Annotated in this window: 210 protein-coding genes and 2 pseudogenes (1 of these 212 cut by a window edge); 76 read left to right on the top strand and 136 right to left on the bottom strand. The window is 40.0% G+C overall.

Annotated elements, in window-relative coordinates:
* Together AN390_RS09235 and fdxA are read right to left on the bottom strand one after the other, a co-directional pair.
* On the bottom strand, positions 1–749 hold the start of the coding sequence (locus AN390_RS09235; protein WP_055254393.1) for a carbohydrate binding family 9 domain-containing protein. It extends 1,498 nt beyond the left edge of the window; only the first 749 of its 2,247 coding nucleotides appear in the window; it begins with the start codon at positions 747–749; its stop codon lies off the left edge, out of view.
* Between the two features lie 140 nt (positions 750–889).
* Positions 890–1,213, bottom strand: coding sequence for a ferredoxin FdxA (fdxA, locus tag AN390_RS09230; RefSeq protein WP_055254052.1), 324 nt, complete (start codon positions 1,211–1,213; stop codon positions 890–892).
* Between the two features lie 192 nt (positions 1,214–1,405).
* Between fdxA and AN390_RS09225 the strand changes: the two genes are divergently transcribed.
* Positions 1,406–3,013, top strand: coding sequence for an NAD(P)/FAD-dependent oxidoreductase (locus AN390_RS09225; protein ID WP_055254050.1), 1,608 nt, complete (start codon positions 1,406–1,408; stop codon positions 3,011–3,013).
* A 130-nt stretch (positions 3,014–3,143) separates the two neighbouring features.
* Here AN390_RS09225 and AN390_RS09220 read toward each other — a convergent pair whose 3' ends face one another.
* From AN390_RS09220 to dapA, 21 genes are all read right to left on the bottom strand, one after another.
* Entirely contained in the window at positions 3,144–4,445 is a 1,302-nt protein-coding gene (locus AN390_RS09220; protein WP_055254048.1) for a DEAD/DEAH box helicase, read from the bottom strand.
* A gap of 90 nt (positions 4,446–4,535) precedes the next feature.
* A complete protein-coding gene (locus tag AN390_RS09215) occupies positions 4,536–5,765 on the bottom strand; it encodes a beta-ketoacyl-ACP synthase (protein ID WP_004586462.1) in 1,230 nt (409 codons plus the stop codon).
* Positions 5,765–6,490, bottom strand: coding sequence for a 3-oxoacyl-ACP reductase FabG (gene fabG, locus AN390_RS09210; protein ID WP_055254046.1), 726 nt, complete (start codon positions 6,488–6,490; stop codon positions 5,765–5,767). The genes AN390_RS09215 and fabG overlap by 1 nt, the downstream gene beginning before the upstream one ends.
* Positions 6,487–6,942 (bottom strand): hotdog family protein, encoded by a 456-nt coding sequence (locus tag AN390_RS09205; RefSeq protein WP_054981891.1) that lies wholly within the window; start codon positions 6,940–6,942, stop codon positions 6,487–6,489. Before AN390_RS09205 ends, fabG begins: the two co-directional genes overlap by 4 nt.
* Positions 6,935–8,104, bottom strand: coding sequence for a beta-ketoacyl-ACP synthase (locus AN390_RS09200; protein ID WP_055254043.1), 1,170 nt, complete (start codon positions 8,102–8,104; stop codon positions 6,935–6,937). The genes AN390_RS09205 and AN390_RS09200 overlap by 8 nt, the downstream gene beginning before the upstream one ends.
* Positions 8,104–8,691 (bottom strand): DUF3261 domain-containing protein, encoded by a 588-nt coding sequence (locus AN390_RS09195; RefSeq protein WP_055254041.1) that lies wholly within the window; start codon positions 8,689–8,691, stop codon positions 8,104–8,106. Before AN390_RS09195 ends, AN390_RS09200 begins: the two co-directional genes overlap by 1 nt.
* Positions 8,679–9,917 carry an NAD(P)/FAD-dependent oxidoreductase gene (locus AN390_RS09190; RefSeq protein ID WP_055254039.1) on the bottom strand — a complete coding sequence of 413 codons (1,239 nt, stop codon included), beginning with the start codon at positions 9,915–9,917 and terminating at the stop codon, positions 8,679–8,681. Before AN390_RS09190 ends, AN390_RS09195 begins: the two co-directional genes overlap by 13 nt.
* Positions 9,918–9,921: 4 nt before the next feature.
* Positions 9,922–12,168, bottom strand: a complete 2,247-nt coding sequence (locus tag AN390_RS09185) for a hypothetical protein (RefSeq protein WP_055254037.1) — start codon at positions 12,166–12,168, stop codon at positions 9,922–9,924.
* A gap of 29 nt (positions 12,169–12,197) precedes the next feature.
* Positions 12,198–12,719, bottom strand: a complete 522-nt coding sequence (locus AN390_RS09180) for an outer membrane lipoprotein carrier protein LolA (protein WP_029771999.1) — start codon at positions 12,717–12,719, stop codon at positions 12,198–12,200.
* A gap of 14 nt (positions 12,720–12,733) precedes the next feature.
* Positions 12,734–13,162, bottom strand: coding sequence for a thioesterase family protein (locus AN390_RS09175; RefSeq protein ID WP_055254035.1), 429 nt, complete (start codon positions 13,160–13,162; stop codon positions 12,734–12,736).
* Positions 13,155–14,717 (bottom strand): aromatic amino acid ammonia-lyase, encoded by a 1,563-nt coding sequence (gene hutH, locus AN390_RS09170; protein ID WP_055254034.1) that lies wholly within the window; start codon positions 14,715–14,717, stop codon positions 13,155–13,157. The genes AN390_RS09175 and hutH overlap by 8 nt, the downstream gene beginning before the upstream one ends.
* On the bottom strand, positions 14,701–15,660 hold the full coding sequence (locus tag AN390_RS09165; protein WP_055254032.1) for an acyltransferase: 960 nt from the start codon (positions 15,658–15,660) through the stop codon (positions 14,701–14,703). The genes hutH and AN390_RS09165 overlap by 17 nt, the downstream gene beginning before the upstream one ends.
* Positions 15,650–16,399, bottom strand: a complete 750-nt coding sequence (locus AN390_RS09160) for a glycosyltransferase family 2 protein (RefSeq protein ID WP_004586473.1) — start codon at positions 16,397–16,399, stop codon at positions 15,650–15,652. Before AN390_RS09160 ends, AN390_RS09165 begins: the two co-directional genes overlap by 11 nt.
* A complete protein-coding gene (locus AN390_RS09155) occupies positions 16,392–16,757 on the bottom strand; it encodes a hypothetical protein (protein ID WP_055254029.1) in 366 nt (121 codons plus the stop codon). The genes AN390_RS09160 and AN390_RS09155 overlap by 8 nt, the downstream gene beginning before the upstream one ends.
* Positions 16,741–18,111: an AMP-binding protein gene (locus AN390_RS09150; RefSeq protein WP_095206749.1), complete on the bottom strand. Its 1,371-nt coding sequence runs from the start codon at positions 18,109–18,111 to the stop codon at positions 16,741–16,743. The genes AN390_RS09155 and AN390_RS09150 overlap by 17 nt, the downstream gene beginning before the upstream one ends.
* Positions 18,098–18,502 carry a hypothetical protein gene (locus AN390_RS09145; RefSeq protein ID WP_236695087.1) on the bottom strand — a complete coding sequence of 135 codons (405 nt, stop codon included), beginning with the start codon at positions 18,500–18,502 and terminating at the stop codon, positions 18,098–18,100. The genes AN390_RS09150 and AN390_RS09145 overlap by 14 nt, the downstream gene beginning before the upstream one ends.
* A 164-nt stretch (positions 18,503–18,666) precedes the next feature.
* Positions 18,667–18,912, bottom strand: coding sequence for an acyl carrier protein (locus tag AN390_RS09140; protein ID WP_004586477.1), 246 nt, complete (start codon positions 18,910–18,912; stop codon positions 18,667–18,669).
* 22 nt (positions 18,913–18,934) lie between these two features.
* A complete protein-coding gene (locus AN390_RS09135; RefSeq protein WP_004586478.1) occupies positions 18,935–19,192 on the bottom strand; it encodes a phosphopantetheine-binding protein in 258 nt (85 codons plus the stop codon).
* Positions 19,189–19,974, bottom strand: a complete 786-nt coding sequence (locus tag AN390_RS09130) for a 1-acyl-sn-glycerol-3-phosphate acyltransferase (protein WP_055254023.1) — start codon at positions 19,972–19,974, stop codon at positions 19,189–19,191. The genes AN390_RS09135 and AN390_RS09130 overlap by 4 nt, the downstream gene beginning before the upstream one ends.
* Entirely contained in the window at positions 19,967–20,662 is a 696-nt protein-coding gene (locus AN390_RS09125) for a beta-ketoacyl synthase chain length factor (protein ID WP_095206748.1), read from the bottom strand. The genes AN390_RS09130 and AN390_RS09125 overlap by 8 nt, the downstream gene beginning before the upstream one ends.
* A 119-nt stretch (positions 20,663–20,781) precedes the next feature.
* A complete protein-coding gene (gene dapA / locus AN390_RS09120; RefSeq protein ID WP_004586481.1) occupies positions 20,782–21,699 on the bottom strand; it encodes a 4-hydroxy-tetrahydrodipicolinate synthase in 918 nt (305 codons plus the stop codon).
* A gap of 172 nt (positions 21,700–21,871) precedes the next feature.
* On the opposite strand from dapA, the gene AN390_RS09115 reads away from it, so the two are divergent.
* Positions 21,872–22,525: a DUF6058 family natural product biosynthesis protein gene (locus tag AN390_RS09115; RefSeq protein WP_024031799.1), complete on the top strand. Its 654-nt coding sequence runs from the start codon at positions 21,872–21,874 to the stop codon at positions 22,523–22,525.
* A 113-nt stretch (positions 22,526–22,638) separates the two neighbouring features.
* Here AN390_RS09115 and AN390_RS09110 read toward each other — a convergent pair whose 3' ends face one another.
* The 3 genes from AN390_RS09110 to AN390_RS09100 form a co-directional block, all read right to left on the bottom strand.
* The gene (locus AN390_RS09110) at positions 22,639–22,926 is read right to left on the bottom strand and encodes a putative quinol monooxygenase (RefSeq protein ID WP_004586483.1); all 288 of its coding nucleotides are present in this window, start codon (positions 22,924–22,926) and stop codon (positions 22,639–22,641) included.
* Between the two features lie 65 nt (positions 22,927–22,991).
* Positions 22,992–23,807: a 2,5-didehydrogluconate reductase DkgB gene (gene dkgB, locus AN390_RS09105; RefSeq protein ID WP_004586484.1), complete on the bottom strand. Its 816-nt coding sequence runs from the start codon at positions 23,805–23,807 to the stop codon at positions 22,992–22,994.
* Between the two features lie 154 nt (positions 23,808–23,961).
* Positions 23,962–25,134 carry an MFS transporter gene (locus AN390_RS09100; RefSeq protein ID WP_004586485.1) on the bottom strand — a complete coding sequence of 391 codons (1,173 nt, stop codon included), beginning with the start codon at positions 25,132–25,134 and terminating at the stop codon, positions 23,962–23,964.
* A gap of 114 nt (positions 25,135–25,248) precedes the next feature.
* Between AN390_RS09100 and AN390_RS09095 the strand changes: the two genes are divergently transcribed.
* Positions 25,249–26,136 (top strand): LysR family transcriptional regulator, encoded by an 888-nt coding sequence (locus tag AN390_RS09095; RefSeq protein WP_055254021.1) that lies wholly within the window; start codon positions 25,249–25,251, stop codon positions 26,134–26,136.
* Positions 26,137–26,385: 249 nt separating this feature from the next.
* Positions 26,386–27,429 carry a metal-dependent hydrolase gene (locus tag AN390_RS09090; RefSeq protein WP_055254019.1) on the top strand — a complete coding sequence of 348 codons (1,044 nt, stop codon included), beginning with the start codon at positions 26,386–26,388 and terminating at the stop codon, positions 27,427–27,429.
* Positions 27,430–27,617: 188 nt separating this feature from the next.
* Here AN390_RS09090 and AN390_RS09085 read toward each other — a convergent pair whose 3' ends face one another.
* The gene (locus AN390_RS09085) at positions 27,618–27,884 is read right to left on the bottom strand and encodes a hypothetical protein (protein WP_024031803.1); all 267 of its coding nucleotides are present in this window, start codon (positions 27,882–27,884) and stop codon (positions 27,618–27,620) included.
* Between the two features lie 224 nt (positions 27,885–28,108).
* Here AN390_RS09085 and AN390_RS09080 point away from each other — a divergent pair, with 224 nt between their 5' ends.
* Together AN390_RS09080 and ykgO are read left to right on the top strand one after the other, a co-directional pair.
* Positions 28,109–28,372 carry a type B 50S ribosomal protein L31 gene (locus AN390_RS09080; RefSeq protein WP_055254017.1) on the top strand — a complete coding sequence of 88 codons (264 nt, stop codon included), beginning with the start codon at positions 28,109–28,111 and terminating at the stop codon, positions 28,370–28,372.
* Complete coding sequence (gene ykgO / locus AN390_RS09075) at positions 28,372–28,506, top strand: type B 50S ribosomal protein L36 (RefSeq protein WP_004586489.1); 135 nt, start codon at positions 28,372–28,374, stop codon at positions 28,504–28,506. Before AN390_RS09080 ends, ykgO begins: the two co-directional genes overlap by 1 nt.
* A 51-nt stretch (positions 28,507–28,557) precedes the next feature.
* On the opposite strand, the gene AN390_RS09070 is transcribed toward ykgO, so the two are convergent.
* Both AN390_RS09070 and AN390_RS09065 read right to left on the bottom strand, forming a co-directional pair.
* Entirely contained in the window at positions 28,558–28,944 is a 387-nt protein-coding gene (locus AN390_RS09070; protein ID WP_004586490.1) for an OsmC family protein, read from the bottom strand.
* A 200-nt stretch (positions 28,945–29,144) separates the two neighbouring features.
* Positions 29,145–29,534, bottom strand: a complete 390-nt coding sequence (locus AN390_RS09065; protein ID WP_024031804.1) for a cytochrome b562 — start codon at positions 29,532–29,534, stop codon at positions 29,145–29,147.
* A 614-nt stretch (positions 29,535–30,148) separates the two neighbouring features.
* Here AN390_RS09065 and AN390_RS09060 point away from each other — a divergent pair.
* On the top strand, positions 30,149–32,995 hold the full coding sequence (locus AN390_RS09060) for a TonB-dependent receptor domain-containing protein (RefSeq protein ID WP_055254015.1): 2,847 nt from the start codon (positions 30,149–30,151) through the stop codon (positions 32,993–32,995).
* Positions 32,996–33,100: 105 nt separating this feature from the next.
* Here AN390_RS09060 and AN390_RS09055 read toward each other — a convergent pair whose 3' ends face one another.
* From AN390_RS09055 to AN390_RS09015, 9 genes and pseudogenes are all read right to left on the bottom strand, one after another.
* A complete protein-coding gene (locus tag AN390_RS09055; RefSeq protein WP_004586493.1) occupies positions 33,101–34,879 on the bottom strand; it encodes a sugar phosphorylase in 1,779 nt (592 codons plus the stop codon).
* A gap of 24 nt (positions 34,880–34,903) precedes the next feature.
* Positions 34,904–36,127, bottom strand: a complete 1,224-nt coding sequence (locus tag AN390_RS09050) for a hypothetical protein (protein WP_029771978.1) — start codon at positions 36,125–36,127, stop codon at positions 34,904–34,906.
* Positions 36,120–37,865, bottom strand: coding sequence for an HAD-IIB family hydrolase (locus tag AN390_RS09045; RefSeq protein WP_055254012.1), 1,746 nt, complete (start codon positions 37,863–37,865; stop codon positions 36,120–36,122). The genes AN390_RS09050 and AN390_RS09045 overlap by 8 nt, the downstream gene beginning before the upstream one ends.
* 136 nt (positions 37,866–38,001) lie before the next feature.
* The gene (locus tag AN390_RS09040) at positions 38,002–39,240 is read right to left on the bottom strand and encodes a uracil-xanthine permease family protein (RefSeq protein WP_055254010.1); all 1,239 of its coding nucleotides are present in this window, start codon (positions 39,238–39,240) and stop codon (positions 38,002–38,004) included.
* A gap of 9 nt (positions 39,241–39,249) precedes the next feature.
* Entirely contained in the window at positions 39,250–39,882 is a 633-nt protein-coding gene (gene upp / locus AN390_RS09035) for a uracil phosphoribosyltransferase (RefSeq protein ID WP_004586497.1), read from the bottom strand.
* A gap of 144 nt (positions 39,883–40,026) precedes the next feature.
* A complete protein-coding gene (locus tag AN390_RS09030) occupies positions 40,027–40,986 on the bottom strand; it encodes a phosphotransferase (RefSeq protein ID WP_055254008.1) in 960 nt (319 codons plus the stop codon).
* A gap of 463 nt (positions 40,987–41,449) precedes the next feature.
* A pseudogene (locus tag AN390_RS09025) lies at positions 41,450–42,422 on the bottom strand (transposase).
* 309 nt (positions 42,423–42,731) lie between these two features.
* Complete coding sequence (locus AN390_RS09020; protein ID WP_157686038.1) at positions 42,732–43,262, bottom strand: hypothetical protein; 531 nt, start codon at positions 43,260–43,262, stop codon at positions 42,732–42,734.
* A gap of 131 nt (positions 43,263–43,393) precedes the next feature.
* Entirely contained in the window at positions 43,394–43,696 is a 303-nt protein-coding gene (locus tag AN390_RS09015; RefSeq protein WP_157686037.1) for a hypothetical protein, read from the bottom strand.
* A gap of 248 nt (positions 43,697–43,944) precedes the next feature.
* Between AN390_RS09015 and AN390_RS09010 the strand changes: the two genes are divergently transcribed.
* Positions 43,945–44,202, top strand: coding sequence for a phage integrase N-terminal SAM-like domain-containing protein (locus AN390_RS09010; protein ID WP_055254003.1), 258 nt, complete (start codon positions 43,945–43,947; stop codon positions 44,200–44,202).
* A gap of 174 nt (positions 44,203–44,376) precedes the next feature.
* Here AN390_RS09010 and AN390_RS09005 read toward each other — a convergent pair whose 3' ends face one another.
* The 5 genes from AN390_RS09005 to AN390_RS08985 form a co-directional block, all read right to left on the bottom strand.
* Positions 44,377–46,632, bottom strand: a complete 2,256-nt coding sequence (locus AN390_RS09005; RefSeq protein ID WP_004588700.1) for an acyl-CoA dehydrogenase — start codon at positions 46,630–46,632, stop codon at positions 44,377–44,379.
* Positions 46,633–46,897: 265 nt separating this feature from the next.
* Positions 46,898–47,926, bottom strand: coding sequence for a zinc-binding dehydrogenase (locus AN390_RS09000; RefSeq protein WP_055254001.1), 1,029 nt, complete (start codon positions 47,924–47,926; stop codon positions 46,898–46,900).
* 14 nt (positions 47,927–47,940) lie between these two features.
* Positions 47,941–49,350, bottom strand: coding sequence for a TolC family protein (locus tag AN390_RS08995; protein ID WP_055253999.1), 1,410 nt, complete (start codon positions 49,348–49,350; stop codon positions 47,941–47,943).
* Positions 49,343–52,495, bottom strand: a complete 3,153-nt coding sequence (locus tag AN390_RS08990; protein ID WP_055253997.1) for an efflux RND transporter permease subunit — start codon at positions 52,493–52,495, stop codon at positions 49,343–49,345. The genes AN390_RS08995 and AN390_RS08990 overlap by 8 nt, the downstream gene beginning before the upstream one ends.
* A gap of 9 nt (positions 52,496–52,504) precedes the next feature.
* A complete protein-coding gene (locus AN390_RS08985) occupies positions 52,505–53,671 on the bottom strand; it encodes an efflux RND transporter periplasmic adaptor subunit (RefSeq protein WP_024032205.1) in 1,167 nt (388 codons plus the stop codon).
* 120 nt (positions 53,672–53,791) lie between these two features.
* On the opposite strand from AN390_RS08985, the gene AN390_RS08980 reads away from it, so the two are divergent.
* Positions 53,792–54,730, top strand: coding sequence for a LysR family transcriptional regulator (locus tag AN390_RS08980; RefSeq protein ID WP_004588705.1), 939 nt, complete (start codon positions 53,792–53,794; stop codon positions 54,728–54,730).
* 8 nt (positions 54,731–54,738) lie between these two features.
* On the opposite strand, the gene AN390_RS08975 is transcribed toward AN390_RS08980, so the two are convergent.
* The 7 genes from AN390_RS08975 to AN390_RS08945 form a co-directional block, all read right to left on the bottom strand.
* Complete coding sequence (locus AN390_RS08975; RefSeq protein ID WP_055253995.1) at positions 54,739–55,776, bottom strand: GGDEF domain-containing protein; 1,038 nt, start codon at positions 55,774–55,776, stop codon at positions 54,739–54,741.
* 143 nt (positions 55,777–55,919) lie between these two features.
* A complete protein-coding gene (gene moaA / locus AN390_RS08970) occupies positions 55,920–56,891 on the bottom strand; it encodes a GTP 3',8-cyclase MoaA (RefSeq protein WP_055253993.1) in 972 nt (323 codons plus the stop codon).
* 84 nt (positions 56,892–56,975) lie between these two features.
* On the bottom strand, positions 56,976–59,267 hold the full coding sequence (locus AN390_RS08965) for a xanthine dehydrogenase family protein molybdopterin-binding subunit (RefSeq protein WP_055253991.1): 2,292 nt from the start codon (positions 59,265–59,267) through the stop codon (positions 56,976–56,978).
* A 12-nt stretch (positions 59,268–59,279) separates the two neighbouring features.
* Positions 59,280–59,768: a (2Fe-2S)-binding protein gene (locus tag AN390_RS08960; protein WP_029771953.1), complete on the bottom strand. Its 489-nt coding sequence runs from the start codon at positions 59,766–59,768 to the stop codon at positions 59,280–59,282.
* A gap of 194 nt (positions 59,769–59,962) precedes the next feature.
* A complete protein-coding gene (locus AN390_RS08955) occupies positions 59,963–60,571 on the bottom strand; it encodes a nucleotidyltransferase family protein (protein WP_055253989.1) in 609 nt (202 codons plus the stop codon).
* A 1-nt stretch (position 60,572) separates the two neighbouring features.
* Positions 60,573–61,592 (bottom strand): XdhC family protein, encoded by a 1,020-nt coding sequence (locus tag AN390_RS08950; RefSeq protein WP_055253987.1) that lies wholly within the window; start codon positions 61,590–61,592, stop codon positions 60,573–60,575.
* A gap of 417 nt (positions 61,593–62,009) precedes the next feature.
* Positions 62,010–62,870, bottom strand: coding sequence for a DUF6279 family lipoprotein (locus tag AN390_RS08945; protein WP_055253985.1), 861 nt, complete (start codon positions 62,868–62,870; stop codon positions 62,010–62,012).
* 596 nt (positions 62,871–63,466) lie between these two features.
* Between AN390_RS08945 and AN390_RS08940 the strand changes: the two genes are divergently transcribed.
* Positions 63,467–64,192, top strand: coding sequence for a tetratricopeptide repeat protein (locus tag AN390_RS08940; protein WP_024032214.1), 726 nt, complete (start codon positions 63,467–63,469; stop codon positions 64,190–64,192).
* 71 nt (positions 64,193–64,263) lie between these two features.
* Here the strand turns inward: AN390_RS08940 and AN390_RS08935 are convergent, their stop codons facing one another.
* The 9 genes from AN390_RS08935 to dnaK all read right to left on the bottom strand — a co-directional run bounded on the left by AN390_RS08935 (position 64,264) and on the right by dnaK (position 73,565).
* Positions 64,264–65,682, bottom strand: a complete 1,419-nt coding sequence (locus tag AN390_RS08935) for a coniferyl aldehyde dehydrogenase (protein ID WP_055253983.1) — start codon at positions 65,680–65,682, stop codon at positions 64,264–64,266.
* Between the two features lie 154 nt (positions 65,683–65,836).
* Entirely contained in the window at positions 65,837–67,561 is a 1,725-nt protein-coding gene (locus tag AN390_RS08930; protein ID WP_055253982.1) for an ATP-binding protein, read from the bottom strand.
* Positions 67,562–67,732: 171 nt separating this feature from the next.
* Positions 67,733–67,999 carry a CBU_0592 family membrane protein gene (locus AN390_RS08925; RefSeq protein ID WP_004588716.1) on the bottom strand — a complete coding sequence of 89 codons (267 nt, stop codon included), beginning with the start codon at positions 67,997–67,999 and terminating at the stop codon, positions 67,733–67,735.
* 186 nt (positions 68,000–68,185) lie between these two features.
* A complete protein-coding gene (locus AN390_RS08920; protein ID WP_004588717.1) occupies positions 68,186–68,437 on the bottom strand; it encodes a hypothetical protein in 252 nt (83 codons plus the stop codon).
* Between the two features lie 156 nt (positions 68,438–68,593).
* Positions 68,594–68,962 (bottom strand): response regulator, encoded by a 369-nt coding sequence (locus AN390_RS08915; protein WP_024031358.1) that lies wholly within the window; start codon positions 68,960–68,962, stop codon positions 68,594–68,596.
* 52 nt (positions 68,963–69,014) lie between these two features.
* The gene (locus AN390_RS08910; protein WP_004588719.1) at positions 69,015–69,419 is read right to left on the bottom strand and encodes a DUF1761 domain-containing protein; all 405 of its coding nucleotides are present in this window, start codon (positions 69,417–69,419) and stop codon (positions 69,015–69,017) included.
* 120 nt (positions 69,420–69,539) lie between these two features.
* Positions 69,540–70,001: a Cys-tRNA(Pro) deacylase gene (gene ybaK / locus AN390_RS08905; RefSeq protein ID WP_055253979.1), complete on the bottom strand. Its 462-nt coding sequence runs from the start codon at positions 69,999–70,001 to the stop codon at positions 69,540–69,542.
* Between the two features lie 300 nt (positions 70,002–70,301).
* Entirely contained in the window at positions 70,302–71,444 is a 1,143-nt protein-coding gene (gene dnaJ, locus AN390_RS08900) for a molecular chaperone DnaJ (protein ID WP_024031901.1), read from the bottom strand.
* A gap of 201 nt (positions 71,445–71,645) precedes the next feature.
* Positions 71,646–73,565, bottom strand: coding sequence for a molecular chaperone DnaK (dnaK, locus tag AN390_RS08895; RefSeq protein ID WP_024031902.1), 1,920 nt, complete (start codon positions 73,563–73,565; stop codon positions 71,646–71,648).
* Positions 73,566–73,806: 241 nt separating this feature from the next.
* Between dnaK and AN390_RS08890 the strand changes: the two genes are divergently transcribed.
* Positions 73,807–74,628, top strand: coding sequence for a thioesterase family protein (locus AN390_RS08890; RefSeq protein ID WP_055253977.1), 822 nt, complete (start codon positions 73,807–73,809; stop codon positions 74,626–74,628).
* A gap of 24 nt (positions 74,629–74,652) precedes the next feature.
* Here AN390_RS08890 and AN390_RS08885 read toward each other — a convergent pair whose 3' ends face one another.
* Positions 74,653–75,327 carry an ABC transporter substrate-binding protein gene (locus AN390_RS08885; protein ID WP_164488078.1) on the bottom strand — a complete coding sequence of 225 codons (675 nt, stop codon included), beginning with the start codon at positions 75,325–75,327 and terminating at the stop codon, positions 74,653–74,655.
* A 218-nt stretch (positions 75,328–75,545) separates the two neighbouring features.
* Here AN390_RS08885 and AN390_RS08880 point away from each other — a divergent pair, with 218 nt between their 5' ends.
* From AN390_RS08880 to AN390_RS08870, 3 genes are read left to right on the top strand one after another with little or no spacing between them, the layout of a single operon-like run.
* A complete protein-coding gene (locus AN390_RS08880; protein WP_236695089.1) occupies positions 75,546–76,712 on the top strand; it encodes a paraquat-inducible protein A in 1,167 nt (388 codons plus the stop codon).
* Positions 76,709–78,364, top strand: coding sequence for an intermembrane transport protein PqiB (gene pqiB, locus AN390_RS08875; RefSeq protein WP_029771939.1), 1,656 nt, complete (start codon positions 76,709–76,711; stop codon positions 78,362–78,364). Before AN390_RS08880 ends, pqiB begins: the two co-directional genes overlap by 4 nt.
* Positions 78,364–78,972, top strand: a complete 609-nt coding sequence (locus AN390_RS08870; protein WP_024031907.1) for a membrane integrity-associated transporter subunit PqiC — start codon at positions 78,364–78,366, stop codon at positions 78,970–78,972. The genes pqiB and AN390_RS08870 overlap by 1 nt, the downstream gene beginning before the upstream one ends.
* Here the strand turns inward: AN390_RS08870 and AN390_RS08865 are convergent.
* Positions 78,969–79,469: a GNAT family N-acetyltransferase gene (locus tag AN390_RS08865; RefSeq protein WP_055253972.1), complete on the bottom strand. Its 501-nt coding sequence runs from the start codon at positions 79,467–79,469 to the stop codon at positions 78,969–78,971. The genes AN390_RS08870 and AN390_RS08865 overlap by 4 nt on opposite strands.
* A 286-nt stretch (positions 79,470–79,755) precedes the next feature.
* Between AN390_RS08865 and AN390_RS08860 the strand changes: the two genes are divergently transcribed.
* Positions 79,756–81,138, top strand: coding sequence for a Na+/H+ antiporter NhaC family protein (locus AN390_RS08860; RefSeq protein ID WP_055253970.1), 1,383 nt, complete (start codon positions 79,756–79,758; stop codon positions 81,136–81,138).
* 113 nt (positions 81,139–81,251) lie between these two features.
* On the opposite strand, the gene AN390_RS08855 is transcribed toward AN390_RS08860, so the two are convergent.
* A complete protein-coding gene (locus AN390_RS08855) occupies positions 81,252–84,143 on the bottom strand; it encodes an insulinase family protein (protein WP_055253968.1) in 2,892 nt (963 codons plus the stop codon).
* Positions 84,144–84,311: 168 nt separating this feature from the next.
* Here AN390_RS08855 and AN390_RS08850 point away from each other — a divergent pair, with 168 nt between their 5' ends.
* Positions 84,312–84,731, top strand: coding sequence for an MAPEG family protein (locus AN390_RS08850; protein WP_054981846.1), 420 nt, complete (start codon positions 84,312–84,314; stop codon positions 84,729–84,731).
* Positions 84,732–84,779: 48 nt separating this feature from the next.
* Here the strand turns inward: AN390_RS08850 and AN390_RS08845 are convergent, their stop codons facing one another.
* Positions 84,780–85,538, bottom strand: coding sequence for a peptidylprolyl isomerase (locus tag AN390_RS08845; protein ID WP_055253966.1), 759 nt, complete (start codon positions 85,536–85,538; stop codon positions 84,780–84,782).
* Between the two features lie 296 nt (positions 85,539–85,834).
* Between AN390_RS08845 and ushA the strand changes: the two genes are divergently transcribed.
* Positions 85,835–87,457, top strand: coding sequence for a bifunctional UDP-sugar hydrolase/5'-nucleotidase UshA (gene ushA / locus AN390_RS08840; protein WP_055253964.1), 1,623 nt, complete (start codon positions 85,835–85,837; stop codon positions 87,455–87,457).
* 39 nt (positions 87,458–87,496) lie between these two features.
* Here the strand turns inward: ushA and AN390_RS08835 are convergent, their stop codons facing one another.
* Positions 87,497–88,441 carry a hypothetical protein gene (locus tag AN390_RS08835; protein WP_055253962.1) on the bottom strand — a complete coding sequence of 315 codons (945 nt, stop codon included), beginning with the start codon at positions 88,439–88,441 and terminating at the stop codon, positions 87,497–87,499.
* Positions 88,434–89,315 (bottom strand): hypothetical protein, encoded by an 882-nt coding sequence (locus AN390_RS08830; protein WP_004588735.1) that lies wholly within the window; start codon positions 89,313–89,315, stop codon positions 88,434–88,436. Before AN390_RS08830 ends, AN390_RS08835 begins: the two co-directional genes overlap by 8 nt.
* 233 nt (positions 89,316–89,548) lie before the next feature.
* Between AN390_RS08830 and AN390_RS08825 the strand changes: the two genes are divergently transcribed.
* The gene (locus tag AN390_RS08825) at positions 89,549–90,394 is read left to right on the top strand and encodes a S1/P1 nuclease (protein ID WP_055253961.1); all 846 of its coding nucleotides are present in this window, start codon (positions 89,549–89,551) and stop codon (positions 90,392–90,394) included.
* Positions 90,395–90,724: 330 nt separating this feature from the next.
* Complete coding sequence (locus AN390_RS08820; RefSeq protein ID WP_055253958.1) at positions 90,725–93,868, top strand: TonB-dependent receptor; 3,144 nt, start codon at positions 90,725–90,727, stop codon at positions 93,866–93,868.
* Positions 93,869–93,990: 122 nt separating this feature from the next.
* Here the strand turns inward: AN390_RS08820 and AN390_RS08815 are convergent, their stop codons facing one another.
* Entirely contained in the window at positions 93,991–94,416 is a 426-nt protein-coding gene (locus AN390_RS08815) for a MarR family winged helix-turn-helix transcriptional regulator (RefSeq protein WP_055253955.1), read from the bottom strand.
* A 415-nt stretch (positions 94,417–94,831) separates the two neighbouring features.
* Between AN390_RS08815 and hmgA the strand changes: the two genes are divergently transcribed.
* Together hmgA and maiA are read left to right on the top strand one after the other, a co-directional pair.
* The gene (gene hmgA, locus AN390_RS08810; protein WP_055253953.1) at positions 94,832–96,130 is read left to right on the top strand and encodes a homogentisate 1,2-dioxygenase; all 1,299 of its coding nucleotides are present in this window, start codon (positions 94,832–94,834) and stop codon (positions 96,128–96,130) included.
* 5 nt (positions 96,131–96,135) lie between these two features.
* Positions 96,136–96,765, top strand: a complete 630-nt coding sequence (gene maiA / locus AN390_RS08805; RefSeq protein ID WP_024031919.1) for a maleylacetoacetate isomerase — start codon at positions 96,136–96,138, stop codon at positions 96,763–96,765.
* On the opposite strand, the gene AN390_RS08800 is transcribed toward maiA, so the two are convergent.
* The gene (locus AN390_RS08800) at positions 96,762–96,995 is read right to left on the bottom strand and encodes a TIGR02647 family protein (protein ID WP_024031920.1); all 234 of its coding nucleotides are present in this window, start codon (positions 96,993–96,995) and stop codon (positions 96,762–96,764) included. The two genes, maiA and AN390_RS08800, sit on opposite strands and share 4 nt — an antisense overlap.
* A gap of 117 nt (positions 96,996–97,112) precedes the next feature.
* Here AN390_RS08800 and AN390_RS08795 point away from each other — a divergent pair, with 117 nt between their 5' ends.
* A complete protein-coding gene (locus tag AN390_RS08795) occupies positions 97,113–97,415 on the top strand; it encodes a DUF1496 domain-containing protein (protein WP_055253951.1) in 303 nt (100 codons plus the stop codon).
* 54 nt (positions 97,416–97,469) lie between these two features.
* Positions 97,470–97,778, top strand: a complete 309-nt coding sequence (locus AN390_RS08790) for a VF530 family DNA-binding protein (RefSeq protein ID WP_004588743.1) — start codon at positions 97,470–97,472, stop codon at positions 97,776–97,778.
* Positions 97,779–97,816: 38 nt separating this feature from the next.
* Here AN390_RS08790 and AN390_RS08785 read toward each other — a convergent pair whose 3' ends face one another.
* Positions 97,817–99,436 carry a diacylglycerol kinase family protein gene (locus AN390_RS08785; RefSeq protein WP_004588744.1) on the bottom strand — a complete coding sequence of 540 codons (1,620 nt, stop codon included), beginning with the start codon at positions 99,434–99,436 and terminating at the stop codon, positions 97,817–97,819.
* 456 nt (positions 99,437–99,892) lie between these two features.
* On the opposite strand from AN390_RS08785, the gene AN390_RS08780 reads away from it, so the two are divergent.
* The 6 genes from AN390_RS08780 (at position 99,893) to AN390_RS08755 (ending at position 105,773) form a co-directional block, all read left to right on the top strand.
* The gene (locus tag AN390_RS08780; protein WP_024031922.1) at positions 99,893–100,417 is read left to right on the top strand and encodes a sigma-70 family RNA polymerase sigma factor; all 525 of its coding nucleotides are present in this window, start codon (positions 99,893–99,895) and stop codon (positions 100,415–100,417) included.
* Positions 100,414–101,097, top strand: a complete 684-nt coding sequence (locus AN390_RS08775; protein ID WP_004588746.1) for an anti-sigma factor domain-containing protein — start codon at positions 100,414–100,416, stop codon at positions 101,095–101,097. The genes AN390_RS08780 and AN390_RS08775 overlap by 4 nt, the downstream gene beginning before the upstream one ends.
* A gap of 375 nt (positions 101,098–101,472) precedes the next feature.
* Entirely contained in the window at positions 101,473–103,065 is a 1,593-nt protein-coding gene (locus tag AN390_RS08770; protein ID WP_029771656.1) for a DUF4331 domain-containing protein, read from the top strand.
* Positions 103,066–103,075: 10 nt separating this feature from the next.
* Positions 103,076–103,588: an Ig-like domain-containing protein gene (locus tag AN390_RS08765; protein WP_055253949.1), complete on the top strand. Its 513-nt coding sequence runs from the start codon at positions 103,076–103,078 to the stop codon at positions 103,586–103,588.
* 56 nt (positions 103,589–103,644) lie between these two features.
* Complete coding sequence (locus AN390_RS08760; RefSeq protein WP_055253946.1) at positions 103,645–104,673, top strand: hypothetical protein; 1,029 nt, start codon at positions 103,645–103,647, stop codon at positions 104,671–104,673.
* Entirely contained in the window at positions 104,670–105,773 is a 1,104-nt protein-coding gene (locus tag AN390_RS08755) for a HupE/UreJ family protein (RefSeq protein ID WP_055253944.1), read from the top strand. The genes AN390_RS08760 and AN390_RS08755 overlap by 4 nt, the downstream gene beginning before the upstream one ends.
* A gap of 42 nt (positions 105,774–105,815) precedes the next feature.
* Here the strand turns inward: AN390_RS08755 and AN390_RS08750 are convergent, their stop codons facing one another.
* From AN390_RS08750 to AN390_RS08720, 7 genes are all read right to left on the bottom strand, one after another.
* On the bottom strand, positions 105,816–106,442 hold the full coding sequence (locus AN390_RS08750) for a TetR/AcrR family transcriptional regulator (RefSeq protein ID WP_024031928.1): 627 nt from the start codon (positions 106,440–106,442) through the stop codon (positions 105,816–105,818).
* 78 nt (positions 106,443–106,520) lie between these two features.
* A complete protein-coding gene (locus tag AN390_RS08745) occupies positions 106,521–107,936 on the bottom strand; it encodes an efflux transporter outer membrane subunit (protein WP_055253942.1) in 1,416 nt (471 codons plus the stop codon).
* Complete coding sequence (locus AN390_RS08740; RefSeq protein ID WP_054981829.1) at positions 107,933–111,067, bottom strand: efflux RND transporter permease subunit; 3,135 nt, start codon at positions 111,065–111,067, stop codon at positions 107,933–107,935. The genes AN390_RS08745 and AN390_RS08740 overlap by 4 nt, the downstream gene beginning before the upstream one ends.
* A gap of 12 nt (positions 111,068–111,079) precedes the next feature.
* Positions 111,080–112,249 (bottom strand): efflux RND transporter periplasmic adaptor subunit, encoded by a 1,170-nt coding sequence (locus tag AN390_RS08735; RefSeq protein ID WP_055253940.1) that lies wholly within the window; start codon positions 112,247–112,249, stop codon positions 111,080–111,082.
* Positions 112,250–112,507: 258 nt separating this feature from the next.
* Positions 112,508–113,788, bottom strand: a complete 1,281-nt coding sequence (locus tag AN390_RS08730; protein WP_055253938.1) for a hemolysin family protein — start codon at positions 113,786–113,788, stop codon at positions 112,508–112,510.
* A gap of 114 nt (positions 113,789–113,902) precedes the next feature.
* Entirely contained in the window at positions 113,903–114,613 is a 711-nt protein-coding gene (locus tag AN390_RS08725) for an ABC transporter substrate-binding protein (protein ID WP_055253936.1), read from the bottom strand.
* A 119-nt stretch (positions 114,614–114,732) separates the two neighbouring features.
* The gene (locus AN390_RS08720) at positions 114,733–115,842 is read right to left on the bottom strand and encodes an arginase family protein (RefSeq protein WP_055253934.1); all 1,110 of its coding nucleotides are present in this window, start codon (positions 115,840–115,842) and stop codon (positions 114,733–114,735) included.
* A 435-nt stretch (positions 115,843–116,277) separates the two neighbouring features.
* Here AN390_RS08720 and udp point away from each other — a divergent pair, with 435 nt between their 5' ends.
* Positions 116,278–117,033, top strand: a complete 756-nt coding sequence (gene udp, locus AN390_RS08715; RefSeq protein ID WP_004588758.1) for a uridine phosphorylase — start codon at positions 116,278–116,280, stop codon at positions 117,031–117,033.
* An 81-nt stretch (positions 117,034–117,114) separates the two neighbouring features.
* Here the strand turns inward: udp and cdd are convergent, their stop codons facing one another.
* A complete protein-coding gene (gene cdd, locus AN390_RS08710; RefSeq protein WP_055253932.1) occupies positions 117,115–118,041 on the bottom strand; it encodes a cytidine deaminase in 927 nt (308 codons plus the stop codon).
* Between the two features lie 107 nt (positions 118,042–118,148).
* Positions 118,149–120,794: a phosphoenolpyruvate carboxylase gene (gene ppc, locus AN390_RS08705; RefSeq protein ID WP_004588760.1), complete on the bottom strand. Its 2,646-nt coding sequence runs from the start codon at positions 120,792–120,794 to the stop codon at positions 118,149–118,151.
* A gap of 120 nt (positions 120,795–120,914) precedes the next feature.
* Here ppc and AN390_RS08700 point away from each other — a divergent pair, with 120 nt between their 5' ends.
* From AN390_RS08700 to AN390_RS08665, 7 genes are all read left to right on the top strand, one after another.
* On the top strand, positions 120,915–121,313 hold the full coding sequence (locus tag AN390_RS08700; RefSeq protein ID WP_024031936.1) for a thiol-disulfide oxidoreductase DCC family protein: 399 nt from the start codon (positions 120,915–120,917) through the stop codon (positions 121,311–121,313).
* Positions 121,310–122,032: an SDR family NAD(P)-dependent oxidoreductase gene (locus AN390_RS08695; RefSeq protein WP_055253930.1), complete on the top strand. Its 723-nt coding sequence runs from the start codon at positions 121,310–121,312 to the stop codon at positions 122,030–122,032. The genes AN390_RS08700 and AN390_RS08695 overlap by 4 nt, the downstream gene beginning before the upstream one ends.
* Before the next feature lie 9 nt (positions 122,033–122,041).
* Positions 122,042–122,653, top strand: a complete 612-nt coding sequence (locus tag AN390_RS08690; protein ID WP_004588763.1) for a flavin reductase family protein — start codon at positions 122,042–122,044, stop codon at positions 122,651–122,653.
* 158 nt (positions 122,654–122,811) lie between these two features.
* Entirely contained in the window at positions 122,812–124,032 is a 1,221-nt protein-coding gene (locus AN390_RS08685; protein WP_055253928.1) for a Xaa-Pro peptidase family protein, read from the top strand.
* Between the two features lie 110 nt (positions 124,033–124,142).
* Positions 124,143–124,802 carry a DsbA family oxidoreductase gene (locus AN390_RS08680; protein ID WP_055253926.1) on the top strand — a complete coding sequence of 220 codons (660 nt, stop codon included), beginning with the start codon at positions 124,143–124,145 and terminating at the stop codon, positions 124,800–124,802.
* Positions 124,803–125,136: 334 nt separating this feature from the next.
* Positions 125,137–125,868, top strand: a complete 732-nt coding sequence (locus AN390_RS08670) for a MauE/DoxX family redox-associated membrane protein (protein WP_055253921.1) — start codon at positions 125,137–125,139, stop codon at positions 125,866–125,868.
* Positions 125,869–125,974: 106 nt separating this feature from the next.
* Positions 125,975–126,319: a TonB family protein gene (locus AN390_RS08665; protein WP_029771693.1), complete on the top strand. Its 345-nt coding sequence runs from the start codon at positions 125,975–125,977 to the stop codon at positions 126,317–126,319.
* Between the two features lie 67 nt (positions 126,320–126,386).
* Here AN390_RS08665 and AN390_RS08660 read toward each other — a convergent pair whose 3' ends face one another.
* From AN390_RS08660 to AN390_RS08630, 7 genes are all read right to left on the bottom strand, one after another.
* Positions 126,387–126,665 (bottom strand): peptidylprolyl isomerase, encoded by a 279-nt coding sequence (locus AN390_RS08660; protein ID WP_004588770.1) that lies wholly within the window; start codon positions 126,663–126,665, stop codon positions 126,387–126,389.
* A gap of 108 nt (positions 126,666–126,773) precedes the next feature.
* Complete coding sequence (locus AN390_RS08655) at positions 126,774–127,196, bottom strand: hypothetical protein (protein WP_055253920.1); 423 nt, start codon at positions 127,194–127,196, stop codon at positions 126,774–126,776.
* 189 nt (positions 127,197–127,385) lie between these two features.
* The gene (locus AN390_RS08650; RefSeq protein WP_055253918.1) at positions 127,386–127,835 is read right to left on the bottom strand and encodes a DUF3592 domain-containing protein; all 450 of its coding nucleotides are present in this window, start codon (positions 127,833–127,835) and stop codon (positions 127,386–127,388) included.
* 90 nt (positions 127,836–127,925) lie between these two features.
* A complete protein-coding gene (locus AN390_RS08645; RefSeq protein WP_055253916.1) occupies positions 127,926–128,333 on the bottom strand; it encodes a thiol-disulfide oxidoreductase DCC family protein in 408 nt (135 codons plus the stop codon).
* 18 nt (positions 128,334–128,351) lie between these two features.
* Entirely contained in the window at positions 128,352–128,879 is a 528-nt protein-coding gene (locus AN390_RS08640) for a response regulator transcription factor (protein ID WP_055253914.1), read from the bottom strand.
* On the bottom strand, positions 128,876–130,117 hold the full coding sequence (locus AN390_RS08635) for an ATP-binding protein (protein WP_173644033.1): 1,242 nt from the start codon (positions 130,115–130,117) through the stop codon (positions 128,876–128,878). Before AN390_RS08635 ends, AN390_RS08640 begins: the two co-directional genes overlap by 4 nt.
* Before the next feature lie 44 nt (positions 130,118–130,161).
* Complete coding sequence (locus AN390_RS08630; protein WP_004588774.1) at positions 130,162–130,566, bottom strand: DUF4440 domain-containing protein; 405 nt, start codon at positions 130,564–130,566, stop codon at positions 130,162–130,164.
* A 368-nt stretch (positions 130,567–130,934) separates the two neighbouring features.
* On the opposite strand from AN390_RS08630, the gene AN390_RS08625 reads away from it, so the two are divergent.
* Both AN390_RS08625 and AN390_RS08620 read left to right on the top strand, forming a co-directional pair.
* On the top strand, positions 130,935–132,014 hold the full coding sequence (locus AN390_RS08625) for a ketoacyl-ACP synthase III (protein ID WP_055253910.1): 1,080 nt from the start codon (positions 130,935–130,937) through the stop codon (positions 132,012–132,014).
* A gap of 82 nt (positions 132,015–132,096) precedes the next feature.
* Complete coding sequence (locus AN390_RS08620) at positions 132,097–132,483, top strand: VOC family protein (RefSeq protein WP_004588776.1); 387 nt, start codon at positions 132,097–132,099, stop codon at positions 132,481–132,483.
* Positions 132,484–132,500: 17 nt separating this feature from the next.
* Here AN390_RS08620 and AN390_RS08615 read toward each other — a convergent pair whose 3' ends face one another.
* Together AN390_RS08615 and AN390_RS08610 are read right to left on the bottom strand one after the other, a co-directional pair.
* Positions 132,501–133,862 carry a M17 family metallopeptidase gene (locus AN390_RS08615; RefSeq protein ID WP_055253908.1) on the bottom strand — a complete coding sequence of 454 codons (1,362 nt, stop codon included), beginning with the start codon at positions 133,860–133,862 and terminating at the stop codon, positions 132,501–132,503.
* An 82-nt stretch (positions 133,863–133,944) separates the two neighbouring features.
* The gene (locus tag AN390_RS08610; protein ID WP_024031949.1) at positions 133,945–134,367 is read right to left on the bottom strand and encodes a hypothetical protein; all 423 of its coding nucleotides are present in this window, start codon (positions 134,365–134,367) and stop codon (positions 133,945–133,947) included.
* Between the two features lie 104 nt (positions 134,368–134,471).
* On the opposite strand from AN390_RS08610, the gene AN390_RS19630 reads away from it, so the two are divergent.
* The 3 genes from AN390_RS19630 to AN390_RS08600 all read left to right on the top strand — a co-directional run bounded on the left by AN390_RS19630 (position 134,472) and on the right by AN390_RS08600 (position 139,058).
* Positions 134,472–134,639 carry an oxidoreductase-like domain-containing protein gene (locus AN390_RS19630; RefSeq protein ID WP_095206744.1) on the top strand — a complete coding sequence of 56 codons (168 nt, stop codon included), beginning with the start codon at positions 134,472–134,474 and terminating at the stop codon, positions 134,637–134,639.
* Between the two features lie 325 nt (positions 134,640–134,964).
* Positions 134,965–137,544 (top strand): TonB-dependent siderophore receptor, encoded by a 2,580-nt coding sequence (locus tag AN390_RS08605; protein ID WP_004588780.1) that lies wholly within the window; start codon positions 134,965–134,967, stop codon positions 137,542–137,544.
* A gap of 86 nt (positions 137,545–137,630) precedes the next feature.
* Positions 137,631–139,058: a sulfotransferase gene (locus AN390_RS08600; protein ID WP_055253906.1), complete on the top strand. Its 1,428-nt coding sequence runs from the start codon at positions 137,631–137,633 to the stop codon at positions 139,056–139,058.
* 10 nt (positions 139,059–139,068) lie between these two features.
* Here the strand turns inward: AN390_RS08600 and AN390_RS08595 are convergent, their stop codons facing one another.
* Entirely contained in the window at positions 139,069–139,971 is a 903-nt protein-coding gene (locus AN390_RS08595; RefSeq protein WP_054981806.1) for an alpha/beta fold hydrolase, read from the bottom strand.
* Positions 139,972–140,099: 128 nt separating this feature from the next.
* Here AN390_RS08595 and rlmF point away from each other — a divergent pair, with 128 nt between their 5' ends.
* Both rlmF and ltaE read left to right on the top strand, forming a co-directional pair.
* Positions 140,100–141,032, top strand: coding sequence for a 23S rRNA (adenine(1618)-N(6))-methyltransferase RlmF (gene rlmF / locus AN390_RS08590; RefSeq protein ID WP_055253904.1), 933 nt, complete (start codon positions 140,100–140,102; stop codon positions 141,030–141,032).
* A gap of 49 nt (positions 141,033–141,081) precedes the next feature.
* Positions 141,082–142,086: a low-specificity L-threonine aldolase gene (gene ltaE, locus AN390_RS08585; RefSeq protein ID WP_055254387.1), complete on the top strand. Its 1,005-nt coding sequence runs from the start codon at positions 141,082–141,084 to the stop codon at positions 142,084–142,086.
* Here the strand turns inward: ltaE and AN390_RS08580 are convergent.
* The 6 genes from AN390_RS08580 to AN390_RS08555 all read right to left on the bottom strand — a co-directional run bounded on the left by AN390_RS08580 (position 142,069) and on the right by AN390_RS08555 (position 150,821).
* Positions 142,069–142,653 (bottom strand): thymidine kinase, encoded by a 585-nt coding sequence (locus AN390_RS08580; RefSeq protein ID WP_004588785.1) that lies wholly within the window; start codon positions 142,651–142,653, stop codon positions 142,069–142,071. The two genes, ltaE and AN390_RS08580, sit on opposite strands and share 18 nt — an antisense overlap.
* 101 nt (positions 142,654–142,754) lie before the next feature.
* Entirely contained in the window at positions 142,755–143,549 is a 795-nt protein-coding gene (locus tag AN390_RS08575) for a hypothetical protein (protein ID WP_055253902.1), read from the bottom strand.
* A 67-nt stretch (positions 143,550–143,616) separates the two neighbouring features.
* A complete protein-coding gene (locus AN390_RS08570; RefSeq protein WP_055253900.1) occupies positions 143,617–144,087 on the bottom strand; it encodes a methylated-DNA--[protein]-cysteine S-methyltransferase in 471 nt (156 codons plus the stop codon).
* The gene (locus AN390_RS08565) at positions 144,084–145,439 is read right to left on the bottom strand and encodes a DNA-3-methyladenine glycosylase 2 family protein (RefSeq protein ID WP_055253899.1); all 1,356 of its coding nucleotides are present in this window, start codon (positions 145,437–145,439) and stop codon (positions 144,084–144,086) included. The genes AN390_RS08570 and AN390_RS08565 overlap by 4 nt, the downstream gene beginning before the upstream one ends.
* 128 nt (positions 145,440–145,567) lie before the next feature.
* Positions 145,568–146,053 carry a GNAT family N-acetyltransferase gene (locus AN390_RS08560; protein ID WP_055253897.1) on the bottom strand — a complete coding sequence of 162 codons (486 nt, stop codon included), beginning with the start codon at positions 146,051–146,053 and terminating at the stop codon, positions 145,568–145,570.
* Positions 146,054–146,063: 10 nt separating this feature from the next.
* Positions 146,064–150,821, bottom strand: coding sequence for a PAS domain-containing protein (locus AN390_RS08555; protein ID WP_055253896.1), 4,758 nt, complete (start codon positions 150,819–150,821; stop codon positions 146,064–146,066).
* 422 nt (positions 150,822–151,243) lie between these two features.
* On the opposite strand from AN390_RS08555, the gene AN390_RS08550 reads away from it, so the two are divergent.
* The 3 genes from AN390_RS08550 (at position 151,244) to bfr (AN390_RS08540) (ending at position 153,431) form a co-directional block, all read left to right on the top strand.
* Positions 151,244–152,314, top strand: a complete 1,071-nt coding sequence (locus tag AN390_RS08550) for a PepSY domain-containing protein (protein ID WP_055253894.1) — start codon at positions 151,244–151,246, stop codon at positions 152,312–152,314.
* A gap of 166 nt (positions 152,315–152,480) precedes the next feature.
* Complete coding sequence (bfr, locus tag AN390_RS08545) at positions 152,481–152,954, top strand: bacterioferritin (RefSeq protein ID WP_024031963.1); 474 nt, start codon at positions 152,481–152,483, stop codon at positions 152,952–152,954.
* A 12-nt stretch (positions 152,955–152,966) separates the two neighbouring features.
* Positions 152,967–153,431 (top strand): bacterioferritin, encoded by a 465-nt coding sequence (gene bfr / locus AN390_RS08540; RefSeq protein ID WP_004588793.1) that lies wholly within the window; start codon positions 152,967–152,969, stop codon positions 153,429–153,431.
* Positions 153,432–153,502: 71 nt separating this feature from the next.
* Here bfr (AN390_RS08540) and AN390_RS08535 read toward each other — a convergent pair whose 3' ends face one another.
* From AN390_RS08535 to AN390_RS08515, 5 genes are all read right to left on the bottom strand, one after another.
* Positions 153,503–153,697, bottom strand: a complete 195-nt coding sequence (locus tag AN390_RS08535) for a (2Fe-2S)-binding protein (protein ID WP_004588794.1) — start codon at positions 153,695–153,697, stop codon at positions 153,503–153,505.
* 683 nt (positions 153,698–154,380) lie between these two features.
* The gene (locus AN390_RS08530) at positions 154,381–157,581 is read right to left on the bottom strand and encodes an efflux RND transporter permease subunit (RefSeq protein WP_055253892.1); all 3,201 of its coding nucleotides are present in this window, start codon (positions 157,579–157,581) and stop codon (positions 154,381–154,383) included.
* 11 nt (positions 157,582–157,592) lie between these two features.
* On the bottom strand, positions 157,593–158,849 hold the full coding sequence (locus tag AN390_RS08525; protein ID WP_055018869.1) for an efflux RND transporter periplasmic adaptor subunit: 1,257 nt from the start codon (positions 158,847–158,849) through the stop codon (positions 157,593–157,595).
* Between the two features lie 64 nt (positions 158,850–158,913).
* Complete coding sequence (locus AN390_RS08520) at positions 158,914–160,131, bottom strand: TolC family protein (protein ID WP_055253889.1); 1,218 nt, start codon at positions 160,129–160,131, stop codon at positions 158,914–158,916.
* Positions 160,132–160,212: 81 nt separating this feature from the next.
* A complete protein-coding gene (locus tag AN390_RS08515) occupies positions 160,213–160,572 on the bottom strand; it encodes a hypothetical protein (protein WP_227006932.1) in 360 nt (119 codons plus the stop codon).
* 156 nt (positions 160,573–160,728) lie between these two features.
* Between AN390_RS08515 and AN390_RS08510 the strand changes: the two genes are divergently transcribed.
* From AN390_RS08510 to AN390_RS08490, 5 genes are all read left to right on the top strand, one after another.
* Positions 160,729–161,628, top strand: coding sequence for a cation transporter (locus AN390_RS08510; RefSeq protein WP_002962256.1), 900 nt, complete (start codon positions 160,729–160,731; stop codon positions 161,626–161,628).
* An 85-nt stretch (positions 161,629–161,713) separates the two neighbouring features.
* Positions 161,714–162,010 (top strand): hypothetical protein, encoded by a 297-nt coding sequence (locus AN390_RS08505; protein ID WP_236695086.1) that lies wholly within the window; start codon positions 161,714–161,716, stop codon positions 162,008–162,010.
* A gap of 73 nt (positions 162,011–162,083) precedes the next feature.
* Positions 162,084–163,376, top strand: a complete 1,293-nt coding sequence (locus AN390_RS08500) for a TolC family protein (protein WP_055253887.1) — start codon at positions 162,084–162,086, stop codon at positions 163,374–163,376.
* A gap of 70 nt (positions 163,377–163,446) precedes the next feature.
* A complete protein-coding gene (locus AN390_RS08495; RefSeq protein WP_002962254.1) occupies positions 163,447–164,343 on the top strand; it encodes an efflux RND transporter periplasmic adaptor subunit in 897 nt (298 codons plus the stop codon).
* A 10-nt stretch (positions 164,344–164,353) separates the two neighbouring features.
* Entirely contained in the window at positions 164,354–167,482 is a 3,129-nt protein-coding gene (locus AN390_RS08490) for an efflux RND transporter permease subunit (protein WP_055253885.1), read from the top strand.
* 84 nt (positions 167,483–167,566) lie between these two features.
* Here the strand turns inward: AN390_RS08490 and AN390_RS08485 are convergent, their stop codons facing one another.
* Positions 167,567–168,454, bottom strand: coding sequence for a cation diffusion facilitator family transporter (locus tag AN390_RS08485; RefSeq protein ID WP_002962252.1), 888 nt, complete (start codon positions 168,452–168,454; stop codon positions 167,567–167,569).
* Positions 168,441–169,171: pseudogene (locus tag AN390_RS08480) on the bottom strand (transglutaminase-like domain-containing protein). Before AN390_RS08480 ends, AN390_RS08485 begins: the two are co-directional and overlap by 14 nt.
* Before the next feature lie 78 nt (positions 169,172–169,249).
* Here AN390_RS08480 and cadR point away from each other — a divergent pair.
* The 3 genes from cadR (at position 169,250) to AN390_RS08465 (ending at position 170,575) form a co-directional block, all read left to right on the top strand.
* Positions 169,250–169,639, top strand: coding sequence for a Cd(II)/Pb(II)-responsive transcriptional regulator (cadR, locus tag AN390_RS08475; protein ID WP_002962247.1), 390 nt, complete (start codon positions 169,250–169,252; stop codon positions 169,637–169,639).
* Positions 169,640–169,690: 51 nt separating this feature from the next.
* Positions 169,691–170,059 carry a MerR family transcriptional regulator gene (locus AN390_RS08470; RefSeq protein WP_028834999.1) on the top strand — a complete coding sequence of 123 codons (369 nt, stop codon included), beginning with the start codon at positions 169,691–169,693 and terminating at the stop codon, positions 170,057–170,059.
* Positions 170,060–170,161: 102 nt separating this feature from the next.
* The gene (locus AN390_RS08465; RefSeq protein ID WP_236695085.1) at positions 170,162–170,575 is read left to right on the top strand and encodes a MerC family mercury resistance protein; all 414 of its coding nucleotides are present in this window, start codon (positions 170,162–170,164) and stop codon (positions 170,573–170,575) included.
* A gap of 144 nt (positions 170,576–170,719) precedes the next feature.
* Here the strand turns inward: AN390_RS08465 and AN390_RS08460 are convergent, their stop codons facing one another.
* The 8 genes from AN390_RS08460 to AN390_RS08425 form a co-directional block, all read right to left on the bottom strand.
* The gene (locus AN390_RS08460) at positions 170,720–171,451 is read right to left on the bottom strand and encodes a MauE/DoxX family redox-associated membrane protein (protein ID WP_024032682.1); all 732 of its coding nucleotides are present in this window, start codon (positions 171,449–171,451) and stop codon (positions 170,720–170,722) included.
* Between the two features lie 33 nt (positions 171,452–171,484).
* Entirely contained in the window at positions 171,485–171,994 is a 510-nt protein-coding gene (locus AN390_RS08455; RefSeq protein ID WP_024032683.1) for a DUF305 domain-containing protein, read from the bottom strand.
* Positions 171,995–172,134: 140 nt separating this feature from the next.
* Positions 172,135–172,653, bottom strand: a complete 519-nt coding sequence (locus AN390_RS08450; protein WP_024032684.1) for a DUF411 domain-containing protein — start codon at positions 172,651–172,653, stop codon at positions 172,135–172,137.
* 10 nt (positions 172,654–172,663) lie between these two features.
* Positions 172,664–173,152, bottom strand: a complete 489-nt coding sequence (locus AN390_RS08445) for a nuclear transport factor 2 family protein (protein WP_008109928.1) — start codon at positions 173,150–173,152, stop codon at positions 172,664–172,666.
* A 22-nt stretch (positions 173,153–173,174) separates the two neighbouring features.
* A complete protein-coding gene (locus AN390_RS08440; RefSeq protein ID WP_024032685.1) occupies positions 173,175–174,083 on the bottom strand; it encodes a copper resistance D family protein in 909 nt (302 codons plus the stop codon).
* Positions 174,084–174,094: 11 nt separating this feature from the next.
* On the bottom strand, positions 174,095–174,502 hold the full coding sequence (locus AN390_RS08435; protein WP_004588802.1) for a copper resistance CopC family protein: 408 nt from the start codon (positions 174,500–174,502) through the stop codon (positions 174,095–174,097).
* Between the two features lie 22 nt (positions 174,503–174,524).
* A complete protein-coding gene (locus AN390_RS08430) occupies positions 174,525–175,388 on the bottom strand; it encodes a copper resistance protein B (protein ID WP_036972184.1) in 864 nt (287 codons plus the stop codon).
* The gene (locus tag AN390_RS08425; protein ID WP_024032687.1) at positions 175,385–177,208 is read right to left on the bottom strand and encodes a copper resistance system multicopper oxidase; all 1,824 of its coding nucleotides are present in this window, start codon (positions 177,206–177,208) and stop codon (positions 175,385–175,387) included. Before AN390_RS08425 ends, AN390_RS08430 begins: the two co-directional genes overlap by 4 nt.
* Before the next feature lie 166 nt (positions 177,209–177,374).
* On the opposite strand from AN390_RS08425, the gene AN390_RS08420 reads away from it, so the two are divergent.
* The gene (locus AN390_RS08420) at positions 177,375–178,061 is read left to right on the top strand and encodes a heavy metal response regulator transcription factor (protein ID WP_004588805.1); all 687 of its coding nucleotides are present in this window, start codon (positions 177,375–177,377) and stop codon (positions 178,059–178,061) included.
* Positions 178,051–179,448: a heavy metal sensor histidine kinase gene (locus tag AN390_RS08415; protein ID WP_024601570.1), complete on the top strand. Its 1,398-nt coding sequence runs from the start codon at positions 178,051–178,053 to the stop codon at positions 179,446–179,448. The genes AN390_RS08420 and AN390_RS08415 overlap by 11 nt, the downstream gene beginning before the upstream one ends.
* 421 nt (positions 179,449–179,869) lie before the next feature.
* Here AN390_RS08415 and AN390_RS19875 read toward each other — a convergent pair whose 3' ends face one another.
* From AN390_RS19875 to AN390_RS08390, 6 genes are all read right to left on the bottom strand, one after another.
* Positions 179,870–180,085 carry a GDCCVxC domain-containing (seleno)protein gene (locus AN390_RS19875; protein WP_076916053.1) on the bottom strand — a complete coding sequence of 72 codons (216 nt, stop codon included), beginning with the start codon at positions 180,083–180,085 and terminating at the stop codon, positions 179,870–179,872.
* Entirely contained in the window at positions 180,073–180,462 is a 390-nt protein-coding gene (gene merC, locus AN390_RS08410) for an organomercurial transporter MerC (protein WP_024601094.1), read from the bottom strand. Before merC ends, AN390_RS19875 begins: the two co-directional genes overlap by 13 nt.
* 65 nt (positions 180,463–180,527) lie before the next feature.
* Positions 180,528–180,905: a MerR family transcriptional regulator gene (locus AN390_RS08405; protein WP_010557530.1), complete on the bottom strand. Its 378-nt coding sequence runs from the start codon at positions 180,903–180,905 to the stop codon at positions 180,528–180,530.
* Positions 180,906–181,163: 258 nt separating this feature from the next.
* Positions 181,164–181,490, bottom strand: a complete 327-nt coding sequence (locus tag AN390_RS08400) for a hypothetical protein (protein ID WP_055011433.1) — start codon at positions 181,488–181,490, stop codon at positions 181,164–181,166.
* 39 nt (positions 181,491–181,529) lie between these two features.
* Positions 181,530–181,754 carry a hypothetical protein gene (locus AN390_RS08395; protein WP_055011434.1) on the bottom strand — a complete coding sequence of 75 codons (225 nt, stop codon included), beginning with the start codon at positions 181,752–181,754 and terminating at the stop codon, positions 181,530–181,532.
* A gap of 329 nt (positions 181,755–182,083) precedes the next feature.
* Positions 182,084–182,407: a hypothetical protein gene (locus AN390_RS08390; protein ID WP_054981787.1), complete on the bottom strand. Its 324-nt coding sequence runs from the start codon at positions 182,405–182,407 to the stop codon at positions 182,084–182,086.
* A gap of 685 nt (positions 182,408–183,092) precedes the next feature.
* Between AN390_RS08390 and AN390_RS08385 the strand changes: the two genes are divergently transcribed.
* From AN390_RS08385 to AN390_RS08370, 4 genes are read left to right on the top strand one after another with little or no spacing between them, the layout of a single operon-like run.
* Entirely contained in the window at positions 183,093–183,704 is a 612-nt protein-coding gene (locus AN390_RS08385) for a TnsA endonuclease N-terminal domain-containing protein (protein WP_055253882.1), read from the top strand.
* Positions 183,701–185,728 carry a DDE-type integrase/transposase/recombinase gene (locus tag AN390_RS08380; protein ID WP_055253880.1) on the top strand — a complete coding sequence of 676 codons (2,028 nt, stop codon included), beginning with the start codon at positions 183,701–183,703 and terminating at the stop codon, positions 185,726–185,728. Before AN390_RS08385 ends, AN390_RS08380 begins: the two co-directional genes overlap by 4 nt.
* Positions 185,722–186,672 (top strand): TniB family NTP-binding protein, encoded by a 951-nt coding sequence (locus AN390_RS08375; protein WP_055253878.1) that lies wholly within the window; start codon positions 185,722–185,724, stop codon positions 186,670–186,672. The genes AN390_RS08380 and AN390_RS08375 overlap by 7 nt, the downstream gene beginning before the upstream one ends.
* Positions 186,672–188,003, top strand: coding sequence for a hypothetical protein (locus AN390_RS08370; protein WP_126009132.1), 1,332 nt, complete (start codon positions 186,672–186,674; stop codon positions 188,001–188,003). Before AN390_RS08375 ends, AN390_RS08370 begins: the two co-directional genes overlap by 1 nt.
* A 1,082-nt stretch (positions 188,004–189,085) precedes the next feature.
* On the opposite strand, the gene AN390_RS08365 is transcribed toward AN390_RS08370, so the two are convergent.
* From AN390_RS08365 to AN390_RS08325, 9 genes are all read right to left on the bottom strand, one after another.
* A complete protein-coding gene (locus tag AN390_RS08365) occupies positions 189,086–189,649 on the bottom strand; it encodes a hypothetical protein (RefSeq protein WP_055253875.1) in 564 nt (187 codons plus the stop codon).
* 136 nt (positions 189,650–189,785) lie between these two features.
* Positions 189,786–190,169, bottom strand: coding sequence for a hypothetical protein (locus tag AN390_RS08360; RefSeq protein ID WP_054981868.1), 384 nt, complete (start codon positions 190,167–190,169; stop codon positions 189,786–189,788).
* A 123-nt stretch (positions 190,170–190,292) separates the two neighbouring features.
* Positions 190,293–190,688: a hypothetical protein gene (locus AN390_RS08355; RefSeq protein WP_055253873.1), complete on the bottom strand. Its 396-nt coding sequence runs from the start codon at positions 190,686–190,688 to the stop codon at positions 190,293–190,295.
* Between the two features lie 113 nt (positions 190,689–190,801).
* Entirely contained in the window at positions 190,802–191,395 is a 594-nt protein-coding gene (locus AN390_RS08350; RefSeq protein ID WP_055253871.1) for a hypothetical protein, read from the bottom strand.
* A 228-nt stretch (positions 191,396–191,623) separates the two neighbouring features.
* Positions 191,624–192,427 carry a type 1 glutamine amidotransferase domain-containing protein gene (locus AN390_RS08345; RefSeq protein ID WP_055253869.1) on the bottom strand — a complete coding sequence of 268 codons (804 nt, stop codon included), beginning with the start codon at positions 192,425–192,427 and terminating at the stop codon, positions 191,624–191,626.
* Positions 192,428–192,545: 118 nt separating this feature from the next.
* On the bottom strand, positions 192,546–193,136 hold the full coding sequence (locus AN390_RS08340) for a hypothetical protein (protein WP_055253867.1): 591 nt from the start codon (positions 193,134–193,136) through the stop codon (positions 192,546–192,548).
* 77 nt (positions 193,137–193,213) lie between these two features.
* A complete protein-coding gene (locus AN390_RS08335) occupies positions 193,214–193,732 on the bottom strand; it encodes a DUF6436 domain-containing protein (protein WP_055253865.1) in 519 nt (172 codons plus the stop codon).
* Positions 193,716–195,182 (bottom strand): methyl-accepting chemotaxis protein, encoded by a 1,467-nt coding sequence (locus tag AN390_RS08330; RefSeq protein WP_055253863.1) that lies wholly within the window; start codon positions 195,180–195,182, stop codon positions 193,716–193,718. The genes AN390_RS08335 and AN390_RS08330 overlap by 17 nt, the downstream gene beginning before the upstream one ends.
* 106 nt (positions 195,183–195,288) lie before the next feature.
* On the bottom strand, positions 195,289–195,843 hold the full coding sequence (locus tag AN390_RS08325; protein ID WP_055253861.1) for a hydrolase: 555 nt from the start codon (positions 195,841–195,843) through the stop codon (positions 195,289–195,291).
* Between the two features lie 133 nt (positions 195,844–195,976).
* On the opposite strand from AN390_RS08325, the gene AN390_RS08320 reads away from it, so the two are divergent.
* Positions 195,977–200,512, top strand: coding sequence for an EAL domain-containing protein (locus tag AN390_RS08320; RefSeq protein ID WP_164488077.1), 4,536 nt, complete (start codon positions 195,977–195,979; stop codon positions 200,510–200,512).
* On the opposite strand, the gene AN390_RS08315 is transcribed toward AN390_RS08320, so the two are convergent.
* Complete coding sequence (locus tag AN390_RS08315) at positions 200,509–201,405, bottom strand: cation diffusion facilitator family transporter (protein ID WP_029774437.1); 897 nt, start codon at positions 201,403–201,405, stop codon at positions 200,509–200,511. The two genes, AN390_RS08320 and AN390_RS08315, sit on opposite strands and share 4 nt — an antisense overlap.
* A gap of 198 nt (positions 201,406–201,603) precedes the next feature.
* Here AN390_RS08315 and AN390_RS08310 point away from each other — a divergent pair, with 198 nt between their 5' ends.
* Positions 201,604–203,046, top strand: coding sequence for a diguanylate cyclase domain-containing protein (locus tag AN390_RS08310; RefSeq protein WP_095206742.1), 1,443 nt, complete (start codon positions 201,604–201,606; stop codon positions 203,044–203,046).
* 9 nt (positions 203,047–203,055) lie between these two features.
* Here AN390_RS08310 and AN390_RS08305 read toward each other — a convergent pair whose 3' ends face one another.
* Positions 203,056–203,928: an SMP-30/gluconolactonase/LRE family protein gene (locus tag AN390_RS08305; protein WP_055254384.1), complete on the bottom strand. Its 873-nt coding sequence runs from the start codon at positions 203,926–203,928 to the stop codon at positions 203,056–203,058.
* Between the two features lie 354 nt (positions 203,929–204,282).
* On the opposite strand from AN390_RS08305, the gene AN390_RS08300 reads away from it, so the two are divergent.
* A complete protein-coding gene (locus tag AN390_RS08300; protein WP_055253856.1) occupies positions 204,283–205,119 on the top strand; it encodes a patatin family protein in 837 nt (278 codons plus the stop codon).
* Here AN390_RS08300 and AN390_RS08295 read toward each other — a convergent pair.
* From AN390_RS08295 to AN390_RS08285, 3 genes are read right to left on the bottom strand one after another with little or no spacing between them, the layout of a single operon-like run.
* A complete protein-coding gene (locus AN390_RS08295) occupies positions 205,116–205,352 on the bottom strand; it encodes a hypothetical protein (protein WP_024032717.1) in 237 nt (78 codons plus the stop codon). The genes AN390_RS08300 and AN390_RS08295 overlap by 4 nt on opposite strands.
* Entirely contained in the window at positions 205,349–206,944 is a 1,596-nt protein-coding gene (locus AN390_RS08290) for a PepSY domain-containing protein (RefSeq protein ID WP_055253854.1), read from the bottom strand. The genes AN390_RS08295 and AN390_RS08290 overlap by 4 nt, the downstream gene beginning before the upstream one ends.
* On the bottom strand, positions 206,941–207,228 hold the full coding sequence (locus AN390_RS08285; protein WP_031289698.1) for a hypothetical protein: 288 nt from the start codon (positions 207,226–207,228) through the stop codon (positions 206,941–206,943). Before AN390_RS08285 ends, AN390_RS08290 begins: the two co-directional genes overlap by 4 nt.
* A 448-nt stretch (positions 207,229–207,676) precedes the next feature.
* On the opposite strand from AN390_RS08285, the gene AN390_RS08280 reads away from it, so the two are divergent.
* The 3 genes from AN390_RS08280 (at position 207,677) to AN390_RS08270 (ending at position 210,375) form a co-directional block, all read left to right on the top strand.
* Positions 207,677–207,898 (top strand): hypothetical protein, encoded by a 222-nt coding sequence (locus tag AN390_RS08280; RefSeq protein ID WP_024032720.1) that lies wholly within the window; start codon positions 207,677–207,679, stop codon positions 207,896–207,898.
* A gap of 180 nt (positions 207,899–208,078) precedes the next feature.
* Positions 208,079–210,106 (top strand): ATP-binding protein, encoded by a 2,028-nt coding sequence (locus AN390_RS08275; RefSeq protein ID WP_055253852.1) that lies wholly within the window; start codon positions 208,079–208,081, stop codon positions 210,104–210,106.
* Between the two features lie 17 nt (positions 210,107–210,123).
* Positions 210,124–210,375: a hypothetical protein gene (locus tag AN390_RS08270; RefSeq protein WP_055253850.1), complete on the top strand. Its 252-nt coding sequence runs from the start codon at positions 210,124–210,126 to the stop codon at positions 210,373–210,375.
* 110 nt (positions 210,376–210,485) lie between these two features.
* Here AN390_RS08270 and ahpF read toward each other — a convergent pair whose 3' ends face one another.
* Both ahpF and ahpC read right to left on the bottom strand, forming a co-directional pair.
* On the bottom strand, positions 210,486–212,069 hold the full coding sequence (ahpF, locus tag AN390_RS08265; RefSeq protein WP_055253848.1) for an alkyl hydroperoxide reductase subunit F: 1,584 nt from the start codon (positions 212,067–212,069) through the stop codon (positions 210,486–210,488).
* Between the two features lie 156 nt (positions 212,070–212,225).
* Positions 212,226–212,795, bottom strand: a complete 570-nt coding sequence (ahpC, locus tag AN390_RS08260; RefSeq protein WP_004587118.1) for an alkyl hydroperoxide reductase subunit C — start codon at positions 212,793–212,795, stop codon at positions 212,226–212,228.
* Between the two features lie 254 nt (positions 212,796–213,049).
* Between ahpC and AN390_RS08255 the strand changes: the two genes are divergently transcribed.
* The 3 genes from AN390_RS08255 to AN390_RS08245 all read left to right on the top strand — a co-directional run bounded on the left by AN390_RS08255 (position 213,050) and on the right by AN390_RS08245 (position 214,763).
* Positions 213,050–213,469 carry a DUF3429 domain-containing protein gene (locus AN390_RS08255; RefSeq protein ID WP_054981772.1) on the top strand — a complete coding sequence of 140 codons (420 nt, stop codon included), beginning with the start codon at positions 213,050–213,052 and terminating at the stop codon, positions 213,467–213,469.
* 67 nt (positions 213,470–213,536) lie between these two features.
* Positions 213,537–213,935: a hypothetical protein gene (locus AN390_RS08250; RefSeq protein WP_055253846.1), complete on the top strand. Its 399-nt coding sequence runs from the start codon at positions 213,537–213,539 to the stop codon at positions 213,933–213,935.
* A 3-nt stretch (positions 213,936–213,938) separates the two neighbouring features.
* Complete coding sequence (locus AN390_RS08245; protein WP_055253843.1) at positions 213,939–214,763, top strand: class I SAM-dependent methyltransferase; 825 nt, start codon at positions 213,939–213,941, stop codon at positions 214,761–214,763.
* Here the strand turns inward: AN390_RS08245 and AN390_RS08240 are convergent.
* A complete protein-coding gene (locus AN390_RS08240) occupies positions 214,758–216,368 on the bottom strand; it encodes a GMC family oxidoreductase (protein ID WP_055253841.1) in 1,611 nt (536 codons plus the stop codon). The two genes, AN390_RS08245 and AN390_RS08240, sit on opposite strands and share 6 nt — an antisense overlap.
* 176 nt (positions 216,369–216,544) lie before the next feature.
* Between AN390_RS08240 and AN390_RS08235 the strand changes: the two genes are divergently transcribed.
* The 4 genes from AN390_RS08235 (at position 216,545) to AN390_RS08220 (ending at position 221,256) form a co-directional block, all read left to right on the top strand.
* Entirely contained in the window at positions 216,545–217,561 is a 1,017-nt protein-coding gene (locus AN390_RS08235; protein ID WP_055254382.1) for an AraC family transcriptional regulator, read from the top strand.
* 354 nt (positions 217,562–217,915) lie between these two features.
* Complete coding sequence (locus AN390_RS08230) at positions 217,916–218,917, top strand: Gfo/Idh/MocA family protein (protein WP_055253839.1); 1,002 nt, start codon at positions 217,916–217,918, stop codon at positions 218,915–218,917.
* A 512-nt stretch (positions 218,918–219,429) separates the two neighbouring features.
* The gene (locus AN390_RS08225) at positions 219,430–220,179 is read left to right on the top strand and encodes a FadR/GntR family transcriptional regulator (protein ID WP_004587131.1); all 750 of its coding nucleotides are present in this window, start codon (positions 219,430–219,432) and stop codon (positions 220,177–220,179) included.
* A gap of 219 nt (positions 220,180–220,398) precedes the next feature.
* A complete protein-coding gene (locus AN390_RS08220; RefSeq protein ID WP_055253837.1) occupies positions 220,399–221,256 on the top strand; it encodes a DMT family transporter in 858 nt (285 codons plus the stop codon).
* 75 nt (positions 221,257–221,331) lie between these two features.
* On the opposite strand, the gene AN390_RS08215 is transcribed toward AN390_RS08220, so the two are convergent.
* Together AN390_RS08215 and AN390_RS08210 are read right to left on the bottom strand one after the other, a co-directional pair.
* Positions 221,332–222,510: an MFS transporter gene (locus AN390_RS08215; RefSeq protein WP_055254380.1), complete on the bottom strand. Its 1,179-nt coding sequence runs from the start codon at positions 222,508–222,510 to the stop codon at positions 221,332–221,334.
* A 79-nt stretch (positions 222,511–222,589) separates the two neighbouring features.
* The gene (locus tag AN390_RS08210) at positions 222,590–223,684 is read right to left on the bottom strand and encodes an NADH:flavin oxidoreductase/NADH oxidase (RefSeq protein WP_055253835.1); all 1,095 of its coding nucleotides are present in this window, start codon (positions 223,682–223,684) and stop codon (positions 222,590–222,592) included.
* Between the two features lie 415 nt (positions 223,685–224,099).
* Here AN390_RS08210 and AN390_RS08205 point away from each other — a divergent pair, with 415 nt between their 5' ends.
* Both AN390_RS08205 and AN390_RS08200 read left to right on the top strand, forming a co-directional pair.
* On the top strand, positions 224,100–226,517 hold the full coding sequence (locus AN390_RS08205; protein ID WP_055253833.1) for a TonB-dependent receptor: 2,418 nt from the start codon (positions 224,100–224,102) through the stop codon (positions 226,515–226,517).
* Between the two features lie 92 nt (positions 226,518–226,609).
* Positions 226,610–228,193, top strand: a complete 1,584-nt coding sequence (locus tag AN390_RS08200; protein ID WP_055253831.1) for a sulfotransferase — start codon at positions 226,610–226,612, stop codon at positions 228,191–228,193.
* Positions 228,194–228,360: 167 nt separating this feature from the next.
* On the opposite strand, the gene AN390_RS08195 is transcribed toward AN390_RS08200, so the two are convergent.
* The 3 genes from AN390_RS08195 to AN390_RS08185 form a co-directional block, all read right to left on the bottom strand.
* Entirely contained in the window at positions 228,361–228,798 is a 438-nt protein-coding gene (locus tag AN390_RS08195; RefSeq protein WP_055253829.1) for a hypothetical protein, read from the bottom strand.
* Between the two features lie 87 nt (positions 228,799–228,885).
* Positions 228,886–229,305: a hypothetical protein gene (locus AN390_RS08190; protein ID WP_055253827.1), complete on the bottom strand. Its 420-nt coding sequence runs from the start codon at positions 229,303–229,305 to the stop codon at positions 228,886–228,888.
* 119 nt (positions 229,306–229,424) lie between these two features.
* Positions 229,425–230,147, bottom strand: coding sequence for an endonuclease NucS domain-containing protein (locus tag AN390_RS08185; protein ID WP_055253825.1), 723 nt, complete (start codon positions 230,145–230,147; stop codon positions 229,425–229,427).
* Positions 230,148–230,686 lie beyond the last annotated feature (539 nt).

Raw genomic sequence — 230,686 nt, 5'->3', positions numbered from 1 at the left:
GTGGGCGTTAGTTGCAGATTTTTGCTGGCTTTTATATTTTTAAAGCCATTTAATTTATCAAACTGACATAAACTGCATTTTATATCTCGGTCAAATCCCATATTTGAAAGCTGATACAGTACATCACGTTGGTAATTTCGCATAAGGGCAAAGCCCCATGTTAAATCTGTTTTATTTTCAGGAAATCTTAGCGCTTTAAAAGGTATACGCATTTCAACCACAAACCCTTGGTCGGTAATTTGCCCTGCGCTATCCCATATTGCATCCCAAGACGGGTCTGATTGCCAGCCATCGGTGTCACTCATCCGCGTATCACCTTGCGCACCCAATGGGTTTACATAAAATTCGTAAGCTGAACGTTCGTCGTTAAAAGTGTCAATAATTAAAATAACCGTATCATCTTGCCAAAGCGTATCTCTGTCACGTAGAGAAGCTGTTATTTCGCTCGGCTGTGGATCTTCGGCTACAAAAGCAACATATAAGTTGCTGCCATCTTCATACATGTAAGCATCAGTTTTAACCGGTGGGGCGCCCTTTTCGTTAGGCTCATCTTGAAATGCTATAGGAACTAAAGTGGCATTTTGCCAGTGGGGCTCATCAAGTACGCCATCTACAGTAATATCTGCATTTAAATGTACAAGAGAATGCTGCTGTTTTTCACTGGCATAAAGGTAGTTAGAAAATAAAAGTGCTAATAAGAAGGGGAATAAAGCACTGCATTGTTTTTTTATAATTATTAAGTACTGCATAAACATCCATTTAGACGTGTTTACCCTTAAAAGGTAAACTTATTTATGCAGTGTAATTTAAGTCAGTACATTTGTTAATAGTTTGATACTAAAAACAATAGCTTTTTTAACTAATTAATATTAAAGGCTTAATTTAAAAGCTAGGTTTCAATTAATTTAAGCTTATTAGCCACGCCATTCCAACTATCGGCATCAGCAGGCGCTGGTTTTACCTCAACAATGCGTGGCCACACCAATGCAAGCTCAGCATTAAGCTCTGTAAACTCTTTTTGCTCTTCTGGCAGCTCGTCTTCTTGGTAAATTGCTTCAGCTGGGCACTCAGGTACGCATAATCCACAATCTATGCAATCAATAGGGCTTATTGCTAAAAAGTTAGGGCCTTCGTAAAAGGCATCTGCAGGGCACACTGCCACACAATCTGTGTATTTACACTTAATACAGTTTTCGGTGACCACAAACGCCATAATAGTTTAAACCTAGTAATTAATTATCTAAAGCGAGGATCATACCCAACCCCATTAAAAACACAATAAATATGTGCCATCTGCGGTCAATTTAACGTAATATATGCGCCCTTAATGTATAGCCATTACGTGCCCTACACTTCTTATTGTGAGCGGATAATATTACCGCTAAGACACCTAAAAGAGATAACAATGATACGTTTAACCGAAATAAAGCTGCCGCTTGATCATAACGAAGACGCTATAGGCCAAGCCATAGTTGATAAACTAAAAATACAGCCAGCGCAGCTACACAGCTACAATGTGTTTAAACGTGGGTACGATGCACGTAAAAAAACGGCTATTTTACTTATTTATACCCTCGATATTGAAGTAGATAACGAAGAAGCGCTGTTAAACGCATTTGCAAAAGATCAGCACGTAAAACCTGCCCCTGATACCTCATACAAATTTGTTGCCCAAGCCCCCGCTAACCTTACTGAGCGCCCTGTAGTAATTGGCTTTGGCCCGTGTGGATTATTTGCGGGCTTAGTGCTGGCTCAAATGGGTTTTAACCCTATTATTTTAGAGCGCGGTAAAGAAGTACGCGAACGCACCAAAGACACCTTTGGCTTTTGGCGTAAACGTACCCTTAATACAGAGTCTAATGTGCAGTTTGGCGAGGGTGGCGCAGGTACATTTTCAGACGGTAAACTATACAGCCAAGTGAAAGATCCAAAACATTACGGGCGTAAAGTTATCACCGAATTTGTAGAAGCCGGCGCACCAGATGAAATTTTATACGTAAGTAAGCCGCACATTGGTACGTTTAAACTTGTTACTATGATTGAAAAAATGCGCGCACGTATTATTGAACTTGGCGGCGAAATCCGCTTTAGCACCCGCGTAGACGACATTCATATAGATGATGGACAAGTAACTGGCTTAACGCTTTCAAACGGTGAAAAGCTCAATACCCGCCATGTAGTACTTGCTGTGGGACATAGCGCCCGTGATACCTTTAAAATGATTCACGATAAAGGCATTTATGTAGAAGCTAAACCGTTTTCTGTGGGCTTTAGAATCGAGCACAAGCAATCGATGATTGATGAGTGTCGTTTTGGGCCTAACGCGGGTAACCCCATTTTAGGCTCTGCTGATTATAAACTCGTTCACCATTGTGATAATGGCCGCACAGTTTACAGCTTTTGTATGTGCCCAGGAGGGACTGTTGTAGCCGCCACCTCTGAAGAAGGCCGCGTAGTAACAAACGGTATGAGCCAATACTCTCGTAGTGAGCGCAATGCAAATAGTGCCATTGTAGTAGGTATTACACCTGAAAAAGACTTCCCTGGTCACCCGCTTGCCGGCATTGATTTGCAACGTAAACTAGAAGAGCAAGCCTATGCATTAGGCGGTAGCAACTACGATGCACCAGCACAGTTAATTGGCGACTTTTTAAAAGGAAAAGCATCGGGCGATTTAGGTGATGTACAACCGTCGTTTACACCAGGAATAAAACTCACCGATTTAGCAAATGTACTCCCGCAGTTTGCTATCGATGCAATACGCGAAGCCATTCCAGCCTTTAATAAGCAAATTCGTGGTTTTTCTACAAACGACGGATTATTAACAGGGGTAGAAACCCGTACATCATCACCTATTAGTATCAAGCGCGATAAAAGCTTCCAAAGCATAAATACTAAAGGTTTATACCCAGCGGGTGAAGGCGCCGGTTACGCAGGTGGTATTTTATCTGCAGGTATTGATGGTATTAAAGCGGCTGAAGCAGTTGCACTCTCAATGTTAGAAAACGCTTAAACCGGTTTTTTAAGTTATTTACCGAAAAGCCTCGCTTTGTGAGGCTTTTTTGTTTACACCTTGAGCTAAATTGAGGCACAAAAAAACCTGAGTAAACCTCAGGTTTTTTATAAATGCTAAATTTTTATGCTTACTTTTTAAGGGTAAGCTTGGCGCCTTTTAAGCTTTTACGCACATTTGAAATACGTGAGCGATTTACCGCACGTGCTTCGCCTGTTGCTTGGCCTGTTGGCTTATTCGTACGGCTACGACGTAAATGCGCTGGTTTTTTACCTATTTTATCAATAAGTACTTCACGGCTACTTACTTCATAACCCTCTAAGTAAACACGTTTGATTTTTTGGCCAATTAACGACTCTATTTCAAATAAGGTGTTTTCTTCTTCGCGGCTTACAAACGAAATAGCTTGGCCTTGGTTACCAGCACGACCTGTACGGCCAATGCGGTGTACGTAATCTTCTGCAAGCCATGGTAAATCAATATTAATTACTCGTGGTAGGCCTTCAATATCAATACCACGCGCTGCAACTTCAGTAGCCACTAAAACACGTACTTTGCCTTCTTTAAATTCACGAAGTGCACGTCGGCGGTTACCTTGCGATTTATCACCATGACATACAGTGGCAGGAATACCATCAAGGTTAAGCTCTTTAACCAGCTCATCCGCCGTTTCTTTCATGTTTACAAACACAAGTACTTGTTGCCAGTTCTTTTTACCTATCAGCTCAGAAAGCAGCTCTTGTTTACGGCGCTCTTCAACTGGGTACACAACATGCTGTACCGTACTTGCAGTACTATTAGTTTGATCTACGCGAACAATTTCAGGCTGTTTTAATACTTTTGCTGCAAACTGCTTAATAGCCGCTGGAAAAGTGGCTGAGAAAAGTAAAATTTGGCGCTGCTCGTCACAACTTTTAATAACACTTTGCATATCTTCAATAAAGCCCATATCAAGCATACGGTCAGCTTCATCAAGTACTAAGTGTTTAACACTTGCTAGGCTTAAATTACCTAAACGAATATGATCAAGTAAACGCCCTGGAGTTGCAACTACAACATCTACGCCGTCTTTAAGTGCATTTGCTTGGCCTGCGGTATTAACACCGCCAAATAGACTCACTACTTTTAAAGCGGTATGTTTTGCATAGGCTTTAAAGTTATTTGCTACTTGCTCTGCAAGCTCACGAGTTGGCGCAAGCACTAACGCGTGCGGAGCATTGCTTGTGCTTAGCTCAGATTCAGTTAATTTTTGGATGATAGGTAAAGCAAACGCAGCCGTTTTACCTGTGCCTGTTTGGGCACTTGCTAAAACGTCTTTACCTTTACGAACAGCCGGAATAGCTGAACGCTGAATGGGCGTAAGGGTGTGGTAATTAAGTTCGTCTAACGCCTGAATAAGTTCAGGGGAAAAACTAAAAGATTTAAAATTCATGCTGTATAACCTGCGGCCACATTTATCAAGGGTCGCAAATTATACAGCAAAAACGAGTCAACAGTTAGTGATTAGTGTTTATAAACTTGATTAATCTTGCTTATACCGTTTAAAAATAAGAGATGTATTAATCCCACCAAATGCAAAGTTATTACTCATGACATAATCGGTGTTAATTTCTCGCCCTTGTGTCTTAATATAATCAAGCTCAGCGCAATCATTATCTATATCGGTTAAATTTATTGTAGGTGCAAACCAATTATCGCTCATCATATTAATAGTAGCCCATGCTTCTATTGCACCACACGCCCCTAAAGTATGCCCTAAATAGCTTTTTAAAGAACTAATAGGTTTAACTCCCAGCGCATTAAAAGTAGCATGAGACTCAGCAATATCACCTCTATCGGTTGAGGTACCATGCGCATTGACATAACCTACTTTATCAGGTGATAAATTGGCATCTTGCAATGCCATTTCAATAGCTATTTGCATGGTATCTGAAGATGGTTGAGTAACATGTTGTCCATCAGAGTTACAGCCAAAACCGACAACCTCAGCCAATATATTTGCCCCTCTAGCTTTAGCATGCTCATACTCTTCAAGTATTAAAGTACCGGCACCTTCTCCTATAACCAAGCCATCACGGTTTTTATCAAATGGGCGAGGCGTATTTTTAGGGGTGTCATTTTTAATACTTGTAGCATACAGCGTATCAAATACAGCTGCTTCGGTAATACAAAGTTCTTCTGCCCCCCCTGCTACCATTATTTTTTGACGACCAAATTTAATTGCCTCATAGGCGTAGCCAATACCCTGCGAGCCAGACGTACATGCCGAACTTGTAGTGATCACTCGTCCTTTTAAGCCAAAAAATACGCCTACATTTACTGGTGCTGTATGTGCCATCATTTGAATATAGCTTGTAGCTGTGACTCCAGACATTGAGCCACTTTCCAACATATTTGCAAATGCGAGAAGCGGCGGTGTTGAGCCGGTGGATGAGCCATATGCTACACCGGTAGAGCCATCTGTAAGACTTTTATGTTCAAGTAAATCAGCTTGCTCAAGCGCACGCTCAGTTGCACGTGTGGACATAAGTGCCACTCGCCCCATTGAGCGTATTTGCTTACGTTTATAATGGTTAGGTTTTTCAAAATGGGTGACAGGGGCAGCTAAGCGTGTATTAAGCCCATCAGCTTTATCCCATTCACGCATTGTTACAACTGCATTTTCACCTTTAATCAAGGCGCTTTTAAATTCATCCCAATCATCGCCCAATGCGGTTATAACCGACATCCCTGTAACAACAACACGTTTCATTAAACCATCCCGCCGTTAACCGAAATAACTTGGCGAGTGATGTAAGCAGCATCATCAGACATTAAAAATGCAACTGTACCAGCCACTTCGTTCACTGTTCCCATACGTTTAAGTGGAATCATTTTCATCATTTCAGCAACCGGAAGCTCATCCGTCATTGCTGTTTCAATTAAACCAGGCGCTACACAATTTACAGTAATTTTTCGCTTAGCTAGTTCCAGCGATAGGGATTTGGTAGCGCCAATAATACCTGCTTTCGCTGCGCTGTAATTTACTTGCCCTCTGTTGCCCGCAATACCCGACACTGAAGCCATAGTAATAATGCGCCCACCTTTACGAGTTTGTACCATGGGCATAACTGTTGGGTGCACAACATTATAAAAGCCATCTAACCCAGTTCTAATTACGCTATCCCAATCATCGCCCTGCATTGCCGGAAAAGCCATATCGTTGGTAATGCCCGCATTACACACCACACCATAGTAAGCACCATTGTTTGTAATATCTTGCTCAATTTGTTGCTTTGCCGCTGCTCTATCGCATACGTCAAATTGTAGTAGTGTAGTGCTTTGTCCAAGTGCGTGTATTTCTGCACATGTTTGCTGAGCTTGCTCTAAACCAGTTCTGCAATGAACAGTAATGTCATAGCCTTGAGCTGCAAGTTTAAGTGCAATAGCCTTACCTATACCCCGGCTAGAGCCGGTCACTAAAATTCTTTTATTCATTGGTTTTCTCTTATAAATTCCAGCGGTTCTTCTGGCTGAAATACATTTATTTTTGCATCACACAGTATTTTTTTATTTTCACTTATTTGGCATTCAAACACACTTAAACCAGATTCTTCTTGGTAAAGCTTGTGAACATAAATAGTTAAGGTGCTGTTTTTATAAAACATGGCCTGATGTGTTTTATATTTTCGCGTGCCGATCAAAAAGCCAATTTTAACCGCTTCATTAATATCGTTAGCTAATGCTCCAGCATAGGCAGCTATAGACTGGGCCATATATTCAACACCTATATAACTTGGCACTCCCTCAATTTGCTCATTATAAAAAGGGCTTTGGGGTGTAATAGTCACAGAGCAGGCTGCACTTTCATCGCTGTATTCAACTAACTGATCTATTAAAATCATAGGAGCATCGTGGGGTACAACCTGCTCTATAGAATAATTATTCATTATGAGTACCTAAAATCAAACTGGCATTATTACCACCAAACGCAAATGAATTAGATAGACAGTAATTTAATTTAACCGTGCTAGCTTGCTCAATAACGTTGATATCTGCGAGCTTATTTCTGTGTGTGCATTTATTAAAAGGCAAAGTAATATTTCCTCTCCCTCTGAGCAACAGCCAACAAATACCTGCTTCAATTGCACCAGCTGCACCTAAAGTGTGCCCAGTTAAGTACTTACTGGAGCTCAGCGGTGTATTGTTGCCAAACACACTATTAATTGCAAGGGCTTCCATTTCGTCATTTTTAATTGTTGCTGTGCCGTGTGCATTTATATAGTCAATATCACTAGGTAATAAGTCAGCAACGGCCAGAGCTGCTTTCATTGCCGATTTTGCACCATTACCGCTAGGGTCTGGCGCCGAAATGTGATGAGCATCAGAGCTTTCCCCACCACCTAAAAACATGACGCCATTTTCTAACGGTGCTTCTTTACTCATGACAAATAACGCAGCACCCTCACCAATATTAATACCATCTCTGTCATCGCAAAAAGGCTTACACATTCCTGTGCTCATTGATGCCAAGGCATTAAATCCATTAATGGTAAGTTTGCAAAGGCTGTCTACGCCACCACAAATTACAACGTCTGCTAAATCAGCAGTTATTAAAGCTTTTGCGCTAATGAGAGCTTTAGCACTTGAGGTACATGCCGTTGAAATACTATAACAAGGACCTAACGCCCCTACTTTTTCGGCTATGTAATGCGAAGGAGTAGCAAGTTCTTGATCAGCATATAAAAAGTCACTTGGCCAAGCACCTGAACTGTCGTGTTCAGCTCGAGCTTGTTCGCCATCATGCACCCCAGATGTACTTGTACCTACCACAACAGCAATTCGTGATTTATCAATATGTGAAAAACGCTTAAGTGTTGGGGATATTTGCTCAAGGGCTATATCAATTAGCGTATCAATACGGTGCTTTTGATTTAGAGGAACGCAGTCCACGTGCCCAACATAAAATGGCAAACCCTCTGTGCTTAAATCTTTTGTCTTTAAAAGCTGTGGTGCTTCATTATTTTGTAAGTTATTTAGGCTAATAATTGTATCTTCAACGCCTTTGCCCATTGCACTTACAATGCCTAAATCATTTAACCAAAAAGTCACTAGTTTACCTTCTCAAATGTAATTTGATAATGTCGCTCACTATTATTTAGTACTGTTTTATTATCGCTATAATTTATTGTAATAATCGAGCGGTTATTTTTTACTACACGCCTTTGTGTGGCTATCTGCTTTATAATCGCCCCAGATATTTTCTCATTAAGAAATAATACAGGCCAATGCACTAAGGCAATATCTGCCAATATATAAGCTGGGTCTAAATCAACACCGACTATCATTTTAGTAACATTAGGTGGTTGGTTATTTAGTTTCTCAAGCTTTAAAATAGGTAAGCCTTGTGTAGTCATTAACAATAAGTTGATAGTACCCTGCTTGTTTATTTCTAATTGTGCTAATAATGTATGCTCTTTCTCATTGTTTTGAATATATAAAACATGCTGCCAATTTTGCTCAAACATTTGTACAGGCACATGCGAAATATCAAGTGTAGTGGCTGCAGAAATATCAACACGCTCACTGCTTTTATATGTGCTACTACATGCTGTTATGCAAACACACACTAAAGCTATAAAAGTACATTTTAAAAAGTGTCTGGTATGAGCCTCAATAACTGGGATTAATTTTGACATAGCTGCGCTAATACATTTAAACGACGCTCACTTTGAGCAACAAATGGATTATTTTTATCCCATGCGTAACCCGCTAAAATAGCACTGATCATTTCACGAACCTGCGAGTTTTGTTCTGAATAAAAAATAACGTCTTGAAATCGGGTATCGTACCAACCTTTAACAAAGGTTTTAAAACAATCAACTCCTGCCTGCAATGGCTCGGCGTAAGATTCCTCAAAATCAATCACTTCTCCATTTAAATAATCATCAATAAGGGGGGCAATCAAGTGTGCAGACTTTAAAGCAATAGTCACCCCAGATGAAAACACCGGATCTAAAAATTCACCCGCATTGCCTAGTAAAGCAAAATGCTTTCCATGTAGCGTACATACATTAGCAGAGTAACCACTAATGCTACGCGCTTGTGTTATAGGTACGCGATTAGCTAAAAGTTTTTTTAAGTAAGGGTCTTGCTCTATAAACTGTTTTAAGGTGTCAGCTTCACTACTCTCATTAAAGCGTGTTTGCTTTGCAACAACCCCAATGCTGGACGTGCCATCACTAAAGGGGATGAGCCAATACCAAACATCATTAAATTTAGGGTGAACGGTTATTAAAATTTTATTTCTATCAAACAGCTCGTCAGTAATGCCATCATTAAAGTGACTGAAATAAGCACTACGCACAGGAAAAGTAGAAGGTTTTTCTAAATTTAAAAGTTTTGGTAAAACTCGGCCGAAACCACTCGCATCAAGTACAAACTTAGCCCTTACATCATACGTTTGATTTTTATTATTTTGCACTTGCAGCGTCGCACTAGCAGCTTCATCAGTAAAACCAATAACACTATGCTGATAGCGAATTTCAACGCCTTGATGCTGCACTCTATCAGCAATCAGCTTATCAAAATCAGCCCGTTTAACTTGAAAAGTAGTACCCGGGCCTGGGCTAAATTTTTCAGTAAAATTTATAGCTGTATTTTGGCCATTACGATGAAACGCAGCACCATCTTTAAATTGAAAGCCAAGCTCATCCGCATATTCATGTATTGTGTTAACTAGCCCAGCATCCGCTAAATATTCCATACATTGAGGTAATAAGCTTTCGCCAATTGAAAAACGAGGAAACACTTGTTGCTCTAGCACCAGCACTTTCCAGCCTTTTTGTACTAATAAGCTACTTACAAGTGCACCTGAAGGCCCAGCTCCTATAACCACGACATCATACTGCTCGAGTTTGTTCAAATTATTATTCCTTTTGAGACTTTAATACACTTAATGGAGATAAAATATATACGGCTAAAATCCCTACCATAACAGTAAGGCCAAAACTAAAAATGGCGGGGGTATTTGAAAAGGCGAGCATACCAAATACACACATCGAAGAGGCGGCCGACAAGCTAATGGCCAATACATTTACCGCCGTTAAGTTGTTAATTTGGTAAAACACTAAATAATCTATGGCTAGGCCAATAATGAGTAAGCCACCTAGCAGATTAAAAATTGAGATACTTCCTTGCGCTGCATTACATACCCAAAGCATAGTCAACAGGCTGGCACTTAATGTTATCACCTGCACAGTGCCAATCCGAAGGCCAAATTTATAGCTAAATAAAACAAAGCAAATAACAATGGCCACGCCCAATGTAAGCAATAAATACTGGCTGTAGTTTTCGAGTAGGCTACTGATTTGCTCAGGCTTGTTATATATAAACGCATCTTCAAAAGCATTAACGTTAGAAATTAGCGCTTGCGTGGATATTCCCGATACAGAAAACCAAGTAACAGCCTTATTAGGCTCAACAAACATTTGTGCATTTAAAAGTGCTGAAAAATGACTATTTGCTAAAGCGTCGTAACTCAAAAGTTCTGTGTTAGCTGACTCAACTTTTAACCCTGTATATTTTTCAGTGATAATTAACACATCGTTTTTAACAGCCCCGTTAAAGAGCGCTAAATTATTTTTTTGCGTGCGCTTACTAGGTAACCAACGCTTAATAGCATTGTGTTTAAGATGTGGGTTAATACGCTTTAAATCATCTATTAGTTGCTCTTGCTTTTGCAGTAGTTGTTCAGCATTTGATGCAAATAAAAATACAATGTGGGCATCTAACTGTCCCATTAAAGTTAAATGCTTTTGCTCATTAAGTATTAGTTGCTGTGGGCTTGCATTTAGTAAACGTACATCGTTGTTAAATGAAATGGGTTTAAGATAAAACAAAAACATTAACACCAGCCCCAATACGAGTAAAACCGATTGCTTACAACGGTTAAAGCGCACCATTAAACCTAATAACTGCTGACTTTTAATCAAACTTCGCTCAGAGAGCACAAGCTTAGATTGCCAGATAGGTAATATAATTAATGTGAATAACCAGGCGCTCGCAAGCCCAGCAATTACAAACACTGCTACTTGCGATAAAAGTGAAATTGGCGCACCTAATAAACAGCTATAGCCGAGGCCTGTTGTAATAAAAGATAAAAGCAAAGCTGTTTTTGTGCCTTTACTTAACCCACTACTTTGGTAAAAACTGTTGCCATACGCTAAATCAGTCATCGCATGAAATGCATAATCAATAGCTATACCAATTAGGGTTACAGCAAAAACTAGTGTTAACAAATGAATCGAATTAAACACAAATACCATAGCCGTAGCACCACCAGCCAGTGCACTAAGTACGGTTAAGCTTGCAAGCAAAATGCTACTGACTTGCCTAAATACCCAAAACACCATTAAAAGTAATGCGATTACACTAAGGCCACCAAATAAGCTCATTTCATACTTAGCTTGCTGAGCGTTTTCAGCTGTATGAAAAAGAGCACCTGAATAGCGAATAGTGGTCTGTGGGTAAGTATCATTTAAACTTTCAAGCTTATTTTTAATGCTGCTCGCAAGCTTAATAGACTCATCAATTGGGAGGCTATTGTTAGGAATGGTAGCCAATATAACAGCATAATCAGTATGCTTTAAACGGCGTGTTAACCGCTCATTTCTTAAAGAGAATAACTGACTTTGTTTTAAATTATCACCTATAAATGCAGCAAGACTTAAACTAATATCGGCTTTTAGTGTGGCACTTACAAAAGGGTTTCCTAATTGATTTAATTGAGTAAGGTAAAATGACTCAAACTGTGCTTTATCAACCATACTATTTTTATAATTGTCGCTAAGCAGCGCATGTTGATACGCAGAGAACACTGAAGATAACTGCTCAATGCTTGGCAGTTCAAAGCTATTTTTTATATCACGTTTTAACAGCCATGATTTAAGCTCGTCATGTGCTAAGTTTTTACCATCACCAGTAAATGAAAACATAATACGGTTTGCATTTTTTTTAAAAAAGACCTCTTCGCCGTACGCCAATTGAGAATGTGATTTTGGTAATAAACTAAACATATCAGCATTTAATACAGGCATAGTGATATACAAAGCAGCACAAAGTAAAACAGCTAAAAAACCAAACCATGTAATAAGTACACTAATACGTTTAATCACGTCACTTTTCCGAAGGTTACTTACACTTATTAATTATTAGGTGTATTTGCATAAGAAAACTCTATTACTGTGTTGCTACCCGAGTGCTCATTTAAGGTTATACTTTGTACACGCTGGTTATTTTCACAAAGAATAAAATGGCTAAACAGCTGTTTTAATAGCGTATCTTTTGGCTTTAATAATAAACAGCCTGTTTGATTTGTTACATCAAAACGCGCATATAAGGCTTTCATATCTAATGCGAGTAAGTCAGTTAATAAGCCTACAAACTGCTCGCTGCCAGGCTGAGGAGTAAGCTCACCCTCTTTATTTTTCACAAATACTTGGCCATTCTCGATTAGTAATGTACTTTGCACTGGTGTTTTTACATACCAAAGCAGCTTTTCCCCTTCAAGTGTAAACTCCCCTTTAGAGATGAATGGTTTAGAGAAGCCGGCAAAATGCTTTAATTGCTTAAATTCACCCGAAACTGTCGTAGCAGCTAATAAACTGGCACTAAAAAAAACAAAATAAAGACAACTTACAAACACACAATTTTTTAAATAATTCATAGTATCATCCAATATTAGCTAAGTACTTTTGCAAGCTTATCAACTATCACCGCTGGTGAGGCAAACTGCATTTCTTTAGTCGATATCTCAACAGCAACTTGAGTAGTAGTCGCTTTAGTAATACGCTTATTCGTTATGGCATCTGTAATTATATAATCAATTTTTAATCGGTTTTCGAACTCTTTTAAATGCGCGGTCACTTTAATTTTTTGGGTAAATATGGCGGATGCCACGTACTTAATTTGCATATCCACTATTGGCCACGCATAACCCGACTCCATCATTTGAGGATAGTCGTAATCAAATAATCGCAGTAACTCACAGCGAGCCACCTCTAAGTAGCGAGGGTAATTACCATGCCATACAACATTCATCGGATCGCAGTCATGAAATGGAATTTCAATTTCCACTTCATGAGTTAGCAAAGCGCCTTTACTATTCATATAAAGCCCAACGTTTTTCTTGAATATAACTAATGGTTTGTCTAAGTACCGCTTCCATTGGCCTATCTTCAGTTAGGTTTTCGAAATAATGAGTTATGTCAGTATACATCGCTTGCATATCTGCAGTTAAACTTGAAAATTCAAGTTCGCCTTGTTTAATACGCAGCCTCACTCCTTGAATACTTGCTAGTAACGTACTTGCAACAACCTGCTCTGTAAGCTGTAAAATACGCAAACAATCACGTGAGGCAATAGTCCCCATACTTACTTTATCTTGATTATGGCACTCAGTAGAGCGAGAAAATACACTTGCAGGCATCGTTAACTTAAGCGCTTCAGCAGTATAGGCACTGGCGCCTATTTGCACGGCTTTAAAGCCATGATTTATGTAACGACGTTCAGCCTCACTGTCTGATAAATTTGATGGTAATCCATTATTAAATTTAGTATCGACCAATGAAGCGATTTGCCTGTCAGCTAAATCTGCCAGATTTGCAATCGCCGTTTTCATACTATCCATTGCCATTGCAATGTGGCCGCCATAAAAATGGCCACCATGAAGTACATGCTCACCCTCGCCATCAATAATAGGGTTATCGTTTGCAGAATTAAGCTCGTTTTCTATCATCTGCCTGAAAAATGGCAAACTATCTTGCAATACACCAATAACATGCGGCGCACAGCGAATAGAGTACCTATCTTGCAGTCTATCAGCGTTACGAGGATGGTCATGATGGTTTAAATCATCTCGTATCCATTTAGCAACTTGTTGCTGCCCAGGATGAGGCTTAACAGAGAATAAAATTTCATCAAAATGATGACTATTCCCTTTAAGAGCAAGGCTAGACAATGCAGTAATCCTACTTGCAAGTTTTGCTAAATAATTAGCTCTATCAAACGCTAAACAAGCCAGTGCGGTCATCACAGCTGTACCATTCATAACTGCAAGCCCCTCTTTTGGGCGAAGCGTTAAAGGCTTTAAACCAGCCGCTTGCATTACCTGTGCGCTGTTAAGTATTTTATCTTTGTAAAAAACATCACGTTCACCAACCATAGCACCTGCTACATACGACAGTGGGGTTAAATCACCGCTAGCGCCTACCGAGCCTTCTTGAGGAATAACAGGTACTATATCAAGGTTTAAATAGTCTTTGAGAAGATTAAGCATTTCCCAGCTTACGCCAGAATAGCCTTGTGAAAGTGATGCTAAGCGCGTAGCTAAAATTGCACGCCCTTGCACTTTATTAAACACATCGCCTAGTCCACAACCATGAAAGCGCGTTAAATGTAATGGCAGCTCATCAACTAAGTTAAGTGGCACAGGAACCGTGACTGAGTCACCATAGCCTGTAGTTACCCCATAAATCACACCATCTTCTTTGAGTAGAGAGTCTAAAAAGCTAAGCGCGCAATCAATCTTTGCGCTAAATTGCTCGCAGCCACTTAATTGCACCTGAGTATTTTGATGTGCAATATTAACAATATCTTCAATAGAAAGTTGTTGGTTTCCAAAAAGCTGTACTTCCTGAGCTGACACTCTACTTCTCCTTTGCATTGCTGCGTTCTACTTGCTGATCGTTTTGCCAAAAATCATAAAAATTAAACCACTGATAAGGATACCGCGCGGCATAAAAGCCTAAACGCGCAGAAAAATCTGTAATTACAGTGGTTAATAGACCTTGCCGTTGTGAGCGGGGTATTTTTAATGTTTGGCTATAATGTTCAAAAATCACATGATACTTTTTTGTTTTTTTATCTTTTAAGCAAAATAAAAAGTAAACGGGGCAATCTAATAATGCAGCTAATATAAAAGGCCCTTGAGAAAAAGATGCTGGCTTACCTAAAAACTCAACACGTGTTGATCGCTCACCCGTTGTAGTGCTTGTTCTATCACCAACAATAACGACTATTTCACCCTGTTCTACTTTATCTTTTAATAAAATAGCTAGATCAGGCCCCATATCGCTCACTTGAATTAAGTTAACCGACACCGCGGGATTAATTTTTTTAAGCATTTTATTAAATTCAACAGCGTGATGAGTAAATACAAGCACATTAATTTTTTTACTGCTGCGATGCTGGCTCAGTGCTCTACATACCTCAAGGTTACCCAAGTGAGAGCCAATAAAAATGGCCCCTTGCTGTTGCTCATTTAAATCAATAAACAGCTGTTCATTAGTATATTGGATATCCTTTTTTGAAATCCGACCGAGCCAACCATCAATTTTATCAAGGGCGCTATCGGCAAAACTACAAAAATGCATAAGCTGTTGTTTAAAAGTTACTTTACGCCCAACATTATTGTAATTATTAACTTGGACTAAAAACTGCTTAGAAGCCGCGCGTGCAACTTTACCGGTAATAAACAAATAGCAAACAACCGGGAACAAAATAACCCACAGCCCTTTACGACCAAGTACTTTATGGGCAAATAGTAATATTTGTATACCTAAAAAGTTACCTCGCTCTTGCATTTTAGACCAATGTTTAACGGCCATAACGTCTCTTATATTTATGCCATAGTAAAACAGGTGAACGAAGCAGCATGCCAAAAAACAAACGCGTATGTAACCACGAAATACGCACATTATCTTGGAGTGGCTGGAAGTGTGACAAGCCATTTTCTGGGTAAATAACCTGGCTTGGTAAAAAAACAAATGGAACGTTGCGCCAATATAACCTAACCAGTATTTCTGGATCAAAGTCCATACGCTTACCGAGATTAACCTCACTTATAAGCTTATTAGTCACATTTAAAGGGTAGACTCTAAAACCACACATTGAGTCCACAATTTTAAAGCTGAGCGTTTCTATCCATACCCACACATGGGTTAAATAACGTGCTAAGTAACGGTGCTTAGGAACCGATTCATCATACACTGGGCAACAACTAATTAATGCCTGTGGGTGTGTGTTTGAAAGCTCAATCAACTTTTTGATATCTGATAAATTATGTTGCCCATCTGCATCTACTTGTATTGCATGGCTATAACCTTGCTCATACGCGCAGCGCAATCCTGTTTGTACCGCACCGCCTTTGCCTTCATTTTGCTCATGCGATATAAGAGTGAGGTGGGCATATTTTTTCTCAAGAGTAGCAAAAAGAGATTTAGCCTGCACACTACTGGCATCATCAACCATTATTATTGGCAGCGTATACTCAGTTAACGTTGCAAGTACTTCATCAATAACACTTACATGATTAAAATTAGGTATAACAATACAAAAATTATTCATCTGTATCACTTTTAAACACTATACGCCCTGAGGCGTGTTGGCCTTTATCTGATTGATACGAAAAGCCATACTTACCGCCAGGCTTTTCTTCTACAGTTAATTTAATTGTTAGACCAGGGGTAATAACAACCTGAAACTTAAGCACTTCAATATCTTTTACTTCACGTGTAACATTAAAGTATTTTCGCACGGCATTTACGGCCCAATCGAGCTGCACTACACCTGCTAAAATAGGGCCTTGACTAAAGTGACCTTTAAAATAATCTAAACTTGGCGGTATAAAAAGCGTTTGGCAATGACTCTGTGTTGACGATACACAGTTAACAAGTTCAGGCTTTGTGCTAATCAGCTTTGACAAAAAGAGACTCCAATACCTTTAAATTTATTTTAGCTTGCGTGTTGTAGGGTAATTGATTTAGAAAACGCCATTTTTTAGGCGTACAGATCCCTTCAAAACGATTCAATGTATGTGCTTTTAAAAGCGTATTAGTCGCTAACTTTCCATTTGTATTTAAATATGCTTGTCCTTTCTGTGTAAGCACTATAACAGCGCCTAATACTAAACGTTTCCCATTTAGTGTTATTACTTTAGCTTCCTGTACCCACTCACTTTTGCATAAATGTAGCTCTAGTTCGTCAAGGCTTAAGCGTTTTTCTTCAAGCTTTATAATACGGTCAAAACGTCCTAGTAATTCAAATTGGCCATTTTGAAATAATGTACCTCGGTCATCTAATAAATAGTTTGTTTGCTCAACTAAAGGCGAATTCAACACTAATCGTTGTTCAGAGGTACTGTGTAATGTGATCCCTAAAAATGGCTGCCAATGACTAACGTTCTCTAAAGACACAACCTGACGATATGCAATTCCGCCAGTTTCGGTGCTGCCAAATACTTGAGTAATGGGTTTATTTAGCTGTTTATTTAAAGTGACAGCGTCTTCATTTTGAAGCGGCCCACCGGATGAGAAAACCCACTGTAAATGTGACTTTTCTTCTATTAAAACGTTATCTTGATGCAGCCGCTTTAGCTGTGCCGGACTGGATATAAACACGGCCTGTGTAATTGTTTTAAGTTTAGTAGCAATATGCTCGGGGTAGTTAAGCAAGTCTGTATCAATTATATGGTTATTGCTAAGCGGCCATAACACTCTAAATAACAAACCGTAAATATGCTGATGCGAAACACTGGCAATAATTACAGGATTACGTTTTAAAGCAAACGTACTGTTGAGCGTTTTTATCTCTTTATTAAGCACTCGCCACGATTTAAAAATAGGCTTAGCTTGACCTGAAGAGCCAGAAGTATAAAAAACAAGGTTACCTTCACTCGGCCAAGCAATTTTATTGAACGGTGTGTAGTTAGGTGTCGTTGTTAAATTACCAATATTTTCAAATGGCGTAGTCGCATGCTCGACCAAATCACTATCGCCCAAATAGTAAGGGGTTTGCTCTAAAAGCGCATTGAGTGTTTCGCTTTGACCATTAGGCGGTAAAATTATAGTCCAGCCTTTATGCGCCAATGCAAAAAGGTTTACAGCAAAATCATAGCTACTACTGTTGAAAAGCACTGCCGATGCTTTAGTAGGCGATTGCGGAATTTTAGCCAAAACTTGATTAATATCATTAACAAATTGACGCTCAGATAACGCTGAGCCATTATGATTAAATCGAATATTTATGCTTGCGTTATCTAAAGTATTAAACACCTGCATTCCTTTTTACTTTTTTCCTTACTAACCACTCTACTGCAAATAAAACACCCATAATAATGTATGCAATAAAACCGTTATAAAATGCCCACACATCAAGACTTGTAAACACACTAGTGTATAACGCTATACTGGCGTTAAAAACAAAAAAAACGCACCATATTTTAGTTACATTTTTAGTGTACGAAATGGCTCTTTTATCAAGCTTTGGCTCAGTGATACGCGCAAACGTTTCTATGATACTTGGACCTTTATAAAGCGAGTAAGCAAAAACAAAAAACATAACAGTATTTACAATAACCGGATAAAGCCGAATACCAAAATCACTGCCCATCGTTTTAGATAAGCCAATAGCTAAAATTCCAAGTAATGAGGCTGGCTTTATCCATGGCATTTTAGCTAATAAAGGCTTGCTTAACCAAAGCCTTATTATTAACAGTGTTAATAAAATCACAGTGATTAAATAACTGTTGAAACGTGTCAGCCCTATATAAACAATGAAAGGGTAACAGGTTAAAAAAATCATTATTAACGCTGTTAAAAATGCCTTAAACATGCTTATTTAACGAGCTTTTCTATTTCAGATACAACATCTTGCACAGTGCGAACTTGTTTAAATGCGTCAGGCTCAATTTTCTTACCTGTAATTTCACGTAACTTAACAACTAAATCTACAGCGTCAATACTGTCTAAGTCTAAATCTTCGTACAGGTTAGCTTCTAAAGAGATATCTTCAGCATCTATTTCAAATTCATTTTCTAAAATGCCGTGTAATACATCATAAATTTCAGCAGCGGTTTTCATTATTATTCCTAGTGTGTGTTAATTAAGTACGTGATTGTTCTATAAATTGCGCTAAAGAGTTAACGCTCGCAAAATGCGCTTTAGTTTGTTCTGAATTTGCATCAATTTTTACGTCAAATTCTTTTTTGATAGCAAGCCCGAGCTCTAGCGCATCAATGCTATCTAGCCCTAAACCATCTACAAATAAAGGCTCGTCGTCTTTTATATCGGCAGTGGTCATATCTTCAAGATCTAGGCTCGAAATAATCAATTGTTTAATTTGTTGTTTTAATTCACTCATATATAGCTAAGCTCTTTTGTAAAGTATTGTTGTAAGCCTTTCGTAAGCTGGCGGGACTGTATTGCTGGTACGTCGCTTGTATAAATAATATCGCTTTTGAAAGAATGTGGTGCTAGTTGCATAGAAAAATGCGCTTGGTATGGGGCTACTTTGTACCAAGGCGTCCCTTTAGTTAACGTATTAGGTTTCATTTTAATCAATACGGTCGTTATAGGGGCATGACATCTAAGGGCTATATTTGCAGCCCCTCTTTTAAATTTAAGCGAATTATGAGGTACTGAACGTGTTCCCTCAGGAAAAACAATTAAGTTATTCCCTCTTTTTAGTGTTTGCTCGCATTCTTTTAATAATTCTTGCGGGTCTTCATTGCTTATATAACCTGTACTTTTTATCACACCACGCATAAACGGGTTTGTAAAAAGGTGTGCTTTTACAACGCAATCAACATTTTTAATAACCGATATAAGTACCACAACATCAATAAGTGATGGGTGATTAGCCAAAACAAGCTCGCCTTTCAAATTAGCTAAATGGGCTTTATCTTTAATATGAAAACGGATAGCGCCAGTATAATGCATTAAAGCGACAAAAAATTTAAAGCTATAATGCACTACCGTACGCGCATCTTCTTTTTGCTTTACAGGACAGCGTTGAAATAAACGTTGAACGGGGAATAGTAGTAAGGCTAAAAATAGCCCACCCAAACCAAATACACTAAAACAAAGGCCAGTGGCTATAATGCGCCAAACAAGGCCTATTACTCTTATTATTGTATTAAGCATAGTGTGTTAACAACCAACCATTAGCACTGGCGCTTTGTTTGTTAAACATTGCTTTAGCAAGCTCTAAACTTAAAGGAGTAGTTGTTTGTTCGCTATTGTTAGTGGCTTGTTTAGTTAAACTAAAATGAGCTTCTTTTTCTGTAGCAAAACGTATAACTAACGCAATAGAATGTGTTATTTGTGCCTCATCAACAAATGTTGTGTACGGCTCTGGGAGTGACTCATCTGTATGCACAAGTAATATATGTGGTTGTTTATACTCAACCAACTTTATATATGCTTCAATTAAAGCGCAAGCAAAGCTATCCTTACCCGCTGCGATAGCGTTCATAGGTTGGGTGTTACCGCTAATAATGCTATACATACCAATCGCAGCGTTGTGCACACTTAAACCAAAGCCTGTCGGAGATAGAGGTTGTTTCTCACCAAGCTCTCCTAATAAATTAGCTGTTTTATGGAAATCGCCATGGCGTGATGAAAAAATAACAGGCATGTTTTCATACCCTTTATCATTTGTAACCTGGTGCGCAGTATGTAAAACCATTTTTACAAATGGTGTCATTCTTCTGCGCTGCATTGCAGGTACCCAACTTAATGTAATTGGTGATGAGTCGTACCAATTCTCAGAGGGGCTTTGTCGCTGTTCAGGCTTAATCCATGTAGCGAGTTGTTCAACAACAAATTTCACAAATAAACGTTATTTAGTAAGTAAGGGGGCGAGAATTTTACCGATATTAGCAATAAAAGTAAAATATTCATTAAATAAATGCCAGCACTTACTAACTGTTCAGCGCTGGCTCATATAACCTAAGAAAGCAAAGCAATATCACTTTGTTTTATACACTTAGCTTTATTGCCCACAATATCATCAACGTTAAGCTCGTTTATTAAGGCCTCGCCTTGTGCTTGTTGCTCATCGCTCAGTGGCACATACGGTAATCTAAATACGGGATTTACCGCGCCTGTCATCATCATTGCGGTGTTTATTGCAATCGGGTTTGGCTCGCAGAATAGCCAGTTCATTAAAGGTTGTAATGAGGTATTTAACGCATCATTTTTAGTATCCATTAACTGGCGGAACAACCCTGGTATAAGATTAGATGTGACCGATATAACACCGTGTGCATTGTGTGTGTGGCGTGCATCGTGTGCTTCGTCATCGTTACCTGACCAACACGCAATGCCTTGCTGTTCGTAATGAGCAATACGCTCGTTACCACCACATTCTTTTACACCAATTAAATTAGGGTGTTTTGCTAATGGCTCAATAATATCAGGGGTTAAATCTTGCCCTGTGCGCCCTGCTACGTTGTAAATAAACGCAGGGCCAATATCCAGTACACGTTTAAAGTGCTCGTTAACACCAGCAATAGAAGTGCGGCCATAATATGGGTTAATTTGCAGCGCGGCATGCATACCACTTGCAAAGCCATACTTAGTGGCTTTAATAGCTTCGCGGGTATTATTGCTACCCGTATTCCCTACAATCACGAGCTTATCGCCATATTTATTTGCACTGTGCGCGATAAGCATTAAATGCTCTTCCCAGTTCATTAGCTGGCCTTCGCCGGTTGTACCACCAACCACAATGCCATCTACACCCGCTGCAATTTGTATTTCAACGAGTTCATCGTACTTTGCTAAATCTATTTCACCATTGGCTAAATATGGGGTTTTAATGGCGGTAATTAAGCTTGCTTGTTTAATTTGTTCTAGGGTGCGCATAAAAATTCATTATTTATAAAACTTGCGCTATTTGTAACATACTTGCACGCATTTTTGCAGGCCTAAGCGAATAATAAACGTAAAATGGCTTGTGTTATTTAGTTTGATAATACAAAATATAAATGCTGTACATTTAAACAGTATTTATATTTTTAACTTTAAGCGAGCCATTATGCGTTTATCTGACTACTTAGCCACTCATTTTTATAACACCGATGAGCTTTGCCATGCTTTAAATATTGATGCCGAGCAACTAGATACATGGCAGCAGCAAAGTATTTTCCCTAAACCAAGTTATTGTATAAAAAGCCAATTAAGTTGCAGCTCGTACTCTGGTTTGTATGAATGTGAAGAGTACGATGACTATTACCCGCGCGGCTGTGTAAATTGGGGGCAAGGGCTAATAAAACAAAAAATTGAATCCTCAAGCAATGCCTTTAATTACTTTGCGCAGCAGTACACGGCAAGCCTGAGTAAACTTGCCCAGCAAGGTTTTATTTTTAATGAAGAATTATTTGGCTGCGAAATAGACGAGCATTTACAGCAAGTGTGGCAACAGTTTTTATGCAGCAAATACGGCGTACTGACACAAAACGGTTTAATTGACGAAATAGTATGTGTGGATATAGGCCGCTTGCTGGTAGACGATATTACTGAATTGCGCACTAAAGGAAGTTTAAATCAACAAGAGCGTACGCAGCTTCACCCCGCGATGAAATTACTCAATAAAGCATTAGGCCACGGTGCCGATCACGAAAAACAACACACATTACGTGCCCGTTACATAGATGCACTTATTTTAAAGTACGATTTATCGATTAAATAAAATGGCTGAGGTTTTAATACGAGGTGGGTATTTAAAAGACTAAGTAACGCAAATGGCGATGTATGCTTACGCCGCCACTGTATTTTACTCATTAACTAATAAGAGTGCTTTTACTAGCCGATGGTGTTGTACACATCAATATTACTGCTTGTTACAAGCCCGGTAACTTGGGTACCAAATGCTTTGTAGTGAGGCTCTTGTTTATGAGCTTCAAAGTGTTCTTGCGACGCCCACTGCTCACTTACAAGGTACTCGGTATTGTCTGAGTCTCGTTTAACCGACAACTCGTAACGCAAACAACCCACTTCTTGACGTGAATACTTTTGCAGATTTTCGAGCGCAGTTAAAACAACCTCTGCGTCGATATTTTTGCTCGCTATAGTGGCAATTACCGTTAACATACGGAGTCCTTTTAAAAAAATAAAGGTGCAGCTTTGCTACACCTAATGTTGTTTTGCGTATTTTATTACTGATCCCACTGCGGCGCAAAATCAGGCGTTGCTTGGCGGTCGCCACAATCAAGTCCGTCAATACGAGCAATGTCTTCAGCGTCTAATTTAACATGGTCATTAAAGTTATCTTCTAAGTTTTTACGCTTAGTTGACGATGGAATGGTGGTCATGCCGTTGGCATTAATCCATGCAATAACTACTTGCGCTGGCGATGCCTCATGCTTATTAGCAATATCAATAATAGTTTGATCTTTAAGTACTTTACCAACTACAAATGGCATATACGCTGTAACGTGAATGTCGTGCTGGGCACAAAAAGCGCGTAACTTAGTATTGGTTAAATACGGATGCACCTCAACTTGGTTAGTAAATATTTCTCGCGAATCAAGTGTTTGCATTGCTTCGTTTAAGTTGGCAATAGTAAAATTAGATACGCCAATATGTTTTGTTAAACCAAGCTGCTTAGCTTTTAAAAGCTCCGTTAGGTACTCACTCATTGGCTCATCATTTGAAGGCGCAGGCCAATGAATAAGCAGTAGATCGACAGAGTCTACTTGTAATTTCTCAAGTGACTTTTCAACGCTGGCAATAAAGTCAGTTTTGTTAAGTTTGTTGTTCCACACTTTGGTTGTTAAAAATATTTCGCTGCGCGGAATATTACTATCTTTTATGGCTTGGCCTACTTGCTCTTCGTTACCATAAATTTGCGCAGTATCAATATGACGAAACCCCACTTCTAACGCCATTTTTACTGAATTGTAGGCGGTATCGCCTTCTAAACGGAATGTTCCCATGCCTAAATCAGGCATTTCTATTACACGTTGTGTCATGGCTCTATCCTTATAAAATAATCGGTTAAAAATACAAACTGTTTAAAGTTTTACGAAATACACCTTTTACTTCTTTTGTGTTGTCACCTAAAAATTATGACCTCAATACAGGTAATGAGGTCATAAATTTAAGTTTCAACCTTAACAGAATACTTTATGCTTGTTTCACTTCTCGCTTATCAAGCATGCCACTGTAACGAGTTACTACTAATGCTAGAGCACAAATTGCTGCGCCAATCCAAGCGGTATCTTGAAGTGACATGCCCTCTACTACACTGCCACCAATAATTGAGCCCAGTGCGATACCAATATTAAACGCTGCTATGTTTAAGCCCGATGCGACGTCTACCGCATTAGGAGTATGCTTTTGCGCCTGTTTTACGACATAAAGCTGTAAGCCTGGTACATTACCAAACGCAAATGCACCCCATACTAAAATAGTCAGTACGGCCGCTACTTTTGACTCCATCGTAAAAGTAAAAGCCAATAAAATAATTGTCAGCGCGCTAAATATAATACTCAGTGCGCTAATTGGGCCGCGTTTATCAGCCAGTTTTCCACCCCAAATATTACCAATGGCTACCGATACACCGTAAACCAGCATAATTAAACCAATCGCTGAAGGAGCAAAACCTGTTTCTTGCTCTAAAATAGGTGCTAAGTAAGTAAACGCAGTGAACGTGCCGCCGTAACCTAAAATTGTCATTAAATATACGAGTAATAAGCGCGGCTTAACAATAACCTGAAGCTGCTCTTTAAACGTTGCCGGAATAGACTGTTTTAAGTTTTTTGGTACTAAAATAGCGCTGCCAATTAAAGCGATTAAACCCAGTACCGACACCACTAAAAACGTTGCTCGCCAGCCAAAGTGTTGGCCAATCCAAGTGCCTAGTGGCACACCCGTCACTAGCGCTACAGTAAGTCCGGTAAACATAATAGCAATAGCACTGGCTTCTTTATCTTTACTTACTAAGCTTGTGGCAATCATTGAGCCAATTGAGAAAAACACCCCGTGAGCCAAGCCTGTTAAAATACGCGCTAGTATTAATGTTTCGTAACTAGGCGCTTGCCATGCAAGTAAGTTACCTAAAACAAATAAGCCCATTAAGCTTATTAGTACAATTTTACGGTTCCAACGCCCAGTTAGTGCGGTCAGTACTGGTGCACCAATGGCAACCCCTACTGCATATAAACTAACTAGCAAACCGGCTGAAGGTAGGCTTACGCCTAAATCGTTTGCAATAGTAGGCACTAACCCCACTATTACGAACTCGGTTGTTCCTATTGCAAATGCGCTTAAGGTGAGCGCCCACAAAGCCAATGGCATAATTAAATCCTCATTATTAGTTAAGACTTACAGTTTGACTAAAAATGTGTTTGCAAAAAATAGCATTAGTGACAAAATACTTTTGTAATTAATGCAAAAGTAAGGTGCTCACGTATGGCTCAGCATGCAAAAACCGAAGACTTAGAAATGTTTTTAACGGTAGTAGATAGCGGAAGTTTTTCAGCAGCAGCTAATTTGCTTGATCAGCAAGTAGCAAAAGTGTCGCGGGCCGTGTCTCGCCTTGAAAACACGTTACAATGTACATTACTAAATAGGACCACTCGCCGATTAGAACTAACCGAAGAGGGCCATACCTTTATTAAATATGCTCGCGATGGCTTAAACACCTTACAAACCGGCGAAGAAGCCATAAAGCTTTTAAAACAAGCCCCTAGTGGAAAATTACGTATTGATGCAGCCAGCCCCTTTGTACTGCACCAATTGGTACCTTTAATTGCTGAATTTAATGCGCAATATCCTCACATTACGCTTGATATAACCTCCCACGACAGCATTATTGACTTGCTCGAACATAAAACCGACTTAGCAATTCGTATAGGTGAGTTAAAAGACTCTAACCTACATGCAAAAAAGCTCGGCGTAAGTAAATTGCATTTAGTTGCAAGCCCTAGTTACCTTAAACATACACCGACTATTTCGCACACCAGCGACTTAACCCAGCATAAACTCATTGGTTTTACCGACTCACCTAAACTTAATAACTGGCCGCTAAAATCGCCCACAGCTTTAAATTTTGGCCTAACCGCAAGTAGCGGCGAAACTGTACGCCAGCTATGCTTGGCAAACCAAGGGGTGGCGCTGCTTTCGCACTTTATGATTGGTGATGATTTAAAATCAGGCAAGCTAATAGAAATACTGCCAGGGAGTATTAGCACGCCAAACAACCGCGAAATTGTGCAAGCGGTGTATTACAAAAACAGTGCTGTATCGTCGCGTATAATGGCTTTTTTAGATTTTATAAAACCACTGCTGAAATTGTAAGTGACGTTTTTATACCAAACGCTTAATTATGCAATCTGTACTGAGGCTGGAAAAACGTGTTGATAGCTTGGCAAAAAATTGGCTATTTCGTTGTTCTCGGCAATTGCTCCTGCATCCTTATAATCGTAAATGAAAATTTTTTAACGCAGGTAGCGACAGGTTTAGCCCCGCAATATGATTAAGTATTATTGTGGATTGGTTTTAAGCCCAAGGGCAGCATAACTAACACCCTAAATAAAAAGGAATAAAATGGACTCGTTAACGCAGGTAGTTTTAGGTAGCGCAGTAGGTTACGCCGTATTAGGTAATAAAATTGGCCGAAAAGCCGCTTTATGGGGTGCTACTTTAGGTACTTTACCCGACTTAGATGTTTTTATTCCTTATGGCGGGCCAGTGGAGGCATTTACTTATCATCGCGGTTTTAGCCATTCGTTTATTGTGCACTTATTAATTAGCCCCCTTATTGTTTGGCTTATTTTAAAAATACACTCCGGCATGCAAATACATAAAGCACGCTGGTTTTGGCTGGTATTTTTATGTTTATCGACCCATGCATTACTTGATAGCTTTACAGTATATGGTACGCAATTAATCTGGCCGCTTAGCGAGCACCCTTTTGCTATTTCAAATATATTTATAATCGATCCCCTGTACACCCTGCCGTTATTCTTGGCCTTTCTGTGCACTTTAATACCTAAAATACACACACCGCGCATTTATAAAATTAACGCCGCTATGCTTGTGCTCAGTAGCCTTTATTTATGTAGCTCTCTTATTTTAAAAGTAATAATTAACAATAAAATAGACGCCGCGTTTGCACATAAACACATACACATTAATAACTATGTAAGCACCCCCGCCCCACTTACAACCTTGCTATGGCGAGTTGTTGCAATGTCTGATGGGCAATATTACATAAGTTATGCCTCGGTATTTGACTCCCCTGAAGAGGTTACAATAAACCGCTATAACACAAGCCCCGCTTTGCTAAACGATATTAAAAATGAATGGGGCATAAAACGTTTGCAGTGGTTTACTAAAGGTTTTTATAGCGTGAAAGAGCAGCAAAATAAAATTGTTTTATCTGACTTACGTATGGGCATGGAGTGTTATTACGTATTTAATTTTGCAGTTGGTAAAAAAACCAACAAAGGAGTGCAGGTAAGCAACTTTGAAAAACTAAATCAGCGCTCAAATTTAAGTAGCCTAAGTAAAGTGTGGGATAGAATTTGGAACCCTGATGTCAGTTTAGCCCCGCCCTATGCAGACAAAAACTGTATGAAAACGCCTTAACACTCTGATTATAATTGCATTCATTAATCTGAGCTGTGGTTATAATATTTAAGTTTGCTTTCGCTAGCTAAAAATTTTATGTGAAACAAAACAAATTAGCAGCGTGAGATGATTTTATTATCCAAAGCTCAGGTTGGTGGTTAATTAATAAGGCGCAGCTAAGTGAATGTTTAACCAGCGCCTAAGTATTAATTTTGGTGCTCGTATTGGCCGCGGTATACCTCAAACACTTTTAAAACAGTGTGCTGTTCTTTATTTAGATTATCAAACCAATCGTCAAATAGTTCGTCGTTATCTTGCTCACTTAACGCCATATATTGTGCTAATAGCTCAATAATATCGTTGTGTGTACAGTCTATTGGATTAATTTGCTCAGATAAGACTGTGTGATCGCGCTCTCTAAGGGTTTCCATCACCCCTTGGTCTATTTGTTCTTGTTGTGCTGCGTCGCTCATAGCTTACCTCTAAACCGTAAAAATTTTCTTGTTAACACTTTTTATATAGTTATAACAGCCTAAAAACTAATAGCCAGTATTTTTGGTTTAAGTGGTTATTTTTTGAATTGTTTGCGCAATTAGCCAGCAAAAATACCAGTAAATGAGAGTAAAAATCATTTGCACAAATGCCGTAAACGCGATAACCTATAGTTATACTATCACATAACAACTTAAGGCGTATTATGAAACCTAATATCCATCCAGATTACAACATGGTTGCTTTTCACGATACAGCTGCCGATAGCTACTTCATTATTGGCTCTACCATTAAAACAGACCGCACTATTGAGCTTGAAGGGAAAACGTATCCGTATGTGCCTATTGATGTGTCTAGCGACTCGCACCCATTTTATACTGGTAAGCAAAAAACAGTGGCTAGTGACGGCCGTGTCGCGCAGTTTAACCGTCGCTTTAAAAACTTATCTACTGCCAAAAAAGGTGAGTAATGAAAGTATTAAGCTCGCTTAAAAGCGCTAAGCAACGACCAGGATGTCAAATAGTGAAGCGAAAAGGACGTGTTTTTGTAATATGTAAAGACAATCCACGATTTAAAGCAGTACAAGGAATGAAGAAAAAGTAACACTAATTCCGTGAAGTATACGGGTAAACGAACCATGTTTACCCGTATTTTTTATTTAACAACTACAGAAAACTCAGGTTGGGCCTGAATCACTTTTTTAACAGTACACGTATTAACCGCAGCAATAAGTGCTTTTTTATATTTTTGAGGAAAGCCATCTGGTAAATTAATTTCGATAGAAAATAATTTTTTACCTTCTTCATCTACGTTTTCATTATTTTGCGTAAGCGTCATCCCTTGTGTAGAGATATCGCGTTGCTCACAAAATTTACGTGCATAAAACCCAGCACATAGCACCATGCTTACTAAGAAGTAGTCAAACGGTTCTGGGTGTTCGGCACCGCCACCAGCATTAATACTTTGATCGCTTATTACTTCAAGGTCGCCAAATTTTGCACTTTGTTTTTGACCCTCTAACAATGACACTGAAATTTCCATTACTACTCCTTAATTAATCTGCACCCTATATAAGAGCTTTACTAAAATATTGAAAAATGAGCATTCAAACTTTTTAATTTGCAGCTATACATTTTATTAAAACATCACAAATCTGCGCATCAATAATGCGCTACTGCGAAAAAGTTAGCGTAGGTAGCGCTGAAATAACTGCTCGACATTAATTTACAAAAAAGCTGAGGTTAATTACCAAACAATAAGTCAAAAAACCCCGGAGGCTCGTGCAACTCATGATACTTCTTGCGTAAATCATCTATATTTTTAAGGGCTGGCTTTGCTGCATCAAGCCCGCGCTCATTCGCTAATTTTTTTGCCAACTTTGCTTGCGCAATAACTTTATCTAGCCCTTGTAGCGACATTTGTGCTTCTTTATGAAAGGTCGCTTTTTTACTGGTTTCAACCAAAGTAATAAACTTATCTATGGCGGTATTAAAGCCACCTATACCTACTGCTTGCACCGCATTTTTATAAGCAAGGCCAGTATTTTTCATATTAACTTCGAGATCAACTTCTTGCTCTGAAATGGCCGCAGTACTAAATACAAAAGTAAAAATTAAAACTAAAAACTTCATGGTAAAACCTATTTATAAAAACAGTGTAAGTGTATCAAGTTTACGTAATAAAGTAACTCAAGGCGCATAGGAAGCTAGATAACTGTAAAGGGGCTTTACAAAAATTGTGATACGGCAAGTTTTATAGTGAAAAATTTTCAAATTTAATTTTTATTCTTACTATTTCTCAAAAGTTAACTCATTTAACAAGTTAAATTAAACACATAAACCTTACAAATCCGCCTATAATTAGAGCACCTCATTTAAAGGTTAAAATACACTCAATGGTTATATTTAAGCCATTATCAAATCAAGATGCTCAAAATAAACTCTTTGATATTACCAATACAATTCCAATGTAAATTAATTGACAGCAATTAACAAACAAACCGTAAACACCCATAAAGCTTAAACTCCTAACATTACCTCGCTTTATTGTTAATTTAACAACAGCTCACCTGTAACTTATTTCATGTTAGTGATTTAGGCTTATTTTAGTTGCTTTTAATAAAATAATACGCATGCAATAATCGCCGGCCCTATAACAAAAGTTATAGGGCTTAGGCTAAATGCACTGTGTATTTAGCTAAAAAGTTAATGTATTTAATTATTATAAAATCTCCTTTGGGAAACACATGAAACGTCATAATTTACTTTCTACTAGCATTAAATGTGCATTGATTACTGCTGCTGCAACAGCGAGTAATTCTGTGCTTGCACAAGATGAGCAAGCGACAAAAATTGAACGCGTTGAAGTAACGGGTTCGCGTATTTTACGTGAAGGCGCTATTGCGCCGGCACCAGTAACAGTTATAAGCGGCGAGCAGCTAATTAATACTGGCGCTGTAAACATTGGTGAAGCGCTAAACAACTTACCAGCACTTGGCAATACATATTCAATGGCTAACTCAGGCCGCTTTATTGGTACAGCTGGTTTAAACATTCTTGATTTACGTAACATGGGTACCGACCGTACCTTAGTACTTGTAAACGGTAAACGCCACGTATCTAGCTCAGCGGGCTCTCAAGCTGTTGATACAAATACTATTCCGAGCGTCTGGGTTGAGCGAGTAGAAATTATTACTGGTGGTGCATCAGCTGTATACGGTGCTGATGCGGTTACAGGTGTTGTCAACTTTATATTAAAAGACAACATTGAAGGTATGGATTTTAGCGTTACCCGTGGTTTTGCAGATTTAAACAGCTACAACAACGAAAAAGCAACGTTCTCGTACGGCTCTAATTTTGATAACGACCGTGGTAATGCCGCTTTTGCTATTGAGTACTCAGGCCAAGATTCATTAAATGCACTTGACCACCCTTGGACTAGCACATCTTTTAGCAGCTTACCTAACCAAGCCCAAACGGATGAGAACAAAAATAGTGCTGACTTTCCTGATGATATTTTAACACCTAATGCGGGTTATTTCGCCATCAATGATGCAGGTGTTTATGCACTTGAAGATCCAAGTAAATTTATTAATAGCTTTAACCCGGATAGCAGCGCACGTGACTTATACATAGGCAATAACGCAGATCCATATTCATGTGCAGAATGTGACTTTTTTAACCTAGGCCAATTTGAAGAAATACAACCTGAGTTTGAGCGTTACAACGTAAACTTTAAAGTTAACTACGATGTTACCGACGATTTAAACGTCTACTTTGATGCAAAATACGTAAATAGCCAAGGCGAAAGCATAGGTCAACCTGCGTTTTTCTTTTTTGACAGCGACAACAGCATTAAAATTGATAACCCTTACCTAGACCCAGATATCAAAGCGCGTATGCAAGAGGAAGGCGTTGATTCAATCATGATAAACCGCATGATGAGTGACCTTGGCCGCCGCGTTGAAAATAATACCCGTGAAACAACGCGTTTTGTTACAGGCTTAAAAGGGACTGTGTTTGAAGATTGGGAATTAGATACATCAGTTGTGTATGGTCAAACTGACTTAGAGCGCGAAAATGGCGCTAATATGATTTTAGCCAACTACTTTAATGCCCTTGATGCCGATGAAGATGCAGATGGCAACATCGTATGTCGCAGCGCTGCAGCACAAGCTGATGGCTGTGTACCGGTTAACATTATGGGTTTTGGCGCACCATCTCAACAAGCGATTGATTACATAAATACGGTCTCTGTAGGTACATCAACTATTAAGCAAACCGTGGTTTCTGGTTCACTTGCCAATGGCGCTATTTTTGAATTACCAGCAGGTTACGTAGGTGTTGCATTTGGTGCTGAATACCGTAAAGAAGAAAGCGAAACAAAAGAGCCAGATAACGCAGAAGGTACATTTTTTAACGCTTTAGGCGAAGATAAAGGCTCGTTTAATGTGCGTGAAGTATTTTTTGAAGCAACTATGCCTATTTTAACTGACTTACCGCTTATTCAAGATTTAGTATTTGATACCGCAGTACGTCATGCTGATTACAGCACAATTGGCGAAGCAACTAGCTGGAAACTAGGCCTTGATTGGACTGTTAACGATGAACTACGTGTGCGTGTAACGCAATCTGCAGCACTTCGTGCGCCTAACATAAGTGAAGTATTTGGTGCAGCAAGCCAAACTTTCTACAATGTAGAAGACCCGTGCCGCGCTGAAAACATAGCTAATTTATCAAATTCAGCAACACGCACCGCAAACTGTGCTGCATTAGGTGTTGCAAGTGACTTTAACTCAGGTTACGACTCAGCCTCTTTAGATGGCTTAACAAGCGGTAACCGTGATGTTAAAGGTGAAGAGTCTACAAGTACAACGGTAGGTATTGTTTATCAACCAGAGTTTTTAGAAAACGCTGTGCTTACTATAGATTACTGGGAAATTGATCTAGAAAATGCAATTGACACAATCGACGCGCAAGAAATTCTTGACCGCTGTGTTGATAGCACAACAGGTATAGACAATCAGTACTGTAATTTAATTACACGTAATGCCAGTGGTGAAATTTCGCTGATTCAAAACTCAGTGCTTAACGTAGCTGGTCAAAAGGCGTCTGGTGTTGATTTTGAACTAGGCTATGACTTTGATGCGCTAGAAGGTAGCTTTAAAACACGTTTAATTGGTACTTACCTTATTGAACGCAAAGATTACCCGTTCCAGGATGATCCTAGTTCATATATTGAGTACGCTGGGACAACCGGCGAAGCGAAATGGCAAACTAACCTATCGGTTAGCTATGCAATGGATAACTTTTATTCAACGGTTGAAACACGCTTTATCAGCGAAGTTGATTTATACACAAATGTAGAGCTTGCGAGTAACTCGAACCCAAGTAACCAAATGTCTTACGGTAAATACTTTATTACCGATATGACAGTGGGTTACAACTTCGATAGCGGCTTAGGCGTTAAAGTAGGTGTTGATAACCTATTTAATCGTAAACTTCCGTATGGTACACGCGGGACAGGCGAAAACAGCGCAAGTTACGATAACATTGGCCGCTTTGGCTACATTAACTTAAGCTACAGCTTATAATTAGTAACAACGTTTATTAATTAAGTTAAAGGCTCGCACTGCGAGCCTTTTTATACCAATGCGCTTAATTAAGTGATCTATTTTGCAAATTGGTATTACTGCACTTTATTTAATATTACTTAACCATACACTTTGATAAGGCTCTAGCTCTATAGTGAGTTGATCCTCGGTAATTGTTTCATTAGCCACTAAATCAAACCACTGCTGGGTGTTAATTAAGTTTAAATCTGCAAGGGTAAGTACTTGTGGTTTATCACTTATGTTATAAACGCAAAATATACTTTGGCGCCTGTCTATACTTTGCCGCCAAAAACCAAATAATCCCCCCGCTAAGTGCAGCGTAAATTGCGTGGCATTAGGATGAAATGCACTTTGTTTTTTTCGAATACCTAATAAATGCTTAATACCATTAAACACTTTGTGATGATGGCTATATTTATCACCTAAAGCCGATAATAGTTTTGACTCTTGCCAACGATGACGGTTAATTGCACGGTTATGCTGTGAGTTTTCAAAGCGTTCGTAATCGTTCGTTGTGCCAAGCAAGCTATGAATATAAAGCCCAGGGATCCCTTCAAGCGCAAACATAATGGCGTGTGCACACATAAACCGCTCAAGGCCAAACTTATCTTGCCCATTGTGCGTGCCTTGTAATGCATCAAAAAGTGCAATATTTAGCTCATACGGTGTGTGCGTACCATCGTTACTGGTGCGCATTGATACACGCCCACCAAATTGCATAGACGTACTCACTAATGACGCCACTTCGCTTGGCTGTAACAAACCTTCTATTGGCCTAAGTCCAATGCCATCGTGCGAGGCAATAAAGTTAAAGTATGTGGTGCCGTTTTGCGCAGGCGGCATACTCATCATCCAATGCTTTATGGCTGTGCTATCTCCACTGAGTAATGTATGCAGTAATAAAGGCGGTAAGGCAAAGTTATAAATACTGTGGGCTTCGTTGGCGTTACCAAAGTAAGAGAGGTTTTCTTGGTTTGGTATGTTTGTTTCGGTAATTATGACAACGCTTGGCTCAGTATGCTCTATAAGGGTGCGAATAAGCCTAACAGCTTCATGCGTTTGCGGTAAATTAATGCAATTTGTATTAAGCTGTTTCCATAAAAATGCAACCGCATCTAGCCTAAACAAGCGTACGCCGTTATCTAAATAATGGCGAATAATACTTATAAACTCTTTTAAAACTTCCGGGTTACCAAAATCAAAATCAACTTGATCGTGGCTAAACGTACACCATACATGTTTTTCGCCGCTTGGCGTGGTTACCGTATTTAATAACGGTGAGGTACGTGGGCGTACTACATTAGATAAATCATCGGTTAAACTTGCCGTTTTAAAGTAATCTTTGCCGGGGTCTAAATCGTTTAAAAAGTTTTCAAACCATACACTTCGGCTAGAGCAATGATTAATCACTAAATCTGCCATTAGCTTTACATCTTTGGCGATATTTTTTATATCTTGCCAATCCCCTAGCGATTCATTTACTTGCACGTAGTTCATTACCGCAAAGCCTTCATCAGAGCTATACGGGTAAAATGGCAATATATGCAAAGCATTAAGCTGCATATCGCACTGCTCTTTTATAAACCGGTGCAAGGTTTTAAGCGGTGCTTCTACCGGCTTTGCAACAGCTTGGTCTCCCTCATCGTGCTTAATAATAGAGTCGCCATAGGCTATTAGTATAATATCTTGCTCGTCCCAACGGTTAGTATGGGGTGTAGGGTCGCGCAGCGGGCTGTCGCCTAAAATTATAGTTATAAGCTGCTCAGCCAGCTCTGTAATACTTAAGGGCAGTTCAACATCTTTATAAATAATATGTAGATGTTGCTCTACCCGCTGTAAAAATAATTCACTTACTGTATTCACACGCGCCCCTTATTATTGTTTTATTTATTCACTAAATTCTTTATTATCAAGATCAACCGCTTCTCTTAAGCGCTCAAAAACATCTGGCATGGCTGATACAACACGGTTCCAACTTGGCACAAATGGCGCTTCCATTGGGTTATCTAAAAAGTGCTGACCTGCTTCCATAACATTTTTGGCGAACATTTCTACGGCTTTTTCTTCTTGGTGCACATCTAAGGTTAAACCATTCATCAGTGCATCGTTATGATACGTTTCTATAAAGTCTAAACCAATACGGTAGTAAGTTGCTTTTAAAGAACGGATGGTTTCGCTGGTAAAAGTAACCCCTTGTGTGGCTAATTTTCTAAATAGTGCCTTAGTTATGTCTATCGACATTTTAGATAAACCGGCGTTTTGGTCATCAAGAGAAAGCTCCTGATGCTTATGATCGTAATTATCAGCAATATCCACTTGGCATAAGCGATTATGCGAATAATTACGGTACATTTCACTGAGTACGCCAATTTCAAGACCCCAATCACTCGGGATACGAATATCGTTTAGCACATCACGTCTAAACGAAAACTCCCCTGCTAACGGGTATCTAAAGGTATCCATATATTCTAGGTAGTCGGTATTGCCTAAAATAGTTTTGAACGAGCGTAATAACGGCGTTACTAATAAGCGCGATACTCGGCCATTAATTTTGCCGTTTGCAGTACGTGGGTAAAAGCCTTTACAGAATTCATAATTAAAACGAGGGTGCGCTACAGGGTAAATTAAGCGCGCTAACAAACCTCTGTCGTAAGTTAAAATATCGCAGTCGTGCAGTGCTATCGACTCTACCTCTGAGGTGGCTAATTTATAACCCATGCAATACCACACGTTTCTGCCTTTACCAAGTTCACGCGGTGCAACGCCTAGCTCTTGTAATTCTTTATCAAGCGCTTGCAAACGGGGACCATCGTTCCAAAGCACTTTGTGGTTTTGGTTAAGCTCTTTAAAAAAGCCTAAAGCATGGCGGTATTGTGACTCGTCTGCCCTGTCTAAACCTATGGTAATTTGCGATAAATAAGGAACCTCTCTGAGTTCTTTTACAATGTTTTGCAGCGCTGGGCCTTCAAGCTCACTAAACAACGAAGGGAGTATTAACCCCATTGGCCGTTGCTTACTAAAACTAATTAGCTCTTCTTCAAGCGCTTCTACTGGTCTATCGGCGATATTGTGTAAGGTTGTGATGATGCCATTTTGATAAAAATCAGCCATGTGATTTTCGCTCCTCAATAGTATTTAAAATGCTGCTAATACAAGGCAATGTGGTTATTTCTTCAATCCAACCCAGTGGAGCGGGCGATTGCGAATAACGCGCCTTGTTATGTGTTAACTTAACCGGCTTTTTACTGCTTGGGTTATGTATGATAATGGCGATATCAGCTTGCTCTAGCATCTGCTTATCGTTGTCACTATCACCTAGTGCAATTACCGTGAGAGGCTTTCTAAAATGTTGTGAAATTTGTTTAACTAACCACTGCTGTGCAGCGCTTTTATCGGTGTTTTTAGCAATATGTATAAACCGCCCGCCTATTTTTATGTCGTAGCCGAGTGCTTTAACATCGTTTACAAACGCATTAAGTAATTCATCGCTTCCGTGCCAATAAAGTGGGTCTGAAAAATCGCGTGTTTGAGCGCGCCTTGCATGCGCTTCATCAAGCCCGGTGAGGGATGATATTTGCTCGCTCGACAAATCACTAAATAACTTATAATGCGATTTATATTCGCTGCTTAAGGAGTCTAAATCACTAAGTAAATTAGATAAGGGTGATGCAAATGCATAACACCAATACGCCCCTACTTGCGTGCAGCCAATGGGTTTAAGCTCAAAATAATCTACGGGTAAATAAGCCGCCGCGCCATTTTCAACAATAAAAGGCTGTTGAATATTAAGCTCGTTTTTAAGTTCAACCACTTCGCAAAATGTTTTACTCGTATTAAACACCACAGGAATGTGGGCTGCTTGTAAGTCTTGCAGCAAGCTACTGATATTTTTAGTGTTGTAATCGGCGTGATCGAGTAACGTGCCATCTAAGTCGGTAAATATAATAGGTTGCAGCGTATCGTCGCTGGTTAAGTGCATAGCACTAATATCGCGATTACTATCAAGCTCTATAAGGGCATTAGCTTTAGCGCTTAGGGTGTTTAAGTTTTCGCGAGTAATACGCTCAAAATGAGAAATAAAGTGCACCAGTTGCTCATCACTCATGGTGCCATCGCCCTCGCCTTTAGCGGCAATAAGCTTTTGCTCTTGCTCTTGTCGCCACTTAAATACATCTTCAAAGCTCGGCGCTTTGAGCATCACCGTGTAATCTATTTTACTAAACACACTTTTGTATTCATTTGCTAGGCAACTGTTTACACAACGACGCCACACGCCTTCTTTATCGTGCTGTGTTTCTAACTCGTTTATAGGCTCACTTAAAGAAAATAACGGTTGTGGCTCACTACCTACGCACCAGCCTTCTAAAATAATAATATCAATGGGTTTATTGTTACATTGCCATGTTTGCTCGGGGCTGCAATCGTCGTGATGCTTGTCAAATTTAGGCAAAGGCACGCCAACCTCCTTTGCAAGTAACCGGCTTATGGTGGTATTCATTAACCCTACATCGTGGGTGCCAGGCACACCACGGGTGGCAAATAATGGGTGTACGTCTTTGGCAAGTCCTTGGCGGTGCGCTTTAGATAAGTAAAAATCGTCAATAGAAAGCGCGACACTGGTAAACGGCGTGTTGTTACTAAACCAAGTAACTAAAAAATCTGCGAGGGTGGTTTTTCCTGAACCTTGGCAACCATTTATGGCGACAAAAATAGGGGTGTTATTTTTTTTTGATTCTAGAATATCGTGTGCAAGCGGGATAAAAAATTGCTCACTAAGGTACTGATACTTTAAAGGCAATTGGTGCTTTGCTAAAAATGGGGTTATATCCACAATACTGGCCTCTGACATTGTAACTCCTTATATTATGAAGTAACAAATGCAGGTACTAGACCACTATTATTTTTATTTAATTATTAGTAACTTACAAAAATAGCGCAATTAGTATGCGCTATTTTGGTGCGTAAATTTTACATACAGTGCAAAATTAATCAGTTTCTGGTTCGGCTTTTGGCAATACTAAGTTAAGCACAATACCTAAAATGGCGCACAAACTAACGCCTTCTAAGCTAAATTGGCTACCCCCAATGTGCATACCGCCAATACCGCATACTAATATAAGTGCCACAATACTTAAATTACGGGGTGCAGTTAAGTCATCACCAGATTTAACCAACGTATTTAAGCCCACTACCGCAATTGAGCCAAATAACAAAATCATTATGCCGCCCATCACAGGTACAGGAATTGTTTGTAAACCAGCGCCCATTTTTGCCACAAAGGCCAGTACCACAGCAATTATGGCAGTCCACATCATTACTTTAGGGTTAAAGTTTTTGGTCAGCATCACTGCGCCAGTTACTTCAGAGTAAGTAGTGTTTGGCGGACCACCAAATAAAGAGGCAGCGGCAGTGGCTAAGCCATCACCAAATAAGGTGCGATGTAAGCCTGGTTTTTTTAAAAAGTCTTTATTGGTTACTTGGCTAATAGCCATCATATCGCCAATATGCTCAATAGCAGGTGCAATGGCAACAGGCACCATAAAGAGAACTGCTTGCCACTTAAATTCGGGCCATGTGAAGTTTGGTACAGCCAACCAGCTGGCTTCGTTTACGCTACCAAATTCAACCACACCCATTACCAGTGATAAAACATAACCCGATATAACACCGGCTAATATAGGGATCAGCTTATATACACCTTTGCCCCACACAGCAAAAATAAGTGTTACAACAAGAGAAAACAGCGAAATAATAATAGCTTTATCGTAAGCAATAAGTTCAATACTGCCGTCGCCACTTTTACCCATTGCCATATTTACCGCAACCGGTGCAAGGGCTAAACCAATCACCATAATAACGGGGCCGACGACCACAGGCGGCAAAATTTTATGAAGAGTTGCCACCCCTTTAAATTTAACCAATAGCGCTAACAGCATATAAGCACAGCCCGCTGCCATTAAACCACCCATGGTGGCTGGTACGCCCCACATTTGTACTGAGGCAATAATAGGCGCAATAAACGCAAATGATGACGCTAAAAATATAGGCACCTTGCCTTTCGTCACTACCTGAAATAATAAAGTACCTATACCCGCTGTAAACAAAGCGACACTTGGGTCAAGCCCCGTTAATAAAGGCACTAACACTAACGCACCAAATGCTACAAACAACATTTGGGCGCCGGTTAAAATGGTTTTTATAGAAAATGTAGAATTATTTTGCACTATTAAACCTTAGTAAACCGTACCGAAAATTTTGTCACCTGCATCGCCAAGCCCTGGGATAATGTAACCCTTTTCATTTAAATGGCTATCAACTGAGGCAGTAAAAATCTCAATATCAGGGTGAGCGGCTAATGTTTTTTCAACACCCTCAGGTGCAGCAACCAGTACAATTACTTTAATGTCTTTACAGCCGGCTTTTTTAAGCATATCGATAGTAGCAATCATAGAGCCGCCAGTTGCAAGCATTGGGTCTATAACTAAGCTTAAACGCTCATCAATATTGCCTACTAACTTTTCAAAGTAAGGTACTGGCTCAAGCGTTTCTTCGTTACGCTCAAGGCCCACTACACTTACCTTAGCCGCTGGGAGTAATGACATTACGCCATCCATCATGCCAAGGCCTGCTCGTAAAATAGGCACAACAGTAATTTTTTTGCCTTTAATGTGCTCTACTTTTAATTTGTTGCCGTCCCAGCCAGTAATTTCGTTATCTTCTAACTGTAGGTTTTTAGTTGCTTCGTAGGTTAATAAGGTACCTACCTCAGAGCATAATTCACGAAAGCTTTTAGTACTTATACCGTGAGCGCGCATTAAGCCTAATTTGTGTTGAACTAGAGGGTGTGAAATTACGTGAATTGACATGATAAAAACCTACTGATACAAGAATTGGCGGTATTTTATATTAAAAAAGGTCATTTGACCTGCAATTTTAAATAAGTTTTCATAGATCGTGCCAAAATGCATTGATTTGCTTGATATTTATGCAAGCGACACACTACTTTATGTTTATAAGTTGTTATCTGATAACGTTAAATTTACTTGCGCCATCATGTAGCTATTTATTTTAAAATGAGTTGGGCTCCAACCCGCTAAAAAACGATAAAAATCGGCCCAAGCTAATGGCCATAATGCATGCCACTTTGCAATTACGTCATCGGCATTTATTTGCGGTTGAAACACTAAAAGCGCATTTTTTAATTGGCTAAAATAGTAATGTAAATACTCATCGGCGCAGGTATGTAATTGCTCGTCGCTTAAGCAGCTGGTCATAAAATACATTACATCGCAAATCCCTACCCCAGCCCCTACATACTGAAAGTCATAAGCGAGTATTACACTTTGCTCATTTGCAGCAAAATTTGCAAGCTTAGCATCGCCATGTATCAAGGTTTTGTAGGGTGATGCTTGCAGTGTTTTATCAATTTTATGAGCCGCATTTTTAATATCGGACTTTTTGTCAGCGTTTTGTTTTAACTTATTAAACTCATCTGGCCGTGTGCTCAAATGCCAATAGTTCCCTTGTTGCCATAAGCCCTTTGCTGGCTTATTTAAATTAAAGGCATGAAAAGATGCTAACCACTTTAGTATTGCCTTTATATGCTGGGAGCTTGCTTGAGCAAAACCATATTGAGTAAAGTTTTTAAATACTAACGCATAATCATCACCATCATTAATTGCATTAATACAGGTAATACTTTTAGCGCTTGTCGGTAAGTACGCGCTGTATAACCTATAAAAATTATATTCAACTTTATAAGACTGCTGCTTTCTTTTTAATGCAAATTCGCTTTGCTTGATTTTTGGATGGTTTATGTAGCTTGGTATTTTAATCGCTTTAATAACACATGGCTCGGTATCAAGCATGCACTCGACAATACTGCCACACCCGCTCCAAAGCGAGGTTAGCGTATCGCCCATTTCAATGTGTTTAAAATGAGGCTGTAAAAGAGGAAGATAAAATGCCATAGCTATATTAAGTCATTAATTTTTTATAGTTTAACATTAGAAGGTATTTTTAATAAAACGATAGCACCCATAAGCCCCTTTCTTTTTAGTGTGACACCCACCTTAATTTCTAAATTACAAAAAGTTATTTATGTTTTTTAACTGTCCAAAAATAATTTGAGTTTTAAAATAGAGATATTACTAAATAAAGCTCAAATGGCAGCCACAAAAAACCTACATTATGTAGTTGGAGTGCTCAAAAAGTGATTTGGCTCTAAGCGAATAACTTTGCGCAGCCTTTCTTGAAGTGACACCCACCTTAATTTCTACAAAGTGAATTACAAAAAGTTAAAGTTATTTATGTTTTTTAACTGTCCAAAAATAATTTGAGTTTTAAAATAGAGGTATTACTAAATAAAGCTCAAATGGCAGCCACAAAAAAACCTACATTATGTAGTTGGAGTGCTCAAAAAGTGATTAGGCTTTAAGCGAATAGCTTTGCGCAGTTACTGATATTCGCTCGCCGCTTTCGGTTTAAGTTTCCGCAATACCCTTCTTGTGAGGCTGGCCTGCCCACTGCACCATGAAATACGCGTGTAAATTGTGTGGTGAGTTTTAACCAGTTTTCTGATGATATATTAAGCCTTTCTAGCAAAGGAAGGGTCATATTATCTATATGCCCGTGCTTATCCTCTCGCATTACTCGCCCTGTTAGCTCAATGAGTTCAAGGTACGATTTAAGCTCAAACGGCAGCCCTTTAGGCATAATTTGACGTGGCATACCTGCAAAGCGAAGTAGTTGTTTTGGCTGCTTGCCTTCTTTTGCGCATATTAAGCGTACTTGAGCGCTGGTATGGTCTGACTCTTCTGGCGTGTTAGCCATCTTGGCTCTAATGGGGTTTAAATCGACATAGGCCATACACGCTGCAATTGCGGCTTCATCAAGGAGTGCTTGCGATTTGAATCTACCCTCCCAAAACCTCCCTGTGCAGTTATCTTCTTTATTTGCTCTACGCGCTATATTTTCATTTAATAGGCGCATAAACCAGCTGATACTTGCTAAACGTTCTCGGTATTGTTTTACCGTTTGATTGAAAAAGATGAGTTCAACTTTACTTAGCTTCTCGCCTTGTATGTATTTTTGCGTTAACAATGTGCCTTTACAGAGTTTATGCCAACGAATAACAATCGCTTCATCATTCAGCCTATTTGCTTTTTTATCATCTACATACAGTACTAAATGGGTATGATTGCTCATTACGACATAAGCGCACACATCAATACAAAATACCTTAGCTAATTCACCCAGCTTATCTTCAACCCATCCTCGTCGATGCTCGTAAGATTGACCAGTGAAACGGTCTTCGCCACATAAAAATGCACGACGAACACACCGTGAAATACAGTGATAGTATTGTATCAACCAAACTTACTTGTCGCTTTCTTGCAATTGCCATAAGACACTCTGCCTGTTTTTTGCACTAAATAAAAGCTAGCCTCTAATTGCGTTAAGTACAAAATTTAAGATGGGTGTCTTGTTTATTTGCCATATAGGTATATGCATCAGTTTGTTCCACAGCAACTAACTTATCCAAGTCAGGAAACTTTTTCCGAAGATTTAATTGCGATTGTTTATCCAGAGCTAGAAATTTGCGCATATCTTCCTTGGTAACTTAACGCCCGCATAAGTGGCGCATAAAAGCTTGGCTATACTAAGCGAAGAATGAGCGCAGCCAAGCTTTTTGCGTCCGCCCTTAATGCGTTTGTTATATGTTTGAGCGCTTAATTTCATTTAATGTGTTTACAACACTAGAAACTTTTTGAAACGCATTGTTTGCGTATGCAATGACAAAAAAGTTACCTCTTTTATTGTTTAAGCCTAAAAGTTTATTTGTTAGATCTGTTTTTCGAAAGTGTAAATCAATATCAGCTTGTGAAATATTTAACTCTATTGTAATTCCTTTTACCTGACCATGAAGGGTTTCACTTTTTATAATACCCACATTTTCCCATGCAACATTAAGAGACGACTGATTATTAACTTCATCGAATGAAGTTGGGAAACTTATCCCTCGATTGTCTGCTGAAAAGTAAACCCAACCACGCCAGTTACTTGGCTTTAAAGCCGGGAACATGAAGATCAAACCTAACATAACAAAAATGTATTTAAAAACTACAGGAGAATTACCTGCCCAATTACCATAAGTGTAAAAAGCAAACAGCATCAAACAAGATACAACCAGATAACAAAAGCAAATTAACTTAGCTCCCCATGGAGGTGTTTCATATTTAAACATTTGATTTTCTTTGAATATGCACCAATATCAAGAAACATATAACGCCTCAATAAGAGGCCAAGTTAAGCTTGGCTAAAATCCGTGAGGAACGAACGCGAGCCAAGCTTGACGCGTCCGACTTTATTGACTTGTTAGGTATACAAGTTACCAAATAATGAATTAATCGATAATACAATTAAAACCAAATATATGGCTTGCTGAAATATATAAACTAACTTTATATCTTTTAACCTGTCATTTACAAAATAGGCTTCCTTGAATATAAAGCCATACCCCAAAAATCCAGCCCACATAAATAACAATAAAACCAAGAAAACCGTTTTAATGTAAGGCTGAACAATTAGATCCGCTAACGCCAAACCTAATATCACGCCAAAAGGTATGAGAATTCCCCATTCAAAGAGAGATTTAAATTTTTCTTTTGAGATATTCAAGAGCATTAAAACTTAATGTATACCTAACAATTTTGTCTACAACATTTGTCGTTTTATAAACCGACAAATGTCCATATATTACAATGCATTTATCTTAACCATCAAATAAACTCCTGTAAACAATTAGTTAACTGAAAATTATTTATAATCAGTGCGAAAATACACCGAAATGGTGGAGATCAGTAATATTGGACAAAATAATATGCACTGTCTATATATACAGTTAAATTTTGCTAGAGATTCATATCATGAAATCACCTTTTTTAGCTATGATAGCCGAACAAATGTATCTAAAGCATTATGCTAAAAGTACCATCAAAGCGTATTTATACTGGATAGCTTCGTTTATTCGTTTTAACTCTATGAGGCACCCAACAACGATGGGAGATAATGAGGTCGAACTTTTTTTAAATCATTTAGTCAACCAACAAAATGTTGCTCCTAATACTCAAACACAAGCCTTAAATGCGTTGAGCTTTTTATTTAAAGTATGGAAAATAAACTAAACAGCTACTCTAATTGAACAAGCAAAACGACCATCAAATGAGCCACCATTACCCCTGCCTCTATATTACACACATAAAAAAGCCCCGCTTGGTTTTAAACAAACGAGGCTCCACACTAATTTTTTAATCAAGAATAAAAGCGCCGATACAGCGGGCGCTTTGCATCATTGAATTTTATTGATTAACTACACTTTTAAGTGGGTTAACTGGTTGTGCGTTGTCATCTAATAAGTTCATGTCAAAGTCGAACTCATCAACGCGAATCGCTTTTTCACGCTTTTTGTTGTAATCAATTAGTTGCGCATGTTCATCCGCAGTAATTACATTTGCCGCTAATGCGTTATCTAGCGTAATGGCAAAACGTGTACCTGGTTTAATCGTTTTAGCGCGCAGCGCTTTTTTAACTTTAGCCAGTTCAACAAGTGACGCCATTTTAGCTTTATAAGCTTGCTCGTTAATGTGATGACCGTCACCTTCTACAGGCTTAACTAAATGCGTAATTTGCGCTTTAAATGCGGTATCAAGCTGTGCTTGTTTTGCTAATTCACGAATTAAGTCGTCGCTAATTTTTGGCATTTTAGTTGAGTAGTTCATTGTTACAAAACGAATAAACTTACGAGTACCACTTGCAGGGAAGTTATCTAAAAACTTATGCAGTGCTTCTTCAGCGCTTTGCAGTGCAAAACGTGTCGCGTAGTGGAAGTACGGCGCTGCTTGCTCGCGCTCGCTGCTTGCTACTTTTTGCTCGTAATACTTAATTGATGCCATTGCCGCGTATAAAAAGCTCATTACATCGCCTAAACGTGCTGATAGCATTTCAGCCTGCTTTAACTTACCGCCAAGTACAAGTAACGAGAAGTCGGCATACACTGCTAATTTTGCAGATAGTTTATGCACGGCTTTTTCGTATTCACGTACTTCTGGTAATGCAGAGTTTGCACTTGCAGTAAATGGTAAAACACCTAAACGGAACGCTCGTAAGCTATTTGCTGTGCTGTAACCAATTGTTTTACGCAAAATGCCGTTAAACTCTTTATCTGCACCTTTATCTTCACTATGGATTGATTCAACCATAGATTGTAAATAAGGGTGACAACGCATAACACCTTGACCAAAAATCATCAGGTTACGTGTAAGAATGTTCGCGCCTTCTACTGTAATTGCAATAGGCTGTGCTACGTAACCGCTTGCAAGGGTATTTTGTGGACCATTTTGAATCGCTTTACCCGCTTGAATATCCATTGCAGAATCTAATACGTCGCGGCCAAGCTCGGTCATGTGGTATTTAGCTATTGCTGTAACAACCGATGGTTTTAAGCCCATGCCTAGGCCTTCAGTTGTCAGCACGCGCATTGCTTCTTGAAGGTATGTTTTACCTGCAATGTCTGCTAGTTTTTCTTGAATACCTTCAAATTGACCAATTGCTAAACCAAACTGCTCACGCACTGCTGCGTATTCAGATGCTGATTTAAATGCTACTTGCGAAGTACTTACACCTAGTGCAGGTAATGAAATACCACGCCCTGCACCTAAACAGCTAACCAACATTTGCCAACCACGACCGATGTTTTTCTGGCCGCCAATAATAAAGTCCATTGGTACAAATACTTTGTTACCACGTGTAGTACCGTTATAAAAACGAATACCCATTGGGTCATGGCGGTTGCCAAGCTCTACACCTGGGTGATCTTTAGGAATAAGCGCACAGGTAATACCTAAGTTTTCTTTGCCGCCTAGTAAACCTTCTGGATCAACTACTTTAAAGGCTAAACCAAGTACCGTAGCGATTGGTGCTAGTGTGATGTAACGCTTATCCCATGTGATCTCGAGGCCAAGTACTTCTTCGCCGTTGTACATGCCTTTGGTGACAGTACCAATATCTGGAATGCCACCTGCATCAGAGCCTGCCTCTGGGCTTGTTAATGCAAAACATGGAATGTCTCTGCCGTTTGCTAAACGCGGTAAGTAATGCGCTTGCTGCTCTTGTGTACCAAAGTGCAGTAATAACTCACCTGGGCCTAAAGAGTTAGGAACCATAACAGTTACCGCTACTGCAGAGCTTTTTGTCGCAATGGTTGCCACAATAGTTGAGTTTGCATAAGGGCTAAACTCTAAACCGCCAAACGATTTAGGAATGATAAGCGAGAAGAAACGCTCTTTTTTCAAAAATTCTAATATGTCATCTGGTAAGTGAATACCGTTTTGAATAACTGAATCGTCAATCATGCCTAGTAGCTCTTGTACTGGGCCATCTAAGAATGCTTGCTCGTCTGCACTTAGCGTGGCAGCCGGCACATCGCGTAGTGCGCTAAAATCTGGCTTACCTTGATAGATAGACCCTTCTAGCCACACATCACCCGCGTCTAGCGCTTCTTGTTCAGTGATTGAAATACTTGGTAATACTTTTTTTAATTTTGTACGTAAACTCATGATTGAACTCATCCGACCAGATAAATAATACCTACATTACGTCATAAAAATCAGTTTAGATCAATTACTCTATTCAATTAATTAACAGTTTTTTCAATTTATTTTCTTTACGGTGACGTAAACTGTTGAAAGTAAAAGGCTTACACTTGTGCGCTGAAATATCTCTATTTGGCAACAATTAATCCCTATACTCATAAAAAGCTATTTTTTAGGCATAAAAAAACGCAGCCACTTGGGCTGCGTTTTTAAAATAAGGTGGGCAACGTTAACTACTTATTTGCACAACGTGTTTGCCTGTAAAGCCACCCGCTATTTGGTTATTTAAGGCAGCACTGACTGAGTCAGCAGTAAAGTCAACCGCAGTGATTGCCGGTGTTTTAATATCGCCAGATAGCGCGCCTTCAAGCAATAAATTACCCATAAAACTTAAGCGTTGCTGTGCACATAAACTATTGGCAAGCCACGCACCACCAATAGACACCACACTAATATTAGGCGCTCGGTGGTACATTAAATCCTGATCAAAATGAGGCAGCGAGTTTAAACACGCGATACGCCCGCAAAAACGCATTAATTCAATATTTCTAAGCGTTGATTCACCGCCCATAGTATCAATTACCGCATCAAACCCTTGTGGGCCAAGCTCGCGGCGAATTTTGTCGCGTAACTTTTTGTCGTTATAATCAAATACCACATCGGCACCTAGCTGCTTTACCAGCTTGTGATTACGCTTTGAAGCGGTGGTAAATACATCGGCACCGCGTTGTTTAGCATATTGAATGGCAAACTGCCCTACCGCACCAGAGCCACCTTCGATTAGGATTTGGTCGCCCTCAGTAATGGCAATTTTATCTAAGCTAATAAGGGCGGCCATACCAGCGCACGGTAACGTAGCAGCCTTTGCAGGGCACAGCCCATCGGGCACAACCGATACAGCAAAGTTAGGCACCGTGGTGTATTCACTCAGTACCCCTTGCTCGCCAATATTGGCATGCCACATTACTCGTTCGCCAACCCCAGGAAACACACCTTTGTTAGCTTTAACTACCACACCAACGGCGTCTAGGCCTAAAATATGAGGGTATTGCCACTTACAAAAGCCCGTTTTAGCAAAATAGGCATCAGCAGGATTAAGGCCTACATACTCAAGCTTTACCAACAATTCGTTGTCGGCGCACTCGAGTATATCAACCTCAACATCTTGCAAGCGTATTTGCTCATCTGGTTGTGATAAAACAATAGCGCGCATTGTTTGTAAGGTGCTGCCTTGATGTGATAATTCAGTATTGCTCATTCAATTAACTCTACCTATTTTGTACTGCTCAGTGCATAGCTCCATTGGCCGTTAAATGCCTGATAAGCATTCACTTTAGCAAGCAATGTAGCAATAGTTGTGTCAACAGCGTTTTCTTGTGCCATTAAAACATCCTGGCGTGCATCTAACAACTCTAAGTACGGTATTTGGCCTTCTTCGTACATCGCCTGTGCTTGTAAAAATGCTTTATTTGCAAAGCCATAGCGCTGTTTAGCATAACGCTCTTGCTGTTGTTGATTGACCAACATTTGCAATGAAAGTTCACTTTGAGTCACCGCATTTAATACTATTTGCTGATAGTCGCTGTAGGCAGCTTCACTTAAAAACTGCTGTGCGTCGCGCTGGGCAAGGAGTGCGGGGTAACTTAATATTGACCATTGCAATTGGGGGGCTACTTGCCATTGCCGATCAGTATTTTTTAAGCCCGTGCTATCTATGCTTACTACGCCTGCAAAGGCTGATAAGCTAATATCAGGTAGTAAGGCTTTACTTGCCGCCACACTTAAGCTGTTAGCTTGGCTAAAATCATACAATGCACGGCTTATATCAGGGCGCAGGGCAATGGCGCTATTGGCATTTTTAAGCGCAACGCTAAAGCTTTGCTCAAGCAAGTTTTGCTCATTGTCTATCGCAATGTCTTGCGCAAGCTTACCTGTAAGCACAGCTAAAGTTGATAAGTCGCTGTATTTAGCATACTCAATAGCGGGCATTAGGGCTTCTTGCTGCCTAAGCTGTGCCATAGTACGGTTTAGGTCAAGCTCGTTGGCAACGCCTTCATCTACACGTGCTTGTAGTACCTCAATGCTTTGCTCTAATGCGTTAATTTGCATGGCTATAATGTGTTGTTTTTCAACATTACCTTGATAGCTTACAAACCCTTTAACAACAGACGATACCACTTCAATTTGCAGTGAACGTACTTGCTCTGCTTGGCTCATGGCCGATGCATTTGCAGCATCAACCAAAGCAGTAATACGGCCAAATAAATCTAACTGCCAATCAAGCGCTATGTTAGCACTCGATTGACGGTCAAACACACTCGGTGCATCGCTTCGTGCTGCGCCAATATTTACCCCGCCTTGGGGTAAATATTGCGCTTTTTGCTCACCAAGTCGGGCAAGGGTACTTTTGAGCGTTAATTGGCTGGTTTGCAAATTGTAGTTATTGGTAAGTGCGCTATTAACCAAAGCATTAAGCTGCTTTGACTCTAACTTGTGCCACCAATTTGTTTCATCTGCAATGGCAACATTGCTGGCAATATTTGCTTGAGCTACAAAATCGTTAATAGCGTTTTGCTCGCTTTGTGTATCTATTTTGCTAGCGCAACCAGATAAAAAAGCAGCCACTAACACAGCACTTAACGTTAAGCGCGTTTTGATAGGTTTAGCGATTAAATTAGTCATGCGATAACCCCTTTGCTTTTTGCTGCTTTTTCACAACTAACATATAAAACACAGGTGTAAATAATAAGCCAAACACCGTTACCCCTATCATGCCTGCAAACACCGCGTTACCCATTGCGTGGCGCATTTCGGCGCCTGCACCGGTTGCAAGTACCAAAGGTACAACCCCTGCAGTAAAGGCAATTGAGGTCATTAATATTGGGCGTAAACGCATACGACACGCCGCTAATATTGCCTCAAAGTGCGTTAACCCACCGCCGTGTTGGTCGCGGGCAAATTCTACCATTAATATGGCGTTTTTAGAGGCAAGTGCCACCAGTACAATTAATGCAATTTGAGTAAATATATTATTGTCTGAGCCTACAAACCACACACCTAATAGTGCTGAGAAAATAGTCATAGGTACAATTAATATTATGGCCAGTGGCAAACGTAAACTTTCGTACTGCGCAGCAAGCACCATAAATACAAGCAACACAACTAATGGGAATACATAAACCATGGTGTTACCTGCAAGTACTTGTTGGTACGTTACTTCTGTCCACTCGTACTCAATACCTGTTGGCAGGTTGTCGGCTAATATTGTTTCAATAGCAGTTTGTGCCTGATCAGAGCTATAACCGGGGGCTGGGCTACCGTTTAGTTCTGCACTTGGGTAACCGTTGTAATGCATTACACGGTCAGGCCCTATGGTTGGTGTAACTGTAAGTACCGAGCCAAGCGGCACCATATTTCCTGCACTGTTACGTACTTTTAGGTTAAGGATTTGCTCAGGGTCAAGGCGAAAATCAGCATCAGCTTGCGCATTAACCTGATAAGTACGACCAAACATATTAAAGTCATTCACATACACAGAGCCTAGGTATATTTGCAATGCGTCAAATACTTCATCAAGAGGAATACCTTGAATAAGCGCTTGCTCGCGGTCTATGTCAATATCCATTTGTGGTACTTGAATACGGAAACTTGAATATAAGCCCATTAACGCGGGGTCTTGCTGCGCCTTACCAATAATGGTTTGCAAACTATTAAATAGTGCATCAAAGCCTTTATTTGCTCTATCTTCAATTTGCAGCTTAAAGCCACCTGTTGTGCCTAAGCCTTGAATTGGTGGCGGCGGAAATACAGCCACAAACGCTTCATCAATAGCTGCAAAACGCTGATTTAACTGCGCGGCAATTGCCATCGCTGATTGACTAGGGTCGGTACGTTTATCAAAGCTCTCAAGTGGCGTAAATACAATGCCGCTATTTGGGCTGTTAGTAAAACCGTTTACCGATAAGCCTGGAAACGCCACGGTGTGTGCAACGCCTGGTACTTCTAATGCTATTTTTTGCATTTGCGAGAGCACATCTTCGGTACGGTCTAAACTGGCTGCATCTGGCAATTGCGCAATCGCAACTAAATATTGCTTATCTTGCTGTGGAATAAAGCCACCGGGTACGGTATCAAACAATTTAATTGTACCGCCCACCAGCGCAACATAGGCCACCATAACAATAACGCTCATACGTATAAGCTTTTGTACCAGCTTTTCGTAGCCTTTAGCACCACGGTCAAACACGCGGTTAAACGGTTTAAATAACCACGCACCAAACAGTTTATTAAGTAAACGCGTGAATGCATCTGGTTTTGCATCGTGCGACTTTAATAATAATGCCGATAGCGCAGGCGACAGGGTTAAGGAGTTAAACGCCGAAATAACAGTCGAAATAGTAATTGTTAGTGCAAATTGCTTATAAAACTGACCCGATAAACCGGTAATAAATGCAGTAGGAATAAATACCGCACACAGCACTAACGCTATCGCAATAATTGGCCCGGTTACTTCGCTCATAGCAACACGTGTTGCCTCTAAAGGCGAAAGCCCTTGTTCTATATTTCGCTCTACGTTTTCAACAACAACTATCGCATCATCAACTACAATACCAATTGCCAGCACCAAGCCAAACAGCGAAAGTGTATTAATAGACACGCCTAGCCATTGCATTACAGCAAACGTACCAATTAACGAAATTGGCACCGCAATCAATGGAATAATAGACGCGCGCCACGTTTGTAAAAATACAATTACAACAATAACAACTAATACTATTGCCTCTAGTAATGTAGCAATTACCGCATCAATTGAACCACGTACAAACACAGTGGGGTCGTAAACAATGTCGTACTCAACCCCTGCCGGAAAATCTTGTGATAAACGAGCCATGGTCTCGCGTACTTGATCAGAGAGCTCAATTGCATTTGAACCCGGGCGCTGAAACACTGGCATTGCAAGTGCTGGTTGGTTATCAAGCTCTGCACGAAGTGCATAGGTATCTTGGCCTAAATCAACACGGGCTACATCAGACAAACGCGTTAATTGCCCCTGTTCGCCCACTTTAATAATGACCTTTTCAAACTCTTCAACACTGTTTAAACGCCCTTTTACGTTTAACAAAATTTGAAATTGGCTGTCGTTAGAAATTGGCTGTGCACCTAAGCTACCCGCTGCAACTTGCTGATTTTGCGAGCGCAAAGCAGCCACAACATCGGTGGCTGTAAGCTCACGCGCTGCTAATGCATCTGGGTTCAACCACACACGCATAGAGTACTTACCACCACCAAATAAACGAATATCACCTACACCCGGTAAACGGGCAATTTCATCTTTAATATGAATGTCGGCATAGTTAGATAAATACGCTGTGTCGTGGCTGTTTTCAGGCGAGTATAAATGCACCACCATGGTTAAATCGGGTGATGATTTTTCTGCTACTACACCTAAGCGCTGCACCTCTTCGGGCAAACGTGGTAATGCACTGTTTACACGGTTTTGTACTTGTACTTGTGCACGGTCTAGGTCGGTGCCTAATGCAAACGTTACCGTAAGTGTCATACGGCCATCGCTGGTGCCTTGAGAAAACATATACAGCATGTTTTCGGTGCCGTTAATTTCTTGCTCAAGCGGCGTTGCCACAGTTTGCGCAATAACGGTTGGGTTAGCACCCGGGTAATTTGCTGTTACCACAACAGTAGGTGGCACAACTTCTGGGTATTCACTTACAGGAAGTTGAAACAGTGAAATACCACCAGCAATTAAAATAACCAACGACAGCATGGCTGCAAAAATTGGTCGCTGAATAAAAAAGTGTGAAAATTTCATCAATAAACCTTATTGCTTAGCCATTAGCTGCGCGTTGTCGTTTGACAGTGTAAAAGCCACGCCGCTTGTATCAATTGTCACTGTATTTGGCGAAATTGGCATACCTGGGCCTACACGCGCAGGGCCATTTACCGCAATAATATCGCCTTCGTTTAGGCCAGCAGTTACAGCACGTAACGCACCATAGCGCTCGCCTACTTCTATTAATTTGTATTCAAGCACGTTGTTTTCGCCAACGGTTAATACAAAGCGATTTTTTAAATCGGTACCAATAGCACGCTCAGGAATAATTACTTTTTCGCTCACTTCGTTTGCTGCCAATTTAACGCGAGCAAAGGAACCTGCACGTAGTTGATTGTTGTCTTGTTCAAATACCGCACGTACACGTAAAGTACCCGTTGCTGAATTAATTTGGTTATCAATAAAGTTAATATAGCCTTGATAAGCAAACTCTTTTTGCCCTACTTTTTGCATAACAACTGTTTGGCGGCTTTGCGCGGTTACATCGTTAAAGGCGCTATTCCAAGTACGCTCATCAACATCAAAGTAGGCATACATCGCTTTATTAGAAACTATTGATGTTAATACACTTTGGCCCGCTAATACGTTATTACCTTTGGTAATATTTGCGCGTGAGATAACACCATCAATTGGCGAAACCACTGATGTAAATTCTAAATCGAGCTTTGCAGAGGTAAGCTGTGCTTGCAGCGCTGCCAGTTGTGCTTCTCGCTGACGAAGCGTTGAGGTACGCGCCTGTGCTTGTTCTGTTGAAATAGCTTTACGCTCTAATAAGCGCACTGCTCGTTTGTCTTCACTTTTTGCTTGCTCAAGTGCTGCTTCTGCGCTGTGTATTTGCGCTTCTAGGCTTGCTACAACCGCTGCAAAAGGGCGCTCGTCAAGTTGAAACAACACATCGCCTTGCTTAACAACATCACCTTCTTTAAATTCAATGCTATCAATCACCCCAGATACACGCGGCATCAGCGCAACTTCTTGCGGCGATTCTAAACGCGTGGTGTAGGTGTGCCAGCTTTGTACTGGTTTAATTAAAACTTGTGCTACATCGATAGGTTGTAATTGTTGTTGCTGCGCATTAGGTGCGCTCTCATCGGCACAGCCCGCTAAGGATAGAGTTGCCGCAGCTAATGCAGCAGCAATTAAATGTTTATTCATGAAGACGCTCCTTTATTTATTTAGTTGGCATATTACGGACTATACTTGCGGACAAAAACCATAGATTTATAAATTCATTAATGCCAAAATGGCATCAATAGCATTTATTGGGTGATCATAATGGATACAACAAGCCGGCTTTTAATGCTGCTTGAAGTGGTAGAACAAGGCTCTTTTGCCAAAGCTGCAGAAATAAGAAACATAGACCGTTCTGTTATATCAAAACAAATCAGTCGATTAGAGGACGAGCTAGGCGTTAGGTTATTAAACCGCACCACCCGTTCGTTTTCGTTAACGGCGGCGGGCGCAGAAATGATTAAAAAAGCGTCAGAGCTAAGAGAGCTACTTGGTGAAACCGTACGTATGGCCGAAAACTACCACTTAGAGCCACGCGGTGTGTTAAAGGTTACCTCGTCAACATTAATTGGTCGGCGTTATTTACAACCTGTGCTTAACGACTTTCAAAAACGTTTTCCACAAGTAGAAGTAGAGCTGCGCCTCGACGATAGGCTAGTTGATATTGTATCTGAAGGTTTTGATTTAGCATTTAGAATTGGTGAGCCTAAAGACTCCTCATTAATTGCCCGTAAAATTGCCCGTAACAGGCTGCTTATTGTAGCCGCCCCTGAATTTATAAAAACCTATGGTATGCCACAAACCATAGAAGAGCTGGTGCAATTACCCGCTGCAAGTTATGCAAGTAACGCTATGCGCGTAGAAACCATAGATTACTACGATAGTAAAGGTGAGCCGTGCGAGCTAAAAATAAAAAGCGTGTACAGAGCAAACGACGCTGAAGTACTGCTAATGAAAGCTATTTCAGGGACTACCTACTTTGTTGCGCCAGCATTTATTATCGATAAAGAAATTACACAAGGTCAATTGGTGCCCATTTTAACGGATGTTAAGTTAAAAGAGTTTAGCCATATGTATGCGGTGTATCCACACAGAGACTTACCGGTAAGAACACGTTTATTTTTTGATGCCGTAAGAGAGTACCTAGGTAAAGACAAACCAATTTGGGAAAACAACATCCCAAATTTTGAGCAAATGTACTAGCCTCGTACTTAGGCTATTTGAGGCTTTTCAATTAAGTTGGCATTTGCTTGAAAGTACACTTTATTGCGGCCATATTCTTTTGCTTTATACAGTTGTTTATCTGCTTTAATTACAAACTTTTCAAGCGTGTCGCCTTGGCGATACTTAACAACTCCGATACTGGCAGTTACATTTATTTTTAGTCCATCAATCTCAAATGCCGAATTGTTGAGTTTTTCTCTTATGGTTTCGGCCATTGCCAATGCATCACTTTGTGACGCAAAAGAATGTAGTAAAGCAAACTCTTCCCCGCCCACTCTAAATACATACCCTTTTGCCAATACAACCCGCAATAAAGTGGCGACTTCAATCAGCACTTTATCCCCTACTGCGTGGCCATGGGTGTCGTTAACCTGTTTAAAAAAGTCTAGGTCGAGTAAAAACAAATAAAGTTGCGACTTATCTTTAAGCTCTACTGCAAAGTAATGGTTCATTGATAAACGGTTTGCAGCCCCAGTAAGTGGGTCTAACAAGGCCAGATTTTTCAGCCGTTTAGACGATAAAGCACGACTGCCTTCAAATACATGAGAAATGGCCCAAATGCTGATATAAACAAAGGCAAGATTCAAACTGAAGTTAAGCGTAGTTAGAGGAAGTTGCGATGCTTTGGTTACTAATATGGCTCCCTGGAGTACAAATAACAAAGCCGATAATACAATGCCATAACGCTTACCTAGCAACAGGTAATACAACACAGGTAACGCAAACGACCACACATACAAACCATTTATTGGCTTTGCTAAATAATTACCTAATACAATAACAAAGGTGACAAATATGCACATAACAACAGATTGCCATACTTCGAGTGCGTGTGTGTTTAATCGGTGGTAGGTGTAGGTACAAAATACAGTGAGCGCTATTTCTAAATAGCCTAATAACGCAAAGTTATTTAAAAAAATATTAAACGCAGCAAAAAACAATGAGACAAAACCAAAACACAAGCACATCCATTTCAGAACGTTTCTTCTTAATGATTTAGTACTACTAAGTGCTGCTATATCCATTCAAAAAACTTAAAATAATAAAAAATTCAGTGTAACGCTAAAATTAAATATAACAAGTAGCTAAACAGGTAAAAACAGTCATTTTATTAAACTGTGTAGCGAAAACAGTAAACTCAGTAGCGAATTACACTACATTTACGCCTTTACCCACCTAACATAGATAAGTTTGTAGTGACCCCGGTGTTACCTTGGTGCAATAAGTGCGTTGGTTTTTTTGTTTTTATATAACGCGCTAACTGATCAATTAATGCCTGATTAGTGTTATCACTCATGTATTCTCTAAGTGATATACCCTGCTCAGAAAACAAACATAAATGCAGTTTCCCAAGTGATGAAATTCTTAACCTGTTGCAGGTAGCACAAAAGTCATTACTGTAAGGCATTATTAACCCTATTTTGCCTAAATAATCAGGGTGGAAAAACTCTTGCGCAGGCCCCGCCGTTACATCGCGTATAATGGGTTGCCAACCAGCGCGAAGCAACTGCTCTTTTATGGATTGCCCCGATATATGGTTAGCGTCAAAAAATGCTTTATTGTCGTTTGTTTGCATTAACTCAATAAAACGCATCGTTACGGGTCTGTGCTTTAAATACGCTAAAAAAGGTTCAAGGGCACGACCATTGTACTGCTTCATGAGTACGCTGTTTATTTTTACTGAATCTAAGCCGCTTTCTAGGGCCGTGTCTATGCCTTGCATAACCGTGGCAAACTTATCATTGCCGGTAATGGTATTAAACATACGTGGGTCTAGGCTGTCGATGCTAACATTTATTGCATTGAGCCCTGCGTGTGCCCAATCTTTAACATGTTTATGCATTGAGTAACCATTTGTAGTGGCGGCTATTTTGGTAATACCTTGGGTGTCTTTTGCCGCACGAATTACATCTATAAAATCTTTTCTGAGGGTTGGCTCACCGCCAGTAATGCGTAACTTTGATATGCCATGATGAGCAAAGGCGTTTACTGTGTTGCTAATTTCGTTAAGTGAAAGGAAGTCTCGGTCGTGATCGCATTGATAACCATCCGGCAAGCAATACACACACTTAAAATTACATACATCAGTAATAGATAAACGCAGATAACTAAATTTTCGCCCTGCTGGGTCGACTAGCATAAAAAAGCCTTTAACATTTTAATAATTCATCGCTAAGTTCAAAGCGCGTAAAGCCTGTGCCTTACGCGCTTTGTTAGCACTTAACTAGGCCGAAAGACCTGCTTTAAGCTCATTGGGTTTCATGGGTAAATTACGTAACCGTACACCAACTGCATTAAATACCGCATTTCCAATAGCTGGCGCAACCCCAATTACTCCAGGCTCACCTAAGCCCATTGGAAACTCATCACTTTGTACAAACTCTATGTCCATATCGGGCACATCTTGCATTCTAAGTGGCAAGTAAGTGTTAAAGTTAGTGGCTGCTACTTGTCCGTTTTGGTAATTATTTGATTCATGTAACGCAAGGCTTGTGCCCCACAGTAACGAACCTTCAAGCTGGGCTAGTGCACCATCAGGGTGAACAATTAAACCTGCATCTACCACGGCGTAAAGCTTTTTAAGCGTAATTTTGCCATCGCTTTTATTTACTTGCACATGGGCTGCTGTGGCAATCCACGCTGGCATATTACGCTCTTGGCCTGAACTTACTGAAAAACCAATGCCTTCATTTTCACCCAGCTTAACATTTGCGACCTTCGCTGACACTTTTTTAAGTACCGCATTTAAGCGCAGCGCTCCGCCCACGCTTTCAGGGGCTTTACCTGCTTGTTTACCTTTGCCGTCGAGCATTGATAAACGAAACTCAACCGGATCAATCCCTTGTTTGTGCGCTATTTCGTCGATAAAAGACTCTAAGCTCCATGCTATCCAGCCAGGGCCTACCGAGCGAAGCCAACCAGGGGTAAATGTGCTTTGCGCTAATTCGTTATTAATTGCGCGGGCACGGTGGTTATCCATGCTGTACCAGTGATCGGCTCCAGAGGCTGAAAATGCATCAAACTTACCTTTGCCATCAACCCCTGGTGATAAGAAGCCAGGTGCCATTGCTTTTGTTGGCCAGCCTGCTGCAAAAGCATGTTCCATTGCACTAAGCTTGCCATTTTCATTAAACGAAGCTGTTAATTTAGCTGTAGAGGCAGAGCGTGATTGATCAAATAAGCTATCGTCTGCGCGCGTAAATACTAGTTTTACGGGTTTGCCAATTGCTTTCGCTGTTAATGCTGCAGGCACAGTCCAATCACCAAATAAACGACGCCCAAATCCACCGCCTAAATAATAAGGACGAATGATAACGTTATTTTGTTCAACCTCTAACGCCTTGGCCAATGCAGGTAGTGTTAAAGACTGCCACTGATTACCGGTATGGATAATCCACTTGTCTTGTTTAAACTCTGCCACCGCGTTAAGCGGCTCTAATTGATAATGGCTTGCTGTTGCTGTGGTGTACAGTGACTCAAGCGACTGCGTTGCCTCAGCCTGCATTTTAGCGGTATCACCTTCATTAACAAATAAGGTGCCAGCGTTGCTATCGTTACATAATTTTTCGCCCAGGGATTGAATATCGGCCTCTGTAACATTAGCTGTTTGCCCTTTTTTATAGGTTACTTTTAGCGCATCTACCGCTTTAATAGCGCTGGGGTAATTGTCAGCTAAAACCACTACCCAGCCTTGTACGGTATTACTCGGGTCGTTTAAAATCTCAAACCCTTTATAGCCTTTTATTGCTTTTGCGGCGCTATCGTCCACCTGTGTCACTTCACTACCATAGCGTGTTGGTGGGATCACAGGGCGCGCATACACCATGCCTTCAAGCTCTACATCTATACCGTATACGGCAGTACCATTTGTTTTTGCCGGAATATCAAGCGCTTTAAAGTCTTGTTTTAAACCCGTTAAGTGGCGTTTATTGGCAGGCTTTAACGGCAGTTTTGCAACTTCTTCACTGCTAAAGGTGCGGTTAAACTCACCATTTTTAACAATATCGGCATAACTGAGCGATTTATCGCCAGAAATTATGCGCCCTTTACTAGCGTGGCACTGCTCCGGTTTAACCCCAAGCATATTAGCCCCTGCATCTATAAGGGCTATACGCCCCGCAGCGCCAGCTTGTGAAAGCGGCTTAAAGCTTTGAAACACCGACCACGAGCCACCTGTAACCATGTAGCCCCACTTTTCGTGCGTATCTACATACGTGATTGATACTTTATCCCAGTCGCACTCAAGCTCATCTGCCACAATACGCGCTAAGGCGGTGCCTACGTGTTGACCCATTTCAGCTTTGGCAATACTAACGACTACTTCACCTTGCTGGTTCATAGTCCACCAAATTGTGGGTGAAAACGATTGTTGTGCAATCGACTCTTTGGCGCTAAGTTCACCTGAAAATAAAGCCGGAGCAAATGCCATAACCAGGCCAGCAGTTGCTGTACTAATCATAAAAGAGCGACGGTTTAAGTCTACGGTTTCGGTATTTTTTTGAAATAGTTTTTTCATTGTCGGCTCCAGTTACACGTCTAGCTCTTTGGGGTTAAACATTTGTACTGCACTTTGCGATTCATCAGCTGCACGTTGTATAGCCGATTTAATACGCTTGTACGCCATACAGCGGCAGTAGTTGCCATTCATATGATTTACTATTTCTTGATCTGTTGGATTTGGATTGTCTGCTAATAACGTAGCAGCTTGCATAATTTGCCCAGATTGACAGTAACCGCACTGAGGCACTTGCTCATCGACCCACGCTTTTTGCAGCGGATGCGCGTTGTTAAGTCCTTCAATGGTCGTAATGTTTTTTCCTGCCACTGCGCCCACGGGTAATACACACGAGCGCGTTGCTTGTCCGTCTAGGTGCACCGTACATGCACCGCACATAGCAATACCACAACCAAACTTAGTTCCTTTTAACCCTATTTCATCGCGAATAACCCACAGCAAAGGTGTATCTGCACTTGCTTGCGATTTAACCTCTTTGCCATTAACTGTAAACGTCACCATAGCTTGCCCCTTGATTAAGCCCAAATAAAATTAAAGTAACGCATGACCCATACACGTTACTTTTTATACCACCGTACGTTGAAACTATTACGCTTTACATTGCAGCGCACATTTAAAATGCGCGCTGACATAACTGTTAAAAATTTAATCTCGTTTTGAACGTTTAACCTAAAGTTTAGGCTATATTTTTTAGTTTATTCGCTTACAGTTAGGTTATTGTTATTATTAATAAACTGCTTTAATTGCTGTTGAGTGTCGATATCTGTGCTTGCCTGCTTAAGTAAAATGGTATTAACGTCAACCTGTGTATCGCGCAGTAAATGTTGAGCGCCTTTATCGCAATTTAGCGCTGCTAGAGTTTTAAAATCAGAGGCAGGAAATACAGCAGGTACGCCAATGCGTTCGCCATAATCAGCGCACCAGCGCGAGGGGTTGCTGTTAAAATGAGTAATTAAAGTATTTATGTGTGCCGCACTAAGCTCAACCTGATCCGCCAGCATAAATAAAATCCCCTCTAATGAGTGCGCCTTACTTATAGTGTGTGTTGCCAGCGCAATGGATTTTCCTAAGCCTATTTGCCAGTGTGGGTTATGCAGTATTTCAACATTTTTATAGCCACGTAACGCGTGTTCAATTTGCGCATGCCAAGCACCGCTAATAACGTATATGGGTAATGTGTCATCACCTTGTAAGGTATCTACGGCGCGGCAAATCATTGGTTTATTACCTACATCGGCTATAAGCTTACAGCCGTTAAAGCGCGACGATTGCCCAGCGGCCAAAATAACCTTTGCTACGCGCACCTTAGTTGCCCCAATTACTTAACGATGTAGCATCTTTATTAGCAAATACCGCATGAATTTCGCTAATGAGCGACAAAGCTATGCTCTCTGGCGAGTCGCCGCCCAAATTAAGCCCAACAGGACCAAATACAGGCGCTACTACCTTATTTACCGTTGTATTTGCATGTTCAAACACTTGCGCTCGGCGATGTGCTGGCCCCAGTAACCCCATGTACTTTAGTTGGCTTTGCTCAAGTGCGGCTAACGCCTGTGAGTCAAGCTCTACACTGTGGGCCATTAAAACAGCGGCATCCACTTTGTGCTGTTCGCAAAATTGTTTAAGCTGCGCAGCTGGGCAACACAAAATATTATCGGCCTGCTTAAAGTAGTCTCTTTTAGCATTTGCAGCTCGGCTATCCCATACACTTACCGTCCACCCGAGTTGTTTAGCAAACGCGTATACCGGTATCGCATCAGCGCCACCACCGACAATTAATAAATGTGCGCTGGGGTAAATAGCCACTTCTAAACATTGGACTTTATCTTGCTCTAAAAGCGCTGCTTTGCGGTTTAAAGATAAGTTGTGCTGCTGCGCCACGGTTTTAAAAACGCCTGACCCCTTTGCCACCAAAGGTTTAATTTGCTGTGTGTAGTGCCCCGATTGCTTATTTTTAAGCGCATTAAACATGCTATCTAGTTGTAAGTATTCGTTTTCACTATTAACGCTTTGCAAAATAATATGCACCACACCACCACAGCCAATTCCTAGCTGAAATGTTAAGTCGTCTTCATCGGTTGCATCGTAGGTAATAGTTTTAGAATGTAATGAGGTCATAACCTGTTTGGCGTGGCGCTGAATATCAGCCTCTAAACAACCACCCGAAAGCATGCCTAAGCGCTGGCCAAGGCTCGAAATAAGCATCATCGCGCCCAATTTTCGATAGCTAGACCCTTCAATTTGGTACAAGGTTGCGAGCACCCATTGTTGTTCATCACGAAGCGGATACCACGTATTGAGCATTCCTTTTAAATCAGTAACCATTAGTTGCTGCCATTACAAACCTTAATATGCGCGCGTTTTAATTATCACCATTGTGTCGCTTTGCTTCATTTGTTAGATATAACGAGGATAATCAAGCAACAAATAAGTGAGAAGCGTACGTGATATATTTTAAAATCGATCAGATAGGACGTTATTAAATATGAAATATTATCTTAGCATTTATCGAGGGCGAGGTGACCTATGTGGATTGAAATTTTTCACTCTAGGTGCAATTAAATCGCCTTCAAAGGCTTTGCCCTGACTAAAAACCAAACGCCCTGCTGTAAATTCATCCACCGCAGTACGCCACGCCCTAACTTCCTTAATAAGCGTATAAATTATAAAAAGTTACACATGCTTAATTAGCAAACAATACGTTAGCTTTTTGGCTAATGTGAGCCTTGGCTCAAATAAGCATTAATCTTCAATTAAATCGGTGAGCGTATTAATTAGCTCATCAAACTCATCATTTACACTCTCGCGTTGCTGCTCACTCAATGTGGTATTTAGCTCAATAAGTAGGTTTACATAGAGCGCTAAGTTTGCATCATTACTGGCTAATAGCTCTTCGCTCATATACGCTTCTCGCTGTGTAATTACATAGCTTAATTGTTTTACAAATTCAGCCTCACTGAGCGCTTTATTTAAAAGCACTTGCTGCGCTGCATTTAAACGCGTTTGCTTGTACTGATGCCAAAGCAATGAAGAGTCATAATGAGCATTGTTAGCTTGAGTAATAAGCTGCGTTTGCACAGGGGTTAACTTTCCTAGCCATTGTTTGTAGTAATCAAGCTGTCTTTCTAGGCGCTCGCTTTTGCGCTCCTGCGCTGTTAATTCATTAAACTCTTCGTATTCTTCGTTAATTTGCGTTTGGATATTAGCAATAAGCTCTTCGCGCTGCGCATAAGAGAGCGTAAGCCCTAACTGCGCGAGCGGTATATGCGCGTGTTCAAGAATGTTTTGAAAATGAGCTCTGGCCAATACCACTTGCGACTTTAGTTGCTGATAGTCTAACTGCTGATTAAATAACCCTTTTAGATTTAGTATATCTTGCTTGTAGGCGGGTAATTGCGTGGTGCGGTGCCACTGCTGGGTTGTGTTAATAATACTTTTGAGTTGCTGGTTTTGCTGCTTATTTAGGTCAATGTAGTCATCTACCCAAAACGATGAAAGCCACGTTAAGTTATTATAAGTAAACGAAGCCGAACAACTACACAAAAATAGCAGACTGAGCGCAATGGCTACGCGCGAAACTTTTATATTTTTTATTTTAAACATGAAATCCTCAACTAACGCTTTCTCTCAAACTCTCACATAATACGCAAAGATGTTAATTTATTTTAATTGATAATAATTATTATTTACTGTTGACACACCGCCAAATCTAAATAATAATTAACCGCATAAACAAAGTGTAACGACCTCAGTGCCCAAGGAAGAAATACAGCATGGATGCTGACATTTTGTTTTAAGCGCGTGACTGCTTAATGGCTATTATTTACTCGACCCAAGTAATAGCATAAAAGTTCATCTCTACTTGCTACATTGCTCATATTAGTGACGGTTAATATGACATTAAAAGCGCAGGCCTTGGCTTGCGCTTTTTTACTGCTTTAAATTTTCTGTAATATCTGTATCTTACGCTTATAAACAGCGCATTATTAGCAATATAATTGCTTATTTAAGCTATAATTACCACAACAGCTTGGCTAAGTGTTAAACGAGCATATAATCACCAAAGCGTTAGTATTTCACTTAACCCCAAGCACTTGCACCATTTTATACGTGGCTATTAAATAGTAAGTACAAAGTGTTGCAATAAAACAGGTTTTTATACATACACATTGCAACTATTACCTATTGGAGACATGGCTATGTCACAGTTTAATTTAAAAGCATTAATACTCACTGGCGTTTTGCTTTCAAGCCCATTTGCACATGCAACTCTTGAAGACGGTATAAGAGCTGCCAACGAAGGCGAGTTTGCGACGGCACTAAAAGAATTTGAATATTTAGCTGATAAAGGCTTTGCCCCTGGCATTTACGAACTAGGTAAACTTTACGAGGGCGGCTATGGTGTTACACGCGACTACTTTAAAGCGGCAGAGCTTTATAAAGAAGGCGTTAAAAAAAATCACGCTGACTCAATGTTTGCGCTAGCGGTTTTATACGATGAAGGCAAAGGCGTAAAGCTTGATAAGCAAATGGCGGTTACGTTATTTGAAAAAGCAGCGAAAAAAAACCTCCCCGCCGCACAATTTAATTTAGGTGTTATGTATGCAAATGGCGAGGGCGTAACGCGCGATTATAAACAAGCCAGAACGTGGTACGAAAAAGCCGCTGCTAATAACTACTCACTGGCGCAATTTAATCTGGCGCTCATGTATTTTGAAGGCCTAGGCATGCCAAAAGACTTAGAGAAGTCGTATGTGTGGAACACCATTGCAGAATACAACGGCAACATGCAAGCAAGCCATAGCCGTAAGCTAGATGAGCGTAAAATGCTACCTAAAGAAATAGAAGAAGCAAAAGAAAAAGCCGACAAAATCTACGAAAAAATACTCGCAGGCACGTACGCCGGTGAAGGTCGCTTATTTTAATTTGCGCCTAGCTAAATCAACGCGTTACCCAAGGGCAAATGCATCTCGCATTTGCCCTTTTTTATACCCATTTACTTAATATATAAAAATTTAAGCAACTTAATAATAAGGTTGCTCTGTTTGAGTAAAAGCGCGGTACGCGGGTTAAACGAGCTAGACACCAAGGTGTTTTTTGCATGACTAAAGGTTAAAAACCCTTCTTTACCATGATAATGCCCCATTCCTGAATGCCCAACGCCACCAAATGGCACATCGTCTGCTGTCACCTGCACTAAGGCATCGTTTACAGCAACTGTACCGCTTAATGTTTGCTCCATGATGTAATCTTGAGCGTGCTTATCTTGGCCTAAAATATATAGCGCTAAAGGGTGATTATGCGCTTTTATGTAGCTTATTGCCTCATCGAGCTTTTCGTAGGTTTTAATAGGCAAAATGGGGCCAAATAACTCATCTTGCATTAGCGTCATATCATCGCTAGGTGCGGTAACAATATGCAAACCCATTCTATGCTTTTGTTTGTCTTGTTGGTTTTGATCTAGCGGCTTAATAACTTGCGCACCTAACTGCTGTGCTTGTGTTAAATACCCTTCTAAGCGAGTGTAATGCGCATCGCTAATAATTGACGTTAAGTTTTTGCCTTCAACCCCGTCTTTAAAGTGCTTTTTATAAAGCTCGCACAATTGCTGCACCAGCTGATGCTCAAGGGCCTTAGGTACAAATACATAATCTGGGGCTACACAAATTTGTCCCGCATTAGCCATTTTACCAAACAATAATGTTTGCGCTGCTTTTTTAATATTAGCTTGCTCAGTAATGATCACCGGTGACTTACCACCAAGCTCTAAAGTAACAGGAGTTAAATTTTCGCTGGCTGCTTTCATAACCAGCTTGCCCACTGACGTTGAGCCAGTAAACAGCAGATGTGCAAATGGCAGTGCAGAAAACTCACTCGCTACATCGCTTGCCCCTAACACCACTTTACAATGCGCTTGTAGCTCGTCTGCAAATATTTTTTCGATGACTGCATTAGTATGCGGGGTAAATTCGCTGAGCTTAAGCATAACTCTATTACCTGCAGCAATGGCGGTAATAACAGGCACTAATGCCAATTGTATGGGGTAATTCCATGGTGCAATCACACCAACTACACCAAGTGGCTGGTAAGTCACACTCACTTTTGATGGCCACAAACTTAAGCTAGTTGAGCGCTTACTGGGTTTTGCCCATTTTGGCAATTTTTTAATAATGTGCGCTAAGCCCTGAACCGTTGGCAGAATATCGCCAAGTAACGTATCGAACGCGGTTCTGTAGCCAAAGTCTTTTGATGCTGCATCGATAAGCGCTTGTTCATTACTAACAATGCGTTTGTGCAACGTTTTTAATAATACAATACGCTTATCTATCGGGAGGTACGACTGGGCTAAAAAGCTATTTTGCAGCTCATTAAACGTATCGCTGAGTGACGGTGTGTGTGTGCTATCAGTATCCAAAGGTGCTACTCGTGTATCATTTTGCTACGACTATAACGCCGTTCTGATTTTCGAGCAATAACACTAACTATCTAAAAATTACCGTTTTTGTAGGAACAAATAGCCACAATTAATCACTACTCGCTCAATAATTTAGCCCTTAAATTACTTTTATTTAGCTCGTTAGCGGCTCACAAGGCAGCGTAATAATAAATTTAGCGCCGCCTTGCTCGCGGTTCTGTGCGCTTAGCGTGCCATTAAGCGCGCTAATAATTTGCTTAGAAATACACAACCCAAGCCCTAGCCCATCAACCGATTTAGTACTGTAAAAAGGCTCAAAAATAGTCTCTATATCGTGCACTTCTATGCCTGGACCGGTATCTTCAATACACAGTTGCACACTATTATTTAGATAATTGGCACTGATACTCAGCTCGCGAGTAATACACCCCTGCATTGCTTGGCTGGCATTCGATATTAAGTTAACTAACACTTCTTCAAGGGCCGCTTTATCTGCTAACACGTTTAATTGGCTGTCAATTTTAGGCGGTAAAACACTTATATTGTCCTGCTTTAGCTGGTTTTTATTAATCTCAAGTGCCTTGGCTATTGATTCACTTAATGGCACTTCGCTAATAATCGTTTTTGCAGAATCAGAAAAATAATTTAGCTGTGCAACTATCTTATGCACTCTTGCTACTAAGGCTTCAACAAACTGTAAATTTTCGTTTAGGGCTTCAAACTTTCCTCTAGCTAGCAAGCGCTTAGCACTGGCTAAGTAAGTATTAATGGTATTAAGCGGGTGATTAATTTCGTGGTTAAAGCCCATGCTAAGCTGGCCAATTGTTGCAAGTTTAGTTGATTGTACAAGGGCATCTTGCTGTGCTTTAAAAGCATTGGTACGTGCACTAATTTCCTGACTGACACTGTGATGGGAATAAACCAGCTTTTTAACGCCAACAAAGCGCCTTAAAACAACATACCCTAGGGCAATAATAAGCGCATAAATTACCACAAAGCCAAATAACGCCGGTAATTGGGCAATATTAGCATTAGATACATTTACTAATACGGTAACCGATGCGTTCAAAAAGCGTAATTTTTGCTCTACCGATAAATAGTTATGCTCATCAATTGTGCTAAACAGTAACCTTTGTGATGTGTAATTTGAATGGGCAATCAGCTTAGGTTGATAATCTAAATACGCACGACGTTGCGCGATGTCTCGACGATGAGTAATATCGAGTGTAGAAAACGTATTCAGGCGCCAATTTTCCATATCTGAAATAGCAATTACGCTATCTTCTAGCTGCACATAAAAGTGGCTACCTTTGGCGGTATTTAAAAGCTCACGGTCACTTTCAAATTTGTTCACATTAACTTTTAAAACAACGACCCCTACCGCTTGATTATTGTTATAAATGGCTTGTGAAAAATAGATGCCTCGCTCTTTTGTACGCATGCCTAGGGCAAAATACGCTACTTTTTCACCTGCAAATGCGCGCTTAAAATACGGTCTAAACGACAGATCGCTGCCTAAAAAGTTATGATCGGCCTGCCAGTTACTGCTTGCAATCACAGCGCCTTGTTCATCAAGAATATAAATATCTGAGGCACCACTGGCTTGTTGTATATCAGCTAAGTAGTTATTAATCTTTTTTTCGTTATTTTGCGCCGCACCTAAAAAATCAATAACCTCATTGTTATAGGTAAGAAGCTGAGGAATTTTTGAAAAACGCGCAAGCTCAGCATCAATATAATGCTTTAACTGAGTTGCTTGCTGGGCTGCTTTTTGCTCGGCCTGATTATAATAATGAGTTCGGCCATAGCAAAACACGACCGACAATAGCACTATCAGTACAACAAAAGATAAAAGAAGTTTTTTAGAAAAGGAGAACATGCCCTAGCTCACAACAAAATAGCTATAAAATTTAAGGGCGCTAGTTTAACGGGTTATGGGCGCTAACAACAGAAACTTTGTGTTAACAAATACAATAAATCTTAATTTATTTATAAACTGCTGCAAGTCTGTACTAACTCGCAACAGTAAACATCATTAGCGGTACTAAAATTACGAGTTAGTGGCTAATTGAGGCTTATTTTTAGCGTACTTGTATAAGCCGATCAGTGAAGCTGCAATCCAGAAAATCTCAATTACAAAGCTTGCAAGGTTAAAGTTGTAACACAAACTGATTAACAGCAAAATTGCCCCTGTTAAATTCATTATGTTGTACAATAACCCCGTTGGGGATGCTTTATTAAGTTGTAATAAAAAGAATGCACCAACAACTAAGAAAGTACCCGCCATACCTACAATATCAAATAACAGTGCTATCACACGTTTATCCTTTGCTTAAAAAACCCAACTAACTGGCCCTATCCTTGGGGAGGGTGTTTTTCAATCATTGAAACAGCAAAACCGGGCGAGTATATCAGGCTTGTTTATTGGTACAAGGTCAATTGTCCGCCTTACTAAGCAGCAAATCTAAGCTTTTGTAGTTATTACATTTTTAAACGTATTGGGTTATTTAAAGGTAACCTTACCGCCAATTATTTTATAAGCTGGTGTACCGCGTATGATTGCTGGGCGCGCAAATGGGCGCTCGCATTGGGGGCAAATACACGGTGTAGTTGTGTAATCTTGGGTTATTCGCTCTATAAAACACTTTACTAAAGCGCCTTTGCCACCTTTTCTATATTTAAACAGCGCCGCTTTGCAAGCAGAGCAAAAAATATCGACTGTTTTAGTCGGCCCTTTTTTATTTGGCTTAGCCATACACTCCTTAACATACCTACGTTGATACAAAGCAGGCATTTTAGCAGTTAATAAATAAAAACGTTACAGAAGCTAGGTAAACTGCCTAATAAGCGGTGGAGAAAACGCAAGGGATTAAATAATAGGTACGATATAAAACGCCATAAAAGCGTTTCGCTAATCTCTAAAAAACAAACGGTTTAATTGCGCTGATAACACATTCATATTAAATGGTTTAATAATAAACCCCGACACTTTTGCTTTAATAACTTGTTTTACTGTATCAGCGTTATCTTCGCACGTGACCATAATAACAGGTAAATCGACTAAGGCTTGGTCGTGGCGTATATTATCAAGCAAGTTTACACCGTCTACTTTAGGCATATGTAGGTCGGTTATTACTAAATCAAACTTTTGCTGACGCAGTATTTTTAACGCCTGTTGGCCGTCAGTCGCCTCTACAACATTTTTGTAATCAAGCTGCCTTAGCATGTTAATTAATACGTGGCGCATAAGTGGCATATCATCAACGACTAATATTTTCATATTTATCTTTATTGTATTTTAGCGCTTAAAGGTGGCGCCTTATTTAGCGTGCTTAGGGCCATACACCTATAATAAAACCCATTAATGTAAATTGTAATGTGTAATACCCAGCATTAATTATAAATAACTTGATTGGCCGCTGCTCATAAATGTAACTGAGCCCCAGCGAGCTACCTACCCAAAACAAACCGATGGCAAAACCTGTAAAGGCGCCCTCTCCCATTCCTGCCTCTTTACCTAAAAATAATGAAAGCACCACCGCCGACAAAAGTGCAAGTACCATACTGCCGCCAAAAATTAACGCCGGTTTTGCTGTTTGTAAATCAAGCTCCGTAAGGCCTGTACACTCTAACCAGGCATTTTTAAAAAAAGCGTTTGAGTACCAAATACCGCCAAGCATAAAAGAGGAAAGCGCCGCCACAAGCACGGCAAAAAAATTAACATCAGTAAAATTCATACATACTGCCATAATGCATAGTGTACAAGGGTATTTTGACTGTAGTTAAAAATACCCTAAGCAGCAAATTATCGCCTTTAAAATATATGGTATAGGGCGCGTTGGTTTTTGTGGAGGTTTTCAAAAATCGTCATAGGTGGCACATGTTTGTGCCTTTAAATCGGTTGGCGATAGCGCTACCTCAAGCCCTCGCTTACCTGCACTTACATACACTGTTTTAAAGGCCATAGCGCTTGAATGAATAAAAGTGGTTAGTCGCTTTTTTTGCCCAAGTGGGCTAACCCCTCCTAAAATGTACCCCGTGGCGGCTTGTACCTTTGGCGCGCTTGCCATTGCGACCTTTTTAGCGTGACTCAGTTTGGCCAATTGCTTTAAATTTACTTGCTGGGATACCGGTGTAACGGCAACAATTAACTGCCCTTCATTGGTTTCAAGCACGAGGGTTTTGAATACCTGCTCACTATTAAGGTTTAACTTTTCAACGGCTTCTTGGCCATAACGTGTTGTATTAGCATCGTGTTGATAACTGAGTACATCGTGAGGCACATTTTGTTTTTTCAGTAATTCTATTGCCGGGGTCATACAATTCAGCCACATTATTTTAAGCGCATTATTAATCTACAATAAGGGTTAATCATTTTGAAGAGTAACTTAATAGCAGATACGTAAAAAGCCTTTTATTGACGAGGGTATAGGTACAAGGGTAAAGCAGTGTGGAGTCAATTGCACAAGGCAACAAAATAGATCAGTGAATTAATCGATTGAGTATACGCACTTTATAATATTGCTAAGTCGTGCCCAGTAATATGGTTAAAAAACATGAATTTGAGCCAAAAAAAACGGTGCATCAAGCACCGTTTTTTTAGTTTTTACGATAACTAATTACTTAGTTAAATCGTCAAAAAACTTTTTAACGCCGTCAAAAAAGCCTTGCTCTTTAGGACGGTTTTTTGAGCTATCTTTGCCCATGCTCTCGTCTAACTCTTTAAGTAACTCGCGTTGACGCTCGTTTAAGTTAACTGGCGTTTCAATCACTACTTTACAAATTAAGTCACCTTGAGCACCACTACGAACCGATTTAACACCTTTACCACGCATACGGAACATTTTGCCCGTTTGTGTTTCAGACGGTATTTTAAGTTTTGCACGGCCATCAAGCGTAGGCACTTCAATTTCGCCACCTAAACCTGCGGTAGTAAAGCTAATTGGCACTTCGCAGTACAAGTTATTCGCATCGCGTACAAAAATTGGGTGTTCGCGTACCGATACTTGCACGTATAAGTCGCCAGCTGGCGCTCCGTGCATACCCGCTTCGCCTTCACCGGTTAAACGAATACGATCGCCTGTATCTACGCCTGCTGGAATTTTAACTGACAACGTTTTCGTTTTCTCAACACGCCCTTGTCCGTGACACTTATCACATGGGTCTGAAATAATCTGACCTTGTCCCTGACACGTAGGACACGTTTGTTGAACAGCAAAAAAGCCTTGGCGCATTTGTACTTGGCCAGCACCATGACACGTAGTACATGTTTTAGGCTTAGAGCCCGCTTTTGCACCACTGCCATCACATGGCTTACAGCTAACCCACGTAGGTACTTTTATTTCTACTTCTTTACCACGAACCGCTTCTTCTAAGCTTAGGTCCATGTTGTAACGTAAATCTGATCCACGTTGTTGACGCGATTGACGACGGCCACCACCGCCACCAAAAATGTCACCGAACACATCACCAAAAATATCACCAAAATCGCCTTGACCACCACCGCCAAAGCCACCGTGACCGCCGCCACCGCCTTGTTCAAAGGCAGCATGGCCGTATTGGTCATACATTTGACGTTTTTGATCGTCGGTTAAAATCTCGTAAGCTTCTTTTACTTCTTTAAATTTAGTTTCGAGATCTTTATCACCGGCGGTACGATCTGGGTGATATTTCATCGCTAAGCGTTTATACGCTTTTTTTATGTCTCTCTCGCTTGCATCTTTGCTTACGCCGAGAACTTCGTAATAATCGCGTTTTGACATATCTATCACACTACTCTTTTCTATTTGCAGCTAGGCTGCGGGATAAACCGATAAATCACATCGATTTATCATGAAAATTTTAAACCTTAAATACATACAAAAGGCGCGACAAGCTGTAGCCTGCGCGCCTCAAAAGTTCATCCTACCCTAAAAACTTGAGCAAATCATGTTGTTTAGGCTAGTTAGAAGCTTAGCTGACAATTACTTGTCGTCTTTTACTTCTTCAAACTCAGCATCAACTACATCGTCGTCTTGCTTAGCAGACTGTTGTGGTTGCTCGCCTGCATCTGCGCCACCTTGTTGCGCTTTAGCTTGAGCGATTTCCATTAGCTTTTGAGACTTTTCAGCAAGTGCTTGCGTTTTAGCTTCAATTTCTGCTTTGTCATCGCTCTTAATAGCTGCTTCAAGGTCAACAACAGCTGCTTCAATTGCATCTTTGTCTTCGCTTGGTAGTGCATCGCCAGCTTCTTCAATTTGCTTGCGAGTACCGTGTACCATTGCATCAGCTTGGTTACGAGTTGCTACTAGCTCTTCAAACTTTTTATCTTCTTCAGCGTTAGCTTCTGCATCACGAACCATTTTTTCTACTTCTTCATCGCTTAAGCCTGAAGACGCTTGAATCGTGATTTTTTGCTCTTTACCTGTATCTTTATCTTTCGCTGATACATGTAAGATACCATCCGCATCTACATCGAAAGTTACTTCGATTTGTGGAGTACCACGTTGTGCTGGACGAATACCTTCTAGGTTAAATTGACCTAGAGATTTGTTGTCGCTAGCACGCTTACGCTCACCTTGTAGTACGTGAATCGTAACGGCAGATTGGTTATCTTCTGCCGTTGAGAACGTTTGCGATTTCTTAGTAGGAATCGTTGTATTTTTCTCAATTAGCGCGGTCATTACTGAGCCCATTGTCTCAATACCTAGCGATAATGGAGACACGTCTAGTAATAGTACGTCTTTAACGTCACCTGCTAATACACCACCTTGAATTGCCGCGCCTACTGCTACAGCTTCATCAGGGTTAACATCTTTACGTGGCTCTTTACCAAAGAACTCAGCAACTGTTTTTTGTACTAGTGGCATACGTGTTTGACCACCTACTAAAATGATATCGTTAATATCATTTACAGATAAATCAGCATCCGCTAGAGCACGTTTAAGTGGCTCAATTGACTTAGTTACTAAGTCTTCAACTAATGACTCAAGTTTAGCACGCGTTAGTTTAACGTTCATGTGCTTAGGACCTGATGCATCGGCAGTCACGTACGGAAGGTTAACTTCTGTAGATTGTGCAGATGATAGTTCGATTTTCGCTTTTTCAGCCGCTTCTTTAACACGTTGCATAGCAAGCGGATCGTTTTGTAAATCGATACCTTGGTCTTTCTTGAACTCAGCTACTAAGTAGTTGATTACGCGGTTATCGAAATCTTCACCACCTAAGTGAGTATCACCGTTTGTAGCAAGTACTTCAAATGTGTGCTCGCCTTCAACTTCATCAATTTCAATGATTGATAAATCGAAAGTACCACCACCTAAGTCGTATACTGCAACAACATTTTCACCTTTGTTTTTGTCCATGCCGTAAGCAAGGGCAGCAGCTGTTGGCTCATTGATGATACGTTTAACTTCAAGACCCGCAATACGACCAGCATCTTTTGTTGCTTGACGTTGTGAATCGTTAAAGTATGCAGGTACTGTGATTACAGCTTCAGTTACTTCTTCACCTAAGAAGTCTTCTGCCGTTTTCTTCATTTTTTTAAGTACTTCTGCAGAAATTTGTGGTGCAGCGCGTTTTTCACCGCCCGCTTCAACCCATGCATCGCCGTTATCAGCTTTGATGATTTTGAACGGCATAATACCGATATCGCGTTGTACTTCTTCGTCTTCAAAACGACGACCAATTAAACGCTTAATTGCAAATAACGTGTTAGTTGGGTTAGTAACCGCTTGACGCTTAGCAGGTTGACCTACTAGAGTCTCACCGTCTTGCGTGTAAGCAATAATAGACGGGGTTGTGCGATCGCCTTCCGCATTTTCAATAACACGTGCTTTATCACCATCAAGTACTGCAACACAAGAGTTTGTAGTACCTAAATCGATTCCAATAATTTTACCCATGAATCTTCTCCAACTTCAAATTCGTTAATACGTTCGATGACTAGTAAATAGGGATGCCACAAAGTTAATTCAACTGTAAAAATGAAAAAAAATTCATTTTTTGTAATTTATTTAACAAAAAACCTTAATAAAAGTAGGGTTTGATGTTTTTTACGCCAAACACACCTATTTAACACAACTAGTCTGACCAGTTGTTATGTGCTATATATGTCTGATAATGATAATTTCAAGGATATTAACGATGCATTTTGGTGACTTATTAAAACAAGCCTCTGCTATTTCAAGCTCTTCTTCGGCTTCGCTTGCCAATAACAGCAATACAATGGAGTTTCCTGCTAATTGGTGCCAAGGTAGAACCGCTTTTGGTGGCCTTTCTGCTGCACTACTTTATCAAGCAATCAGAAAACACATTGACCCAAGTAGACGATTACTGTCTTTAAGCACTAATTTTGTTGGGCCGCTGCTTGCCAACACACCTTTTTCATTGTCAGTTGAAATTTTACGCCAAGGTAAAAGCAGTACTCAGGTATTAGCTAAAGTGATTCAGAGTGAACAAGTGTGCGTTATTGTCCAAGCGTGTTTTGCTATTGATAGGCAATCGGGTGTTAATGTACCGGTTAGTAAAGAAATGGGATTAAAGCCTGTGGATGCACGTCATACATTGCCGTTTATTGAAGGGCAAATGCCTCAGTTTTTCCAACATGTTGATTTATGTCCGCAGCAAGGCGCTATGCCTTTTAGCGCTGCACAGACCTCGCATTTAGGCGGCTGGATGCGCTTTAAACATACCCCAGAGGCAATTACCGAAGCACATATAATAGCCCTTACCGATGCGTGGCCTCCTACATTATTACAAATGTTTAAACAGCCAGCTCCTGCAAGTAGCATGTCGTGGTATTTAGAATTTGTGCAAGAGCCAACGCTTACACCCGGTGAATGGTTAGGCTTTGAAGCAATTACACATCATGCTAAAGGGGGTTATGGCTTAGAAGATGGCTGTATTTGGTCGCAATCGGGGGAGCTAATTGCTTTGACACGTCAAACCGTTGCTTTGTTTGATTAAGTACCGCTTAGCTTACTAATGAGCTTAGTGGTAACCACTCATTATTTGTTGATATTTTCCCTTTGCGTTTATAGTTAGCAAGCCTTTATCAAATGTTTTTTGCAGCACTGCGTTGTTAAAATAAGCAGGGCGTGGGGCTTTTGGAAAAATTGGGTGAATATTAACGGGTAATGAGTGCGTATAGTCATTGTTATAGTAATGAAATATGCGCTCATCGAGGATAATTACATCCACCCAGTCTTTCATTAGCCTATCGACTTGCGCACGCTGATTAACTACTTCTTCATAACTTGCAAACTGAGCAACCCCTTTTGCAAATGGGGGTGGTAAATAAGCTGTTGCATGTTGAAATCCTAATACACTTTTATTGTTTAGCTCTTTTATAGTCTCAATCGTAAAGTTGCGCTTTTTAAGTGATACCGCCACATTTTTGTAACTCAATACTGGCTGACTAGGGTAAATACCTGCGCCGCGCTTTCCTGCGTAATTAAGCAGTATATCCACATTACCGCTATGCAGTTGCTGCTCGGCGCGCTTGTTAGACATGTAAATAACCACAATATTATCTAAGCCTTGCTCAATAAGTGCCGCTTTAATTATATTAAGTTGTATACCCGTATCTGTTTTTTCTATTACATAGGGAGGAATAGTCGCACTGGCAGCAATCACAATTGGCTGTTTTTGCCAAGCGGCAGACACTGGAGGGCTTATAAAAAAACAGCTAATAAAGCAAAGTAATAACAGCCTCACATCTATCCTTAACGTATTGTTATTGCACTTAATGATGAATCGCGTTGTATTAATAACTTAAATATAGCAAAATTGCGTAAACATTCTTCTTTGATGGTTATAACTTGCAAACAATTTGCCCGTGCTGCGACCTAATAATTGATATACCCGCAATAGCCGATAAGCAAATGGCAGTGTGCCCGCATTGTCACCATAAGTTGTGCGAAGGCGATGTAAACAACGACAGTAAAGTGGTTGCGCTAAGTATTGGCTCATTACTAATGCTATTAAGCAGCATGTTTTACCCGTTTATTTCTTTTAGTAGCAGCGGCATAACGCAAACCATCACCCTGCCCGATGCTGCCCGAATTTTATTTAATTACGACAGTGAGTTACTTGGCTTATTTATTGATTTAAGCATTATTGCGCTGCCAATGAGCTTACTAATCATTCTTATTCCTATGCATCTTGGGCTTTTGCAATCCTTGCCTGAGGCCATCGCTAGGCGATTGCTCAAGTTTACCTTGGCCCTTGAGCCGTGGATCATGTCTGAAATATTTTTAATTGGCGTGTTAGTAAGCATGGTTAAAATTATGTCGCTTGCCGACATTAGTTTTGGCACCAGCTTTTGGGCATATATTGGCTTTGTTATTATGTATATTGCGGCGCTTGCCCATTTAAATAAGCCGCGCTTATGGGCACATATTAAACCAGCAACAACACTTGAAGACGCAGCACATGCCAAGCGCGCTATTGATCAAAACATAAAAGCTTGCCACGTATGCCATCAACTGTGTAAAAGTAGTATTTGCCCGCGTTGTCACACTAAAACCCATGTAAGAAACCCCAACAGTGTTCAAAAAGCAACGGCTTGGTTAGTGACCTCTGTGCTGTGTTACATACCTGCAAATCTATTACCAATAATGCATACCACCAGCCTGGGTGATGTGTCACCGTCAACCTTAATTGGCGGCGTACTGACACTTTGGAAAAGTGGCTCCTACCCCATTGCTGCCATTATATTTTTGGCCAGCGTGGTGGTGCCACTGGCCAAAGCCTTTGTGCTTAGTTTTTTATGCATTATGGTGGCAAAACCTGCTAACAAGCACACAAAAGGCTATACTAAAATTTATCAACTTACTGAATTTATTGGCAAATGGTCAATGATCGATGTATTTGTTGTTGCTATACTCGTTGCCTTAGTGCAACTAGGCAACTTAATGTCAATTACCCCAGGGCTAGGCATTGTATTTTTTACTGTTATGGTAATATGCCAAATGATGGCTGCACATGCGTTTGATCCGCGCTTGTTGTGGGATACACCAAAAAACAAACATTCAGAGAATAAAGCATGACCGAAACGGCTAATGTAACAACAAAACCAAAAATTTCTGCTATTTGGATTATTCCACTGATAGCCTTATTAGTTGGTATATGGATGTTGTATCAATACCAAGCAAATGTAGGCCCTACTATTTATATAAAAATGCCCCACGCAGAAGGCATTATTGCAGGTAAAACAGAAATAAAAGTGCGCAGTGTTAAAATTGGTCAAATTGATGCTATACGCCTTTCTGACTCGCAAGATAGCGTTATTGCCCGCGCACAAATAGACAAAAACTATAATGAGCTCCTCACCGACGATGCTAAAATTTGGGTTGTTAAACCCCGTATAGACGAAACGGGCATTAGTGGTATGAGTACGCTTTTGTCGGGTGTTTATTTAGAGTTTTCACCGGGGGAGAGTAAAAAACTAAAAGAGCGTTTTGTATTACAAGACGAGCCAGCCCTTATTGGTAAAGATGTAAAAGGTGGGCGTTTTCAGTTACTCAGCTACAACGCTGAAGTGCTAGAGGTAAGCACTGGGATATTTTTTAAAAACTATAAAATAGGCCAAATAGAAACCGCTACTTTTGACTGGAAAAACCAAGCAATGAAGTACGGTATTTTTATTAACGAACCGTATCAAAACCTCATAACATTAAACTCTATATTTTGGGTTAATGCCGGCATTGAAATAGATTTGTCGGCCGATGGTATTAATATAAGTACCGGCTCATTAAGTAAACTTCTCAAAGGCGGTATTTCGGTTGGCTTGCCAGAGCAACAAGCCCCAGGCGACTTAGCCCAAGACGGCCACAACTTTTCGCTAAGCCAAAGCTACAAAGAAGCACTAGAAGAGCGCTTTTACGACTTTGATTACTACATTATTGATTTTGAACAATCTATACGTGGCCTAAGACCCGGCGCGCCTGTGGAATATCGCGGCACCCGAATTGGTACCGTGGTAGAAGCCCCCGCTAACGTTATTGTTAATGGTAAACCTGCACATTTTAAAAACCATAATACGGCGGTGCCGGTACTGATTAAAATAGAGTATGGTCGTTTATATCACGATAGCGCAGCGGCCAAAGAGTTTTGGCAAAGTAGCCTAACCGGCTGGATAAAAAATGGTATGCGCGCTTCTTTAAAACCTGGCAACCTTTTAACTGGTGCAGTGTATGTAGATTTTGATATATACCCCGACGCCCCAAAAGCGCATTTAGCAAAACTTGCCCAGTATGATGTATTTCCGAGTATTTCTAGCGGCATTACGGTGCTTGCCGATCAGGTCTCGGATGTGCTTAACAAGGTAAACGATTTAAAAATTGAAGACAGCCTAGCGCAAATGCAGGCTACATTTAGCGACTACCAAGCGCTTGCTAATGAAATGCGTGCGTTATTAAGCCAAAAAGATACCCAAAACTTACCCGGCGACTTTAACCGTAACTTTGATAAAATGACCAAAAGTATGGAGCAGTTTGAAGTGACCATGCGTCAATTTGATAAAACCATGGCAAGTTATCAGGCCGGCTCTGAGTTTCATCATCAATTACAGCAAACCTTGCTTGAATTTAAACGCTTAAGTGAAGAAATTCAGCCGCTTACACGGGGTTTAAACGAACAACCTAATATGTTTATTTTTGACAAAGCACTCCCTGCTGATCCACAACCAAGGAAGCAATAATGAAACACTTATTTTTAGCCATAACCGTGTTAATTACCCTTGCAGGGTGCAGTGCGTCAATTCAAACCGCAACGCAGTATTATCAGTTTGAACAACCCATTGCTTCATCATCACGCCATGTAAAAGAAACTGATGCCCAATTAAGAGTGCAAACCGTGGCCCTTAGAGGCGCTTTAAATAATTTGGGCATAGCAATGAAAATTGATAGCAACCAAATTCATGCGGCAAATTACAACCTATGGGGTGAATCGCCCGATGTGATGCTCACCGCTACAGCGCAACAAACCCTTTTTAATGCAATGCCTAATTGGATGGTTATTAAGGGCTTACCGGTAATTACCGAGCTTGATCAGCAAACGTTTTACGAGCTTGAATATGAAGTGCACCACTTTAATGGTGATATGCAAGGCAACGCTGATATTTCTGGCCTGTGGCGCTTATATTACACCCACCCAGAAACCGGCCGCCGCCTAATTAGTGTGCATAATTTTTCGCATGTAGTTCCAATAGAAGATGACGGTTACGATGGCTTAGTGGCTACCCTTGAGCAAACTTGGCAAAACATAAACCTAAGCGTAGCAAAAGCCATAGAGCAAGCGCGCCTTTAATAACCATATATAGTTACGGCGGTTTTATCATTATTAATAACCGCCTTGCCTACCCTATTAAAACCTAACTTTAATAATACACCATGAGATGCGGTATTATTAGCTGCGCAGATAGCACTGACCTGTTTTATCCCAAGTGTGTGCCTTTTTTGTAATAGCGCTTTGGCCGCTTCAAAAATATAACCGTTTTTCTCATAACGGGTTAACAAGGCAAAACCTAAATCTGGCAGTTGCAGTACGTCGCGTTTATAAAAACCCACAACTCCTACTACTTCACCATTGTGTAAAGTAATAATATAAGGGCCAAACCCTTGGTGTTTATGGGCTGCCCTAAACGATTGCTCAATGTAGCGCTTGGCATCGCTGTGCGTATAAATGGCTTTATCGCCAATATATTTTATAAAATTTGGCTGATTCACCAAAGTAAGTAACATGGCTGCATCGTGCTCATTTGCATAGCGCAATAATAAACGTTGGGTTTTAAATACGGCCTCCACGTTATCTCCTATAAAAAGTTATTTTGTACGTAAATTTTTATTGACTGAAATACAAAACCGGATTATTTTTGCGCCGATGTTTTTACAGGCACAACAATAGCGGCATGCTTCTCTTGCACCGTCTGGCGCCAAAGCCAACGCGTTTCCCTTTCGCTATTAATTTAACATAACAGCAAAGCACCCTACGCGGCAAAAGCAGTGACTTGGCACGTAATAACTATTACCTGCTTTGTTTTTGTTAAGCAATTTATTATTTAAATATGCTTTTAATTTTGTGAATCTTTAAATGCTTGAACCTTCTGCATTAAGTTTACTGCCACCAGCGGTGGTTGTGGTATTGGCTGTTGTTTTACGTCGCCCTATTTTATCTTTACTTATTGGCGCTTTAGTTGGCTTAGTAATAGCCGACCCAGCTCAGGTGCTTGCTAACTTTGCCAGCACGTCACTTAAAGTAATGACCGACGAAACCATAGGTTGGTTAATACTCGTGTGCGGAGGCTTCGGCGCTTTAATCGCTTTATTAGTGCGCACTGGCGGTGCATCGGCGTTTGGCAAATTAGCGCTAAAATACACTAAAGGTAAACGCTCTTCTTTGTTTATGACCTTTTGTTTAGGTGTGGTTATTTTTATTGATGACTATTTAAATGCGCTTACCGTTGGTGAAACGATGAAACGCATTACCGATAAATTTAAAGTTAGCCGAGAAATGCTTGCCTACGTTGTAGATTCAACAGCGGCACCTATTTGCGTACTTGTCCCTTTATCGACTTGGGCGGTATTTTTTGGCGGCTTGTTAGTCGATAACGGCATTGCCGAGGAAGGCAAAGGCATTGCGGTTTATATTCAAGCCATTCCTTATATGTTTTACGCCTGGTTTGCAGTATTGGTGGTTTTGTTAGTGGTACTGGGTGTTATACCTGCTATTGGGCCTATGAAAAAAGCCGAAAGGTTAGCGCAAGTTGAGCAAGCCACTGTAGACCCTGCGCAATTTAGTGATATTCAAACAGCAGACGAATACGCTGTAAAAGCAGTAGAAGAAAGCTTTGAAGATGCCGACCCTAAAGGAAAATTACACAACTTTTTACTGCCTATAATTTTACTAGTAGCCTTTACAGTTTACTTTGAAATAGATGTATATAAAGGCTTATTGGCAACTATGGCGGTAACGCTTCCTTTTTATGCACTACAAAAATTAATGAGCTTTAGCGAAATGATAGAGCGCATGCTTGATGGCTTTAAAAGCATGATACCGGCTATTGGCACTGTAATAGCGGCATTTATATTTAAAGATGTGTGCGACTTAATTGGCTTAGCGCAGTTTGTGATCGGTAGTTTGAGCCCGTACATGACTGCCCAATACTTACCGGCGGTGGTATTTATTGCTATGGCAGTGTTAGCGTTTGCTACAGGCTCTAGTTGGGGTATTTTTGCTGTGTCGATCCCAATAGTTATGCCACTGGCAACTGCCGTTGATGCTAATATTCCGATGGTTATTGGCGCGTTGTTATCGGCCTCATCATTTGGTAGCCAAGCCTGTTTTTACTCAGACTCTACCGTACTTGCAGCACAAGGCTCTGGCTGTAATTTAATTAGCCATGCAGTAACACAACTGCCTTATACATTAATTGCCGCGGCACTTGCCGTTGTCGGCTTTATTGTTATGGCATAAATTAAGTTAATACAAATAAAACACCCCAATGTAGTACTACACTGGGGTGTTTTACCAATCCACAATAATACTTAATTAAGCGGATTGGTATTATTTAGCCGTATAAATATAGCTTATTTTTGTAGTTTAATACCATTGTAATAGGTTTCAAGCGATTGAATTTTGGTTTGATTTGGTAAATCAGCAAAGTCGCTTTCTACAAACTTAGTACCACGTAACTGCACATTTAAACGTGCGGCTTGTGGGTTTAACATAGTTTGTTTGTAGTACTGCTTAATATCTTCAAGCGTTACTTTTTCAACTTCATCAATTAGCTTTTGCTTAGAGTCAAAGTTAAAGTTTTCACGATACCAATCGGTAATAAGTGGCCCCATTTCATCGCTTAGGTTTTTAGGCTGCTCTTTTAGTGATACAAGCGTGGCATTTTTAAGTTGAGCAAAAGTATCTAAGCTCATATTATCAAGCTCTACCGCGTACTCTTTTTTGAATTGATCAAAACGTGCCTGTATTTCTTTTGGTCCTTTAACAGGTGTTTGAATAAACAAGCCAATTGCCGAGTAATCCTCTATTGGGCGAGCCAGCGCGCCTACGGCGTATGCAAGTTGCTCTTCGGTACGCATTTTATCAAATGCAATGGTTCTAAAGTGGCTTTGTAACACCGCAGCTTGCGCTTTTTGTTTATACCCTGGCACTGGGTGAACGGTCATATCAACTACTGCCACATCGGCCACATCAATATCTTTTTGCAATACTCGCGTTTCGCCTGGCTGTGGTAACCATGCTTTACTACGCGCAAACTCACTCGATGTATGATTGCTTGGTAAAGTGGCACTTAACTCAGTGGCTATCGATTCTATATCTTGTTGGTTGTAATTACCGTAGCTAAATACACGTAAATCGTTGGTGGCAAATGTGGCTGTTTTTAGCTTGTTTAAATCGGCAACGCTTAACGATTCTGCCGCTTTTATCAGTGCCTCTGTATCAAAGCTGCCTGTGCGGATAAGTTTTGAGTAGGCGCCAAATGCTTGTGCATACGGAAATTGCTTTTGCTGATTTAACAAGCCACGTTTGTAGCGATCAATGGCTTGGGTAAATGCTTGTGCCGTTACGTCGGCTTTTAACCCGCTTAGCGCTTGTTTTAAAAGTACATCTTGCTTATCGGTAAAGCCACTCATTGATAAAACTAAACCATTACTTGGCGCAAGGTTTACACTCATGCCGGCAATGGCGGCTTCGGTGCTTAGTTGGCTTTGTTGAATGTTATATAAGTCGGCCCATACTGAGTAAAGTACTTCAGCATTAATATCATTTAAGCCTGGTTGGGTATTAATATATACCTCAACCAACCCCTTTGGCTGGGCAGCAAATTTTTGGCTTGCTTGGCGCCATACTTTTACGCCGTTTTTATCGTAAGCCAGTTCAGGGTGTTTTTGCTCTTTAAACTCAGCTGTTTTAATCGCGAAGCTTTCAGGTAGTAAGTTATTTACACTTGGTAAAGCAAGCTTAAACTCGCTTGATGTTTTCCAACTGGCAATTTCGGCATCGCTAATATCTTCTATGCGGTATTTACCATCATAAAAATGCAGTTGCGAGTCGGTTTCTTCTTGTTGCGAAATATACCAAACGCGCAACGTATCGGCATTTAACTGCTTAAGTACCTCGTTTATCGCCTCTGCGTCAAATTTGGCATAATAGTAAGGCGCATCAATGGCATGATTTAATGGGTAATCTTGCATGCTGCCAGTAAGCGCACTGACATAGCTAAACTCATCGCCTTTTTCTAAAAACTTAAATTGATTGCTAAGTGATGTACGAATTTCATTAAAGTACTTAGCATCTACACCTTCTTTTTTAATCAGTTCAATGTATTGCATAATAGTTGCGACAATTGTTTCGCGGTTTTTCATGCCTTCATCGGTTAATTCTAGCGAAATAGTAAGCGCGCCGTAATTGCCGTACTGACTAGGAGAAGGAGACGCTGTTAATTGCGATACCCAGCCTTTGTCGCGTAGTAATTGTGCCGGGCTACCTGGCATTTCATTACTTAATAAATAACTGACATAACGGTTAGGTTTAACCGCAAAGTCGCGGCTGTTGTTATTAATAGTAAACTCAAGTTGCAGCTGTTTTACGTCTTCATTAGGTGAGTAATATACTTTTTTGCCACCGGCTTTATCAAAATCAAGCTCTGCGGTAACGGTTGGCTTTTCAATGTGTTTATTTTTGATATCGGCAAAATAAGTTTTTGCTTTTTGCTCCATTTGCTCAATTGGCAAGTTTGAAATAAGCGCTACTTTCATAATGTTAGATGAATAGTATTTATTGTAAAAGTCGACCGTTTCTTTGTGTAATTGGCTGCCTTCTTTGTCTCCTAGCGTTTCTAGGTTACCAATTAAAAAGCGATTTGCCGGGTGATCGCCCATCATTTTACGGGCAAGTTTAAACTGGCCAAAAAAGTCCATTTCGCGGCGCATTGACCACTCGGCATTTACAGCGTTTTTTTCTTTATCTGTATATTCAGGGTACAGCTTAGGGGCTTTAAAAAAATCAGCAAAACGGTCTAGCGCTTCATCAAAGGCATCGTTATTAATTTTAAACATGTAGTTTGTAATATCGAGCCAGGTATACGCATTATTTACCCCGCCATTTTTGGTCATAAAGTCAGAGTAGCCTTTTGTATCGGGGTAGCGCTCTGTGCCTAAAAAAAGCATATGCTCTAAGTAATGTGCCATACCCTGCTGCATCATAGGGTCGTGTAGTAAGCCTACGCCTACACTTAGCGATGCTGCTGATTTTTCAGCGCTTGGATCAGAGACTAAAATGACTTCTATTTCGTTTTCGAGGGTAAGGGTTTTATATTCGCGCGTATCATTTGGGCTTACAACTAATGTGTCTGAGAGTAAGGAGCTTTGCGAAGAACTAGCAACCGATGAGGTAGATGATGTATTAGTACAGCCACTTAAAACTGCTAAAGCGATGACGCTAAAACCAAGAATTTTTTTCATTTTGTTTTTCCATTAAAATTGCGCTTAGGATGCGGTCAAAACAACGTAATAGAGCTAAATTAACACTAACAATTAAGGGTTTACCACAAAATAATACTAATTTATGTAACACATTGTGAAAAACACCTGCATACTTAAAGTCAGTAAAATAATAACGAAGGAAATAGGATGGAAAAAATAATAATACTCGCCATGTTTGCACAAGTAACGTTATCGCTCGTTGTAATGCTAATTATGGGCAAGCGACGCTTTGCTGCTGCAAAAAACAAACAATTACAGTTGAGCGATTTTAAAACCATGCGCCTTGATAACGCAGGCGATACCGTACGCGTAGCAGATAGAAACTTTACCAATCAGTTTGAAATACCAGTGCTTTTTTATATCGGTTGTATTGTTGCATTGCAACTTAACAGCGCTAGCTACTTAATTACTGCGCTTGCGTGCTTATTTGTTATTTCGCGTATTGTGCATACGGTTATTCATATTGGCAGTAATAATGTAAGACTGCGATTTAATGTTTTTTTACTAGGCTGCGCCAGTGTGTTTGCTTTATGGCTCGCGATTGTTTGGCGAATTTTAGCATTTTAGTAAAAGCGGCTTAATTAGCCGCTTTTTTATTTACTGTTTAACACATAATTAGTATTTAGCGCGTTTTAAGCATTTACCCACACCAAGCAGTGCAATTAAGCAAAAACCAACACCCATACTCCCACCCGAACTGCTTGATGAGCCAGCCTCTGCTGATGAATCGTCTTGGCTTATTAATGTATTGGCTGCTGGGTTTAAGTTGGCAGATGAAAGCGGGTCGTCATCTAATACCACCACACTATTAATAGTTACAAAGTTAGCGCTGCTCAGAGCGACATCGCTACTTGAACATTGTTCACTGGTTATATCAACCAATGGGATATCGCCGCAGTGTACCAATCCAGCAATATTATCGAGCGTAGCTTGGCTTTGCGCTGTAATTTGCCCAAATACTGTAAAACCGCCATTTTGGGTATCAAGCGCTTCGCTATTATCAACCATATTAAAAAACCACTGGCTCGTTGCGCTGTTTTCATCGTTGGCTAATTTAGCCATCGCGATTGTGCCCTTCACATTAGATAAAACAGGCTCATTAACAACAGCAGGCTTGGTAGTTATTGGCACTAATTCGTCGGTAAATGTAAAGCCACCGCCTTGTATTACAAAGTCGCTGACTGAGCGGTGTATTACGGTTTGGTTATACGCGTCATCTTCAATATAACTTAAAAAGTTAGCAACCGTATTGGGGACTTGTTGATCAAACAAGTTAAGCTCTATCACCCCGTGCGAAGTTTGCATTTCAACAATAGTGGCTTGGCTAGTAAAGCACGAAAACGCAAGTAGTGAGCCAATCAGGCACTTTTTCATTATGAGTCCTTTTTGTTATTGTTATTTAAATTAAGTGTTAATACCAATCCACACTATACGCCAAGGAAAAGCATTTAGAAGGCACAACTACAATTAACACCCTTTTAGTTACACTTCATTACATATTCTTTTAAATAACACTCGCTGTATTCGCTTTGTGTAAAAGCATTTAATAATTTAATATTACTTTTAAAAATCGAATATAAAAAAGTATAAAATAAGTACGTTATTTATCGCTAAATTAGTTTAAACTAACCGCCTAATAAATTAAGCACACCATAATAAATGGGTATTTCATGCGTATAATTATTTTATTTTCAGTTATTTTATCTGTTATAGGTTGTACAAACTCACCTTTAAACACCTCCACTGCCCCACAGTATATTACTGTATTACATACTAACGATAATCACGGGCGCTTTTGGCATAACGAAAAAGGTGAATATGGTATGGCAGCGCGTAAAACGTTAATTGACGCTTTACGTAACAAAGCTCAACAGCAAGGCCATGCAGTATTACTGCTTTCTGGCGGTGATATTAACACCGGTATACCTGAGTCAGACTTACAACACGCAGAGCCTGATTTTAAGGGAATGTCGTTACTCGGTTACGACGCCATGGCAATTGGTAACCATGAATTTGATAACCCACTGAGCGTTTTAGCTAAGCAGCAGCAATGGGCTAGTTTTCCCTTACTGTCTGCAAATATTTTTGACAAAGCAACTGGGGAAAGCGCATTTCAAGGCTATAAAATTTTTGAAAAGGGGGGCTTAAAAATTGCGGTTATAGGGCTTACCACTACAGACACCGCTAAAATAGCTAACCCACAATATATTGGCCATTTAGAATTTAAAGACCCTGTTGATGTGACGGCAGCTCTCGCTAAAAAAATTAATGAGCAATACAACCCCGATATCACTATTGCACTTACTCACATGGGCCATTATGTAGATGCAAACTTTGGGATTAATGCCCCGGGCGATGTCACACTTGCCCGCTCTTTACCCGCTAATACCTTAGATATGATTATTGGTGGTCACTCGCAAGAGCCGGTTTGTATGGCAGCTAAAAATAAAAATGACGATAACTTTAAACCCGGTCTTGCGTGTAAGCCCGATCAGCAAAACGGCACATGGATTATGCAAGCACATGAGTGGGGCAAGTATGTGGGTAAGGCAGAGCTTAAGTTAGAAAACGAAAAGCTCACCCTACTCGATTATAAATTGCTGCCAGTTAATTTATATGTTGATGAAATTCAAGCCGATGGGTCTAGTAAACAAGTATTAGCCAACGAATACATTAAACCCGATCCGACCCTAGAAGCTTTTTTAGCAAGTTACCAAGCAAAAGGCGCAAAACAAATTGCAGGTAAAATTGGCAGTGTTGATGCGCGTTTAGAGGGCGATAGAAACAAGGTACGTTACCAACAAACTAATTTAGCGCGTGTGATTATACAGGCACAAATGAATGTGGTTGGCGCCGACTTTGGCCTTATTAGTGGTGGCGGAATAAGAAGCTCTATTGAAGCTGGCGATATTAGCTATAAAGATATTTTAAAAGTACACCCGTTTAAAAATCGCATTACTTACATGGACTGGCAAGGGCGTGATTTATGGAACTACTTAGAAACAGTGACCAGCTTCCCTGTTGATGCAGGTGCCTATTTGCAATATCACAAATTAGCGTTTACCCGTGAAAATGGCAAATTAGTCAGTGTACTCATTGATGGTAAGCCACTTGATGAAAATAAAACTTACCGTATGAGTTTAAATAGCTATAACGCATCAGGTGGTGACGGTTACCCTGCTATTAATAAACTCAAAGGGTTTGTTAGCACAGATGAAACCGATGCTCAGGCACTTAAAACCTTTGTCTCGCAAAATAGTCCACTTAAAGCTGCGCAGTTTGCACCTAAATAACAAACGTTATTAAAAGATAAGTTTAAGGAAAGTAGCTGACTACTTTCCTTTTATTTCTATGTTTCCCTTTGCAATATTTATTAAACCGTAACTGTGTAAACGTGAGCGAGAGCCCTCGCCATATGCTTTAGGCGGATAATAAATGTCTTTCATATCAGGGTGTTCGTTTAAGACTTCGTCTAGGGCTGCACGAATCTCACTGAGTGTTTTTTCTAAGCTGCTATTAAAATTTGGCCGCTTGCGTATAGTATGCCCAAGCTCAATCAACCTATAAAAGTACTTGTTAGCAAGCTCTATAAGCTCATCCGGCACGTATTTATTTTGATTTAGCACAACATCTTTATTATCACGACAAAACTCTATTAATGCTAAATAAAAGCATAGCGGTTTGTTAGCTAAACACACTGTAGCCTCAGGCATATAACTATTACTGAGTGTTTTAGTGTTTAAATCAATGATCAATGCCAGCTCTTTTGGTTTTCCTAAGTCAGTATCAGCGTTTAGTGTTGGGCCTTTAGCATTTTCAGGCATACCAATAATAGACTTCAGCCATTTGCTAAATAAAATACTCAAAACTAAAAATAACAAGCAAATCAAAAACCTGTTTTCTGACCAAAAATGTGCGTTTTTCTCAAACACTAAAGAGACATGGGTAGTGCTCGACTTGAGTGTTCTTATAAACTGGTTTGGCTTTAAAGTTAAAGGTTTAGCAGATTTTGGCACAATTTTAACTAAGCGAAGGTTATTGTCTAAATAGCCGTTGAGCTTTAATAAGTAGTCTTGCACTGCATGTTGGTTACCCGAGTGCTTTAAAAGCTCATTAGAGAGCGCAATTAACGGTAAATCGAGTGCAACTTGTTTTTCGGTTTCAATAACCTGGCGTTTAATAGCGTCACTCTGCTCATTAATTACAGACACATAAAACACTAAACAGTTAATAATAAAAACAGCGCAGCCAAAAAAAACATATTTATACTTATCCATTTTTAACGCTCTCATCTTTAGCTGTTACCTGCTCTGAACTGCAATCCCAGTACGATTGCGCCTCTTTGTAATAACTCAGTGTTTGCTCCTTTGACATATCAAGAATATGACGCTGTACAGCACATAAAAGGTCTGTATTGTTTTGCTGCATTTTTAGATACCAGCGCGAACCTGAAATTTTATTACTTAAAGGGGTTATATAATTTTTTGAAAAACGAGCAGCATCACTTTCTTTCCAAAAAGACGCAATAATATCGACCTGCCCATTAGCTAATAAGTCACGAAGCTCGCTGTGCGAACTGGCGTAAGTAATATCTAGATTGGCTAAGTTGATATTTAAATCTTTAAACATTTTCTTTGGAAGTATATGGCCAGAGCGGCTTGTAGGGTAATCTAATAAGCCTATACGCTTATCTAAAAAGTATTGTTTTGTTAAGCGTGGTTTTTCTTTTGAGGAGATAAAAAATGCGGTGTAATCAGAAAAGCCCACCACAGATTGATAGTTATAAGTTAGCTCTGCATTAAAGGCATCCATTATATTATTTTTTGCAAGTACGAGGTCTGCAATCCCTTTGCCGACAAAATCGAAGCTTTCCGTTGTACTGTCACCCCAGTAACCTTTAACTGAACCGTATTGTTTCGTTACCACGGTATCAAGGCATAGAGACTCTGTAAGCTTCTCTGCCACGCTTTGCGATGGCGTAAATACAATAAGCTGATTTTTGTTTTCACTGGCTGTTGTATAACATTGTGTTGACGTTTTTATTAGTTCTGGGAAATTTATTTCATCACTTTTAACGCTCACCTTTCCAACAGACCATGCAGCAACCATAACCAGAAACAAAAGTGTAACAAACGACAGTTTATGTAACATGACCTTTCCAAACCCCATCAATAAGATGTACCTAACAACCCTAAGGCTTTATTTGAACAATATTATTTACTTATTACAACAGGTAATTTTACCCATCAAAGGTAAGTTATTGATTTAATGCAATTATGAATAAGAAATAATGAATACTCTTGACTCCTTTCTATATTTAGCAAAAACAATCACAATGTTTACACCAGCTAATAGGTGAATAAAAATAAATGCAGGAAACATTGATGCGCATTAAAATTGCTACTCTCGTAGCAACAACGTTAATAATTGGTGCTGTTTTTACAACTTCTAAAGCGTATGCGTGGGGTCAAAATGGTCATCGAATTGTTGGGCATATTGCAGAGCAACATTTGAGTGACGAAACAGTGCATAACTTGTTGCCACTATTAGAAGGACAATCCCTAGCTCAAATTTCTACTTGGGCAGATGAAATGCGATCTAGTCCTGAACTATTTTGGCGTAAAAAATCTTCGCGCTGGCACTACATAAACCTTCCTAAAAATAAAACACTTTCTCTAAATCACGCACATACACACAGCAAAGACGATGTAACAAATATTCTAGAAGGTATTTACTTCTCTATTAATACACTTCAGTCATCTACCTCTTCCCTTAATGAAAAACAGTTTGCTTTAAAGTTTTTAGTTCACTTGGTTGGCGACAGCCATCAACCATTTCATGCTGGGCGAAGTGAAGATAGAGGCGGTAATTTAATTAAAGTTGATTTTTTTGACAACGAAACCAATTTGCATAGCCTTTGGGACACTGGATTAATAGAAAATGAAAACTTAGCTTACACTGAATACGCTAAGTTTATAGATACCGACGATGCAGCATTAATTAAAACATACTTAAAAAGCAGCCCTACTACTTGGCTGATGGAATCTCACAAACTGGCCGAAGATATTTATACCTCAACCAGTGATGAAGTGAGCTATAGTTATGTTTTCAAATACAATCCGCTTGTTAAGCAGCGTTTGCAAAAAGCAGGCGTTAGGCTTGCGGGTGTATTGAACTATTTATTTGATTCGTCAGATGACAATAAAAAATTAAAAATAACGATAAAATAACAATCAACCTATAAATAAAAAGCCTACACACGGGAATTAATTTATGTTTATACACGGTCTGGAGTATAGCTAAAATAATACAGCTAAAAATGTATTAATTACAAAATGTAAATAATTAATTGTAAAAGGAATTATAAAGCTTGCATTTCATAATACTGTCACATAACGGCGGTAACATAACAATAAGTAATTAATCCAAATTTAGTTAAGTATACAAGTATAAATTGTGCAAATTAATTTTGCATATTACAAGAGTATAAATTCAACAACACTGCTGACTTTATACTACTTAAAATAACAATTTAATTATAACTTTCACGGGAAATGAAAATGAAGACTAAACTTCAAAAAACAGCACTCTCACTTGCTATCGCTGCGTGTGTAAGTGTAAGTGGCGCTGCATTCGCCAACGAAACAACCTCTGCGATTAAGGGTCAAATTACCGGTCCAAACGGTAACCCAGCTCCAGGTACCAAAATAACAATTTTACACGTACCGTCTGGCTCAGTTAAAACAACAGAAGCAAACGATGCAGGTTACTTTACTGCTAAAGGCCTTCGTGTTGGTGGTCCTTACAAGGTAATCGTTGATTCTGATGTTTATGCTGATCAAGAATTTAATAATATTATCCTAAACATTGGTAACGATTACCCAGTAAATGCTGCACTTGAGCCACAATCAAGCATGGAGCAAATTGTAGTAACGGGTGCACCTATCAGCTCTATGTCTGGTGGTACTGGCCCAGCGTCTACATTTACTTTAACTGATCTTGAAAACACGCCTGCTATTAACCGTGATTTAAAAGATATCATTCGTATTGACCCGCGTATCACAATTGATGATAGTCGTGGTTCAATCAACTGTGGTGGTGGTAACCCTCGTTACAACAGCTTAACGCTAGATGGCGTTCGTATGAACGATAACTTTGGTTTAAGCTCTAACGGTTACCCAACTATTCGTGCACCTTTCTCTTTTGATTCAATTGAACAGGTTTCAGCTGAGCTAGCACCATTTGACGTACAGTACGGTGGCTTTACCTCATGTAACATTAATGCAGTAACAAAATCTGGTGGAAATGAAGTTCACGGTGGCATCTTCTATGATTACACAAGCGATTCATTAAAAGGCGATAAAATCGAAGGCGAAGACGTTGATAACGGTAACTACACCGAAAAACGTTACGGCTTTAACGTTGGCTTACCGTTAATCGAAGATAAACTGTTTTTATTCACTTCATACGAAAAGCTTGAAGGTGTGCAACAGTTTAACTACGACGGTTTAAGCAGCGGCAGTGTAACTGCAGATGATATTGCTCGTATTACAAACATTGCTCAAACTGTATATGGCTATGACGTAGGCGGTACTCCTTCAAGTATGCCGGTTGAAGATGAAAAAATCTTAGTTAAATTAGATTGGAACATCAACGAAGATCACCGTGCAAACTTAATCTACAACTACAACGACGGTAATACAGTTTCACAGTCAGACACTGGTTCTAGCCGTGTTTCACTATCAAACCACTTTTACGACCAAAGTGCAGAATTTACTTCAATTATCGCGTCTGTGTATTCAGATTGGTCAGATGATTTTTCAACTGAAGTTCGTATTGGCAAATCAGAATTAGACGCAACGGTACAATCGCTTGATGCTGCAAGCAGCTTTGGTGAAATGCAAATAAGCACAGGTAACGGTGGTACAGTTTACATTGGTCCAGATGATTCTCGTCAATCAAATGATTTAGATTACGATACCACTACATTTAAAGTAGCGGGTACTTACTACCTTGACCAACATACCATTACAGCTGGCTATGAGTTTGAAGAGTTAGACGTATTTAACTTATTCGTACAACATACTGAAGGCGAGTACCGTTTTTATAACGAAAGAGATTCAGACGTAACGGGTATTGATTTATTTGAGCAAGGTATCGCAAACGCTGTTTACTACAACAATGCTGCCGGTACTAATGATCCTAACGATGCGGCTGCAAGTTTCTCATACGCTCAGCATACGTTTTATGTTCAAGACGAATATGCATTTACAGACTTAGATGCAAACATCACATTTGGTTTACGCTACGATAAATACACAAGTGATGACGTACCAAACTTTAACCAAAACTATACTGACCGCTATGGATTTAGTAACCAAAGCACGTTTGATGGTATTGATTTACTTCAACCACGTGTTGGCTTCCAGTGGTATGCAACAGACGAATTAGAAGTTCGTGCTGGTGTTGGCTTATTCTCTGGTGGTAACCCAAATGTTTGGTTATCTAACTCTTACTCTAACGATGGTATTACAAACATCGGTACATTCCGCAGCTCGGTTGATTTATTCAACACGCCAAACGTAAATGGCGGCGCGCCTGGTTTTGAAGTACCGCAAGAGATGTTTGATGAAGTTGCTAACACTGTAATTGGCTCAGGTGATGCTACAGTAAATGCAGTTGACCCAGACTTTGAAATTCCTTCAGAGTGGAAATACTCAATCGGTGCAACATACACAACTGAAAACGAGTATGTTATTTCACTTGATTACTTATACTCTAAGAAGAAAGATGCTGCCTTAATGCGCGACATCGCACTTCAGGATTCGGGCGAAACTACATTTGATGGTCGTCCTATTTACGAGTCAATCGAAGGCCGTGATGGTGAATACCTTCTTACAAATGTAAGTGGTGATAGCGGTGATTCATCGGTTATTTCATTAGCTGTAAGCAAAATGTTTGACAATGGCGTAAGCGTTAACTTTGGTTACGCATACACAGATTCAGACGATGTTAACCCAATGACAAGCTCTGTTGCGGGCTCAAACTACGGTAATATTGCGCTAACGGATCCTGGTAACCCTGGTGTTGCATCATCAGATTACGAAATCCCACATCGTTTTACTATGACGCTTGGCTACACGCATGAGTTTGTTGATGGTTTTGCTACTCGCTTTAACCTATACGGTGAAGCATACAAAGGCTTACCATACAGCTACACATTTGATGGTAGCGACGAAAATGTATGGGGCGATGCTAACTGGAATGGTGACCGTCAGTTACTTTACGTACCACTTGAAAACGATCCTAACGTTGTTTACGACATGAGCGCTGATGAAATTAACGCGTTTAACGACTTTATCGCGTCTAACGGTTTAGAGCGTGGTGAAATCACTGGCCGTAATGCTGAAAACTCAGATTGGTTTGTTAAATTTAACTTTAAAGTTACTCAAGAATTACCAGGCTTTATGGATGGCCATAAAGGTGAAGCGTTCTTCGTAATTGATAACTTAACTAACCTATTAAACGATGATTGGGGCGTACTTAAAAAAGGTCCTTTCGTTGGCGCTAGCATGATTTCTACAACGATTGATGAGCAAGGCCGTTACGTTTACTCAGGCTTTAATGAAAACAACGCAAATACATCAGTACAATCTGATGCGTCATTATGGCAAATGCGTGTAGGTGTTCGTTACACTTTCTAATCGCATTAGTGTAAAAAACGACTAATTAAAGCCCATCTTTTGATGGGCTTTTTTTACCAACCAGCTTAATTAAATGATCTATTTATCCCCTCAAAATGATTAAGTATTATTGCGGATTGATTTTATAAGGCACCTTTAAGCTCTTTTAGTAAATTTAGCAATTGGACTTGTTGCTGCTTACTAAATTTTTCAGCTAATTGCCCTTCCCAATTTTGTGCATCACGTGCTATGAGCTTGTAAATTGCATTGCCCTGCTCATTTAACATAACCTGCGTTACTCGCTTATCTTGCTGATTTAGTTGTGCTTCTACATACCCTCTTTGCAGCAATGATTTTATAACTCGCGAAACCGTTGACTTATCCATATTGGCCTGTGTACATAAATCTTTTGCATTGCTTTTGCCATATTGTGCTAAGTTTGCCAACACCCGCCATTGAGGGATGGTTAAGTTGTATTTTTGCTGATAAACACGCGCAAAATCATCGCTTATAAGATTTGCCATTTGGTTTAACTGATAGGGCAAAAACTGCTCTAGATCTATTTCCATTATTACTTTCTCATCGCATTTACACACTGTGAAAACTGTGCATTTTTATTTACAGGCTAAAACATGCGCCCATTTGAAATTACTCTCACTTGAGAGTACTTTAAACTAATTAGGGCCTGTTGACCTTTCAGGATTGAAATTTGTTCAATCTAGGGGCCATTTAATCGCGGCGCGAGGTTTGTAACCTAGTGGGCTAAGTAAAAACCGAGCAACAAAGAGTAAATGGCCCCTAGGCAGAACCCTTCGGGCAGCGCCTGTTTGGCATTTATGCTACGTTATCGCCTATTTATGGGGAACAACCACACTGCATAAGCTCTGCCTTGCCTAATTCCCAAACAGACTGCTGCAAATTCAACTTCGAAAGATAAACAGGCCCTAGAAAGATAAAACAATGTCACTCTCACAGGATCTAAATATGGCCAGCGAAATAAACTACATGAGCGGTTTTGGCAATGAGTTTGAAACCGAAGCGCTACCCGGCGCACTGCCTGTTGGGCAATTTACCCCACAAAAGGTGAAGTACAATTTATACACCGAGCAATTTAGCAGCACGGCCTTTACCGCCCCGCGAGCCGCTAATCGTCGCACGTGGCTGTACCGCCTTCGCCCATCGGTGGTACAAGGTGAATACACCGCTATAGATAACGCACTAATAAGAACAGCGCCTATAACTGAAGCAATTACGCCCCCTACAATGATGCGCTGGAGCCCTATTGATATTCCCACACAGCCCACTGATTTTATTGATGGCTTAATTACCATGGCTGCAAATGGCAGTGCCAATGGGCAAACCGGTATGGGTATTCATGTTTATGTTGCTAACAGTTCTATGCAAGGGCGTTATTTTTGTAATGCCGATGGTGAGCTGTTGTTTGTGCCTCAGCATGGCGAACTGTTATTACACACCGAATGTGGAAAGCTCACAGTAAAGCCGGGGGAAATTGCCGTCATTCCTCGCGGGATTAAATTCTCGGTTGATTTAATTGATGAAACCGCACGTGGCTACATTTGTGAAAACTATGGTCATGCATTTGAACTTGCCGAGCGCGGCCCCGTCGGTGCAAATGGCTACGCTAACGACAGAGACTTTAAATACCCTGTTGCTGCATTTGAAGATAAAGAAGGTAGCTTTGAATTAGTCACTAAATTTAACGGTCATTTATTTAGTTGCCCTATCACACACTCGCCTTTAGATGTAGTTGCTTGGACCGGTAACAGCGCACCGTACAAATACGACTTAGCACGTTTTAATGTTATTAATACCGTGAGTTTTGACCACCCAGATCCTTCTATATTTACTGTTCTTACCTCCCCTTCAGCCACTGAAGGCATGGCAAATGTAGATTTTGTAATTTTTCCACCGCGTTGGATGGTGGCAGAGAATACATTTAGACCTCCTTACTATCATCGCAATATTATGAGTGAGTTTATGGGCTTAATAGAAGGGGTTTACGATGCAAAAGAGCACGGGTTTGTACCAGGAGGCGCTAGTTTGCACAATTGTATGTCGCCACATGGGCCTGAAGCCGAGGTATTCGAAAAAGCATCTAACGCTGAGCTTGCACCGCAAAAATATGAGAACACGTTGGCCTTTATGTTCGAGTCTCGTTACATAATATCGCCCACTAAATATGCCCTTGAAGGAAAAGAGCGCCAAACTAATTACACTCAGTGCTGGCGTAGTATCACAAAACATTTTACAGGCGAGGAATAATAACAATGAAACTATACAGCTACTTTCGCTCATCTGCCGCATACCGTGTACGCATAGCACTTAATTTAAAAGGCATTGAGCATGATATGCAATTCGTTAATTTACTTAAATCGGAACAGCTAGCGCAGCCTTACTTAGATAAAAATGTGCAAGGTTTACTTCCTGCTCTTGAAACGGACGAAGGCGTATTAGCTCAATCACTGGCTATTTTAGAGTGGTTAGATGAAAGCTATCCGCAAACGCCGTTAATTTATGGCACTGCATGGCAAAAAGCGCAAATTCGTAATATAAGCTATGCAGTGGCATGTGATATTCACCCAGTAAATAATTTACGAGTGCTGAAGTATTTAAGCAACGAATTGGGTGTAGACGAGCAAGCTAAAGCCGCCTGGTATAGGCATTGGGTAGAGCTTGGATTTGAAAAAATTGAAATGATGCTAAGTGAAAACAATGAGTTTTGCGTAGGCAATACACCCACTCTCGCTGATATATGCTTAGTGCCACAGGTATTTAATGCATTGCGTTTTAATGTAGATATGGCTGCGTATCCAAAAATTGCAGCCATTTATGCACGTTGTAATGCATTACCCGCTTTTAGTGACGCCGCGCCGCAAAATCAGCGCGATGCAGTTTAACTTTTTAATGCGCAGTGAATAACACTCACGTGCTCTATTAAATCAAGGCCCAGTTCGGTTAAATAGCCGCCATCTGGGCTGTCTATCACGCCTTTATCAAACAACCTTTGCGCCGCGCTTAATAAACTTGGTTCAGCATCCGAATGTAACTTAATCCCTTGCATTTTGCTCTCACGTGGAAATTTAGCTAATAACGTAAATTCATCTATCATTGTTTGATTAAATTGCATGTGTTCACCTTTTTATAATTGTGTGTTTAAGTCAGTGTTGTTTAACGCTATTACTTACCCTAGCATGTTTTTTAATCGTGTGTACTATTTTTAAACTATCAAAATTCGAGGTCGCTCATGCGTCATATTATGGTTTTATTTATTTTTTTAATTGCGTTCACTTTGGCCCCTAGCAGTTATGCAAAAACAGTCAAAACCCATTCTATTATTGACGCTAATGAGATTATTAATAATGGTGATATTTGTTGGTACGACAACAAACGTTATAGTGAAGGCGCGCTGGTGCAAGTACATACTTTTACCTTAGTGTGCGCAGCTAATAACCCACAGCATAATAACAGTGAGCTAATTTGGCTAAAATTAGATAAAAAAGGCAATATTGTTTATCCCACAAAGCCTAAAACCATTACGGTCAATTAGCGCTAAAAGAGGATTTACGCTACAATGCGCACAGTTTAAATAAGTAGTATGGCTATGGATAATCAACCAAAAAATCCTCTTCATGGGGTAACGTTAGAACAAATTTTAGTAGAGCTTGAGCAGCGCTTAGGGTTTAAAGCCATGGGCGAGCAAGTAAACATTAAATGTTTTACCGACTCACCGAGTATTAAATCAAGCTTAAAATTTTTACGTAAAACCCCTTGGGCACGCGATAAAGTTGAAGCTCTCTACTTACATACGTTAAGTAACAAGCCGCTGCGTAAACCCAAAAGCGCTCAGCGCCCTAAGCCAGCCAGCCAAAGCGACAGCAGTGGGTTTGTTTGGCCAAGCATTAAAAAGTAACACACAAAAATGCACGTTAAATACGTGCATTTTGTATTTTATAGCTCCTTACTAATTACTTTTAACGAGGCGGGGTCAACTGTAATAGTAAGCGTATCCGCTGTTTTAATTTCACCATCCAGTACATACTTAATTTCTTCGTCTGCGGTTATCGTTACTTTTTTAGCGTTGGTATGATGCGAGCTAATTGCTAAATGCGTTTGTGTAATACTACTAAACATAAGTTCAGCAATGCTTAGCACGCGGGTGGTGTTTTCATCACTAGGTAGCAGCCAATTAATGTCTAATAGGCCATCTTCGTGATCGGGCTGACCACCTCCTTGGGCTAATAACGTAGTAAATGGCGCAGCATTAGCCACAATAAAACTATTTGTATTTACTTCCTGCGTTTGATTATCATCAAGGGTGACATATAGGGTTTGCGCTTTTTGCTCACTAAATGCCTGAAAAAAACCACTTAAATAGGCAAGCTGACCCGATTCGTTTTTTGAGTCTCTATCTGCTTTTTCTACCATTGATTGCTCATAACCAATCCCAGCTAACAACAGCATAAGCTCGTCATTACAATAGGCCGTATCAATTGTTTGGGTTTGCCCATCAATAATAAGATCGCAGGCCTGCTCAACAGGAATGATTTTAGAACTAATCCCCATAAGCACATGCGCTAATGCATTGGCTGTGCCCATAGGGATAATACCCAGCTTGCACTGAGTGTTTACCAACACACTTGCTACTTCTGTCACGGTTCCATCGCCGCCACAGGCAATTATTATATCTGGCTTATCTTTAATGGCTTGTTTAGCAAGCTCAATACCGTCTATTTCTTTGGTGGTGGTTAATACTTCTAAATCATAATACGCCGACAACCTAGCCACTATTAAATGCTCTTTGTCTTGCCACATTTTGGTACCCGACACAGGGTTTGCAATAATAACGGCTTTGTTTTTAATAACTAGCTCGCCCTTTTTATGTCGCTTTGCTAAATGACGAAGCTGATGCTTATTAAGATTTGCGGTTTCGCGGGTTTCTTTTATTTGCGCGAGCACTTGGTGAACATCGGCGTTTTTATCTTGGCTCAGTAAATACGCTGCCATAACAAATACCGAACGCCCTCTGCCCAGTGCACAGTGAACTACCACGCGGCGGTCTTCTTTAATATGATGATGTATCCAGTTAATGGCTTGGTTTAATTGCGAATGGGTAGGCACACTATGATCAAGCACCGGAATATTTAAATAGCTAATATTTTCTTGTGTAGAGCTCCATTCTAAGCCATCAAACTCACACGTTACATCTAATATTGCCGTTATGCCGTTTTCTTTTAACGTATCTATATCAGAGGGGAACAATCGGCATGCTAAAAATAAATGGTCGTTAATTTTTTGAATGGGAGGGACTTTATCGTGCTTGCGAGAATACGCATTGTAAATTTGAACACCCAGTAAAAAAGGCACAAATGCCCAGCGAATATAAAATGGAATAACACCATTTTCACGCTTTCTAAAAATTTTCGCCAAATTAAAAATGTAAGCACCACTGACAAGAATTAACGACAATGCACTCCAGTAAAATACCACTGCAAAATATACCGAGTTAACCTCCCACCCTATAAATATAAAAATTAACGCTAAAATTAAATAACTCGTTGCAGCCCACATATTTTCTCCTTTATTTTTACTGTTTTGGCACATTTTTTACAGCTGTGTATAAGTGTAGTAGCAATTTACACGCCAACAAAAGTTGTTTTTTAGGAACAAAAACAACACTAAGTAACTGATATAAAATAAATAAAAGTAGCTAGCTTTAGCTGTATTCGCATATTAGGCGCTTTTTACACAGTAATCGGTCATTTTTTCTCACTACTCAAAGGTAACTGTTTATATTTAAAACTTGTTTCAATGTGTACAGCAGCTAATATAAATGTCAGCTTAAAAGTTTTTGCATCCAATCACTCTTTTCACACGTTTATTGAGAGTGTGTTTATCTTTATTGGTTAAATTTATAACAGCCTGTTTAATCTCTATTTCAAAGCGATTAAATTGCGCTTAAATAAAACAATTGTTAATTCACGAAGCTCAACACACCTCGGTAATAATAAAAACAACAGGAACCTTATGGAAAACGACAATTTACTTCCCCTTTTGTGTAAAACAGCACAGGGTAACAAAGCCGCGTTTGCTGATTTGTATCAGCAAACAAGCGCAAAGCTTTTTGCGATTAGTTTAAATATGCTTTCAAACCGCGCGCACGCAGAAGAAGTACTGCAAGAGGCATTTATAAAAATTTGGCATAACGCGTCAGAGTACAATTCATCTAAAGGCACAGTTATTAGCTGGATGATAAGCATTGTGAGATACCGCAGCTTAGATGCATTGCGTTATCACAAGGTAAGAAAAGAGCAGGCAATGGGTGATGATGAATACGACGAACAAGCAGTCGATGTTAGTTACGACGAACAAACCAAACTTGTTAATTGTATTGAGCAACTTGATCCCCAACAAAAACAAGCCATTCATTTAGCCTATTACAAAGGGCTAAGCCATGGTGAGTTAGTCAATCACATAGAAACGCCCTTAGGCACAGTTAAAAGCTGGATCAGGCGTGGTTTGCAGCAGTTGCAGAGGTGTTTAACATTATGAATTATAATAAACCAGAATTACTTGATGCTTTAGCAGGGCAGTATGTATTAGGTACTTTAAAAGGCCTGGCACGAAAACGTTTTCAACGCTTAATGCTCAGCTTACCGCAAGCCCGAGAAGCCACTATAATGTGGGAGCAAAATTTAAATGATTTAGCCAGTGCAATTACGCCTCAAACACCCAGCGCGCAAGTGTGGAAGAATATTTTAAATACATTAGAACACACCAACCAACCCGTTAAAACGGTGATCAAACCAGCTACATCGCTGTGGCGCAATTGGTCATTTATAGCCACAGCTGCCTGTATTATCTTAGCATTTTTGGTTATTCAGCCCACAACTCAGCCCCAATACAGCCAACAAATTGCTTTAGTACAAAACCAAGATAAGCAATCACTGTGGTTTATTAACGTAGATGAGCAAACATTATCGGTTAAAGCCAGTGATAAACTCGTTGCGCAAACCGATAAAGACTACGAGCTGTGGATGATTTTAAAAGGGCAAGACACGCCAATTTCGTTGGGTCTACTGCCTAAAAACGGTGAAAAACAGTTACTCAAAGGCACGCGCTTTAAGGCACAAGACATTGCCCTACTCGCTGTTAGCTTAGAGCCTTTAGGTGGCTCGCCAAACGGCCTACCAACACAAGTACTGTACACGACAGATTTAGTTATTTTATAACTAAATAAACGCGACTGGTTGGTCAAACTTTGTTTGGCCAACCTTTTTATTTACCTTGGGTAACCATTAATATTTGATTAAACTAAAGTAGGCTTAATCGCAGTGCGATGCTTATCATATTGTGTGCTCAATACCTGCTGCGTTATTTTAATTGCATACACCCCCTGTAATAAGTATAAAACCAAACCGCTTCAGCCCCTTAACACTCTCTTATCACTTCCTTATCTAAATGCAAAACAGCCTGCTGAAAATTTAATCTTGAACGTTAAACACCCCTTTATTAACAAAATAAAAAAATATTTAACTTTTTTGCATCCATTGTGCTTTTTGTTTCGTTATTAGTTATGACTCCAATCAAAACTAAAGGAAAAAGTCATGAAAGCTTTAACTCCATCTATACTCGCAGTAGTAGTATGCAGTACCTTAGTAAGCACCTCTAGCGAGGCATCAAGTCACCGTGAAGCGCCGAACATTAGCCGCTTTCCAACCTTAGACTCTACCGACTTTTATGTATTTAATAGTTATGAAGCAGGCAGAGACGACTACGTTACATTTATTGCCAACTATATTCCTCTACAAGATGCCTACGGCGGCCCTAACTACTTTGCTATGGACCCAGATGCAACCTACAGTATTCATATTGATAACGACGGTGATGCAGTTGAGGATATTACCTTTGCTTTTAATTTTACCAGTATGCTGCCAAACGATAATCAAGGCGTGCAATTAACCGTTGGCCCAGAAGATAATCAGCGTACTGTATCTGTACCTCTTAAAAACGTTGGTGGTGTAGCAGCAGGTGATGATAGCGCCGCTAATTTTAGCGAGTCATACACACTCAGCATGATAAGCGGTCCACAACGCACGGGTACCAGTACAGCATTAAGTAATACCACCACCAGTTCAACCACGTTTAATAAACCGCTTGATTATATTGGTGACAAAACATTTGGTTCAATGGCTGATTACCAAACCTATGCAGATCAGTTTGTTTATCAAGTTTCGGTACCAGGCTGTGACAGTATGGCCAAAGTATTTGTTGGTCAGCGCAAAGACCCATTTGTCGTTAACTTAGGTAAAACATTCGATTTAGTAAATTACGTTCCCGTTGAAGGTGATAGTGCGCCAGGTGCTGGGGATGGCGGTGGTTTCCCTGGAGGGATTACACAAAGCAGTGAGAATGACGACCTCGTAGATAAAAACGTTACCTCAATTGCAGTTGAAATGCCTAAAAGCTGTATTGTAGGTGAAGGCAACGGCGTAATTGGTTCATGGACAACAGCGAGCCTACCTCAAGCACGCATTTTAAACCCTAACGCTAAATTTGCAGATAACGCGGTAAATGGCGGTGCATTAACGCAGGTTTCACGCTTAGGTAATCCATTAGTTAATGAGCTTGTTATTGGTATTAAAGACAAAGATACCTTCTCAACGGCTCACCCTAAAGACGATGCACAGTTTTTAGATTACGTTTCGCACCCGTCTTTACCAGAGCTGTTAAATATTTTATTTAAAGATGCAGTAAATACCACACTTGGCGCTAATTTAGAAACTCTTGCTCCAACTAACTTTCCACGTACTGATTTAATCACCGCATTTTTAACTGGTTTTGCAGGGGTAAACCAACAAGCCACCGTAACGCCATCAGAAATGCTACGTTTAAATACTGCAATTGCAGCCACAGCACAAACTGATCAGTCTGCATTTGGTGTAGCCGGTGATGATTTAGCAGGTTTTCCAAACGGGCGCCGTCCAGGTGACGATGTCGTTGATATTGCACTTCGCGTGGTAATGGGGCGTTTATGTCATCCTATTCCTGTAAATGGTGAAGACACCGACTTAGGTCTATGTACACCAGAGGATGCTGATGTAGGTACAGTGCCATTCACTGATGGTGCTCCAGTTGATGCAAGCATGATGGATGCCACTTTCCCATACTTAGCCACCCCACTTGCAGGCTCTAAATAAGGAGTAACGTATGCGTAATTTAAACCTTACCCATAGCAGTATATTGTTATGCGCTTTGGCACTAGGCGCGTGTAGCAGTGATGATGATAACAAACAACCCACACCGGTTGTAAATTCTGCGCCCAGTGCTAGTGATGCAATGTTAATTACACAAACAGAAGTTGAAATTAACGACATGTTAGTGGCCACCGATGCTGATGGCGATACATTAACATACACATTAACTTCGCAGCCGACATTAGGTAACGCTGTAGTAAATAGCGATGGCAGCTTTACCTATACCCCAAACAAAGAAGCAACCGGTAGCGACAGCTTTATGTTTGGTGTATCAGACGGTGTTAACCAGCAAGTGACTGCAGCGGTAAATATAACCATTGAAGCACTGCAAGTGGACTTTGCACAATTTGCAAGCGATGCATTTAACCAAAGCCCCACTGCGCAACCGCTATCTACCAACGGACGTGTCTTTATCAATACAGACACAGACGTAAGCGGTATTTTATCAGGCGCTTCTGGTAACTAACTCAGTAAGTAAATTAAGCTGATGGCCATGGATGGCTTTTTTAAGAGGATAAAACAATGCGCAGTCATTATAAAAAAATGCTCTTTGTTTTTTGCGCTGCACTGTGTGTAAATAACGTGCTTGCAAAACCAATTACCCCAAAAGATAACGCAATTATTGCCTCAAGCAATGCAACATTAAGTGCTAATTTAACCCTTGAGCAACTCACTGCGCTGGTGCTTAATAGCCAATACATAGGCCAAACAGAGCGCTATCAAGGTGTATTAAAAAAACGCTTAAAAAACCTATATACCGCTTCTGCAACTGCACAAACCGGTTATTTATATGCACGGGTGCTTCAAAAGGAGCATGCGTTTTCGCGTGCCATAGTCGTTGCTAATAACGTATTAAAAACCCAGCCAGATCATGTAAACACCCATTTATTACTCGCTAATATGTTGATGACACAAGGCAAATTTGAACAAGCTAAGCGCCATTGCGTGGCATTAATTGGTAACACCAGCCTATTAACGGCCAGCACGTGTGTGCTAGATGTACAAAGCCAACAGGGCAAACTTAGTGAAAGTTATCACGCGTTAGTTAAGCTTACGCAAAACAAAAACAGCAGCTTAGCGACAAAACATGTGCTCAGCGAAATGGCGTTTAGACTTAATAGATTCACCCGTGCGCAGCAGCATATAAATAATATTGATTTAAACACAGCCCCGGTGAGCCTTATTGTGCTGTGGGCCGATATTCAACTGCAGCAAAACAACCCTGAAAAAGTGCTTAATACACTCGGTAAACTTGCCAATAGCCACTCATCGCTTGAAGACGCTATTTTGCTCAAGTTAGCCATAGCTGAAAAACGCAGTAATAAGCACACTAATACGGTGTGGCAACCGCTCATGCAACAGCGCGTAAAATTACGTGAACAACGCCAAGATACCTTCCATGCCAACGACTTAGCTAACTACTATATTCATGTACAAGCAAACCAAGCCAAGGCACAATACTGGGCAAATATAAATTGGCAGCAAGCAAAAATGAGTACAGATAAACACTTACTAAGCCAAGCAAATACGATGGTTAGGGATTCTTTATGAGTAAAATAAACGCGTTATTTGTTTTATTTATAGTTGCGCTATTTGCCAACTTTAGCGTGCAAGCACATCAGTTGAGCACAAGCTACATTTCGCTGGATAATACCGATAACGAAAAGCAATACACAGGCACCTGGCAAATAAATATTAGCGATTTAGAACAACAAGTTGCGCTTGATGTTAACCAAGACACACAAATAAGCTGGGGCGAATTAAAATCACAAAAGCCAGCTATTAATCGCTATGCCAAAAATACTCTATCGGTTTTACAAAATGAGCAAACTTGCCCATTAACAATTACCGATAACTACCAATTAGATGATCATTTTAATGAAGCATATTTAGTGTTGCCGCTAGTTTTTAGCTGTAACACTGATGCAGATGTAACGTTAACGTACCGCGCTTTTTTTAACCAAGACGCAAACCACAAAGTTATTGTAAATGTAAATCAGGTTTCGCGGGTTTTCACTATAGATGAGCAACAACACACTTTTACCACTGGGCAATCGAGTTATTTAACGACTTTTAACCAATATGTTTATCAAGGCGTGTTACATATTTGGATTGGCATTGACCATATTTTATTTTTAATCGCACTACTTTTAACCTGCGTTTTAACACGCACTGAAAGTCACTGGCAGGCAATAGCAAGTAAAAAGCACATTATTAAGCACACTGCGTGGATTGTGACTGCGTTTACCCTTGCGCATTCACTTACCCTTACTGCTACGGCTCTTAATCTTGTTTCGCCAAGTAGCCGCTGGGTAGAGCTAGGTATTGCAATCTCGGTATTATTTGCGGCTTTAAACAATGTATGGCCTGTTATATTACGCCTTGGCTGGCTTACTTTTGCGTTTGGTTTGTTACATGGAATGGGCTTTGCCAGTGTACTTGGTGAGCTTGGGCTCTCGAGCGATTATCAATTGCTCAGCATTTTAGCGTTTAACTTAGGTGTAGAGCTTGGGCAGCTGAGTATACTGTGTATTGCACTGCCGGTGTTACTAACAATGCGCAATAAACCTATTTACATAAAATGGGTGATGCCAATTGGCTCCCTTGCTATCGCTGCAATGGCACTATTGTGGTGCGTAGAGCGTATTTAGCATTAAAAAAGCGAGTCGTTTGACTCGCTTTTTAGTTTTCTATTACTTGGTTTTATCAAACGGCATTAGCAAGGTTTTCATCGCAGGCCTTAGCGCGATTAACACCGTTTCTTCGGTGAGTTCAGGGTAGAGCATCTTACGAAGCAGTAACCCCGCCATCATCGAAAAAATAACGTTAATGCGGCTTTCAAGCTCGTGTTCATCAGTGTCTTTAAGTGCACTACGTTCACTGGTGAGTAGTTGGCGCATGCGCCCCCGTGCTTGAATATCCATATCTCGTAAAAGCGAGGCCACTTTACTATTGCGACCCGCTTCCGCCATCATGTCTAAATCAACCACACAGGCACCGGTATCCATATGCCTTTGTACACCAATGTTTAAGCCATCTATAAGCGCTTGTAGAACATCACCTGGGTGATCTTCAAACTCCTGAAAGATAGAAAACATTTCTTCCATGTCTTTAGCAATAATACTTTCAATTATTGCCTCTTTGCTTTCAAAGTAGTTATATATATGCCCAGCGCTCATGCCAGCCGTACGGGATATTTCGGCCATGCCTGCGCCATGATATCCCTTGCGTTTAAAACACTCTGAGGCAGCACTCAGCACCTGCTCTCGCCTAGCTTGTGCTAATGCTGGGTCTATATGCCTTTTAGCTTTCGTGCTCATAACCCTACTCCGGTATTAAGCGCATACTTAATACAGCGTAAGCTCATTGCATAGCTTAACTTAACAACACCCTTCATTTTACAGCTCTTGCACAGGTGTTTTAGCTATATTCCAGCCGCCACCTAAAGCTTTATACAAGTTAATTTGGCTGGCAAGGTAAGCCTGCTGACCTGTTATTAACTGCTGTTGAGCCGAGTACCACGTACGCTGTGCATCAAGTACTTGTAGGTAGCTATCAGCCCCTTTTTCGTAACGCATTTTTGATAAATCGTACGTTAGCTGACGCGAACTAATTAACATATCGAGGGCATCAAGTTGCTCTTTGTAGCCTTCTCTATCTGCTAATGCATCGGCAGTTTCACGAAACGCATTTTGAATTTTTTGCTGGTACGTCGCCACCGCAATTTCTTGATCGGCCTTAGCCACATCAAGGTTTGCCTGGTTACGTCCCATAGTAAAAATTGGTAAGTTGATTGACGGTACAAAGCTCCACGTCCCTGAGCCTGAATCAAACAAGCCACTTAAATCGCTAGACGTACTGCCCGCAGTCGCGGTTAAGCTAATGCTTGGGTAAAACGCCGCACGCGCTATACCAATATTCGCGTTAGCGGCTAATAAAGCGTGCTCAGCGGCTTTGATATCAGGGCGCTGCGTTAATAAATCAGAGGGTAAACCAACAGGTACTTCTGGTAAGTCCAGTAAATTAGTTAACGATTTTGTCGGTAATAAATCACTCGATACAGGGCGCCCTACCAGTAAATCTAACGCGCTTTTATCACGTTTTAACAAGCGTTTATATGTTGCTATATCTACTTTTGCAGTGGCAACCGTACTTTTAAGCTGCTCAAGCGTAATTGCCGATGTAGCGCCTAAATCAAAGCTTTTTTGCGTAAGCGAGAGCGACTCCTGCTGCGAGCTTAATGTTTCTTTAGCAAGCTCTAATAGCTGTAAGTCAGTTGCGTAGTTTAACCAAGCATTGGCAAGCTCAGCAATGAGTGAAATTTGCGTGCTGTATTGCGTAAGCTCAGTGTTATAGAGGTTTTGCAGGGCTTGCTCAGACTGGTTACGTACCTTACCCCAAATATCTAATTCATAAGAGGTAATACCGACCGTTGCGCTGTACTGTGAGCTAATGCCTGCTTCACCCGTACTGGTTAAATCAGCCGGTAAACGTTGGCGCGTAGCCCCACCATTAAAATCTAATGAAGGGTATAAACCCGAATCTTCAATTTGGTATAAACCGCGTACACGCTGCACATTTAATACTGCTATTTGCATATCTTTATTATGCTCAAGGCTTAAGCTAATCAAGGTTTGCAATTTTTCATCATTAAAAAATTGCTGCCAGTGTAACTGTTGCGCTGCTGCTTGCCCAGTGTCAGATACATAAGTATCTGGCACTGGTAAACCAAGCTCTTTTTGCTCAGGGGCTAGTTGGCAGCCACTTAAAACAACTAATGTAATTGCGCTTAAAGTGAAGCGTTTAATGCTCATTGTGCGCTCTCCTTTTTATCGTCGGTGTTTTTCATTGGAAATACACGACGAACTAAAACAAAGAATAACGGCACAAATACCACCACTAAAATAGAAGAGGCAAGCGTACCACCTATAATCGAAATACCCAGTGCATTTTGCGCACCTGAACCGGCACTTGAGGCAATAGCAAGCGGTATAACACCACAAATAAAGGCCATTGAGGTCATTAATATTGGACGTAAGCGTAAGCGTACTGCTGCAATAGCCGCATCGACTAACCCTAGACCTTCTTGCATTTTATGAATCGCAAATTCTACGATTAATATTGCATTTTTAGAGGCTAATCCTATGGTGGTTAATAAACCTACCTGAAGGTAAATATCATTAGATAAACCTGCCATTACCGCGGCAACCGTCGCACCAAATATACCTAATGGCACAATAAGCATAACCGCAAACGGTACAGACCAGCTTTCATAAAGCGCTGCTAAACATAAAAATACAAACAATAGCGATAAACCGTAAAGTAACGGGGCTTGGCCACTGCTAGAGCGCTCTTGAAACGAAATACCCGTCCACTCAGAGGCAATTCCATTAGGAAGTTGTTTAACTAAGCGCTCCATTTCATCCATTGCTTGGCCAGTACTGTAACCTGGTGCAGCAGTACCTTGAATTTCCATTGCTGAAAAGCCGTTATAACGCTCAAGACGTGGTGAACCATAGGTCCAATACGAACTTGCAAAGGCTGAAAATGGCACCATATCGCCACTGTCATTACGTACATACCACTTGTTTAAATCCTCTGGCACCATACGTCCTTGCGCTTCACCTTGAAGGTAGACCTTTTTAACGCGGCCACGGTCAATAAAGTCATTAACGTAACTACTACCCCACGCAGTTGATAGCGTGCTGTTAATATCTGCCTGAGACACTCCGAGTGCTTGTGCTTTAGCAAGGTCAACATCAAGTTGCAGCTCGGGCATATCTTCTTGTCCGTTAGGGCGTACACCCGCCAAAATTGGGCTTTGACTCGCTAAACCAAGTAATTGATTACGCGCTGCTAATAAAGCATCGTGGCCAAGTCCAACCCTGTCTTGTAAGAAAATATTAAAACCATTTGCAGTACCTAGCTCAACAATGGCTGGCGGCGGGAAAGCAAACACAAACGCTTCTTTAATCGTTGAGAAATAGCCCATTGCTTTACCTGCCACACCTTGCACAGATAAATCATCACGTTCGCGCTCATCCCAATGCTTAAAGTTTACAAAGCCTATTGCTGAGTTTTGACCAGAACCTGCAAAGCTAAATCCGGTTACCGTAAAAATACCGTTAACAGCTTCAGATTGATCGTTTAAATAGTGGTTTTCTACTTTTTTAACCACTTCTAATGTTTCTTCGGTAGTTGAGCCTGCAGGCAGTGAAACCTGGTTAAACAAAATACCTTGGTCTTCATCAGGTAAAAACGCTGTAGGTAGGCTTGAAAAGATATACACCATGCCCGCAACAATAAGGCCATAACATAAAAGGTAGCGCTTAGATAAGCGGATCATACGGCTTACAAAACTTTGCGCGCCGGCATTTGTTTTATCAAACCCGCGGTTAAAACCACTGAAAAAACGGCCAAACATCGAGCTATTATCATGCACGTGGCTAGGCTTTAAAAGCGTGGCACACAATGCAGGTGTTAAAATAAGTGCTACTAATACCGAGAGCCCCATTGCTGATACCAGCGTAATAGAAAACTGACGATAAATAACACCGGTAGAGCCACTAAAGAACGCCATCGGAATAAATACAGCCGACAGCACCATGGCAATACCCACTAGCGCGCCTTTAATTTCATCCATCGATTTACGTGTTGCTTCAAGCGCAGAGAGTTTTTCTTCACTCATTACACGCTCAACGTTTTCTACTACAACAATCGCATCATCAACCAGTAGACCTATGGCAAGTACCATCGCAAACATGGTTAATGTATTTATTGAATAGCCAAACGCGTACAAAATACCAAAAGTACCTAACAACACCACAGGTACAGCTATAGTTGGAATAAGCGTAGCGCGGAAGTTTTGTAAAAACAGATACATAACAACAAATACCAGCACAACCGCTTCTATTAATGTATGCACTACTTTTTCAATCGATAACGAAACAAACGGAGTAGTATCATAAGGAACAACAACATCTAAGCCTTCAGGAAAAAACGCTTTTAACTCTTCAATAGCAGCTTTTACACCTTCTGCGGTATCGAGTGCATTTGCCCCACTGGCAAGCTTAATACCTAAGCCCGATGCTGGTTGTCCATCGTAACGCGCTACAACACGATAGCTTTCACCACCAAGCTCTACACGGGCTACATCTTCAAGGCGTACAAACGAGCCATCGGCGTTTGCCTTAACTATAATGTCTTCAAACTCTTTTGCTGTTTGTAAACGGCTTTGTGCAGTAACGGTAGCATTAAGTTGCTGACCTTCAACCGCAGGCATGCCGCCTAATTGCCCAGCAGACACTTGGGCGTTTTGAGCACTGATTGATGCACTAATATCAGCAGGGGTTAACTTGTAGTTTTGCAGCTTAGCTGGGTCTAACCAAATACGCATAGCATACTGAGAACCAAACAGCTGAACCTCACCTACCCCTTCAACACGCGAAACAATATCTTGAACATTAGATGACACATAATCACCAATATCGATATTCGTCATGCTGCCATCTTTTGATACAAAACCCAGTACCATTAAAAAGTTACGTGCAGACTTAGCCACCGATACACCTTGCCTTTGCACTTCTTCAGGTAGCAAAGGGGTGGCTGTGGCTAACTTGTTTTGCACTTGTACCTGTGCAATATCCGGGTCAGTTTCGGCGCTAAATGAAAGCGTAAGGGTTGCTGAACCACTCGACTCAGAAGTCGATGACATATATAGCAAACCATCAAGGCCTTTCATTTTTTGCTCAATAACTTGGGTAACCGTATCCTCTAGGGTACGTGCTGATGCGCCCGGGTATGTTGCAGTAATACTAATTGCCGGCGGGGCAATTGACGGGTACTGAGCTATTGGTAAACTTTGAATAGCTAAAACACCTGCAAGCATAACCACGATAGCAAGTACCCATGCAAAGATGGGTCTGTCGATAAAAAATCGTGACATTAAAACTCTCCGTTATTGCGCTTTGTCAGCTGTTGCTGATAGTGAAACTTCAGTCGGTGTTACCGGCGCTCCAGGGCGAATTTTTTGTAACCCTTCAATAATCACTTTATCGCCATCGCTTAGCCCGTCGGTTACTAACCAGTTTGAACCAATCGTTCTGTCTACTTTTAAAACGCGGCTTTCAACGGTGTTTTCTTTGCTAACAACCATGGCTGTTGGCTCGCCTTTTGTATTACGGCTAACCCCACGTTGCGGCACTAAAATAGCGTTTTGTTTTACGCCCTCAACCACTGAGGCACGTGCATACATACCCGGTAATAATAACTTATCAGGATTTGGGAATTTAGCGCGTAAAGTAACCGACCCTGTGCTTGGGTCTACAGTCACTTCAGAGAACTGTAACGTGCCTTTAAGTGGGTAAGTTGAGCCATCTTCCATTTGCAGTTCAACATCTGTTTGCGATTGTGAATCAACGCTCAATGAACCTGAAGAAATAGCTTTTTTAAGTTGAGTTAGCTCGTTGCTTGATTGGGTTAAATCAACATAAATAGGGTCAAGCTGGGTCACTGTTGCCAGTGCTGTTGTTTGATTAGCGCTAACAAGCGCACCAACAGTAACGCTCGATTTACTAATTTGGCCACTGATTGGAGAAGATACATGGCTGTAATCTAGGTTAATTTGCGCCGATTTAAGCTGTGCTTTTGCCGTTAATAGCTCTGCTTGCGCTTGCTTTTGCGCTGCATCTGCTTCGTCAAAGTCTTGCTGACTTACGGCTTTAATTTTTAAAAGCTCGCTATAACGCGACGCTTTTGATTTAGTGCTGGCAATACTTGCCTCAGCGCGGGCCACAGCTGCTTCACTTGCTGCTAGGTCAGCTTCAAACGTAGCGGGGTCAATTTGATAAAGCGCTTGGCCTTGCTTAACTTGAGCACCTTCTTTAAATAAACGCGATTGCACAATGCCACTTACTTGCGGGCGGATTTCCGCAATTTGAAAAGCACTAATGCGACCGGGAAGCTCCTTTTTTAGTGTAAGCGCTTGGCTTTTTAATGTAATTACACCAACAGGTACTGCTTGTGGAGCTGAAGCTTGTTGCGAGTCAGCTGCTTGATCGCAACCTGTTAAAGCAACAGATCCAACGAGGGCTGTTAATACAAATAAAGCGATGCGAGAACGCTGCATGTTAAATACCTTTTAGTCTATTTATGTCTAGAGTGAACGATCATTCTAAAGTAAATCTAAACGAGAATAAATTAAAACGGGTGCAAATTTACACTAACTTACAGTTGCAAAATTAAACTACGCCATAGGTTGTAGAAGGTGTTAATTTGATGAAAAATAAAACGGATAAGTATGAAAAATAAACTTTATTGCGGTGCGTTATTTATTAACCTGCAACAAAAAAGCCAAGCTAAGCTTGGCTTTAATGCAAATTTATAACTATTTATTTATACGAGACACCAATAATTGCTCAACCCTTATGCCCTCAACATCAACCACCTCAAATTTAAAGCCATTAAAGGTAAAGTACTCAGCACGTTTAGGTATACGCTTCATTGTGTATATTAAAAAGCCAGCCACGGTTTCAAAGTGCATTTGATCGGGAAACTCTTCAATGCCTAATACTTTTGCTAAATCAGAAATCGGGGTTAAGCCATCCACTAACCATGAGTGCTCATCGCGGGCAATAATAAGTTCATCGCCTTGATGGGTAATTAAATCTCCCATAAACCCTTTCATTAAATCTTTTACGGTAACAATACCGACTAACAAGGCATATTCATTTACTACCACAGCAAACGGTTTTGCAGCACTTTTAAATGCATTTAGCGCCTCAGACAGGCTTAGGGTTTCAGGTAAATAAAACACGTCTGTTTCAATCAGCTCTTGCTTAATATTAGCTGGCTCACCTTTTAGTACTTGTCGTAGTATATCTTTTGACTCAACAGAGCCGCGTAATTTATCTAAATTACCCGAGACCACTAAAAAATGATTATGGGGGTTTTCAATAATTTTGGTGGCTATATCGTGGCTGCTTTCATTTAAGTCAAAATAAACTATTTGGTCGCGTGGGGTCATTACACTTGATAAAAAGCGTGCTTCTAGTTCAAACACATTGCCAATTAGCTCATACTCTTGTTGTTGTAAGCTGCCGTATTCTGCGCCCGCATCCATCATCGCCACAATGTCTTCGGTGGTAACAATGTCTTCTCGCTCTGCGGGTACTTTAAATAAACGCAGTACAAAATTAGTTAAACCATTAAAAAACATCACTAATGGCGTAAGTGCAAAAGTAACCCATCGCATTATTGTTACCACACGCACAGCCACCGCTTCAGGCATGATCATCGCTAAACGCTTTGGCATTAAATCAGCAAATAATATAAACAGCGAGGTAATGGTAAAAAACGAAAATAAAAAGCTAATTTTTTCAAGGTGTACACCTTGATAAAAAAGCACCAAGATACTTTGTACATAAGGCGATAGCGCTTGTTCGCCCACTATTCCGCCTAAAATAGCAATCGCGTTTAAGGCAATTTGGATCATCGCAAAAAACGCCCCAGGGTTTTCTTGCAGTTTTAATACCGCGGCTGCGTTATCACTGCCTTCATCGGCCATTACCCGCAGTTTAATTTTACGCGATGCTGCAATAGCAATTTCCGACATGGCAAACAACGCACTGATCAAGATCAATAAGCTAATCCCGATTAAATCACCCATTTAACGCTCCAAAAGTTAGCGCTTTTTCAATAAAAAGCAGCTGATTATAGACGCTTTTTTAAACGCGGCAATTTATATTTATGCTTTTACAGGCTAAATTAATAAGCCATTGAATTAGCGTTGTTTATTTTTCTTTTTTGCTTCATCGAATGCCAGCGCGAGTCTATCTTGTAGGCTTTGCGGCATGTTTTTATTACAGGCAAAGTAAAGGGGGGAGTGTTGTGTATTGAGCGTTAATATAGGCTCTAATAATTTAAGCTTTGGCTCAAACTGTGCGCGGTAGTTAAATTGTTTTTTACTTAATATAACAAAGTCGAGAATATCGTGCCGTGTGCTTATTAATTTATCTATTTTGTCTAAGCTATCAATTATCAATAAGTTTTTAGCTTCACTAAAGCCACGCTCTAGCAAATAATGGTGGCTAAAATTATCCCTAAGCACCGCTGTTTTATATTTTTTAGCATCGTTAAGCGTTTTTAAGCGAATGTTACGTGATTTAAGGGCATAAATAGCAGAGTCAAAACTTTCAAGCTCAGCCACCCAGCTAAATTTATCTTCTCGCTTAGGTAACCTTACAATAGAAAATATACAGGTATTCGTATCTCTTAATGCTGCGTTATAAGACACAGCCCAACTATGCGCTAACATAGTGTATTTAATATCTGTATTGGCGAGCGCGTTTCTCACTTTATCTACAGAGCGCCCTGCAAGTTGGTTGTTTTCGTCAATGTATTGAAAGTCGGGGAATACTTCGGTCACTATTGTAATTTCAGCTGCATTGAGCCTTATGCATGCAAAACACAACAAAAATAAGTACAGCTTCATTCAGCTTCGCCTCAAAACTAAAACAGATATACACCAACTATAGCCGAGGGTAACCGAACCGCTAGTTTTTTACCTAGCCCTATACACTGATAGGACTAGGTTTTTTAAAGACTAACCTGCTATCTATTCATTGCACTAATTAAGAACGCTGAAATTTTAGCGCCTTCACGTAATGTTGTTTCTGAACTTGCTTGGCCTACTAATGAGCTGTCGGTAAATGGCGCTATTTCCATCATGTCGGCGCCAGAAATTGGAAACTCATCGGCAATAGCTTGTAAAATATCCAGTGCATGTTGCGGGGTTAAGCCGTTATCTTCTGGTGTGCCCGTTGCTGAGGCAAATTCGGCATCGAGTGCGTCTATGTCAAAGCTTACGTACACTTCATCTACGTTATCGGCTTTAAGCTGCGCAATGGTTTCATCCGCAACCGCTTTTGCACCACGTTCTATAATTTCATTAGCCCAATGTTGTTTTACACCAAAGGTGCTTTCCCAGTGCGATTTAGGTTTACCGCTTGAGCGAATACCAAACTGGATTAAATGATGCGGTGCAGGTAAAAACTCTAATATATGCGTACACCACGAGCCAAAGCATAAATCTATCCCTAAGCGCTCTACTAATAAATCGGTATGCGCATCAAAATGAATAATAGCGGTACGTTTGCCTTGCTCACGCTTAGCTTTTAAATACGCTTTAGTTAGCGGGTAGCTAATTGAGTGATCGCCCCCAATACCAAATATGCCTTTATCTTTAAATGTGGCGTAAAAACTGTCACACACATCTTCGGTAATAGAAAGTGGGCTTACGTAGTAATCATCGTTTTTATCGCCGTATAGGGCTTTTTGGCAGTTTGAAATTGTGGCGTCGTTTAAGTATTTATCATGTAATAAATGCGGGATAACGCGTACATCACCTAAATCAAAAGAGCGGCACTGGGTTTGCTGATCAATCAAGGCTGAGCGTAAAAATAATGGCCCCCAGTTTGCGCCACGTAAAATACCGCCGCCACAATCTGAGCTAATACCTAACATAACCGCTTTGTGAGGAGATTCGGGTAATTGTGTTAAAGAATCGCGCCACAAAACATCAACATTTTCGCTTTGCCCATACAATTTATTACGTAATGCCGCTTTACGCTCTTTCGCGGTATTAACTGTAAATACACCATCGCCAGGTGCACATAAACAGTGCTCTACTTTACGTTTAAACGCGTCAAATTGTGTGCTCATAATAAATCCTATACTTGTGTGTTTTATTCATGTGGTTTTGATTAGTTATGCAAAAACTAAAATTATCGGCCTATTTGCAAATAACGCGTAAGGCGCTCACTTATTGCTCAAGCATTATTTATGCGCTTATATAAAAGCCGTTAAAAAAAAGCTAAAATAAAACCGTAACTGTTTGTTATTAAATAACTAAAAACGCTTTAAACCACGTATTGATAAATTTAAATTATCACCATAATCAATACATATAGACTCTCAATAAACAAGTCAACCACCCGCCTTTTAACGAACTTTAAGCCTTTGATTTAATATTCAATGTGAATGAATAAAGCCATCATTTATAAGTATTTTTCAACATCGGACATACGTCCTGTACTTAGTTTACATTTGCCGTAATGATGCTAGATTGACAACAAATTTTTATAAAAAGGCTTAGTTATGGAAAAGGTATTTCACTTAGGATTATGTATTGACGATTTAAAAGGGGCTGAACTTGCTATTGTCCCTGGTGACCCAGATCGTGCTGCACGCATTTCTCAATTCCTAGACAACCCAACCTGCCTTGCTCAAACACGTGAGTTTCATGTTTATTTAGGCCAGTTAAATGGTCACTCTGTGGTGATTTGTTCAACCGGTATTGGCGGCCCTTCAACCTCTATTGCTGTAGAGGAGCTGGCACAGCTTGGCGTACGTACTTTCTTACGTATTGGTACTACTGGGGCAATTCAGCCACATATTAATGAAGGTGATATTTTAGTAAGCCAAGCGTCTGTGCGTTTAGATGGCGCAAGCCAACACTTTGCACCACTTAGCTACCCTGCGGTATCTGACTTTTTTGCGACTCAAGCTATGGTGCAAGCGTGTAAAAACCTAGATATCGACTTCCACATTGGTATTACTGCCTCAAGCGACACATTCTACCCAGGGCAAGAGCGTTACGATACGCATTCGGGTTATGTACCTAAGTCATTACAAGGTAGCTGTGAAGAGTGGCAAAACCTAGGCGTGATGAACTACGAAATGGAGTCTGCTACCTTATTTACCATGTGTGCAGCGCTAGGCCTTAAAGCGGCGTGTGTTGCCGGTGTATTGGTTAACCGTACTCGCCAAGAAATTCCAAATGTTGATCACGGTGAAATTGAGAAGAAATCTGTGGCCGTGGTATTAGAAGCTGCAAAAGTACTATTAGGCTAATGCCTTTTTAGCGCTTTAATAAAACGCATAAAGCACAGCAATTGCTGTGCTTTAATGTTTTTAGCTTACCCTAAATTCTGGTTACCTTAGCTTTGCGCTAATCACTTCTATTTCTGGCAAATTGCTAAAGCTTGCAAGTACCGCACGTGCTACTCCCCCTTGGTTTTCATGACCTTGGGTTTCTAACAGTGTAATTGCTTTAATCGTTTTATCGTTAAAGCTAAGACCCGCTAAAAACAATTGACTAAGCGCACTTTGTAGTGGCGAAAGGCTTGGGCTATAAGCCGCGTTTTCTGCGTAACTGCCGTAAAAGTCACCATTATTAAAGGTGCTTATTTTAACTGCGCTAAAGTTGTTACTGTAAGGTACGTAGGCCATTAGCGCCATGGCTGCTAGTTTTTCATCAAGGGCTGTATCTGCAAATGTGTGTTGCTGCTGTTTTGGGTTAAACAGGCTAAAATCGTTGCCTAAATCTGTGGGGCCAAATGAATGCGGTAATAAATCAGCTAATTTAAAGTGCTGATCTGGTAGTAAAATATCAAACTCTTTTGCATCAGCCAGTTCGTTCATAAACTGCCTGCAATAGCCACATGGGGCATCGCTAATTGCTATTTTTAGTATTTTTTTTGCGCCATTTAACCACGCATTGTTAATCGCCGACTGCTCTGCATGCACGACTAGACTAAGCGCCTGGTGATCAAACTCAACATTCGCACCAAAATAAAAATTTATATCACCTTGCTCATCAAGTGCTTTAACAATAGCTCCCACATGAAAATGAGAAACAGGAGCCACCGAAAATTCAGACGCTAAAGGCACTAAACCTTGTAATAACGCGTCATCAGATACATTAAGTTGCGCGCATAATTGGCTAATATCGTTAGGATGTAAAATACCGCGCTGGGCTTTTAATTGGCTGCGTAATGCTTGAGTTTGCGTAACGCTTAGTGAGATATGTGAATTTGTGAGTGCTGTGTCTTGTTGCACAGTAAAAGTTGCTGATGCCATAACATATTATAATTATTTAATGGCTAAGTAGTTTAAAAGGTTAGGCGCCTAAATGCCAGCAAAAAAAGGGAGCACACTGTGCTCCCCTATTTTTTAGTTAAAGTAGACTAACCAGTATTACGCATACCTGCGGCAATACCAGTCATAGTGATCATTAATGCATTATCAATATCACCTTCACTCACTTTATCGCTTGAGCGCGAACGGCGCAGCAGCTCAACTTGCAGTACATTAAGCGGATCGGTGTACGGATTACGCAGTGCAATCGACTCTTTTATCCATGGCTGATCTGCCAATAAGCTATTTTGCGGGCTAAGCGATTGCACTAAGCTAATTGCTTCTTCTAGCTCTTTACGTAACGAGGTACCTAGTGGTTTGTACATGTCTTCCACCAGCGCGTTATCGTAATGCTCACTTAACCAGCTATCGGCTTTACTAAATACCATTTCTAGCATTTCAAGGCGTGCTCTGAAAAATGGCCATTGCAGGCTCATTTCGTGCAGTGTTTCTATGCCGTATTTATCGAGTGCCGCTTTTAAGCCTGTTAATGCGCCAAGCCATGCAGGTAACATTAAACGGTTTTGACTCCATGCAAAAATCCATGGAATAGCACGTAAGCTCTCAACCCCACCATTTGGGTTACGTTTAGCAGGACGCGAGCCCAATGGTAATTTAGACAGCTCCAGCTCAGGCGTTGCCATTCTAAAGTAAGGAACAAAGTTTTCATCATGGCGAACCACATTACGGTAGTGATCGCATGACTGCTCGCTTATCAACTTCATTACTTCACGCCATTCTTGCTTAGGCTCTGGCGGTGGTAATAAGTTACTTTGCAGTACGGCACCCGCGTAAATATTTAAACTTTGCAGTGCTACATCGGGTAAACCAAACTTAAAGCGGATCATTTCGCCTTGCTCAGTTACACGCAAGCCACCTTTTAATGAACCAGGCGGTTGTGAATGCAATGCTTGTGCAGCAGGTGCACCACCGCGCCCTACCGTACCACCACGACCATGGAATAAAACAAGTTCAATGCCGCGCTCATCGGCAAGCTGCACTAGTTTATCCATTGCTTCGTACTGTGCCCAGCCTGCGGCCATCATGCCGGCATCTTTAGCTGAATCAGAATAACCAATCATGACATTTTGGGTATTTTTAATATGCCCGCGGTACCATACGTTATCAAGCAAAGTGGTAATTACATCACTACCAGCGTTTAAATCGTCAAGCGTTTCAAACAAAGGCGCTACTGGTAAATCAAACTGACAGCCACTTTCTTTTAAAAGCAGTTGTACAGCTAAAATGTCAGAGGCGGTACGCGCCATTGAAATAATGTACAAGCCAAATGTTTTTTCATCTTGCTTAGCTATTACATCAAAGGTGTCGAGTACTTCTTGCACCTCTGGACTTGGTTGCCAGTTTTTAGGAATAAGCGGACGGCGAGAATTAAGCTCGGTAAGCAAAAATGCTTGTTTGTCTTGCTCTTGCCATTGGTTGTAATCGCCTAAGCCTAGGTGGCGTGTAAGCTCAGAAAACACATCGCTGTGGCGGTCTGAATCTTGGCGTACATCAAGTTTTGCCAAACGCAGGCCAAAGCTATTTATACGGTGCAGTAAATCAAGTAATAAACCATCGGCGACAACTTTCATGTTGCACTTTAATAAAGAGCGATAGCACACCTCTACTGGGTGCTTGATTTGATTTATATCAGTGATTAAGTCTTCTGAATCGCTGCGCTTATTCTTGATTTTTGCACCTAAATGCACCACTGTTTCAGAGACTTGGTTTTTAAGCTTTTTAAGTACAGCGCGATAAGGTTCAAAGTCTTGTCCTGCCAGCTCAATTAGCTCATCGCTTGCATCTGACATGCTCAGCTCTGCGCTTAGCGTGTCAATATCACGGCTGTATAAATCAAGTGCCATCCAACGACCATGGTCAAGTACTTGCTGTGTTACCTGTGCGGTTACAAATGGGTTACCGTCACGGTCTCCGCCCATCCAAGAGGTAAACTCAATGGGGCTGTAATCAATCGGAAGCTCTAAACTTAAATGCTCTTTAACTTGATCTGAAAACTCACGTAAAAAGCGTGGCACAGCATGCCATAAGCTGTTTTCAATAACAGCGTATCCCCATTTAGCTTCATCAACTGGGCTTGGGCGAGAACGACGAATATCATCGGTGTGCCATGCTTGGCTGATAAGCTGAGCGATGCGATTTAAAATAGCTTCACGTTCTTGTGGTAAATTGTCTTTGCGCTCAAGCGATGCTAAACAATCACTTAATTCTACGTGCTTATTAATAATTGTACGGCGCGTCACCTCGGTTGGGTGAGCGGTTAATACTAAGTTTATGTGGAGTTTTGAGAGTGTTTCGGCCAGATGATTACTATCTAATTGGCCTTCTTTTGCTTTTGCAGTTAACGTTTTTAATGTTTGAGTGAGAGGGTTTAGTTGGCAAAAACCAACATCATTAAAACGCGAAACAGTGTGGAACTGCTCTGCTACATTAGCTAAATTTAAAAAATGATTAAATGAACGGGCAACCGGTAAAAGCTCTTCATCACTAAGCGCATGTAGTACCTCAATTAGCGCTTGTCTGTCGTCTTCGTTACCACTGCGAGATGACTTTGATAAAGCACGAATTTCCTCTACTTTATCTAAAATCGCTTGGCCTTGGGCATCTTTAATAGTTTGTCCTAGTAGCTGCCCAAGTAAATTAACATTACCTCGCAAGGCGGCATATTGTTCACTCATTTCTCAGTCTCCTTTGTTTCATGGAATGCTATTAATATCATCATGAGCGCAGATTTAATAGATCCATTTGCAATGGTGAATCGTAATTAGCTATATGTAAATTATTAGAAAACGGCTTTTATGATCATTTTTTACGACGCCAGCTGCCCGCTTTGCAATACCGAAATGCAGCACCTTAAAGATGCTGATACTAAACATAAAATTGTTTTAGAAGACCTTAATAGCCACGATTTTAGCGCACGTTATCCAAGTGTTAATAAAAACAAGGCCATGGCTATATTGCATGCACAGTTACCAACTGGCGAGATGATTTACGGCTTAGATGTTACCTATCAAGCGTGGAAAACAGTAGGCAAATACCGCTGGTTGAAAATTTTTCGCTTGCCAATAATTCGCTACTTCGCTGATGCCGCCTATATGTTTTTTGCAAAACACAGACAAAAAATAAGCCGTTTGCTCATGCCAAACGCCTCCTGTTTAAACGGCCAATGCACTGTTAATACAAAGGACAAACAATGAAAACAATTGTTTTATTTGGTGCCAGCAGCGCAATAGCACAAGCTTATATTGAGCACCTACAAATAAATGCACCCACAGTGCAAGTTATATGTGTTAGCTCAAAAAAGGCAGATACAAATAGTAATGTTGTTTACATAAAGAGCGATTACACAGCGCAAAGCTTAGCCAAGGTTACAACTTACTTAAAAGAGCAAAATGCCGATATTCAACAAGTCGTTATGTTTAATGGCACATTGCACAATAAAAACCACATGCCAGAAAAAAAGCTAGAAGAGCTAAACGCAGACTATTTTAATGAATTATTTAATTCCAACACACTCACTCCCTTACTGTGCTTACAAAGCATTTTGCCGCTGTTAACACATAAAACGCAGTGCACTATAACGGCGCTCAGTGCGCGTGTGGGCAGTATTAATGATAATAAATTAGGCGGTTGGTATACATACCGCGCATCTAAAGCGGCCTTAAACATGCTATTTAAAACCGCAGCGGTAGAACTGGCGCGCCGAGCTAAAAATACTAAACTGGTGTTATTTCATCCGGGCACTACCGATACTGCGCTTTCAAAACCATTTCAAAAAAACGTACCTGCGGATAAGCTTTTTAGCGCTGAATTTGTAGCTAAACAGCTTTTTACACTTACGTTTAATAACCCTCATTTAGAACTTAACGGTGAGCCCGCCTATTTAGATTGGCAAGGCGAAGCCATACCCTGGTAAGGACCTTTAATGCATTTTACTAAAGAGCGCATAAACGCACTTGAAAAACACACTCGTACTCATTTAATTAATTCTCTTTCGGGTTTTAAAAGCGCCAACTTAATTGGCACGCAAGACAAGCAAGGCAATACAAATGTAGCTATTGTTAGCTCGGTTATTCATTTAGGGGCTCACCCGCCATTGGTTGGCATGATAATGCGCCCTAATAGCGTGCCTCGCCATACGTTTGAAAACATCATAGAAACCGGTTGTTACACCATTAACCAAGTAAATAAGGCCATATATAAGCAAGCTCATCAAACATCAGCTCGCTACGATAAAGGCGAGTCAGAGTTTGACGCAACAGGTTTAACGCCAGAATACTTAAATGAATTTACAGCCCCTTTTGTGCAAGAGTCGCGATTAAAATACTCTGTAAAATACGTTGAGCACCAACACTTAGCCGTTAATGGCACTGAGCTGGTTATAGGTGAAATTACCGATGTGTATTTAGATGAAGCGGCGCTACAAAGTGATGGCTTTTTAGATTTACAAGCTATTGAGACTGTGGCTGTAACTGGGCTTGATAGTTACCACACTAGCAATAAATTATCGCGTTTACCTTACGCTAAAAAACCTTAGCATGCATGTTGTCGCATATTATTGAATTATGGTTTTACATTAAACACAATGCCTAACACCAATCTGCTTATTGGGGCTTTTTAACATTTTAGTGAAATTTAATTTGTTCAATTGCTCAAGTATTTATGCAGCTTGGTATTGAAACCAAGGAGACTTTTATGGCCACACTAGGCGTTGGTACACACACAAGCGAGCAAGCATTAGCGGGATTAAGCAATATGACCGCCAATGTAACCCCTATTCAAGCAGATGAATATTTACAGCGCATTGCAAAAGCACAAGCTTATATGCAAGCAAATAATATTGATGCAATTTATTTAAATGCAGGTACAAACCTCACTTACTTCACTGGTATGAAATGGTATGCAAGTGAGCGCATGGTTGGCGCCATTTTACCCGCTATAGGCGATGTACAATACATAGCCCCTTATTTTGAAATTGGCACCCTAAACGGCTTTAAAGTGATTGAAGGCCCCATTCATGGCTGGCAAGAACATCAAAGCCCATATGCGTTATTTGTAAGTGTACTCAAGCAGCTCAACATACCTGACAATGCCACAATAGGCATTGATGAAAGTGCCCAGTTTTTTATATTCGACGGTATTAACAAAGCGCAAAAAGGCTTAAATATAGTTAATGCACAAAGCGTTACTGCACATTGCCGCATGCATAAGTCAGTAAACGAATTAGCGCTTATGCAATGCGCAATGGATATGACCCTTGCAGTGCACCAAGCAACTGCAAGCATGCTATATGAAGGTATTACCACCACAGAGGTAGAAGCCTTTATTAAAAAAGCGCATCAAAAGGTAGGTGCACCAGGTAACTATTTTTGCATTGTTTTATTTGGTGTGGCGACCTCATTTCCACATGGCGTTAAAGATGCGCAAGTGCTTAAAAAAGGCGATATGGTATTAATAGATACCGGTTGCAAAGTGCATGATTACCTTTCAGATATAACCCGCACCTATGTATTTGGTGAGCCAACAGTGCGCCAGCGCATGTTTTGGGATCATGAAAAAGCAGCGCAACTCGCCGCCTTTAGTGCTGCAAAAATTGGCGCTACGTGTGAAGCAGTTGACGCAGGCGCTCGTCACTATTTAGCGGCTCACGGATTGGGGCCACAGTATCAAACACCCGGCTGCCCACATCGTACGGGCCATGGTATTGGCTTAGATATTCACGAATGGCCTTATCTAGTCGGTGGAGACAAAACCCCACTTGCACCTGGCATGTGTTTTAGTAACGAGCCAATGCTAGTTATACCCGATGAATTTGGTGTGCGTTTGGAGGATCACTTTTATATGACCGACAACGGCCCACATTGGTTTACACAGCCAAGTTATAGTATTGACGACCCGTTTGGGCTTAACGCTTAAACCCTTTATAAAGAGCAGCCATTAGCTGCTCTTTTTAGTTTGAGGATTGATAATGCATACTTCATCCCAATATCCTCTGTTATACCAAAGCAATCCGCAAAAGGATGAATATGAAAAACTTTAAAATTGATATCGTGTCAGACGTAATGTGCCCATGGTGCGTAATAGGTTATAAAAACCTAGAAACAGCGCTTGGCCAACTTAAAGACGAGATGAGTGCAGATATTACGTGGCATCCTTTTGAGCTAAACCCTGACATGCCGCTTGAAGGTCAAAATTTAAACGAGCACCTAATGCAAAAGTACAACCTGACTGAAGAGCAAGGCGATGAAAATCGCAAAAACATGTTCGAAGCAGGTCAGCGTGCCGGTTTTATCTTTAATTTTGATGGTGAGCGCATCATGATCAACAGCTTTGATTTACACCGCCTACTTACTTGGGCGCGTGAAGAAGATAAGCAAACCGAATTAAAGCTTGCCATGTTTGAAGCACACTTCACCGATTTAAAATACTTAAATCAAGAAGAGGCACTGCTTGATGTAGTCGCAAGTGTTGGCCTTGATAAAGAGCAGGCGCGTAGTATTTTACACTCAGATAAATACGTTCAAACAGTACGCCAAGAGCAAGACCGCTTTAAGCAACTCGGTATTACCTCTGTACCTACATTTATTATCAACGATAAATACGCAATCAGTGGCGGACAACCAAGCGACTCGTTTATTCAAGCACTAAAACAAATTAGTGAAGAAGAGGCTAAGCAAGACGCTTAGCAAGTAAGCTGCTGTTTAACATATATAAGGCTGCGCAATGCAGTCTTGTATGGTTTTAAAGGTGCAGCGTGACTTTACTGCCTACGTGAACCTATTTTTCTATAAGCTTTTAACAAAAACCCTCTGCTACTCAAACTTTACCTTCTGCGCTTTTATAAAAGTGCTGGCACTATACGTGCATTGCCTATTTTGTGTTCTTAATGAGTGTGCTGCGCGCTATTTTATTTCAAATGCCACGTAAATATTACAAGGTGCTATTAACTTCTTTCATACCGCCATTCACTCACTATTAATTAAGGGCTAACGAGTAACTAAATACGCATAAGGAGCAAGCATGGCTAAGTCAGCAACATTATACAGAATGGTAACTAATGAGCATATTTGCCCATTTGGACTCAAATCAAAAGATTTACTTAAGCGAAAAGGCTATAAGGTAGATGATAAGCCGCTGACTTCGCGCGAAGAAACCGATGCATTTCAACAAAAGCACAATGTTGATACCACACCACAAACATTTATCGATAACGAACGCATTGGCGGGTATGACGACCTGCGAGCTTACTTTAATAAATCGGAGCCAGGCCAACAAGGTACTACTTATACTCCCGTAACGGCCATTTTTGCTGTTACCTTATTGCTTGCCTTTGCATTTAGCTACTCGGCTGGCTTTGCACTTTTTTCTATGCATACAGTTATGCTGTTTGTCGCGTTAACAATGGGCGTACTGGCTATTCAAAAATTACGCGACTTATACAGCTTTAGTAATTCTTTTATAACCTATGATTTATTTGCGATGAAAGTAGTGAGATATGCTTATGTGTATCCATTTTTAGAAGCATTTGTAAGTATTGGCATGATTGCAGGGCTTTCAGCTTATATTGTTGCACCAATTTCTTTATTTATTGGGGGTGTTGGCGCCGTGTCGGTGATTAAGGCTGTTTACATAGACAAACGCGAGCTTAAATGTGCCTGTGTTGGCGGAGATAGTAATGTACCGCTGGGATTTGTCTCTCTAACCGAAAACCTGTTTATGATTGCGGCGGGTATCTGGATGTTTATTAAATAACCTTAATTCAGGTTAAATAATGAGCTTGATAACTAACCGGATTATTTTACATGATTGGTATTTTAGTGTAAAAAAGGCTACTAACTAAATAATAAAAGGAATTAAAATGAAATACTTACTGTCTATCATTGCCGCTCTAATCATTACTGGCTGTACTACAACTCCACTTCAAGACAGTCCTACCGCAACAGTAAAATCAACAGTTCCCCCTAAATACCCTGTTGCAGAGGTACGTAACAAAACAGAAGGTTTTGTTACCATGTCTTATGATGTAGATAGTTATGGGCGCCCAAATAATATTAAAGTTATTAACGCTAAACCTGAGCAAGTGTTTAATAGCGAAGCCAAACGTGCCCTATCTAAATGGCAGTACTCACCTAAAGTTGTTAATGGTGTTGCTGTACCTGATAAAAACTTAGAAATGACAATTGAGTTTAATTTGGATAATTAATAATCGGGTAAGGTTATATCTTAAAGGCTGCAGTGTGCAGCCTTTTTAGTATTTGTCAGCGAGCTTATTAAGTACGATAAAGCACTTTAATTACATGCCAGCCAAATTTAGTTTTAACTAAATGTGGCTCTAAAATAGCGCCATTAAAGGCTATTTTGTCAAACTGCGGAACCATTTGCCCGCGTCTAAATTCGCCAAGGTCACCGCCTTTTTTACCCGACGGGCACGACGAGTATTTTTTAGCTAAGGTTTGAAACTTGGCACCTTTACCTAATTGCTTAATAATGTCTTCTGCTATTTCTTTGTGTTTTACCAATATGTGGAGTGCGTGCGCTGTGCTTGCCATTTCAAAACCCTGATAATTTAAAACGCGGCGATTTTAGCACAGCCACCTAAACCTAGCATCTACTTATAGCTGACCAATCAAATAATTGGCGTCACCCAATAGCACGCTTTAATTCACAAAACCTGATATTTGGTCTAAGCAGCTATAGCTAGGGTCCGAGAGTGGGCTCAAGCTAGTTACTTTTCTAATTCGTGGTGCTTTACTTTTTTCATGACTGGCAATAAATCCCTCCACTAAAAGCATTCGATCACTACAATGCTTAACAAACCCCTCAGTTACATCACCGTAAAATGGGAATACTAAGTATTGCTTTGACATTTTTTCTAGAGCTGCACGATCTTCATAAAAATCAAGGTGTCCGTAATGTCCAACTAAGCACACCTTAGTTCCAACCAAATCATTTTGATTCTTGAAAAGTTCGCCCCAAGATATTTTTTTACATTCAATTTTTTCCTGTAAGGGAAATGCTTTTACAGAAAAGACCACAACCATTAAAACTAACAATCTAGACATAGATATAAATTTTTTCATATTTGGATTCTATTAACTTTCCGGGAGGATTGCTCTATAACGCATCCGTACACTCTAAACTGCGAGGCCAAAAAACCTCATAACCTATTGATTTGTATTAGTTAACACCTCAATATTAGCAGCAACCAAAGGCAATAAGAAAAACCTAACCCAATTAGTTTTCTGCTTCTGCTAAGAGCCTTTTTAAAATCAGTTTTTTAATAACGTTCTTAAATTCACAGCTGAGAAAAATACCATAGCTATACACACAAACAACAAAAGATAAATACCGTAGCCTACACCAACTATTAGGTAGGATTTACTAGGCTCCTGAGGATTATAATAAACATTAACTTTATCCCTCGTTTGATATTTTTTAAGTTGTAAATCTCGCTCCGCTCTATCAAGCATAGAGTTGACGTTTGATACTCGATTTCCAACAAATAGCTTTTCATCAAGCATATAAGAGTATTCAACCTCTATAATATAGCGCTCTTGGTTATGTTGTATACGTAGTCCATTACTAGAAATAACAGTACCCTCAACCATAGGCCAACTTTTCGTAGTCAGACCTTCTGAAACAACGGTTACTAAATATGCACTCCAAGCGAGTGAACTTAAAAGCATTACAACAAAAAAGACTCTACTTTTATTAAACATATCAGCACCTAATTTTTTGGGACTACACAATATATTTGTTTATGAAGACAATGATTCAATACGATAGTAAATTTATTTACCTGCGATCAATTATAAATAATGTTTTGCGTCCTCTGGGTTGGGTACTCTGCAATACTGATATTTGCCAAATAAGGTATAGCGGTTTAAAGCAATTTTATCGTACAGCCAATTATTAAATGTATTGGGTAAAACACTAAATACAGTGGCTAGTTTGTAGGGGTAACCTAGCTGCTTAACCACTTCAAAAAAAGCATGACTTTGCGTGTACGCTTTGCCGTTTTGTAGGTAAACCATTGAGGCGTATTGTGTGGTTGAAAAACCAAAATGAGTTAATAGCAGTGCACCTTTTGGGGATTGCACGCTGCACAGTTTAAAAATGCTAATTATAAAATTACACCACGCACTACATAATTTGCACTGTGCATCGAATAATATAATTTTTTGATTACGCATTAATGTAGCCGCATCATCACTCATTTTATACCCCTTAAGCGGTTACTGCTGAACCGGCTTTTTTTGTAACTTACGCTGCAATGTGCGCCTATGCATATTGAGTTGCCGCGCAGTGGCCGACACATTACCGTTATTACTATGTAGCACTTGCTGAATATGCTCCCACTCTAAACGCTCTGGTGACATAACTGGTGTGGCAACATCACTAGCATTTTGTGTATTTAAATCTGCGTTTAGGGCCTTTAATAGCGTGGCCATATCAACGGGTTTAGTAAGGTAGTCGTTAGCGCCTAAACGCATGGCCTCTACTGCGGTGGCTATGCTTGCAAACCCTGTTAATAATACAATATACGCCTGCGGTAATAAGCTGCGAAGTGGCTTAATTAAGCCAAGGCCGTTATCGTCACCTAGTTTCATATCGAGCAAAATAAAATCTGGTAAGTGTTTATGTGCACTGAGTAATGCATCACTTTGGTTATGCGCAACTTCACAACTAAAGCCTTGTTTTGTTAAACGCCGAGCAAGTGTACTGGCTAGGTTTATATCGTCTTCAATTATAAGTAATTTCATGAAAGTGGTTGCTCATTATTTGCTATGGCTAATTTTACTTTAGCCACTGCCCCGCCACCAGCGTGATTATACAAAGTTAACGAGCCGTTTAGTCGCTCAAACGTCACATTAGAAAGTAAAACCGCAAGCCCCATACCTTGGCTGCTAGGCATAAGTTGCCCGCCAAGCTCTGCTAATTGTGGTTGGCTAAAACCGCTACCAAAATCACGAATTAGCAAATATATACTTTCACTGTGTTGATTATCTTGCTGCCAGCTTAGCTCTAACTGGGTTTGGTTATTTTTTTGATTAGCAATGCATGCATTTTGTAGCAAATTGAGAATAGCAGGCAATAGCATTGCATCACTTTTTAAGATGACTGCTATTGGCTCACTTAACCAATTAATGTGCTGATCAGGGTATTGCAGTAATAATGTATCGGTGATCTGCTTTTGTAGCTGGTTTACTGTAATGTGCTCGGTGGTATTTTTATTACGAAGCTGAGCAGAGAGCTTTCTAAAGTCATTTAATTGCCTAGCACATTGCTTGAGCGGTGTTTGCATTTGCACAACGACAGGGTTATTTGGCTGCTCTTCTAAAAGCTCTTCAAATAATAATTGTAAGTTAGCGATAGGACTGGCTAGTTGATGGGTTATTTGCGCAGCAGCGCCATCTAGGGTTACCAGTTGCTCGTTACGCAATTGCTGCTCGCGAGCTTTAGCTATTGTGCGCTCTCGCTCCTTTAATGCCCGGCTCATAGCACCAATAACCAAAGCGATAACGCTTGCACTTAAAACAAAGTTAACCCACATGCCTATAAAGTGCCCACTCATATTCATTTGATGCATACTGTGATCGGGCATCCTAATGAGTAAAAAGCTATAAGCGGCAATTGCCAGTACGGCGATATAAGCCAAGCCTTTTTCACGAAGAGTGACCGCTGCAATCATGATAGGTAACAATAATAGCGATACAAACGCATTGGTTGCGCCGCCACTTAATGAGAGCAAAATAGTTAAAAACAGGACGTCCGCAGTGAGCTGCATTAACATCCCTATAGGGCGCGCTTGGCTAACATTTCGATAAGCGAATACGCTTACTAATTGAAATATCGCCTCTATAGCTATTACCACTAATAAAGGGAGTAACGCTATTTGGTGTTCTAATAAAAAATACACGCTTAGTACAGCAATTAACTGCACAGCAATAGCACCACTTCGCAGCATTAAAAGGCGGCTAATGGTCGGGTCGGTTTGCATAAACAAGGTGTGATGTACCTATAAAATTTAATACGTTAAAAAAGTTAATCTTCATCCATTGATATAGTAAACAGCGCGCACGGGGTCCCTTGATGAAACACCATTTTCCATTGTTCATTACTTTTACGCCAAAGCGACATACGTAAGGAGTAATTAAACTCACTTCGGGCTGAGCGCCTATAAGCCGCTTGGTAACTAATTTGCGCGACATCATCGCTAAGCATTCGCCCTTTAAAGTGCTGATTATAAAACTGCGGAACAACCTCGGTAGGTAAACGTGTGAGTACGTGCTGCTTATCAAATACGGTGCCATTAGCTGCAATTTCAATAAATTCATCATCAAGTAAGGCATTTAATGCATGGCTTGATTGACGAACATCAGGGTCGAGCAACTGTCGTTCGGCCTCTATCAAGTGATTAAACAACGACACTTTTATTTTATTGCTCATGGGCTTCCTTATTATGTATGCAATTGCCACGTGTTTGTGTGTTTATACGTTAAACGGGCAGTAATTAACAATATCGGCTTACTTTAATTCACTCAAGCTAACAGCTTGAACGCAGTGCCATAAATGCGAGCCACTTACGTTTAAGTGAAGCTGCAAAATCATGCACTTTTCAATTATATGCTGTTTAACACATCGCTACGTATAGTTTTAATACTTGCTTACTCTTTAAACAAGCTTTACGTCAAATTGCCCACAATTACTATTATTTACGAGACAAAACAGGTTAATAACTTCTCTTAAAGGGCAATTTTTGATATAACTCACCCATTAGCAATACACGTCAGACCACCTTTTTAAGAGAACACACTATGGCCTACGCACATATTACTGGTTGGGGTAAATGTATTCCACCAGCAAGCATTAGCAACGATGAAATTAGCGAAATAGTTGATACCAACGATGAGTGGATCACCACACGTACTGGTATTAAATCTCGTAGGGTTAGCCATGTTAGCACCGCAGAACTTGCAACCGTTGCCGCAAAGCATGCCATCGATTGTGCAGGGATTGACGCAAAAGATATCGATTTAGTTATTTTAGCAACGTGTACCCCTTCTACTGTGGTGGCCAATACCGCCTCTTTAGTACAAAAAAACATTGGTGCGACCGGCGCTGCAGCTATGGATACCAATGCAGCGTGTTCTGGTTTTTTATATGCCCTTCAGGCAGCTACCGCTCAAATTCAGGCGGGTATGATTAAAAAAGCCGTGGTTATTGCTGCAGAGCGCATGACCTGGTATGTAAACTGGGCACGCCGTGACAGCGCTGTATTATTTGGTGATGGCGCAGGCGCAGTAGTACTAGAAGCCGCAGATACACCCGCAGGCCTACTTGGTACTAAAACCGGTTGCGACAGTGAAGACAGAGATATTTTGCATATCACCAACTTTGGTAGTGATTTAAATAAATATGAGCCAATTGGCTCATCAGACTTACTGTTTGAAGGCCGGGAAATTTTCAAACGTGCCGTTAAAGGTATGAGCGAAGCGTGTGATGATGTATTAACGCAAGCCAACCTAAGCCTTGATGACATAAACGTATTAGTGCCACATCAAGCTAATCTACGTATTATTCAAGCAATTCAGCATCGTTTAAAAGTGCCGGATGAAAAAGTAATGGTAAACATTGCTGACTACGGTAATACCTCAGCCGCAACGATTGCTATTGCGTTATGTGAAGCCGTAGAGCAAGGCTTAATTAAGCCGCATTCAAATATTATGTCGGCAGCGTTTGGCGCAGGTTTAACGTGGGCAGCAAGCTATATAAAATGGGGCGAGCGTGTTACGCCGATTAAAGTAAGTGATGCAACTTTGCCACCGTGTGAGCTAACAGGCCTTGAGCTTGTAGCCCCCGCAGTTAAAGCCTGCAAAGACGCTGAGCCTAGCTAAACGTTTTTAAGCACATAAAAATTAAACGCACTTTTTAGTGCGTTTTTGTTTTTTAGAAGAACAAACTCATGGAGCTAACTACATGGAACTATTAGGCATTCATCATGCTGCTATTATTTGCAGTGACTACGCCCGCTCTAAGCACTTTTATAGTAACGTACTTAAACTTAAAGTTATTAACGAGCATTTTAGGGCCGCGCGTAATTCGTATAAATTAGATTTAGCGATGCCTGATGGCAGCCAAATAGAGTTATTTTCGTTTGATGGAGCACCTGCAAGACCAAGCTACCCAGAAGCGCAAGGCTTAAGGCATTTAGCATTTAAAGTTAAAAACGTTGCCCAAGCAAAGCAGTATTTAGAGTCACAAAATATAACAGTGGAAGAGATAAGAGTGGATGAAATAACCGGCAAAAAATTCACCTTTTTTGCCGATCCAGATAACTTACCGCTTGAGTTATACGAGGTATAGCCCTCGTATAACAAGGTTTATTTAAAGCGGCTTTGCAAGTAATTAAATACCGCACGAATACCTAACGCTTCGCCGCCGGTTGGGCGCCCAGGTAAAGCACGTAAATTCCACGCCATTACATCAAAATGTACCCAGGGTGTGGTTGGCTCTACAAACTCTTTTAAATAAAGCGCCGCGGTAATTGCACCACCAAATGGTGTGCTGGCACAGTTTGCCATATCGGCTACATCGCTCTTTAAAAAGCTTTTGTACTGATCAAATAAAGGCAATTGCCATACAGGGTCGCTTACATCCATACCGGCATCAATAATACCATTTGCTACATCGCGCTCTGTTGAGAAAAAGCCCGGTAACTCAGTACCTAAAGCAACACGACAAGCACCGGTAAGGGTCGCAAAGTCAATAATTAGCTCAGGGTTATCGTTTTGTGCCTCGCTAAGCGCATCACACAATACTAAACGCCCTTCAGCATCGGTATTGTCAATTTCTACCATAATGCCTTTACGCGTTTTAATTACATCACCTGGGCGAAATGCATTTCGCGATACCGCGTTTTCAACCGCAGGCACTAAAACACGCAGTCTAATTGGTAAATTAGCCGCCATAATTAGCTGTGCTAAAGCAATAACATGCGCGGCCCCGCCCATGTCTTTTTTCATGTTACGCATGCCAGAGCTTGGTTTTAAATCAAGCCCGCCAGAGTCAAAACATACCCCTTTACCGACTAAGGTAATAAGTGGTGCGTTTTGATCGCCCCATTTTAAATCAAGTAATCGAGGTTTGTTTTCGCTGGCGCGCCCGACCATGTGTATTGTTGGGTAATTTTGCTCAAGTAGCTCATCGCCAATCCACTGGGTAAATTCACCGTTGTAATTATTGGCTAAATCTTCCATTACTTGCGATAAATGCTGCGGCATCATATCTACCGCAGGTGTGTTTACTAAATCACGCGCTAAATAAATGGCATCGGCTTGTTGCTTAATACGCTGATACAGCGCTTCATCGGCAATGGCTAATTGTGCTTTGGCAGTTGGTTTTTCTTTATATTCACTAAATTCATAGCCGCCTAACACAAAACCAAGCGCGACTTGCTCTATAAAGGCATCATCGCCTTGAATTTGATACGTACCCAGGGGTAATTTATTGGCAAGCTCGCCTGCGGCCCAAAAATCATCTTGGTTTTGTAATAAACAATAAACGTGGCTTAGCTCACCGGTTTGCGCGTCAGGCACAAGCGCTAAACCTTGCTTTTCAAAGCCGCTATTTGTTAACCATGTTTGGATAAAAGCCGGTTGTTGTGATTGCCAGTCAGTTAACTCGTTTTTAAGAATAAAAGATAAAGGAATACCAGAAGAAGTATGACGAAGTAATGCACTCATTGAAAAGCTCATATAATAAAAAATGGTAGCTCAAAGCATACCAATAAGACCGGCTAAAAGGTATAGCTAATTTTAGCCAGATTTATTCTTTATTTGGCGCTTTAGTGTGTTGTTTTAAATCCTCTTTAACTATTTCGGCGTCTAGCTCTTTAACTGGTTTATTAATGTTAAACGAGCTAGGCAATACATCTACACCTACCATTCTGCCTAGCTTTACAACCAATGGAATAGTAATAGGGGCAAATGGCAGTACGGCAAATACACCTAAGCCAAGCCCTTTTAAAATATCTACAAACTGCTCATTAGCACGCTTTAACTCTTCTTTGCTGGTTTGCCCTTGCGTGTAACGCCTATAAATGGTGAGCATTTCTATGGTTTCTTGCCTTTCTTGCGCAAGAGCAATTTTTAGCGCCACCATTGCACGACGAAAGCGAAGCTGTTGGCGCTTTTTACTAATTTTAACTACCCGCCAAGGCGCACGGTGAATAACTTTATATAATCGCATACCCTTTATTTTCACACATAAAGGGTTTTACACAAGAATAATTTACTTAATACGCCCTATACTTTACTCTTTTGCACCATAACAGTGCTTACAAGCTCATTTTTATGCAAAACAAACAAATAATAGTACTCCCCAAACCCCAAAAACCACAGCCTGATGAATGCTGCGGCGGAGGTAGCTGTAGCCCTTGTGTGTGGGACGAATACAGACAAAAATATCGTGACTGGCAAACGCAAAACACACCACCTGCCTCACCAAAAGAAACAAATTGATAACATCCACCCACCCACTTCGCGCATTAAATCTTCGAAAAAGCGTTAAAATCGCACTTTATTAGTTCAAATTAGTTACATACTGCACCATTGTTGCAAATATATTTTATTTTGAACTTTTTGTTATTAAAGAGTTAATTATTAATTGCCCTGAAAGTTTTTTATGTATAGGCTGTACATAGGACTTCACATGAGGTGGGCTTTTAGCTTTAAGAAGTCGAGTAGGTTGACTCTTTATCCCCATGTGAATACGTCCAAAATTATAAATAAGTAATGTTAATTACTGCATTACGTACAAAATATATTCTAACTGGGGAAAATTAGAATGAAACTTAAAAGCAATGCGCTAAATCAAGCAATTAAATTTGCATTAGCAACAACAACCACCGCAGGTTTGTTTATTTCAGGTTCTGCTGTTGCAGCAGAAGAAAGTGAAACTAAAGTTAATAAAAACGTTGAAAAAATTGCCGTAGTGGGTACTCGCTCAGCGCCGCGCTCTATTGGTGATTCACCGGTTCCTATTGATATTATTGGCGGTGAAGAGCTAGAAAAGTCTGGTAACACAGACATGCTAGAGCTACTTAAAGGCTCTGTTCCTTCTTTTAATGTTCACCAAAACCCAATCAGTGATGCTGCATCACTAGTACGCCCAGCTAATTTACGTGGCTTACCTTCAGACAGCACATTAATCCTTTTAAACGGTAAACGCCGTCACCGTGCTTCTGTTATTGCATTTTTAGGTGGTGGTATTAACGATGGTGCACAAGGCGCTGATATTTCAGTTATTCCTAGCATTGCACTTAAGCAAGTAGAAGTACTACGTGATGGCGCAGCAGCACAATACGGCTCAGATGCAATCGCAGGTGTAATGAACTTCCAACTTAAAGATGCCTCTGAAGGCGGTAAATTTGAAGTACGCCATGGTCAATACTACGAAGGCGACGGTGATACCACACAGATATCGGGTAACGTAGGCCTACCATTTACAGACAACGGTTTTGCTAACTTAAGTTTTCAATATAAAACAGCAGATGCAACAAGTCGCTCAGAGCAACGCCCTGATGCAGCTGCACTTTCTGCTGCAGGTGTACCAGAAGTGTCTTCGCTTGCGCAAGTTTGGGGTGCCCCAGAGGTTGATGACGACATTTCAATTTTTGGTAACTTTGGTTTAGAACTAACAAACGACTCAGAATTTTATATGTTTGGTAACTACTCTGAGCGTGATGTACGTGGTGGTTTTTACTACCGTAACCCGCACACTCGCCCAGGTGTATACTCAAACGATGGCGGTGAAACACTACTTGTTGCCGATTTAACAGAAGACATGAGCGGTAACTGTCCAACTATAGCAATTGATGACAACGTACTAGATAACCCAGACTACATTAGCGGTGTTGCTAATAACCCTGATTGTTTTGCATTTAACGAAACCATTCCTGGCGGTTTTACACCTAACTTTGGTGGCAACATTACCGATACCTCTTTAACTATTGGTACAAAGGGTATGTTTACGGGTGGTTTCCTTAAAGATGCATTTTACGATTTAAGTGGTACGGTGGGTTTAAACGAATCTCGCTACTTTATTTACGACACGGTTAATGCGTCGTTAGGTGCAGACAGCCCACGTGATTTTAGCCCAGGTAAATATGAGCAACTAGAGAAAAACTTTAACTTTGACCTTTCTAAAGGCTTTGATTTTGACCTAGCGTACGATGTAAATATTGCCGGTGGTTTAGAATGGCACGAAGAAACATTTACTGTAATTTCGGGTGATGAAGCATCATTCACTGCAGGTCCTTTAACTGAGCAAGGTTTTGGTATTGGCTCTAATGGTTTCCCTGGTTTCAAACCTTCTGATGCAGGCGAATATACACGCCGTAACTACGCAGCTTATGTAGATATCGAAGCACCATTTACAGAAGAATTCTTAATGGGCCTTGCGGTACGTTTTGAAGATTACGACAGCTTTGGTACAACAACAAACTACAAAGTAATGGCGCAGTACCACGTAACTGAAGATCTAAATATTCGTGGCTCAGTAAGCACAGGTTTCCGTGCCCCTACTGTTGGCCAAGCTAACGTAAGTAACGTACAAACCAACTTAAGTGATGGTGTATTACAAGATTCAGCACTTTTACCACCAACAAACCCAATTGCAGTGCAATTAGGTGGTACAGAGCTTGAGCCAGAAGAATCGCAAAGTTACACACTAGGTGCGGTTTACACTATTGGGGATTTATTTGTAACACTTGATTACTACAACATTGAAGTTGATGACCGTATCAGCCAATCTGAAAAAATTGTACTTAGCCAAGATGATAAAGACACGTTAGAAGCAGCAGGCGTACCAAATGCGCAAAGCTATGCACAAGTAAGCTTTTTCACAAATGACTTTGATACAACAACGCAAGGTATTGACTTAGTAGCAAACTACACAGCTGACATGTTAGGCGGAAGCTCTACATTTAGCCTTGCTTACAACTGGAATGAAACTGAGGTAACTAAGTTCAGCGACATTACCGGTGAGTTTAAAGTTAAGCGTTTAGAAGAAGATTTACCTAACCACCGTGCAACGCTTACTTGGGCACAGCAGTGGGAATCTTTTTCAATGTTTACCCGTGCTAATTACTACGGCGAATACCAAGGTGTTCACGTAGATTACGATGCAACAGCAAAAACAGCTGACGCAGCCGTGACCATTGACGCTGAAATAACGTACTTCTTAAATGAGTCTATTAGCTTCTCGGTAGGTGCACAAAACATCTTTGACCAAGACGCTGAAAAACTTGATTTTGAAGACCGTACGGGTATCCCTAACAATAACTGGGGTGGCCAATACTACGAAACGTCTCCATACGGTATTAACGGTGGCTTCTACTACGCGAAAGCAACCTATACTTTCTAATATTTTTTCATGATAAACCAAGGCGAAATGTTAAGACATTTCGCCTTTTTTATTTTATATTAATTAAAAAACAATAATGCCTCATCATGCTAATTAAAAAAGCCAATCAATTACTACAAGAAAATAAACTCAAAGAAGCCGAGTTTCATTTTAAAGCAATTTTAAATAGTAACCCGCAAAGCGGCGAAGCATTATTTGGTTTAGGCAGGATAGCACTTAGGTTAGAGCGCTTTGATGCAGCGGTATACTTATTACAAAAAGCATGCGAACGTTTACCCCATATGCTTGAGCCACTGCACGCCCTTGCCGATGCATTTAACGGTGTTAATTCCCCTAATGATGCGATTAAAGTACTCGAATATGCTAAAAGCCTCGCAAGCCATAGCCCAGAGCCTCATTATTATTTAGCTCAGCATTATTTAAGCTACGGCGAATTAGACAAAGCACACACCACATTTGCGCATGCGCTAAGCATGGGGCTTTACCCCGTAACTGCCTATATTTTATTTGAACTAGTACAATTAGGCCGTTTCAATAAAGAACATAATTATGTGAGCAACCTGCACCACTTTTTAACGCAAACGAATAACGTGCGTTTAAAAATGGTGTGTTACTACGCGTTAGGTAAAAGCTACGACAAACTAGAAGATACAGAGCAAGCATTTAACTATTATGTGCTTGCCAACAAACTTCAAAAAAAGCTTACTCACTTTAAAACCAGTGACTTAGTGCCTTTCTATGAGGCAATTATAACGCATAATACACAACAGCTAATTGCATCTGCCGATCACACTTTTACCGGCACTATTACGCCCGTGTTTATTATTGGTATGCCCCGCAGCGGCTCAACCTTACTTGAGCAAATGATGGCCTGCCACTCACAGTTTGCCACATTAGGTGAAAACACCAGTATCGCTAACCAAGTGGTGGCATTTATAGAGCAGCAAACGCAAACCCCTTACCCGCAATGCTTAAGCGCACTTAGTAACGATTTAATCGCAAAAGCTCGCAATATTTATATTGAAGAGTTAAAAAAAGCACAGCCTATACGCCCTTTCATTATTAATAAGCTACCGAGTAACTATCAGTCTATTGGCTTAATTTACTTGCTGTTCCCTAATGCTAAATTTATTAATTTAAGTAGGGATTTTAACGCCACTGCTTTTTCGGTGTTCAGTAACTACTTTGCCGAAAATGAGCCGTACTTTTGTGATTTAAAAGAATTCAAACTTTACCATGCGTTGTATGCAAAATTAATGGATCATTGGCGCAGCCTGCCCTCATTACCGCTATACGATATTCATTATGAGCAAATAGTTGCCGAGCCTGAGTCGCAGCTAAGTGCTTTATTTTCGTTTTTAGGATGTGAGTATGAACCGCAGTGCTTAGCATTTTATAAGCGTAAGGCTGCTGTTAGCACATTAAGCAAACAAGCCATTAGGCAGCCAATTAATACACAGGCACTCGCGCATTGGGAGCGCTATAAAACACCGCTTTTAAAACAGTTTGAATGAGCCTAATTGCCTAACTGTGCTCGTTAAACCAGCTTACAACATCTTTAAATTGCTCATCCCGTGCCTGAGGGTGAGTAAGCATATTAATATGATCGTAATCCACACTATGACCATGGCGCTTGCCATAAATTTTAAGGGTTTGTTTTCCAGGTCCGGACTCTGCCATAAACTTTTTAATATCAATAGGCTGCGCAAGAGCCTTATCGTTTACAGCGCCAATATGTAGTGTAGGAGGCACCTGCACTTTAGCTAATGCTTTTGCATAGTCAAAACCATCATCGCTATCTATCCATGGCCTTTTTTTAGCCCACTGCATGCTCTGATAATGCGACTTTTGCGATTCGTTATCGCTGCCCCACTTATAGCCTTTTGCGTTTAAGTACCCCTGTTTTTTAGCCAATATGGGCGCCATAAAGTACCAAATTACATTTGCTTGTAGTAACTTTTTAGGGTGATTGTTAAACAAAGATCGTTTAGAGCCAAAATAAGCACACGCTTTAACCTCTTTTAAATACTCAGGAAAACGTGCAAAAACGCTATTCATTAAAACGCCCCCCCAAGAGTGAGCAACCCAATAGTCTGGCTTTTTACCCTCGAATTGTTCAATGTAATTAATAAAGGCGGGGATATCTTCTACTATTGCCTCTGTTTGACCATATTTAGCCTGCGGCGAAATAAGCGGCTTGCTCTCTCCACGTCCGCGCAGGTCTGCTACATAACAGCAGTAGCCTTGCTCAGCCAAATAAGGGGCTAGCCCTTTATTGCTATGAGTATAAAAAATTTTGCCATTTTCTACTGCGCCGTGCATAAAAAACACCACGGGGCCCGCTTGCTTGTCGTTTGCTATACGGCGTAAATGCAGCGTTTGCTGATTGCCTAGTTGAACAAAATGTGAGTGCTGTGTAATTGCCACAAATTTTCCTTTATTATTTTTAGCCACTCATCCTACCAGTACCACTGTTAATTCTAAAGTAAATGGTTGCACTTTTTAGTGGGGCATTTGATACAATTGCGCCATTATTTAATTGCTAAATTAATGCTATGAAATCAAAACAAGTCACTAACAAACTCCACCCACGCAACCAACATTTACATGGCTACGATTTAGACATGCTATGCGATAAGCATGATGCGTTAACCCCTTTCATCATCGTCACCCCTGCGGGGAGTAAAAGCATTGATTTTACCAATAACACAGCAGTAAAAACGCTTAATCAAGCGCTTTTAAAAGCGCATTATAAAATAGATTTTTGGGATATTCCTGAGCATAACCTATGCCCTCCTATTCCTGGTCGCGTTGATTACATTCATTACTTGGCAGACTTATTAAGCGACGACAACCAACAAAATATTCCAACTGGCAGGCAAATTAAGGTGCTCGATATTGGCACAGGGGCCAATTTGGTCTACCCGTTAACGGGTAATCATGAATACAACTGGCACTTTACTGGTAGCGACATCGATGCAAATTCTATAAAAATAGCGAAACAAATCGCCCAATTTAATGGTTTAAAAATAACCCTTAAACACCAAAAAAACGCATCATCTATTTTTGAAAACATTATAAATCAAAAAGATTTATTTCATTTAACCCTGTGTAACCCCCCGTTTCACGCAAGCGCAGAAGACGCCAATAAAGGGTCGCAGCGCAAATGGAAAAACTTAGGGAAATCGCCTAAAAACACCCTTAATTTTGGCGGGCAAAATAATGAGCTATGGTGCGAAGGCGGCGAAGCACAGTTTATTAGCAATATGATTGCTCAAAGTGAGCAATTTGCAGAGCAAGTAATATGGTTTACCTCCTTGGTTTCAAAAAAAGAAACGCTTAAAGTGTTAGAAAATAAATTAAGCTCCCTCCCTATTGCCGAATATAAAATTATAGACATGGCACAAGGACAAAAAGTAAGTCGCTTTATTGCCTGGAGTTATTTTGATAAAGCCACGCGTGAACAAATTTTTGACGAGCTTGTTTAAACCCATAAAAACAATAAAGCCTGTAGTACTTAATAAAGGAATAACCACCATGATAGATTTTCGCTCAGACACGGTTACTAAACCTTCAAAAGCCATGCGCGATGTAATGTATAGCGCGCCAGTAGGCGATGATGTGTACGGGGATGATCCTAGCGTAAACCAGCTAGAAGCCTATGCAAGTGAGCGTTTTAGCTTTGAAGCCGCACTTTATTGTAGCTCTGGCACGCAAGCTAATTTACTTGCGCTTATGGCTCATTGCGAACGCGGAGATGAATATATTTGCGGGCAAAATGCCCATAACTATAAATTTGAAGGCGGTGGCGCTGCAGTATTAGGCTCTATTCAACCACAACCGATTGAGAATGAACCCGATGGCAGCCTCTGCTTTGATAAAATTGCCGCAGCAATAAAACCAAACGATAGCCATTTTGCCAACACCCGCTTACTTAGCCTTGAAAACACCATAGGCGGAAAAGTGCTCCCCCTTAGCTACTTAGCCAAAGCACGTCATTTTGTAAATGAGCACTCGTTAGCTCTGCACTTAGATGGCGCACGTGCGTTTAATGCAGCAGTTGAATTAAACGTTGATATTACAGATATAACCCAGCATTTTGACTCTGTTTCAATTTGCTTATCAAAAGGGCTAGGTGCTCCCGTTGGCTCGCTATTACTAGGCACAAAGGCGCTTATCACAAAAGCACGGCGCTGGAGAAAAGTACTCGGTGGTGGCATGCGCCAAGCCGGAATGCTGGCAGCCGCGGGGCAATACGCACTTGAAAATAACGTCTCTCGCTTAAAAGACGATCACGCTAATGCGCGTTATTTAGCAAGTAAGCTTAACGAACTCAATGGGTTTAGCGTTGATATGAGTAACACCACCAACATGGTGTATGCGCGCTATTCAAGTGAGTTAAATATAGCGCATATTAGCGAGCAATTAGCACAACAAGGCATATTAATTAGCCCAAGCAAACAGCTTAGGCTAGTCACTCATCTTGATATAAACCAAGATGATATAGATACTTTTATACGAGCCTTAGCGGCCCATATTTAACTCAGCCTTATAATGCTTGCGGCACACCGACACATAACGGTCGTTGCCGCCAATTTCTACTTGGTTACCATCGGCAATGGCATTGCCGTTTTCATCTGTACGCAACACATGATTGGCTTTACGGCCGCAATGGCACACTGTTTTAAGCTCAACCAGTTTATCGGCCCATGCTAGCAAGTACTGAGAGCCAATAAATAACTCACCTCTAAAGTCGCTTCGCAGGCCATAACACAATACCGGAATACCAAGTTCATCAACCACATCAGTCAGCTGCATAACTTGTTCTTTAGATAAAAACTGGCATTCGTCAACCAACACACAGTGGCGCTTTTTTTCGTTTTGCAGATTTTGGATCAGCTCAAAAACATTTTTTGACGCATCAAATATATGCGCATCAGCTTGCAGCCCGATACGAGACGATACTTTTCCTACACCAGAGCGGTTATCAATTGCAGCCGTTAAAATAACAGGCTCCATACCGCGCTCACGATAGTTAAACGCAGATTGTAATAAGGTGGTTGATTTACCCGCATTCATCGCAGAGTAGTAAAAGTATAATTGAGCCATTGCCGTGCCTTAAGATAAAAAGTGCGCTTATGCTACCTTAATATGCGATTAATACCAATTTCATATCGCTATTTTAGTTAATAAGCGCTTTGATTTTCTTATTACTCAACAGCTTGCAAGTATTTTATATAAATTTGTGCACTGTCAAAGCGCGCTAACCATTGCCATATCTCTTTACTAAGCTGGCTATTTTGCTGGTAAAACTGCTTTGAAAAAATTAAATAACCGTCGGTTGTTTCATAAGGTGGGTAAAGGGGTTTTACATCGCTCCCTTTATGTTGATAGCTCGACACTTTTAAGTCATCTACTTGGCATAAATCAACACTTGCCTGTACCACTCCTTTATCAAGTAATTCAAAAGCTTTGTCTTTTGAAAAAGTATTATGAATATAAAAAGGCTCTTCTTTTAGCGCGCTGTTTAAGCCATAGCCATTAGGAATGGCGATAGTGAACGCTTTATTTTGAAATACTTCACGTGTTTGCCATTGTTTATGAAAACGAGCTCGCCCTATTAAACAGCTACTAAAACGACTCACTGCAAATTTTTCTAGCAACACCCCTTTTTCGTTTGTAGGGTACACAGCAAAACGTTCACGCCCATCACGATAGCTGGCAATAACGGCATTAACACGGTTAAGTTCTAAATCGTTTAGGCATCTGCGCCATGGTTTTCTAACAAATGAAATAGCCACATTGGGTATGTCGGCATCCAGTTGCTTTAAAATTTCAATTGAGGCGCCAGGGTTATCTATAGGTACTTCTTGCCCAATGCCCAAAAACATAGGTGCAACGTCTTTATCTTCGTAGCAAAATATAAGTGTTTGAGGGTTAGCAAACACTGCTGAAGAAAACATCAAACCAAATATAAATAAATAATTTAAGCTGCTGATACTCATAATAATTTTTATTAGTAAATAATGTAAATTGTAGCTTGTGATAACAAAGCTGCCAGTGCTGTAACAGTTAAATTATCCCTTCATGCTTTAGTAGCCAACTTTTTCTCTCAAGGCCACCAGCGTACCCAGTAAGCTTTGAGTTTGCACCAATAATTCGATGGCATGGCACAATAATACTAATGGGGTTTTTGCCATTTGCAGCCCCGACTGCTCTTACCGCCTTAGGGTTATTTAATTGTTTAGCTATATCGCCGTAGGTCATGGTTTTGCCAAAAGGGACGCTGAGCAACGCTTGCCACACACCATTTTGAAAAGGCGTACCTTGCGTATCTAATGGCACATTAAAGGTTTTGCGCTGACCATTAAAGTATTCGTTTAATTGCTTTACGCAGATTAAAACCGCTTTATTTGTTACTTGCTCAACGGGTGTATGGGTGTAGTGTGTTTTTGGGTAAAAACCAACATAGCTCACTCCGTTTTCAGTCGCTTGAATAATAATATCGTCAATCGGACTCGAAATTGCGGTCTGTATAATCATGAAAGTTGCTGCCATAGTTGAAACGTTAAGTACGAGCGAAATGGAGCGCTCAGCTCTGGGTTAAATTGCTTAGCATTGATCAGCGCCTTTTTTACCCCGAGATCGCCGGCTAATAGTATATCTGGGTTACTTTGCCCACGCAGTTTCGCGTAGTTAACAGTCCACGGCCCTATGCCTTTTATATCGAGCCAATTATCCAAAACCCTGTTATTGGGGTTATCAGCGCAGTACTTGGATAAATTTTTTAATGCATTTTTGCGCGATTGCGGCATTTTAAAAAATTCAAAGTCGCATGTCGCTAAATCCTCAGGCTGTGGAAAATACACTTTACCTGCGTGTTTATCGCCTTGCTCTGCGACCAGCTTTGTAACTAAAGTGTGCGCTGCCCCCACGCTAACTTGTTGACCCAATACAGCGCGGATCCCCGCTTCAAAGCTTGACCATATCCCAGGTAAGCGTAGCCCTTCACTTAATGTAAATGCCCCATTAATACTATTTTTTAAGTGGCTTTCAATAGGGTTTATATCGGCATCTACATCAAGTACACGGCGTATATTGTTAATTACTTTTTGTAAGTGCTCGGTATTATTTATTACTATTTCAACTTTAAAATGGTTATTTTGCGCCTTAAAGTGCGCATTAAAATAACCTACCGCCCCTTTTAGCATAAATGTTCGCCCGTAACTGGTTGGGGTTATCCACTCCATAGGCTCTATTAACCGCTTTGACAAAAAGCTGTGCAAAGCCTGCCAATTGTAAGGAGGTCTAAAAGGGAGTGTTAATACAATCACTGGGGTTGCCTCTTTTTTTGATTTTCTGAGCTTTGATGGCGCTATATTTAATTGTTGTAGAAAAGCATCGTTAAAACGTCGCACACTTTTAAACCCAGCGGCAAATGCAATATCGGTTATGGGTAATGTGGTCTCTTGAATGAGCTTTTTAGCAAACTGACATTGGTTAAATAACCGATACTGAGTAACAGACACACCAAAGTGCTGATTAAATATGCGTCGCAAATATCGACTGGTAATACCCAAACGAGTAGCTAGCATTTCGCAATTACAGCTATCACCTAAATCAATTAACTGCTTAGCTCTAAGCGCGGTCGTTTTTACCCCCTGCCAAGCAGCGCTGCCCGGAGCGCTATCGGGCCTGCAGCGTATACACGGTCTAAAGCCTGCTTGCGCTGCGTTGTGCGCATATTGATAATACACCACATTTTTTTCTTGAGCGGTGGGCGCGGGGCAAATTGGCCGACAATAAATACCGGTACTTTTTACTGCAACGTAAAACAAGCCATCAAATCGTGCATCGCGGCTTTGCCGTGCTTTTTGCCAATACTGATTATTCATGTAGGGTCTTAATCAATAAAACGTACCTCAGCATAACAATTTTTAAAGCAGATACTGGCCGTTTTCGGCACTCATCTGCTTTTAAAAAAGTATTATACCAACCCACTTAATTAAGCGTTTTAGTATCACTATTGCTCTGCAAAATCGAGTAAGTCTTGGCCTGCTAGGCGGTAGATTATCCATTCGTTTTGGGCTTTTGCCCCAATGCTATTATAAAAATCTATAGCGGGTTTATTCCAATCCAATACTACCCACTCAAAACGTCCACAGTCGTTTTTTATGGCTTTATTAGCAAGGTGTTTCATTATTAGTTTGCCCGCACCATTGCCACGGCTATCGGGGCTTACGTATAAATCTTCTAGGTATAAGCCATTTTTACCCAGCCAGGTAGAGTAATTATAAAAATACACCGCAAAGCCAATAGGCTCATCATCTTCAAGGCAAATAACACTGTGTGCTGTTGCCCCTTCACTAAACAGCGTTTTTATAATTGCCTGCTCATCTGTTTTTACTGCATCGGGTTCTTTTTCGTAAATGGCCAGTTCGGTAATAAACTGTAAAATGGTTGGCGCATCGCTTTTTTTAGCGTCGCGTATTTCTATTTGCTTACTCATGTTATTAATCCTAAAAGTACTGCTCTATTTTCTCTTTTAAAATATCAAGCTGAATGGGTTTAGTTAAGTAGTCATCCATACCGGCATTAATACAACGTTCTTTATCTGAGTCCATTGCATTGGCGGTTAGGGCAATTATTTTTATTGCTTTGTGCTCATCCCCTGCCATACCGTCTCGTATATTAGCCGTGGCGTCAAAGCCATCCATTACCGGCATTTGGCAATCCATTAACACTAAATCAAAATACCCTTCGTTATGCTCACTTAAGGTATTTATGGCTTCTTGACCATTTTGCGCCAGTATCACTTCGCAATTTAGCTTTTTAAGCATCAGTGTAGAAACATGCTGATTAACGGGGTTATCCTCAACTAATAAAATTTTTGCAGGTGTGTCTGATTTTTCTTTTCTTAGTGACGAAATATACCCTGGGGTCACCAAAGGAAGGGGCTCGGTGTTGTCTGAGCTTGTAATAACCGACAACGCAGAAATTAAATCGGCGGTTGTAACCGGCTTAGGAAAATAAGCCTGAAAACCAATTTTTGAGTAGCGCTGAGCGCCTTCCATACCTGCAATACTGGTCATCATTACTAATGGCATGGCTTTATAGTCATCATGTGCTTTAAGCACTTTACACAGCTCCATTCCATCCATTTCTGGCATTTGCATGTCTAGCACGGCAATATCAAACATAGGCTGATCATTTTCTATGCGCTGTGCACATAGTTCAAGCGCCTGTTTTGCACTACTAGCAAGCGTAACATTAGCCCCCCAATGCCCTAATTGCTGAGAGATAACTAAGCGGTTTGTCTCGTTATCATCGACCACTAGTACATTTAAGGAACTCATATTGATATTAGGGATAATACGTTCTTTTTCGATGCCTTCAGCCACTTGCATGGTTGCAGTAAATTCGCTGCCTTTGCCTGGTTCGCTCGCCAGTGAAATTTTACCATTCATTAGCTCACATAACTGTTTACATATAGCAAGCCCCAGCCCCGTGCCTCCGTATTCTCGCGTGGTGGATGCATCCACTTGCGAAAAAGGGGTAAATAATTGCTGTTGTTTTGCTTCGGTTATGCCTATTCCTGAGTCTTTTACTTTTATATTTAGCAGTAGGTCTTGGTCGGTTTTTTCTATAGATGCACTCACCACCACTTCACCCTGACTGGTAAATTTAACTGCATTACTAATTAAGTTGGTTACCACTTGGCGTATGCGCCCGGGGTCGCCCATTAAATGTGAAGGCTCCAAGGAGACTAAATCTAAAATAATCTCAATGCCTTTTTCTTGTGCGGTAAAGGCCTGTGCCTCGGCTATTTCGCCAATTAAGTCGCGCGCATTAAAATGTATATGCTCAAGCTCAACTTTGCCCGCTTCCACCTTAGAAAAATCTAAAATATCGTTAATAACGCCAAGTAAAGAATGAGCACTGCTTTTAGCAATAGCGACCTTTTTTTCTATTGGTTTACTTAATGGCTCTAACTCTACCAGCTCTAACATGCCTAATACGCCATTCATCGGTGTACGAATTTCGTGGCTCATGGTTGCTAAAAACTGGCTTTTTGCTATAGCAGCATCTTGTGCTTGCACTAAAGCAACCTTTAGCTTTTCAGCGGTTTCTTTACGCTTTTGCGAGACCAAGGTACTACCGACTAACGTAGCCAAAGAGCGCAAGTAGGTTTCTTCGCTTTGCGTCCAAATGTGCTTAGCCCCTACAGTTTCTGCGCATAAAATACCTAAATTTCCATCGCCTGATGAAATAACCGCATCCAGCATCGACTGAATATTTAATGGTTGAGTATAACTTTGCGTAAATTCAATGGTTGCCTTATACGTATATACATCTTCAATTGCCACTAGGTTTTGCTCAAAAATAGCCTCATAGTAACTTGGAAAATCAGCCTTTTTAAGAACGCCGTCAAAATCTACAAATCCATCTTGTCGAGTATATAAACCATGGCACGCCATTTCGTCGCACTGCTTGTTAAGCATCCAAATAGAGGCACGCTCAACATTTAATACCTCTACCATCGACTTTATCGTCAGCTTTTTAACTTGCGCAACATCACTATTTTGTACCTCAGGCGAAACCGTTAATGACGCTAAATTTTTGTTATAGGCGTTTGCTTTTTCGCTTTCTAACTCTAGGCGTTTATGTGCATCAATACTTTGGAACGAGCCAAAGACACGCACACATTTGCCGTCTTTAAATTCCGCCTGCCCCATCGACTTAACCCAGCGCTCTTTACCGGTATAAGTTAAAATTATCAGCTCTACACTCCAGCTTTCGCCTAAAGTCACCGCACATTCAAACAACGTACTAATTTTATCGCGGTGCTCTCCTGGCTTATAAAAGTTAATGGCTGTATCAATGTTAGGTTCAAACCCGTCGGGAACTTCGTGTATGACTTTTACTTCGTCTGACCAATACATGGTTTGGTTTTCAAGGTTTATTTCCCATGCGCCAATTTGGCCTTGTTTACTCATTGCCTCAAGCAGGTTTTGTTGGCGGGTAATTTCTACTTGAGTATTATGGCGCTCAGTAATGTCTAAAATAAAGCCATCTAAATAAAGAACCTCGTTGTCATCACCATAAATTGCTTGGCCTTTTTCGTGTACCCAACGAATACTGCCATCATTTCTTTTTACTCTGTATTCAATAGACCAAGGCAGCTTTTGTGCAATACAGGTACTTACCTGCAGCTCAACATCTTGATCGCCATCGTGAATAATAGCGGCAAAGCTTAGTGTTTTATTATTAATAAAGTCATCAGGCGTATAGCCTGTTATGTCTTTTACTTGGTCACTCATGTACAACATGGTCCAGGCTTTATCGAACTTACATCGATAAATAACCCCTGGAATATTTTCCACCAAAGAAGCAAAGCGATCGCGGCTATACTGTAGCTCAGACTCTATTTGCTTGCGCTCGGTAATATCTAAATGTGTTCCAATCATACGACGAGGCGACCCATCTAGATTCCAGTCGACGACTTTTGCAGTATCGAGTACCCAAACCCAGTGGCCATCTTTGTGTTTCATTCGCGCTTCGCTGACATAGTAATCAGTGTCACCGTTAAAGTGCGCTTTTAGCTTTTGCTCTGAAATAACCAAATCATCGGGGTGTGCAAACTTATACCAAGTATTGATAGTGGTAGGTTCTAACTCGCTGAGTTTATAGCCTATTATTTCTGCCCAGCGATTATTAAAAGTCACTTTGCTGGTATCTATAAACCAATCCCATATTCCCACGGCGGTGGTATCTATGACTAACTGAAGCTGGGTTTTGTGCTGCTCAAGTTCAAGCTCTTGTAATTTTAATGGCGTGACATCAGTACGAATGGCTATATAGCTTTGCGGTTTTCCGTGCTCATCAAAAAATGGCGCTATGGTGGTGTCTACCCAATAAAAGCCGCCATGTTTTGCTTTATTACATATTTGGCCGTTCCATACTTCACCCCGTTTAAGGGTTTTATACATGCTTTTAAAAAAGCCTTTGTCGTGCCTTCCTGAATTAAGTAAACGGTGATTTTGACCTATAAGCTCATGTTCTTCATAGCCGCTAATTTCACAAAACTTCTTATTTACAAAGGTGATGGTGCCCGCTAAATCTGTTACCGCTACAATGGCATGCTCATCAAGGGCACTTTTTTGCTCATCCAATTGTTTAAACGCAGTTTGCAAAGCAGAGCGCTGCTTTTGCAGTATGCTCTGCTGCTCTTCTTTAAATGCCACCATTTTTTGAAGATCTACTGATAACCTATTTAACTCGAGACTATCAGTTAAAGTAGGCACCTTTACTTTCTCGCCATCGGTAATTCGGGCCATTACTGAGGTAAGCTGAATTAAAGGCTTAGATAAGCGCCGACTAAACCACCACGCTGCGCATAAAATGAGAAGTAAAGAAACTGCATTTGTAAAAATAGCCAGCTGCTTATAATAAGTAGAGTCTTTGAGCATAATATGCAAAGGTTTTGCTGCTAAAAGTTGCCACCCTTGCACACCTAAAAAATTTAAATCACTAATATATGCATGGTATGTCGTGCCGTTGGCACTGGCGTAATCAAACACTTGCTTACTGGTGAGTGCCGTTTGCGAAAAAACAGGCGCCTCATCTGCATTTGTTACTGAAGAGCGCTCTATTTTATTATTATGTAGTACAAAAAAACTCACTTCATTGTGCATGTTGTGAATGGTGTTTAAGCTTTTTAAAAGGCCATTAATATTTACTTCTGTGAGAATTACACCCTCTAGTTGTTGCGCCGAATTAAGCAAAGGCATAGCCACAATATTAAACTGTTTGCCATTTAACATAACAGAGCCAAAAGCGGCTGGCGTTGAGGTATTAACCGAATTTATAAGCGTACCAAGCTCACCTTTGTTTATCTGCCCGTAAGGCGAGATAATGGGCTGCTTAAGTGCCGATGCAGCTATAATTTCTATACTGTTTACAAAGTCATATTGATTAACAAAATGATTTATTAATTTGCTTTGTTCAAGCGGGAAGTTAGAAAGCTGATTTTTAAAGGTATATAAATCAGTAAGGTGATCATCAAACCATAAATTAGCAAACTCTGAGGCGATAGAGCTTAATTCATGAAGCTCTGCATTTGCATTTTTTTGCAAGGTATTATTAACGTGCTGTAAGCTAAACCAGGTCAGCAAGCAAAGTGGAACAATAGCAATAACTAAAAAAGTAATGATCAGCTTACTACGCACAGACTGAGCTGTGCCATTTAGCAGCCCATACTTTTTTCCTTCAACCATGCTATATATCCAATAACTGTAATTGTATTATTTATTACCTATATTAATGCACTAAAACCTAAAAGACGCAAGTTTTAGCCCCCAAAGCGTTTAAAATACATCACATAATTACAGTTTAAACATCAATAAGTTGCAATTAAAATTTACATGTAAAAATAAGCAAGAACGCAAACCGTGCATATTTTAATTTTTAGCTGGTATTTATTTCATTATTATAAAAATTAAAGCGCATTACTCATACGAACTTTTACTGACTTCAAGCCACTCAATTTATAAACTTTATTTAAGGGGCTAAAGCTTAGCGTGTTGTTCTCGGTTTTATATACAGTAGTTTGCTTACACAAAGGGTCACATTTTATAAATTGATAAACACCTGTTCTATCACTTACAATCGCTGTAACTGCTTATTATAGAGATTACTTTTGAAAATCTGGTTACGTCGAATTCACTTATACCTTGCCTTACTAAGTGGCCTTTTTTTGTTAATACTCAGTATTAGCGGTGCCATTTTACTCTATGCAAATGACATACAATATTATATTCAGCCCGATAAATGGCAGGTAGAACCACAAACCAAAACGCTTAGCCACGCAGAGTTAATCCGCGCAGTACAGCAGCAAACAGATAAAAAAATCACCCGCTTTATGCCCCTTAGTAACCCTAATGCCAGCTGGCAATTTAGATTAGGTGATGGCAGTAACGCCAGTGTGAACCCGTATACAGGCAAAGTAATTTTTCAATACCAAACAAATGACACGCTGTATGGTTTTACCCTTGCTTTGCATCGCTGGCTATTATTTGAAACAGACTCTGGTGAAAAACCGCTAAAAAACGTGGTCTCTGTATGCGCCCTATTATTAATAATAAATGTGTTAGTGGGTTTTTATTTATGGGTAAAGCCTAAAAACCGCCTAAAACGACTGGCGATTAAACCTAAAGCCAAATTTAAAGTACTTATGTATCAGCTACACACCGTGCTTGGTGTTTATGTTTTATTACCGCTATTGCTTATAGCCTTTACAGGTATCACCTTTAATTGGAAAAGCGCGACCAAAACATTAGTAGAAACCGTGGCATTTTCTCAAGTACAAAATAGGCCTAAAGCGCCAAAAGTGATAGCAAAATCAACAGCAAGTATTAACTACGACCAAGCAATAAATAAAGCCCTTGATGTATTTCCTGATGGGATTTTGTATCGTATTTACTTACCTAAAAAACACAATGACCCAATCGCTTTACGCCTGCAAAACCCAGGAGAAAGCCATGCTTATAGCTGGGTGTGGGTAAATCCATACAACGCTAAAGTGCTTAGCGCGTATGATGCCAGTAAAGCAAATGCAGTCACCCATGTATGGAACTTTAAATATGTGTTTCATACTGGCGCATTTGCAGGGCCGATTGTAAAATTTGTATGGCTTTTAGTATCACTGTCGTTAGCATTTTTTATACTCAGTGGTGTTTATTTATGGTGCAAACGGCATAAGTGGGTATAACATTACCCTTTAAATGAAAATGCAAAACTGTACATAAACCAAGCAATAACGCAAACTTAAATAAGAATCAAAACCAATTGTAAATTAATGATTTTTATAGAAAAACTTGCAAAATACGCAAATTTAACTACACTGTGCACAATTAAAATAGTTAAGGTGATTTATCATGAAAGGTAATCAAAAAGTAATCGATGCATTTAATACTTTGCTAGCCAATGAGTTAGCCGCAATTGACCAGTATTTTATTCATTCACGCATGTATGATGACTGGGGTTTAGATAAATTATATGTACGCCTTAACCATGAAATGGAAGAAGAAAAAGATCATGCTGATTGGCTAATCAAACGCATCTTGTTTTTAGAAGGCGTGCCTAACATGACTAAACGCCGTGACCTTTTAATTGGTAACGATGTAAAAAGTATGATGCAAAACGACTTAACACTAGAGCTTGAAGTAGTTGCATGTGTTAAAGAGGTAATTGCTATTTGTGAAGAGCAGCAAGATTATCAGTCTCGCGAAGTGTTAGAAAAGCTATTATTTGATACCGAAGAAGATCACGTTTATTGGTTAGAGCAACAACTTGGTCTAATTGATAAAATTGGTACGCAAAACTACCACCAAGCACAAATGGGCGAGTAAGGAGCATAAAGTATGAAAGGCGATAAAGACGTTATAGCAGCTTTAAATAAAGTACTCGCTAATGAGCTTGTGGGTATTAACCAATACTTTTTGCATGCCCGCATGTTTAAAGATTTTGGTTTTAGCCAGCTTGATAAAGCAGACTACAAAGTTTCAATTCAAAAAATGAAAAACGCCGATCGTTTAATCGAACGTATTTTATTTTTAGAAGGCTTACCTAACTTACAAGACCTAGGCCGTCTTCGCATTGGCGAAAACAGCGAAGAAATGATTGCCGCAAATATGAGCTTTGAGCTTGATACAATTGATGATTTGCGCAGTGCAATTAAATTAGCTGAAAACAAAAAAGATTATATTAGTCGTGAAGCACTCGACAATATTTTGAACGAGCAGGAAGAACAAATTGACTGGCTAGAAACCCAGCAACTACTTATTCAAAATACAGGGCTTGAAAATTACTTACAGTCTCAACTGTAAGGTAAATTTAGGTCATAAAAAAAGCAGCTTTATAAGCTGCTTTTTTTGTATTTGAATTTTGTAATAACGAATTAAGCGACTTGATCGGTAATATCTGCAATCTCAATAAGTTTGCGATTTAGGATCTTTTTAGTACAACAACAACACTTACCGCATTGGCTGCCTACTTTAAGCTCTTTAGTTAATTCACGCATGGTAGTTGCACCATCGTCAATTGTTTGCTCAATTTTTTTATCGGTCACCCCGTGACAAAGACAAATATACATGAATACAAACTACTCTCAATTTCATTTAGTAGGTGCATATTAATCTAAACAATAATGGTTATCAATTGTTTGTGAAATAAAAATTAGTTATTTTTCAAAAAATTGATCAGTGCCACTTAAATCGAGAATTCACGGCGCGTTGAGAACTTGTTGATTTATATTGAAATATGGCACTTAAATTGAGATTTATTAACTAAATTACACTCTAAAAATAATTATGTTTTTTATTAGGTAAATTTCTTAAACAACGAGAAATCGCTTGAAAACATCTATTACAGTAAGTGATTTGAATTGATAATTTGCCTATCTGTTATACGAAAGCTAATCGGTTTACTTCGAGGTAGAGTTTATTTAGGCCGATACTTTGCGGAGTAGCAACAGCGCATCTTTATTTTTCATTACATAAAGAACTTGTATTCATGGGCAGTTATAGCCGTGGATTGCATCACTCAATAATTACCGGCGGTCTGCTCTGTGCCATAAGCCGACCTTGAGACACATAGAGATTAAGACTGCAAAGATACGAAAGCGGAAGTTAGCTTTGGCCTGTTTAACGACAAATATTCCGACAAAGCAGTCATGACTATTAGTTTATTGTTAAATCTAATCTTTCTTTTCGTTCATCTACTCAATAACCCCACGCTAAACGTGACTTTAGCGTGGGGTTAGAGTTCACAGTAATTTTATCTGGATAGCTCTTTTATTTTTTTCTCTGAAAACCAGCGATATAAAACAGGTAAAACAAATAATGTTAACAGTGTTGCAGTTACCAAGCCGCCAACAATAACACTCGCTAATGGGCGCTGTATTTCTGCACCAACACCATTAGACATTAACATCGGTATCAAACCTAAAGCTGATGTTATAGCAGTCATAAGTACAGGTCTTAATCTTGAAGTAGCGCCTTCAAAAACGGCTTTAGATGCTTCTAGACCGTCTTTAATACGTTGGTTGATACTTTCTACCATAACGACCCCATTCAATACCGCTACACCAAATAAGGTAATAAAGCCAACGGAGCTTGGTACAGACAAGTATTGTCCAGATAAATATAAGGAGAAAACTCCGCCAATTACAGCAAGCGGCACGTTGACCAATATCAGCATAGCTTGACCAACAGAACCAAAGGCAAAGTAAAGTAGTAGTGCGATTAGTGCTAACGATAAAGGTACAACTATAGCTAACCTATTTTGAGCACGTTTTTGACTTTCGAACTGGCCGCCAATCGAAACAGAATAACCTGAAGGTAAGTCAACCTTTTCAGCAATTACCGTTCTGATATCGGCAACCACGCTTCCCATATCTCGATTTTGTACATTTGCTTGGATAACGACTCTTCGTTGTACATCATCGCGTCTAACTTGTGGTGGGCCTGACTCAAATGAGACTGAGGCTACGTCACCCAGTCGCACCCAAGCACCAGTAGGTGATTGAAGCCGAATATCAGCAATAGCTTCTTTGTTACTTCGGTACTCTTCCTCTATGCGAACGTAAATATCATAACGTTCATTACCATTGATTATTTGTCCGGCTGCAACACCACCAATACCATCACGCACAACCTCCATTATGTCACTCACAGACAATCCAAAGCGTGATAGTTCTTGCCTGTTAGGACTTATCACCAATTGCGCTTCACCAGCAATTTGCTCCAATGCAACATCCCTTGCACCTTCAATGTTTTTAATTGCTGTTTCTATTTCTTGACCTTTAGCCGCCAGTACCTCAAGTTCAGGCCCAAACAACTTTATCGCCAACTGAGCCTTAACACCAGATAGTAGCTCATCGACACGAGTCGCAATAGGTTGAGAAAAGTTGAGTAGCAACCCAGGGAATTCTTCTAGAGATCTCTCCATTTTTCCTTGAAGTTCATATCGATTAGATGCACTGGTCCACTCAGAAACAGGCTTCAACCCTATGTAAATTTCGATGTTATTCACTGGCTCTGGGTCTCCACCTATTTCTGCTCGACCAATTCGGCTTAATGCATAGGTTACTTCAGGAAAAGCCATTAGTTTTTCTTCTAGAATTGGTGCCACAGTGAGCGCGGTATCTAAACTGGAAGAAGGTGCAAGCGTTGCTCTTAAGTTTATCGTCCCTTCTTCTAACTCAGGTACAAATTCAGTACCAATTAATGGAACTAATGCAAAGGCAGAGAAAACTAATATAAGTGCGGCTGAAATGACTAATTTGGTGCGTTTTAGTGCGAATGTAAGCCCTTTTCTGTAGAGTTTGTCTAATGGCCTAAGAACAAAGCTTTCCCTCTCTTTTACACCTGACTTAAATAAATACGTAGCTAAAGCGGGTACAAAAAACAACGCAACCACAATAGCAGATATAACAGCTAAAATGATGCTTATTGCCATAGGTTGAAATAACTTTGCCTCAACACCTTCAAAGCTAAATAAAGGCGTAAATACAACTAAAATAATAGAAGCTGCAAAAAATACGGGACGAGCCACTTCTTTACCCGCATTTTGAAGACGTAACTTAATACCATGCTCATCTTGTTCTACATCATGTGGATCAGTATCAGCACTAGGCACTCTTTCTTTTACAGTTTTTAAATGGGTAGAGTCTGGTCTATTTAAATGCTTAAACATGTTTTCAACCATCACGACTGAACCATCAACTAGCATACCAATGGCTACGGCAATGCCACCCAATGACATAAGGTTTGCAGAAATGCCCCACCAAGCCATGATCATTAACGCGATACCAATTGAAATTGGAATAGATATTAGGACAAGGAAGGTTGCACGTATATTCATTAAAAATAGTGCTAATACAATACAGATGAAAATAAATGCTAGTAATAGTGCATCAACTACTGTATCAACGGCTTTTTCAATCAAATCAGCCTGATCATAAAATGGTTCAAAGCGAACACCTTTAGGCAATGCTTGATTAATCAATGGGATTCTTGCATTGATACCATCAATGGTGGCTTTAGTATTAGACCCCATGCGTTTTAAGACAATGCCAGAGACAACTTCACCTAAATTTTCGACTTTACCGTCTTCGGTTTTGCGCGTCATTGTGACAGCACCTTGACGAATTTCACTGCCCATTTCAACTTTAGCAATATCCGAAACCGTCACAACTGTCCCATCAACTGTTTTGACGGGAACTTGTTTGATATTACTAATACCAGCGTCACCACTTTCAAACCAACCTGCACCTCTAATAACAAGCTGCTCTTGCCCACGGTTCATATACCATCCGCCAACATTGGCATTGTTGTTATCTAGGGCACCAACAACGTCTTCTTGCGTTAGGTTATAAGAAAGAAGCTTAGATGGATCTACATTTACTTGGTACTGCCTAACAATACCTCCAAAGGAGAGTACATCAGTAACACCATCGACAGGCATAACGAGTAATTTTACTACCCAATCATTGAGACTCCTGAGTGCCATAACATCATAGCCTGCATCTTTATCTGAAATAAGAAGGTACTGAAATACTTGGCCTAGCCCTGAGGTGTTTGGCCCCATTTCGGGTGTGCCGACACCTTCTGGTATCAGTTCTTTTGCGGCTTGAAGACGCTCAAATACGAGTTGTCTTGCAAAGTAAATGTCGGTGCCTTCTTTGAAAACAACCGTGACGCCAGACAAGCCTGTTTTAGAAATTGAGCGCACTTGTTCTACATCAGGTAAGGCATACATGACCGCTTCAATGGGGTACGTAATGAGTTGTTCAACTTCTTCAGCAGCTAGTCCTGGCGCTTCAGTATTTACAGCAACTTGAACATTAGTAACATCAGGAAAGGCATCTAAATTTAGTTTTGGTATAACCATAATTGCGCCGACAATTGTGGCAAACAGCGCAATCAAAATCAGGAGTCTATTATTAACAGACCAATCTATTATTTTATTAAACATAGTCTTACTCCTTAGTGGTTATGCGGATCAAATCCGCCTTTAGCGATTTCAGAAGCAACAAAAAATGCGCCTTTGGTTACAATTCGCGTCCCACTATCAAGGCCAATGATTTCCCTAAAATCACCTAAGGCTCGGCCTAGTTCTACTTCTACAGCTTTAAATTCTCCAGGGTGGTCTTCGACAAATACGGTCCAATCACCATCTGCGCTGCGGATCAATGCTTCTTCTGGCACAGCCATCACTTTCTGCTTTGTGGCAAACTGAAAGTAAACTTTTACAAACATACCTGAATGAAGGTTATCATCAGCATTCTGTACCCCCAATCTAATAATTCTTGTACGAGTTACGGGATCAATTGTATGGGCTTCTTGGATAACTTTGGCATTGTAACTCTGGCCTTCTAATTTAAGTACCGCAGGAGAATCAATTGATAAATTTAGCTTTTTATTTGGAGAAACTTTTGCTTCAACCCATAGTTGTTTTTCATCAGCTAACAACATGACTGAATCCCCAGCATCAACACGTTGCCCTTGGATAAAGTCGTCTTGAAGCACGACACCTTCACGGTGCGCCGTTAATGCATATTGTCCAAATGCTTTAATGTCTTTGTTAGAAATACCATTTATTGCTTTTTCAGTTAACCCTAAAGCAATGAGCTTGCCATAGCTCGCATTGTATGTTGTTTCAGCTTGTAATAATCGACTTTCACTCACCGTCTTATTACCCAGCTTTTTTACACGTTGCCATTCGGTTGAAGCGATTAAATAGTCAGCTTGTGCTTGTGCCATTGCTTCACTAAATAATGTAACTAACTTCTGACCTATTTCTACATACTCGCCAAGCGCTGCATGGCGACTGATAATTACTGACTCTGTACGTGGTGATACCACATAACTTTTATAGCCATTAGCTTTTATTTCGCCAGGTGCATATACGGAGCTAAATTGATATTCAGGCTTAACACTTTCCACTTTAATGTTAGCAAGCGACATCTTCTTTGGATCAATAGTGATACCTTCTTCATGTTCTTCTTCTCCCTCTCTATTACCACCTTCATGGCCGTGCTCGTCATGGTCACCTTTATCTTCTTCATGTCCCTTTTCGTGTTCATGCTCATCTTGATGTTCTTTTTCTTCTTGTTTCGAAACGTTTGTGACAGAACCAGTTCCATCTGACGACTGTGCAAAAGCATCATGATTTGTACTAAACCCAACTAACAGGCTGCTAATTACTACGGCTAAAAATTTTTTACTAATTACTGTATTCATTTTTGTAACCTATATTTTTAATAAATTTAAGATTTCGTTTTTCGCTACTGAAAAAACAAAGCGCTCAAATCTCAAATTTGGATAACTGACCCATACTTAAAATGAAGGATATTTCTGCAAGCTTGAATTGATTTTCCAAACGTATTCCTGCATGAAGCCCTTCCGCACGTTGATTTAATGCGAGTAAATAATCAGAAGTGTTTATGTCACCAGCTTGCCAGCGCTTATTTAATAAATTTGCGCTGCTAGCCAACCTACCTTGGGTGAGCTTTTGCCATTGCTCGTAGTATTTTCTACTGACATTAAGCGATTCATAATTAGCTTTTGCTTCAAAAGACTGCTTTCGATATACCGACTGAAAATTCGCCTCGGCTGCAATGGCTTCTGAATAAGCGGCTTTAACATTATCTGTATAGTTATTTCTGATGTTTAAAGGCATTGAAAAAGTCACACCAACCAAGTCTTCATCTCCACTTTTCCCTGCGCTAACGCCAATGGTTGGATTAGCTTTAGATTCCATAGTGGTTAGTTGAGCTTTAGATTGTTGTCCCTTCCATTTCGCTCTAGCAAGTTTAACTTTTGGATGTTCCTCAACCCACTGGGAGTTAAATGAGTAGCTTGTTGCTCCAAAAGTAAATGAAAACAAATTGGTAGTATTAGGCGTCCAATCAGGCAATAACTCCTGAACCTTTACCTCTGCATTTTTCAAAGCAATTTGAGACTCAGATATTTCACTAAAAATTTGCGACAAGTTTAAATAGACTAGCTCAGCGTCAAGTGGCTCTAGAAGTCCAGCTTTTCGTTTGTCTTCAACAATTCCAACGAGCGTTTGCAATTGCTCTTCTCTTTCTGAAAGTAACTGAGCAGCTTTTTTTGCTGCTTGCCAATTAACTAATGCAGTTAAGGCATTAGCCTTTTTAGAATCGAGTAGAGATAACAATTGTTGCTGGTTTGCATAAACATCAATTTCACCAATGGTTTTATTTGTTGATTGCTTATCCCAAAAATCTATCGTTTGACTGATACCAATAGAGTAATTATCAAAATCACCTTCTTTTTCATAGCTTGCTTCAAGCTCTGGGTTATATACGGCTTGAGTTAAGCTTTTGGCTCTATGATTACTTGCATTAAGTAACTCTTTAGCCGCAACAACTTCGGGATCTTTATTTATTTGACTATCTAGCCATGAAATACTTTTCTGTTTGCCATAAGTGGCAACTGAAAAACTCACAGCCATGCATAAAGACAGGGTTAAACCTGTATTTTTTAAAAATATATACATAAAACTTCTTAATTTTTTAATTTATAAACACGAACCCTTTATCCTTCTCATGGACAAATAGGTCATTAAAAATCAATCTAATTAAGAAATGGGTGGGCGAAGTATCGCTTCAAGGTAAGTATTTGTTTGATCAATTTGATAAGGCGTTTTATTGATAATGTTTAGTTTGCCCGTGGTATTTGAATTACTGACTAAAATCCAAGATAAGTGGCTGCCACTGCAATGACCGCAGTGATGACAATCTTTTTCATTATGCTGCTCATCACCTACATTATCATTTGAGACATTTCGATCATCTGCATGATCATGTTGAGTTTGAAGGTGCTCTATATCTATTTGGTGATTCTCAGATGTTGAGGATGCTACAGCAGTTAACGATTGTAAAACAATCGAAATAACCAAGAGCATTTTTAGTACAACATTAAGGTTCAAAGTTATCACCAGTTAAATATAGTATTTAAAATACTAGCAGAAACTATTTTCTTAAACTAGCTTTTCAATTCAGTTTCCACGCTTTTACATTAAATAATTTTTTATTTGACTCTATAGCCACTATAGATTTTATACTTATTTTAATATTATTACGGAGTGTTAAATATGTCAGAAAAATGTAGTGGTCAGTGTCAATCATCTTCTACCAATGAAGATGTAAAAATTGATACACAATTAGATAACTATAGTGGCGCGTTTGTCAGTACATTTAAAGTACCTCAAATGGACTGTCCTTCAGAAGAGAGATTGATTAGGTTAGCACTTGACTCAATTGAGCCTTCAGTTGGGTTGCAATTTGATATTCCTAGCCGTTTAGTCAAGGTTTTTCATGATGAAAATTTAGATGAGATAACAAAAAAATTACAACAACTCAATCTCGGTGCAGAGTTGGCATCAACTAAAGAAAGTTGCAGCACCGAAGCTGCAAAAGCAAAAGATCTAGCCCAAAAAAATGAGATGAAAGAAGCATCAACGCTAAAATGGTTGTTAGCCATTAATGGAGTCATGTTTTTTATAGAAGTAATTGCTGGGATTATTGCGCAATCTGCTGGCCTTATTGCCGACTCATTAGATATGTTTGCTGATGCTGCTGTTTATGGTTTAGCTATATATGCTGTCGGTAAAAGCATAAGCATGAAACTTAGAGCGGCACATATATCTGGTGTACTTCAAATTATTCTAGCGCTAGGTGCTTTGAGTGAAGTCGTAAGACGCTTTATTTACGGTAGTGAACCTATCTCTTCTTTAATGATGATATTTGGTGGAATAGCACTAATCGCTAACATTGCTTGTCTGTTTTTAATATTTGGCAACAAAGAAGACGGCGCTCATATGAAAGCGAGTTGGATTTTTTCCGCAAATGACGTAATCGCAAACGTAGGTGTAATCTTAGCTGGCTTATTAGTTACAGTAACTAGCAGCCGTTATCCAGATTTAGTGATTGGTTTGATTATTGCTGTTGTCGTTTTAAACGGTGCTCGCCGCATCTTACAGCTAAAGTCTTAAGTAGAAAGTAGTTAAAAGAATGCACCCGTCATATTTTAAACCATATATATCATACGTGATAATGATTTTAATCGCGGTGCAGTCTGTGTTTTTTTCGCAAGAAGAGATTGAAGGAAACTTAATTGAAAGTTCTTTTAATATATCACTAACTGAGTCTATTACCCCGCTAAAAGCTCCTGAAAGCTCTAATTTATTTGAGGAGGGTAATAGCCAAACTTTAATTGATAATTGTAATTTTTGTTGCTGCTGTCAGTTATTTTTAAATACAGATTCTTCTTGTAATATTTTACAAGCAACAGATCACTTCCTTACCTACGCCTTAGTTTCCCCTGAGCTAAAAGGCTATATCTCGGTGCCATTCCGCCCACCTAAATACGCCTAAATTTTATAGAAAATTAAGAAAGGTCAAATGTTAATGACCTAAATATCACATATAAATTTATAGGAAAGTATACATGGCACTTAATACCTGTGTGCATCGCAAGATAGCAATTTTAAGGTGTGTAACACCTCGGCTTAAATATATCGCGTTTCTCGCTTTGTCACTTTTTACATTTAATGTTTATGCGTTTGAAAATCAGTTAAACCTTCAAGAGGCAATTCAGTGGACGCTTAAACAAAATCCAGAACTTAAAATATTTGATTTCAAGCAAACGGCATTAATTGGACGAGAACAAATCGCAAGTTTAAATCCTGCTTATGAACTAGAGCTTGAAGCTGAGAACTTTGCAGGCTCAGGTGAATTTAATACATTCGACAGTGCTGAATTAACAGTCGCTCTATCTTCGGTTATCGAAATGGGAGATAAACGCTCAGCGCGGATTGGAATTGTTTCAAAATCAAGAACACTACTCACTGCTGAAAAAGAAGTCTCTGCGCTTAATTTAATGGCTCAAGTCACTGAGAAGTACGTGGAAGTACTTGCAGCCCAACAAAGAGTTATATTGGCAGAAAATGCTTTGAGCTTAGCACAAGAAACCTTAGAGATTGTATCTCAGCGTAACCGCGCAGGTGCTACTCCTGAGGCTGAAGTGAAACGCTCAAAAGCAGTTATTGCTCAGGCAAATTTGACCGTTCAATCTGAACAAAAGCGCTTGGAATATTTGAAGCTCTCATTAGCAGCCTACTGGGGGGAAAACTCTGTAACCTTCTCTGAAGTACAAGGGGATCTTTTTCAGTTTGGCAATGATAGTGACTTTAACAGCCTTTTTGCGAAATTAGAGAAAAACCCTGCTATTCAAGTTTATGCAAGTGAGCAGCGACTAAAAGAGGCCGAGTTACAGTTGGCTAAAACAGAGTCAACGGCCAATATCAAATGGTCTGTTGGTGTTAGGCGCTCTCAAGAAGCCAATGATACGGCACTGGTCGCTGGCTTTAGCTTACCTTTGTTTGCTGAAAAGCGAAATTCTGGCGCAATCGCTAGTGCGCTAGCAGAGCGTGACCAAGTTGCCATAGAGAAAGAGGCGACTAAGTTAAGATTTAGAAATCACTTACTACGAGCATACTCCAATAGAAAACAAGCCATATTAACAGCTAATTCATTAAAGCAGTCGGTTATCCCAATGCTTGAAGATGCACTGGAAGATACTCAAGACGCCTATCAAAAAGGTCGATATGGATATCTTGATTATGTATCGGCTAGACAAGAGCTGTTAAATGCTCGGCGAACCCTTATTGACGCGGCATCTGCTGCCCTAATTTATGGCACAGAGATAGAAAAACTAACAAACGAAGCGCTGTCACTCTAAATAAACATCACTTTAAGTTTAATAACAATTTATTGATTCAGTGATTAACTGAATCGTTTAGGAATTCAAAATGAAAAACTATTTACTCGCACTATTGATTTTTATTGGGTATCTATCACCCATTCAAAGTGTTTTCGCTAGTGAAGATGAACATGAAGGCGAAGAAGGCATAAGCAAAATCGACAATAACATGGCAAAAAAGGTTGGTGTTGAAACAGCCTATTTAGCTTCAAAAACGTTGAACCAAACTATCCCTGTATACGGCTCTACGACGATAGGCGCTGAACAATTATTTCAAGTTAGCGCTAGATATAACGGCGTTATAAAGACAATAAACTTCACTGTTGGTGATACGGTAAAAAAAGGCGATCTATTAGCCGTTATTGAATCTAATGAGAGCTTAAATACTTATAAAATAACATCGCCTGTTTCTGGGACTGTTTTACAGCGAAATGGAAATATTGGCGGTATCACGCAAAACACTAGCTTGTTTGAAATCGTCAAATTTGACACCTTGTGGGCTGAATTTAAGGTGTTTACCAGCCAATATAATCAAATCAAAGTCGGTCAGCATGTTGATATTGAGCAAGGTGAACACGCATTCAGTTCAGTCATCACTAATATTATTCCAGCTAAAGATCAGCCTTATGTTTTAGCACGGGTACGATTAAACAACACTGAGTTAAAGCTAACGTCAGGTCAATTATTAAAAGGCAACGTAAAGATAAACCAATTTGAGGTGGATTTAGCGGTCGAGAAAGTTGCCATACAAGAGCTAGGTGGACAATTAGGTGTCTTTGTAAAAGAAAATGAAGAGTACGAGTTTGCACCACTTGTCCTTGGTCGTTCAGACAAAAACTATATCGAGGTCATTGATGGCCTCAGTAAAGACGCTGAATATGTAAACAAAAACAGTTATCTGATTAAAGCAGATATCTTGAAATCTGAAGTAGAAGACGACGATTAGGAGACGCAATATGATTGAATCAATTTTGCGTCTTGCAATAAATAGGCGCTATTTAGTATTAAGCTTGCTGATGGTAATCATCGGCGTTGGTATGTGGAGTTATCAAAAACTTCCCATTGATGCTGTTCCAGATATAACAAACGTACAGGTACAAATAAATACCTCTGCCCCCGGTTATTCACCTTTAGAAGCGGAGCAAAGGGTAACTTTTCCAGTAGAAAACGCATTAGCTGGACTACCAAAGCTGTCTCACACCCGCTCTCTTTCAAGATATGGTTTATCCCAGGTGACCGTTATCTTTGAAGAGGGAACCGATATTTATTTCGCACGCAACTTAATCAATGCAAGATTAGCTGCGATAAAAGGCGTTATTCCCTCTGGCTTAGAGCCAGAGATGGGTCCTATTTCCACAGGGCTTGGTGAAATATTTATGTATACCGTACAAGCTTCTCCTGACGCTAAAATGCCTAATGGAGAGCCTTATACCGCTATTGCCTTAAGAGAAATACAAGACTGGATCATTAAACCGCAATTGGCTCAAGTTAAAGGCGTCATTGAGGTCAACAGCATCGGCGGCTATAACAAGCAGTATCATATAACGCCGAAACCCGAAAAATTACTTTTTCATCAGGTAAGCTTTGAAGACGTTTCTGATGCATTACGTAAAAATAATGATAACCGTGGCGCGGGTTATATTGAGCAAAACGGACAACAAGTGTTAGTGCGCTCCATCGGGCAACTTGCGACAATGGATGAAATCCTCAATGTCATCATCAAAAAGAACGATGGTATTCCTGTAAAAATAAGTGATGTTGCCAATGTTGCTATAGGCAAAGAACTTAGAACAGGGGCTGCTACTCGTAATGGCATTGAGACAGTGCTTGGTACAACCATGATGCTGATTGGTGAGAATTCTCGCACCGTTGCTTTAGAAGTGGAACATAAGCTCAGCGAAATACAAAAATCTCTGCCAAAGGGCATTACCGCAGAGCCTGTTTACGACAGAACAACGTTAGTAGATAAAGCGATTGCAACCGTTACCAAAAACCTCGTTGAAGGTGCGCTTTTAGTTATTGTTGTGTTATTTATTCTACTTGGAAATTTACGTGCAGCTCTCATTACCGCTGCTGTTATCCCTATTTCCATGTTAATGACAATCACAGGTATGGTGCAAGCAGGAGTATCTGCCAATTTAATGAGTCTCGGCGCATTGGACTTTGGCTTGATAGTGGACGGGGCTGTAATCATCGTTGAAAACTCTGTCCGTAGGTTAGCACAGGCCCAACACAACGGTCATAGGCAAGACTTAAGAGAACGCCTAAATACCGTTTTTGAAGCCACTTCAGAAGTGATACGTCCAAGCTTGTTTGGTGTGGCAATTATCACTGTTGTTTACATCCCCATTTTCACGCTAACTGGCGTTGAAGGGAAAATGTTCCACCCTATGGCGGCAACTGTCGTTATGGCGTTAATTTCCGCAATGATCCTTTCAGTTACACTGGTTCCTGCTGCTGTAGCTGTGTTTATGAAAGGTAAAATCAGCGAAAAAGAAAGTGTAGTTATTCGTTCAACCAAGTCTATTTATGAACCATTGTTAAAAATGGCGATGAAATTTCGTTGGATTATTGTTTCATTCTCAACGCTGTTAATGGGGTATAGCCTTTGGTTAGCAACTACGCTTGGGACAGAATTTGTTCCTCAATTAAATGAAGGTGATATTGCACTACAGGCATTAAGAATTCCATCGACTGGCCTAGAGCAATCAGTAGAAATGCAAGAAGTACTTGAGCAACGTATTAAAGCGTTTCCTGAAGTTGATAAAGTATTCTCGCGCATTGGCACACCAGAAGTAGCAACCGACCCAATGCCACCGAGTATTGCTGATATCTTTGTTATTTTAAAACCACGTAAAGAATGGGCCGAACCTTCAAAACCAAAAAGTGAATTAGTTGAAGAAATGGAAAAAGTACTGAAAAACATTCCAGGCAACAACTATGAATTCACTCAGCCTATTCAAATGCGTTTCAATGAATTGATTTCTGGCGTTAGAGCTGATGTCGGCATCAAAATATTTGGTGATGATTTGGATCGGTTATTACTTACCGCAAAAGATATTCTAAATATTGTGAAAACCGTGGATGGTGCCGCTGATGCTCGAATGGAACAGGTCACAGGTGTTCCATCTTTATCAGTAATTCCTAAACGAGAAGCGCTTGGTAGGTATGGATTGAACGTTACCGAATTGCAAGACTGGGTTGCCACTGCGATTGGCGGTGAATCTGCGGGGATCATTTATGAAGGTGACAGACGGTTTGAGTTAGTTGTTCGCCTACCAGAGCAAATAAGAACGGATATCGATAGCTTGAAGCATCTGCCGCTTCCACTTGAGAATGGTAACTATGTGCCAATTGAAGAAGTTGCAGAGCTTAAATCAGAGTCTTTACCCGCGCAGATTAGCCGAGAGAACGGAAAAAGAAGAGTTGTGGTTACCGTCAATGTTCGTGGTAGAGATTTAGGCGGTTTTGTAAAAGAAGTTAAAGCTAAAATTAATCAGGAAGGAGAAATTCCAGCAGGATACTGGCTTGATTATGGTGGAACGTTTGAACAACTAGAATCAGCAAGTAAGCGATTAAGCCTAGTTGTACCGATAACATTGGTTGTTATCTTAGGTATTTTGATTATAGCATTTGGTTCATTAAAAGATGCATTAATCATTTTCAGTGGCGTGCCTTTAGCATTAACAGGGGGCGTATTTTCACTTTATTTAAGAGACATGCCCTTATCAATTTCGGCAGGTGTCGGCTTCATTGCATTGTCAGGTGTCGCAGTATTAAATGGCTTGGTTATGTTGGCTTTTATTCGAGATCTTTGGCATGAAAAAGGCGACCTATACGTAGCGATCATTGAAGGTGCCATCATTCGTTTAAGACCTATTTTAATGACGGCACTGGTCGCAAGTTTAGGTTTTATTCCAATGGCGTTAAACACTGGAATTGGTGCAGAAGTACAACGACCACTAGCAACAGTTGTTATCGGCGGTATTGTATCTTCTACCATTTTAACTTTGTTTGTATTGCCTATTTTATATCAATGGGCGCATGACGCTGAGAGTAACAAACAGCAATCCGACGAAATCTAAAAGCAAAAAAGCAGCTTAATTACTAAGTTATGCCTAATTAAGCTGCTTTTTATATTGTATGCTCCAAAATTTTATTGATAAAACTTACTCTGCTTCATCCCTACAATTTTCATTTAAAAACTCAAACTCTATCGTCGTATGCGATAAATGATAGGAAGATAATTTAGCTGCAACCTCTTGTTTAAGCTTAATTAATTCTTTAACGTCAAAGTTGTCACTCAGCTCAAGGTGCGCTGTTAAAACGTGACTTTCACCATCCAGTGACCAAAAATGCATATGGTGTATACCATTTACTTCAGGAAATTCAATTAATGACTGCTTAATACGCTCTTGGGTCTCTTTATCGGGTGCAGCTTGAAGAAAAAGCACCAATGTTGATTTAAGATTTTTGAAAACGTTAAATAAGATAAACAGCGTAAACCCTATTGATAATAGAGGATCTAATATCGGCAGTTCAACGAACAACAATACAATAGAGACTATAAGAACGGCAACCCAACCGAGTACATCTTCAAGTAGGTGCCATGTCAGCACTTTTTCATTTAGTGTTTCACCCGCTTTTAATTTGAATACCGCATAACCATTTACGGCAACACCGAGTATGGCTAGCCCTAACATCCCCTCAACTACAGGCATTTCAGGATTGGACAGCTTAGGTATTGCTTCAAATAAAACCCAAATAGAGCCGATAATCAAAACAATACTATTTACCAATGCACCAAAAAGTGTAAGTCGGCGATAACCATAGCTGAATTTGTCTGATGCTTCTTTATCTGAAAAACGACTTAAAATCCACGCAAAACCTATTGAAAGACTATCACCAAGATCGTGAACGGCATCCGCCATTATCGCCGTACTGTTTGTGAGCCAACCACCTATAAATTCGATAATGGTAAATATCACATTAAGGAAAAATGCCCAACCAATCCGGTCGTCTTTACCATGCTGATGACTGTGACTATGGTTGTGCATTTTGTACCTCCAGTACTTTTTTATTTCTTATTTTTGATACATTCATATTAATCAAATGTCGGATCACTCGTTGATACAACCAACGTTTTACACCTGATAGATTAGTACCTTTTTCGAGATAGAACTTATCTGGTGAATCATAAAGCCCAAAGTCGTCATGAATACCTTCTTTTTGAATATAGGTATCCTCTCCACGCCAATCCGTACCGGGTGAAGATAAGCACTTTGTTGCAACACCATAACCACAAAACTCATCTTTTGCTTGGCTAAATTTCTGCTGTAGTGAGCTTAAGTATTGCTCATCCAATATAAAGCCCTCTAAGTTTATCCAACGCCCTTCAAAGTAAACTTCTACCCAACTATGAATGATGTATTTAGGTGCTAACCAAAATACAAGCTTGGGATAGCACCTTTTTATAGTTGCTGATCAATGGTAAAACCTTGGAAACGACACTGGATACCTAGTCCACGCAATAGTGCCATTAACAGATTACCCTTAGTATTACATTGTCCATAACCATCTGCTAGCACATCGCTTGCTGAAATATCATCACTCTTGTTATAGCCAAACATTATTTCATCTTTTACAAACTGATAAGCGGCACCAATTTTGTTGAAATTATCCAAATTTTTCCACCCTCGTTGATCGATCAGGGATTGGATATCTTTGTGTTCAAAATTAACGATATTCGTATTGTTTAAATATTTCTCAGTCATTTTTATATATCCCTTTCGTTGCATACCTATACTATAGATCCTATAGTAACTATAGAGTCAAATGTCTGGGGGAAATTGATGAAAATAGGCGAATTGTCAAAAAAATCGGGCTGTTCAATACAAACGATTAGATATTATGAAAGAGAAGGATTACTGTTAAATCCAAACCGTTCAGAAGGTAATTTCAGGCTGTATGATAGTAAAGCACTTAAACAATTGGAATTCGTAAAGCATTGTCGCAGCCTAGATATATCACTCAATGATATTAAACGTCTTATCGAATTAAAAAATAAGCCAGAAGAAAGCTGCTCTAGCGTTAATGCATTAATTGATCAGCAACTTGCACTAGTGAATAAACGTATGAAAGAATTAAGGGCGCTTAAAGCTGAATTACAACAGATGGCAAGTGCTTGTGGTTCAGACAATACAATTGAAGCGTGCGGCATCATCAAATCATTGGATAGCTAAACTAAATATAACTTTAGATTAGTAGTATTCACAAAGGCAATAATGTAAACCATTGGCAAATTAGCACAATCATTAAATTTAAATGTAGAAACCATTCGTTTTTATGAACGAGAAGGGCTGATTACACAACCTGAAAAACCAATATCTGGTTATAGACAATATGACGAAACAATAGCAGGACAACTTAGGTTTATCACAAAAGCCAAAGCGCTCGGCTTTACGTTAAGAGAAATAAAATCGCTAATGTCTATGGACAGCAACTGCACTCAAGTTGAGCTATTAAGCCGACAAAAGTTAGCAATCATTCGAGACAAAATTAATGACCTTCAACGTTTAGAGAAAGTAATTGTGGATATGACAAATACCTGTATGCAAAACGAAGATCCAACACATTGCCCCATAATTGATTCATTAAAATGATTGACTCCGTACTTATATACGGAGTTTAGAATGATGGTAATATCAACCAATAGACTTTCAAATGATAAATAAAATATTAGACAGAGTAGGCTCTAGTGGCGTTTGGCTAGCGGCACGGCCTGCTTCCCTGCATTAAGGTCACTTGCATCGGCATTAGGACTAGGCTTCTTCTCTCACTTCGAAGGAATAGCTGTAAATACGCTTTTACCTATTTTTGCATCTTTGGAACTATTGGTAAACTTATACAACTGGCACAAAAATAAAAACCATACCAGAGCTGTCTTCAGCATTCTAGGGCCTGTAGCAGTGCTATTAACGCTTTATCCTCTTTGGCTATATGATTGGAGCACATACCTATTTTACTTTGGTATTTGCTTAATGGTCGTTATGTCGGTTTTGGATATCGTAAAACCAGTAAGGGAGCAAACATGCAACGTATGGCTAATTGCCGTCGTTGAAACGATTAACGGTCAATGTCTGCTTTTCGCTCATAGCAGTCTGCCTGATGAAGTCTAAACTTATTCACTTAAACTGTGAGATCTGATATGAGCTAGTACAGCTGATATGCTATTTACGACAAAGTCGCTCGGTAATTAGAGCGACATAATCCCTTGGTAATCACACTAGTACATCATCATGTTTTTAAATTAAAGCTGTTGTTTACTTAACAAACATCCAAATACCGGCAGCGATCATAAACAGGTTTTCTGTTAGGGAGATAAACCCTAGTGGTACGTTACTGTCACCGCCTACACACGCACATTTTAACTCTCGTTTATCTATATAGACTGCTTTTATCACTGAAACAGCACCAACCCCACCTATGAACAATGAAATAGGGGCAATAATATAGGCTGGTAATCCGGCTATCATTCCAATGCCAACAAATGCTTCTAAAAATGGGTAAACATAGGCGTACCTGACTACTTTCATAGCGACTAAGTCATAGGTTATAAATGAATTAGTAAAGCTAAATAAGTCTTGAAGCTTTTGTATTGCTAACACTGCCATTGTTAGGGCTACAAACAGTTCAGCGGTTTGCATTGATAATAAGCTATTATTCGCTGCAAAACTAAATGCCACACTAAGCAAAAAACTAACCGAAAAAATCGCAATCACGGGCGTGTAAGTTGTACCTTCTTGCCCAGCTTTTGGCTTATCAAAGTAATCGAGTAAGTCGTCATAGCCACCTATACGTTTATTATCAATAAATGTTTGAGGTGTAGTTTCTACACTGTGTTGTTTTTTAAATTCATCTGTTTGCTCTCGAGAAGTTAATAGCTGATCATCAACTGTATATCCCTCTCGCTCTAGTAGGTCTTTTGATTTTAAACCAAACGGACAAATATGCTCATCTGTGGCCATTCTAAAAAGTTGGGCTGATTTACTCATGTTTAGCTCCCTTTTATGTATTGGTATAAAATTTTACTTAGCATTAAAATCCGGTACGGTCCTAGATTGTGCTTGCTCCTGAGTTTCTGCTAGGCCATTTTTCTCTATATCCTTTAGTAACCACTGCATTTCTTTAATCTCACGACGCTGTGCCTCAATAATATTTGTTGCAAGCTCTTGGACTCGCTTATCTTTGATTTTTGCCCTTTCACTGGTGAGTATTGCAATTGAATGATGTGGGATCATCGCCGACATCCATGAGCTATCATCAACAGTCGCTTGTGATCGAACTAAAAATAAACTTCCCGCAAATACGGTAACACTAGCAATGAGTACTGTTATATTTTTCTTTTTATCTTTATACATATTGAGCATGAAAAGTAGCATTATCACTGCCATCATGGCTCCCATATAAAGCGCCATATAAGTGCGAGTTTCACTAAAAAAAACATGACTTAGCTGATAAGTATTCAAATACATCAGTACAAACATGACTAATGTTGATGTGGCTATCATTAAGAAAAACTTTAAATACTGCGACATTAGATGGCTCCTTTCTATCATTTACTTTGTATATCATTTATACCAATGGGTAATTCTTACAGGTTATTAGGCGTAAACCCACTATATATTTAATCATTGAATCAATGTTTAATATTACATCAAGAGTTGTGCCATAAGTGTTAAAACTGCTCAGCGTATTTGCTAATATGCTTATAAGTATTTTGCTGTAAATCGTGCGTAAGCATTTCAATATTATATTTATAAAAGCGATCGCCCATTTCCATACCTGGCGTACCAGCAGGCATAGCGGGAACAGAGAGCCCTATCGTCTTTTCAGGATGTTGTTCAGCTAAAAACTGTTTTATATGTTTGGCGGGAACATGACCTTCAAATACAAATCCATCGGCTGAAACGGCTGTATGGCATGACCGCATATTTGATTTTATTTGATACTGAGATTTAATCGTCCCCATGTCATTGACGTTAATTGCTTTTGTTTGAATATTGTTTTCGCTCAAATGAGCAATCCACTTATTACAACATCCACAATTTTTACTTTTATAAACGGTAAGCTCAATTTTAGGTTTTTCTGAATTCTCATAAGTTATTAATGCTTTATGTTGTTTTTCGATACTTATCGCCGAAAATGACATAGTTAATGATAAAAATAACGCTGAGGTAATGTAGATTACTCGCATTCTTAACTCCTTAATTTGACCAATGAATATGAGTGATTTTCCAACCTGTATCGGTGTTTTTTAATGTGATTGATTCCATTCCCATAGACTTAATATCTTTTCCTTTGTACTTTCCTTGAGTTTTACTTCTTGAAATTGAGTAAGCTATGTCTCCATTTGTGTAAACTTGATGCTCTAGTAGTTCACTATTAACAGCACTTAAGAATTTCATATCCGCTATCATATGATGTTTCGCGTATTCATCTGCAGAACGCTCAACACTTCCGCCTTCAAAAATGATGACATCGTCGGCCAGTAATTTACGTGCAGCTTCGCGATTACCTTGTTTTAGAGATGCATGAAATAGGCTGACTGTTTTTGCAGCCTCGCTATCAACATTGACAAAGGCCTTGCCTTTTTTTGAATATTTTTCATCGTCATGTGCACTAACAGTAAAAGAACTAACAGTGCTAAAAATTAGTAGCAATAAAATTTTTAAATTAAAGGATTTAATTAACATACGTTTCCCTTTTTATTAATCGTTAAATAGGCGGACCAACAAGTGTGGTAAATACACTTGTTGTAATAAGTACAAACAGGGCAATTACTATTTCAACAGTAATCGAGCGTTTTAATATACTTATATGGTGTTGTTGAGTGATTTGCGGGACTAAAAAAAGCTTATGCCATGCACCTAGGAGCAGCATCGCGCTGACGAGTAACAGCTTTAATAAAATTAGTTGCCCATAATCTGATGTAAACAATGCAGAAAATGACTCTAGGTACTGCAGGAGCAGAGTTAAGCCCGAAATAAGTAGTACAAATACAATAACAATAGCGAGTTGACCAAAGTAATGCATTAACCGCTTTACTTCACTGGTAGGTAGTAAAGTGCAGCTTTTGTAAAGCGGCCACAATGACCCTAACCAGCTCGCAATGGCAATAAGGTGAAAGGTTAAAATACTTTTCACTAACCCATTTTCGTTTGCACTGTGCCCAGTAAAAGTGAAGCTATAAGCGATAAACCCAAGCATGATGAGTATAACGGCACCGTTTTTATAACCTGCTACGTTATCATCTGATTCCACATTCCACATACATGCGCTAATTAGAGCAATAATAAGCGCTGGTATTCTAAACCTTGCTTGGTCACCTATGACTGATTGCCAAACAATTTCAAGCATAAAGGGGTCAAACATTCCCATAAAGCCTGATTCAGCCATTGCTCCAGCTTCTATAGGTACTTGTAAAAGTGCAGCAATACTACCTGTAACTACACACGTAATTTGCCAACGTTTTAAGAACTGATGAAAGCTAATTAAGTGATGCCCTGCAACATTGCTGTTGCCACACATAAAGCGCATTAATAAAGTGCCCGCAAGCCCTACAATTGCTATATAGCTTGCTAGTTTTAATAATAGTAAGAGCACTGACCATTCACTTAATTGCATGATGTTGCTACTTAATGATTATGTTTGCTGTGGGTATTAGATTGTTCTTGCATCATCTTATGCGATTCATTTTTATGTACCATAAATCTAAACGTGCCAGTCATTTTATGTCCATCACCACCCAGTGCTGTCCATTTAACCGTGTAAGTGCCTTGGGCTAGGCTCGGTAATGACCAATTAAAGTCTGTGCTTGGGGTGGCGCTGGGTTTGAAATCAAAGTTTATTGTTTTATTTTTTTCATCTTTGATGATGACTTTTGCTAGCCTTACTTCACCACTAAAAATTAACGAAAGTTCCTCTGGTCCTTGCATTAACATGGCTTCTTGTGCAGGTATTGATTGCTTGAGTGATATATGCGCTGATGCGGAAAATGTAAGCACTAAACCTAAAATGGCTACTGCAGAGTTAAAAAACTTCATAATTACCTCTTATTTAAAATGATTAAAACCAAAATTTAATACCCGCAACAAATGCGGTGTTGTTGCTACTTTGTCCACTTGATGTGGCATAGTCGGCGGTATTGCCAAATTTATTGCCCCATTCAACGCCAATATAGGGCGCAAACTGGCGTGTAAATTCATAACGAACCCTAAAGCCAATCGCGCTGCTTGATAGGCCACTTCCAAGCTCGTTTTGTTTATCGTTTTTGCCATAAAGTGTAATTTCGGCTCGCGGTTGTATAATTAGCTTTTGCGTGAGTAGTAGTTCGTACTCTGCCTCTAACGTAAATGCGGTATTGCCTCGCTCACCTACGTATGCTGTCATATCAAGTTCAAACCAATAAGGGGCTAAACCTTGTAAGCCAAAAGCCAACCATTGCCGATTTTCACCTTCTTTATTGTAATCAAGACGAACACCTGCTTGAGTATCCCAATATGCTGATACGGCGTGACCCCATAAAATATCGGTTTGGTTTTCTTCAATACTTCCTTCGCTGAAATCACCCTCGGTTTTAATTACCAATCGATCAAAGGTAGTGCCGTACCATGCTTGTAAGTCAAATACACCTGCGTTTGCTTGCTCGTTATATTCAAGACGATCGCCTAGTAATGCGTAAAATGGATGCTCATCAGCGAGTGTTAATCGCTCATTGCCCTCAAGCGCATATGGGCCTTCTGTTAAAGTTGTTCCCGCAGAGTAAGCATGGGGGTCTCTTGCATCTTTAGGTGCACTTCCTCCTTGTGGTTGCATCTTAGCGCTATTCATTTGTGCCATTTCACTTTGCGCTAATAAAGGGAAACTAATTAATGAAGCCCCAGTTAACATTAATAAACTAAATGATTTAGATAGTTTTAATTGTTTCATGATACGACTACCTCTCTAAACATGCCGGCATCCATATGGAATAATAAATGGCAATGCCAAGCCCAGCGCCCTACATCGTGAGGGGTGGTTAAAAAGCTGATTCTTTGTGCGGGTTGAACAGGTATTGTATGACGTCGCACTTGCACATCACCTTGCTCGTTTTCTAAATCACTCCACATACCATGCAGATGCATAGGGTGCGTCATCATGGTATCGTTTTGTAAAATAACTCTTAAACGTTGGTTATGCTTCATATGCACTGGCGTGCTTTTACCAAATTCTAAGCCATCAAATGACCAGCTATAACGTTCCATATTTCCGGTTAAATGCAACTCAATTTCAGCTTCTGGCTCTTGCTGGTTAGTGACCCCTTCAAGTGAGTGTAAATCTGCAAGTGTTAAAACACGGCGACCATTTTTACGTAAACCAATACCAGGATCATCAAGATTTGTTCTAGGCATATCAACGCGCATATCAACTGAAGCTCCATACTCCGTTTTGGCATGACGCACTTTAGGGCTGGCAACTGCCAATGGGTTTTCAGACATACCATGTTTGCTATGATCCATCGCCATTGCACCGTGCTCCATAGCGCTATGATCCATTTCTTTAGAGTTCATACCTGACATGCCAGCCATACCTGCCATTGCAGAATGCTCACCGCCGTGGGTCATATTGCCCATCATATCGGTCATCGTTAACCATTCAACAGGGTCAAGTGCAGGTACTGGCGCATCAATATTAGGCGAGCTTGATAAAGTTCCTTTTGCGTAACCAGAGCGATCCATACTTTGAGCAAAAATCGTATAGGCATCATTTTTAGGCTCAACAATTACGTCGTAGGTCTCACCAGGGCCGAATCTAAATTCATCAACTGTCACTGGTTCAACGTTTTGCCCATCAGCTTGTACAACTGTTAGTTTTAGTTCTGGAATACGAACGTCAAAAAAAGTATTGCTTGAGCCATTAATAAACCTAAGTCTTACTTTTTCTCCAACTTTAAACATTCCTCGCCAATTTGACATTGGCGTACTACCGTTCATTAAAAAGGTCATTGCTGATGCAGATAAGTCAGCTAAATCTGTAGGATTCATTCTCATTTGATTCCACATTTTGCGGCGTTGCAAAGCATTCGAAACACCGCTATTTGAAACGTCATCAAAAAATTCTGGAACAGTGGGCTGATTGAAGTTAAATACATCACTCTGTATTTTTAATTTGCGGAACAGCGCCATTGGGTCATCATCAGTCCAATCAGATAATTGAATAACATGCTCGTTATCTGCACTAATAATATCTTTTTCTCGCGGTTCAATAATTAATGCACCGTACATGCCAGTCATTTCTTGAAAGCCACTATGTGAGTGATACCAATATGTACCGCTTTGTTGTAATTTAAATTTATAAACAAAGGTTTCGCCAGGCATAATGCCTTTAAAACTGATACCAGGTACGCCATCCATTTGATACGGTAAAATAATGCCATGCCAATGAATTGAACTCGGTACTGATAACTTATTTGTTACTCTAATAGTAACGTCATCGCCTTCTTTGAGGCGCAAGGTAGGGGCGGGTATAGAGCCATTGATAGTTGTCGCCATACGTACTACGCCAGTAAAGTTAACCGGCGATTCATCTATAACCAGATCAATTACTTTGCCGCTAAGTTCGGGCACAGTGCCTGTTATTGTTCCTGCTACTAAAGATGATGCAGCATGTAATACACTCGGAAAAGCAGCAAGTACACCTCCTGCAATTAAGCCTTGAACAAATCGTCTTCGTGGTGTGCTAACCTGTTGTGATGACTTTTTAAACCCCATTTCCTTACTCCTTCATACCAGAATATGTATTGAGTATAGAAAATAGACCTGTCTTAAACATGACGCGAACATTACAAAGTTGTAATGTTGGTGTCATGTTGCTGTAGTGACAGATACTGCATAATATTTGCAGAGGTAGTTGTTAGGACTTTAATGAAGGAATTGTATGCGCTTATTAGTTGTTGAAGATGAATCAAAGACAGGAGATTATTTAAAACAGGGGCTAAGTGAAGCTGGTTTTCAGGTTTCTTTGGCGCGCAATGGACTTGACGGTCATCACCTAGCAATGACCGACTTATTTGATGTAATAATACTTGATGTCATGTTACCTGACGTATCCGGTTGGAAAATTTTACAGTCGCTACGTGAAGCAGATAACAAAACCCCAGTACTATTTTTATCTGCTCGCGATAGTATAGACGATAGAGTAAAGGGGCTCGAACTTGGTGCTGATGACTATTTAATAAAGCCTTTTGCTTTTGCTGAAGTTTTAGCAAGAGTACGCACTCTTATTCGCCGTGGTGTAGTACAAACAGTTGACGATATACTGATAGTTGCTGATTTAGAAATGGATATTCCAAAGCGAAAAATACAACGTGCAGGCAAGCGTATTTTATTGAGTAATAAAGAGTTTAGCTTACTTGAACTATTGTTACGGCGCGAAGGTGAAGTACTGCCACGTTCGTTAATTGCTTCTCAAGTATGGGATATGAATTTTGATAGCGACACCAATGTGATTGATGTTGCCATTCGTAGGCTAAGAGCAAAAGTTGATGATGACTTTACTGTTAAATTAATTCATACGGTTCGTGGTATGGGCTATAAATTAGAGGTTGAAACTGATGGCTATTAAGTCACGGCCTTTATCACTTACGATGCGTGTTGTGTTGTTTGTCGCTGTAACCGTTATTGCGTGCTTAACTTTAGTTGCCACCTTAATAAATAGTTCGATAAAACATCATTTTTTCCAGCAAGATAGTAGTGAACTGCATGTTATTAATCAATCTATTGAATTAGTTTTAAGACAACAGTATAAATCAAACCTGAAACTTAAAAATGAATTATCTAACGCTGTAGCGGGTCATCACGGTGTTTACTATCAGGTAAATACCGCAAAAGGAGAGCTCATTTTTCAAAGTTCTGAACGAGATTTTAGTGATTTTGTAATGAGTGCTAATGCTTCAGCTGGCTTTAACCGTAACAACATTACCTCATGGCAAAATGATACCCACACCTACCGAGCTCTGGTGAGTAATTTAAGTACTGGGCAACAGCAATACAAAATTACTACAGCGATAGACATGAGCTTTCATTTACACTTTCTCAATCAATTTCAACAAAGTCTTTGGGCTATTATGTTTGGCTCTGCGGTACTCATTTTATTGGTGGCTTGGTTTGCTATACATCAAGGATTGAACCCTTTACGAGGTTTGAGTCAGAAAATGCATGACATCCAAACTAATAAGATGGATGTAAGGCTTGATGAAAATAAAGTGCCTATTGAGCTTGTTAATATGGTGCAGTCGTTTAACTCGATGCTCGACAGGCTCCAAGGTGAATTTATTCGTTTATCAAATTTCTCTAGTGATATTGCGCATGAGTTACGTACTCCACTAACAAATATAATCACTCAAACACAGGTTGGTTTATCTAAAAAAAGACAGTTGTTAGAGTATCAAGAATTATTGTTTTCTAATCTAGAAGAGCTGGAACGACTAACTAAGATGGTTAGTGATATGCTTTGGCTTGCAAAAACTCAGAATGGACTGGTTAAACCCGTTCAAAATACTCTAAAAAGCCATGATGAAATTGAAGCATTATTTGAGTACTTTGATGCTTTGGCTGAAGACTCATTGATTACATTTAAGAAAAAAGGTCAAAACCTTTGTTTTTATTGTGACAAATTACACTTTCGCCAATTATTATCAAACCTCCTATCCAATGCAATAAGGTATGCCCCAAAAGGCTCATCAATCACAGTAAATAGTGAAATATTTACCGCTGATAAAATATGTATTTCAGTGATTAATACTGGGGAGAGAATACCTTCTGAGCATTTACCTTATTTATTTGACCGCTTTTATCGACCCGATAAATCGCGCCAACGACACAGCGATGGAGCTGGTTTAGGGCTTGCAATAGTTAAAGCTCTAGCGCAAGCAAACGGTGGAAATATAGAGGTCAGTTCAAATAATCAAACTACCAGCTTTAAAGTTTTTCTAAATTTAGCTAAAAGCTAATTATTAAATTTAATAACCCAATGTTTGCTTGTACCTCTAGACTTCCCAGCTTTCATTAAACACCGGTTTATAAACTTAAAGTACAAAACGGAAGTAAACTTCCGGTTTCTAACCCAATATTGCTATATTTCGGAAGCAAACTTCCGTTTATAGGAATTCAAAGGTAGTTATCGGAAATATACTTCTGTTTTTGAAAGCGTTGGCCTAGATAGCTATATGAGCCATTTTTCGGGGTCTTATTTGAGCGAAAAGCGGAGGGTCGGGTAAACTCGTTTTTGGACAAAAATGAGTTAGAGCTGAAGGACGGCTCTGTGCCAAAAGCAGCCCTTGAGTGACTTAGTGATAAAGGCTGCAATGATACGATTGCTGACATTTCACTATTTCTTTTTATGCCTTCTCATTGCCATTAATAGACTGTCATTTAGCTATCGCAACAACTTTGACCTTCTTGAATTGGCGGGCATTTCACTGTTCCATAAGAGCAATATACGCAACAATCGCCTTTCAAAGGCTTTAGGAGAACTTTGCAAGATTCACATTCATAATACCACTGGCAAGCGTTGGTTGGCATTTCTTCAGTTTTACTGAAGCCACACTCAGGGCAAGTAATGGTAGAATTTAACTCTATACTTTGCATGTTTGCTCCTTCAAAGGTTTAACAATGTCTAATACGGACATTACAATCATCAAACAAATACCTACATAAAACAAATAAGTGCTCCATTCGTATTGCCATAGTGGATAGAGGGTTAACAAAACCGCTATAGGGCCAATAACCCCAAGAATACCTCTCGCATGATTTTGGTTTTTATACCAGTTATACAAATTTACCAACAATGCCAGAGTTGCAAATATAGGTAACAAGGTATTTACAGCAATTCCCTCAAAGTGAGAGAGAAAGCCTAATCCTAATGCTGATGCTAACGAGCCGAGTGCGGGGAAGCACCCCGTACAACTAAGAGCCGCAAGCCAAACACCACCTGAGCTAACTTTATCTAAAATCTTATTAATCATTTTTAACGTCTAACATTATTTGAATGATTTGAGTATGAACTCCGTAGGTAGGTACGGAGTCAATACTATTTTAGCGAATCGATTATTGGGCAGTGGGATTGATCGTTATTGTTGCGGCATGAATTAGTCATTTCTTTTATGACGACTTCTAAGCGTTGAAGGTCAGCTATCTTATTTTGAATTACGTTCAATTTCAGCAAGCCTAGGGATTCTACTTTGGCACAATCGCCATCCATTGACATCAATGAAGCCACTTCTTTTAGAGTAAAGCCAAGTGCTTTGGCCTTACAGATGAATTGTAATTGTTTGGTGATTGAGTCGTCATAGACACGATAACCATTTTGAGGTTTTTGAGGCTGTTTTATCAAGCCTTCCCGCTCATAAAACCGTATAGTTTCTACGCCTATATCAAGTTCTTTAGCCAACTTGCCTATTGTTTTCATCGTCCAACCATAAAATCAACTTTAATCATGACATTAGTATATCAATACGAAGTAAAATTGCTCGAACTACAATGACTGGTTTTCACTAAAAGCTGCCCTTAGAGCATTTACGTTAACTCGTCTTGGGGCAGAAATGAGTTAAATCGGAAAGGCAGCTCATGGCACAAATGCGTCTGTTCGATTTGGTTGACTCTATTTGTTCAAATCTGACAGTTTTGGTTAGGTCTTATTAAATGAATTCATTCCGCGCTTATCTTGTTAAGCAAAAATGCTAACTAAATCACTATTAAAAGAAAGTCCGCTTAAGTTATTTTCATTAATCAGAGATTTAAACTCAGCATTGCAATAAAGTGCTGTCCCGCCTTGAATGCATGATTTGAAAACAAGATGTTTGTCTGATTTAAATGATAAGGATTTGAGGCCATCCTCAATACCATTCAGGTAAGCCTTTTCAGTAAGAAATTCGTCTTCTTCTTCGAAAACGAGTGGATTAAATAAAATTAGCTCTTTATCACACCTAAGCGGTATAAATTCCCCGTAAACTTGCAGATAGTTCCCTAGGGCAATATACGCTTTATGGTTCAAAACAAGGTAATTCGAAAATAAGTTTACGTCGTAGGCTTGCTATAAAGCTTCTTTTTCAACTTTGCAGCTAAATCCGTTTTTGACTATATCCGTTATTCTAGTTTTGCCGCTTGGAAAGCCAATCTTGGCTAATATTACTGCTTCTTTATAACTGAGGTTATTTTCTTCGGCAATTTGGTCTGCCATCGATACGATATCTAGGTCAATTATATCGTATGTTCTATCTGGTTTGTGCAATTTATAAATATCGAGTTCCTTTCCCATAAGTAATCCTTTGTGAAGTAATATTTGTGCTTATTAAAGATTAATGAAGCCAGAATATCAACTCCTTCGGCAACGCAAGCAGAACCTCATTGGATACTAGCCAAATTTTATTAGGCTGGATTACTAAAGGAGTGCGCGTTAGTTATACCTATACTCTATTCATTTATTAGCTTTTACTGTATTCATTTATTAGCTTTTAATGTAAAACTAGCAACATTTACAAAATACAGATTCTCATCTTTGCCTACCAAAGCCCCTAGGTATCTACCGTAATGTAGAGCTCATGACCTTTAAAAGTAAAATAGACAGATTAGAAGGCGCTAATCGCCTTATTTATCTTCCATAATATCTTTAAGTGCAATGCGCTTTAGCTTAGTACCATCGCGATACCCTTTTACTAACAATTCATCTAATACAGCGCCGGTGTAAAAGGTATAGCCATTTTCTTCATCAACGGGAAGCTCATAAACAGAGCCTGATATTTGAGGCCAAATCCAATAATTCCCACAGGCTGATAAGTGGGGTAGAACCATTGAACCTGAGCTTACTCTCCATTCATCATCATTTTTCCACGAACAAAACAACACATAGCAGGGTTTGCTATCAATAGTTTGAAACGTTAAAACAACCCACCCTTCTGGCTTGTGTTTCATATGTCACTCCATCTTGTTTACAAAAAAATTTAAGCCTCCATTAACCTTAACTTAATAAACAAGAACACCCCCTCTTTTTTCTTAAAAAACACAAAAAATAAAAATACTTAAATTAACCTAGAATTAATATCGTTGGCATTTTATGAATTTTAAAACCCAAATCAAAGACACTTAAAGAAGATGGCGAGAGGTCTGACCAGTTTAACCTTCTCTATTTCTGTAATATCTGCAATCATAGTGACTGCCTTATGAAAAGCATCAACTTTGCTGGGTCCAGGTGTGAAATTTTAAATTTAAGCTTTTGGGGGTAGCGCGGAATATTAATTACGCTTTGGGTGTTTTACTTGAACATAACAACGTCATGTTAAACACAAACATAAAACCGGTTTGGATAAGGTAAAAACAACTCGAGAAACCTTCACAGTACTTTAAAGATAAATTTTTTTTGAGAATAAATAATTTGCTCGTAGAAAAAACATTGAACTTAACTTTTGAATTTTAAAGTGAGATTAACCCTTGAAAATAAAACAAAATTTTCAGTGGCTCCAAGGATTGATAAGCCTAATTATGACGAAAGGAATAATGTAAAAATGCTTACCAAGAACAACTATTCTAAAGATAAACCTTTTAATTTATCACCCATTATCTATAGTGTAAAGACATTTATTTTTTGGGAGGTAAAATTATGACCGTTACAAAGACGAACGCTAACGTTCACAGAGGTCGATTTGTTATACGATTTTACTCCCATAAAAATCAGTGCGCACTTAATCCCGAGTCATTTCAGGAGCTGATCCTGGCTTTTAAACTGGAATGTGACCCTAATGTGAAGCTGTTTGCCACCCAGCCTGAGCAAATAGAAGTGACTATAGACAAAAAAGTTTACCGCTATACACCCGACTTCTTAGTCCTATATCATTCTGGCTTCGCTGAATATATTGAAGTTCATCATGAGTCTCAGGTTGATAAAGAGTATCACTCGAAAATTCATCTTTTTAATGAGTACACCCGAAAAAAAGCACAAATAGGTTTACGGTTAATCATCGTCGATAAGCTCAATACTATCTTTATGGCGAACCTGAATCTGATAACAATGTATTACTCGGAGCATTCATTCCCATTAACAATGCTGCCTGATGGAGATTTAACCTTTGGTCAACTCATCGAATGCTTGGAGGGTATAGCTAAAAACCCAGTGTCAGAGGCTTATGGACTAATTGCATCAAATGTATATAAATTCGATATGGAGAAGCCGTTAAACGCCTCTACTACATTGATGCGAGGTCACCTCAAATGATCGGATATGCTACGGGCACTGACTTGACTAATAAGTACGGTAACGTTGAATCTATTGCGTTTGTTGACAGTACATCAATACTCCTTTCCGGTGATGGTATAGAGACTAAGAAGCGCCTATTACCTCGAGACGACTTTGAGAAATCAATTGATGATCAGGGCTTTATATTAAGAAACGCACAGTATCAACATATTGAACTAACAGAATATCAAAAGTTAACGGTTACATCACGATTGATTTATCAATCTATCTTGAAAGAACTGGTTAGTGAAGGATACCCTGCTACAACCAAGAAGACATATGATGAGCTCATCAAACGAGTCGAGAGTCAACATCCTGCAACTATTGCCACAAAACACCCGCAATGGAAAACGGTATGTCGCCATTGGCGCGTATGGGTTCAATCAGATTTTAATGATGAGGCGCTTGCGGGAGTGAAGCGTAATAGGCCTATACGGCTAAATGCGGCCACTGAGGCTTTCATACAGCACTACATCGCTACCGTCTATTCGTGTAATAACTCTGCTTTCAAAGGCGCATATTACAGTAACTATAAACGAGAAGCGCAAGAAGCTAGCTTGAAAAATAATGAGATTCAAATCGCATCACAACGCACCTTTTACCGCCGGTTACAAGAGCTTACTGATGCCGAAAAACTTGCTAATTTTAAAGGCCTTTCACAAGCGGAAATCAATAAGCGACTAACAACGCTACGTAAACGAATAAAAACCTATTACGCAATGCAGCGCGTTGAATGCGACCGTGTTGTGCTAAATATGTGTTTAATTGACGACAAAACAGGTCTTCCGACACCGCCTATTTCTTTGTATGTAGCAATAGACGTATACACACGCGCACCTATCTCTGTGGTGCTTAGCTTTGAACCTGAAAACTCTGCCGGTGGGCTTAACCTTTTACGTCAAATATTTATGGCGGATAGTAATCTTACAATGAATGGACGCAAACCGACTACATTGATTATGGATAATGGCCCAGGGTTTAATAATCGTTTGATAAAAAAGGCTGCGGAGCGACTTGAGTTAAATATTCATTATACACCATCAAATCAACCTGCTAAAAAGCCATTCATTGAGTCATTTTTTAATGTATTAAGAGATCACTTTTTTTCGGGTATGAAGATTGAAACACAAAGTGGTGAGACGAGTATTGGATTTCAAAGTTATTCAGGAAAACGTACTAACCCGAACTCACTCGACACAATTCCATTAGCTAAACGTGCGGATATAAAGGTATCTGATTTTACAAAGCTACTGAATATATTTTTGACAGAATACATGCACAAACACCATAAACAGGCTGGCCATACGCCTATCAAAAAATGGAATCAGTCCATTATTGATACGCCTATGCCTTCATTCACATATGATCAGCTACAACATTGCTTCCACGTGTCCAGAGCCCAGGCCTCACATAAATTACAGCAACGTGGAACTATCAGATGTTTAGGTCAAGATTATTACAGTGATGAGCTAAAACAACTATACGCGGCTACTAAAACAGACATGGAGCTGGGTGAAAACCCCTCTGTTTATGTGTTTCATGACGACCTAGATGCCAGAAAAGTAACAGTTCAAGCAACACTGCCTGGCGAGAACAATCCTGTGGAAATAGTGGCTGATAATATTGACCATCATGATACTAAACTACCAGTCAGCTTTGCTGAACTAAATGGCAATCAAACTCTGACCCAACTCGGAATATATACAGAAACTTTCTCCCATACTCCTACTGGTCACTATGTCGGTGAAATAACTGAATTCGTAAAGCAAAAGCCCAAACGCAAACAGCACAGAGGCCCAAAGGTAGCGTCTTTCAATAAAAATACGAAAGAGAACTTATCCATTGTAGAGCGAATAAAAAAATCTCATAAAGTGAATGAACTTAAATCACAGATATCGCACTCAGGTGAACAAGATACCTACGCAGATACGATAGTGAGCAAAACCAGAGAAATGGCCTCTACCCGTTATAATGATGATGAAGGAAATGAAAAACAATGGTAACTATGCCCAGTACAATTTTCGCATGTGACATACAAATGAAGATATGGCAGAGGATAGCGGAAATCCACAATATGTATCACGTACCTTCAGAGGATAAACGAGCTCAACTTATTTATGGTGCCTCGGGTGCTGGCAAGACGTATATATTAAAGCAGTATCACGCTCAGTTTTTACCTGTTACTAAGCCAGAAAAAACGACAAAACCAATCTTTTATGTCGCTTTTAAGGAGTTTAAAAAAAGTACTGCAGAGATAACTCGATTTTTAATTTCAGAGCTAGACGGAACAACACAAAATTCTCGCACTACTGCAGCTGAATTGGATGCCCAACTTATCTCACTTCTCAAAGGCCTAGAAGTGGAGCTAATCATTCTTGATGAAATTCAGAATATTGCCTCAAGTTATGATGGGATAGAGTTTCAACGAATTATTAAATATTTTTGCTATCTGATCGATAGCAACAAGATCCGTTGTTCGATTATTTTCGCCGGTACAAGCAGTGCTAAGCGCCTTATTACATTTGGTAGAACCGCCGGTAAATTTGACGATGACGAGCAGATGTCTCGTCGACAAATGCGCCCCATTGAAATTAAGCCAATCCTTCCTAAAACGAAAAACTGGATTGCCTGTTGTAATTGGTTCATTCAACAAGTTGGGTTGCCAAATTTAACAAAGGATGAGCACAGTGAGCTACTTGATCGTATTTACCTTGCGTACAGTGAGCACACCATGAGTACAATGCGCGATTTATTTTTACGTAATAACACACGAAATGCAAAAAACTATGATCAGCTTATAGAAGCCTTATTTGAAAACTTTGAGAAATATGCAATTGGGGCTGTCAATCCATTTGATTATGAACTTTTAACAAAAAAACAATTAGATGCATATCTAAATGAGCAAGATAAAAACCTTAGAAGTCAGTTCTATTCGGGGTTATGCTAATGCGTTTCCCAATAAAACCCTCTTACTATGAAGCGGAGTCAGGTATTGGTTATGTACTTCGTTTACTTAAAAGAAATGGCATACAATCAGAATCTCGCGTACTCAATAAGGCTATGCTAACCAGTATCATCAAAGGTAGATCAACAAAGAACGGACTCCTTGATCACCTTATTCCTATAACTCGCACTTTATCATCATTAAAGATAAAGTGCTGGACACATGCGAGATTGCTAACGCCACAAGTTTGTCCAGATTGTGTTAACCAATATGGGTATTTTAGGGCCCAGTGGCAAAATCCATTTTTACGACACTGTATTATTCATGAGTGTGCCCTGTTATCCGAATGCCCTCATTGCAATTCACCGCTGCAATTTACCATTAATCTTCTAAATGGCCGCTGCACATCACCTTTGTGCGGCTTACGCTTAACGCATATGCCATTGAATAATCAATTAAAATCACCTGAACAAGTCCACGATGCATACCTCATAGCTAAAGTGATAGTTGACGATAGTAATACACGAACGAGTTTCCCACCAAAGGAGATTACCTCCACATTATTAAATAGAGCGGCTGATATTCTTAATAACCCAGATAGTGCTAGAGTATTCTTAAGTGAAAGGGCTAAACGTGTACCAACAGATCTACCGTTGAACATTGAGTTTCACAAAATTGAAATTATTGTTCAGAATTTGCTATGTGAATGGGGGTCATTATCCACACTATATGAAATGTATAATAGCGAGTATATTCGTTCAAAAGCTCCCATAACTCAGCTTTGGTTTGAAGCTCAAACAGCCTCCTCTATAATTGGGGTAACGTTTAAACAAATCGCTCTTTTAGTCGAAGTTGGATTGATAAGAACTGATTCAAAAAAGGCCTTAAGAACAGATACTCGCGTTGAAATATCAGGTGTTTATACCTTTTTAGCCGAGTTCAGCCACAATAAAGATTACGTCCCCCTTTCTGAGCTACGTCGCTTTATGGCTCTTCATAATATCTGTATAACTGATGTACTGATAGCTGCTAAAAATAAAGAATTATCAATAACATACAAACCTTCATTAGACTTAATGCATTCCATACACGTTTTGCCTGAAGCATTCGATACCTTTTGTAAATTACATACTCAACTTATAAGAGATAAAACGATGTCCGTTGCAAACGTAGCTGAAGTCACCGGTATACCAAAGGTAGAACTAATGAGGTTGATTAATACCGGTAAGCTCAGGCCCGTTTACATTCATGGCAATAATTCAAAACGTATACTTAATTGTGATACTTTGAAGTTGGCGAAAACGCAAAACAAACAGCTATCACTCGACATTTAGTACTTTGTAATTTCAACTTTAATTTTTAGGCCGAGACATGTTCTCGGCCTATGCTTTATTAATAACAATACCGGCAGTTCACTAAAACTAATCGACTGAATATCAATAAGTTTAACTTTCCCTTTTTTAATAAAAGTTTAGTAATTTCATCCATAACTAAACCTAAATCAAACCAAATTTGAATTAACTCAACATTACAAATGAAGTTTCGCATATCTGCATTTTAACTTTCACTTAAATGGCTTCATTTCTCTTTATCCTAAAAATCCATTTTCTAATCGATTTACTACACTTTTACTAAGTAAATATTAGCGTATAGTGTTCGCCACTAATTTACCGAATACAGAATCTACTTAATTATGTGCTCATTAAAATCAAGTCAGAGTTCTTCAGTGGCAGAATGAGAATCTGCAAGGCAGAATGAGAACTTTTTGGCTGGATGAGAATTTGTGTTGGGGCAGTTTTTAGCTATAAATAATTCTCAATTTAAGAGGCGCAGTACCGATAAAGAACACAAGCTAAGTTATTGTTTTGAAATCTTATTACATGGCTGAGATTCTCAAGTTATATGGCGCCGATCAAAAATTGATCAGTGCCACTTAAGTCGAGAATTCACGGCGCGTTGAGAACTTGTTGATTTATAATGAAATATGGCACTTAAATTGAGATTTATTAACTAAATTACACTCTAAAAATAATTATGTTTTTTATTAGGTAAATTTCACAAACAATGAGAAATCGCTTGAAAACGTCTATTAAAGTAAGTGCTTTGAAGTGATAATTTGACTATCTATTATACGAAAGCTAATCGGGTTTACTTCGAGGTAGAGTTTATTTAGGCCGATGCTTTGCGGAGTATCGACAGCGCATCTTTATTTTTCATTACATAAAGAACTTCTATTCTTGGTCAGTTATAGCCGTGGATTGCATCACTCAATAATTACCGGCGGCCTGCTATGTGCCATTTCCGGACGTTCGTAACACCCAAATAACAGGCTAAGTAATGGTTGGCTAAAATTGTGGAGCGAAGCGAAACGTAGCCAACTGTTACGTTTCCTTGCGAATATTCTTGTTAGGCTAAACTACTGCGGTTGAGTCCTAACAACTTTAATAAATCGCAAAACGAATGGTTTTATACATGCGTGAGCAAACAACGAAATTGCTCCTATTACTAATATGCCTATAAGTGGAATTATTGCGCCAGTAAAAACTATTGCACCAAATACATAGCCAAAAATACATTCCGATCTGTATATGGGGAGGAGCAACCCGACTACTAGCAAGCCTAAAGACAAGTATATTGCAACGTTTTCGTAGCCGATACTAAAGCTGAATGACTGTACAAAACTTAAAATCAGCATGCCGAAAAAACCAATAAGTATTCCGCTTGAAATTTTTTCTTTTACTGGTGAATCACCAGATTGAAAAATTGTACGTTTTTCTATGCGCGCTATAGAAAGCCACGCTAAGAATGGGAGAATTAATAGCCCCCACCAGTTTGATATTGCAGGATAATCAGAATGGTGCATTAAGTGATGGCTCAATATTCCCCCATTTAAATGCTCCCACCACAGGTGTCCAGCTACGAATAATACGGTAATTGCAATTACGTAGTATTTCAATTTTTTTAACTGATTTTCAGTCATGTTTATCCTCGGAGTACGATGGTCGAAATATATAGCCTAACTTTTAAATAAGGGGCGCAGGCTTGTGGGGCATAATGGCGAAGCCGCCCCGCATGAATGCGTCCCAGCGAACGAAGTGAGTGACTTAATTTTTTTGTTATGTGCCATTAACCGATTTAGCCACAACAAACCCACTGAAACCTATGGCCGACTCAATATACCAGCCACTGTAATTATTACTTTGAAGATAATTTACTGTAGTTTCAATATCATCTTTCCAAATATCGACGCCAAAATGTCGATTCCAATTTTGGACATTCTCTTTTTCGTTTTCGAAGAGAGAGCTAATCGGCACATTTTCAATGTCTGTGATAATCGAATATGCAGTGTGGACGAAATGATAAATAGCTACTTCGGTGAAGGTGATTTCCGAAAAATCAGTTTCTTTGCCGGGGTAACCGAAGCCCAAATATAACTTTACAGTTTTGCCGTGGTCGCTTACTTCGTACTTTTGAAGATGATAATCGTGAAATCTCAACATTGCCTCTTTAGCTTCCCTGGCACATAACTTTTAAATAAGGGGCGCAGGCATGTGGGGCATAATGGCGAAGCCGCCCCACGTGTATGCGTCCCAGCGAACGAAGTGAGTGACTTAATTTTTTTGTTAGGTGCCATAATACCGCCGAACTTCATTGCATGAAAAAAGATAGACCGCAGCGGCAACAGGAACAATTAAGAAAAATACTAATGCGTAAAAATCTCTTTCTTCTACCGCTGGCATAGAAACTGCGATAGCTAAGGCGAAGCAATAGAAATGTCGAGAGTACTTTTGTTTTAAAAGAATCGATACGCCAGAGAGTGGTACTAAAAGACCGATTATAATTAACGGCACGCCAAAACCACGCTTCCATATTTCATTAAATTTTAGAACTTCACCATTGTACGTAAAAGTACCAAACATTCCGGGAACCGTGGCTTTCAAAAAAAGAAATATAAAGAAAATTGCCATTCCCGTTAAAAATTTTAAAACAGGCGGCATTTCTTTAAATGATGCATACATACTTTGGCACCTAACGCCCGCCTAACACGCAATGTGTTGGCATGGCTTTTTGCGTTGTTTGCCAAAACCATGACAACTTAACATTGTCGGAGTTTAGGCGCTTGTTAGCCACTTTATCTAATTTGAGAGACAATACTTTCCAAGATCTTTTTAATCGCATTATCTCTCGCCACTAAACCGTTACATTCATCCATTCCTTGAGGGCACGTTGGTATTTCAGCAGCTCTTGCTGAATATTGCTTGCCATCTATGCTTCCCTCAAAAGTACCTATTAGCATGTTTTGTCGTTCGGGATTTTCTTCAAATGTATACATAGTAAACCTGTCCGTAGCCTCATTACATTCAAAGGCTGACCAAATTGGGCCTCTATAGATGTTACCTTCACGAAGTTGATATTGCATGTTGTTATAGATAACGAAGGTATCGATCACTAAATCTTGAGTTTCGGGGAAATTCTTTGAAATTTGTGATTTTAAGAATTCAACCTTATTCGGTATTGTCCACTCATCACCAAGCCGTTGAATTCCATAGTCACAATTAGTGATTATGTACGAAAGCATTTCAGTTTCTTTTTGATTCTGAGACCGATTATCAGTAACAACTAATTTTGCGTTCGTAGTAGGTTGGATATCAAGTTTTGTCGGTTGAAAACTTACACATCCAGTTGTGGCAAACGCTATAGCTAATAAAAAAATATATTTGTGCAAACTTCAAAACTCCATTTGGAATTTAATAGTGCGCTCATCGCGCATATTTCTGCCGACTTAACGCTCATTTATCTACTTTATTTAGTTTTAACAAATAACCTAAAGCATTACTACCACTAAGCTTTTTAAAGCTTTAAAGTAAAGTTTAATAGAACAATATGCGCGCGTCGCTTATTTTCATGAATATACGCGCAAAGAGCAGTTTGACCAACCAAGTAACTACGATTTTTAGCCAACCTCAACGTCTGCTGATCGCTCTTTGCCGAAGTTCGTCGAAGTGCCTTTAAATTTGTTTAACATTATCATTTCTTTTGCAACGAGAGCAGCTGAAGGTAGAAACATTGTTGATATAATTCGTTGATCTGTTATAACCGCATTTTTATCTTTTAATGTTTGCTTATTTTGAGCTATAGCGCCATTCTTATTAAGTTGATTTTCAATAAGAAATGGTAAGAGAGTTCCTTGCTTCGCCCACGATTTAGAAGTTTCAGTGGAGTTAGGAAAGCCAGCTACTTTCTTACCTTTAACCAAAAACTGCCCATTAGATAAAGTAACGTTAGCTATACCTGCAGAGCCGTGGCCACCAACACCAATAATACCGCGAGACTCATATATACGGCTTATAATGGAATGAATTGCCTTGTTATTTGCCACATCAAACATTACTCCGTAGCCACCGCCAATAAATACCCCCCAATAGTCATTAGGATCTATTTGAGAAGGCGTGAATGAACTGTTCGCTTTTTCTAAGAAGCCTTCATATTTGATGGTATAACTACTTATACCCAAAGGATCCATCATAAACTCAACGTTTCCACCTTTTGGTGATACGAAGTCGACTTCAAACCCATGACTAACAAAAACATGGTATGGAGGAGCAAATTCCCATAAATTATTTCTAGCATCATGCTTTTCCGGATCGCCCATATCTACCTTGTTCGATGCTATAATTAGTACTTTCTTAGTTGGCTCTGCCACAGCATTTGTTACAAGCAAGAGAGCTGACAGTAAAATACTGGTTAAATATTTCATTATTTTCCTGATTGGTTAATTAAGATCATTACTTCGACGATCAAAATGAGTAAAAGGTTTAAATGCTCAAATATTCTGTTCACTTAACAATTTAATACTGTATCCATCCTGCACTTCTCTATGCTGTTTCTATTTCATGAAAGTACAACCCTTTTATCCCATGTTCTTGAACGATGCTATATAAACTATTTTTAGTATCTGTAGTAAAATATCGAAACCCAGCTTCTCGTACTCTAAATAATTCAGGACTTTCAATCGCACTCTTATCGAATACCATCTTTTTGAACTTTCTAATTCTACTCGGTTTGCCATTTTTAATATTTCGGATGGAGTGTTCTTCACTAAGGGCTTTGTCAAAGCCTACAACATTAAATGCAAACCACTTCTCACCTTTTAAATTGCATTCAAGCAGCTCAACATTGTTGCTAAAATCGTTTAAGAATAGCGGCGAATATTTAGGGGATACTACAATTGTTGAGGCACCCAAACCGGCTATATCAGGTTTTTTTAAATTTTGCTGAGCAGCACTAGGCTCTAGCAACCAATCAACGCCCAACTCTCTCCAATTGTCTCTCATGCTCATACCGTCGAACATTAACAACTGGCCCTCGGTCAATTGAATTGTTTGTTCGCCCCCCGTTTCATTAAGTAAGAGAAACTCATCAAGCTCGACACTCACACTGTATACTTTATTAAATTTGTCTGTCATTAAGCATTACCTTGAGTCAATAATGAAATACGTTTTTGAAATTGAAAATCTAGGAAGCGATTCATTATTCACTAATATTAAGCAGTGCAGTAACAACCACTGGTTTTATTAAGTAACAGTTCGCTGTTAAATCCAGCTACAAGATTATTTATAACCGTTTCAACAAAACCACTGCCCTGCGCGCAGCCAAGCCCTTGAGAAAGTGGGCCGGCATAAACAAAGTCACCTTTATCGTTAATCACCACGGCAGCTGGTGTAGCAGGGAGCAGTATTTGTAAAGAGGCTGTTTGCTCAATATTGATAAGCGTAATATTTTGCGCTTTAGAAAACGCAGCTAACTGTTTTAAATGAGGCTGGGCTTGCTTGGTGCAGCCACAGTCAGGGTCAGTAACGATAATCAATGAATTATGCTTTGCAGCTGTAAACCCTATGTGTTGTTTAAATTGAGTAAACCACCCTGGTTGCTCAAGCACGCCATAGCTGTCAAAAACGCGCAACTGATTATATTGATAATAAACTAAACCAGAAACCGTCAATACTAACCACAGAGCAATCACTGCACTCGTTTTAATATGTGAGTTACTTAAATTTAGCAATGCTTTGCTCTAATACCGCAATGCTTACGTCGATCATTTGTACTTTAGCGGTTAGTTTTTCTACCACTTTGGTATCTTGATATTGGCTTTGCTGCATTTGTTCTGTGCTAGAAGCTATTTGTTTTGTGTTTACAGCTTGCTCAGCAACAACTTGCGCTACAGAGTGAGTACTCTGGCTGACAGCTTTTATTTGCTCACTCATGGCGCTTATGTTTTCTTTCATGGTGGTGCTGATATGCGTTAAATCAACAACAAAATCGACACACTGGCTCATAGATTGGGTTGACGTTTTACTGTTTGTAACTAAATCTTTTAATGTTAAAGCAATTTTATCTGTCGTGGCTTTACTGCTTGTAGCAAGCGTTCTGACTTCATCGGCTACAACTGCAAACCCACGTCCATGCTCACCCGCTCTTGCGGCTTCAATGGCTGCGTTAAGCGCAAGTAAGTTAGTTTGCTCTGCAATGCCTGATATTTCATTCAACAACCCTGATATTACATCGCCAGCGGCCACCAAATGATTTATTTGCTCTTCTGTATGATTAAGTAAATTAAGTAGTTCCGTGCTTTTAGTGTCTGTTTGCATAACGTCATTTAAGGCACTATTTGCAGCTTGAGTAATGTTATCTACCTGCTGCTTTAATACTTCACTTTCATGCTCAACTAAGCTAAAACCCTGTGCAACTTGAGCACCAGAGTCTGCTATATCATTAGTTTGTTGCTTTCTTTGCTCTGCCCCGCTTGCTAGCTCATCGTGTACGTTTATTAATTGCTGCGAATTTTGCTGCAGTGAAAGAGACTGCGTTTGCACTTGCCTAATTACATCTGATAAATAACCCAATAAAGTATTAAATCCTGCTACTGCATTGCTATTTTTATCATCGGCCCTAAGCGAAAGCTGTATATGCTCAGGGTCTTGCATAATGGCTTCGGTCGCTTTGGTTAAAGACACGGCAGCTCGGCGCTCTTGTTGTAGAGTTTTAGCAATATAGCCTGCTACAAACACTTCTACTATTGCATAGCCGGCATGTATAAGCACCGTAGTAAACGCCAGTCTGTCAGGGTCAAATACATAAAAACCGGTGTTTTGTGTTTGTAAAAAGTAAAAGCTTAAATGATGAACGGCCACAAAAATAATGGCCGTAATAAACACCTGCCACTGTACAAACATAATCAACATGGCCATTAAGATGAATATTTCGAAGTGTACTTCTATTAACCCAAAGGCTTGTTGTATGTGCAAAAAAGAAAACATCATAATTGCCGCAGCAACAACATGACCTGTGATTGGGTTATTTTGCTGAGTTTTAAGTAACCATATAGGCATTAAGCTTAAAGGTAGGCCGACTATAAATGCTTGTGTAAGTGTCCCAAAGTACAAGCCTAGGGCGATAGACTCTACAAACAAAACAATGAATATTATGGTGAATAAACGACTTACACTATTCATAAATACCTTTAATTATTAAAATTTTTTTAAACAAAATCAGGGGTTGTACGTATTAGCTAATAATTACGACCACATTTAATTATCAATATAGCCTAGCTTGCCAACTTTACTTAATAATTGATAAAACCGCTTTAAACTCAGGTAATGCTGCGTTTTTTGTCCACTGAAAAATGATACTTTCTACGCTTGTAATTATTGCCCCTGCCTGTTGTAACTGCTCTAGAGCTAGCGATTTATGCATCGTATTTCGTGAACCCACAGCATCTGCCGCTACATGCACCTCAAATCCTTGGGCTATTAAATCTAAGCAGGTTTGTAAAACACATACATGCGCCTCTGTGCCTATTACTATAATTTGTGAACGCGTAAGCTTTGTAAACACAGCATTAAATGCAGGCTCATTACACGCACTAAAATGTGTTTTTTCAACAGTCTGTGCGTTTATAAGGGTGTTTTTTAAAAGCCTGTTTGTACCACCAAGCCCTTGAGGATATTGTTCAGTCACTATGCTAGGAATTTTAAAAAGGGCGCTTACTTTGGCAATTTTTATTGCCCACTCTAGTAAATCAGAAAATTCGCTAATAGCGGGAGAAAGCTTATCTTGAATATCTATCACTAATAACACGCTGTTATCTGCAGATAAATTTTTGTGACTAACCATAACACCCCGTTTTTAAGTAATTATAATTAGTAAGCGTAGCTTAAATGGTTATAAATAACTAAATTAGTGCTTTAATTTAGTTGTTATAAGTTGTAATCCACATTTTAAAAAATGTGCTATATTTAACTTTTATATGTATATCCCCTGCCCTAGAGCGAGTTTATTAGTGCGATTGAGTATTTTGTTTTTTCTCTTCACCACTGTATGTTTTCTTTGTATTACTAGCGTATCGGCCTCCACAAATTATGCTCAACAATTACAACGAATATCTACCGATGAAGGTTTATCCCAAAATTACGTAACTAAAATTTTGCAAGACGATTTAGGTTATATTTGGATAGCTACAGCGCAAGGGCTTAATCGATTTGATGGCTACACGGTAACCCCTTTTGATGGCGGATTTACCCTTAACGAAAACTTCATCACTACACTATTTAAAACGCATGCAGGCAATATAATTGTTTCTACTGAGCTTGCCGGTGCCTATTTAGTTAACCCAAAAACGTTAACTACTCGTAATATATTTTCGGGCAATCTTGCAGGTAATACAGCTAGTTTCGCTTCTATTGAAGCGATAGCCCAACACCAAGATACCTTTTACCTTGCCATTTTAAACAACGTGTATTCACTTAACTCTAAAACAAATTCACTTACTTTAGAGTTTACTATAGGCAATGAAAACAGCGTGGTGCGCGCATTAAAATATTACAAAAACACGCTATTTATAGGCACACAAACGGGTTTATTTAGCTACGACCTAAAAACAGAGTCATTAACCCCTCTTAATTTACATACTCCCGATAAACAAACAGTCGATAACAGTAATGTTAAGTTTTTATCTGTAGACCCCGCGCTAGGATTATTAGTTGGCACCGTTGAGGGCATGTACGCGTTAAGTTTAAATAGCTCAGCAGGAGCAGCTGCAGATAAAAGCACTAAAAGCGTGATTGCTGATTACAATATTTGGGATTACAGCAATACACCCTATGGCGAATTTATTGCCACAGAGCATGGCTTGTTCGAATTTAACCGAGAAAAGGGCACCACTGAGTTAATTCTTAGCTTTGATCAAAGTAAATTTAATATTACCGAAAATACTATTAACGATTTAATGGTCGACTCAAGTGGCGTGTTTTGGCTGGCGTCGCGCACTCAAGGCGTGCTTACTTGGTCAATAAACACACGGCGTTTTAACAAAATCACCCTACCCGAAAACAACTATATAAACAGTATTTACCAAGACGATGATTTATCTATGTGGTACGGCACCGACAATGGCCTTGCTCATGTAAATGCTAAAAACAAAACAACCTACTACCTAACCTCGCAAGACCCTAAAGCGGTTTATGGCGAATACGCTATTTTTGCAATTAATAAAGCGCATTTAGATTCCACTTCGCGGTATTTATGGCTAACGGGGTACTACAGTTTAATTTTATTTGACAAAGAAACAGGCACTGCCGTTGCCAAAAAAGATTTAAATAACGCACTGTCTGAAGGTGCGGTTATTTATGGTTTGTCTGAGGTAGCCCCCGACACATTCGCTTTTTATAATGATCACAGTTTTTATGTTTATAATGGTAAAGCAGGCTTAACGCGCGAAATTAACGGGTTAAAACAACATGTAAACCCTTTAGAGGCCTATACTTTTCATCGACCTTTTGATGATTACCCAAATGAGTTTGTATTAAGTACAACTACCCACTTTTACCGGTTTAACGAGCAAACAAACACCCTTACTACTATTTATAAAACCAGCAAAAAAGACAGCCAAAATTACCACACAGTCGAAAACTGGTTAGCTGACAAAAACAATATTTTATGGTTAGCAACAACCAGCGAAGGCTTAGTGGGTATTGATGCGCAGAGCTTGGAAAAAAAGCACCACTTTAACGTAAGTAACGCCTTAAAAACGCAGTCTATTTATTCACTTATTAGCGATGAGTATGGTTATTTATGGTTTAGCAGTAAAAATGGGTTGTACCGCTTAAATACCGATACGTTAAGACTGCGAGTTTTTACAGTAAAAGATGGTTTAACGGTTAATTTATTTAGCACTTTAGGGGCAATTACGCTTAAAAATAACAATGTAATGTTTGGCAGCAGTTATGGTGCAATTTCGTTTAACCCCGCTGAGTTTTTACAGCAAAGCACGCAAACAACAACCTCAATAACCGATATAACTTTAATGTCGCGCGATTTAGACTATCAGCCAAATCAGTTTGCCACCTCTGCATTGCAATTAACACATGAAGATATGGGTTTGGAGGTCAGCTTTTCTAATTTTGATTTTCAAAATAGCGCGGAAACACGTTACAAAATTACGCTTCAAGGACCTACTTCGCTAGAGTATGATGATTTAAAAGCAAACAAAATATTTTTTACAAAGCTACCACCAGGTAATTATCAATTAAAGGCCAGCGCGTATAATTTTAATAGTGCGACCGAGTCAAAGCCGGCGCTGTTAAATTTTAATGTGGCATACGCGCCTTGGAAGTCTCCTTATGCGTATGCGGCTTATATTTTAATTATTATAACTGTGCTGTGTTTACTGTTTTGGCAATACAGAAGCAGACAGCTAGCCATAGCTAATGCGCAAAAAGCGACTATACACTCGCAAAAACAAACCGAGCTTGCGCTCAGTAACAATAAAAGTGGCATTTGGGATTACCATTACAGCGACGATTCGGTAAATACAAACCGGGGGAGTGAGCTTGGGTATACTAATTTGCCAAACCGTATTCCATTAAAACATTATTTAGCTTTAATTCACCCTGAAGACAAACCACGGGTTATTTCGCACTGGTTAAATTTTACCAAACAAAAAAAGCATGAGCATTGGCAAGCAACTTACAGGTTAAAGCATAAGCTTGGCCATTGGTTGTGGTATCAAGATTTAGGGCAAATTATTTATGACGAGCAAACAAATAAACCGGTATCTGTATCTGGCATATATACCAACATAACAGAGCAACGTGCCAATGAGCAGCAAGCCAACATTTTAGGTGAGGCGTTTGGGCAAATAAACGACTGGCTGCTTATTCTAGATAATAATTTGGTGCCGGTTTCTGCAAATAACAGTTTTATAAAAACCTTTTCGCAAACTCATAAACATCCGCTTAGCTTAAAAGTGTTTGTTAATGCGATAGGTAAAACGCAATGTAAAAGCTATGCCAGCACATTAAAAAGCTTAACAGCAAAACAAAATTGGAGAACTGATGCCGTTATTAAAACTGCAACTAACCCGCACCACCCCATACATATAAGTGCCACTGCAATCGCTAAAGATACACATAGCATAAGTTACTATGTGATTGTTATTTCGGATTTAACCGAGCAAAAAAAGGCAGAAGACGAGCTGCGTTATTTAGCCAATTTCGATCCCCTTACACAATTGCCTAACCGCAGTTTAATGCATCAAAAAATTGGTAAATCGATTAAAAAAGCTCACCAACAGCTCACTCAAAGCGCTTTACTATTTATAGATTTAGACAAATTTAAACCGGTAAACGACACATTTGGCCACGCAGTGGGAGATCAACTACTGTGTAATATTACCCAAAGAGTGAGCGCTATGTTGCCAAGTAATGCCACGCTTGGCCGCCAAAGCGGTGACGAATTTTTAGTGCTTATTGATAACGTAGAAGACATAGCCGCACTAAATAACATAGTCAAAAGTATCAGTTCAGAACTTGCCAATAAGGTCATTATCGAAGATTTTTCTATTAATATATCAGCCAGTATTGGCGTGGCTCTATACCCATTTGATGCCAGCTCGACCGATTTACTGATCAGAAACGCCGATGTAGCCATGATGCATGCAAAGCAAGCTGGCCGAAACGGGTTTAAGTTTTTTAACGACTCGATGAACGAGCAAATAAAACAAAAGCTCATCCTCGAAAACGATTTAAAAGATGCCGCGAAAGATAATCTATTATTTAATCATTACCAACCCATAATAGACACGCACGCACAAACAATAAATGGGGTTGAGTTACTTATGCGCTGGGAAAATAACGGCCAATTTGTCTCGCCGGCTTTATTTATCCCTATTGCTGAAGAAACAGGCCTGATAGAAGCATTAACTGAGCAAGCTTTAGAACGCGCGCTAATTGATCTAGCCCCTACATTGGCCAGCAACCCATTGTTTTATATTTCACTTAACTTGTCGCCAAAGCACATCTTAAGGACGAATATAGCAACCAAGCTGACCAATATATTAAAACAGCATCAAATGAGCCCAGTGCAACTGCGCCTAGAAATAACAGAAAACATACTGCTAGAAGACAAGCAAAAAGCCGCAAAGCAACTACAAAAGTTAAAATCGGCTGGTTTTAAGCTGTTACTCGATGATTTTGGCACCGGCTACTCATCACTTACTTATTTGAGCCAGTTCCCTATTGATGTCATTAAAATAGATCAAAGCTTTGTTAACAGCATTGGGATTGATAAAAGTGATGAGTCGATCATCAAAACCATTTACACTTTAGCTCAAAACTTAGCGCTTTATTGCATAGCCGAAGGCGTTGAAACTAAGCAACAAAAAGCCTTTTTAGAAGGGTTGGGTTGTCATGTTTTACAAGGTTATTATTTTGCAAAACCAATGCGGGCAGAGCAATTACAAAACCCCGAAACACATGAGCATATTCACACTTTAATAAAAAGTTAGCTATGAATATGCTGGCATTCGTGGCTTTCTATTTGTAGTACGCTGCTTTTAACATTAAAACGCGCAGCGAGAAGTTTTTCTATTTTTAAGCGGCAGGCTTCATCGTGCTTTTCAATTGTACAATGCTCTTTTAACACCACGTGAGCGCCGACAATAATATCGCTGTCTTTGCGCGAGACCGTCACATTATGTACGTTATGCACATGCTCTAAATCGGTAATTGACTGCTCAATATCCTTCACTTTAGGCAACTTAGCGTTATTAAAGAACAGCCCTTTAATACAGCTCGTGATCACTTTACCACCGGTAAATAACACAAACGAGGCAATTAGCATGCTCGATAAAATATCAATAATGCTCCAGCCCGTAAAATAAATAAGTACGCCAGCTATAAACGTAGAAATGGTCGATATAATGTCAAAAAACGAATGTAAAAATACAGCGTACACATTAATGCTTGCTTTGCGGCCTTTATAAAGTACCCACGCTGCAGCACCATGAAATAAAAACCCCACAGAGGCAATACTCGACATTAAAAAGCTGTTTATTGCTAAATCATGGCCATCGTTATGATGGGAAATTCTCTCTACACCTTCATATAAAATAACGGAGCTTATCGCCAAATACAGTAAACCATTAATTAAACCACCAATGAGCTCAGCGCGTTGATAGCCATCGTTATAGGTTTTAGCAAAATGAATTGCTAAGCTTGAGGCAATAAGGGCAATAAATAGCGAGCTATTATGCACAAATAAGTGCCCTGCATCGGCAAGTACAGCAAGCGAATTAGCGTAATAAGCGCCAATTACCTGAATTACCATAAATGAACATGTTATCGCTAAAGCGATAAGTAACCGACGACGAGACGCCTGGTGTGTAGTGATTTCTGTCATGAAATGCTTGAAAAACCTATACTTAAAATGCAAATAAGCCGTCAGGTGGCTTAGAGTAGAAAAGGGTAATGATATACAGTAGCAATTGTAATACGAAGCCCTCTTAAACGCACTAAAAACTTAGCAAAATAGCTAAAGTTGTACTAAATAACATAGTAGGAACAATTAAATTGTATGTAAAATCAACTGGAGCAATGAGTGGGCTTAAAACCAATCGAAGATATGTGGAGTACTATAAAGCTTATTCCGTTTGCCGTTGTACTTTATGATGCTAAAACACAAGCCTATAAAGCAAACACTCAAGCGCAGAGTATATTTGATTTACCCTCACAGCCAACCTTAAAAGATGCAGACTTTAAGCACCTCACGCTAAGTAGTCCAGAAAGTAAAAAACAATTTACTGTTGCGCAATTGTTTGAAAAATACTTAGTTATAAATACTAACTGCCACGTATTTTTACAAAAACAAACACACGGCCTATTACTAAACGCCAAACTTGCCTCGCTAAATAGTCACTTATACATTGCTACGTTTGAGATAATTGAACACAACGAAGATGCGCAATATAACTTTGATAAAATTATTTCAAAAATTTCTACCGACTTAATAGATATTCAAATTGACGATATTGATACTCATATAGAGTTTGCGCTTAAAGCCATTGGCACTGTATGCCATGCCGATAGAAGCTACTTATTTAAATTTTCTGACGATGGTAAGTCAATGCGCAACACCCATGAATGGGTTAATCAAGGTATTCAGCCATTTAAAGATCAACTACAGCACATACCAAAAAACTCACTCCCCTACTTTGCTAATTTAATGGGCACCACACACTTATTTAAAGTAAATGATGTTGCCAGCCTCCCAGAAAAAGCGGCTAAAGAAAAACAAGAACTTGAGCGTGAAGGTATTCAATCGGTACTGTGTATTGGCCTTCGCTACGATAAGGAGCTAGTAGGCTTTATTGGTTGTGATTGTGTAAAGCAAAAACGTGAGTGGACAGACTTAGACTTAATTAGGATAAAACTAGTAGGTGAAATAATCGCTAATGCGTTTAAAAACTTAAACTACAAGCAAGAGCTTCAGCATATTCAACAACAGCTGATTACCGCAAATCAAAAGCTTAACCACCTTGTTAATACCGACAGCCTCACCACAATTGCAAACAGGCGTTGTTTTGACAAAGCACTAGAGAGCGAAATTAAACGCTGCGCACGTGCAAAGCAAACCGTTAGCTTAATTATGTGCGATATAGATTTTTTTAAAAATTACAACGACAGCTACGGCCATCAACAGGGCGATGAAGCCTTAGTTAAGGTGGCAACTGCGCTTAAGTCGCAATGCCAACGCGAAGGCGATTTAGCCGCGCGCTATGGCGGTGAAGAATTTGCGGTCATTTTACCGGCAACTAATGAGCAAGACTGCCAACAATTTACCCGCTTAATTCAACAAGCAATTAACGCGGCAGGCATAAAACACGATAATTCTACCGTAAGTGAGTACTTAACATTAAGTATCGGTTTTTATTCAGCCACACCTGATAAAAATAGCACGCCACAGTGCTTTATAAGTAAAGCCGATCAAGCACTCTATACCGCAAAAGAAACAGGCCGAAATAAGGTGTGCCAATTTACATAACTAAATCTATTATAAAGTAACGGGCGGCTCTAGCTGCCCGTTTTTTATACCTGATATTTTAAATACATTACCTTGTAATGACTGGTTAGTTTTTACATTACTGTCATCTGCAGAAGTTACAAATAGCCACTGTGCGTTATTGCCACCAAACGCAACGCTTGTAGGTTTTGTTGCAGCAAGCGACAGTGTGTTTAAAACCTCCCCATCTGGCGATAAACACATAACGCAGCCCATATCCCATACCGCAAGCCATAAGTTGCCAAGGGCATCAATCACACAGCCATCAGGGTCTACTTGGGTATTTTTAAATTGATAAAAAACTTGGCCGGGTAATATAGGCTCGCCGCTGTCTGGGTTTACATTTAAAGTAAAAATACAGCTGGCTTTAGAGTCGCAGTAATAAGCACGTGAGCGCGCTTTATCAAAACATAACCCGTTGGGAATGGTTAAACCTTGCACCACGCAATTAAGCGAATTTTGATAAAAACGGTAAATCTTACCTTCGCCTGAGCGGGCGTTTTTATCCATAGTGCTTAGCCAAAAACCACCCCAAGGGTCGGCTCGACCATCGTTAGAGCGCCGTGTGGGCTGGGTATTTTCTAAAAATGTAAGCGTTTGGCGCACCCCAGAAGCTATATGGTATTTATAAATACCCGTACTGGTGCCAATAATAAGGTGTGCTTTATCAAGCCACGCTAAAGCCGAAACCGTATCTTGCATTTCAACTTGTGTTAGTGAGTCAGGCTTTGTTAAACACTTACTTAGCAGGAGATTTTTTTCTATATCTACCCAAAATAGCGTTTCAAGCAAAGGGTGCCAAAGCGGGCTTTCACCTAACTTATTTTGCAAATTACTAAATACGGTCACACTTAAGTCAGTCATAAATAACGATTCTTTAATATTAACAAAGCCTTGTATTAATAAATACTTTATCAGAAATACCCAACACTTACGATTAAACAAAACACATTAGCAGCTAAACGCTTTTGCTAAGCCAAACAGTGCACTAATAGCAAATAGCTTAATTAAGTGATTTAGTTTTAAATACTAAACCACATTGATTACAGGGTAAAAGCTTCGTTATTGCTCTGTTTATATCAAAATTTTTAGCGCCGTTAGCGCTAAGTTTAATCCCTTAAGTGAATAAAGTAATGTGGCAAATGAGTATAATTATTTCAGCATTTTATCGCGCTTTACTTGGTTAGTTGGTAATATCATCAACAGGGAGGTAATAGTATGATTAATAATAACAATAAACATTCTTTAGTGGTTGAGGGAGGTGCAATGCGCGGTATTTTTGCCGCCGGCGTGTTGGATGAGTTTTTAGCGCAGCGCTATCAACCTTTTACTAATTACTTTGGGGTTTCTGCTGGCGCTACCAATATAGCCGCTTATTTATGCCAACAACCTAAACGAAATTACCATGTTATTACCGATTTTTCGTGTCGGCCTGAATTTATTAACTTAGCGCGCTTTATCAAAGGCGGCCACTTATTTGATTTAGATTGGCTGTGGCAAGCAACCATTAAAGAAATCCCCCTCAATACAGAAGCCTTTGCAAAGGCAGCTCACGAATTTTATATCGTCTCTACAGCTATCACCACAGGGCAGCCCCATTACCTTAAAGCAAGTAGTGATGCGATGGTAGAGCAACTTAAGGCATCGTGCGCGATTCCAATTGCGTATCGTAATTACCCTATAATTAATGATATTGCGATGACCGATGGCGGCGTAGCAGACTCTATTCCCGTAATAAAAGCATACGAAATGGGCGCTCAAGAAATAACCGTGGTGCTTTCTCAGCCACTAGGCTATAGAAAAAAGCCAAGTAAATCGCAGTGGTTAACCAAAAAACTTTATAAAAACTACCCTGCTTTAATAAATAGCTCGATTAACAGAGCGCATGTTTATAACAGCAGCATAGATTTTATTAATAACCCGCCTGAAGATTGCAAAATCAATATTATTGCTCCACCGCCCCAATTTAGAGTGGGTCGTACTACCAAAAATGTTAAACGCCTTAACGATGGGTACAAAATGGGAATTGATACAGCCAAAGCCTTTTTAAGCTAAGTGTGTTGTTTCCCTTTAGATAGCGCAACCAGTATGCCCATTACAGTAAACGCTGCAATGGTGCATACAATGCCCGCTAGCACAGCGTAAACATTTATAAAAAACGCTAAGGCAATAGCTATTAAAGCCCAACAATACAGCCACTTATAGGCTACTTTGTAGTGCTTACTTCTCATTAATAATAAAGCGGCCAGTAAACACGCTAGCGCAATAACTATCATAACAGTGTTCATGCTGCTTTTACCTCTGTAAGTGCTATGGCATCAGGTTTTGTTTTTAAGTATCCCCATAAAAACGCCAGCCCAACAATTAAAAAGCTAATATCTGTAAATGCCACTAGGGTACTGTTTGCGTTAATAACATTATTAACGCCTAATACACTATTAAGTGGTAAAACACTTATTAAGAATAAGGCGCAAAGCAACAAAGTTGCTCTAAAGTAGTTTTTATAGTTTTGCCAAAATGCTGCAATTACTAGCCATACTAACCACGCGTAAAAAAATACCGGCCCAAAGTAAGCATTGTGCTCAACACCAGCCACGGCATAGTTTAAAAGTACTTGCACAGGGAATAACACACAACAAGCAAGCACTAAACCACCGCAACTGCCTATAATAAAGCGGTTCCACCTTGCATACGCGTCAGCGCTAAGCGTTGGTGTGCTGCCTCTGGTACGCTTTGCTAACCACATCATCATGCCAGAAAGTGGCATTAAGGCACATGCTAAGCCAAGCATTACCCAAAGTAACTTGACAAATAAACCTGCAAAATTACCAAAATGGAGTGGGAAGAGTATTTCAATAATTTTAATTGATACCCCTGCTATATCGCCAAAACTACTCATTGAAGTGATGTACTCCCCTTGCCCATTGTAATGCAATAACTGAGAAGCCACGGCTTCGCCTCCTAAAAGGCGTAAATACACTTGTGCGTTAGCATCGTTATACGCCATTACCGTGGCATCTAAAATAACTGCATGTGGGTAGCGTTGCTGCGCATCACTTAAAATAGCGGTTATGTTAGTTGGGTGATTTACATAACTAATTATTGGCTCAGGAATAGCTGTAAAAGTTTCTATCAACTTATCTTGGTCGCCTCCAAAGCTAACAAAAGCTGCTGCAGGTAGTAATATTACGGTTGCGAGCCCTAAAAATGCGCCGCTAAAGCCAATTACAATATTAAAAATACTGCCCCAAATGCCCATTACTTTGTGGCCGTCACTTATGGTTACATCAAAGCCTTTAAGCCACCTAAAGGTGGACAGCTCTTTAATTAATTTACGATGTATAAATAAGCCAGTTACCGTACTTACTAATAATGTTAAACCTAAAAACCCAGTTAAAATAAGCCCTATAGGTCGCCCTAAATGTAAGTCAGCGTGAAACTCACCAATGTAGCTGGCTGCATCTGTTTTTTTATTGGCATAATATTGCTTACTGGGGCCATAGTAGGTATTTACCAACGCTAAGCTCGCTGGGTCAAATTCAAATGCCCGAAGTACTTCTTGCTGGTAATTTTCATCACCATGGTGCGATTCAAATACTAAAGCCAGTAAGTGAAAATTATGCCCTGTTGGCATAAATACATGAATGTTTTCACCAAACTCTTTGGGCACCTGAGCGTGGTATGTATTAACTAATGTGCTTATTTCGCTATTAGGAATATGTTGAGTTTGCTGCAGTGATTGGTTGGCCCAAATTTTTAGCTCAGGCCTGGCAAGTACTGCTAACGCGCCGGTAAATGCCACAACAAACAATAAAACGGCGGTTACTACGCCCACCCAACTATGTAATAAAAATAGCTTTTTTAAAGTAATTGATTTCATCCTTGCCCCTGCATTAATGCAAAATAACTTAAAATTCCATGCACTAAACACAAAGTGATCATGAGTAAAAGTGGCTGCCATGCTTTTTCGCTAATGTAGGCATATATAAAAAGCCCAACCCAAATAATTGGAAACAGTAAAATAGGCAGTAAAATTTGTTCACTCATTTGTAAGGGCAAGTAGGTAGTCATCCCGGTGATCATCACCGTAGCGGTTACCAATGCCAATACGCACGCCATTAAATGGCGACGCTTTGTAGCGCTAAAGGTTTTTTTATTATTCATTTTTAGCTCATTTAATAAATAGCAGACGCGCACACCTGCACATGCAAATAACAACTATTTGCATTATATTGCGCATTTGTAAATTTATGCAACATATTATCGTTACTTAATAAGCTAACAAGCTCCTTTTTATTCGCACAATCAATGCCTGTTTATTTATAAAATTACATTTTTTGAGCATACTTGGTATTTAGGTAGGCAAATATGATGAGCTAAAAATGTTTTTAAATAATCCCAAAAACAACTGCGTTATCATACTGATCAGTGCTTAACTGCTTAGCCCATTAAAATAACGACTAAACAGGCAAATTTTTAACTTTAACAGTCAACAAACTCTATAATTATTGTTATTTTGTTAGGGCGTATGCAAAAAGCTAATTGTCCCTAGGCAGGCTCTTTTTGCAGCTGTTAAACAAATCACTATACATTGATAAAATGAGAGAAATTTATGAGCGATAAAATCAATCCAGACGCGTTACACGCACTAAAAATTGCATTTACTTACATGCCGCAAGCAATTGAAGTAACAAAGTACGAATATGGCGAGCGCTATCAAACGGTGCTTGATCATATTGAAGCCGTGCGCGAAGTGTTGCTTATAAACGATGTAGACCCAGAAGAAGTAGGCGGCGACATAAACCCAGAATACACGCCTAATTCTACCTATTAATGGGAAAAGTTTGCTAATTGAGCAAAACAATTAAGTTCGCGTGTTGATAGACTAACACCCATTACTCAATATATTGCTCAACGGTTTACGCCTGTTGGTATAAACTGTTAAAAACATATAAATAAATGTGCCTATCTGCCGATACGCATAACGGTATAAAATACAATTAAGGTAATTGCGGTGAACTTTTTAAGGCGTTTTCACGATATAGTCTCAGACCAAACTCTGGATTTTAATTCTAAAATTAAAAACCTACTCGCGTTTGGCCTAGAAGTGTTCAGCCTTGATGTAGCAATAATTAGTAAAATTGATGCTAATACGTACACAGTATTACATGCTATAACACCCGATAACGCCTTATTACCCGGTACACAATTTGAGCTAGATGGCACCTATTGCGTCCATACGTTATCTGCGGGCTCGGCGCTATCGTTTCATAAAGCTTCACAAAGTACGATTGCAACTCACCCTTGTTACATAAATTTTCAACTTGAGTCCTACATTGGCGCACCTATAAAAGTAGCCGATAAAACCTTTGGCACTGTTAACTTTTCATCACCTAACGAGTCAACTGCATTTAGCGACGAAGCCTACGATTACATTGAGCTATTTGCTCAGTGGTTAGGATCTGAATTTGCAAAAATAGACACTAAAGAGCAACTTTTAAAAAATAGCTACACCCTTTCAAAGCTCGAAAACATCGCGAATATCGGCACTTGGGAGGTCGATTTAATCGAGAACAAAGTTTATTGGAGTAAGCAAACTAAACGCATTCATCAGGTAGCCGATGACTACCAGCCAATAGTTGATAACGCGATTGAATTTTACAAAGAGGGTTCCAGCAGAGAAGCCATAAATAAAGCGGTAGAAAACGCCATAAACAAAGGTGAAAAATGGGATTTAGAGCTTGAGGTTATTACTGCACAAAACCAAGAAATTTGGATTTCGACTTTTGGAGAAGCCGAGTTTCACGAAGGTAATTGCATAAGGCTATTTGGTACATTTCAAGACATTACCGAATCAATCTTGCTTAGAGAAGCGCTAAAAAAGAAAAAAGCCGAAGCAGAGCATATGTTAGAAGATAGAAGTATGCTATTTGCTAAAATTAGCCACGAGTTACGCACCCCCCTAAATGGCATAACTGGCATGCTCACCACCTTAATAGATGAAAAAGACACTGAAAAACGAGACGAAAAAATAAAAATAGCGCTACGCAGCGCTGATATTTTACTTAACATTATCAACGAAGTACTCGATTTTTCTAAAATTAATCATGGTGAATTAAAACTAGAGCCAACCGATGTACTGCTTAAAACCATATTTAGTGATTTAGCCTCTTTATATACCCCGTTATTTAAAGAAACCCATGTTGAATTAATCATAGAAAATACAATTGATGATAGCTGCTGGGCCTTTTGCGACAGTACACGCCTGAGCCAAATTACCTCTAACTTATTAAGTAACGCATTAAAATTTACCGAGCAAGGCCATGTAAAACTTAAAACACAGCTCATAAATAATAACGATGCGCTATCTCTTGGTATCACTGTTTCTGACACTGGTCGCGGAATGACCCCTGCCTTTTTAGAGTCTTTATTTTCGCCGTTTACACAAGAGGTTGACGCTAAAAATAATAAAGGGGGCACAGGGCTTGGCCTAGCAATTATAAAAGAGCTTGTAGAATACATGGGCGGCACAATAAAGGTGACGAGTGAACTACAAAAAGGCTCAACGTTTAGTATTAATATTCCGCTAGAGCTTGGTAAAGAGCAAGTAATAGACGATATTAAATCAAAAATTGAGTTAAACAGCCATTCGCTCAGTGTACTTATTGTTGATGACAACGATATAAACCGCCGTGTGCTTGATGCCTCTCTTGATAAGTTAAACGTAAAAGCCGACTGCGCCATTGATGGCCAAGACGCTATTTTTAAGTGTAAGCAAAAGCATTACGACCTTATTTTTATGGATTGCATTATGCCAATCCTGGATGGTTTTGAAGCCACTAAAACGCTGAGAGCGCAACGTATTTGCCCTAGCGAAAGCACCTACATTGTAGCGCTAACTGCTAATACATCGTCGCAAGATAAACTAGCTTGCCAGCAAGCAGGCATGGATATGTTTGTCTCTAAGCCGTTTAAGCTTCCGCACATAGAAAAAGCGCTCTCTAATGCCTTAGAACATACAGCTAAAGTAAATTCACTTTAATTTAGTAAGGACATACTATGAGAAATATAATAAGAACATTACTTTTTACTGTACTGCTGTTAGCCATATTTAAAGGCATTTCTACAGGGCAATGGGGTTCATCAATAACCGTTGTTATTGTATCAAGCGTATTGCTATTAGTTACGTTTATCAGTGGTAAGGCATCACAAGGCCGTTCAGCTTATACAAGCACTGACTCTTCAATTTATGCTAGTAATAACTCCCACTCTAATAATGATTGCGGTGGGGATTCTGGTAGCTGTGATTAATAGAGATATTGTTATAAGCATTAAAAAAGCCGCCTTTGGAGAGGGCGGCTTGGGTTAACAAACAGCTTTGGGTGTACCTATTGCTGTTACATCAAGAGACGATTTGCCTATTAAGCTGCATTTTGGTCTTGGTTGCTTTGCTCGCTATGGCGAATTAAGTAATCAAACGCCCCTAAGCTTGCTGTTGCACCACTACCCATTGCAATAATGATTTGCTTAAACGGCGTATTTGTCGCGTCACCCGCACCGTAAACGCCCGGTAATGAGGTTGCGCCTTTAGCGTCAATTTCTATCTCGCCAAACTTGCTTAGTGTAAGGTCGCTCTCTTTTAACCATTCGGTATTAGGGATCAAACCTATTTGTACAAAAATACCTGCAAGTGCTAATGATTTTTCCTCACCTGTTACACGGTCAGTGTAATTAAGTCCGGTTACTTTTTTACCATCGCCTACTACTTCAGTGGTTTGCGCATTTTTAATAATAGTGATGTTGCTTAAGCTATTCGCTTTGCGAATAAGTACTTCGTCAGCACGCAGCGTGTCAGCAAACTCAAGCACGGTTACATGTTCTACAATGTTAGCTAAGTCGATAGCCGCCTCTATACCCGAGTTACCACCACCAATAACGGCAACAGGCTTACCCTTAAATAGCGGACCATCACAGTGTGGGCAGTAAGCTACGCCATGGCCGCGATATTCTTGCTCACCAGGTACGTTCATTTCACGCCAGCGTGCACCGGTTGCTAAAACAAGCGATTTAGCTTTTAAAGTAGCCCCGTTTTCAAGGGTAATTTCATAACCATTACTACCGCGACCAAGCCCTGCTGCGCGTTGGTTATGCATTACATCTACATCGTATTCTTTAACATGCTCTTCAAGCTGAGCAACAAGCTTTGGACCTTCAGTGGCTTTAATCGAAATAAAGTTTTCGATAGCCAACGTATCGGCAACTTGGCCACCAAATCTATCGGCAACTATACCGGTGTTTAACCCTTTACGAGCAGAGTAAATAGCGGCTGAGGCACCCGCAGGTCCGCCACCGACTACTAATACATCAAACACGTCTTTTTCGCTTAGTGCTGCAGCTTGCTTAGCAGCGCCTTTAGTGTCTACTTTATTTAAAATGTCGGTCAGGCTTAATGCACCTTGGCTAAATGGTTCGCCATTTAAGTACACAGCTGGTACTGCTAAAATATTGCGCTCTTCTACTTCGTCTTGAAAGAGTGCGCCGTCAATCATTGTTGCTTTAATTTTGCTGTTTGTTGCTGCCATTGTATTTAGCGCCTGCACTACTTGCGGGCATGTTTGGCAACTTAAGCTTATGTATACTTCAAAATTAAGTTCTTGATTGAGTGATTCTATTTGTTCAATGTCTTCGCTTTTTGCTTTACTTGCGTGTCCGCCAGTGTGTAAAAGCGCTAACACTAAACTTGTAAATTCGTGACCCATAGGTACGCCAGCAAACGTAATGTGGGTGTTTTTTTCAGGTGAATGCACAACCATAGATGGGCGACGTGCGCTCGAATCAGGGTTGCTCAATACCGTAAACTTGTCGCTTAGCGAGGATAAATCGTTTGCTAAGCTTTCTACTTCTGCTGATTTTTTGCTGTCATCCAAGGCAATAAGCAGCTCAACAGGTTGAGTAAGCGATTCAAAATGGCTTTTTAATTGATTTTTAATGTTGTTATCTAACATGGCTTAACCCTTTTTAGGAAAATTTAAACAGCAAGCCTCCCATGCCAACTAATGCATGTGCTAATGAGTCCGAGTTGAGATAGGAGGCACCAACAAACGAAATGATGTTGGTTTAAGGGCAGTTACCTGCCCTCATAAAAGTGGGTAAACTTGTACTTAGATTTTACCAACTAGGTCTAGTGAAGGAGCAAGTGTGTCTTCACCTGGCTGCCAAGATGCAGGGCAAACTTCACCGTCGTGAGTTGCAATGTATTGAGCAGCTTGTACTTTACGTACTAACTCTTTAGCGCTACGGCCAATACCTAGGTCATGCGTTTCGATTACTTTGATTTCGCCCTCTGGGTTCATTACAAAAGTACCGCGAAGTGCAAGGCCGTCATCTTCAATCATAACGCCAAAGCTGCGAGTAATACGGCCAGTTGGGTCGCCAATCATTGGAAATTTAATTTTACCAATAGTGTCTGACGTGTCATGCCATGCTTTATGCGTGAAGTGAGTATCAGTTGATACTGAGTAAACTTCTACACCCATTTCTTGTAGCTGCTCGTAGTAATCAGCAACATCGCCAAGCTCAGTAGGACATACAAACGTGAAATCTGCAGGGTAAAAGAAGAAGATTGACCACTTACCTAGTACGTCTTTTTCAGACACTTCTACAAAGTCACCATTGTGGTATGCAGTTGCGTTAAAAGGTTGAATTTTTGTGTTGATCAATGAAGTGCTCATAGTATTCCTCATTTATATTTAAAGTGTTTTAAAGTTACTCAACGCAGCCAAAATGTGTGGCCTTTCGCGTTGGCTTGATTAATACAATAAGCCCATTGGTAAACTAAATAAAATTGATTGTTTAGATTAAAACAATCGATTTTTAAGATTGAACTATCTAGCTCTTCTATTCGTAAACGATTTATTACCTGTAAGTGCTAATAATACTGCTACAATAGCCGCGCTAAAAAACACACAACATAAGGCATGCTGTAATGGAAAAATTTGTTAATCATATTCAACTTGGCTATTTGGGGTTACTACCCTTTTTGGGCTGTGTAGCGTGGCCGCTTATGTTTGGCAGTAATAGCGTTAACTTGGAGTTTTTTACTTTTTATAGCATTGCTATACTGGCATTTATGGCGGGCAATTTATGGCGCGCTGGGATGCAAAGCTACAGCGATGCAATTAAAGCGGTTGTGCCTGTTATACCCGTACCATTTTTATCGTTTATCCCGCTGGAGTGGGCGCTTGCCTGGTTAGGGGCTAGTTTTTGGTTAGTTCTTATCTTTGAAAAAGCCACACCACAATGGCAAACCTACCATCGCGATTATCAAAAAATGCGCTTTATTCTTACCTCAGTGGTATTTGTGTGTCACATACTCACCATTGGTATGAGCCTTTACCCAAAATAACCTTGCGCTGCTTAACCTACTAGACGTAATAGTGTAACATCCGCGCACTGCTATTTAAGGACGCACCATGATTGATACATTACGCCAGCAGCTTAACGAGCTTGGCGAAAACTACGTAGAAAAAAACGCCGCTTTTAAAATTAAAGTTATTCCGTTTTTTTGCGCTATTAGTATTAAAAAAGATCACAAAAATGAAGGCCGGCTCAGCTTTTACTCAAACCAATTAATAGAAATACTGTTAGTGGTGTTATTTATGTTGTTTGGGCTTACGCTTTATAACCCAGAGGCGGGTTTTACACATGGCCCTATTCATATTGTGTTTGCTATTTTAATTACCTTTAATTTAATTTTAAAACAAATAGCCATTGAAGGGCTTAAAACACGCCTTGCGTTTCATCGTTTGCATGGTGCTAATACAGCGCAAAATACTCAAAGTGCAGATCAAAACACTCGCAAATCTAATTAAGTTATGTATTTAAATCCTAATTGGCGAATTCTCACCGTAGGCGATGGCGATCTATCGTTCTCTAATGCGGTGGTTAATCATACAAAACCGGCAAAGTTAGTCGCATCTACTTATGATAGCGCCAAAACTATAAAGCAAAAATACCAGCACAATGCGCTAAGTAGTTTAAAAAAGTGTCATGTTGAGGTTATTAATTGCTTTGATGTAACGGACCCTTTATGTTGGCAAAAATTAGCTGCCCACCAGCACAGCTTTGATGTGGTTATTTTTCAGTTTCCGCTTATTCCAGCCTTTGTAGGGCGCGAAGCATTTGAAAGCAACACCAAAAAAACCAGCATGAACGTGCTTAATCGCGCGTTACTACATCAATTTATTAAATACGCTAACAAATACGCGCTCGACAAAAGCGGCCCTATGCTTTGCTACATAACCTCAAAAGATGTAAAACCCTATCGCGAGTGGAATATTGAAGGCAGCTTAAGTAATGGCCTTGAGGCTAAATACGCGGGCCAAATGCCTTTTGATATTAACCAGTTTGATGGTTACAAAATAAGAAACGTAGACCGTGACAAACACGTAAAAGACACCAGTGGCATCACTTATGTGTTTACGCCTAAAGCAACCTTGGCGCAATCTGACGAACTAAGCACGCACCTTACAAAGCCTGCGTATTTAGGTGAAAATCATTGCTCGCTTTGTCGGGTAGGCCCTTTTATTGCTACCGAAGATGAAAACAAACACCTTAACGCTAAAAAGCACCAACAAATGCTTAAACTAGAAGATGACTGGCAGGCGTGGCTTACTGACTTTTACAACCGCACCTTATAACCCTGTTTTATAGCTCAATTTTATTAAATCAGCGGCCTTTTCAGCAATGGCAATAACAGGTGCGTTTGTGTTACCTGTTACTATGGTAGGCATAATTGAGGCATCAATAACCCTTAAGCTGCGTATCCCGTGTACTTGTAGTTTGCTATTAACCACCGCCATATTGTCGGTGCCCATTTTACAGGTGCCAACAGGGTGATATTCGGTATCGGCAGTTTGGCGAATAAATTCAATAAGCTGGGAATCGTTATTTACATCAAGCGGGTAAACAAAGTTACCACGAATTTTATCAAAGGCGGGGCTTTGCATAATACGCAGCGCTTTTTTAAGCCCTGCAAGCATAAGCGATAAATCATCAGGGTGGCTTAAATAATTAGGGTCGATAAGCGGCGCACTGCGTGGATTGCTATTGGCAAGCCTTATTGTCCCTCGGCTTTTGGGGCGCATAATACTACTGTGAATACTATAGCCATGGCCAAGGTGAACTTTGCGACTATGATCGTCCACCAACCCAATTACAAACTCAAGTTGAATATCCGGCGCAGGCGAATTATCCAACACATTAATAAACGCATGTGACTCAGCAAAATTACTGGTTAATATTCCGCTGCGTTTACTAAACCACTGCGCACACCCTTTAATAATACTTGCAGCGCCTTTTACACTTACTCCAAAGGTGCCTTTTGCTGTATTTGCTTTACACAAAGGCACCACGGTTAAGTGATCTTGCAAATTACCCCCTACTCCTTCCAGTGCATGTTCCAGTGGTATGTTATGCGCTGCTAAATGCGCTTTAGGGCCAACTCCTGAAAGCATTAACACGTGCGGAGAGTTAATTGCACCGGCGCTTAAAAGCACCTCCTTTTTAGCCATTAATGTAATAATTTTACCGCCGCGCTCAAGCTCTACGCCGTAGGCAACCTTATTTTTGATTATAATCTTATTAACGTGGCTGTGGGTAAACACACTAAGGTTAGGCCTATCTAAGTGCGGTGTTAAATACGCTTTTGCAGCACTACAGCGCTCACCATTATGTTGCGTAACCTGCGAAAGCCGTGCTCCATGTTGCTCAGCGCCATTTATATCGTCATTTAACTGTATTCCTTGCTCAACACACGCTTTTAAAAAGCAAGAGTTTACCGCACTTGGCTTAGTCAGCTCTTGCACATGCAATGGCCCTGTTGTGCCATGTAACGCGTTATTAAACGTTTTATTGTTTTCGGCTTTTATAAAATAGGGTAATAAACTGTTGTAGTCCCACCCAAGGTTGCCATTTTGTGCCCAGTTATCGTAATCGTATTTATTACCGCGTATATACACCATGGCATTAGTAGAGCTAGACCCACCTAGCACTTTACCCCGCGGCACAAAGCCACATCGGTTATTAAGCGCCTTTTGCGGTACCGTGTTGTAATGCCAACTATTTATTCCGTATGGCACACTGGCCGCAATACCCGCAGGCATTTGTATTAAAGCGCTCTTATCGCTACCGCCCGACTCTATTAGGCACACACTTATATGCTGATCTTCTGATAAACGCGCTGCCAGCACACAACCTGCACTGCCTGCGCCAATAATAATATAATCAAACGTGTGGTTACTCATAGGTGCCTTTGCATCATCACTATTTAGTTCTTATTGGTAGCTGCTTCTGCTTTGTGCATCCATGCAGTTGTAAATAAGCAGTTTTATTGCAGCAAGCTATTCGCTCTATAGTGCATAGATTAAATCCTAAAAACTTGATATTTTTAGACACCTTCTTTAATTTACAGCGCCAGTGTATGAGCAGCCCAATACGTGCCACCTCTTTATATTCAATAGACTCGTTAATTAAAGAACTTGGCGCAGACCCAGCAAGCGTAATGAAAACCTGTAAGGTCACTGTCGACTTTAATAACCTTGAAAACCAATATTTACCCTATTTGAGCTATGCAAATTTATTAGAGTACTGCAGCCACACGCTTAACTGCCCAAGCTTTGGGCTTAAATTAGCAAATAAACAAAACTTTGATATTTTAGGCCACATAGCCATAGCCGCTAAAAGTGGGACTAATTTAGAAGAAGCGCTTAGCTGGGTGGTTAAATATTTACATTTACACAGCCCCGCATTGTGCTTAACAACGCACTCATTAGATAATGACGAGAGCTTATTTTTATCGTTTGAATTTAACCTAAAGCCCCTACCACAAATAAACCAAGCCATAGAGCTCACGCTTGGCTTAACCATGAGCATAATAAAAAAATTAAGTAATAATCAGTGCAAGCCTCGCACTGTGTTTTTACCGCAAAAGCTGGCAACTAATACACTCGCATACAAAACCTATTTTGGCTGTAAAGTAATAGAGCACCGCAACAGTGCGGGCATTGTAATAAACAAAGCCGACTTATCGATAAAGCTTAACCACAATAACCTTAATAAAACCGACGCGGCCTTTAATTTTTTAGCTAAACGCAACGAACACAGTCAGTCATTACCTGCCCAAGTAAGCGCACTAATAAGGCCAATGCTGCCCATATATCAATGTTCAAACCAAACTATTGCCGAGGCACTTAATATGCACCCGCGTACCTTGCACCGTGAATTGGCTAAACATAACACCAGCTTTGTAAAACTTAAAGACACCACACGCCAGGCGCTGGCAGCGCATTACTTGCTTCAAAAACAATACTCTATCAGTACTATTTCAATGCTTTTAGGCTATCACGAACAAGCAACCTTATGCGCAAGTGTTAAACGCTGGTTTGGGTATTCTCCTAGGGCGTGTCGAACTTTGTGGATTGAAATTTATTCAATCTAGGGGCGATTTAATCGCGGCGCGAGGTTTGTAACCTAGTGGGCTNAGACTGAAAAAACTTCAATCTAGGGGCGATTTAATCGCGGCGCGAGGTTTGTAACCTAGTGGGCTAAGTAAAAATCGAGCAACAAAGAGTCAATCGTCCCTAGAAAGAACCCATAGGGCAGCGCATGTTTGGTCTTTATGCTGCGTTATCGCCTATTTATGGGGAATAACCACACTACATAGGCTCTGCCTTGCCTAAAAACCAAACATACTGCTGTAAATTCAACCACCAAAGGTCAACACGCCCTAAAGCATACAGGGCAAAAAAAATGTTAAAGTAACGGCTCTTATTATTTAAGCTAAGGAGCAGGCATGAACTTTGTCATTGTCGGTACAAATTTTATTAGTGATACCCTATTAAGCGCAGCAAATACATTACCTGCATTTAATTTATACGGTGTGTGCTCACGCAAGCAATCAAGCGGCGAAGCCTTTTTATCTAATCACCCCAATACCGATGTAAAAATTTTCACCTCAATTGAGCAGGTATGCCAAGACCCCAATGTTGATGCAGTGTATATTGCAGCGCCAAATAGCCTACACAAGCAATATGCAGTAATGTGCCTTGAAGCAGGCAAACATGTACTAGGCGAAAAACCTTCAGCCGCTAATAGCCAAGAGCTAAATGCTATTTTAACTGCAGCTAACGCCAACAAACGCCTTTACATGGAAGCAATGATGACCACGCATTTGCCAAACTTTGCGCGACTTAAAAATGCGCTGAGTAAAATTGGTAAACCCCGTAAGTTTATTGGCCAATACAGTCAGTACTCATCACGCTACGATAAATACAAAAACGGCGAACGCCCAAATACCTTTTTACCCGAATTTGCCAATGGCGCTTTGCTCGATTTAGGTGTGTATCCGCTTTACCTACTTATAGCACTTTGGGGCGCTCCACAGCGCGTGAGTGCCAGTGGGGTACTATTAGATACAGGCGTAGATGGCGCAGGCGACGTATTATTAAATTACGATGATAAACAAGCCGTTATTAGCTACTCTAAAATTTCTCAAGGCGATAACATCACAGAAATACAAGGTGAGCGCGGACGCTTACGAATACACGCCGTGTCGCAGTTAAAACACATAGAGTTTGTTGCCAATAACGGGGAGGTTGAGGTTATTTCAGATAAATTTGATGAGCACTTTATGAAATACGAAGTTGCGCACTTTATGCAAACCATAAACGCGCAAAAGCGAGAGTCAGATGTTAATACACATCAGCTTGCCCGCGACGTAATGAACGTACTTGATACCGCAAGAAAACAGCTTGGGGTAGTTTACCCTAATGATAAAAACGCAGCAGCGGACTAAAGTTGACCCCCATCCGTGGGCAATCAAGGCAAGAGCCTGGTTGTAATTATGTGCTTACTTATTTTTTATTAGGTACAGCTAAATTACACAGGCTCTTTATTTAAGCGTGTAGATTTTTAATGGTTTAATTTGCATAAATCTATTCACCATTCAACCAAGGCAGCGCCAGTTATTAGGCGAACTAGGTTACTCACCTCGCACCACCATTAACCCGCGCCTAGATTGCACACATTTCAATCCATTAAAGTTAGCTTGCTCTAAGCACGCTTATATAAATGAGCAAAGTTAACTTAGCACACAAAAACATGACCAATCAAGCTAGCCAATTATTAAAATTTATACTAAATTGGTAACATAAATAGGTTAACACTCATTTATAATATTATATGACCGTTACATCACTTTAGAATTTTGACATAATAGTGAATTTTGGGGTAACCTCTGCTAATAACAGTAGGTTTAGGCTATTTGAGCCTATTAGCCGCTATTCCTTAAGGTAATAAAGGTAGAATATGGGAAACCGTCGCTTATTTTGGCGCATTGTTGATAAAGTTGAAGCTTTGATAAACCAAGGAGAGTTTTCTGCTGGGAGTCGTTTACCACCAGAGCGAGAACTTGCCGACATGTTTGACGTAAGCCGCCCAACAATTCGTGAAGCTATTATTGCATTAGAAGTACGAGGCCGCGTAGAGGTCAAAACCGGCTCAGGCGTTTATGTAATAGAACAACAAGAAACATCTGTAAAAACTAAAGAGATCAGCGCTTTTGAGCTAACACAAGCTCGCGCACTCATTGAAGGTGAAATAGCCGCACTTGCCGCTCAGTCAATCACCGATGAAGAACTAGCTCAATTAAAGCAAACGCTAATAGCCATGGAAAAAGGCTTATATGTAGAACAAGCAGACCGCGAGTTTCACGAAATTATAGCGCGTGCTACACGTAACAAAGCCCTTGAGTATGCGGTGGCAAATTTATGGGATTTACGTTTAAACAATTCACAAATTGTGGCTGATTACGGCAGTGTGTGTAAAAACAATAACGATTGCGTAATGGATGAGCACACCGCTATTTATAATGCGCTGCAAACACACGACGCAAGCGCCGCACGTACCGCAATGCATAAACACTTTAACCGTTTAATTAATGCATTATTTGACGCGGTAGAAGCGCGTGCGCTTGAAGAAATCAAACGTAAAAATGATGAAAAACGTGGCCTTTATTCTTTAGATGGCCTAGTTAAAAGTGCTAGCAAAACACACTAAAACGACCTAAACGTTTATAAGCCAGCGATCTATTCGCTGGCTTTTTTATTTTAAGGCACTCAGCGTTTGCCTTTAGTTATGCATAATCAGCTACGCTAATTCATCGCACATATTAGTCACTCCCTCCCAAATTTAATTTGTATGCACTACAAGCTATTACTTAGCCAATAAAAAACAGATACACTGCGCAAAACTAGACGATTGTTACCAAGGAAAACAATGCAATCATCCACTAAAGACTTTTTGCTCGCGCTTGTGTGCGTTATTTTAGCAATGATCACAATTCAATCTGGCGCCTCATTTGCTAAGCAGTTATTTCCTGTTGTTGGCCCCGAAGGCACTACTGCACTTAGGCTTGGCTTTTCTGCACTTATTTTGTGTTTAATATTTAAACCGTGGAAACACCTACCAGCTAAAGGTAATCGGTTATCAATTGTGGTATACGGTTTAAGCCTAGGCGGAATGAACATTTTATTTTATTACGCCATTGAACGTATCCCTTTAGGGATTGGTGTGGCGCTTGAATTTACCGGCCCATTAGCGGTGGCGTTATTTAGCTCACGTGCTAAGCGCGACTTATTTTGGGTGGCGTGTGCAATTGCGGGTATTTTACTGTTACTGCCCGATATGAGCAGCCAAGAAAGCCTAGACCCAATTGGCGTAATACTCGCGCTAGGTGCCGGTGCTTGCTGGGCAGCCTATATTTTATTTGGCAAAAAAACCGGCACACAAAGCTCAGGCGGCGCAACGGTCGCACTGGGTATGACCGTAGCAGCCATTGTACTTGTACCTTATGGCGGCATATTACAAAGCAATGCGTTTACATGGAGTGTTATACCGCTGGGCATAGGCATTGCTATTTTATCAAGCGCACTGCCCTATACATTAGAAATGGTTGCACTGCGTAATATGCCCGCTCAAGGGTTTAGTATTATGCTAAGTTTAGAGCCTGCATTTGCCGCCCTTGCTGGGTTTATTATACTTGGCGAGTTATTAACCTTGTGGCAATGGTTGGCTATTTTATTAGTGATTATAGCCTCGGTGGGTAGCTCATTTTCGAGTGTTAAAAAACAATAATAGCCTCTATAAAAAGGCCAGCACATAACTGCGCTGGCCTTTTAAATAACAAAATATTATATAACTTGTATCGCGCTACTTTTTACTTGTCATTAAATAGCCAACTAGTGATATAACTGGCATACCCGCTGCCACTAACGCCACGCTTTCCCAGCCACCAGCCTCGTATAGAGGGCTTGCCATTAACGAGCCAAGCGCTCCGCCTACAAAAATACTGGTCATGTATATGGCGTTTAAGCGAGCTCGGCTTTGCGGCTCTAATGAATATACCACCCGCTGACCCAGCACCATATTTGCCTGCACAGCAAAATCAATAAACATGCCCGTAAGCGCTAAAATAATAATACCGTGCGGAAGCTCAAATATACTGGGTAAAAAGCACGCAGCAGCAATCACTTTTGCAAGTAACGATAACTGATGCGTGTAACCTTTGTCGGCTAAACGCCCAACAATAGGGGCAGCAATAGCACCAGCTGCGCCTACTAAAGCAAATAAGGCAATTTGCGATTGCGATAAGCCATATTCTCTGGCTAATACAACCGGTACGCTGGTCCAAAATAAGCTAAAAGAGGCAAACATAAGCGCCTGATACAATGCCCGCTGACGCAGCACTGGCTGCTGTATTATTAGCTGCTTAAGCGATTTTAATAACTTAAAGTACGTTGTATTGTGTGCCGGTTGCCTGCTCGGTATAGCAAAATATATAACACTGGCTATAAATGCCATACAGCCTGCGGCAAAGTAAAATACGGCTCGCCAACCAAAGTGATCGGCTATTAAGCTTGAAACTGGCCTGGCTAATAAAATACCCAGTAACAACCCCGCCATTATATTGCCCAGTACTTGCCCACGTTTTTCATCTGAGGATAAATGCGCAGCAAGCGGTATTAATACTTGCACCGATACAGAGCTCGCCCCCACCAATAAGCATAATAGCAACATTACACTTGGGCTTTGCGCTAAGCCTGCGCCTATTAAACTTAAAAATGTTATGGCTAAGGTAATGAGCATTAAGCGTTTGTTTTCGACTAAATCAGCCAATGGCACTAAAAAAAACAGTCCCATTGCATAGCCAATTTGTGTAAGCGACACAATAAAACTGGCGCTGTGCGCACTTAAACCCACATCGGGCGCTAATAACTCAATAATAGGCTGGGCATAATAAATATTTGCCACAATAAGGCCACAGCACAGAGCAATAATGCTCACTAAGGTATTACTTATTTGCACTGGCTGTGCACGTGATTGTTTCATAAATAACTCTAATTTATAAATAATAAAACCCACTGCATATAAATGCAGTGGGTAGCCATGGTAAATGTAAAAATGTGGGTTACTTAATAGGTGAAGGCTGCCCATGTGGGCTAGATCGCAAGTACTGCTTAGGCGCATTAACGGTTGCGCCAAGTTGCGCTGCAGCATGCCAAGGCCAATGCGGGTTATACAAAATACCTCGCGCTAGTGCTACGCCATCGGCTTGCTGCTCGCTAATAATATCTTCGGCTTGTTGTGGCTCAGTGATTAAACCTACGGCTATTACCGGCATATTCACAGCCTCTTTAATAGCTGTTGCAAATGGTACCTGAAAGTTAGGTTTAACAGGTATTTGTTGATCAGGGCTTAAACCCGCTGTACTTACGTGAATAAAATCGCAGCCAAGCTTGTCTAATTCTTTAGCAAGCTCAATAGATTGTGCTAAATCCCAGCCACCTTCTACCCAATCAGTCGCAGAGATTCGAATGCCTACCGGTTTATGGCTTGCAAATTCAGCTCTTAGTGCTTTAAAAACCTCAAGCACAAGGCGCATACGGTTTTGCAAACTGCCCCCGTATTCATCATCACGCTTGTTTGAAAGAGGTGATAAAAACTGGTGTAACAAATAACCATGCGCACCATGTAGCTCAATTAAATCAAGCCCTAGCTCATCAGCGCGTTTTGCTGCACTTACAAAATCGTTTATTAGCTGGGTTATATCCGATTTTGTCATAGCCTTTGGCTGGTAGGCGTTGTCATCGTAGGCAATGGCTGAAGGCGCTAGTGTTTGCCAGCCGTTGTCTTCGCTAGGTGTAATTGCACCACCGCCATCCCATGGTTTTTCAGTAGATGCTTTTCGCCCTGCATGCGCAAGCTGAACGCCAATAGGCATAGGACTGTATTGCCTAAGCGCTTTTAAGCTTTTGCCCAGTGCTTGCTGGGTTTCGTTATTCCAAAGCCCTAAATCGGCGTAACTAATGCGCCCCTCTGGGCTTACCGCGGTGGCCTCTAAAATTAATAGCCCTGCACCACTTAAGCTCAATTGCCCTAAATGAATAGTGTGCCAATCACTGGCAGACCCCTGATTTGCTGAGTACTGGCACATAGGCGCAATAATAATGCGGTTGTCTAAAGTGAGTTCACCGAGCTTTAAAGGTGAGAATAATTGGCTCATAAATATTCCTTAAATACGCGTACTTTAGTACGAAATGCTATAGCTTACGGTATGAAGGGTTAATGGGGATCAAACTTCACTTTTATAGTGTCAAAACGAGAATAAATACCGTTGAGCAAAATATTCAACAGGGTCTTATAGGTTTTTTAACCGTATTAATACATTCAGGTAATTAACCAATATGAATGGCTATTTACATTTGCTCAACGAGTAAAATATGCTTCCTTGTACCTTAATTAGCCAATTACTTGGATGTTATACATATTTATATAATTTTTTGTGGTGCAACTAGCTATATTTATTCCAAAAAAGTGAATTAAAATTCAATTTTAATATTCCCACCACTTTAACTCCCTGATAAACTGGTTAACTTATATTAACTGGTGTTAAATTTTGAATCTGGGGATCACTTTTTATGTTTAAACCAAGCTTGCTAACCTTGGCTATGTCGAGCGCTGTATCTGGCGCATTTTTATTTTCTAACTCAGCGGTGGCACAACAAGAAACCACCGCTAAGAACAAATCACTCGAAGTAATCGAAGTTACAGCAACAAGACGCAGCGGATCTGTACAAAATGCACCGCTAAACATTACCGCACTTGATGCCGATGTAATGAAAGATCAAAACATTGGCGAACTAGCCGATGTAGCGCGTTGGGTACCTGGTTTAACAATTACCGATCAAGGTGGTCGCTCAGGCTCACCAATTATAGTACGTGGTTTAAACACTAACTCCTCGGGTCCATCATCAGATGGCGGCACCGTAGCCACATACGTTAACGAGATTCCAGTGTCAGTTGATATGCGTTTAGTCGACATAGAGCGCGTAGAAGTACTTATTGGGCCACAAGGCACATTATATGGTGCTGGTACTTTAGGCGGCGCAATTCGTTACATGCTTAAAGAGCCAGAGCTTGACTTTACAACGGTAGAAATATTTGGCGATATGTTTCAAACTCAAGAAAGTGACTCGTTAGGCGGCGAAGGCGGCTTTATAGTAAACTTGCCACTTATTGAAGATGAACTGGCAGTACGTGCAAGCTTAAACGTATACGAAGACCCAGGCTTTATTGATTATGCTTACACAGTGCGTGAGCCAGGTGTATCGCTACCGGACCCTGATTGGAGCAGCGCCGACGAAGTAAACAACAATATTAAAAATGTTGAAGATGCTAACGGCGAAACAACTACCACAGGCCGTATTTCTGTACGTTGGAAACCAAGCGAAACATTTGAAGGGACACTTAATTACTTCTACCAAAACCAAGACAGCGAAGGCCGTTCAATTGTTCATTACAACAGCCTAAACGATGATAACGGTTTAAGCGATATTGTAAGTAAATACGAGTCGGCTTATCGTTATGAAGAGCCGCGCGAAAAAGAAGATCAACTACTAAGCCTTGAGCTAAAAGCCGACCTAGGTTTTGCAGAGCTTGTATCGGCAACCGGTATTTCAAGCTTTGATGCCGACGGCCAACGTGACCAAACCGATTTACTTATCCGCCTAGATTACGGTTATGAAGAGTTCCCTGCGTTTTCATCATACACACGTGAAATTGACGAAGAAGATACCTTCACTCAAGAAATTCGCTTAGTGTCTCAAAGCGACAGCGACTTTAACTGGATTGTGGGTGGCTTTTACAACAAAACAGAAACCGAAGCATCAAGTAGAGAGTTTACGCCTGGGTTTGACCAATTCGCTATCGATAACTTTGGTGGCGCTCAGCTAAGACCTGACTCATTAGAATACTTAGAGCTTACAAAAAGTAAGGTCACTGAGTCTGCGCTATTCGGCGAAGTTGGCTACCAAGTTACCGAAAAATTAGATATTACCATTGGCGCACGTTTTTACGAATACGATGTAGAGGCGCAAGCAGCATTTGACTTCCCGCTTGCAAATACACTTTATGGCGATGCAGACCCTGATGCAATCACCGTTGCTTACGAAAAAGACGAAGCAGGCGATAACGGTAACTTATTCAAATTTAATGCTAAATACCAGTTTACTAATTCAGTAATGGGTTATGTAACAGTAAGTGAAGGCTTTAGAATTGGCGGTTCCAACCTTCTAGCTGTTTGCCCTGATCCTATCCCTGAAAACCAGCAAACAGGGTGTGGTAACGCTGACGAAAGGCTTTTTGATGCAGATACCACAACAAACTACGAGCTAGGCCTTAAAAGCACCTGGTTTAGAAGCCAATTACACTTTAACGCCGCTTTATTTAATGTAGATTGGGAAGATGCGCAAATTGCAGGCGCAACAGATGTAGGCCAATTACCGTACTTATCTAACGCAGGCTCTGCCAACGCAAAAGGTATTGAGCTATCTACCCGTGCTATTTTATCTGACTCGTTTACCGTGTACGCAACATACGCATACACTAAAGCAGAGCTAACCTCAGACGCCCCATTTTTATTTAATGCTGATGGCACCGATGGCGCAGAAGACGGCGACCGCTTACCGGGCTCGCCAGAGCATCAGTTCTCAATGGGTGTAAACTACCAAACAGATGTATTTAGCGATAAAACCCTTGATATTAACTACGGTTTAACCGCACAAAGTGATGTAATTTCAAAAGTAGGTTTGCATGACAACGGTGAAACCCTGCCAGGTTACAGCTTAAGTAATATTTCTGCTAAGTTAACAGCCGATGAGTGGTCAACAACTCTTTATGTTGATAACCTATTCAACAAATATGCATTTACATCAGTACGTCGTTCAGATGCAGACATAACATCAGCAAATGGCGCCGACATACAACGTAACTACGGCCACTATATTAATCGCCCGCTTACGGTAGGCGTTAAATTTAACTACAAATTTGAAATATAATTTATAGTCACTTTTAAACAATGCTATAAGGCTCAAATTTATTTGAGCCTTTTTTCTTTATAAACGCGTAACTAAATAATAAAAATTAAACAATGCAGCCAAATTTAAAACATCTTCATCAAAGTGCTATTAAACATTTAAACCAAGGCAATATTGAGCTTGCTCATAAAGCGTTAGTTGAATTAGTAACGCAAAAAAATGACTTTGCTGATGGCTACTTTTTACTGGCCATGGTTAATTTACGCGTAGGGCAAATTCACAAAGCCATAAAGCTAATAGAAAAAGCCCTTAGCCTTGGCAAAAGCATTGAATACACCGCGCAGCTTGCAAAGTGTTACGCATTAACCGGTGAGCTTACCAAAGCCAAAAACACCGCTTTAGCGATACCCGTTGAGCAAATAAAAAAGAGTCTTGATGCCGACACTCTAGGTGTTGCACTTACACAAGCAGGCCTGCACAAAGAGGCACTAAACTATTTTAACTGCGCTATTGAGCTGGCTAACCATGCAAATAAACCGCAACCACAGTTTTATTATAATTTAGGGGTAAGCGCTAAATTTTTAGGCCTATTTGAACAAGCCAAAAATGCCTTTGAAAGCGCCATTGCGCTAAATTCACTGCACCACGCAAGCCATTTCGCATTAAGCGATTTAACCAAAGCGACGCTGCAAACTAACCATATTGAACGCTTAAAAAACGTCTTTGAGCAAGTAACACACCCCGATGCAAAATTACACATTGGCCACGCACTTGCAAAAGAGTACCAAGACATAGGCAAGTTTGATGATGCGTTTAACAGCCTAGAGCAAGGAAAAGCCACTAAACGCGCTATGCAGCCTTTTGATCATAAAAGCTCAGCCGCATTATTTGCACACATTAAAAATTTAAGTGAGCAGCATAAACACGCGCTAACACACGGCAGCCCAACGCAAGAGCCTATTTTTGTATTAGGTATGCCCCGCTCTGGCACCACATTGGTTGAGCGTATTTTATCGAGCCACAGCGACGTACAATCAGCCGGTGAATTACAAGACTTTGGCCTAAGCGTTAAAAAATTAAGCCAAACTCAAACACCGCATGTACTCGATACTCAAACACTCACTAAAGCTTACGAGCTTGATTTTAATCATCTTGGGACAACGTATTTAAACGCCACTCGCGTAACCACCGGTAGCCATAAGCACTTTATAGATAAACTCCCGTTTAACTTTTTTTATATCGACTTAATAACCAAAGCCCTACCAAACGCTAAAATTATTTGTATGCTACGCGACCCAATGGACACCTGCATTGGTAACTACCGCCAGCTATTTACTATAAATAACCCCTACTACGCGTACTCGCTCGATTTACTCGACACTGCCAAGTTTTACAGCCGCTTTTATAACCTCATGCAGCACTTTAGCGCCCTGCACAGCAATATAAAATTAGTAAAATACGAAGAACTAGTCGCCCAGCCCGAGCAGCAAATTAAAGAGCTAGTTAGCTTTTGTAATTTAGAGTGGCAAGGACAGTGTATAGACTTTCACTTAAACACCGCTCCGGTGTCTACAGCCAGTAAAGTACAGGTACGCCAACCACTTAACAACAAAGCAATTGGGCGTTGGAAGGCATTTAAGCCCCATACTAATGCAGCAGTGGAGTACCTTTTAAGCCAAGGTATTAGTGTTGAATGAGCGTTTTATTTTGGGTAGTAGGTGAATCCAAATAAGCGACTTGTGTAAGTGTAGGTCGGATAAGAGAAGCGCCATCCGTCACAGTAAAATACCTTGCTAATTATTATCACATTTTATGTTGTCGAGTGGCTGAAGAGTGCCAACAGCAGACAGTGGTTAAGCATTTGTTAGTTGTCGTAGGCGCCAAACTGCTCAAAATAGTCTGATATTTTCGGCAATACATCAACACGTTTTACAATGTTGTCTTTCAAGAAGAATAGTAACTCTATGGAGTTATCAACATAGTCAGCAAATCGACCGCCTTTAACTTCTAATTCTAAACTTGGATAATGGTTTAACAGTTCTTGTTCGGTTAATCCGATTGGGAAAAAGCCATTTAGGCTTATATCCGCTGAATAGACGAAAACTCTTTCCAATATGAAATTAAAATCAGGATCAAAGTCTAACCTTATACCTATTTCTTTATATTCCCAGATTTCAGCTCTAATTCCATCTTTACCACCTTCGTTTTCTATAACATCAGGCTCGCCGAATAAATTGAGTGCGTCTTCTTTCGACGACCCAAATTTTAATATATCTAATCCTTGGAGAGGCTCAATTTTCATAAGACAACTAACTCCCCATTCAGGGGCTGATAATAGCTTGCTAAATTGTGTAGCGAAGCGAAACTGAGCAAGCTGTTGGCAGTCCCGTTACTGTAATGGCTTGTTATGTATTTCCTGAATATTTTTATAGATTAACATAGCCCCGATAAACAACATTGATAACTCAGCGAGATAATGAATACTACTTAACAACGTATAAGTAACATCATCTTCAGGGAAAAATCCATAAATAGAAACACATACGTAGACTAATCCCAATAACTCGCAAAGTCTCTTTTTAACTGTGCTTTCGCTAACACGGGAAATCAAATAAAAAGAATAAGCAAAAACAACTGAAACCAACGCTAAATATGGTCGAGATATTTCAAGTAAAATAAGTCCAGTTTCCCCTGTTGTATCACCTAAAACAAATACACTCCAAAGTGGAGAAATGAAACCAATAACCTCGGCTAAAATTGGCCAAGCTAAAAGACCTATCAAAAAATATTTAAGGGACTGCTTAATCATCGGATTTCTCATATATACATAACGTCGCAAACAGCGGCGCGAACGAAGTGAGTGTCCGGCGACGCAAGGCGCGAATTGATTTGCTTTGTTAGCTTCCGCCCACACCAAGCTGACACCCATTATTCTGGAATAAATTGAAAAGAGAACTGATAGCGCATCAACGTCAAATTCGGAACTACTTTTGCGGCTGCACGAGCCTTTCGATCAAACTCCGACGCAATCAAGATGCCGCGAACCTGATCGTTTCCTTCCTCTTCCATCACACTCCCAATGTAGCTCAGTATTTGAGCTACAGCCCGCTGCCCAGCGACCCCTGTCTTTAACTCTATAACTACAGGGACCGAATTTGAATCTTCAGCGGTAATGTCGATGAACCCAGTTTCAACGGAACGTTCCCGACCATTGTCGGTTACGCGGAGCCCCGTTTCAATCTGGCCTATGTTCTGACGGATAGCGGCCTGCATGTCCTTTTCTAGACCGATAGTTTGGGACTGAACATACGGTTCGGGCATTTCTATCACCGGCACATCTTCGGGCTCGATGCGCTCTATATCATCTTCCAGGAAACGGCGATAACGCCGGATGGCATCTCGGTAGGATGCTAAATTGTTATAGGCATTTCCTTCAAAAGGAATTTTCGATTCATTGGGTCTATTATTTCGTCGGTCTTGGGTGGTATAGGTCAGTTCTTGGATTAACGATTCCAATCGATCCTCAGCATAAAGCGCATCAAGATCGCCATAGTAATCCTCGACCCTGCCAGCTCTATGCATCTGGGCTGTGATGGTTCCGCCCTGATAATTCTGGGTTGCCAGCCAATTCCTATAGTTTTCAGTCTGCATAATTCCTCACAAGGCAGCTAACTTTTCAATAACGGGCGCAGACATGTGGGGCATAATGGCGAAGCCGCCCCGCGTGTATGCGTCCCAGTNTAATTCCTCACAACGCAGCTAACTTTTCAATAACGGGCGCAGACATGTGGGGCATAATGGCGAAGCCGCCCCGCGTGTATGCGTCCCAGCGAACGCAGTGAGCGTGTTGATTGGGTTGTTATGCGTAAAAACACCAAACCACCTTTTAGTTAAATGGTCCAGCCACTAAATTTATTACGTTTTTGAGTAACCATTACATTTTTCCCAAAGAGCTATCAGTAATCCAATGCAAACTGAAAACAAAACTAATAATAGCGATGCATTGAGAATAGTTGATGGTGTTACTAATTCCCAACTCCCCCCGAATGTGACCTTTATTACCACTAATAGAACTAGTGTAAACAGGATAAAAACTGAATTTCTCCAAAAACGGTCAAAAAATTGAGATTTGAAAAATGAGCTGATTTCTTATTCTCCGATACGCATAACATTTTAGTCTCCGACATTTG

It is taken from the genome of Pseudoalteromonas sp. P1-11 (assembly GCF_001399995.1).
Classification (GTDB): domain Bacteria; phylum Pseudomonadota; class Gammaproteobacteria; order Enterobacterales; family Alteromonadaceae; genus Pseudoalteromonas; species Pseudoalteromonas atlantica.
This window is presented reverse-complemented; position numbering and strand designations above follow the sequence as displayed.

What these genes read in the sequence shown, in the direction of transcription:
- AN390_RS08240 (WP_055253841.1), bottom strand. Translation starts at nt 216,368, where the DNA reads ATGAGTAACCACACGTTTGATTATATTATTATTGGCGCAGGCAGTGCA.
- AN390_RS09020 (WP_157686038.1), bottom strand. Translation starts at nt 43,262, where the DNA reads ATGTTTAAATATGAAACACCTCCATGGGGAGCTAAGTTAATTTGCTTT.
- AN390_RS08790 (WP_004588743.1), top strand. Translation starts at nt 97,470, where the DNA reads ATGGATAATCAACCAAAAAATCCTCTTCATGGGGTAACGTTAGAACAA.
- dapA (WP_004586481.1), bottom strand. Translation starts at nt 21,699, where the DNA reads ATGCGCACCCTAGAACAAATTAAACAAGCAAGCTTAATTACCGCCATT.
- AN390_RS09150 (WP_095206749.1), bottom strand. Translation starts at nt 18,111, where the DNA reads ATGCAGGTGTTTAATACTTTAGATAACGCAAGCATAAATATTCGATTT.
- AN390_RS19630 (WP_095206744.1), top strand. Translation starts at nt 134,472, where the DNA reads ATGCAAAACAAACAAATAATAGTACTCCCCAAACCCCAAAAACCACAG.
- AN390_RS08965 (WP_055253991.1), bottom strand. Translation starts at nt 59,267, where the DNA reads ATGAAAAAACTATTTCAAAAAAATACCGAAACCGTAGACTTAAACCGT.
- AN390_RS08780 (WP_024031922.1), top strand. Translation starts at nt 99,893, where the DNA reads ATGGAAAACGACAATTTACTTCCCCTTTTGTGTAAAACAGCACAGGGT.
- AN390_RS09000 (WP_055254001.1), bottom strand. Translation starts at nt 47,926, where the DNA reads ATGAGCAATACTGAATTATCACATCAAGGCAGCACCTTACAAACAATG.
- AN390_RS08720 (WP_055253934.1), bottom strand. Translation starts at nt 115,842, where the DNA reads ATGAGCACACAATTTGACGCGTTTAAACGTAAAGTAGAGCACTGTTTA.
- AN390_RS08860 (WP_055253970.1), top strand. Translation starts at nt 79,756, where the DNA reads ATGCTTGAACCTTCTGCATTAAGTTTACTGCCACCAGCGGTGGTTGTG.
- AN390_RS09160 (WP_004586473.1), bottom strand. Translation starts at nt 16,399, where the DNA reads ATGAATAATTTTTGTATTGTTATACCTAATTTTAATCATGTAAGTGTT.
- AN390_RS08915 (WP_024031358.1), bottom strand. Translation starts at nt 68,962, where the DNA reads ATGAAAATATTAGTCGTTGATGATATGCCACTTATGCGCCACGTATTA.
- AN390_RS08520 (WP_055253889.1), bottom strand. Translation starts at nt 160,131, where the DNA reads ATGTATATATTTTTAAAAAATACAGGTTTAACCCTGTCTTTATGCATG.
- AN390_RS08490 (WP_055253885.1), top strand. Translation starts at nt 164,354, where the DNA reads ATGATTGAATCAATTTTGCGTCTTGCAATAAATAGGCGCTATTTAGTA.
- AN390_RS08460 (WP_024032682.1), bottom strand. Translation starts at nt 171,451, where the DNA reads ATGAGTAAATCAGCCCAACTTTTTAGAATGGCCACAGATGAGCATATT.
- AN390_RS08730 (WP_055253938.1), bottom strand. Translation starts at nt 113,788, where the DNA reads ATGGGTGATTTAATCGGGATTAGCTTATTGATCTTGATCAGTGCGTTG.
- ykgO (WP_004586489.1), top strand. Translation starts at nt 28,372, where the DNA reads ATGAAAGTATTAAGCTCGCTTAAAAGCGCTAAGCAACGACCAGGATGT.
- AN390_RS08390 (WP_054981787.1), bottom strand. Translation starts at nt 182,407, where the DNA reads ATGAAACACAAGCCAGAAGGGTGGGTTGTTTTAACGTTTCAAACTATT.
- AN390_RS08890 (WP_055253977.1), top strand. Translation starts at nt 73,807, where the DNA reads ATGCATTTTGGTGACTTATTAAAACAAGCCTCTGCTATTTCAAGCTCT.
- AN390_RS08190 (WP_055253827.1), bottom strand. Translation starts at nt 229,305, where the DNA reads ATGATTAAGCAGTCCCTTAAATATTTTTTGATAGGTCTTTTAGCTTGG.
- AN390_RS08370 (WP_126009132.1), top strand. Translation starts at nt 186,672, where the DNA reads ATGCGTTTCCCAATAAAACCCTCTTACTATGAAGCGGAGTCAGGTATT.
- AN390_RS09005 (WP_004588700.1), bottom strand. Translation starts at nt 46,632, where the DNA reads ATGAGTTTACGTACAAAATTAAAAAAAGTATTACCAAGTATTTCAATC.
- AN390_RS08315 (WP_029774437.1), bottom strand. Translation starts at nt 201,405, where the DNA reads ATGACAGAAATCACTACACACCAGGCGTCTCGTCGTCGGTTACTTATC.
- AN390_RS08700 (WP_024031936.1), top strand. Translation starts at nt 120,915, where the DNA reads ATGATCATTTTTTACGACGCCAGCTGCCCGCTTTGCAATACCGAAATG.
- AN390_RS08435 (WP_004588802.1), bottom strand. Translation starts at nt 174,502, where the DNA reads ATGAAGTTTTTTAACTCTGCAGTAGCCATTTTAGGTTTAGTGCTTACA.
- AN390_RS08640 (WP_055253914.1), bottom strand. Translation starts at nt 128,879, where the DNA reads ATGAAATTACTTATAATTGAAGACGATATAAACCTAGCCAGTACACTT.
- AN390_RS08495 (WP_002962254.1), top strand. Translation starts at nt 163,447, where the DNA reads ATGAAAAACTATTTACTCGCACTATTGATTTTTATTGGGTATCTATCA.
- AN390_RS08750 (WP_024031928.1), bottom strand. Translation starts at nt 106,442, where the DNA reads ATGAGCACGAAAGCTAAAAGGCATATAGACCCAGCATTAGCACAAGCT.
- AN390_RS09090 (WP_055254019.1), top strand. Translation starts at nt 26,386, where the DNA reads ATGGACTCGTTAACGCAGGTAGTTTTAGGTAGCGCAGTAGGTTACGCC.
- AN390_RS09050 (WP_029771978.1), bottom strand. Translation starts at nt 36,127, where the DNA reads ATGGCTGATTTTTATCAAAATGGCATCATCACAACCTTACACAATATC.
- AN390_RS08950 (WP_055253987.1), bottom strand. Translation starts at nt 61,592, where the DNA reads ATGGTTACTGATTTAAAAGGAATGCTCAATACGTGGTATCCGCTTCGT.
- AN390_RS08380 (WP_055253880.1), top strand. Translation starts at nt 183,701, where the DNA reads ATGATCGGATATGCTACGGGCACTGACTTGACTAATAAGTACGGTAAC.
- AN390_RS08570 (WP_055253900.1), bottom strand. Translation starts at nt 144,087, where the DNA reads ATGATTATACAGACCGCAATTTCGAGTCCGATTGACGATATTATTATT.
- AN390_RS09045 (WP_055254012.1), bottom strand. Translation starts at nt 37,865, where the DNA reads ATGTCAGAGGCCAGTATTGTGGATATAACCCCATTTTTAGCAAAGCAC.
- dnaK (WP_024031902.1), bottom strand. Translation starts at nt 73,565, where the DNA reads ATGGGTAAAATTATTGGAATCGATTTAGGTACTACAAACTCTTGTGTT.
- AN390_RS08995 (WP_055253999.1), bottom strand. Translation starts at nt 49,350, where the DNA reads ATGACTAATTTAATCGCTAAACCTATCAAAACGCGCTTAACGTTAAGT.
- AN390_RS09195 (WP_055254041.1), bottom strand. Translation starts at nt 8,691, where the DNA reads ATGTCAAAATTAATCCCAGTTATTGAGGCTCATACCAGACACTTTTTA.
- AN390_RS08630 (WP_004588774.1), bottom strand. Translation starts at nt 130,566, where the DNA reads ATGAGCAATAAAATAAAAGTGTCGTTGTTTAATCACTTGATAGAGGCC.
- AN390_RS09220 (WP_055254048.1), bottom strand. Translation starts at nt 4,445, where the DNA reads ATGAATTTTAAATCTTTTAGTTTTTCCCCTGAACTTATTCAGGCGTTA.
- fabG (WP_055254046.1), bottom strand. Translation starts at nt 6,490, where the DNA reads ATGAATAAAAGAATTTTAGTGACCGGCTCTAGCCGGGGTATAGGTAAG.
- AN390_RS08235 (WP_055254382.1), top strand. Translation starts at nt 216,545, where the DNA reads ATGAGCAGCCCAATACGTGCCACCTCTTTATATTCAATAGACTCGTTA.
- AN390_RS08650 (WP_055253918.1), bottom strand. Translation starts at nt 127,835, where the DNA reads ATGTTTAATAAAAGTAGAGTCTTTTTTGTTGTAATGCTTTTAAGTTCA.
- AN390_RS08655 (WP_055253920.1), bottom strand. Translation starts at nt 127,196, where the DNA reads ATGAAAAAATTTATATCTATGTCTAGATTGTTAGTTTTAATGGTTGTG.
- AN390_RS08725 (WP_055253936.1), bottom strand. Translation starts at nt 114,613, where the DNA reads ATGAAGCTGTACTTATTTTTGTTGTGTTTTGCATGCATAAGGCTCAAT.
- AN390_RS08745 (WP_055253942.1), bottom strand. Translation starts at nt 107,936, where the DNA reads ATGAGCATTAAACGCTTCACTTTAAGCGCAATTACATTAGTTGTTTTA.
- AN390_RS08210 (WP_055253835.1), bottom strand. Translation starts at nt 223,684, where the DNA reads ATGAGCCAATTATTCTCACCTTTAAAGCTCGGTGAACTCACTTTAGAC.
- AN390_RS08485 (WP_002962252.1), bottom strand. Translation starts at nt 168,454, where the DNA reads ATGCACAACCATAGTCACAGTCATCAGCATGGTAAAGACGACCGGATT.
- AN390_RS08455 (WP_024032683.1), bottom strand. Translation starts at nt 171,994, where the DNA reads ATGTCGCAGTATTTAAAGTTTTTCTTAATGATAGCCACATCAACATTA.
- AN390_RS08525 (WP_055018869.1), bottom strand. Translation starts at nt 158,849, where the DNA reads ATGAATACAGTAATTAGTAAAAAATTTTTAGCCGTAGTAATTAGCAGC.
- AN390_RS08270 (WP_055253850.1), top strand. Translation starts at nt 210,124, where the DNA reads ATGAGAAATATAATAAGAACATTACTTTTTACTGTACTGCTGTTAGCC.
- pqiB (WP_029771939.1), top strand. Translation starts at nt 76,709, where the DNA reads ATGACCGAAACGGCTAATGTAACAACAAAACCAAAAATTTCTGCTATT.
- AN390_RS08685 (WP_055253928.1), top strand. Translation starts at nt 122,812, where the DNA reads ATGGCCACACTAGGCGTTGGTACACACACAAGCGAGCAAGCATTAGCG.
- AN390_RS08775 (WP_004588746.1), top strand. Translation starts at nt 100,414, where the DNA reads ATGAATTATAATAAACCAGAATTACTTGATGCTTTAGCAGGGCAGTAT.
- AN390_RS08800 (WP_024031920.1), bottom strand. Translation starts at nt 96,995, where the DNA reads ATGCAATTTAATCAAACAATGATAGATGAATTTACGTTATTAGCTAAA.
- fdxA (WP_055254052.1), bottom strand. Translation starts at nt 1,213, where the DNA reads ATGGCGTTTGTGGTCACCGAAAACTGTATTAAGTGTAAATACACAGAT.
- AN390_RS08990 (WP_055253997.1), bottom strand. Translation starts at nt 52,495, where the DNA reads ATGAAATTTTCACACTTTTTTATTCAGCGACCAATTTTTGCAGCCATG.
- AN390_RS08415 (WP_024601570.1), top strand. Translation starts at nt 178,051, where the DNA reads ATGGCTATTAAGTCACGGCCTTTATCACTTACGATGCGTGTTGTGTTG.
- AN390_RS08770 (WP_029771656.1), top strand. Translation starts at nt 101,473, where the DNA reads ATGAAAGCTTTAACTCCATCTATACTCGCAGTAGTAGTATGCAGTACC.
- AN390_RS09205 (WP_054981891.1), bottom strand. Translation starts at nt 6,942, where the DNA reads ATGAATAATTATTCTATAGAGCAGGTTGTACCCCACGATGCTCCTATG.
- AN390_RS09165 (WP_055254032.1), bottom strand. Translation starts at nt 15,660, where the DNA reads ATGGCCGTTAAACATTGGTCTAAAATGCAAGAGCGAGGTAACTTTTTA.
- ppc (WP_004588760.1), bottom strand. Translation starts at nt 120,794, where the DNA reads ATGAGTGAACAATATGCCGCCTTGCGAGGTAATGTTAATTTACTTGGG.
- AN390_RS09095 (WP_055254021.1), top strand. Translation starts at nt 25,249, where the DNA reads ATGGCTCAGCATGCAAAAACCGAAGACTTAGAAATGTTTTTAACGGTA.
- AN390_RS08980 (WP_004588705.1), top strand. Translation starts at nt 53,792, where the DNA reads ATGGATACAACAAGCCGGCTTTTAATGCTGCTTGAAGTGGTAGAACAA.
- AN390_RS08325 (WP_055253861.1), bottom strand. Translation starts at nt 195,843, where the DNA reads ATGGTTAGTCACAAAAATTTATCTGCAGATAACAGCGTGTTATTAGTG.
- AN390_RS08660 (WP_004588770.1), bottom strand. Translation starts at nt 126,665, where the DNA reads ATGGCAAGCACAGCGCACGCACTCCACATATTGGTAAAACACAAAGAA.
- AN390_RS08340 (WP_055253867.1), bottom strand. Translation starts at nt 193,136, where the DNA reads ATGACAGACAAATTTAATAAAGTATACAGTGTGAGTGTCGAGCTTGAT.
- AN390_RS08330 (WP_055253863.1), bottom strand. Translation starts at nt 195,182, where the DNA reads ATGAATAGTGTAAGTCGTTTATTCACCATAATATTCATTGTTTTGTTT.
- ltaE (WP_055254387.1), top strand. Translation starts at nt 141,082, where the DNA reads ATGATAGATTTTCGCTCAGACACGGTTACTAAACCTTCAAAAGCCATG.
- AN390_RS08575 (WP_055253902.1), bottom strand. Translation starts at nt 143,549, where the DNA reads ATGAGTATCAGCAGCTTAAATTATTTATTTATATTTGGTTTGATGTTT.
- AN390_RS09060 (WP_055254015.1), top strand. Translation starts at nt 30,149, where the DNA reads ATGAAACGTCATAATTTACTTTCTACTAGCATTAAATGTGCATTGATT.
- ahpF (WP_055253848.1), bottom strand. Translation starts at nt 212,069, where the DNA reads ATGTTAGATAACAACATTAAAAATCAATTAAAAAGCCATTTTGAATCG.
- AN390_RS08610 (WP_024031949.1), bottom strand. Translation starts at nt 134,367, where the DNA reads ATGCGATTATATAAAGTTATTCACCGTGCGCCTTGGCGGGTAGTTAAA.
- AN390_RS09130 (WP_055254023.1), bottom strand. Translation starts at nt 19,974, where the DNA reads ATGCTTAATACAATAATAAGAGTAATAGGCCTTGTTTGGCGCATTATA.
- AN390_RS08300 (WP_055253856.1), top strand. Translation starts at nt 204,283, where the DNA reads ATGATTAATAATAACAATAAACATTCTTTAGTGGTTGAGGGAGGTGCA.
- AN390_RS08445 (WP_008109928.1), bottom strand. Translation starts at nt 173,152, where the DNA reads ATGTTAATTAAATCCTTTAATTTAAAAATTTTATTGCTACTAATTTTT.
- AN390_RS08945 (WP_055253985.1), bottom strand. Translation starts at nt 62,870, where the DNA reads ATGTTTAAAATAAAAAATATAAAAGTTTCGCGCGTAGCCATTGCGCTC.
- AN390_RS08225 (WP_004587131.1), top strand. Translation starts at nt 219,430, where the DNA reads ATGGGAAACCGTCGCTTATTTTGGCGCATTGTTGATAAAGTTGAAGCT.
- AN390_RS09175 (WP_055254035.1), bottom strand. Translation starts at nt 13,162, where the DNA reads ATGAATAGTAAAGGCGCTTTGCTAACTCATGAAGTGGAAATTGAAATT.
- AN390_RS09215 (WP_004586462.1), bottom strand. Translation starts at nt 5,765, where the DNA reads ATGAAACGTGTTGTTGTTACAGGGATGTCGGTTATAACCGCATTGGGC.
- AN390_RS08960 (WP_029771953.1), bottom strand. Translation starts at nt 59,768, where the DNA reads ATGGTGACGTTTACAGTTAATGGCAAAGAGGTTAAATCGCAAGCAAGT.
- AN390_RS08535 (WP_004588794.1), bottom strand. Translation starts at nt 153,697, where the DNA reads ATGTATATTTGTCTTTGTCACGGGGTGACCGATAAAAAAATTGAGCAA.
- AN390_RS08360 (WP_054981868.1), bottom strand. Translation starts at nt 190,169, where the DNA reads ATGTTGAGATTTCACGATTATCATCTTCAAAAGTACGAAGTAAGCGAC.
- AN390_RS08200 (WP_055253831.1), top strand. Translation starts at nt 226,610, where the DNA reads ATGCAGCCAAATTTAAAACATCTTCATCAAAGTGCTATTAAACATTTA.
- AN390_RS08205 (WP_055253833.1), top strand. Translation starts at nt 224,100, where the DNA reads ATGTTTAAACCAAGCTTGCTAACCTTGGCTATGTCGAGCGCTGTATCT.
- AN390_RS08855 (WP_055253968.1), bottom strand. Translation starts at nt 84,143, where the DNA reads ATGAAAAAAATTCTTGGTTTTAGCGTCATCGCTTTAGCAGTTTTAAGT.
- AN390_RS09065 (WP_024031804.1), bottom strand. Translation starts at nt 29,534, where the DNA reads ATGAAGTTTTTAGTTTTAATTTTTACTTTTGTATTTAGTACTGCGGCC.
- AN390_RS09100 (WP_004586485.1), bottom strand. Translation starts at nt 25,134, where the DNA reads ATGCCATTGGCTTTGTGGGCGCTCACCTTAAGCGCATTTGCAATAGGA.
- AN390_RS09140 (WP_004586477.1), bottom strand. Translation starts at nt 18,912, where the DNA reads ATGAAAACCGCTGCTGAAATTTATGATGTATTACACGGCATTTTAGAA.
- AN390_RS08615 (WP_055253908.1), bottom strand. Translation starts at nt 133,862, where the DNA reads ATGAGTGCATTACTTCGTCATACTTCTTCTGGTATTCCTTTATCTTTT.
- AN390_RS08440 (WP_024032685.1), bottom strand. Translation starts at nt 174,083, where the DNA reads ATGCAATTAAGTGAATGGTCAGTGCTCTTACTATTATTAAAACTAGCA.
- AN390_RS08530 (WP_055253892.1), bottom strand. Translation starts at nt 157,581, where the DNA reads ATGTTTAATAAAATAATAGATTGGTCTGTTAATAATAGACTCCTGATT.
- AN390_RS08940 (WP_024032214.1), top strand. Translation starts at nt 63,467, where the DNA reads ATGTCACAGTTTAATTTAAAAGCATTAATACTCACTGGCGTTTTGCTT.
- AN390_RS09225 (WP_055254050.1), top strand. Translation starts at nt 1,406, where the DNA reads ATGATACGTTTAACCGAAATAAAGCTGCCGCTTGATCATAACGAAGAC.
- AN390_RS08600 (WP_055253906.1), top strand. Translation starts at nt 137,631, where the DNA reads ATGCTAATTAAAAAAGCCAATCAATTACTACAAGAAAATAAACTCAAA.
- AN390_RS08625 (WP_055253910.1), top strand. Translation starts at nt 130,935, where the DNA reads ATGGCCTACGCACATATTACTGGTTGGGGTAAATGTATTCCACCAGCA.
- AN390_RS09110 (WP_004586483.1), bottom strand. Translation starts at nt 22,926, where the DNA reads ATGTTAACGGTAATTGCCACTATAGCGAGCAAAAATATCGACGCAGAG.
- AN390_RS08820 (WP_055253958.1), top strand. Translation starts at nt 90,725, where the DNA reads ATGAAGACTAAACTTCAAAAAACAGCACTCTCACTTGCTATCGCTGCG.
- AN390_RS08870 (WP_024031907.1), top strand. Translation starts at nt 78,364, where the DNA reads ATGAAACACTTATTTTTAGCCATAACCGTGTTAATTACCCTTGCAGGG.
- AN390_RS08690 (WP_004588763.1), top strand. Translation starts at nt 122,042, where the DNA reads ATGCATTTTACTAAAGAGCGCATAAACGCACTTGAAAAACACACTCGT.
- AN390_RS08430 (WP_036972184.1), bottom strand. Translation starts at nt 175,388, where the DNA reads ATGAAACAATTAAAACTATCTAAATCATTTAGTTTATTAATGTTAACT.
- AN390_RS08285 (WP_031289698.1), bottom strand. Translation starts at nt 207,228, where the DNA reads ATGAATAATAAAAAAACCTTTAGCGCTACAAAGCGTCGCCATTTAATG.
- AN390_RS08215 (WP_055254380.1), bottom strand. Translation starts at nt 222,510, where the DNA reads ATGAAACAATCACGTGCACAGCCAGTGCAAATAAGTAATACCTTAGTG.
- AN390_RS09010 (WP_055254003.1), top strand. Translation starts at nt 43,945, where the DNA reads ATGAAATCACCTTTTTTAGCTATGATAGCCGAACAAATGTATCTAAAG.
- AN390_RS09030 (WP_055254008.1), bottom strand. Translation starts at nt 40,986, where the DNA reads ATGGCATTTTATCTTCCTCTTTTACAGCCTCATTTTAAACACATTGAA.
- AN390_RS08250 (WP_055253846.1), top strand. Translation starts at nt 213,537, where the DNA reads ATGATTGATACATTACGCCAGCAGCTTAACGAGCTTGGCGAAAACTAC.
- AN390_RS08620 (WP_004588776.1), top strand. Translation starts at nt 132,097, where the DNA reads ATGGAACTATTAGGCATTCATCATGCTGCTATTATTTGCAGTGACTAC.
- AN390_RS08645 (WP_055253916.1), bottom strand. Translation starts at nt 128,333, where the DNA reads ATGAGTGATGATGCGGCTACATTAATGCGTAATCAAAAAATTATATTA.
- AN390_RS08500 (WP_055253887.1), top strand. Translation starts at nt 162,084, where the DNA reads ATGGCACTTAATACCTGTGTGCATCGCAAGATAGCAATTTTAAGGTGT.
- AN390_RS08785 (WP_004588744.1), bottom strand. Translation starts at nt 99,436, where the DNA reads ATGTGGGCTGCAACGAGTTATTTAATTTTAGCGTTAATTTTTATATTT.
- AN390_RS08795 (WP_055253951.1), top strand. Translation starts at nt 97,113, where the DNA reads ATGCGTCATATTATGGTTTTATTTATTTTTTTAATTGCGTTCACTTTG.
- AN390_RS08735 (WP_055253940.1), bottom strand. Translation starts at nt 112,249, where the DNA reads ATGCAGCGTTCTCGCATCGCTTTATTTGTATTAACAGCCCTCGTTGGA.
- AN390_RS08755 (WP_055253944.1), top strand. Translation starts at nt 104,670, where the DNA reads ATGAGTAAAATAAACGCGTTATTTGTTTTATTTATAGTTGCGCTATTT.
- AN390_RS08220 (WP_055253837.1), top strand. Translation starts at nt 220,399, where the DNA reads ATGCAATCATCCACTAAAGACTTTTTGCTCGCGCTTGTGTGCGTTATT.
- AN390_RS08765 (WP_055253949.1), top strand. Translation starts at nt 103,076, where the DNA reads ATGCGTAATTTAAACCTTACCCATAGCAGTATATTGTTATGCGCTTTG.
- AN390_RS08680 (WP_055253926.1), top strand. Translation starts at nt 124,143, where the DNA reads ATGAAAAACTTTAAAATTGATATCGTGTCAGACGTAATGTGCCCATGG.
- AN390_RS08290 (WP_055253854.1), bottom strand. Translation starts at nt 206,944, where the DNA reads ATGAAATCAATTACTTTAAAAAAGCTATTTTTATTACATAGTTGGGTG.
- AN390_RS09135 (WP_004586478.1), bottom strand. Translation starts at nt 19,192, where the DNA reads ATGAGTGAATTAAAACAACAAATTAAACAATTGATTATTTCGAGCCTA.
- AN390_RS08185 (WP_055253825.1), bottom strand. Translation starts at nt 230,147, where the DNA reads ATGCAGACTGAAAACTATAGGAATTGGCTGGCAACCCAGAATTATCAG.
- bfr (WP_004588793.1), top strand. Translation starts at nt 152,967, where the DNA reads ATGAAAGGCGATAAAGACGTTATAGCAGCTTTAAATAAAGTACTCGCT.
- AN390_RS08740 (WP_054981829.1), bottom strand. Translation starts at nt 111,067, where the DNA reads ATGTCACGATTTTTTATCGACAGACCCATCTTTGCATGGGTACTTGCT.
- moaA (WP_055253993.1), bottom strand. Translation starts at nt 56,891, where the DNA reads ATGCTAGTCGACCCAGCAGGGCGAAAATTTAGTTATCTGCGTTTATCT.
- hutH (WP_055254034.1), bottom strand. Translation starts at nt 14,717, where the DNA reads ATGCAAAGGAGAAGTAGAGTGTCAGCTCAGGAAGTACAGCTTTTTGGA.
- merC (WP_024601094.1), bottom strand. Translation starts at nt 180,462, where the DNA reads ATGATTAATAAGATTTTAGATAAAGTTAGCTCAGGTGGTGTTTGGCTT.
- AN390_RS08605 (WP_004588780.1), top strand. Translation starts at nt 134,965, where the DNA reads ATGAAACTTAAAAGCAATGCGCTAAATCAAGCAATTAAATTTGCATTA.
- AN390_RS08670 (WP_055253921.1), top strand. Translation starts at nt 125,137, where the DNA reads ATGGCTAAGTCAGCAACATTATACAGAATGGTAACTAATGAGCATATT.
- AN390_RS08850 (WP_054981846.1), top strand. Translation starts at nt 84,312, where the DNA reads ATGGAAAAAATAATAATACTCGCCATGTTTGCACAAGTAACGTTATCG.
- AN390_RS08425 (WP_024032687.1), bottom strand. Translation starts at nt 177,208, where the DNA reads ATGGGGTTTAAAAAGTCATCACAACAGGTTAGCACACCACGAAGACGA.
- AN390_RS08355 (WP_055253873.1), bottom strand. Translation starts at nt 190,688, where the DNA reads ATGTATGCATCATTTAAAGAAATGCCGCCTGTTTTAAAATTTTTAACG.
- ahpC (WP_004587118.1), bottom strand. Translation starts at nt 212,795, where the DNA reads ATGAGCACTTCATTGATCAACACAAAAATTCAACCTTTTAACGCAACT.
- cdd (WP_055253932.1), bottom strand. Translation starts at nt 118,041, where the DNA reads ATGGCATCAGCAACTTTTACTGTGCAACAAGACACAGCACTCACAAAT.
- AN390_RS08555 (WP_055253896.1), bottom strand. Translation starts at nt 150,821, where the DNA reads ATGGTTGAAGGAAAAAAGTATGGGCTGCTAAATGGCACAGCTCAGTCT.
- AN390_RS08930 (WP_055253982.1), bottom strand. Translation starts at nt 67,561, where the DNA reads ATGTTCTCCTTTTCTAAAAAACTTCTTTTATCTTTTGTTGTACTGATA.
- AN390_RS08510 (WP_002962256.1), top strand. Translation starts at nt 160,729, where the DNA reads ATGTCAGAAAAATGTAGTGGTCAGTGTCAATCATCTTCTACCAATGAA.
- AN390_RS08280 (WP_024032720.1), top strand. Translation starts at nt 207,677, where the DNA reads ATGAGCGATAAAATCAATCCAGACGCGTTACACGCACTAAAAATTGCA.
- AN390_RS09085 (WP_024031803.1), bottom strand. Translation starts at nt 27,884, where the DNA reads ATGAGCGACGCAGCACAACAAGAACAAATAGACCAAGGGGTGATGGAA.
- AN390_RS08245 (WP_055253843.1), top strand. Translation starts at nt 213,939, where the DNA reads ATGTATTTAAATCCTAATTGGCGAATTCTCACCGTAGGCGATGGCGAT.
- AN390_RS08230 (WP_055253839.1), top strand. Translation starts at nt 217,916, where the DNA reads ATGAACTTTGTCATTGTCGGTACAAATTTTATTAGTGATACCCTATTA.
- AN390_RS08835 (WP_055253962.1), bottom strand. Translation starts at nt 88,441, where the DNA reads ATGGATAAGTATAAATATGTTTTTTTTGGCTGCGCTGTTTTTATTATT.
- AN390_RS08255 (WP_054981772.1), top strand. Translation starts at nt 213,050, where the DNA reads ATGGAAAAATTTGTTAATCATATTCAACTTGGCTATTTGGGGTTACTA.
- dnaJ (WP_024031901.1), bottom strand. Translation starts at nt 71,444, where the DNA reads ATGTCAAAACGCGATTATTACGAAGTTCTCGGCGTAAGCAAAGATGCA.
- AN390_RS08815 (WP_055253955.1), bottom strand. Translation starts at nt 94,416, where the DNA reads ATGGAAATAGATCTAGAGCAGTTTTTGCCCTATCAGTTAAACCAAATG.
- dkgB (WP_004586484.1), bottom strand. Translation starts at nt 23,807, where the DNA reads ATGACACAACGTGTAATAGAAATGCCTGATTTAGGCATGGGAACATTC.
- AN390_RS08385 (WP_055253882.1), top strand. Translation starts at nt 183,093, where the DNA reads ATGACCGTTACAAAGACGAACGCTAACGTTCACAGAGGTCGATTTGTT.
- AN390_RS08375 (WP_055253878.1), top strand. Translation starts at nt 185,722, where the DNA reads ATGGTAACTATGCCCAGTACAATTTTCGCATGTGACATACAAATGAAG.
- AN390_RS09145 (WP_236695087.1), bottom strand. Translation starts at nt 18,502, where the DNA reads ATGCCATGGATAAAGCCAGCCTCATTACTTGGAATTTTAGCTATTGGC.
- AN390_RS08565 (WP_055253899.1), bottom strand. Translation starts at nt 145,439, where the DNA reads ATGAATAATCAGTATTGGCAAAAAGCACGGCAAAGCCGCGATGCACGA.
- AN390_RS08405 (WP_010557530.1), bottom strand. Translation starts at nt 180,905, where the DNA reads ATGAAAACAATAGGCAAGTTGGCTAAAGAACTTGATATAGGCGTAGAA.
- ushA (WP_055253964.1), top strand. Translation starts at nt 85,835, where the DNA reads ATGCGTATAATTATTTTATTTTCAGTTATTTTATCTGTTATAGGTTGT.
- rlmF (WP_055253904.1), top strand. Translation starts at nt 140,100, where the DNA reads ATGAAATCAAAACAAGTCACTAACAAACTCCACCCACGCAACCAACAT.
- AN390_RS08760 (WP_055253946.1), top strand. Translation starts at nt 103,645, where the DNA reads ATGCGCAGTCATTATAAAAAAATGCTCTTTGTTTTTTGCGCTGCACTG.
- AN390_RS19875 (WP_076916053.1), bottom strand. Translation starts at nt 180,085, where the DNA reads ATGCAAAGTATAGAGTTAAATTCTACCATTACTTGCCCTGAGTGTGGC.
- AN390_RS08320 (WP_164488077.1), top strand. Translation starts at nt 195,977, where the DNA reads ATGTATATCCCCTGCCCTAGAGCGAGTTTATTAGTGCGATTGAGTATT.
- AN390_RS08920 (WP_004588717.1), bottom strand. Translation starts at nt 68,437, where the DNA reads ATGGCTAAGCCAAATAAAAAAGGGCCGACTAAAACAGTCGATATTTTT.
- AN390_RS08830 (WP_004588735.1), bottom strand. Translation starts at nt 89,315, where the DNA reads ATGTTACATAAACTGTCGTTTGTTACACTTTTGTTTCTGGTTATGGTT.
- AN390_RS08365 (WP_055253875.1), bottom strand. Translation starts at nt 189,649, where the DNA reads ATGACTGAAAATCAGTTAAAAAAATTGAAATACTACGTAATTGCAATT.
- AN390_RS08985 (WP_024032205.1), bottom strand. Translation starts at nt 53,671, where the DNA reads ATGAATAAACATTTAATTGCTGCTGCATTAGCTGCGGCAACTCTATCC.
- AN390_RS08395 (WP_055011434.1), bottom strand. Translation starts at nt 181,754, where the DNA reads ATGGGAAAGGAACTCGATATTTATAAATTGCACAAACCAGATAGAACA.
- AN390_RS09115 (WP_024031799.1), top strand. Translation starts at nt 21,872, where the DNA reads ATGCGTTTATCTGACTACTTAGCCACTCATTTTTATAACACCGATGAG.
- AN390_RS08305 (WP_055254384.1), bottom strand. Translation starts at nt 203,928, where the DNA reads ATGACTGACTTAAGTGTGACCGTATTTAGTAATTTGCAAAATAAGTTA.
- AN390_RS08910 (WP_004588719.1), bottom strand. Translation starts at nt 69,419, where the DNA reads ATGAATTTTACTGATGTTAATTTTTTTGCCGTGCTTGTGGCGGCGCTT.
- AN390_RS08975 (WP_055253995.1), bottom strand. Translation starts at nt 55,776, where the DNA reads ATGGATATAGCAGCACTTAGTAGTACTAAATCATTAAGAAGAAACGTT.
- cadR (WP_002962247.1), top strand. Translation starts at nt 169,250, where the DNA reads ATGAAAATAGGCGAATTGTCAAAAAAATCGGGCTGTTCAATACAAACG.
- udp (WP_004588758.1), top strand. Translation starts at nt 116,278, where the DNA reads ATGGAAAAGGTATTTCACTTAGGATTATGTATTGACGATTTAAAAGGG.
- bfr (WP_024031963.1), top strand. Translation starts at nt 152,481, where the DNA reads ATGAAAGGTAATCAAAAAGTAATCGATGCATTTAATACTTTGCTAGCC.
- AN390_RS09070 (WP_004586490.1), bottom strand. Translation starts at nt 28,944, where the DNA reads ATGGAAATTTCAGTGTCATTGTTAGAGGGTCAAAAACAAAGTGCAAAA.
- AN390_RS08450 (WP_024032684.1), bottom strand. Translation starts at nt 172,653, where the DNA reads ATGCGAGTAATCTACATTACCTCAGCGTTATTTTTATCATTAACTATG.
- AN390_RS08665 (WP_029771693.1), top strand. Translation starts at nt 125,975, where the DNA reads ATGAAATACTTACTGTCTATCATTGCCGCTCTAATCATTACTGGCTGT.
- AN390_RS08880 (WP_236695089.1), top strand. Translation starts at nt 75,546, where the DNA reads ATGGCAGTGTGCCCGCATTGTCACCATAAGTTGTGCGAAGGCGATGTA.
- AN390_RS08295 (WP_024032717.1), bottom strand. Translation starts at nt 205,352, where the DNA reads ATGAACACTGTTATGATAGTTATTGCGCTAGCGTGTTTACTGGCCGCT.
- AN390_RS08560 (WP_055253897.1), bottom strand. Translation starts at nt 146,053, where the DNA reads ATGAGTAAGCAAATAGAAATACGCGACGCTAAAAAAAGCGATGCGCCA.
- AN390_RS08635 (WP_173644033.1), bottom strand. Translation starts at nt 130,117, where the DNA reads ATGCAAACCGACCCGACCATTAGCCGCCTTTTAATGCTGCGAAGTGGT.
- upp (WP_004586497.1), bottom strand. Translation starts at nt 39,882, where the DNA reads ATGTCAATTCACGTAATTTCACACCCTCTAGTTCAACACAAATTAGGC.
- AN390_RS08845 (WP_055253966.1), bottom strand. Translation starts at nt 85,538, where the DNA reads ATGAAAAAGTGCCTGATTGGCTCACTACTTGCGTTTTCGTGCTTTACT.
- AN390_RS08580 (WP_004588785.1), bottom strand. Translation starts at nt 142,653, where the DNA reads ATGGCTCAATTATACTTTTACTACTCTGCGATGAATGCGGGTAAATCA.
- AN390_RS08695 (WP_055253930.1), top strand. Translation starts at nt 121,310, where the DNA reads ATGAAAACAATTGTTTTATTTGGTGCCAGCAGCGCAATAGCACAAGCT.
- ybaK (WP_055253979.1), bottom strand. Translation starts at nt 70,001, where the DNA reads ATGACCCCGGCAATAGAATTACTGAAAAAACAAAATGTGCCTCACGAT.
- maiA (WP_024031919.1), top strand. Translation starts at nt 96,136, where the DNA reads ATGAAACTATACAGCTACTTTCGCTCATCTGCCGCATACCGTGTACGC.
- AN390_RS09180 (WP_029771999.1), bottom strand. Translation starts at nt 12,719, where the DNA reads ATGAATTATTTAAAAAATTGTGTGTTTGTAAGTTGTCTTTATTTTGTT.
- hmgA (WP_055253953.1), top strand. Translation starts at nt 94,832, where the DNA reads ATGGCCAGCGAAATAAACTACATGAGCGGTTTTGGCAATGAGTTTGAA.
- AN390_RS09080 (WP_055254017.1), top strand. Translation starts at nt 28,109, where the DNA reads ATGAAACCTAATATCCATCCAGATTACAACATGGTTGCTTTTCACGAT.
- AN390_RS08195 (WP_055253829.1), bottom strand. Translation starts at nt 228,798, where the DNA reads ATGAAAATTGAGCCTCTCCAAGGATTAGATATATTAAAATTTGGGTCG.
- AN390_RS08825 (WP_055253961.1), top strand. Translation starts at nt 89,549, where the DNA reads ATGCGCATTAAAATTGCTACTCTCGTAGCAACAACGTTAATAATTGGT.
- AN390_RS08345 (WP_055253869.1), bottom strand. Translation starts at nt 192,427, where the DNA reads ATGAAATATTTAACCAGTATTTTACTGTCAGCTCTCTTGCTTGTAACA.
- AN390_RS08420 (WP_004588805.1), top strand. Translation starts at nt 177,375, where the DNA reads ATGCGCTTATTAGTTGTTGAAGATGAATCAAAGACAGGAGATTATTTA.